This window comes from Rhodococcus sp. LMD, from assembly GCF_056108245.1.
In genome coordinates this window covers 1,534,876-1,765,561 of record NZ_CM148557.1, presented here as the reverse complement: position 1 = coordinate 1,765,561, position 230,686 = coordinate 1,534,876, and the positions used below count along the sequence as shown (strand labels likewise).

Annotated in this window: 203 protein-coding genes and 2 pseudogenes (2 of these 205 running past the window's edge); 90 read left to right on the top strand and 115 right to left on the bottom strand. The window is 70.5% G+C overall.

Annotation, left to right across the window (positions count from 1 at the left end; translation table 11 throughout):
• On the bottom strand, window positions 1–804 hold the 5' portion of the coding sequence (locus ACWPQI_RS08270) for an alpha/beta hydrolase (protein WP_010595789.1). 270 nt of this gene lie to the left of the window's left edge; the window shows 804 of its 1,074 coding nt (coding positions 1–804); it begins with the start codon at window positions 802–804; the stop codon falls past the left edge of the window.
• A 149-nt stretch (window positions 805–953) separates the two neighbouring features.
• Between ACWPQI_RS08270 and ACWPQI_RS08265 the strand changes: the two genes are divergently transcribed.
• Window positions 954–3,041, top strand: a complete 2,088-nt coding sequence (locus ACWPQI_RS08265) for an elongation factor G-like protein EF-G2 (RefSeq protein ID WP_474738742.1) — start codon at window positions 954–956, stop codon at window positions 3,039–3,041.
• A 13-nt stretch (window positions 3,042–3,054) separates the two neighbouring features.
• Here the strand turns inward: ACWPQI_RS08265 and ACWPQI_RS08260 are convergent, their stop codons facing one another.
• From ACWPQI_RS08260 to ppk2, 3 genes are all read right to left on the bottom strand, one after another.
• Window positions 3,055–3,744, bottom strand: a complete 690-nt coding sequence (locus ACWPQI_RS08260; protein WP_474738741.1) for an alpha/beta fold hydrolase — start codon at window positions 3,742–3,744, stop codon at window positions 3,055–3,057.
• 33 nt (window positions 3,745–3,777) lie between these two features.
• Window positions 3,778–3,948 carry a hypothetical protein gene (locus ACWPQI_RS08255; RefSeq protein ID WP_017680406.1) on the bottom strand — a complete coding sequence of 57 codons (171 nt, stop codon included), beginning with the start codon at window positions 3,946–3,948 and terminating at the stop codon, window positions 3,778–3,780.
• 135 nt (window positions 3,949–4,083) lie between these two features.
• Complete coding sequence (gene ppk2, locus ACWPQI_RS08250) at window positions 4,084–5,031, bottom strand: polyphosphate kinase 2 (RefSeq protein WP_010595786.1); 948 nt, start codon at window positions 5,029–5,031, stop codon at window positions 4,084–4,086.
• A gap of 190 nt (window positions 5,032–5,221) precedes the next feature.
• Between ppk2 and ACWPQI_RS08245 the strand changes: the two genes are divergently transcribed.
• The 4 genes from ACWPQI_RS08245 to ACWPQI_RS08230 all read left to right on the top strand — a co-directional run bounded on the left by ACWPQI_RS08245 (window position 5,222) and on the right by ACWPQI_RS08230 (window position 7,840).
• Window positions 5,222–5,674: a DUF5994 family protein gene (locus tag ACWPQI_RS08245; protein WP_010595785.1), complete on the top strand. Its 453-nt coding sequence runs from the start codon at window positions 5,222–5,224 to the stop codon at window positions 5,672–5,674.
• The gene (locus ACWPQI_RS08240; protein WP_124258589.1) at window positions 5,664–5,849 is read left to right on the top strand and encodes a hypothetical protein; all 186 of its coding nucleotides are present in this window, start codon (window positions 5,664–5,666) and stop codon (window positions 5,847–5,849) included. The genes ACWPQI_RS08245 and ACWPQI_RS08240 overlap by 11 nt, the downstream gene beginning before the upstream one ends.
• Before the next feature lie 105 nt (window positions 5,850–5,954).
• Entirely contained in the window at window positions 5,955–7,103 is a 1,149-nt protein-coding gene (locus tag ACWPQI_RS08235; protein WP_017680408.1) for a serine hydrolase domain-containing protein, read from the top strand.
• A 56-nt stretch (window positions 7,104–7,159) separates the two neighbouring features.
• Entirely contained in the window at window positions 7,160–7,840 is a 681-nt protein-coding gene (locus ACWPQI_RS08230) for a DedA family protein (RefSeq protein WP_040275827.1), read from the top strand.
• An 88-nt stretch (window positions 7,841–7,928) separates the two neighbouring features.
• Here the strand turns inward: ACWPQI_RS08230 and ACWPQI_RS08225 are convergent, their stop codons facing one another.
• The 5 genes from ACWPQI_RS08225 to ACWPQI_RS08205 form a co-directional block, all read right to left on the bottom strand.
• A complete protein-coding gene (locus ACWPQI_RS08225; protein WP_010595782.1) occupies window positions 7,929–9,143 on the bottom strand; it encodes a GNAT family N-acetyltransferase in 1,215 nt (404 codons plus the stop codon).
• Window positions 9,144–9,209: 66 nt separating this feature from the next.
• Entirely contained in the window at window positions 9,210–9,494 is a 285-nt protein-coding gene (locus ACWPQI_RS08220; RefSeq protein ID WP_048772943.1) for a hypothetical protein, read from the bottom strand.
• Entirely contained in the window at window positions 9,494–9,805 is a 312-nt protein-coding gene (locus ACWPQI_RS08215; RefSeq protein WP_048772945.1) for a hypothetical protein, read from the bottom strand. The genes ACWPQI_RS08220 and ACWPQI_RS08215 overlap by 1 nt, the downstream gene beginning before the upstream one ends.
• The gene (locus ACWPQI_RS08210) at window positions 9,802–11,181 is read right to left on the bottom strand and encodes a hypothetical protein (protein WP_234420180.1); all 1,380 of its coding nucleotides are present in this window, start codon (window positions 11,179–11,181) and stop codon (window positions 9,802–9,804) included. The genes ACWPQI_RS08215 and ACWPQI_RS08210 overlap by 4 nt, the downstream gene beginning before the upstream one ends.
• Window positions 11,178–11,474 carry a type VII secretion target gene (locus ACWPQI_RS08205; protein ID WP_082335508.1) on the bottom strand — a complete coding sequence of 99 codons (297 nt, stop codon included), beginning with the start codon at window positions 11,472–11,474 and terminating at the stop codon, window positions 11,178–11,180. Before ACWPQI_RS08205 ends, ACWPQI_RS08210 begins: the two co-directional genes overlap by 4 nt.
• Window positions 11,475–11,717: 243 nt before the next feature.
• Here ACWPQI_RS08205 and ACWPQI_RS08200 point away from each other — a divergent pair, with 243 nt between their 5' ends.
• The 3 genes from ACWPQI_RS08200 to ACWPQI_RS08190 all read left to right on the top strand — a co-directional run bounded on the left by ACWPQI_RS08200 (window position 11,718) and on the right by ACWPQI_RS08190 (window position 13,247).
• Window positions 11,718–12,050, top strand: coding sequence for a hypothetical protein (locus tag ACWPQI_RS08200; RefSeq protein ID WP_017680414.1), 333 nt, complete (start codon window positions 11,718–11,720; stop codon window positions 12,048–12,050).
• Window positions 12,047–12,670 carry a DUF3558 domain-containing protein gene (locus tag ACWPQI_RS08195; protein ID WP_017680415.1) on the top strand — a complete coding sequence of 208 codons (624 nt, stop codon included), beginning with the start codon at window positions 12,047–12,049 and terminating at the stop codon, window positions 12,668–12,670. Before ACWPQI_RS08200 ends, ACWPQI_RS08195 begins: the two co-directional genes overlap by 4 nt.
• A 97-nt stretch (window positions 12,671–12,767) precedes the next feature.
• Window positions 12,768–13,247, top strand: coding sequence for a hypothetical protein (locus tag ACWPQI_RS08190; RefSeq protein ID WP_474738740.1), 480 nt, complete (start codon window positions 12,768–12,770; stop codon window positions 13,245–13,247).
• Between the two features lie 31 nt (window positions 13,248–13,278).
• Here ACWPQI_RS08190 and ACWPQI_RS08185 read toward each other — a convergent pair whose 3' ends face one another.
• The 13 genes from ACWPQI_RS08185 to ACWPQI_RS08125 form a co-directional block, all read right to left on the bottom strand.
• Complete coding sequence (locus ACWPQI_RS08185; RefSeq protein ID WP_017680417.1) at window positions 13,279–13,458, bottom strand: hypothetical protein; 180 nt, start codon at window positions 13,456–13,458, stop codon at window positions 13,279–13,281.
• Between the two features lie 218 nt (window positions 13,459–13,676).
• A complete protein-coding gene (ribB, locus tag ACWPQI_RS08180; protein ID WP_474738844.1) occupies window positions 13,677–14,888 on the bottom strand; it encodes a 3,4-dihydroxy-2-butanone-4-phosphate synthase in 1,212 nt (403 codons plus the stop codon).
• A 5-nt stretch (window positions 14,889–14,893) separates the two neighbouring features.
• Window positions 14,894–15,379, bottom strand: a complete 486-nt coding sequence (locus tag ACWPQI_RS08175) for a flavin reductase family protein (protein WP_395705380.1) — start codon at window positions 15,377–15,379, stop codon at window positions 14,894–14,896.
• A complete protein-coding gene (locus tag ACWPQI_RS08170) occupies window positions 15,376–15,879 on the bottom strand; it encodes an NADPH-dependent FMN reductase (protein ID WP_474738739.1) in 504 nt (167 codons plus the stop codon). Before ACWPQI_RS08170 ends, ACWPQI_RS08175 begins: the two co-directional genes overlap by 4 nt.
• 24 nt (window positions 15,880–15,903) lie before the next feature.
• Window positions 15,904–16,935: an ABC transporter permease gene (locus tag ACWPQI_RS08165; RefSeq protein ID WP_064066743.1), complete on the bottom strand. Its 1,032-nt coding sequence runs from the start codon at window positions 16,933–16,935 to the stop codon at window positions 15,904–15,906.
• Window positions 16,935–18,473, bottom strand: a complete 1,539-nt coding sequence (locus ACWPQI_RS08160; RefSeq protein WP_064066744.1) for a sugar ABC transporter ATP-binding protein — start codon at window positions 18,471–18,473, stop codon at window positions 16,935–16,937. The genes ACWPQI_RS08165 and ACWPQI_RS08160 overlap by 1 nt, the downstream gene beginning before the upstream one ends.
• On the bottom strand, window positions 18,460–19,638 hold the full coding sequence (locus ACWPQI_RS08155; RefSeq protein ID WP_304434361.1) for a sugar ABC transporter substrate-binding protein: 1,179 nt from the start codon (window positions 19,636–19,638) through the stop codon (window positions 18,460–18,462). Before ACWPQI_RS08155 ends, ACWPQI_RS08160 begins: the two co-directional genes overlap by 14 nt.
• Window positions 19,639–19,830: 192 nt before the next feature.
• Window positions 19,831–20,469, bottom strand: coding sequence for an isochorismatase family protein (locus ACWPQI_RS08150; RefSeq protein ID WP_029542763.1), 639 nt, complete (start codon window positions 20,467–20,469; stop codon window positions 19,831–19,833).
• A complete protein-coding gene (locus ACWPQI_RS08145) occupies window positions 20,466–21,953 on the bottom strand; it encodes an MFS transporter (RefSeq protein ID WP_474738738.1) in 1,488 nt (495 codons plus the stop codon). Before ACWPQI_RS08145 ends, ACWPQI_RS08150 begins: the two co-directional genes overlap by 4 nt.
• Window positions 21,946–23,598 carry an amidase gene (locus ACWPQI_RS08140; protein ID WP_474738737.1) on the bottom strand — a complete coding sequence of 551 codons (1,653 nt, stop codon included), beginning with the start codon at window positions 23,596–23,598 and terminating at the stop codon, window positions 21,946–21,948. Before ACWPQI_RS08140 ends, ACWPQI_RS08145 begins: the two co-directional genes overlap by 8 nt.
• Window positions 23,595–24,563 (bottom strand): carbon-nitrogen hydrolase family protein, encoded by a 969-nt coding sequence (locus tag ACWPQI_RS08135; RefSeq protein WP_474738736.1) that lies wholly within the window; start codon window positions 24,561–24,563, stop codon window positions 23,595–23,597. Before ACWPQI_RS08135 ends, ACWPQI_RS08140 begins: the two co-directional genes overlap by 4 nt.
• Window positions 24,564–24,636: 73 nt before the next feature.
• Entirely contained in the window at window positions 24,637–25,722 is a 1,086-nt protein-coding gene (rutA, locus tag ACWPQI_RS08130) for a pyrimidine utilization protein A (RefSeq protein WP_474738735.1), read from the bottom strand.
• 127 nt (window positions 25,723–25,849) lie between these two features.
• Complete coding sequence (locus tag ACWPQI_RS08125) at window positions 25,850–26,902, bottom strand: LacI family DNA-binding transcriptional regulator (protein WP_474738734.1); 1,053 nt, start codon at window positions 26,900–26,902, stop codon at window positions 25,850–25,852.
• Window positions 26,903–27,249: 347 nt separating this feature from the next.
• On the opposite strand from ACWPQI_RS08125, the gene ACWPQI_RS08120 reads away from it, so the two are divergent.
• The 6 genes and pseudogenes from ACWPQI_RS08120 to ACWPQI_RS08095 all read left to right on the top strand — a co-directional run bounded on the left by ACWPQI_RS08120 (window position 27,250) and on the right by ACWPQI_RS08095 (window position 34,849).
• Window positions 27,250–27,882, top strand: a complete 633-nt coding sequence (locus ACWPQI_RS08120) for a transposase (RefSeq protein WP_237658190.1) — start codon at window positions 27,250–27,252, stop codon at window positions 27,880–27,882.
• 169 nt (window positions 27,883–28,051) lie between these two features.
• The gene (locus ACWPQI_RS08115) at window positions 28,052–31,744 is read left to right on the top strand and encodes a DEAD/DEAH box helicase (protein ID WP_474738733.1); all 3,693 of its coding nucleotides are present in this window, start codon (window positions 28,052–28,054) and stop codon (window positions 31,742–31,744) included.
• Window positions 31,741–32,319: a TerD family protein gene (locus ACWPQI_RS08110; protein WP_050034960.1), complete on the top strand. Its 579-nt coding sequence runs from the start codon at window positions 31,741–31,743 to the stop codon at window positions 32,317–32,319. The genes ACWPQI_RS08115 and ACWPQI_RS08110 overlap by 4 nt, the downstream gene beginning before the upstream one ends.
• 87 nt (window positions 32,320–32,406) lie before the next feature.
• Window positions 32,407–33,537, top strand: a complete 1,131-nt coding sequence (locus ACWPQI_RS08105) for a DUF475 domain-containing protein (RefSeq protein WP_140188468.1) — start codon at window positions 32,407–32,409, stop codon at window positions 33,535–33,537.
• An 85-nt stretch (window positions 33,538–33,622) separates the two neighbouring features.
• Window positions 33,623–34,042, top strand: a pseudogene (locus ACWPQI_RS08100) (TerD family protein); the annotation flags it as partial.
• A 171-nt stretch (window positions 34,043–34,213) separates the two neighbouring features.
• Window positions 34,214–34,849: a TerD family protein gene (locus ACWPQI_RS08095; protein WP_474738843.1), complete on the top strand. Its 636-nt coding sequence runs from the start codon at window positions 34,214–34,216 to the stop codon at window positions 34,847–34,849.
• A 159-nt stretch (window positions 34,850–35,008) separates the two neighbouring features.
• Here the strand turns inward: ACWPQI_RS08095 and ACWPQI_RS08090 are convergent, their stop codons facing one another.
• The 6 genes from ACWPQI_RS08090 to ACWPQI_RS08065 form a co-directional block, all read right to left on the bottom strand.
• A complete protein-coding gene (locus ACWPQI_RS08090; protein ID WP_474738732.1) occupies window positions 35,009–36,481 on the bottom strand; it encodes a hypothetical protein in 1,473 nt (490 codons plus the stop codon).
• A gap of 45 nt (window positions 36,482–36,526) precedes the next feature.
• Window positions 36,527–37,123, bottom strand: coding sequence for a hypothetical protein (locus ACWPQI_RS08085; RefSeq protein WP_474738731.1), 597 nt, complete (start codon window positions 37,121–37,123; stop codon window positions 36,527–36,529).
• Window positions 37,124–37,135: 12 nt separating this feature from the next.
• Window positions 37,136–38,668 (bottom strand): DUF4407 domain-containing protein, encoded by a 1,533-nt coding sequence (locus ACWPQI_RS08080; RefSeq protein ID WP_474738730.1) that lies wholly within the window; start codon window positions 38,666–38,668, stop codon window positions 37,136–37,138.
• Window positions 38,669–38,749: 81 nt separating this feature from the next.
• Window positions 38,750–39,409, bottom strand: a complete 660-nt coding sequence (locus ACWPQI_RS08075; protein ID WP_474738729.1) for a hypothetical protein — start codon at window positions 39,407–39,409, stop codon at window positions 38,750–38,752.
• Window positions 39,369–40,304, bottom strand: coding sequence for a protein phosphatase 2C domain-containing protein (locus tag ACWPQI_RS08070; protein WP_139278868.1), 936 nt, complete (start codon window positions 40,302–40,304; stop codon window positions 39,369–39,371). Before ACWPQI_RS08070 ends, ACWPQI_RS08075 begins: the two co-directional genes overlap by 41 nt.
• Entirely contained in the window at window positions 40,301–41,017 is a 717-nt protein-coding gene (locus ACWPQI_RS08065) for a vWA domain-containing protein (protein WP_474738842.1), read from the bottom strand. The genes ACWPQI_RS08070 and ACWPQI_RS08065 overlap by 4 nt, the downstream gene beginning before the upstream one ends.
• Before the next feature lie 468 nt (window positions 41,018–41,485).
• On the opposite strand from ACWPQI_RS08065, the gene ACWPQI_RS08060 reads away from it, so the two are divergent.
• The 4 genes from ACWPQI_RS08060 (at window position 41,486) to ACWPQI_RS08045 (ending at window position 45,627) form a co-directional block, all read left to right on the top strand.
• Window positions 41,486–41,791: a hypothetical protein gene (locus tag ACWPQI_RS08060; RefSeq protein ID WP_474738728.1), complete on the top strand. Its 306-nt coding sequence runs from the start codon at window positions 41,486–41,488 to the stop codon at window positions 41,789–41,791.
• Between the two features lie 47 nt (window positions 41,792–41,838).
• The gene (locus ACWPQI_RS08055) at window positions 41,839–42,744 is read left to right on the top strand and encodes an SDR family oxidoreductase (protein WP_474738727.1); all 906 of its coding nucleotides are present in this window, start codon (window positions 41,839–41,841) and stop codon (window positions 42,742–42,744) included.
• 221 nt (window positions 42,745–42,965) lie between these two features.
• Window positions 42,966–43,769, top strand: a complete 804-nt coding sequence (locus tag ACWPQI_RS08050) for a replication protein (protein WP_474738841.1) — start codon at window positions 42,966–42,968, stop codon at window positions 43,767–43,769.
• Window positions 43,770–44,109: 340 nt separating this feature from the next.
• Entirely contained in the window at window positions 44,110–45,627 is a 1,518-nt protein-coding gene (locus ACWPQI_RS08045; RefSeq protein ID WP_474738726.1) for a plasmid pRiA4b ORF-3 family protein, read from the top strand.
• 410 nt (window positions 45,628–46,037) lie between these two features.
• Here ACWPQI_RS08045 and ACWPQI_RS08040 read toward each other — a convergent pair whose 3' ends face one another.
• On the bottom strand, window positions 46,038–46,649 hold the full coding sequence (locus ACWPQI_RS08040; protein ID WP_474738725.1) for a CBS domain-containing protein: 612 nt from the start codon (window positions 46,647–46,649) through the stop codon (window positions 46,038–46,040).
• Between the two features lie 136 nt (window positions 46,650–46,785).
• On the bottom strand, window positions 46,786–47,085 hold the full coding sequence (locus ACWPQI_RS08035; protein WP_474738724.1) for a helix-turn-helix transcriptional regulator: 300 nt from the start codon (window positions 47,083–47,085) through the stop codon (window positions 46,786–46,788).
• A gap of 240 nt (window positions 47,086–47,325) precedes the next feature.
• Between ACWPQI_RS08035 and ACWPQI_RS08030 the strand changes: the two genes are divergently transcribed.
• The 10 genes from ACWPQI_RS08030 (at window position 47,326) to ACWPQI_RS07985 (ending at window position 60,162) form a co-directional block, all read left to right on the top strand.
• On the top strand, window positions 47,326–47,658 hold the full coding sequence (locus tag ACWPQI_RS08030) for a hypothetical protein (RefSeq protein ID WP_304433855.1): 333 nt from the start codon (window positions 47,326–47,328) through the stop codon (window positions 47,656–47,658).
• A complete protein-coding gene (locus ACWPQI_RS08025; RefSeq protein ID WP_474738723.1) occupies window positions 47,655–48,287 on the top strand; it encodes a DUF3558 domain-containing protein in 633 nt (210 codons plus the stop codon). Before ACWPQI_RS08030 ends, ACWPQI_RS08025 begins: the two co-directional genes overlap by 4 nt.
• A gap of 96 nt (window positions 48,288–48,383) precedes the next feature.
• Window positions 48,384–49,895, top strand: coding sequence for a DUF3375 domain-containing protein (locus tag ACWPQI_RS08020; RefSeq protein WP_474738722.1), 1,512 nt, complete (start codon window positions 48,384–48,386; stop codon window positions 49,893–49,895).
• Complete coding sequence (locus ACWPQI_RS08015; RefSeq protein ID WP_040275769.1) at window positions 49,892–50,497, top strand: DUF4194 domain-containing protein; 606 nt, start codon at window positions 49,892–49,894, stop codon at window positions 50,495–50,497. Before ACWPQI_RS08020 ends, ACWPQI_RS08015 begins: the two co-directional genes overlap by 4 nt.
• Window positions 50,494–53,793: an ATP-binding protein gene (locus ACWPQI_RS08010; RefSeq protein ID WP_474738721.1), complete on the top strand. Its 3,300-nt coding sequence runs from the start codon at window positions 50,494–50,496 to the stop codon at window positions 53,791–53,793. Before ACWPQI_RS08015 ends, ACWPQI_RS08010 begins: the two co-directional genes overlap by 4 nt.
• Window positions 53,790–54,926, top strand: coding sequence for a Wadjet anti-phage system protein JetD domain-containing protein (locus ACWPQI_RS08005; protein WP_248957523.1), 1,137 nt, complete (start codon window positions 53,790–53,792; stop codon window positions 54,924–54,926). Before ACWPQI_RS08010 ends, ACWPQI_RS08005 begins: the two co-directional genes overlap by 4 nt.
• A 65-nt stretch (window positions 54,927–54,991) precedes the next feature.
• Entirely contained in the window at window positions 54,992–55,339 is a 348-nt protein-coding gene (locus ACWPQI_RS08000) for a hypothetical protein (RefSeq protein WP_010592290.1), read from the top strand.
• Window positions 55,336–57,609: a TPR repeat domain-containing protein gene (locus ACWPQI_RS07995; RefSeq protein ID WP_040275761.1), complete on the top strand. Its 2,274-nt coding sequence runs from the start codon at window positions 55,336–55,338 to the stop codon at window positions 57,607–57,609. Before ACWPQI_RS08000 ends, ACWPQI_RS07995 begins: the two co-directional genes overlap by 4 nt.
• Window positions 57,602–58,384, top strand: coding sequence for a hypothetical protein (locus tag ACWPQI_RS07990; protein ID WP_474738720.1), 783 nt, complete (start codon window positions 57,602–57,604; stop codon window positions 58,382–58,384). The genes ACWPQI_RS07995 and ACWPQI_RS07990 overlap by 8 nt, the downstream gene beginning before the upstream one ends.
• Before the next feature lie 287 nt (window positions 58,385–58,671).
• Window positions 58,672–60,162, top strand: a complete 1,491-nt coding sequence (locus ACWPQI_RS07985) for a stealth family protein (protein WP_210062694.1) — start codon at window positions 58,672–58,674, stop codon at window positions 60,160–60,162.
• A 71-nt stretch (window positions 60,163–60,233) separates the two neighbouring features.
• Here the strand turns inward: ACWPQI_RS07985 and ACWPQI_RS07980 are convergent, their stop codons facing one another.
• Window positions 60,234–61,178 carry a DUF1214 domain-containing protein gene (locus ACWPQI_RS07980; RefSeq protein ID WP_432794423.1) on the bottom strand — a complete coding sequence of 315 codons (945 nt, stop codon included), beginning with the start codon at window positions 61,176–61,178 and terminating at the stop codon, window positions 60,234–60,236.
• 117 nt (window positions 61,179–61,295) lie between these two features.
• Window positions 61,296–62,078 (bottom strand): IclR family transcriptional regulator, encoded by a 783-nt coding sequence (locus ACWPQI_RS07975; protein ID WP_191902960.1) that lies wholly within the window; start codon window positions 62,076–62,078, stop codon window positions 61,296–61,298.
• 170 nt (window positions 62,079–62,248) lie between these two features.
• Between ACWPQI_RS07975 and ACWPQI_RS07970 the strand changes: the two genes are divergently transcribed.
• The 3 genes from ACWPQI_RS07970 to dmpG are packed head-to-tail and all read left to right on the top strand — an operon-like array spanning window position 62,249 to window position 65,066.
• Entirely contained in the window at window positions 62,249–63,070 is an 822-nt protein-coding gene (locus tag ACWPQI_RS07970) for a 2-keto-4-pentenoate hydratase (RefSeq protein WP_210062693.1), read from the top strand.
• The gene (locus ACWPQI_RS07965) at window positions 63,067–64,044 is read left to right on the top strand and encodes an acetaldehyde dehydrogenase (acetylating) (protein ID WP_026137688.1); all 978 of its coding nucleotides are present in this window, start codon (window positions 63,067–63,069) and stop codon (window positions 64,042–64,044) included. Before ACWPQI_RS07970 ends, ACWPQI_RS07965 begins: the two co-directional genes overlap by 4 nt.
• A complete protein-coding gene (gene dmpG, locus ACWPQI_RS07960; protein ID WP_010592299.1) occupies window positions 64,041–65,066 on the top strand; it encodes a 4-hydroxy-2-oxovalerate aldolase in 1,026 nt (341 codons plus the stop codon). Before ACWPQI_RS07965 ends, dmpG begins: the two co-directional genes overlap by 4 nt.
• A 76-nt stretch (window positions 65,067–65,142) precedes the next feature.
• Here the strand turns inward: dmpG and hcaB are convergent, their stop codons facing one another.
• The 7 genes from hcaB to ACWPQI_RS07925 form a co-directional block, all read right to left on the bottom strand.
• The gene (gene hcaB / locus ACWPQI_RS07955) at window positions 65,143–65,940 is read right to left on the bottom strand and encodes a 3-(cis-5,6-dihydroxycyclohexa-1,3-dien-1-yl)propanoate dehydrogenase (RefSeq protein WP_040275749.1); all 798 of its coding nucleotides are present in this window, start codon (window positions 65,938–65,940) and stop codon (window positions 65,143–65,145) included.
• A complete protein-coding gene (locus ACWPQI_RS07950) occupies window positions 65,927–66,301 on the bottom strand; it encodes a bifunctional 3-phenylpropionate/cinnamic acid dioxygenase ferredoxin subunit (protein ID WP_010592301.1) in 375 nt (124 codons plus the stop codon). Before ACWPQI_RS07950 ends, hcaB begins: the two co-directional genes overlap by 14 nt.
• An 11-nt stretch (window positions 66,302–66,312) precedes the next feature.
• Window positions 66,313–66,873, bottom strand: coding sequence for an aromatic-ring-hydroxylating dioxygenase subunit beta (locus ACWPQI_RS07945; RefSeq protein WP_119699592.1), 561 nt, complete (start codon window positions 66,871–66,873; stop codon window positions 66,313–66,315).
• On the bottom strand, window positions 66,870–68,201 hold the full coding sequence (locus ACWPQI_RS07940; RefSeq protein WP_010592303.1) for an aromatic ring-hydroxylating oxygenase subunit alpha: 1,332 nt from the start codon (window positions 68,199–68,201) through the stop codon (window positions 66,870–66,872). The genes ACWPQI_RS07945 and ACWPQI_RS07940 overlap by 4 nt, the downstream gene beginning before the upstream one ends.
• Window positions 68,194–69,096, bottom strand: a complete 903-nt coding sequence (locus tag ACWPQI_RS07935; protein ID WP_026137691.1) for a VOC family protein — start codon at window positions 69,094–69,096, stop codon at window positions 68,194–68,196. Before ACWPQI_RS07935 ends, ACWPQI_RS07940 begins: the two co-directional genes overlap by 8 nt.
• 22 nt (window positions 69,097–69,118) lie before the next feature.
• Window positions 69,119–69,976: an alpha/beta fold hydrolase gene (locus tag ACWPQI_RS07930; RefSeq protein ID WP_040275733.1), complete on the bottom strand. Its 858-nt coding sequence runs from the start codon at window positions 69,974–69,976 to the stop codon at window positions 69,119–69,121.
• Between the two features lie 115 nt (window positions 69,977–70,091).
• Window positions 70,092–71,348 carry an NAD(P)/FAD-dependent oxidoreductase gene (locus tag ACWPQI_RS07925; protein ID WP_432793885.1) on the bottom strand — a complete coding sequence of 419 codons (1,257 nt, stop codon included), beginning with the start codon at window positions 71,346–71,348 and terminating at the stop codon, window positions 70,092–70,094.
• 214 nt (window positions 71,349–71,562) lie between these two features.
• Here ACWPQI_RS07925 and ACWPQI_RS07920 point away from each other — a divergent pair, with 214 nt between their 5' ends.
• Window positions 71,563–73,206, top strand: coding sequence for a helix-turn-helix domain-containing protein (locus tag ACWPQI_RS07920; RefSeq protein ID WP_432793884.1), 1,644 nt, complete (start codon window positions 71,563–71,565; stop codon window positions 73,204–73,206).
• A 29-nt stretch (window positions 73,207–73,235) separates the two neighbouring features.
• Here the strand turns inward: ACWPQI_RS07920 and ACWPQI_RS07915 are convergent, their stop codons facing one another.
• Window positions 73,236–73,859: a TetR/AcrR family transcriptional regulator gene (locus tag ACWPQI_RS07915; protein WP_010592308.1), complete on the bottom strand. Its 624-nt coding sequence runs from the start codon at window positions 73,857–73,859 to the stop codon at window positions 73,236–73,238.
• A 28-nt stretch (window positions 73,860–73,887) separates the two neighbouring features.
• The gene (locus ACWPQI_RS07910) at window positions 73,888–74,685 is read right to left on the bottom strand and encodes an IclR family transcriptional regulator (protein WP_225223460.1); all 798 of its coding nucleotides are present in this window, start codon (window positions 74,683–74,685) and stop codon (window positions 73,888–73,890) included.
• Window positions 74,686–74,886: 201 nt separating this feature from the next.
• Here ACWPQI_RS07910 and ACWPQI_RS07905 point away from each other — a divergent pair, with 201 nt between their 5' ends.
• The 6 genes from ACWPQI_RS07905 to ACWPQI_RS07880 are packed head-to-tail and all read left to right on the top strand — an operon-like array spanning window position 74,887 to window position 82,056.
• Window positions 74,887–76,134 carry an FAD-dependent monooxygenase gene (locus ACWPQI_RS07905; protein ID WP_474738719.1) on the top strand — a complete coding sequence of 416 codons (1,248 nt, stop codon included), beginning with the start codon at window positions 74,887–74,889 and terminating at the stop codon, window positions 76,132–76,134.
• A gap of 25 nt (window positions 76,135–76,159) precedes the next feature.
• Window positions 76,160–77,743 (top strand): class I adenylate-forming enzyme family protein, encoded by a 1,584-nt coding sequence (locus ACWPQI_RS07900; RefSeq protein WP_474738718.1) that lies wholly within the window; start codon window positions 76,160–76,162, stop codon window positions 77,741–77,743.
• Window positions 77,740–78,192 carry a MaoC family dehydratase gene (locus ACWPQI_RS07895; protein ID WP_010592312.1) on the top strand — a complete coding sequence of 151 codons (453 nt, stop codon included), beginning with the start codon at window positions 77,740–77,742 and terminating at the stop codon, window positions 78,190–78,192. Before ACWPQI_RS07900 ends, ACWPQI_RS07895 begins: the two co-directional genes overlap by 4 nt.
• A gap of 34 nt (window positions 78,193–78,226) precedes the next feature.
• Window positions 78,227–80,026 carry an FAD-dependent oxidoreductase gene (locus ACWPQI_RS07890; RefSeq protein ID WP_474738717.1) on the top strand — a complete coding sequence of 600 codons (1,800 nt, stop codon included), beginning with the start codon at window positions 78,227–78,229 and terminating at the stop codon, window positions 80,024–80,026.
• Window positions 80,027–80,029: 3 nt separating this feature from the next.
• Window positions 80,030–81,118, top strand: a complete 1,089-nt coding sequence (locus ACWPQI_RS07885; RefSeq protein ID WP_302068924.1) for a maleylacetate reductase — start codon at window positions 80,030–80,032, stop codon at window positions 81,116–81,118.
• A complete protein-coding gene (locus ACWPQI_RS07880; RefSeq protein WP_474738716.1) occupies window positions 81,115–82,056 on the top strand; it encodes a dioxygenase family protein in 942 nt (313 codons plus the stop codon). The genes ACWPQI_RS07885 and ACWPQI_RS07880 overlap by 4 nt, the downstream gene beginning before the upstream one ends.
• Before the next feature lie 26 nt (window positions 82,057–82,082).
• On the opposite strand, the gene ACWPQI_RS07875 is transcribed toward ACWPQI_RS07880, so the two are convergent.
• Entirely contained in the window at window positions 82,083–83,003 is a 921-nt protein-coding gene (locus tag ACWPQI_RS07875; protein WP_064065990.1) for a phosphodiesterase, read from the bottom strand.
• A 132-nt stretch (window positions 83,004–83,135) separates the two neighbouring features.
• Window positions 83,136–83,927 carry a hypothetical protein gene (locus ACWPQI_RS07870; protein WP_010592317.1) on the bottom strand — a complete coding sequence of 264 codons (792 nt, stop codon included), beginning with the start codon at window positions 83,925–83,927 and terminating at the stop codon, window positions 83,136–83,138.
• A gap of 201 nt (window positions 83,928–84,128) precedes the next feature.
• Between ACWPQI_RS07870 and ACWPQI_RS07865 the strand changes: the two genes are divergently transcribed.
• Window positions 84,129–84,545 carry a CoA-binding protein gene (locus tag ACWPQI_RS07865; protein ID WP_017680475.1) on the top strand — a complete coding sequence of 139 codons (417 nt, stop codon included), beginning with the start codon at window positions 84,129–84,131 and terminating at the stop codon, window positions 84,543–84,545.
• A gap of 68 nt (window positions 84,546–84,613) precedes the next feature.
• On the opposite strand, the gene ACWPQI_RS07860 is transcribed toward ACWPQI_RS07865, so the two are convergent.
• On the bottom strand, window positions 84,614–85,531 hold the full coding sequence (locus ACWPQI_RS07860; protein ID WP_210062682.1) for a pseudouridine-5'-phosphate glycosidase: 918 nt from the start codon (window positions 85,529–85,531) through the stop codon (window positions 84,614–84,616).
• Window positions 85,532–85,586: 55 nt separating this feature from the next.
• Entirely contained in the window at window positions 85,587–86,387 is an 801-nt protein-coding gene (locus ACWPQI_RS07855) for a DUF429 domain-containing protein (RefSeq protein ID WP_210062681.1), read from the bottom strand.
• Window positions 86,388–86,547: 160 nt separating this feature from the next.
• Here ACWPQI_RS07855 and ACWPQI_RS07850 point away from each other — a divergent pair, with 160 nt between their 5' ends.
• Window positions 86,548–86,706 (top strand): hypothetical protein, encoded by a 159-nt coding sequence (locus tag ACWPQI_RS07850; protein WP_003936233.1) that lies wholly within the window; start codon window positions 86,548–86,550, stop codon window positions 86,704–86,706.
• A gap of 27 nt (window positions 86,707–86,733) precedes the next feature.
• Here ACWPQI_RS07850 and ACWPQI_RS07845 read toward each other — a convergent pair whose 3' ends face one another.
• Window positions 86,734–87,000, bottom strand: coding sequence for a hypothetical protein (locus tag ACWPQI_RS07845; protein WP_040275706.1), 267 nt, complete (start codon window positions 86,998–87,000; stop codon window positions 86,734–86,736).
• Window positions 87,001–87,076: 76 nt separating this feature from the next.
• Between ACWPQI_RS07845 and ACWPQI_RS07840 the strand changes: the two genes are divergently transcribed.
• Window positions 87,077–88,612: a membrane protein gene (locus ACWPQI_RS07840; protein WP_010592322.1), complete on the top strand. Its 1,536-nt coding sequence runs from the start codon at window positions 87,077–87,079 to the stop codon at window positions 88,610–88,612.
• Window positions 88,613–88,798: 186 nt separating this feature from the next.
• Entirely contained in the window at window positions 88,799–89,788 is a 990-nt protein-coding gene (locus tag ACWPQI_RS07835) for a hypothetical protein (protein ID WP_474738715.1), read from the top strand.
• A gap of 44 nt (window positions 89,789–89,832) precedes the next feature.
• On the opposite strand, the gene ACWPQI_RS07830 is transcribed toward ACWPQI_RS07835, so the two are convergent.
• The gene (locus ACWPQI_RS07830; protein ID WP_010592325.1) at window positions 89,833–90,501 is read right to left on the bottom strand and encodes an HAD family hydrolase; all 669 of its coding nucleotides are present in this window, start codon (window positions 90,499–90,501) and stop codon (window positions 89,833–89,835) included.
• Between the two features lie 175 nt (window positions 90,502–90,676).
• Between ACWPQI_RS07830 and ACWPQI_RS07825 the strand changes: the two are divergent.
• Both ACWPQI_RS07825 and ACWPQI_RS07820 read left to right on the top strand, forming a co-directional pair.
• Window positions 90,677–91,672 (top strand): annotated as a pseudogene (locus ACWPQI_RS07825) (TIGR03842 family LLM class F420-dependent oxidoreductase); the annotation flags it as partial.
• Window positions 91,673–91,831: 159 nt separating this feature from the next.
• Window positions 91,832–93,052, top strand: a complete 1,221-nt coding sequence (locus tag ACWPQI_RS07820) for a patatin-like phospholipase family protein (RefSeq protein ID WP_048773057.1) — start codon at window positions 91,832–91,834, stop codon at window positions 93,050–93,052.
• A gap of 16 nt (window positions 93,053–93,068) precedes the next feature.
• Here the strand turns inward: ACWPQI_RS07820 and ACWPQI_RS07815 are convergent, their stop codons facing one another.
• The 9 genes from ACWPQI_RS07815 to ACWPQI_RS07775 form a co-directional block, all read right to left on the bottom strand.
• Window positions 93,069–96,275 (bottom strand): UvrD-helicase domain-containing protein, encoded by a 3,207-nt coding sequence (locus ACWPQI_RS07815; RefSeq protein ID WP_017680482.1) that lies wholly within the window; start codon window positions 96,273–96,275, stop codon window positions 93,069–93,071.
• Complete coding sequence (locus tag ACWPQI_RS07810) at window positions 96,272–99,094, bottom strand: PD-(D/E)XK nuclease family protein (RefSeq protein WP_048773060.1); 2,823 nt, start codon at window positions 99,092–99,094, stop codon at window positions 96,272–96,274. Before ACWPQI_RS07810 ends, ACWPQI_RS07815 begins: the two co-directional genes overlap by 4 nt.
• A 170-nt stretch (window positions 99,095–99,264) precedes the next feature.
• Window positions 99,265–101,424, bottom strand: coding sequence for a hypothetical protein (locus tag ACWPQI_RS07805; protein WP_124258400.1), 2,160 nt, complete (start codon window positions 101,422–101,424; stop codon window positions 99,265–99,267).
• Window positions 101,425–101,584: 160 nt separating this feature from the next.
• Window positions 101,585–102,217 carry a hypothetical protein gene (locus ACWPQI_RS07800; protein WP_048773067.1) on the bottom strand — a complete coding sequence of 211 codons (633 nt, stop codon included), beginning with the start codon at window positions 102,215–102,217 and terminating at the stop codon, window positions 101,585–101,587.
• A complete protein-coding gene (locus tag ACWPQI_RS07795; RefSeq protein WP_140188436.1) occupies window positions 102,217–103,269 on the bottom strand; it encodes a zinc-dependent alcohol dehydrogenase family protein in 1,053 nt (350 codons plus the stop codon). The genes ACWPQI_RS07800 and ACWPQI_RS07795 overlap by 1 nt, the downstream gene beginning before the upstream one ends.
• 115 nt (window positions 103,270–103,384) lie before the next feature.
• Window positions 103,385–103,852: a hypothetical protein gene (locus ACWPQI_RS07790; RefSeq protein WP_010592330.1), complete on the bottom strand. Its 468-nt coding sequence runs from the start codon at window positions 103,850–103,852 to the stop codon at window positions 103,385–103,387.
• A gap of 131 nt (window positions 103,853–103,983) precedes the next feature.
• Window positions 103,984–105,159, bottom strand: a complete 1,176-nt coding sequence (locus ACWPQI_RS07785; protein ID WP_010592331.1) for a hypothetical protein — start codon at window positions 105,157–105,159, stop codon at window positions 103,984–103,986.
• Window positions 105,160–105,229: 70 nt separating this feature from the next.
• Window positions 105,230–107,077, bottom strand: coding sequence for an acyl-CoA thioester hydrolase/BAAT C-terminal domain-containing protein (locus tag ACWPQI_RS07780; RefSeq protein WP_017680488.1), 1,848 nt, complete (start codon window positions 107,075–107,077; stop codon window positions 105,230–105,232).
• A 53-nt stretch (window positions 107,078–107,130) separates the two neighbouring features.
• Window positions 107,131–107,583 (bottom strand): GyrI-like domain-containing protein, encoded by a 453-nt coding sequence (locus ACWPQI_RS07775; protein ID WP_010592333.1) that lies wholly within the window; start codon window positions 107,581–107,583, stop codon window positions 107,131–107,133.
• An 808-nt stretch (window positions 107,584–108,391) separates the two neighbouring features.
• On the opposite strand from ACWPQI_RS07775, the gene ACWPQI_RS07770 reads away from it, so the two are divergent.
• The 3 genes from ACWPQI_RS07770 (at window position 108,392) to ACWPQI_RS07760 (ending at window position 117,514) form a co-directional block, all read left to right on the top strand.
• Window positions 108,392–113,875: an ATP-binding protein gene (locus ACWPQI_RS07770; RefSeq protein WP_017680489.1), complete on the top strand. Its 5,484-nt coding sequence runs from the start codon at window positions 108,392–108,394 to the stop codon at window positions 113,873–113,875.
• An 889-nt stretch (window positions 113,876–114,764) separates the two neighbouring features.
• Window positions 114,765–115,598, top strand: coding sequence for a 3-oxoacyl-ACP reductase family protein (locus ACWPQI_RS07765; RefSeq protein ID WP_010592336.1), 834 nt, complete (start codon window positions 114,765–114,767; stop codon window positions 115,596–115,598).
• 50 nt (window positions 115,599–115,648) lie between these two features.
• Window positions 115,649–117,514: a 3-oxoacyl-ACP synthase III family protein gene (locus tag ACWPQI_RS07760; protein WP_268965515.1), complete on the top strand. Its 1,866-nt coding sequence runs from the start codon at window positions 115,649–115,651 to the stop codon at window positions 117,512–117,514.
• A 96-nt stretch (window positions 117,515–117,610) separates the two neighbouring features.
• On the opposite strand, the gene ACWPQI_RS07755 is transcribed toward ACWPQI_RS07760, so the two are convergent.
• Entirely contained in the window at window positions 117,611–118,387 is a 777-nt protein-coding gene (locus tag ACWPQI_RS07755; protein WP_010592338.1) for an alpha/beta fold hydrolase, read from the bottom strand.
• 78 nt (window positions 118,388–118,465) lie between these two features.
• Between ACWPQI_RS07755 and ACWPQI_RS07750 the strand changes: the two genes are divergently transcribed.
• From ACWPQI_RS07750 to ACWPQI_RS07740, 3 genes are read left to right on the top strand one after another with little or no spacing between them, the layout of a single operon-like run.
• On the top strand, window positions 118,466–118,792 hold the full coding sequence (locus ACWPQI_RS07750; protein WP_225223171.1) for a hypothetical protein: 327 nt from the start codon (window positions 118,466–118,468) through the stop codon (window positions 118,790–118,792).
• Window positions 118,793–118,801: 9 nt separating this feature from the next.
• Window positions 118,802–120,277 carry a sensor histidine kinase gene (locus ACWPQI_RS07745; protein WP_010592340.1) on the top strand — a complete coding sequence of 492 codons (1,476 nt, stop codon included), beginning with the start codon at window positions 118,802–118,804 and terminating at the stop codon, window positions 120,275–120,277.
• Window positions 120,274–120,939 carry a response regulator transcription factor gene (locus tag ACWPQI_RS07740; protein ID WP_017680492.1) on the top strand — a complete coding sequence of 222 codons (666 nt, stop codon included), beginning with the start codon at window positions 120,274–120,276 and terminating at the stop codon, window positions 120,937–120,939. Before ACWPQI_RS07745 ends, ACWPQI_RS07740 begins: the two co-directional genes overlap by 4 nt.
• Window positions 120,940–120,996: 57 nt before the next feature.
• Here ACWPQI_RS07740 and ACWPQI_RS07735 read toward each other — a convergent pair whose 3' ends face one another.
• Window positions 120,997–121,359: a hypothetical protein gene (locus ACWPQI_RS07735; protein WP_040275664.1), complete on the bottom strand. Its 363-nt coding sequence runs from the start codon at window positions 121,357–121,359 to the stop codon at window positions 120,997–120,999.
• A gap of 203 nt (window positions 121,360–121,562) precedes the next feature.
• Between ACWPQI_RS07735 and ACWPQI_RS07730 the strand changes: the two genes are divergently transcribed.
• Entirely contained in the window at window positions 121,563–121,919 is a 357-nt protein-coding gene (locus ACWPQI_RS07730; protein WP_010592342.1) for an excalibur calcium-binding domain-containing protein, read from the top strand.
• An 88-nt stretch (window positions 121,920–122,007) separates the two neighbouring features.
• Here ACWPQI_RS07730 and ACWPQI_RS07725 read toward each other — a convergent pair whose 3' ends face one another.
• From ACWPQI_RS07725 to ACWPQI_RS07710, 4 genes are all read right to left on the bottom strand, one after another.
• Entirely contained in the window at window positions 122,008–122,724 is a 717-nt protein-coding gene (locus ACWPQI_RS07725; RefSeq protein ID WP_010592343.1) for a maleylpyruvate isomerase family mycothiol-dependent enzyme, read from the bottom strand.
• Window positions 122,725–122,734: 10 nt separating this feature from the next.
• The gene (locus tag ACWPQI_RS07720) at window positions 122,735–123,556 is read right to left on the bottom strand and encodes a fumarylacetoacetate hydrolase family protein (RefSeq protein WP_010592344.1); all 822 of its coding nucleotides are present in this window, start codon (window positions 123,554–123,556) and stop codon (window positions 122,735–122,737) included.
• Window positions 123,557–123,562: 6 nt separating this feature from the next.
• A complete protein-coding gene (locus tag ACWPQI_RS07715) occupies window positions 123,563–124,633 on the bottom strand; it encodes a cupin domain-containing protein (protein WP_010592345.1) in 1,071 nt (356 codons plus the stop codon).
• 124 nt (window positions 124,634–124,757) lie between these two features.
• On the bottom strand, window positions 124,758–125,600 hold the full coding sequence (locus ACWPQI_RS07710) for an IclR family transcriptional regulator (RefSeq protein ID WP_010592346.1): 843 nt from the start codon (window positions 125,598–125,600) through the stop codon (window positions 124,758–124,760).
• Window positions 125,601–125,648: 48 nt separating this feature from the next.
• Between ACWPQI_RS07710 and ACWPQI_RS07705 the strand changes: the two genes are divergently transcribed.
• The 3 genes from ACWPQI_RS07705 (at window position 125,649) to lhgO (ending at window position 129,448) form a co-directional block, all read left to right on the top strand.
• Entirely contained in the window at window positions 125,649–126,899 is a 1,251-nt protein-coding gene (locus tag ACWPQI_RS07705) for an MFS transporter (RefSeq protein WP_010592347.1), read from the top strand.
• A 37-nt stretch (window positions 126,900–126,936) separates the two neighbouring features.
• Window positions 126,937–128,133, top strand: a complete 1,197-nt coding sequence (locus ACWPQI_RS07700) for an FAD-dependent monooxygenase (protein WP_017681870.1) — start codon at window positions 126,937–126,939, stop codon at window positions 128,131–128,133.
• 109 nt (window positions 128,134–128,242) lie between these two features.
• The gene (lhgO, locus tag ACWPQI_RS07695; RefSeq protein ID WP_474738714.1) at window positions 128,243–129,448 is read left to right on the top strand and encodes an L-2-hydroxyglutarate oxidase; all 1,206 of its coding nucleotides are present in this window, start codon (window positions 128,243–128,245) and stop codon (window positions 129,446–129,448) included.
• Between the two features lie 10 nt (window positions 129,449–129,458).
• On the opposite strand, the gene ACWPQI_RS07690 is transcribed toward lhgO, so the two are convergent.
• Both ACWPQI_RS07690 and ACWPQI_RS07685 read right to left on the bottom strand, forming a co-directional pair.
• Entirely contained in the window at window positions 129,459–130,106 is a 648-nt protein-coding gene (locus tag ACWPQI_RS07690; protein ID WP_010592350.1) for a dihydrofolate reductase family protein, read from the bottom strand.
• 88 nt (window positions 130,107–130,194) lie between these two features.
• Complete coding sequence (locus tag ACWPQI_RS07685) at window positions 130,195–130,902, bottom strand: type 1 glutamine amidotransferase (RefSeq protein ID WP_010592351.1); 708 nt, start codon at window positions 130,900–130,902, stop codon at window positions 130,195–130,197.
• Between the two features lie 158 nt (window positions 130,903–131,060).
• On the opposite strand from ACWPQI_RS07685, the gene ACWPQI_RS07680 reads away from it, so the two are divergent.
• The 5 genes from ACWPQI_RS07680 to ACWPQI_RS07660 all read left to right on the top strand — a co-directional run bounded on the left by ACWPQI_RS07680 (window position 131,061) and on the right by ACWPQI_RS07660 (window position 135,191).
• On the top strand, window positions 131,061–131,714 hold the full coding sequence (locus ACWPQI_RS07680; protein WP_017681872.1) for an SDR family oxidoreductase: 654 nt from the start codon (window positions 131,061–131,063) through the stop codon (window positions 131,712–131,714).
• A gap of 81 nt (window positions 131,715–131,795) precedes the next feature.
• Window positions 131,796–132,317 (top strand): flavodoxin domain-containing protein, encoded by a 522-nt coding sequence (locus ACWPQI_RS07675; protein WP_010592353.1) that lies wholly within the window; start codon window positions 131,796–131,798, stop codon window positions 132,315–132,317.
• Window positions 132,314–133,162 (top strand): alpha/beta fold hydrolase, encoded by an 849-nt coding sequence (locus tag ACWPQI_RS07670; protein WP_238424135.1) that lies wholly within the window; start codon window positions 132,314–132,316, stop codon window positions 133,160–133,162. The genes ACWPQI_RS07675 and ACWPQI_RS07670 overlap by 4 nt, the downstream gene beginning before the upstream one ends.
• Window positions 133,163–133,219: 57 nt before the next feature.
• Complete coding sequence (locus ACWPQI_RS07665; protein WP_017681874.1) at window positions 133,220–133,750, top strand: flavodoxin domain-containing protein; 531 nt, start codon at window positions 133,220–133,222, stop codon at window positions 133,748–133,750.
• Between the two features lie 421 nt (window positions 133,751–134,171).
• On the top strand, window positions 134,172–135,191 hold the full coding sequence (locus ACWPQI_RS07660) for an alpha/beta hydrolase (protein ID WP_064065903.1): 1,020 nt from the start codon (window positions 134,172–134,174) through the stop codon (window positions 135,189–135,191).
• Between the two features lie 59 nt (window positions 135,192–135,250).
• Here ACWPQI_RS07660 and ACWPQI_RS07655 read toward each other — a convergent pair whose 3' ends face one another.
• The 17 genes from ACWPQI_RS07655 to ACWPQI_RS07575 all read right to left on the bottom strand — a co-directional run bounded on the left by ACWPQI_RS07655 (window position 135,251) and on the right by ACWPQI_RS07575 (window position 156,292).
• Complete coding sequence (locus ACWPQI_RS07655; protein ID WP_048773073.1) at window positions 135,251–137,221, bottom strand: FAD-dependent monooxygenase; 1,971 nt, start codon at window positions 137,219–137,221, stop codon at window positions 135,251–135,253.
• Between the two features lie 3 nt (window positions 137,222–137,224).
• On the bottom strand, window positions 137,225–138,565 hold the full coding sequence (locus ACWPQI_RS07650; protein ID WP_017681877.1) for an MFS transporter: 1,341 nt from the start codon (window positions 138,563–138,565) through the stop codon (window positions 137,225–137,227).
• A 134-nt stretch (window positions 138,566–138,699) separates the two neighbouring features.
• Window positions 138,700–139,635, bottom strand: a complete 936-nt coding sequence (locus ACWPQI_RS07645) for a LysR family transcriptional regulator (protein WP_040275651.1) — start codon at window positions 139,633–139,635, stop codon at window positions 138,700–138,702.
• 224 nt (window positions 139,636–139,859) lie between these two features.
• Window positions 139,860–141,185, bottom strand: coding sequence for an MFS transporter (locus tag ACWPQI_RS07640; RefSeq protein WP_010592360.1), 1,326 nt, complete (start codon window positions 141,183–141,185; stop codon window positions 139,860–139,862).
• Between the two features lie 51 nt (window positions 141,186–141,236).
• The gene (locus tag ACWPQI_RS07635; RefSeq protein ID WP_474738713.1) at window positions 141,237–142,697 is read right to left on the bottom strand and encodes a benzaldehyde dehydrogenase; all 1,461 of its coding nucleotides are present in this window, start codon (window positions 142,695–142,697) and stop codon (window positions 141,237–141,239) included.
• Between the two features lie 301 nt (window positions 142,698–142,998).
• The gene (locus tag ACWPQI_RS07630) at window positions 142,999–144,138 is read right to left on the bottom strand and encodes a CaiB/BaiF CoA transferase family protein (RefSeq protein WP_017681881.1); all 1,140 of its coding nucleotides are present in this window, start codon (window positions 144,136–144,138) and stop codon (window positions 142,999–143,001) included.
• Between the two features lie 74 nt (window positions 144,139–144,212).
• Window positions 144,213–145,394, bottom strand: a complete 1,182-nt coding sequence (locus ACWPQI_RS07625) for a mandelate racemase/muconate lactonizing enzyme family protein (protein WP_010592363.1) — start codon at window positions 145,392–145,394, stop codon at window positions 144,213–144,215.
• Window positions 145,391–146,644, bottom strand: a complete 1,254-nt coding sequence (locus tag ACWPQI_RS07620; protein ID WP_010592364.1) for a CaiB/BaiF CoA transferase family protein — start codon at window positions 146,642–146,644, stop codon at window positions 145,391–145,393. The genes ACWPQI_RS07625 and ACWPQI_RS07620 overlap by 4 nt, the downstream gene beginning before the upstream one ends.
• The gene (locus ACWPQI_RS07615) at window positions 146,641–147,828 is read right to left on the bottom strand and encodes an acyl-CoA dehydrogenase family protein (protein ID WP_017681883.1); all 1,188 of its coding nucleotides are present in this window, start codon (window positions 147,826–147,828) and stop codon (window positions 146,641–146,643) included. Before ACWPQI_RS07615 ends, ACWPQI_RS07620 begins: the two co-directional genes overlap by 4 nt.
• A gap of 204 nt (window positions 147,829–148,032) precedes the next feature.
• The gene (locus ACWPQI_RS07610) at window positions 148,033–148,956 is read right to left on the bottom strand and encodes a LysR substrate-binding domain-containing protein (RefSeq protein WP_010592366.1); all 924 of its coding nucleotides are present in this window, start codon (window positions 148,954–148,956) and stop codon (window positions 148,033–148,035) included.
• A gap of 34 nt (window positions 148,957–148,990) precedes the next feature.
• The gene (locus ACWPQI_RS07605) at window positions 148,991–149,965 is read right to left on the bottom strand and encodes a hypothetical protein (protein ID WP_010592367.1); all 975 of its coding nucleotides are present in this window, start codon (window positions 149,963–149,965) and stop codon (window positions 148,991–148,993) included.
• 12 nt (window positions 149,966–149,977) lie between these two features.
• On the bottom strand, window positions 149,978–150,601 hold the full coding sequence (locus ACWPQI_RS07600) for a hypothetical protein (RefSeq protein WP_010592368.1): 624 nt from the start codon (window positions 150,599–150,601) through the stop codon (window positions 149,978–149,980).
• Window positions 150,598–152,253 (bottom strand): NERD domain-containing protein, encoded by a 1,656-nt coding sequence (locus ACWPQI_RS07595; RefSeq protein WP_099528170.1) that lies wholly within the window; start codon window positions 152,251–152,253, stop codon window positions 150,598–150,600. The genes ACWPQI_RS07600 and ACWPQI_RS07595 overlap by 4 nt, the downstream gene beginning before the upstream one ends.
• A 4-nt stretch (window positions 152,254–152,257) precedes the next feature.
• Complete coding sequence (locus ACWPQI_RS07590) at window positions 152,258–154,342, bottom strand: hypothetical protein (RefSeq protein WP_010592370.1); 2,085 nt, start codon at window positions 154,340–154,342, stop codon at window positions 152,258–152,260.
• Between the two features lie 105 nt (window positions 154,343–154,447).
• Window positions 154,448–155,683: a type II toxin-antitoxin system HipA family toxin gene (locus tag ACWPQI_RS07585; protein WP_010592371.1), complete on the bottom strand. Its 1,236-nt coding sequence runs from the start codon at window positions 155,681–155,683 to the stop codon at window positions 154,448–154,450.
• A 5-nt stretch (window positions 155,684–155,688) separates the two neighbouring features.
• Window positions 155,689–155,931: a helix-turn-helix transcriptional regulator gene (locus ACWPQI_RS07580; RefSeq protein WP_010592372.1), complete on the bottom strand. Its 243-nt coding sequence runs from the start codon at window positions 155,929–155,931 to the stop codon at window positions 155,689–155,691.
• A 169-nt stretch (window positions 155,932–156,100) separates the two neighbouring features.
• Complete coding sequence (locus tag ACWPQI_RS07575; protein WP_010592373.1) at window positions 156,101–156,292, bottom strand: hypothetical protein; 192 nt, start codon at window positions 156,290–156,292, stop codon at window positions 156,101–156,103.
• A 416-nt stretch (window positions 156,293–156,708) separates the two neighbouring features.
• Here ACWPQI_RS07575 and ACWPQI_RS07570 point away from each other — a divergent pair, with 416 nt between their 5' ends.
• Genes ACWPQI_RS07570 through ACWPQI_RS07560 form a run of 3 tightly spaced genes read left to right on the top strand, consistent with a single transcriptional unit; the run spans window position 156,709 to window position 159,859 of the window.
• Window positions 156,709–157,935: a CaiB/BaiF CoA transferase family protein gene (locus ACWPQI_RS07570; protein ID WP_017682394.1), complete on the top strand. Its 1,227-nt coding sequence runs from the start codon at window positions 156,709–156,711 to the stop codon at window positions 157,933–157,935.
• Between the two features lie 26 nt (window positions 157,936–157,961).
• Window positions 157,962–158,900 carry a beta/alpha barrel domain-containing protein gene (locus ACWPQI_RS07565; protein ID WP_474738840.1) on the top strand — a complete coding sequence of 313 codons (939 nt, stop codon included), beginning with the start codon at window positions 157,962–157,964 and terminating at the stop codon, window positions 158,898–158,900.
• Complete coding sequence (locus tag ACWPQI_RS07560) at window positions 158,882–159,859, top strand: glycerate kinase (protein WP_010592376.1); 978 nt, start codon at window positions 158,882–158,884, stop codon at window positions 159,857–159,859. The genes ACWPQI_RS07565 and ACWPQI_RS07560 overlap by 19 nt, the downstream gene beginning before the upstream one ends.
• A 24-nt stretch (window positions 159,860–159,883) precedes the next feature.
• On the opposite strand, the gene ACWPQI_RS07555 is transcribed toward ACWPQI_RS07560, so the two are convergent.
• The 5 genes from ACWPQI_RS07555 to ACWPQI_RS07535 all read right to left on the bottom strand — a co-directional run bounded on the left by ACWPQI_RS07555 (window position 159,884) and on the right by ACWPQI_RS07535 (window position 166,538).
• On the bottom strand, window positions 159,884–160,873 hold the full coding sequence (locus tag ACWPQI_RS07555; protein WP_010592377.1) for a hypothetical protein: 990 nt from the start codon (window positions 160,871–160,873) through the stop codon (window positions 159,884–159,886).
• A gap of 122 nt (window positions 160,874–160,995) precedes the next feature.
• Complete coding sequence (locus ACWPQI_RS07550) at window positions 160,996–161,481, bottom strand: hypothetical protein (RefSeq protein ID WP_026138004.1); 486 nt, start codon at window positions 161,479–161,481, stop codon at window positions 160,996–160,998.
• The gene (locus ACWPQI_RS07545) at window positions 161,478–163,061 is read right to left on the bottom strand and encodes an alpha/beta hydrolase (protein WP_474738712.1); all 1,584 of its coding nucleotides are present in this window, start codon (window positions 163,059–163,061) and stop codon (window positions 161,478–161,480) included. Before ACWPQI_RS07545 ends, ACWPQI_RS07550 begins: the two co-directional genes overlap by 4 nt.
• Window positions 163,062–163,243: 182 nt before the next feature.
• Entirely contained in the window at window positions 163,244–165,766 is a 2,523-nt protein-coding gene (locus tag ACWPQI_RS07540) for an ABC transporter permease (RefSeq protein ID WP_474738711.1), read from the bottom strand.
• Window positions 165,767–165,779: 13 nt separating this feature from the next.
• Entirely contained in the window at window positions 165,780–166,538 is a 759-nt protein-coding gene (locus ACWPQI_RS07535; protein ID WP_026138003.1) for an ABC transporter ATP-binding protein, read from the bottom strand.
• Between the two features lie 127 nt (window positions 166,539–166,665).
• Between ACWPQI_RS07535 and ACWPQI_RS07530 the strand changes: the two genes are divergently transcribed.
• Together ACWPQI_RS07530 and ACWPQI_RS07525 are read left to right on the top strand one after the other, a co-directional pair.
• Window positions 166,666–167,436, top strand: coding sequence for a deoxyribonuclease IV (locus ACWPQI_RS07530; RefSeq protein WP_102031922.1), 771 nt, complete (start codon window positions 166,666–166,668; stop codon window positions 167,434–167,436).
• A gap of 47 nt (window positions 167,437–167,483) precedes the next feature.
• Complete coding sequence (locus tag ACWPQI_RS07525; protein WP_010592384.1) at window positions 167,484–168,083, top strand: AMIN-like domain-containing (lipo)protein; 600 nt, start codon at window positions 167,484–167,486, stop codon at window positions 168,081–168,083.
• Window positions 168,084–168,092: 9 nt separating this feature from the next.
• On the opposite strand, the gene ACWPQI_RS07520 is transcribed toward ACWPQI_RS07525, so the two are convergent.
• Window positions 168,093–168,554, bottom strand: coding sequence for a PPOX class F420-dependent oxidoreductase (locus ACWPQI_RS07520; protein ID WP_102030832.1), 462 nt, complete (start codon window positions 168,552–168,554; stop codon window positions 168,093–168,095).
• Window positions 168,555–168,755: 201 nt separating this feature from the next.
• Here ACWPQI_RS07520 and ACWPQI_RS07515 point away from each other — a divergent pair, with 201 nt between their 5' ends.
• The 3 genes from ACWPQI_RS07515 (at window position 168,756) to ACWPQI_RS07505 (ending at window position 172,082) form a co-directional block, all read left to right on the top strand.
• Window positions 168,756–170,657, top strand: a complete 1,902-nt coding sequence (locus ACWPQI_RS07515; protein ID WP_474738710.1) for an ABC transporter ATP-binding protein — start codon at window positions 168,756–168,758, stop codon at window positions 170,655–170,657.
• On the top strand, window positions 170,654–171,169 hold the full coding sequence (locus ACWPQI_RS07510; RefSeq protein ID WP_102030834.1) for a mycothiol transferase: 516 nt from the start codon (window positions 170,654–170,656) through the stop codon (window positions 171,167–171,169). Before ACWPQI_RS07515 ends, ACWPQI_RS07510 begins: the two co-directional genes overlap by 4 nt.
• Before the next feature lie 109 nt (window positions 171,170–171,278).
• Window positions 171,279–172,082 carry a DUF1206 domain-containing protein gene (locus tag ACWPQI_RS07505; RefSeq protein WP_010592389.1) on the top strand — a complete coding sequence of 268 codons (804 nt, stop codon included), beginning with the start codon at window positions 171,279–171,281 and terminating at the stop codon, window positions 172,080–172,082.
• 46 nt (window positions 172,083–172,128) lie between these two features.
• On the opposite strand, the gene ACWPQI_RS07500 is transcribed toward ACWPQI_RS07505, so the two are convergent.
• The 3 genes from ACWPQI_RS07500 to ACWPQI_RS07490 form a co-directional block, all read right to left on the bottom strand.
• On the bottom strand, window positions 172,129–174,039 hold the full coding sequence (locus ACWPQI_RS07500; protein WP_302068948.1) for a DEAD/DEAH box helicase: 1,911 nt from the start codon (window positions 174,037–174,039) through the stop codon (window positions 172,129–172,131).
• A gap of 70 nt (window positions 174,040–174,109) precedes the next feature.
• Window positions 174,110–175,150: an SDR family oxidoreductase gene (locus tag ACWPQI_RS07495; RefSeq protein WP_017681742.1), complete on the bottom strand. Its 1,041-nt coding sequence runs from the start codon at window positions 175,148–175,150 to the stop codon at window positions 174,110–174,112.
• Window positions 175,147–175,719 carry a TetR/AcrR family transcriptional regulator gene (locus tag ACWPQI_RS07490; RefSeq protein WP_017681741.1) on the bottom strand — a complete coding sequence of 191 codons (573 nt, stop codon included), beginning with the start codon at window positions 175,717–175,719 and terminating at the stop codon, window positions 175,147–175,149. The genes ACWPQI_RS07495 and ACWPQI_RS07490 overlap by 4 nt, the downstream gene beginning before the upstream one ends.
• A gap of 121 nt (window positions 175,720–175,840) precedes the next feature.
• Between ACWPQI_RS07490 and ACWPQI_RS07485 the strand changes: the two genes are divergently transcribed.
• From ACWPQI_RS07485 to ACWPQI_RS07470, 4 genes are all read left to right on the top strand, one after another.
• Complete coding sequence (locus tag ACWPQI_RS07485; protein ID WP_010592393.1) at window positions 175,841–177,115, top strand: TrpB-like pyridoxal phosphate-dependent enzyme; 1,275 nt, start codon at window positions 175,841–175,843, stop codon at window positions 177,113–177,115.
• 148 nt (window positions 177,116–177,263) lie between these two features.
• Window positions 177,264–177,695, top strand: a complete 432-nt coding sequence (locus ACWPQI_RS07480) for a hypothetical protein (RefSeq protein ID WP_474738709.1) — start codon at window positions 177,264–177,266, stop codon at window positions 177,693–177,695.
• Window positions 177,696–177,758: 63 nt separating this feature from the next.
• Complete coding sequence (locus ACWPQI_RS07475; protein ID WP_040275610.1) at window positions 177,759–178,388, top strand: phosphoribosyltransferase; 630 nt, start codon at window positions 177,759–177,761, stop codon at window positions 178,386–178,388.
• Between the two features lie 158 nt (window positions 178,389–178,546).
• Window positions 178,547–180,349 (top strand): AMP-dependent synthetase/ligase, encoded by a 1,803-nt coding sequence (locus ACWPQI_RS07470; protein ID WP_010592396.1) that lies wholly within the window; start codon window positions 178,547–178,549, stop codon window positions 180,347–180,349.
• A 138-nt stretch (window positions 180,350–180,487) separates the two neighbouring features.
• Here ACWPQI_RS07470 and ACWPQI_RS07465 read toward each other — a convergent pair whose 3' ends face one another.
• Complete coding sequence (locus tag ACWPQI_RS07465; protein WP_010592397.1) at window positions 180,488–181,132, bottom strand: alpha/beta hydrolase; 645 nt, start codon at window positions 181,130–181,132, stop codon at window positions 180,488–180,490.
• 32 nt (window positions 181,133–181,164) lie between these two features.
• Between ACWPQI_RS07465 and ACWPQI_RS07460 the strand changes: the two genes are divergently transcribed.
• On the top strand, window positions 181,165–182,514 hold the full coding sequence (locus ACWPQI_RS07460; protein ID WP_140188420.1) for a DUF2252 domain-containing protein: 1,350 nt from the start codon (window positions 181,165–181,167) through the stop codon (window positions 182,512–182,514).
• Between the two features lies 1 nt (window position 182,515).
• On the opposite strand, the gene ACWPQI_RS07455 is transcribed toward ACWPQI_RS07460, so the two are convergent.
• Both ACWPQI_RS07455 and ACWPQI_RS07450 read right to left on the bottom strand, forming a co-directional pair.
• On the bottom strand, window positions 182,516–183,691 hold the full coding sequence (locus tag ACWPQI_RS07455; RefSeq protein ID WP_010592399.1) for an amino acid deaminase/aldolase: 1,176 nt from the start codon (window positions 183,689–183,691) through the stop codon (window positions 182,516–182,518).
• Window positions 183,692–183,761: 70 nt separating this feature from the next.
• Window positions 183,762–184,406 carry a TetR/AcrR family transcriptional regulator gene (locus tag ACWPQI_RS07450; protein WP_458603179.1) on the bottom strand — a complete coding sequence of 215 codons (645 nt, stop codon included), beginning with the start codon at window positions 184,404–184,406 and terminating at the stop codon, window positions 183,762–183,764.
• A 77-nt stretch (window positions 184,407–184,483) separates the two neighbouring features.
• Here ACWPQI_RS07450 and ACWPQI_RS07445 point away from each other — a divergent pair, with 77 nt between their 5' ends.
• Window positions 184,484–185,809 carry a D-arabinono-1,4-lactone oxidase gene (locus tag ACWPQI_RS07445; RefSeq protein ID WP_010592401.1) on the top strand — a complete coding sequence of 442 codons (1,326 nt, stop codon included), beginning with the start codon at window positions 184,484–184,486 and terminating at the stop codon, window positions 185,807–185,809.
• A gap of 21 nt (window positions 185,810–185,830) precedes the next feature.
• Here the strand turns inward: ACWPQI_RS07445 and ACWPQI_RS07440 are convergent, their stop codons facing one another.
• The 5 genes from ACWPQI_RS07440 to ACWPQI_RS07420 form a co-directional block, all read right to left on the bottom strand.
• Window positions 185,831–186,754, bottom strand: a complete 924-nt coding sequence (locus tag ACWPQI_RS07440; RefSeq protein WP_010592402.1) for an adenosine deaminase — start codon at window positions 186,752–186,754, stop codon at window positions 185,831–185,833.
• A 28-nt stretch (window positions 186,755–186,782) separates the two neighbouring features.
• Window positions 186,783–187,544, bottom strand: coding sequence for a crotonase/enoyl-CoA hydratase family protein (locus ACWPQI_RS07435; protein WP_010592403.1), 762 nt, complete (start codon window positions 187,542–187,544; stop codon window positions 186,783–186,785).
• A gap of 94 nt (window positions 187,545–187,638) precedes the next feature.
• Entirely contained in the window at window positions 187,639–188,694 is a 1,056-nt protein-coding gene (locus ACWPQI_RS07430; RefSeq protein ID WP_029539872.1) for a class I adenylate-forming enzyme family protein, read from the bottom strand.
• Window positions 188,695–188,760: 66 nt separating this feature from the next.
• Window positions 188,761–189,558, bottom strand: coding sequence for an enoyl-CoA hydratase/isomerase family protein (locus ACWPQI_RS07425; RefSeq protein WP_017681736.1), 798 nt, complete (start codon window positions 189,556–189,558; stop codon window positions 188,761–188,763).
• Between the two features lie 10 nt (window positions 189,559–189,568).
• Window positions 189,569–190,990, bottom strand: a complete 1,422-nt coding sequence (locus ACWPQI_RS07420) for a DHA2 family efflux MFS transporter permease subunit (RefSeq protein ID WP_263623494.1) — start codon at window positions 190,988–190,990, stop codon at window positions 189,569–189,571.
• Window positions 190,991–191,085: 95 nt separating this feature from the next.
• On the opposite strand from ACWPQI_RS07420, the gene ACWPQI_RS07415 reads away from it, so the two are divergent.
• On the top strand, window positions 191,086–191,859 hold the full coding sequence (locus tag ACWPQI_RS07415) for a GNAT family N-acetyltransferase (RefSeq protein ID WP_407040701.1): 774 nt from the start codon (window positions 191,086–191,088) through the stop codon (window positions 191,857–191,859).
• 35 nt (window positions 191,860–191,894) lie between these two features.
• Window positions 191,895–192,911, top strand: coding sequence for a glutathione S-transferase family protein (locus ACWPQI_RS07410; protein ID WP_017681733.1), 1,017 nt, complete (start codon window positions 191,895–191,897; stop codon window positions 192,909–192,911).
• Between the two features lie 7 nt (window positions 192,912–192,918).
• Here ACWPQI_RS07410 and ACWPQI_RS07405 read toward each other — a convergent pair whose 3' ends face one another.
• The gene (locus tag ACWPQI_RS07405; RefSeq protein WP_026138000.1) at window positions 192,919–193,320 is read right to left on the bottom strand and encodes a VOC family protein; all 402 of its coding nucleotides are present in this window, start codon (window positions 193,318–193,320) and stop codon (window positions 192,919–192,921) included.
• On the bottom strand, window positions 193,317–194,174 hold the full coding sequence (locus tag ACWPQI_RS07400; protein WP_010592411.1) for an AraC family transcriptional regulator: 858 nt from the start codon (window positions 194,172–194,174) through the stop codon (window positions 193,317–193,319). Before ACWPQI_RS07400 ends, ACWPQI_RS07405 begins: the two co-directional genes overlap by 4 nt.
• Window positions 194,175–194,291: 117 nt before the next feature.
• Here ACWPQI_RS07400 and ACWPQI_RS07395 point away from each other — a divergent pair, with 117 nt between their 5' ends.
• From ACWPQI_RS07395 to ACWPQI_RS07370, 6 genes are all read left to right on the top strand, one after another.
• On the top strand, window positions 194,292–195,041 hold the full coding sequence (locus tag ACWPQI_RS07395; RefSeq protein ID WP_026137999.1) for a hypothetical protein: 750 nt from the start codon (window positions 194,292–194,294) through the stop codon (window positions 195,039–195,041).
• A 1-nt stretch (window position 195,042) separates the two neighbouring features.
• On the top strand, window positions 195,043–195,882 hold the full coding sequence (locus tag ACWPQI_RS07390; RefSeq protein ID WP_010592413.1) for an alpha/beta fold hydrolase: 840 nt from the start codon (window positions 195,043–195,045) through the stop codon (window positions 195,880–195,882).
• Window positions 195,883–195,922: 40 nt separating this feature from the next.
• Complete coding sequence (locus ACWPQI_RS07385) at window positions 195,923–197,023, top strand: ABC transporter ATP-binding protein (RefSeq protein WP_017681731.1); 1,101 nt, start codon at window positions 195,923–195,925, stop codon at window positions 197,021–197,023.
• A complete protein-coding gene (locus ACWPQI_RS07380) occupies window positions 197,020–197,805 on the top strand; it encodes an ABC transporter permease (protein WP_029539874.1) in 786 nt (261 codons plus the stop codon). The genes ACWPQI_RS07385 and ACWPQI_RS07380 overlap by 4 nt, the downstream gene beginning before the upstream one ends.
• A 161-nt stretch (window positions 197,806–197,966) precedes the next feature.
• Window positions 197,967–201,767: an ABC transporter ATP-binding protein gene (locus ACWPQI_RS07375; protein WP_010592416.1), complete on the top strand. Its 3,801-nt coding sequence runs from the start codon at window positions 197,967–197,969 to the stop codon at window positions 201,765–201,767.
• A 107-nt stretch (window positions 201,768–201,874) separates the two neighbouring features.
• Window positions 201,875–205,693, top strand: a complete 3,819-nt coding sequence (locus ACWPQI_RS07370; protein WP_072786284.1) for a multifunctional oxoglutarate decarboxylase/oxoglutarate dehydrogenase thiamine pyrophosphate-binding subunit/dihydrolipoyllysine-residue succinyltransferase subunit — start codon at window positions 201,875–201,877, stop codon at window positions 205,691–205,693.
• Window positions 205,694–205,775: 82 nt separating this feature from the next.
• Here the strand turns inward: ACWPQI_RS07370 and ACWPQI_RS07365 are convergent, their stop codons facing one another.
• On the bottom strand, window positions 205,776–206,444 hold the full coding sequence (locus ACWPQI_RS07365; protein ID WP_450151742.1) for a TetR/AcrR family transcriptional regulator: 669 nt from the start codon (window positions 206,442–206,444) through the stop codon (window positions 205,776–205,778).
• A 70-nt stretch (window positions 206,445–206,514) separates the two neighbouring features.
• Between ACWPQI_RS07365 and ACWPQI_RS07360 the strand changes: the two genes are divergently transcribed.
• From ACWPQI_RS07360 to ACWPQI_RS07350, 3 genes are read left to right on the top strand one after another with little or no spacing between them, the layout of a single operon-like run.
• Window positions 206,515–208,098 carry a flavin-containing monooxygenase gene (locus ACWPQI_RS07360; protein ID WP_017681985.1) on the top strand — a complete coding sequence of 528 codons (1,584 nt, stop codon included), beginning with the start codon at window positions 206,515–206,517 and terminating at the stop codon, window positions 208,096–208,098.
• A complete protein-coding gene (locus ACWPQI_RS07355) occupies window positions 208,095–208,922 on the top strand; it encodes an SDR family NAD(P)-dependent oxidoreductase (RefSeq protein ID WP_010592420.1) in 828 nt (275 codons plus the stop codon). Before ACWPQI_RS07360 ends, ACWPQI_RS07355 begins: the two co-directional genes overlap by 4 nt.
• Window positions 208,923–208,932: 10 nt before the next feature.
• The gene (locus ACWPQI_RS07350; RefSeq protein ID WP_010592421.1) at window positions 208,933–209,850 is read left to right on the top strand and encodes an alpha/beta hydrolase; all 918 of its coding nucleotides are present in this window, start codon (window positions 208,933–208,935) and stop codon (window positions 209,848–209,850) included.
• On the opposite strand, the gene ACWPQI_RS07345 is transcribed toward ACWPQI_RS07350, so the two are convergent.
• From ACWPQI_RS07345 to ACWPQI_RS07330, 4 genes are all read right to left on the bottom strand, one after another.
• A complete protein-coding gene (locus tag ACWPQI_RS07345; protein WP_228287171.1) occupies window positions 209,809–210,744 on the bottom strand; it encodes a glycine betaine ABC transporter substrate-binding protein in 936 nt (311 codons plus the stop codon). The two genes, ACWPQI_RS07350 and ACWPQI_RS07345, sit on opposite strands and share 42 nt — an antisense overlap.
• Before the next feature lie 97 nt (window positions 210,745–210,841).
• Window positions 210,842–212,035 (bottom strand): NAD(P)-dependent malic enzyme, encoded by a 1,194-nt coding sequence (locus ACWPQI_RS07340; RefSeq protein WP_026138053.1) that lies wholly within the window; start codon window positions 212,033–212,035, stop codon window positions 210,842–210,844.
• 445 nt (window positions 212,036–212,480) lie between these two features.
• The gene (locus tag ACWPQI_RS07335) at window positions 212,481–212,903 is read right to left on the bottom strand and encodes a hypothetical protein (protein ID WP_010592424.1); all 423 of its coding nucleotides are present in this window, start codon (window positions 212,901–212,903) and stop codon (window positions 212,481–212,483) included.
• The gene (locus tag ACWPQI_RS07330) at window positions 212,900–213,754 is read right to left on the bottom strand and encodes a PHP domain-containing protein (RefSeq protein ID WP_010592425.1); all 855 of its coding nucleotides are present in this window, start codon (window positions 213,752–213,754) and stop codon (window positions 212,900–212,902) included. Before ACWPQI_RS07330 ends, ACWPQI_RS07335 begins: the two co-directional genes overlap by 4 nt.
• 112 nt (window positions 213,755–213,866) lie before the next feature.
• Here ACWPQI_RS07330 and corA point away from each other — a divergent pair, with 112 nt between their 5' ends.
• Window positions 213,867–214,934 (top strand): magnesium/cobalt transporter CorA, encoded by a 1,068-nt coding sequence (gene corA, locus ACWPQI_RS07325; protein ID WP_010592426.1) that lies wholly within the window; start codon window positions 213,867–213,869, stop codon window positions 214,932–214,934.
• Window positions 214,925–216,736: a hypothetical protein gene (locus ACWPQI_RS07320; RefSeq protein ID WP_010592427.1), complete on the top strand. Its 1,812-nt coding sequence runs from the start codon at window positions 214,925–214,927 to the stop codon at window positions 216,734–216,736. The genes corA and ACWPQI_RS07320 overlap by 10 nt, the downstream gene beginning before the upstream one ends.
• 26 nt (window positions 216,737–216,762) lie before the next feature.
• Here the strand turns inward: ACWPQI_RS07320 and ACWPQI_RS07315 are convergent, their stop codons facing one another.
• Window positions 216,763–217,350: a suppressor of fused domain protein gene (locus ACWPQI_RS07315; RefSeq protein ID WP_010592428.1), complete on the bottom strand. Its 588-nt coding sequence runs from the start codon at window positions 217,348–217,350 to the stop codon at window positions 216,763–216,765.
• 94 nt (window positions 217,351–217,444) lie between these two features.
• Between ACWPQI_RS07315 and ACWPQI_RS07310 the strand changes: the two genes are divergently transcribed.
• Together ACWPQI_RS07310 and ACWPQI_RS07305 are read left to right on the top strand one after the other, a co-directional pair.
• A complete protein-coding gene (locus ACWPQI_RS07310) occupies window positions 217,445–218,290 on the top strand; it encodes a ParB N-terminal domain-containing protein (protein WP_010592429.1) in 846 nt (281 codons plus the stop codon).
• A gap of 182 nt (window positions 218,291–218,472) precedes the next feature.
• Entirely contained in the window at window positions 218,473–220,170 is a 1,698-nt protein-coding gene (locus tag ACWPQI_RS07305) for a RecQ family ATP-dependent DNA helicase (RefSeq protein ID WP_017681981.1), read from the top strand.
• 116 nt (window positions 220,171–220,286) lie between these two features.
• Here ACWPQI_RS07305 and ACWPQI_RS07300 read toward each other — a convergent pair whose 3' ends face one another.
• Together ACWPQI_RS07300 and ACWPQI_RS07295 are read right to left on the bottom strand one after the other, a co-directional pair.
• Window positions 220,287–220,823, bottom strand: coding sequence for a DUF1360 domain-containing protein (locus ACWPQI_RS07300; protein WP_026138052.1), 537 nt, complete (start codon window positions 220,821–220,823; stop codon window positions 220,287–220,289).
• A 100-nt stretch (window positions 220,824–220,923) separates the two neighbouring features.
• Window positions 220,924–222,030, bottom strand: coding sequence for a winged helix DNA-binding domain-containing protein (locus tag ACWPQI_RS07295; RefSeq protein WP_048771746.1), 1,107 nt, complete (start codon window positions 222,028–222,030; stop codon window positions 220,924–220,926).
• A 123-nt stretch (window positions 222,031–222,153) separates the two neighbouring features.
• Between ACWPQI_RS07295 and ACWPQI_RS07290 the strand changes: the two genes are divergently transcribed.
• A complete protein-coding gene (locus tag ACWPQI_RS07290) occupies window positions 222,154–223,662 on the top strand; it encodes an MFS transporter (protein WP_017681978.1) in 1,509 nt (502 codons plus the stop codon).
• Window positions 223,663–223,723: 61 nt separating this feature from the next.
• On the opposite strand, the gene ACWPQI_RS07285 is transcribed toward ACWPQI_RS07290, so the two are convergent.
• From ACWPQI_RS07285 to ACWPQI_RS07255, 7 genes are all read right to left on the bottom strand, one after another.
• Complete coding sequence (locus ACWPQI_RS07285) at window positions 223,724–224,533, bottom strand: hypothetical protein (RefSeq protein ID WP_017681977.1); 810 nt, start codon at window positions 224,531–224,533, stop codon at window positions 223,724–223,726.
• Window positions 224,534–224,555: 22 nt separating this feature from the next.
• Window positions 224,556–225,725 carry an ABC transporter ATP-binding protein gene (locus tag ACWPQI_RS07280; RefSeq protein WP_010592436.1) on the bottom strand — a complete coding sequence of 390 codons (1,170 nt, stop codon included), beginning with the start codon at window positions 225,723–225,725 and terminating at the stop codon, window positions 224,556–224,558.
• A 5-nt stretch (window positions 225,726–225,730) separates the two neighbouring features.
• Window positions 225,731–226,567, bottom strand: coding sequence for a carbohydrate ABC transporter permease (locus tag ACWPQI_RS07275; RefSeq protein ID WP_010592437.1), 837 nt, complete (start codon window positions 226,565–226,567; stop codon window positions 225,731–225,733).
• Window positions 226,567–227,451 carry a carbohydrate ABC transporter permease gene (locus tag ACWPQI_RS07270; RefSeq protein ID WP_174557540.1) on the bottom strand — a complete coding sequence of 295 codons (885 nt, stop codon included), beginning with the start codon at window positions 227,449–227,451 and terminating at the stop codon, window positions 226,567–226,569. Before ACWPQI_RS07270 ends, ACWPQI_RS07275 begins: the two co-directional genes overlap by 1 nt.
• Before the next feature lie 77 nt (window positions 227,452–227,528).
• A complete protein-coding gene (locus ACWPQI_RS07265) occupies window positions 227,529–228,863 on the bottom strand; it encodes an ABC transporter substrate-binding protein (RefSeq protein WP_010592439.1) in 1,335 nt (444 codons plus the stop codon).
• A 136-nt stretch (window positions 228,864–228,999) separates the two neighbouring features.
• The gene (locus ACWPQI_RS07260; RefSeq protein ID WP_003936099.1) at window positions 229,000–229,488 is read right to left on the bottom strand and encodes a YflT domain-containing protein; all 489 of its coding nucleotides are present in this window, start codon (window positions 229,486–229,488) and stop codon (window positions 229,000–229,002) included.
• Window positions 229,489–229,620: 132 nt separating this feature from the next.
• Window positions 229,621–230,577 (bottom strand): HpcH/HpaI aldolase/citrate lyase family protein, encoded by a 957-nt coding sequence (locus tag ACWPQI_RS07255; protein ID WP_010592440.1) that lies wholly within the window; start codon window positions 230,575–230,577, stop codon window positions 229,621–229,623.
• 58 nt (window positions 230,578–230,635) lie between these two features.
• Between ACWPQI_RS07255 and ACWPQI_RS07250 the strand changes: the two genes are divergently transcribed.
• Window positions 230,636–230,686: the 5' end (the start) of a magnesium transporter MgtE N-terminal domain-containing protein gene (locus ACWPQI_RS07250; protein WP_026138051.1), read on the top strand. 1,224 nt of this gene lie beyond the right edge of the window; 51 of the gene's 1,275 nt are visible here — the first part of the coding sequence; the start codon lies at window positions 230,636–230,638; the stop codon falls past the right edge of the window.

Here is a 230,686-nt window from a genome sequence, read left to right as displayed (position 1 = left end):
GCCGGCGAGGTTCTCGGCGTGCGCGACGGTGTCGTGCTCGGCCCACTCCCGGCTGCCGGGCGGCCCCCACATGTTCACGGCGTCGCCGCCCTGCGACGAGGTGCTGGTCTGCACGACGGCGCTGCCGAGCAGGTCGACGGTCGAGTAGCAGCCGCTGAACGCGGCGACGCCCCGGTACAGCTCGGGGTGGCGGTGGGCGAGCATCATCGCCGCCTGCCCACCCATCGAGTTCCCGGCGATCGCGTTGACCCCGTTGCTGTTCAGCCGCGCGGCGAGCAGCGGCGGCAGTTCCTGGGTGAGGAAGGTCTCCCACTTGTTGAGCCCGAGCTTGGGGTCGGACTGCAGCCAGTCGCTGTAGAGGCTGCCGCGCCCACCGTTGGGCATGACGACGTTGACGTTCTTGTCGGCGAAGAAGGCGGGCGCGCCGCCGATGTTCATCCAGCCGCTCGTGTGGTTGCGGGCGCTGACCCCGTCGAGCAGGAACAGGGTGGGACGCGGGACGGAGTTGTCGGCGGGGAGCAGGACCTCGACGCCCACGTCGCGGCGCAGGGCGGGGCTCGCGACCGTCAGCCGCACCGCGCGTTCGGCGATCGGGGTCTCCCCCACGATGGCCGCGGTCTCGATGTCACGCAGCTCGGGCAGCGGGCCGGGGTCCTCCTGGAAGGCGGCCGGCACCGAGGAGCCGGAGTTCGACCCGGTGCCGGGTGCCGCGACGGCGGCTCCCGCACCCAGCACGGTCACGGCGGCGAGGGCCGTACCGGTCGTGAGCAGGCGGACGAGTGCCGGACGCCGGGCAACCACCACGAGGACCTCCCTAAACCTCAAGTTCAGGTTGAGAGTAGCCGACGCGCGGGCTTCGTGGTGCCTTTCCGGATCGTCGTCGTGCCCGAAAGACGCCACGGCGACGGAGGCGCCTCCTACACTTTTGGCACAGGCCACGGGAGGAGTCGCCGATGCCCGACCGCTCTGCCGCACGCACCGAACGGGCGCCCGCCGTCGAGCGCCCCGCACAGCTCCGCAACGTCGTCCTCGTCGGCTGCAGCGGGGTCGGCAAGACCACCCTCGCCGAATCCCTCGCGCTGGCCGCCGGCGCCGTGGGCCGGGCCGGCCGGACCGCCGACGGCACCACCGTCTCCGACTACGAGGCGATCGAACAGCAGCACCGTCGCTCGGTGCAGCTGGCCGTGCTACCGCTCGCGTGGAACGGGGTGAAGATCAACATCATCGACACCCCCGGGCACCCGGACTTCGACGCCGAGGTCCGCGCGGGACTGCACGCCGCCGACGCGGCCGTATTCGTAGTCTCCGCAACCGATCCCATCTCCGCCGCCACCCGCACCCTGTGGCGCGAGTGCGCCGAGACCGCGATCCCCCGCGCCATCGTCGTCTCCAAGCTCGACGTCGCCCGCACCGGCTTCGACGACATGCTCACCGCGTGCCACGACGCGTTCGACCTCGGCCCGGACACCCTGCGCCCGGTCTACGTGCCGGTCTTCGACGGCGGCCGCCCCTGCGGCTCGATCGATCTGCTCACCGGCCGCGGCTACGGCAATCCTGCCGCCGTGCCGGACACCGGCGCCGCACGCGAGAGCCTCGTCGAGGCGATCTCCGGCCAGGACGACACCCTCATGGAGCGCTACCTCGCGGGCGAAGCCCTCGACACCGAATCCCTCGACGAGGGGCTGCGGCACGAGATCGTCGACTGCGCACTGCATCCCGCGCTCGCCACCACCGACTACGGGGTGGGCGCCGCCGAGCTCCTCGACCTCCTCGCGATGGCCTTCCCCGACCCCACCCACCGTCGCCCGACCGCCCCCGCCGCCGACCCCGAGGCCCCACTGGCGGCGCAGGTGATCCGCGTGGCCGGGGACGCCTACGTCGGACGCATCAGCCTCGTGCGGGTGTACTCCGGAACCCTGCGGCCCGACACGACGATCCGGCTGGCCGGAGCCGCCGGCGACGACACCACCGAACGCGTCGCGACCCTCACCAGCCCGTTCGGCCGGCAACAGCGCCCGGTGCCCGAGGCCGTCGCCGGCGACCTGGTCTGCATCGCCAAGCTCCTCACCGCCCAGCCCGGCGACACCCTTTCCGACGCGGGGGAGTCGACCCTCCTGGACCGCTGGCCGCTACCCGAGCCGCTGCTGCCGGTGGCCGTCGAGGCCCACACCCGCAGCGACGACGACAAGCTCTCCCAGGCCCTCGCCCGGCTGACCGCCGAGGACCCGGCCCTGCGCCTCGAACAGAACCCCGACACCCACCAGCTGGTGCTGTGGTGCACGGGCGAGGCCCACGCCGAGGTCGTCCTCGACCGGCTCCGCACCCGCCACGGCGTCCACGTCGACGCCGTCCCCTACCGGGTGGCGCTGCGCGAGACGTTCGCAACCCCGGCCAAGGGCCACGGCCGGCTCGTCAAACAGTCCGGCGGGCACGGCCAGTACGCGGTGTGCGACGTCGAGGTCGAACCGTTGCCCCTGGGCGGCGGCATCGAGTTCGCCGAACGCGTCGTCGGCGGCGCCGTACCCAGGCAGTTCTTCCCGTCCGTGGAGAAGGGCGTGCGGGCGCAGGCCGCCAAGGGGGTGGCCACCGGGAACCCGCTCATCGACGTCCGCGTCACCCTCGTCGACGGCAAGGCGCACTCGGTGGACTCCTCCGACGCCGCGTTCCAGACCGCGGCCGGGCTCGCCCTGCGTGACGCCGCCACACACACCGAGGTCACGCTGCTCGAACCCGTCGCCGCGGTGCGGGTGATCCTGCCCGAGGAGTACCTCGGCGCCGTCCTCGGCGACCTGTCCGCCCGGCGCGGCCGGGTCCTGGGCACCGAGAGCGCCGAGCCGGGCCGCACTCTGCTGCGCGCGGAGGTCCCCGAACTCGAACTCGCCCGCTACCCAGTGGATCTGCGGTCGCTCACGCAGGGCACCGCGGAGTTCTCCCGGATGCACCTGCGCTACGAGCCCATGCCGGCCGCGGCGGCGGCACAGTTCACCGGCGGGCAGCGCGAGTCCACGTCGAACGGCAAGTCCCGCAACGGAAACCGGTAGCGTCCCGGGCAGATCATTCCCGCAGCAGCAGCGACGCCAGTTCGGCCGGGCGGGCGAGGGCCGGCAGGTGGCCGGTGTCGATCACCTCCGGCTCCACCCCCACGCGTTCGTGCGCGAGCCGCTCGATCAGCGGCAGCGGGAACAGCCGGTCGTGCCGGCCCGCGATCACCCGCACCGGCACGTCCGGCCACCGCCGCGCCCGCCACGCCGGCTCGAACGCCGACTCCGCCATGTCCGGCTGCTCGTGCGCGAACGCCTCGTCGACGACGTCGTCCGGCACGTCGTGGAAGAACAACGCGTGCGGATCCAGCGGCGCGTCCGGGTCACGTCCGTCGGCGACGTCCTGCGCGCGCTTCGCCTCGGCCTGGCCCACCGCCGACCACCACTGTCCCGGCGACTCGCCCGGCGCCGGGATCATCGGCGCCACCAGGACCAGCGCGTGGACCGGCATCCGCTCGGCGACGATCGCCGCGGTGAACGCGGACATCGACTGCGCCACCACCGTCGGTGGGCGCGCGAGGTCACGGCAGGCCGCCACCACGACGTCCGCGTACGCGTACTGGTCGGCGCCGGGGTCGGTGTACGGGAGGTCGACCGGCACGACCTCGTGCCCGCGCAGCAACGGCGCCACCCGGTGCCAGTACCACGAGTCCGACCCCGCCCCCGGCAACAGGACGAAGCTGCGGGTCGTGGCACCGGGCATCGTCGGCGGCCGATCCGTCACGAGAGGGGCCGGTCAGTCCGGCGCCTCGTCGCCGGTCTCGATCGGACGCTGCTCCTCGCGGTCCGAAACGCTGCCCTCGACGCCCTCCTCCTCGCGTTCGCTCTCGACCCGCTTCTCCATGTCGTCCACCAGGTTCTCCAGGTCCTCCCCGGTGACCGGGGCGGGACGGTCGGTGGCCTCCACGGGCTCTTCTCGGTCATCGCGCTGTTCCGGACTTCCCACGGTGTGACGTCCTTTCGATGTCGGCCGACCTCGGTCGGTGCAGCCCTCCCGCATTACCCGGTCGCCCGCGCCCCGAAACCGCGCACCGGGCGCACATCACACCGTCGGGAAGGTCTCCGAGGGGCGCTCCCCCTCGTCGTAGACCGTCTCGGGTGAGCCGATGATCTGGGCATCCGGGGTGCCGACCACGCGCGGATTCTTGCCGGTGTAGTCGAAGCGATGCAGCACCCACTTCATCGCCTCGATCCGCGAACGCTTCTTGTCGTTCGCCTTGACGATGGTCCACGGGGCGTGCGGGGTGTCGGTGTAGAACAGCATCGCCTCCTTCGCCTCCGTGTACGCGTCCCACTTGTCGAGGCTCGCGAGGTCCGTCGGCGAGAGCTTCCACTGCTTGACGGGGTCCGTGCTGCGCGCGACGAACCGCGCGTGCTGCTCCTCGCGGCCCACCGAGAACCAGAACTTGACCAGGTGGATCCCGGACTGCACCAGCATCCGCTCGAATTCCGGTGCGGAGCGCGTGAATTCGCGGTACTCGTTGGGGGTGCAGTAGCCCATCACCCGTTCGACACCGGCCCGGTTGTACCAGGACCGGTCCATCAGCACGATCTCCCCGCCCGCCGGCAGGTGCTCGACGTAGCGCTGGAAATACCACTGCGTGCGTTCCCGCTCGGTCGGCTTCTCGAGCGCCATCACCCGCGCACCGCGGGGATTGAGATGTTCGGTGAACCGCTTGATCGCCCCGCCCTTGCCGGCCGCGTCGCGCCCTTCGAAGATGACGACGATCTTCTCGTTGTGCTCCTTGACCCAGGCCTGCAGCTTGAGCAGTTCGATCTGCAGCTTGCGTTTGCGGGCCTCGTACTGCCGCCGCGTCATCTTCGTGTCGTACGGATAGCCGTTCCGCCACGGTTCGTCGACGTCGGCGATCCGATTCTTGCGGCCGGACTTCCGCAGCAGCTCGCCGATCTCGTCGATCTCCGGGGTGACGTCGATCTGACCGTCCGACGCGAGTTCGAACGGTTCGCCCTTCTCGTTCAACTCGTCCACTCCGTGAGATTACCGCCGCCACCGGCCCGTCGCGGTCCGAACGCCGGTGCGACCCGCGGCGCATTCGCCCGTTTCCACCCCACCCTGTAGGCTTCGAGTCATCGATGGGCATTTCGCATCGGGCTTCCCGCCCGGTGGGCCCCGATTGGAACATCTTCCGGCTGATTCGCGGCCGACCAAGGAGCGTCCCGTGACGCACACACCGCGGCCCGGACAGCGCGGCACCGACCGGGGTGTGCCGGCGCAGCCGGGAACGCAACCGTTCCCCGAACCCACCCGCACCCCGCGGCTGTTGCTGCGTCCTGCCGGGGCACCCACGTCGTCCGTCGACGGCGCCTGGTTCCCCTGGACCCAGAACATCACCTCGGAGCTGCACGACCTGGTCTCGGCGCTCGCCCCGAGGCTCGGGCCCGTCGTGCGGATCGCGTTCGAATGGAATGCGGTCAGCTCCGCCCAGCGGCGCATCGACGACGTCGACGGCATCGAGATCACCGGTCCGATCCCCGGCCAGCCGTCGACTCTGATGTATCTGTTCGGCGAACACGGCACCCGGCTCGCGCTGACGATCGTCGCGCCCCACACCGACCCCGACCGCGCCTACGAGATCATGCGGACCGTCGCCGGTGTGCCCGATGAACACTGACCCGCTTCCCCCGACGATTACCACCACAGAACAGGACACCATGCAGCACCACGAGTACCCGATCTTCCTTCAGCCCGGCACCCCCGCCGACGCGGACACTCCCACCGAGGCCGAGACGGATCCCCGCCGGCACGGACCGCACGACTACTCCGGGCTCTTCTCGGCTCCGAACTGACCGGTATATCCCCGCTGCGGGGGGAACATGATCGAATCCGGCGCAGGACCCCGGCGCAGACGTCACACTGAAATCCGGAGAAATCCCCCGAACTCTGGAGACGCCATGCGCCGGCTGTCGATCCTTGCGATGACCACCTTCGTTCTGGCGGCCGCCGCCTGCGGCTCCGACAGCGGCACCGAGGACTCCGCGACGACGACCACCCGCGCGCCCGACTCGGCCCAGGCCGAGCAGTTCCAGGCCGCGCTCGACGACGTGCGCGACGACTTCAAGTTCCCCGGCGTCGTCGCGCGGGTGATCACGGCCGACTACGAGTGGACCGGCAGCTCCGGGACCGCCGGCCGGGACTCGACCGAGCCCCCGACCGCCTCCGACCACACGCGCATCGGCAGCATCACCAAGACGTTCACCGTCACCGCGATCCTCCAGCTGATGCAGGACGGCAAGCTCTCCCTCGACGATCCCATCGGCAAGTACGTGCCGGGTCTGCCCAACGGCGACACCGCCACCCTGCGCCAGCTCGCCGACATGACCAGCGGCATCCCCAGCTACACCTTCGACGAGAACTTCCAGAACCAGCTGTTCGGCGACCCCACCAAGCCCTGGACTCCCGAGCAGCTGCTCGACATCGTGCGTGGTGACCCGCCGAACTTCGCGCCCGGGGAGAAGTGGGAGTACTCGAACTCGAACCTCATCGCCCTCGGCCTGGTCGTCGAGCAGGTCAGCGGGCAGAGCCTGGGCGACTACATCACTGAGCGGATCACCGAGCCCATCGGCATGAGCGAGACGTCGTTCCCCGACGGCACCGACATCCCCTCCCCCCATCTCGACGGCGTCACCGAACAGGGACAGCCGGAGGGGCAGACCACCGACGCCACCAACTGGGATCCGTCGTGGGCGTGGGCGGCCGGGGCGATGATCTCCACCCTCGACGACCTGCAGATCTGGGCGAAGGCCATCGGCACCGGCGAGGGACTCTACGACCAGCAGACCCAGGACGTGCGGATGTCGTCGTTCCTGTACGGGCTGCCGCCGAACACCGCGACCGCGGCGTACGGGCTCGGGCTCGGCGACGCCGACGGCTGGCTCAGCCACACCGGCGAACTGCCCGGCTTCAACACCTACTTCGGCTACAACCAGGACACCCGCGACATCATCCTCGTCGCGGTCAACAGCGACATCCCGAACGCCCAGAACCAGAACCCGGCACCCACCGTGGTGCAGAAACTGCAGGCCGCGCTCGCCGGATCCTGACCGCACGACGGCCGTGGCGGCCCTCACGTCGGCCGGATCCGGCGTGATCGGTCGTTATGGTGGATCAGGTGACTGCCGCACTCCTCGCCGCCATACCCGCCGACGCCGGCGCCCCCACCGACGGCCTCGCCGGCTGGGCGCTGTCCCTCATGGACCGGCTCGGCGGCGTCGGAGCGGGGATCGCGATCGCGCTGGAGAACTTCTTCCCGCCGCTGCCCAGCGAGGTCATCCTGCCGCTCGCCGGGTTCGCCGCGAGCCTCGGCAGCTTCACTCTCTTCGGCGCCCTGTTCTGGACCACCCTCGGCTCGCTCGTCGGCGCCCTCGGTCTCTACGCGGCCGGACGCGGCATCGGCCCCGACCGGATCCGGCGGATCGTCGACCGGCTTCCCCTCGTCGACGTCGCAGACCTCGACCGCACCACCGCCTGGTTCGAACGACACGGCGGCAAGGCCGTGTTCTTCGGCCGCATGGTCCCGCTCTTCCGCAGCCTGATCTCCATCCCCGCGGGCGTCACCCGCATGCCCGCGTGGCGATTCGTCCTCTTCACGACCGCGGGCAGCCTCATCTGGAACAGCATCTTCGTCTTCGCCGGCTACGGCCTGGGCGCGAACTGGTCCCGCGTCGAGCCGTACGCGTCGGTGTTCCAGAACATCGTGATCGGTGGCGTCGTGCTCGTCGCCGGGTACGCCGTGGTCAAGCGGGTGCGCAAGCGCCGCGCGCAGACCGACGCGAACTAGCCGACCTTGCACCCGTTCCGGTCGGCTTGCACCCGTTCCGGCGCGACGAAACGGGTGCGAGCAAGCAGAAACGGGCGCAAGCTCGGGTTCAGAACATGACGCCCGCGAACGGCGCCGAGGCCGTCGCGAACAACTGCTCGACCACCGGCAGCGCGTCCGCGTCGTGCACCTGCACGAGCCCGGCGACCTCGAGCTGATGCCAGCGGGTCCCGCCGAGCAGCGTCGCGGCGAGCGCGGACGCGTCCACCTCCAGCTGCGCCGGCTCGTCCACGCGGTCCGCGCCCGACGCCGAGATCCGGTAGGTGCCGGAGTTCTCCGGCAGCCGGTCGTCGACCACCGCCAACCGCACCTCACCGGGGCCGGCGAACGTCCGCTCCCGCAACGCGGCGGGCACGTCCACGATCCGCAGCCACGTCTCGTCGCCGGCGCGGCGCAGCTGCACCGCCCGGGAGTCCGTCAGCAACCACGGCAACGGGTCGTCCTGCGGCATCGCGACGAACACGAACGTGTCGACCAGATCCAAGTTGAGCAGGAACCGCAGCAGACCGAGGTAGGCCGTGCGGGTCGGCGCGAAGAAGTCCTCGACGACGACCGTGCGCTCCCGGCTGCCGAACCAGGTGTCGGTGCCGATCGGGCGGTAGCGGGCGAAGCCCGTCTCCGCTCCCGGCTCGCCGTGCACCGCGACGTACCGGGGTTCGCGGTCCCCGACGATCCGGTGCTCCTGCGACCGCCACCAAGGCGGGATGCGGTCGATGCTCCCGGGCCGCGACGACGGATTGTCGTCGGCGATGCGCGAGAGCAGGTCCCACGCGTCGTGCGGGTCGACGAGCCGCACCGGCCCGCCCTCCCCCACCGACGGGCGCAACGCCGCCCGCCGCACGTCCAGTTCGACGGTGTGCGTCGTGGTCGCGATGCCGTACCCGAAACGGCCGTAGATCGTCGCCTCGGAGGCCCGCAGCGACGTCACCACCTCACCCCGCTCCTGGGCGTCACTCAGCTGGTGCCGCATCAACGCCGACAGCACGCCCCGACGCGTGTGCGTGGGCAGCACCCCGACGTGCGTGACGGCGGCATGCGGGACGCGGCGCCCGCCCGGCAGGATCATCCCGCTCGACGCCGACTCCACGGTGCCCACCAACTGCCCGTCGACGAACGCGCCGAGCGTGCGGCCCTGCTCACGCTGGGTCAGGATCTGCCCCGGCTGGAGCGGGTTCGGGGCGGGCATCCCGATCATCGCGGTACGGAACAGTTTCGCCGCCGACAGCAGCTCTGATTCGGTCTCGAGGACCCGGATCTCCGGCATTACCGCAGCATACGGGGATCGCGGCGACGGGACCGCCCGGACGTGCCCTCCGCCCTGGGCTGTCGTTCATCGAAGTGCCGCCGCCACCCCACCGAACAACAGAACACCGACCAGCAGCGACGGGACCGCGACGCTGGAGATGGCCAACCCTGTGCCGAATCGACGGACCGGCCCGCGGAACGCCGTCAGCACTCCACCACCGACGAGGGGACCGAGGTACGGCCACGCTGCGTCGCTGCCGGCAATGCCGAGAGGGACCGACGCCACGCACACCAGTCCGCACAGCGCCCCGGCGAAGCTCTCCGGGCCGAACCAGTCGATGCGATCGGTCCACCGCGACTCACGGCTCATCACGACAACGACCACACGACACAGAGAACTACCGCGGCCCCACCGACTCCGAGCGCAATGCCGCGGCGACGTTCGACGCGTGAGCGCGCCAGCACAGCAGCGATGGCAGCCATGACCGCGGCGACGACAACGAGAATCCACCCTTCCGGCGGGTTCGCCCGATAGTCGATCGTGCCGATCGCGGCAACGATCCCGAGGAACAACGACGCTCCGCCGCCTGCGGCGAGCGGCAGGGACCACGTGGCGGCCTCCCAGAAGCCGATCCGATCGAGCCGTTGCGAGATTCCCGACGGAAGGACCGGCCGAATCATCGGACGACCACCACGCGAAGCGGATCCTCCGTACCACCGAGCCTCGTGGGCTGGTGCGGATCCGCATCCGGACGTGTCCCCGCCTCGTAAGGCGGCAACTGAGCGTACGCAGACCTGAAACGCTCGAACGCTTCCGTTCCGACCCCGATCGAATGATGGAACGGAAGGTTGATGAGCGGTCCGTATTCGCTGCCGCTGTCGGCAGGGTCGATCGTGACAGTTTCCGTACCGCCCATGGGCGTATCCCGATAGACCTCGAGCGCCGGGTAGTCCGTGATCACACCGTCGACAGCAATTCCTTCCGGCCGCGGCGATATCACGATGTCACCGTTGACCGTATGCGTTGGTGTCGACACATCCGGAGCGAGAGGGTTTCTCGCGTGGTACTGGATCCGAACGGCACCGTCGGCCGCCTGCTGGACGTCTACGGTCGGCACACCGACCCGTACGTCACCGTCGACCGACACCGAAGGATTCTGACGGGCGATCACCATGCCGTTCTCGTAGTCGACGTAGATCGCGACTCGTGTGTCCTCGACGTCGAATCGGGGATCCTCGGACCGATGGTCACCCAGATCCTGCGGCAGGTTCACCACCGTTTCGGACGGGATGTAGAGCCCGATCCGCACTACGCCCTGACCCGGCACGGGTTCGATCCGACCCGCGACGACCTCCGGCCCGACGCCCGCGTACTTCTCGGCGAAGCTGTTCGCCACAAGGATGTACGCCGTCGCCCAGTCCACCGGGTCGAGCGGGAGCCGACCTGTAAGTCGTTCGAATGCATCGGCGGCATCCGCCCGCCGCTCGTCGCCGGAGTCTGCCCCCGGGGCAGGCGCGGGTCCTGCGAGCACCACGTCCGCCGGAAACCGAACCTCGTCCGATTGCATCGCGGAGAGCGACTCGAGCGCTCTCCGCATCGCCGTTGCAACCCGCGCGTCTTCGTCGCCCAGTACGGTCAACGCGCGGACAATTTCCGTCTCGTGTCGGCTCGCGACCTCTTTCGAGGCTCCGGCCACACCCACCGACGAGACACGCCCATCGTTCGCAACCCGAAACCCCTCACGTTCCGCCGACGCGATGACATGCAGTACGTACGATCGCGCGGCCTCGATGCTCGAGGCTCCGCGGTGAGCAACATCGACACAACGTTCGAGCGCTCCTGCCGCGCGATTCGCCGCATCCACGAATCGCTGCATCCTGGCGCGTTCTTGATCGCCGGCTGCTCCTCGCCAAAACCGGTGCGAGTCGTCGAAGTCGCGCTCCACGTCGCGCTTACGCCGGTCGATCTCGTCACAAAGTTCCTCCCATGCAGCTGCGATCACGACCAGCGAAGCGGTGTCCCAGCGTTGGGCCTGCTCTCTCGTCGCCGGACTCACACTCTGCCCCGCAGGTCGCGCAATGCGTCGGCCGACGCACGATCCACCTCCGAATACGAATTCGCAGCAGCATCAGCCCTCATCGCCACGTCGCGCAGACGAGCGGCCAACTGGGACGTCGATGCGACCACGGCTGCCCACACCTCTTCACATGCCACCGCGGTGCACGATCCGGAAAGCAGATCCCCGACCTCCGACCTGTCGGTGCATTTCTCCAGTGCGGCACCGGCATCGGCAGCCCTTGCTGCAAGCAACCGGAGTTCTTCCGGCACGACGAAAACGCTCTCCCCCATGTAGATGCCCCCTGTGTCCCCAACCTGCCCGATGCACCTTACACAGAAGGACCGCCCCTACTTGCGACTGTCGGATGACCCGACGCCGAAAATTTGACGGCTTCCGCGGCAACGCTCACCGAGTCGGCAGACACCCGGTCGTCCCGCTCATCAGTCGCCAGTGCCTCGCGTTCGAGCGGCGGCGTTCCCATGCCGTCGGCGCGCTACAGTACCCGGGCCGATGGACATCACGGGGGGGATTTCATGGCCGAAGGACTTCGTCTGGATCCGCAGGCGATCGACGAGATCGTCGCGGTCTGCGACACCATGCTCCGAACGCTGAAAGACGCGGCTGAGGAGGCTGGCAACCTGACCGATGCGCCCAGCTTCGGTGGCTTCGCATCGGCCGAGGCTCTCCGCGCCGGATTCGTGCGCAAGGCTCAGGGCACACCCGAATCGCTCTACGAACGGCTCGAACAGTTCTATGTAGTGCTCAAAGGCATGCGGGATCTGTTCGCCGCCGGCGGCGAGGGTTTTCTTGCCGCCGAGTACGACTGGGTGCAGCGTCTGCACGGCGCGAGTTCGGACGAGCAGTGACCGGCCGCCGCACCGCCGGTGCCCTGCTCGCTGTCGGGGTGCTCGCCGGCTGCGCGGTGCCTTCACACTCCGCCATCGCCACGGACGAGCCGCCGACCCCAGCGACTACCACCGCACGCGTGCCCCGGCTGGTCGACGAATCCGACCGACCCCTCGTCGCCTTCGACCCCTGCCTCGACATTCCCGACGACGTGCTCACCGCCGCGGGCTACGACCCGATGTCCGAAGACAATGCAGACTTCGCCGCCACGCACTTCACGATGCTCGGCTGCTCCTACGACGGCACCGTGCACATCCCCGGAGTCCTGGCCAACTATGGTCTGTCCGTGCTATCCGCCAACTTCGACTTCGAGGAGGAACGGCAAAAGGCCAGCGGCAACGGTGATGACCTGGTGCTCACGGAACTCGCCGGCCGGAGAGCACTGTTGAAGACCAATACGTCCCTGCCGTACCGTTGCGGCTTGAGCGTCGAAACGTCATATGGGGTGCTCATATTCGGCCGAATCCACTTCCGCGACAGCAGCGCTCCCCTACCGGAATCCCAGTGGTGCGTCGGCCTGGAGGACACCGTCGGTCGGATCGTCGCGGTTCTCGACGACTTCGAATCGGCATCGCGCTGAACGACATCCGCAGGATTCAGGCAGAGAGCACCGCTCTTGTGTCGGTGCCGCGCGCTACGGTTGATCGCACTGGAGGAAACCACAGAGGAGGCGGCCAGTGAACGACAGCACGGACGTCCCGGAGATCAACACCTGGGACGGAATGATCGACTGGCTCGTCGACTCGTTCACCGACAAGCCGACGGGTCTCGTCATCGACCTGGGACCGAGCGGCTACGTCGCTCCGCTCGACCAGGACGAGGACGAGGACGAGGACGAGGACGAGGACGAGGACGAGGATCTGGTGGTGTGCGCGCAGGTACACGTGCTGGCAGACGGTGTGCTGATGGTCCGCCGCTCCCGGACCGTACTCGGCCGGCTGCGGCTGGACACTCACGCTGTGGACGGGCTCGAGCTCGACCGATGGTTCTTCGACGGCCACTTCGACGACTGCACCGACGGCTACCTCTTCACCCGCGACGTCACCTTGGCTGCCGACGCATGTGTTTCGTGGTTCCGCGACAACCCGGACGCGCCCCCGCTCGACGAACTGGGATGCGAGTACGAGTTCCCCGACACGCTTCCGACCGGCACGTAGCCCCTGGCGTGATCCCCGTGGCTCGTTCCGGTCAGCCGTGCCGCTGTCCGAGCAGACGCTCGAGGCCCGTCTGCCCGATGATCGAGATCCTCTGCCCGAGCCGCAGGCGCTCCCGCACCGCGTACAGCTTGCGTCCCTCGGACTCGTTCAGTCCGTTGCGGACGTCCCCTCGCACGAGCAGCGTGGTCGAGTCGCCGACGGCATCCTGCACGTGTCCGCCGGCGCGCCGGACGAGCTCCGCGGCCTCGTTCCGGGTCCATCTCTGGAGCTTGCCGGATCGAAGACACCGTCGCGCGTATCGTCGCCGCACTAGGCGAGTTCGAGTCACGCAGCCGCTGAGTGACATTCACAGCCGCTCCACCGTCAGTCATACGCTCCCACAATTGAACGTGCGGATGACTGCGCGACGCGCGGATACCGTTCTGCGCCTCAGCCTTCCGCCGCGGGCAGCAGGTGCCCCATCCGCCGCCGCTTCGTCTCCAGGTACCGCACGTTCGCCGGGGCACTGCCCACGTGCAGCGGCACCCGCCCCGACACGACGATGCCGTTGGCCTCGAGCCCGGAGATCTTGGCCGGGTTATTGGTGAGCAGCCGCACCGACTGCACACCGAGGTCGTGCAGGATCGCGGCGGCGCCGCCGTATTCGCGGCCGTCGGCGGGTTCGTCCAACTCGAGGTTGGCCTGCACGGTGTCCAGGCCGCCGTCCTGCAGCCGGTAGGCGGCGAGCTTCTTCAGCAGGCCGATGCCGCGGCCCTCGTGCCCGCGCAGATACACCAGGATCCCGCCCTCGTGGGCGAGACGCTCGAGGGCGGCGTCGAGCTGGGGACCGCACTCGCAGCGCTGGGAGGCGAACGACTCCCCGGTCAGGCATTCCGAATGCACCCGCACCAGCGCACCGTCGCCCGGCTCGCCGGCGAGCAGCGCCAGATGCTCGGCTCCGGTGAGCCGATCCTGGTAGCCGACGGCGCGGAAGGTCCCGAACCGGGTCGGCATCACGGTCTCGTCGGCGCGGACGATCCGTCCCGTCGGCGCGACGGGTGCGGGCAGCGCGTGCGCGGCACGGTAGTTGATCAGCTCCGCGACGGTGAGGACGGGCAGGTCGTGCCGGGCGCCGAGGTCCTCGATGCCGGGCAGGCGCATCATGGATCCGTCGTCGGCGACGAGCTCGGCGATCACCCCGACCTGCGGCAGGCCGGCGAGCGCGCACAGGTCGACGGCGGCCTCGGTGTGGCCGGGGCGTTCGAGCACCCCGCCGGGCCGGGCGCGCAGCGGCAGGATGTGCCCGGGCCGGATCAGGTCGCGGGCGGTGGCGGTGGGGTCGGCGAGCACCCGCAGCGTGGTGGCGCGGTCGGCGGCGCTGATGCCGGTGCTCACCCCGCGCGCCGCGTCGACTGTGATCGTGTACGCGGTCTGCTTCGGGTCCTGGTTGTCGGTCACCATCGCCGGCAGCTCCAGGGCGTCGGCGCGGGCGCCGGTCATCGGCGCGCACAGCAGGCCCGAGGTGTGCCGCACGGTCCACGCGATCCACTCCGGACTCGCGTGGTGGGCGGCGAGGATCACGTCGCCCTCGTTCTCGCGGTCGGCGTCGTCGGCGACGAGGACGGGCCGCCCCGCGCGCAGTGCGTCGAGCGCCGCCTCCATCCGGCTCACGACGCCACCAGCCTGCGGAAGGCGCTGCGGTGGAACACGATCGGCTCGGTGCCGGAGTCGTCGAAGTGCAGTTCGTGGACGCGCAGCACGACGATGGCGTGGTCGCCCGCGGGAACCTGCTGCTCGATCGACACGTCCATCCGGACGCTACAGCCGGCGACGAACAGCGCTCCACCGTCCCGGGTTTCGGTGTCGAGGCCGGCGAACCGGTCTCCCTCCTTGGCCGCGAGCCCCCGGGCGGCACCGTCGGAGTTCAGGACGCTGATACCCAGTCGCGGCCGTGCCGCGAGCCTCGGCCAGGTGGTGGAGGTGTTCTGCACGCAGAACGCCACCAGCGGCGGATCCAACGACACCGGCACGAACGTGCTCGCGGCCATGCCGAGGCGTTCGGAGCCGGTGTCGGCGCAGATCGCGACGACCCCGGACGGGACGTGGGCGAAGGCGCGGCGCAGCGCGGCGCCGTCGAGGGTCAGGGTGGTCATCGGGTCTCCGTCCGGAGAGTGGAACGCAGGACCGGCGCCCAGCGCTCGGCGTAGTCCGCGATCCGGGTGTCGGTGGTGTAGGTGGAGTCGAGCAGGTACAGCCCCGGCGCCGGGGTGGTGGCGCCGAGTTCGACGAGCACCGGCTTGAGCAGCAGGTCGGGGGCCATGGCGTGGGCGGGTCCGGCGCCGAGCATGAGCGGCACGGCGGTGACGTCGCGCAGGCCGTCGCCGGTGGCGAACTGGTCGAGGAAGAGCTTGAGGATGCCGGTGTAGGTGGCCTTGAAGGTGGGGCTGGCGAAGACCACGAGATCGGACGAGGCAACGGTGTCCACCGCCGCCTTGACGGCATCGTCGCCCCAGCCGAGCAGGCCGGGCCCGAGGGTGATCACGTCGACGACGTGGTCGGGGGCGGAGCCGGTGAGTTCGGTGGCCAGGAGGGTGGCGGCGTCGAGGGTGCGGGAGCCGGGCTTGGGGTTGCCGGCGACGACGGTGGTCTTCATGACGGGTGTCCTTCGGTCGGGCGCTCAGCGCGCGGATCGGGAGGCGGTGCGGCGACGGACCGCACCGGAGAGGGCGACGGCGACGACGAGGGCGCCGCCGTAGAACAGTTGCTGGACGAAGCTGGCGACGCCGAGCATCTGCAGGCCGACGACCCCGGCGACGAGGAAGTACACCGCGACGAGGGTGCCGAAGGCGTTGAAGCGGCCGGGCACGATCGCGGTGGCGCCGAGGAACGCGGCGGCGAACGCCGGGAGCATGAACGACTGGCCGGACGACGGGTCGGCGCCGCCGAGCATGCCGGCGTAGACGATGCCGGCCAGGGCCGCGACGAGCGCGGAGGTGACGAGTGCGCCGCCGCGGATGCGGTCGACGTGCAGGCCGCTCAGCCGCGCGACCTGCGGTCCGCGCCCGACGAACAGCAGCCGCCGACCGATCGGGGTGTACTGGAAGATCACCGCGGTGAGCACGACGAGGGCGAGGGCGTAGTAGAACTGCAGCGACACCCCGAATAGGCGGGTGCCGATGGTCGCGTCGACGAGTCCGGCGTCGATGCCGGTGACCGAGGTGGAGTCGGAGATCCACTGCACCACGCCGAGGACGACGGTGCCGCTGCCGAGCGTCGCGATGAACGAGTCGATGTGCAGCCGCACGACGAGCACGGCGTTGACGACGCCGACGACCAGCGCGACGAGCACGGCGACGGCGATGGCCGGCAGCAGCGACCAGCCTTGCTGGACGTTGAGCACCGCGATGGTCATCGCGGCGAGGGACATGGTGGACACGGCCGAGAGGTCGAACTCGCCGGCGGTGAGCGGCACGATCAGCCCGAGGGCGAGGATCAGCAGCACGGCCTGCGAGCCGAGGATGTTCTGCAGGTTGTTCGCGGTCGGGTAGATCTCGGGGCGCAGCGCGCTGAACACGAGCACGACGGCGACGAGGGCCAGCACGAGCGCGTACTTCTCGACCAGCGGGCCGAGCGCGACGCGCGGACGGGTCGAATCTGCTACAGGGGCGGGTCTTTTCGTGGTGGTGGTCTTGTCGAGGGTGACGGACATCAGGCTTTCACTTCCTGTCGGGTCAGGCCGAGGACGCTGTCCGAGATGTGGTGCTTGGAAAGTCGGTCGCCGGTGAGTTCGGCGACGACGTGGCCGCGGGAGAAGACGAGGACGCGGTCGCACAGCACCGACAGCTGCTCGTAGTCGGAGCTGGCGACGACGATGCCCGCTCCCCCGCGCGCGGTCTCGCGGAGCATTTCGAAGATGCGGGCGCGGGCACCGATGTCCACGCCCTGGGTGGGTTCGGCGAGCAGCACCAGCGCCGGGTCGGTCTGGAGCCACTTGCCGAGCAGCGCCTTCTGCTGGTTGCCACCGGAGAGGGAACCGTAGACGGCCTGCGGGTCGCGGGGCCGCACGTCGCAGCGGTCGGCGAGGGACGCGGCGACGGCCCTGAGCGCGCCCGGTTTCACCCAGCCCGCGCCGAGGATCGGCAGCGTGACGTTCTCGGCGACGGTCAGCTCCGGCGCGCTGCCCTCCACCTTGCGGTCCGGCGGCACGTACACGACCTTGCGGGCGAGCGCGTCGATCGGGGTGATCGTCTGCAGCGCAACGATGTCGTGGCCGATCGTCAACCGTCCCCCGCGGGCCGGGCGGGCCCCGTACAGGGCGGGCAGCACGTCGTCGTAGCCGGAGCCGGCGATGCCGGTGAGCCCGACGATCTCGCCGGGGCGCACGTCGAAGCCGATCCCGTCGACGGTCGCGGTCTCGAGTTCCTCGATCCGGGCGAGCGGCGCCGCGTCGTCGAAGTCGCGGACGGGCCCGGCGACGCGGGGGTCGGCGGAGTCGAGGCTGCGGCCGACGATGAGGTCGATGAGCCTGGGGGCGGTGAGGTCGCGGGTGCGGTGGGTGCCCTGGGAGACGCCGTCGCGCAGGACGGTGACGCGGTCGGTGTGGTCGAGCACCTCGTCGAGGTCGTGGGAGACGAACAGGACCGCAGCCTTCTTGTCGGCGACGATCTCGCGGACGACGGTGAACAGCAGGTCGGTGCCCTCGCGGGGCAGGAAGACGGTCGGCTCGTCGAGGACGAGGAGGGTGCGGCGGTCGCCGAGTTCCTCCACGGCCCGCAGGATCGCGACGAGCGCGCGGTCGGTCTCGTCGAGGCTCGACACCGCGGCGTCCGGGTCGACGTCGAGGCCGAAGTGGTCGAACAGGGCTCGGGCGGTGGACTTCTCGCGCCGCCAGGAGATCCACGGCCTCGAGCCGGCGACGACGGGCCCGACGCGCAGGTTTTCCACCACCGACAGGTCGGGCACGAGCGCGAGGTCCTGGTGGACGAAGCTGATGCCGAGTTCGCGGAACCCGCCGGCCGGGACGGGCAGGGCCACGTCGCGGCCGCGGACTTGCAGGGCGGCGCCGGGGTCGGGGGCGTGGAACCCGGCGAGGACCTTGATGAGGGTGGACTTGCCGGAGCCGTTCTCGCCGAGCAGGCCGTGCACCTCGCCGGCGTGGATCGTCAGGCCGACGTCCTTCAGGACGGTGTGGCTGCCGAAGGTCTTGGACAGACCGACGATGTTGACGATGGGGTCAGGGCTGCTCACTGGACCCCCACAGGGCCTCGTAACCGGTGACGTAGGCGGTGCCGTAGCCCTTGTCGGGCTGCGGCGGGGTGCCGGTCTCGTCGATGTTGTCGGCGGTGATGAGCTTGAGCGGGGTCTGCTGCGCGCCGTTCGGGACGGGGTCGTAGCCGAGGAGCAGGCGGCCGGCCTGGTCCATGGTGGCCCAGGCGAGCCACGGGATGGATTCGCCGACGTTCATGGTGACGATGCCGTCGTCCTGCTGGATCTTCAGCACGGCGGGGGTGCCGTTGACGGAGGAGATCTCGACCTGGCCGGTCTTGCCGGCGGCCTTGATGCCGGACTGGGCGTAGAGCGACATCGAGTCGTAGATGGGCAGGACGAAGTCGATGGTGGGGTCGGCGGAGAGGGCGGACTGCACCTCGGACTGGATCTTGGTGGCCCACTCGGCGACGGGCACGTTGACGATCTTGTATTCGCACCGGGGGCAGTACTGCGCGATCTCGTCCTCCATCGCCGCGACCTCGGCCTTGGCGGGCGGGACCTCGTTGGAGGTGATGATCAGGGCGTTGCCCTCACCGTCGGTCCGATCGATCATCCAGTCGACGGTGAGGCGGTTGGCCTCGGCGAGCGGGGCGTCGGTGGTGGCGTCGACGAGCCCCTCGATGTCGGCGGGCAGCGGTTCGCCGCGCAGGATGGTGTGGGTGAGCAGGACGGGAATGTTTGCCGCGTCCGCCTTTTCGAGGGCCGGTTTGATGAGGGAGGCGTCGATGCCCTGCGAGAGGATGATCAGGTCGACCCGCTGGTTGACGGCCTGTTCGACGCCGGTGGCCCACTGGGCGGGCTGACCCTGGTTGGTGTATTCGATCCAGGTGGCGCCGTAGCGTTCGGCGACCTTCTTCGATTCCTCGTCGACGGCGACGTTGTAGGGGTTCTCGCTGTTGGTGGGGATCGCGAAGATCGTCTTGCCGGCGATGTTCCGCATCGGGAAGGGCTCGGTCTCGAGCGTGAACTCCGGGTCGCCCTCGTACTTCGCGAGCTGGGCGCGGGCGTACTCGATGCCGGCGGCGACGTCGGCATCGGAGACGTCACCGCCGCCGGAGCCGGAATTGCTGCATGCGGCGAGACCGAGGGCGGCCGTGAGGGCGAGCGCGGCGATCGCGGCGCGGCCGGGAAGGGTGGTGCGCATGAATTCTCCTGGAGGGGGAAGAGGAGGTTCGACAAGAGGCGGGGCGCGACGTTGCGGAGCCGGCCGATGCGGTCGATGACTTCGAATGTATCGGGTGCCGTGTTGCGACCGGCAACACCGTTGGTTCGTTCGTGTTAACTGCCGTGCGGCTCCGCCGCCCGTGCGCGTTTCTGGTAGCCAGAGCTACCGGAATCACGCCCGGGCGAGGTAGGACTGGGCGCGGGTCAGCGGCCAGACCTCGGCCATCTTCTGCTGCATGTCGAACAGGTTCGAGTGGTGGATGGCCGGATCCCGGTCCCCCACGGCGTCTTCCACGACGATGGGGATGTAGCCGTGCTGCATCGCGTCGAGCGTCGTCGCGCGCACGCAGCCGCTCGTGGACAGGCCTGCGATGAGGACGGTGTCCACCCCGAGCGACGTCAGGTACGAGTTCAGCGACGTGCCGAAGAACGCGCTCGCGTATTTCTTGGTCACGAGCAGCTCGGCGCACGTCGGCTCGAGGCCGTCGATGAGTTCCCCGTACGGGCTGCCCTCGCAGAACGCGACGAGCGTGCCCGACTTCTTGAAGAACACCCCGGCGTCGGCGCCGTCGGCGCGCAGCCGCACCTCGGTGATCACGACGGGGATGCCGGCGGCGCGGGCGTCGGCGAGCAGCGTGCGCATCGCCGCGACGTTCTCCTCCACCCCGGCGTAGAGCGGGCAGTCCGGGTCGATGTAGGCGCGGGCCGGATCGACGACGATCAGGGCCGGGCGGGTGCCGGGCTGAAGTTCCTGCCCGAAGCCGGCGCGGGCGTAGTCGGCCGCCTGGGCGGTGCGGTCGGCGAGGGTCATGCAATGTCCTTCAGGGTCGTGACGGGTTCGAGGGGACGCACGGCGGCGGGCGCGGCGACGTTCCGGCGCGGGAAGGCCAGGCACACGGCGACACCCGCGGCGGCGACGACGGTGAGCGCGAGACCCACCGCGCGGACGTTGTCGACGAACCGCGCCAGTTCGGCGCTGCCGAGCGTGCCGAGGGTGCCGCCGTACGCGGCCTGCCGCGCGGTGGCGCTGAGCCCGACGGTCGCGACGGCCAGCGCCAGCGCGGTGCTGAGCAGGTAGCCGACGTTCTGCAGCGTCGAGCGCAGCCCGTTGGCGATCCCGCGACGTTCCGCGGGCGCGGTGAGCATCAGCGCGCTGGTGCTCGGCGTCATGAACAGGCCGGTGCCGCAGCCGAGGACGAACAGGAACGGCGCCGTCGCTCCCAGCGAGCCGCCGTCCGGCGAGAGCATCAGGGTGACGCCGAGCAGACCGACGGCGTTGAGCGCCATGCCCGTTGCGGTCAGCGTGCGCGGGGTGAAGCGCAGCATGAGCGAGCCCGCGGCGGCGGCCGCGACGACGGTGCCCACCGCGACGGGCATCACCAGCAGCCCGGCCGCGACGGCCGAGATCCCGCCCACCGCCTGCCCGTACAGCGACACGAGCAGCGTCACCGCGTAGGTGGCGACGGCATTGACGAGCACCGCGACGAGGACGAGCGCGATACCCCGGTTGCGGAACAGCGTCAGGTCCACCAGCGGGTGGGTGCGACGGATCTGCACCGCCGCGAACACCGCGCCGAGCACCAGGCTCGCCGCCCCGCACGCCCACGGCAACCACGGCGACGACGTCACCCCCGGCGTCAGCGCCAGCACGACAGCGGTCAGCAGCGCGGTCGACAGCACCGCCCCGGCCAGGTCGAACGGCTCGCGCTCGACGCGCCGGCGAGCCCCGCGCGGGATCACCAGCAGCGACGACGCGATCGCGAGCACCCCCACCGGCAGCACGACGACGAACAGCCCGCGCCAGCCGAACGCGGCCGTCGCGGCACCGCCGATCACCGGCCCGACGACCTGGGCGACCGCCGCGACGGTCGCGTTCCAGCCGAGGGCACGGCCCAGGCTGTGCGGCGGGAAGGTGTCGGTGAGCAGTGCCGTGTTGTTGGTGACGACGGCCGCCGCCCCGACGCCCTGCAGCACCCGCGCCGCGATCAGCCACCCGGCGGTCGGCGCGAGCATGCACAGCCCGGTCGCGACCGTGAACACCGCCAGCCCCGCCAGATACAGCGGGCGCCGGCCGACGATGTCGGCGAGCCGGCCGAACACGAGGATCAGCGCGGTGGTGACGAGCATGTAGCCCAGCAGGATCCACGTCGACTGCGCCGCCGAGGCACCCAGCTCGCGGGTGACGGTGGGCAGCGCGACGGTGAGGCCGCTGATGCTGAGGAAGACCGCGACCACGCCGATACTGGTGGCCGCGAACACCCGCCACGGATGATGCCGTGCGGCAACGCTATCCATCGGCGCGACGCTCGTGGACGCCGGTGACGCCCTGAAGCACGTGCGCCAGGCGCAGGCACGTGTCGTCGGCCCACGGCCGGCCCACGATCTGCACGCCGACGGGCAGGCCGTCGACGAAACCGGCCGGGGCCATCACCGCGGGCAGGCCGAGGTAGTCGAACAGGCCGGTGTTGCGGCCGACGATCGACTGCATGGGGTGGCGCACGCCGTCGATCTCGACGGTGACGTCCGACAGCCGCGCGGCCGTCGCCCCGATGCCCGGGGTGACGAACGCGTCGATCCCGGCGGCGTCGAACGCCTGCACCGTCGCGCGCTGGGCGCCGGCGCGGCGGCGCAGCGAGCGCAGGTAGTCCACCGCCGACGGCACCAGCCCGCGCGCGATGCGCACCTGGGTGCCGATGTCGTACCGTGCGAACCGCTCCAGCGCGCCCTCCTGGTTGGCGGCGAGCTCGCAGGTGAGCACGATGGTGACGTCGTCGTGGAGGCGGTGGGCGTCGGGGATGTCGACGGGCACCACCTCGGCGCCCAGGCCCCGCAGCGCGGCGACGGCCGCATCCCATGCCGCCAGCACGCCCGCGTCGCACAGGTCGGTGAACCACGTGGAGGGGATGCCGAGCCGCACCCCGGCCAGGGACGGCGCACCGGGAGTGCCGGGTTCGGCGAGGCCGGCCTGCACCTGCCGCGCCACCGCATCCGGGGCCGCGGCGGGGTCGAGGCCGTCGGGTCCGGCGAGGACGTCGAGGACGACGCGCAGGTCGGCGGCGGAGCGCGCCATCGGTCCGATGTGGTCGAGGGTCCACGACAGCGACGCGACGCCGGTGCGCGGGACGAGCCCGTAGGTGGGCTTGATGCCGGTGAGATTGCACAGGGCGCTGGGCACACGGATCGAGCCGCCTGTGTCGGTGCCGAGGGCGAGCGGGACGAGACGCGCGGCGAGGGCGCCGGCCGAGCCGGTCGACGAGCCGCCGGTCCAGCGGCGGCGGTCCCACGGGTTGGTGACGGCGCCGTAGCGGGCGTTGTGCGGGGCGCCGCAGGCGAATTCGGTGGTCGCGGTGATCAGGACGGGGATGGCGCCGGCGGCGCGCAGCCGGGCGACGGCCGTCGCGTCGGTGGCGGCGATGCGGTCGCCGGTGGTGTGTGAGCCCGCGGTGACGGGCGCGCCGGCGACGTCGACGATGTCCTTGACGCCGAAGAAGATTCCCTCGAGCGGGCGGGCGGTGCCGTCCAGCCAGCGGCGGCCGGAGTCGGCGGCGGCCTCGTCGGCACCGTCGACGACGGCGAGGATCGCCCCGCCCACGAGCGCCGGGTCGGCCCAGCGGGCGCGCAGTGCGGCAAGCACCGCGGTGGGCGTGGTGGTGCCGGCGGCGTAGGCGGCGAGCAGGTCGAGCACGCCGAGGTCGTGCAACGCCGCGTCGGTGCGCGGGGTGTATTCCACGGCAGGGACGGGCGGGACCGGGACGGGGCTCGCGGCAAGCAGCGCGACGGAATGGGCGGGCTCGGCGGGCGGGGCGTCGGGTGCGGGCGGCAGCGGCGCGAGTCGGGAGGTCTCGAGCAGGGGCGTCATGTCGGCGCGGGCCTGCGGCAGCAGGTCGTCGAGGGTGGTGGCCGCGGCGGCGGTGAGGTCGGGGTAGTCGGTGGTGGTCATCCGCTCACCTCCAGCGGTAGGGCACTCGGCCGGGGCAGCGGCGCGGGCCGGAGGGTGCCGGAGGTGAGGTCGGCGAGCAGGCGCAGCACGTCGGGGCGACGGTCGCGGGCCAGCGGGAAGGCCGCGCGCACGGCCGGGACGGCGTCGAGGTCGAGGGTGAAGCGCAGCGTCTCCCCCGCCCGGTGCGCGGGTGCCTGCGCGACGATCTCGCCGTTCGGGGCGATGACGCACGAGAGGCCGAAGTACTCGACGGTCACGCCGTTGAGGGTTTCCGGCCCGGCGCGGTTGGCGGCCACGATCCACATCTGCGATTCGAGGGCGCGGGTCTGCAGCTCGGCGAGGAACAGGTCTTCGCGGGTGCCGAGGGACGAGACGATCGCGAGCATCACCTCGGCGCCGAGCGCGCGGGCGACCGCCCAGTATTCGGGGAAGGTGCGGTCGTAGCAGATCACGCAGCCGAAGCGGGTGCCGAACAGGTCGGCCGTCGCCGGGGCCTGGCCGGGCGCGAAGTGGTACTTCTCGTCGATGTCGACGTCGCCGACCTTGCTCGCCGGCAGCGAGAGTTTGCGGTAGGCGGGCACCGCGCCGCCGTCGGGGGCGCGCCAGGTGACGACCTCGCCGGTCGGGTCGACGAGCACGACGGAGTTGTGGGTGACGTCGGAGGCGGTGCGCTCGTACAGCCCGAAGGCGATGGCGCAGCCAAGTTCGCGGGCGAGGTCGCCGAACAGCGTGGTGGCCGCGCCGGGAACGGTCTGCGCCCAGGGGGTGCGGTCCACGTCGTGGCTGGTGCAGAAGTAGGGGGTGGTGACGAGTTCGGGCAGCACCACCAGATCGGGGACGGCGCCGGTCGCGTCGGGTGCGGCAGCGGTGCGGACGAGGGCGGCGAGCCGGGCCAGGTTGCCGAGGAGGTCCTCGGTGAGTTCGCCGGCCTGGACGATCGCGACGTCGAGGGTGCGCGGATGCAAGAGGGAACCTCCGGGTGTGGGGTGGCGGGTGGGGGCGCGGCTCGGGGCACGCGCCCCCACCCGCCGCTCGGGGTCAGGCGGCTTCGGCCTGAACGGTGGTGCGGCTCTTCATCAACGGCTGGATGCGGGTACCGAAGTTCTCGATGCCCTCCACGAAGTCGTCGAAGGTGAGCATGATGCCCTTGATGCCCTCGATCTCGGCGACCTCGTCGAGCATCTTCGCAACGGTCTCGTACGAGCCGACGAGGGTGCCCATGTTGAAGTTCACCGCGCCCTCGGGCAGGGAGATGGTCTTGGCGGTCGAGGCGTCGTCGGCGGTCGCGTCGGCGGCGGACTGGCCGGCCATGTAACCGAGGGCGGCCAGGTCGGCGTTGTCGTGGTAGTCCCGCCACTTCGCCTGTGCCGCTTCGTCGGTCTCGTCGGCGATGATCATGAACAGCGTCAGGGCGCCGACGTCGCGGCCCGTCTTGTTCGCCGCCTCGACGAGGGTGGCGGTGGCGTCGGAGATCGCGGTGGGCGTGTTGATGCCCGTGCCCATGATGAAGTTGTAGTCGGCCATCTCGGAGGCGAACTTCATGCCGCTCTTGGACTGTCCGGCCGCGACGATCGGCACGCCGCCGCCGGTGGGGCTCGGCGAGAGGACGCACTCATCCATCGTGTAGTGCTCACCCTTGAAGTTGCTGACGCCGTCGGCCCATAGCTGCCGCATGACGGTCACGTATTCGGTGGCCTGCTGGTAGCGGTAGCCGAAGTACTCCTCGCCCGGCCACAGGCCCATCTGCGTGTATTCGTTGGGCGCCCAACCGGTCACGATGTTGACGCCGAAGCGGCCGGGGGCGATCGAGTCGATGGTCGACGCCATGCGGGCCACCATGGCCGGCGGCAGGGTGAGGATCGGGGTGGAGGCGAACAGCTTGATCTTCTCGGTGACGGCCGCGAGGCCGGCCATGAGAGTGAACGACTCGAGGTTGTGATCCCAGAACTCGGTCTCGCCGCCGAAGCCCTTGAGCTTGATCATCGACAGGGCGAAGTCGAGGCCGTGCTTCTCGGCCTTCTGCACGATCGTCTTGTTGAGCTCGAACGACGGCATGTACTGCGGCGCGCTCTTGGAGATGAGCCAACCGTTGTTGCCGATGGGGATGAAGACGCCGATTTCCATGTCGCTCCTGAAGCTGCGGGGATTCGAAGAAGCGGTGGGGCAACACTGCCCTGCTCGCTATGACTTCGAATGTATGCAGGAGTTATTGCCGGATCGGAGACCGAGGGTAACGGACTTGTTGCCCCGGTTAACGATCTTTGACGGACTGCGCACGTCCCGCTTGGCCGATGGGAGCCGCACTCCCCCGCTGCACCCATTCCACCCCGAAGTTCCGGTGCACCGGCGCGCCCGCCGCGCCGTCGATCCGCGCGAGCAGCAGTTCGGCGGCAGCCGAGGCCATGTCCTCGAGGGGCTGGCGCACCGTCGTCAGGTCGAACATCGACCAACCCGACGCATCGAGGTCGTTGTAGCCGACGATCGACACGTCGTCGGGCACGAGCAGGCCCAGGCGCTTGGTGGCGTCGAGGGTGCCGTAGGCCATGTAGTCCGTCGCACAGAACACCGCCGTCGGCCGGTCCGGCCGGCTCAGCAGCTCCATGCCGCCCTCGAAACCGGTCTTGGCGTCCACCGCGCCGCGGTGGACAAGCGTCTCGTCCAGAGAGACGCCGTGCCTGTCGAGCCCCTCCCGGAAGCCGGTCTCGCGCAGCTTCACGCTCGGGTTCTCCAGCGGGCCCGAGATCAGCCCGATGCGCCGATGCCCCATCTCGATCAGATGGTCCGCGACGAGCCGGCCCCCACCGACGTTGTCCGACGTCACCCGGTCCACCCGGCCGGCCTGGCTGCCGTCGACGTCGCGGTTGAGAATCACCAGCGGGATCTTCCAGTCGATCATCTCCGACACGATCGGCGAGTCCAGCCGCGCCGAGATGAACACGACCCCGTCCACCAGCCCGCCCCGCAGCGCCAGGATGTCCTTCTCCAACGACCCCTCGGTCCGGTCGCTCATCAGCAGCACCCGGTAGTCGTGCTGTGCGAACCGGTCCTGCAGCGTGTTCACCAGCGTCGGATACGACGGATTCCGCAGATCACCACTGACCACCGCGATCGACGACGACCGCCGCGTGATCAGACTCCGCGCCGTGATGTGCGGGACGTACCCCATCTCCTTCGCCAGCGCCTGGATGCGCTTGCGGGTCTCCTCGATAACGCGCGGGTCGCCCCGCAGGGCGCGGGACACCGTCGACTGCGACACGCCTGCGGCGCGTGCGACGTCGTAGCTGGTGACCGACTTGTTGCCCACGAGCGGATTCTAGGTGCGCACCGTCCCTCCCGGCGCGCAGGCTTGCACCCTTCGACGACGGCTTGGACCTGTTCCAGCAGGTTAGAACCGATGCAAGGTGTCCGCATCGGGTATCAGGTTGCTCACAACAACGACCATGCAGTCCGAGAGAGTCCGGCGCTATTCGCAGTCTCGCTCGAACGTCTTTCGCGCTCGGTACGAATGTCTACGGGTTGCCGACCTTTGCGGCGCAGTCCTCGCACGCCCCGCCGCTCCCGGGCAGCACCGTGACTTCGAGAGCCGCCGCAGGCGTTGGTAGGGGGCAACGCGCCGGGGTGTGAGCACAGATCCTGACCGCGCTGCAGGCGTTGGCCGACGCCGCCGGGCAGATCGTGTGGGATGTCAGCGTCGACTCGACCGTCGTGCGCGCCCACCAGCACGCCGACGGCGCTCGTCGATCCCTGCAGCTCGAACCGCCCGGCGGCCTCGAGACCGAACCCGACGACCATGCCCTCGGACGCTCCCGGGGTGGGTGGAGCACCAAGATGCACCTGGGCTGCGAGCAGAACCGCCGGCTGCTGGCGGTGCTGCTCACTCCCGGTCAGCACGGCGACAGTCCGCAGTTCAGCGCGGTGCTCAAGCGGATCCGGGTGCCGCGACTCGGGTCCGGCCGGGCCCGGACCCGACTGGTGCGGCTCCTGGCGGACAATGCCTACAGTTCCCGCGCCAACCGCGCCAACCGCGCCTACCTGCGGCGACATGGCATCAGAGCGACGCTCGCGATCCCGTCCGATCAACTCGCGCACCGCCGCAGACGGGGCTCGCGAGGGGCCGGCCCCCGGCATTCGACCGTCAGGTGTATCGGCAGCGGCACGCGGTCGAGTGCGGCATCAACCAGCACCGGGCGGTGGCCACCCGCTTTGACAAGCTCGCCGTGCGTTATCTGGCCACCGTCCATGTCGCCGCCCTCAACCAGTGGCTATGAATCAGCGGACATTTGAAACACGGCCTAGGGCATACCTGTCACAATTCGGCCGCACTGTGCGACTAAGTTCATAAGTTCGACAGACAGCCAGGAGCAGCCATCAATGATCAAGATGAGGACCACACCAGCGCTCGGCGCCGTGACGTCGCAAGCTGCTGATCTTGCCACGACAACGAGTGGGTGATATGGACATCTTCGGCGTTCACCGCCAATTGGTAGACGACTACCGCTCCTTTACCACCGCCGCTGTCGATGTGCGTGACCCCCGCCTGAAACAGCATGTCGACGAACTGGTGGCACGCGGCGAGCAATGGCCCGAGCCGTGGCTGGCGCTCAATCCGTTGTTCGCCCGCGGCGGGGCGATCGGCGACCTGGTGACCGAGGGGCTTCTGCACCCCGAGTGCGAACGAATCTTCCGCCCCAAGTCGGACTTTTCCGATCGGGGTGCCCGAGCGATCACGCTGCACAAACACCAGCGTGAGGCAGTCGAGGCGGCACGCACGGGCCTGTCGTATGTGCTCACCACGGGGACCGGGTCCGGTAAGTCGCTGGCCTACATCATTCCGATCGTCGATCGTGTGCTCCGGATGCCCGAGCGCACTCCGGGGGTGAAGGCGATCATCGTTTACCCGATGAACGCACTCGCGAACAGTCAGGTCGGCGAGCTCGAGAAGTTCCTGAGGTACGGGTACGCGACGGGTGGCGAGCCCGTGACGTTCGCCCGATACACCGGGCAGGAGAAGGGCGAGGAACGTGAGCGGATATTGCGCGATCCGCCGGACATTCTGCTGACGAACTACGTCATGCTCGAGTTGGTTCTCACCCGTCCTGAAGAGCGCAGGCGCCTGGTGCAGGCGGCGCAGGGCTTGCAGTTCCTCGTTCTCGACGAGCTTCATACCTATCGAGGCCGGCAAGGCGCGGATGTCGCGATGCTGGTTCGGCGCGTGCGCGATGCCTGCCAATCGCCGGACCTGCAGTGTGTCGGCACGTCGGCGACGATGGCGAGTGCTGGCACCGTCGACGACCAGCGCAATGTCGTCGCGCAGGTGGCGAGCCAGATCTTCGGGGCTCCGGTCACCGCCGATCGGGTCATCGGGGAAACACTTGATCGAGCCACCCTCGGCGATCCGAGCGACGTTGCGGGTCTAACCGTCGACGTTCGACGTGGCGGCGCCCGAGGGGACTACGACGCACTCGCCTCGTCCGCCCTCGCTACCTGGATCGAGTCCACCTTCGGTTTGGACGAAGAGCCCGAGACCGGCCGAATCGTGCGTCAGCAGCCTGCACGGGTCCGCGAGTCTGCAGCTAGGCTGGCGGCGCAGACGGCATGCACCGTCGACGAGTGCGAACAGGCAATCCGCGCCACCCTGCTCGCGGGATCGTCGGTTCGGCATCCGGAGACTCATCGGCCGTTGTTCGCCTTCCGGTTGCACCAATTCTTCTCGAAGGGCGACACGGTATACGTCTCGATCGAGCCGCAGGACCGGCGGCACGTCACCTCGACGTATCAGGTAGCCGTTCCAGGCGACGCCGACAAGGCGTTGATGCCGCTGGCATTCTGCCGCGAGTGCGGCCAGGAGTATCTCGTCGTGGCGCGCACCGACGACCACGGCACGGTTCGTTACCGGCCGCGCCGCGACCGCGATGCCAGCGGTGGCGACGAGGCCAACGGCTATCTTTACGTATCTGCCGACCAACCATGGCCCGCGGACCCGTTGGCCGAGGGACGGTTCCCCGAATCCTGGCTCGCGGATGGACAGGTACTCGACCGGCTGCGCAAATACCAGCCGCGGCTGGTACGCGTCGATGTGTCCGGAGCGGAATCCCCCGACGGCCTGATCGCCGCATACGTGCCGTCCCCGTTTCGATTCTGCCTACGCTGCAAGGTCTCCTACGAGCAGAGCCGTGGCAGCGACTTTGCGAAGCTCGCCACGCTCGATGCCGAGGGCCGCAGTTCGGCGGTATCGGTGATCAGTGCAGCGATCGTCCGAGCGTTGAAGCAACTGCCAGCGGATGAACTCGACGAGGATGCGCGGAAGCTACTCACGTTCGTCGACAATCGGCAGGACGCCAGCCTACAGGCCGGACATTTCAACGACTTCGTGCAGATCACGCAGTTGCGAGGTGCCCTGTACCGGGCGGTGAGCACATCTCCGCTTCGGCACGACGACGTCGCCCAGCGCGTCGTCGAAGCATTGGGGTTGGACTTCGCGGATTACGCGCTGCACCCTGACGCGGTCTACGGCCCGCGCACAGCCACCCAACGCGCGTTCAAGGAGTTCATCGAGTACCGCCTCTACACCGACCTCCAGCGCGGGTGGCGGGTCACGATGCCGAATCTCGAACAGACCGGCCTGCTGCGCATCGATTACGAGTCTCTGCGGGAAATCGCCGCCGACACCCACCTGTGGGCCGACTGTCCTGCAGCGCTGCGTGATGCACGCCCCGGTGAGCGCGAGGATCTGGGCCGTATCGTTCTGGACGAGTTCCGGCGCGAGCTTGCCATCGACGTGTACTGCCTCACCGAAGATGGTCACGGGCGCCTCCGACGGCAATCCGAGCAACATCTGACGGGACTCTGGTCGCTACCTCCCCGGGAGCCTGCTCCACCTTTGGCATCGGTGTCGACCCGCACGGGTGCACCGGGTCGGCCCCGGGCGGAAGTTCGCTTGACGGGCCGTTCCGCATTGGGTAAATTCCTCCGGGAGCGCAGCGGTCTGACCAATCCGGATGGCTCATCGCTGGATACAGCCGACGCCCAAGAGATCATCGAGCATCTCCTCGTTGTCTTCGAACGAACCGGATTGCTCACCAAGATCGACCTCCCGAAGCAGGACGGCCCGAGCTATCGGCTGAAAGCATCGGCGTTGATCTGGACCATCGGTGACGGCCGCACCGCAGCCCCCTCCCCACTACGGATGAGCGTGGATCCGGAACGCGGTGCCCGGATCAATCCGTTCTTCCGCGATCTCTACAGCAACACAGCGATGACATTGGCCGGCCTGCACGCACGTGAGCACACCGCGCAGGTAAATACGTCTGCCCGACAGGACCGTGAAGACCGTTTCCGTTCCGGCGAGCTTCCGTTGCTGTTCTGCTCTCCCACGATGGAACTGGGCGTGGACATCGCAAGCCTCAACGCGGTACTGAGGGCTACGTCCAAGTTGCCTTCGTCGAGCGCCATCACGGCGCGGTGTTTGTCGACGACCCGGACGGGAGCGCTGCGCGCCTTCACAAGCTCGGACAAGAAGGCCAGCAAGCGTTGGACACGATCCTTCAGCTCAAGATCGTTCTCCCTCGAATCCACAACCACCCCACTGCGCCATGAGTTACTCCGTACGAGAACGGAGGGAACGCCGACGAACATAGACAACGGCTACGACAACAACGGTCGCTGTGCCCTTCCGATACTCCTGCGCATCTACCTCCCCCGATCGATCCGACTCCCTCGCCGAATACATCTGCCTTCGGCACCGAGATTGTTACATCCGCTCAGCAACCCGGTGCATGCCCGTCCCGGTACTACAGGTAACAGAAACCGGTCGGTCGAGATCGCGCCAATCCGCTCTTCCGGACATTTAGTTGCACCTGCTATGTTGTCGCCCAACAGTCTGTCGGGGGCTGGAGTAGGTGGCGCGGCACCGTACTGCCGTTTGCGTCGCAAGCCCAGAAGTTGCACCCGCAGAAGGAGTTCAGCCACACGAGAGGGACGAATAGCACTCGCACCGGCACCGAGGATCTCCTCGGTGTGTGCTCGCTCCAGATTCGGCGGAACTCCCGCGGCAATTAGATCAACTTCCCGTGGTCGGACAGCATCCGAAATGCAATCCGCCCCGTTGAAATCACGCCTACGCATAAATTCGAAAGGACCCACATGAGCGTCTCTCTTGCCAAGGGCGGCAACGTCTCCCTGTCCAAGGCGACCGACAACCTCACGACCATAACCGTCGGTCTCGGTTGGGACGAGCGCACCACTACGGGCGCGGCCTACGACCTCGACGCGTCGGCGCTGATCACCGGTCCCAACTACAAGGTCCTTTCGGACAAGCACTTCGTCTTCTACGGCAATCTCTCGTCGCCCGACGGCTTGGTCGAGCACACCGGCGACAACCTGACCGGCGACGGAGACGGCGATGACGAGTCGATCCACGTCGACCTCGCTGCGCTTCCGCCCACGGTTACGAACATCTTCTTCGCCGTGTCGATCTACGACGCGGACGTTCGCGGCCAGTCCTTCGGTCACGTTCGCAACGCCTACATCCGCATCGTCGACCGTGTCACGGGCGTCGAGCTGGCTCGTTACGACCTGACCGAAGATGCCTCCACCGAGACCGCGATGATCTTCGGCGAAGTCTACCGCCACAACGCGGAGTGGAAGTTCCGCGCCGTCGGCCAGGGTTACGCGTCCGGTCTGCGCGGCATCGCCCTCGACTACGGCGTCAACGTCGCCTGATTCTTCGGTTCCGTCCGCGTGAGCCGTCGGGATGCTCGAAACGAGAGCATCCCGACGTGTGCGCACCCATAGAGAAAGGCCACGTCCGTGGTTATGCGCATATTCGGCGCATCTTTCGCCGTCACTGTTGTCGCCCTGGTCGTCGCCTTCCTCTACGGCGGTCCTCAGGCCCTGCTGCTCGCAGCCATCCTCGGTGTACTCGAGGTTTCACTCTCGTTCGACAACGCGGTCATCAACGCGACCGTGCTACGGAGGATGAGCGAGTTCTGGCAGAAGATCTTCCTTACGATCGGCATCCTGATCGCCGTCTTCGGCATGCGCCTCGTGTTCCCGCTCATCATCGTCTGGGCAGCTTCCGGCCTCGGCCCGGTCGCGGCATTGGACCTGGCGCTCAATCCGCCGGCCGATGGTGCGGCCTACTTCCCCGACGGTCGCGCAAGCTACGAGACCCTCATCACCGACGCGCACCCGCAGATCGCCTCGTTCGGTGGCATGTTCCTCCTGATGCTCTTCTTGGGCTTCATCTTCGAAGAGAAGGAGATCACCTGGCTGTCCTGGCTCGAGCGTCCGCTGGAGCGGATCGGCAAGCTCGACCAGCTCTCGGTGGTTGTCGCGTCCGGGCTTCTCGTCCTCACCGCGGTGTTCCTCGCACCCGAAGGTAAGTCGTCGACGGTGATGATCGCCGGCACGCTCGGCATGATCACCTACATCCTCGTCAACGGTCTCGGCGAGCTGTTCAACGTCGATGACGAGGGCGAAGAATCGTCCGGTGGCCCCACCGACCTCGCGAAGGCAACCGGCAAGGCCGGCTTCTTCCTGTTCCTCTACCTCGAGGTGCTGGATGCGTCGTTCTCCTTCGACGGCGTGATCGGCGCATTCGCTGTCACGTCCGACCCGATCATCATCGCTCTCGGCCTCGGCTTCATCGGCGCGATGTTCGTGCGGTCGATCACCGTCTACCTGGTCCGGAAGGGCACGCTCGCCGAGTACGTCTACCTCGAGCACGGGGCTCACTGGGCGATCGGTGCTCTGGCGCTGATCCTGCTGTACTCGATCGGCCACCATGTCAGCGAGATCGTCACCGGCCTGACCGGCGTGTTCCTGATCCTCGCGGCCCTCGCCACCAGCATCATCCGGAACAAGAACAACCCCAATGACGAGGCTGACGCGGACGCGGACGAAGATCCGCGGCCCGAGTCGGTAACCGTCAACGCCTGATCAGTTCGACGTGTGGGCAGCCGGCATTCCCGGCTGCCCACACGCATCTCCGCCGAAAGGAGTCGGCCGTAAGGCCGGACACGCCATGCCTACACTTCCCCCCGGAGCGAACACAGTTATCCACGACGGCACCGCGACATTGTCCGTGTCCGGCGCACGCCAGGGCACAGTCGACCTGATGGCCTTCCAGTTGACGGTGGACCAGCGTGTACGGAACGACGACGATTTCATCTTCTTCAACCAACCCAAGTCTCCCGAAGGCGCTGTCCGGCTTATGGGTGCGGATCGAATCTCGTTGGACCTGAATCTCATCCCCGCACACATCCACACTCTGTCCATCGCGGTGGCCCTGGACGAGAGCGTGAGCGGAAGCCTGGCAACAGTCCCCGGTCTCGGCGTCACCCTCGAACAACCGACCGGCCTGGTTGTTCAGGCACCCGCAAGCGGATTGAGTTCCGAGCGGGCAGCGATTCTGATGGAGGTCTATCGTCGTAACGGGACGTGGAAGGTGCGCAACGTCTCGCAGGGATGGAACACCGGACTTTCGGCGCTCGCCACGAATTACGGTGTGGACGTCACCCAGCCGGCACCACCGGCGCCGACACCTACTCCTCCGGCAGCACCGTCACCCAATCCGTCAACGGAACGCCGCGGAGTTCCGCCGTCCCGTCCACCCGTGTCGACACCGGTAGCGCCGCCAGTCACCCTCTCCAAGATCACTCTCGACAAGAGCACCCCCTCGGTGAGCCTCGTGAAGGTCGGCGAGGAGCAGGGGGTCATGCGAGTGAACCTGAACTGGACCACCAGAGGCTCCGGTAAGGGGTTCCTGGGTCGTCTTGCCGGCAGCAACAGCATCGACCTCGATCTCGGCTGCCTGTACGAGATGGCCGACGGAAGCAAGGGCGTCATCCAGGCCCTCGGTGAAGCGTTCGGATCGCGGTACAGCTACCCGTACATCGAACTCGACGGGGACGACCGAACGGGATCCGTAGCGGGCGGCGAGAACCTCTACATCGACCTGTCCAACCCGTCGATCTTCAAACGCATTCTCATCTTTGCGTACATCTATGAGGGCGTACCGAACTGGGCTGCCGCGGACGGTGTGGTCACGCTCTACCGAACCTCTGGTTCCGAGATCGAGGTCCGTCTCGATTCCGGCGACAATCGTGCGCCCATGTGCGCGATTGCGTTGCTGGAAAGCAAGAACGGCGAGATTGACGTCAAGCGCGAAGTCCGCTACATCAAGGGTGACCAGTCCCATCTCGACAAGGCGTACAAGTGGGGAATGCGTTGGACGGCGGGTAGTAAGTAGCAGCTTCTGACACCAGACGGTCGGCAGTTCGCCAGGAAGCGCGGCGCGTCGCGAAGCTGCCCTCCTATGGCAGGCCAATACGGCAAGGCGTCCGTCCCGTCGGGTCGACCGTCCGTACTCGTTCCCGCTGTAGCCGAACCCGTTCGGCTACAGCGGGACTTACCGAGGCGTCCAGAGGAAGCGAATGATGTCCAGGGTCGAGGACCTACGCACCGGTTCGCCTCCAACTTCTCGCTCCGCCATGTTCAGCGCATCCGTCAGCGCACCTGACAGACCGCCTGCTGAGAGCAGCATCGACCCGAGATCGGGCACTTGGAGTGACGCATCGCCCACCACCTCCGGAATTTGCGGAGGGGATACCTGGCGCAACAGGTCGTCGACCCACTCGACATCCCGCTCGGGTTCGAGCAGTCGACTCAAAGGCTCGATGTCCATCCCCGTCACAACTCGACTGGCATCCTGCAGTGCAGGCACATTCACGAAGTTGATACGGGGTGGCGTGAAGACGTGCACTACATCGCTGAGCATCTCCGTCGAACCGTTCGAGTTCGTCGCGACGAGTCTGAACTGTCCGGAACTCTGGAGAGTCACCTGGAGCGAATCGGGAGCACTGACCCCCAGGTCGTGTACCGTGCCCCATGGCGTGTGCAGGACGAGTGCTTCGTGGCCCTGGACCTGCCATCGAACGGTGACCGACTGGCCAGCGAGTCCGTGGCCGGGCTCCACTCGCAAACCGGCGACCTTCGGAAACTCGATGAGTGCGGTGTAGCGACCGTAGAAGTACCGGTACCAATCTTCGGCCGAAGGTCGGCGCTCTCGATCGCTGCCCAGTGCCGCCGCGAACATTTGCACACCAGCGGAGTCGATCTTGCCCTGCACCGCGGTCAGCTTCGGATCGATGCGCATAGACGCGCCGAGCACGTTGTACAGCAACACGGCAAGCTTGAACCGATCCGTCTCGACGTCCTGCTCGCGCGTTGCATTCGCTCCCCTTGCCTCGGGCGGACGCATCCCGGGGGAAGTCGCCTGCGCCAGCGGCGGAGATTTCGACTCGACCCGGACGGGATCCGTGTCGATCAGCATGATGGGACTGTCACGCGACTCGCTGTACAGCACGTTCGTCAGGCTGAGGTCCCCGTAGACCATCCCGTTCCGGTGGAGAAGGTGGAAGGCGCGAGCGAGCCACGCGCAGTATCGAAGCCGAGTACGGACATCGCCGGCCTCGACGACGAGGGATGCTCCGGACTTCCTGGCATGTACCGGGTTCGCCAGCCAGTCGATGCTTCGCATGACCGACGTCGTTCGTTCGACCTGCGAGATCGAGGCTTCCATGAAGTCCTGCGGGACCATGCGCATCAAGAAGCCGACGACGTCACGACCCTTCGTCACGACCTCGCGTGGCCACGTCGTGAACCGGTCGAGGACTTCGCGGTCCTCCTGCGGCATCGACGCTCTGTGTGCGATGAGCACACTCAAGTTCTGGATCTCGGCATGCCCCGGGGTCTTGAACTCCTTGAATGCGCATGTCGGTTCCGAGAAGAGGGAATTGGGGGTATCGACCTTGTAGACCGTGCCGAATCCTCCCGAACCGAGTTCCCGGTGAACCGTCAGGTTCGCTCTGTCGATCGGCACGAATCACCCCTCCTCCGGATCCTCGTACCGAGGGACTCACTGGATTCACCCGGCCGCATTGCCCATTCCCTCGGTTATCGGACTTACGCGGTTGTCGATCCATCGGGTCACGTCGGGTTGATCCGCGGTCGCGACCTCATCCAAGAACCGGCTACATACGAGAGTGAGCCGGCCGGACGCGTCCGCGGGATCCGCAACGGTCCGCAGGGGTTTGTGCTCTCGGTGTACTCGAAAGTAGACCTCGTTCGCGTCCGCTCCGACAAGCCAGAGGAGAACCGGCCACGGAGACCGTCGGATCCTCTCCTGCTCTATCGCTCCGGCCGCCGCAACCATCAAGGTCATCCCCGCATGCGACTCGCTCGAGCCGATCGGACCGCTGCGCGGAATCGTTCCCCGCAAGATCGCCTCAGGACCAGAGCCGACCTCCAATGGCTGGAAGGAACTGTCGAACACAAGTTTCCCGCCTCGCAGGACTACGAGACGGAAGACGCCGTCGAGATGCGGTTGGGACAGCATGCGGTCGGACAATGCGGTCAACGCCGGAACGACAACGGAGGGGTTCCAGTTGTCACCTGGTAGATCGAGGACGAGATCGGTACGCAGCAGCGGATCGACATCGATGTCGAAGGACTGGTCGGACACGTGCTACGCCTTTCAGATCCTGCTCGGGTCGGGTAACGGATCCACCAATGTCCTGGTTGCGGTGCCGCCTCGAGGTGCGGGCCGTCCGTACTCGCCGTTCCCGGACCCACTCTTGTCGAGGGAGATCGACGCGGCAGTCGGCCGCGGGGGCATACCCGCCGGCGGCATACCCACGGTTCCGGTCCCACCGAGTGTCGCGGCCCAACTGTTCAGCCGCTCCGACGCGGTTGCCTTCGCGTGGTCGGTCCAACGCTCCAGCGCAGCATCGATCACGTCGACCTGGTGGGCGACCACGGCATCGTTGATTTTCAAGACCGCTGCTTGTTGCTTGTCGATACGGTCTTTCTCTGCCTCCATTTGGGCATCCGTGCGCAGCTTTTCCCGGTCACGTCTGGCGTCGATGTCGGCTGTCGCAGCCGCCACCTCGACGTCCTCTGTCTTGGTCAGAACGTCGTCGTAGGCGGTCGGCCTGCCCAAGTTGGTGAGCACCTTGAAGATCACAGGGAGCAGTTCGAGACACATGAACAGCGCGGCCACTGCATAGCGTGCCGCAGCCGCCGTGCCGTCTCCTGCCGAGAGGTCGTTCAATGCCTTGAGACGAGCGATGATGCCCTGGTTCGCTTGCTCCAACTGATAGCTGGTGTCCTGAGCCGACGAGATCTGCTCACGAAGCTGGGCGACCGTCTGCTCGACGATAGGAAGCTCGACCTGAGCGTCTGCGATGCGCCGTTCGCTTTCCTCCAGAAGAGTCCCCTCGAGTTCAGCCGCCAGTCGCGCCTTCTCTCCTTCCTTGGCCTCGACCTCACGGAGTGTCGCGTCCCAGCGCGCCTTGGCTTCGTTCGCGAGACGCTTCTTCTCCACACACATCGCGGCACAGCCGGCGATGCCGGTTCCACCGCTGCCTTCTTCTTCAGCGATGGCCAGGGCTTGGAGTCGGTCGTACTCGGCCTTCTGCTCGGCCGCCCGCTCGTTCAGTGCGTCGATCTCGGTCTGCACGGCTTGAACCTTCGGGTTGGCCGCTGGGTCCGCAGTGGGACCGGCATTGATCAAGGCACGAAGATCCGCCAGCTCTGTTTCTGCGGCCGTAAGATCTGCCGAGGCGGTGGAGTTGTTCAGGTCGGATCGAAGTTGTTCCTGCGCCGCGAGGATGTTCCGGTTCAGCTGGGCCTCGATCTCGGATTCGAACACCTTGAGCATCAGCGGAGTCGAAATGACGACGCCGATGATGACGGCCAGCACCACGCGGGGCACGGCCAACATCAACAGCTTCTTCAGGCTTCGTTCCTGAGAAAGCCCGAGAACAAGCATCCGGTCGAGATTGAGAATCGCGAGGCCCCACACCAGTCCAGCGACGAGAGCGAGGAGCCATCCCTCTGTGACGCCGGTGATGTAGAGGGCGTACGCAGCCGAGATCGCCGCAAAGAACGCGGTTGTCAGCAGGACAGCACCCATCGCCGCTTGCTTGGGAATCTGTCCCGGCAGCTGCCGCAAGACATCGATTCGCGCGCCGGCAAGTCGGGCGAGGAACCGGGAGAAAGGACTCATTCGATTTCCGTTCAGAACAACGAGATTGCTTCTCGAACCTTCAGGTACGAGTGGTCGGTCGTGGGCACAGTGCGCTTCGACTCATCGCCGAGATCTGACGTGCCATAGCAGTGCCGAGGGGAATCCGACGACCAACAGCGATATGCAGGCCATCATGGCGATAGCCGACGACATCTGCCAGAGACGTAGATAACCGATAGCCGAGTAACACGGCCACGCAACAGAAGCGGTGGTGAAGCGGTGGACCGTCTCGCAAGGGCTGTACGAAGGCGAACTCGGCGCCGCGCCGTAGATCGCCTTCGGGATGGCTGTGGCCATCTTGCTCGTGTCCGCTTCCACTGCTGCAATGGTCGGTGCCGCCATTGCTCTCAGGTCGTTTGCGAAGAACACCTGCGTCAGCGGGATCGACATCGCCACTGCCAGTATCCAGACCAGCAGAACGTACCCGCGGCGCTCACCTCGGAATCGTTCGACGTCACGCTTCATCACTGCAACGGCCGACTGGACCTCTCGATGAAAGATCCGAAACAGGTAGGCGCCCCAGAGCAATCCGATCACTGCCAGGGGTCGCCAGAGAATTCCCGCGACCGCACCCATCGCCAGAACCGGAATGCATGCCACCACGACAACGCATGCCTTTTCCGAGTCGAAGAAGGTGCCTCTCGTGATATCCCGCAATCGTGAGCTGAGGCCGGTCTTCCTAGCGTGTGGGAGCCCAGAGTGCGACACCGGTCCGGTCATCGAGAAGTCTCCTCCTTCCGAAGGACACCTGAGCTGCGAAGTTCAATGCGGTGGGAGGTTTCATCCACGACCGCTTGAGAGTCCGGGCAACTTCCCCGTCTCCCGCCCCGAACGCATCACCGACTCCATCCGTGCATGCGAGGAGCAGCTGGCCCTCGAGCAGGGTGAACTGCCCCGGCCGCACAGATGTCCGGTCGCGCAACGGCAGAGCCGACGTCCGGTTGGTCGCGATGTCCTCGGCAGCGGCCTTGCCTCCGAGGACGGGAATCCACGCCGTCTCGTCGTCTGTGGATACGTCCGTCAGCCACAACGAGCTGTCTCCGATACCCGCGTAGCGCACCGTCCACGAGCCCGAAGCCGACACCCTGTCCACCACGACGAGGATCGCGGTCGTTGCCATGACTTCACGGACCCCGGCCACTGACGAATCCGACACCCCGAGGTTCTCCGCGGCAACTGTGACCGCCTCGGATGCAGCCTGGAACGTCTCGGTCCACCCGTCGTCGTCGCTCGACGTTGCGGCATCGATTGCGCGATCGACCAGACAGTTCGCGGCTGCCTCCGCAGCGATGTGGGACTGCGGTGCGCTACCGACGCCGTCACATACGGCGACAGCAAATCGATCCGTCTCCGGCGAATACCGCACCGCGTACGCGTCCTGACGGGGCGATCCGTCGCTTCGGTGCATGAGTCCGCGTACCGACGCCGCTCTGAGTGACCACCCGAAACAGTCGAACGCGTCGCACATCGAGTCCGGTGGCATCGCCGTGCGAAACGGCATCCCACCTCCGAGTTCGGTGTATGCCCGTCCCGGGTCACCGACTGTGTACGGCTCGGGGTGCTCGACGTCGAGAGTTCCTTGCTGTTCCAAGTCCCCTCGCAGCACCTCGCTCACACCATGTCCCAGGCGGGAGCCTGCTGGAGAACGTGCTCTGTTCCTGCCTTCTCCAAGCTCACGCGCGGCATTCCGTCTGCCGCCGACTGCGTCGAACTCACGACCGACTGAACGACGATCTTGGCGATCGCAGCCATGGCTTCGGCGCGCCCCAATCCCTGGCGGGCGATGAAGTAGTAACTCTCCCCTCGCTTCTTCGGGAACGTGATCTCCTTCAGGATCTCGCCGTTCGCATCGCCGAACCCGAAGGGAATGATGTTCGGAAACGGTTTGGCGGTCGTGAGCTCCTGCAACGCCCGCCGCCATTCACCGTCGCTGTCGGACGGGTGACCGTCCGTCACGAAGAACACCATGGGCCGATAGACGGCGCCGCCGGACTCGGTCTTCAACACCGGGAGATCCCGCTGAATCTGTTCCTTCAGAGTCCGGAAGGCTGCGGCATAGGAGGTCAGACCTTCCACATGCAGGACGTCGCCGTTTCCGATCAGCGTGTCCTGGGCAAGATCCATCATCGGAATGACCACGCGTGCGTGGTCACTGAAACTGATCAGGGAGACACGGGCGATGTCGGCCAGGATCGGGCTCTTCAGCATCTCGTTCTTCAAGTCACGGAGTGCTTGGTTGAGAGCAACCATCTCGTCCACCATCGAGCCCGACACGTCGAACACCAGGTAGAACGGCGCTAATGCAGCCTGTTCGACCTGCACGTTCATGTTCGACACCACTTGCCTCCTTGTTCCAGGTACTCGTCCGTCCGAGACGGACACACAGACGTATCGACCGACGGGCCGTTAGAGTTACGAACAAACATCGTCGGAATCATTAGTATGCGCCACTAGCTCGATACCGTCCTTGGGTGGCCCTGCTCGTCTCACGGCGGGTCGCTGAGCGGGTTAGGGATGCCCAGTGAGCACGGAACTTGGTCAGGCCGGACACCACCGGTCGAAGACAGGCCCAGCCGGCGCCACCTCTCCGTCTTCGGCCTCGTCGTCGCCCTGTTCTTCTTCGCGTCGAGCCTGAGCCATCCCTCATCCCGGCGTCGGCGTGCTTGTTCCCTTAACTGCCCGTCGCTGGATCGCTTCGCGGCTCACGTGGTGGCGGCAACGCCACACCGTCCGGCGGACCGCCGAGGTGTGGTTGAGCAGCCTCAGGTTCCCTAGCGATCGGGCAACCTCTCGTCGATGCCGCCTTCGCCATCGCCTTCGCCATCGCCGTCGTCGTGGGAGAGCCTGAGCCGTCAGGACCGCACGTTCGTGGTCGACGGGATGAACGCCGAGCAGTTGACCGAGCTGAACTGCACACCCGCACTCGACCGCATACGGGCGTATGGGGGGCTCGAGGCCGACGACACCACCGACGGACAAGTACAGCTGATCGTCGACGAACTCGACCGCACGAAAGTCTGGGATGGGAGATCTTCGTGGTCTGAAGAACCACCGGATCCGGATCCGGCCGGATCAACCCGACCTCCGCCTCGATCGAAATGATTCATAATGGCAACTCGGCCATCGCCGCGATTGAATACTCGTTCCTCATGAGCCACTTGAAGGAGATCGCCCTGGTCGCCGGCGCCACCCGCGGCGCCGGGCGTGGGACTGCAATCGCTCTCGGCGAGGCCGGCGCGACGGTCTACTGCACCGGCCGCAGCACCCGCGAGCGCCGCTCGGAGTACGACCGGCCGGAGACCATCGAGGAGACCGCCGAGCTGGTGACGGCTGCGGGCGGGGTCGGCATTCCTGTCGCCGTCGACCACCTCGATCCCGAGCAGGTGCGTCGGCTGGTGCAGCGCATCGACGACGAGCACGGCCGCCTCGACGTCCTCGTCAATGACATCTGGGGCGGCGAGAAGCTCATCGAGTGGGAGACTCCGCTGTGGGAACACGACCTCGCGGGCGGACTGCGGATGGTGCATCTCTCGGTCGACACGCACCTGATCACCAGCCACTTCGCGCTGCCGCTGCTGATCCGGAACCCTGGCGGGCTCGTCGTCGAGATGACCGACGGCACAGCCGAGTACAACGCGAGGAACTTTCGACTCTCGGTGTTCTACGACCTGGTCAAGTCGGCGATGCTCCGGCTTGCGTTTTCCCAGGCGAAGGAGCTCGCGCCACACAGGTGCACGGCCGTCGCGCTGACGCCCGGGTGGATGCGGTCGGAGATGATGCTCGAGCACTTCGGGGTCACGGAGGAGAACTGGCGCGACGCCACCGAGGAGCACTTCGTCGCGATCTCCGAGTCGCCGCGGTTCGTCGGCCGAGCGGTCGCGGCGCTGGCCGCGGATCCGGACGTGCATCGCCGCAACGGCGGGTCGTTCTCATCGGGCGGGTTGGCGCGCGAGTACGGCTTCACCGACGTCGACGGGTCGCAGCCCGACTGCTGGCGATACATGGTGGAGGTTCAAGATCGCGGTCTGCCCGCGGACGCGACCGGGTATCGGTGAGCACGACACGCCGACGTATCGACGGTCGCTGGCTCACAACGTATTCCACGCCAGCGCACCGAATCGATTGACGCGTCGGCAGCACGATGCCACCATGTGTCATCCCCCGCGCCCGCGAGGGTCACAACTGAAGAAGGCCCGCCAGGAGCGGCAACTCCCGACGGGCCGGATGTCCGACTGAATAGGAGTCGAACGTGGGTAAGGATACCCGCGTCGGAGGCGTGCGCCGCGCGCCGCGCCCGACGAGCAACTACACCGTCGTCCGCAACGAGACGATCGGCAACAAGGACCTCTCCTTCCGCGCCCGGGCGGTCTTGATCTGGCTGCTGTCGAAGCCGGCCGACTGGCGCATCCGCTCCGACGCTATCGCCGCGGAATCACCGACCGAGGGTCGCGACGCCATCCGGTCCGCGATGCGGGAGCTGGCTGCGCGCGGTCACCTCGTCACCGAGCGTCGCCAGAACGAGCACGGCCAGTGGATCACCGTCCAGACCGTCTACGAGGTACCGGTCCGGCCCCAGCCGGGGCCTGGAAATCCGAGCCCCGGCGAGCCGGACACCGGAGAGCCCGGCGCTGAACAAAGTACTGAGGACCAAGAGACTGAAACAAACCCCTCGCCAGCCACCGAGCCGACGGTGCCACCCGCGCAGCAACAAGGGGTGAGCAGCATTCCGCAGAAGACGCAGATCAGCGAGCTGGCGACCGCATGCCGCGCCGCCGGCCTGACCGCGACGTTCGACTACCTGCCCGCCGCCGCCCGCTCCCAGATCGTCGCGCTGATCGACTCCCATGGAATCCCGCCCCTGGTCGCGGCGGCACGATCGGCGCACCGTCCGGGCAATCCGACGCGCTTCGCGCACGCGTGGATCCCGCTGTGGCAATCGCTCCCCCAGCCACGGCCTCCCCTGCCGCCCCGATGCGGCCGGTGCGACGAGTACGGCTGGCTACCCGACGACCCGCACGGCCGCGCCGTACGGTGCCCGTGCCGTCGCGTCGACGCACCCGACCACCCGCTCGCCGCGTGAGCATCCGTCGGCGGCGAGCCGGTAGCATCTGCGGGAACTGTTCCGTGACCACCGAGGTCGGAGGCCCATGTCCCGCAAGCGCTCAGGGTCGAGTCGCGGCTCCTCTCCTCATAAACCGCTGCCCGACAATGTCGTATCGTTGGCCGCGCGCCGTCGCCCGGCGGGCACACCGAGCGAGCAGTACCGCGCACTGGCACCGGAGTTCGCCGCATGGCTGATGGAGAACGCTGGGTGCTCGGCGAATCAGGCGGAGGAGTTCGTTGCCAGCGTCGGGCACGCGATCGACGTCCTCTCGCGTGCGGATTCCGGGTTTGCGACCACGGCATGGCGGAGCCGCGACGTGGACCACCTTCTAGAGCGGGTGCTGACGAGTGAACTGGTCGAGGACGACGACGAGACGCGGGCGCACATCGCCGGAGACGCCGCCGTGTTCTTGCAGTTCCTCTCGGCGACAAACCGGTGGACCGGCCAGGACGAAGACCTCGGGTACGCCCTGTCCACGCTCACGTCGTACATCGAATCGAGGCTCGCGTCCCTTCCACCCACCGAGGTCGACGAACCACCAGTCGAGCCCGAGGCCGAGCGCGCCGCCTTGACGGCCGTGCCGGTCGTCGCACGGCTCGACGCCCTGCTCGGCTGGATCGGTGAGCGCCGGCCCGTGACCGCGACCGGAGCGCTGAAGCGTGCCCTGGTCATGGAGGCCTTCGACGCCGTCGGCGGCAAGCGCGAGGACCTGGCACCGCGCAAGGTCCAGTCGATGTGGGACCTTCCCGTGCTGGAACAGACCTGGGTCGTTGCGGCCATGGTCGACTTGATCTCGATCGGCAAGACCGTCGTCAAGCCCGGTCCTGCCGCGCCGGTGTTGCGGGAGCCGGACCGGAATCCCGACGAGTACCTCGCTCTGTGCCGGGACGCGGTGACGCATTCCCTCATCGTTGCTCTCGGTCGGCGCGGTGAGGGGCGCCTCGAGGCGTTCCATTCCGCCCTCGACGCGGCGACCGCCGCCGTCCTGTCCGCCGGTCTCGGTGAGCACCCGCTGCCGTCCGACCCCGAGGAGCGCCTGCACGCGCTGTCCGTGCTGTTCCCCGGCATGCCGGTCGGACCGAGTTTCCTCGGCAGCATGCTCGTCGACCGCCTCGAGGAATTCGTCGCCGACGGCATCCTCGACGACGCGGACGGCTACCGCGTGCCGACACCGCTCCGTCCTGCCGTGCGGGCCGCCGTGCGTATTCTGCTCGGCGACACGGCACCCGTCGCCCTTCATCCGCCCGCGCGGTGCACCCTGCGAATCTCGTTGCGCGACAGCGAGCCCCCGGTATGGCGACGGGTGGTGGTCGACAACTCCCTAAGCCTGCTGCATCTGCACTTCGTCATCCAGAGCTGCTTCGCCTGGGAGGACTACCACCTGCACCAGTTCACCAAGGGCGAGCCGTTCACCCGTGGTCGCGTGTACGTGCCCGACGATCAGGTCGACGACGAGCTCGCGAACGGATTCAGCGACGTCGTCGACGAGGGCACGGTGACCATCGGGACGGCGCTGCCCGAAGCTGGAGCGACCCTGACCTACCTGTACGACTACGGCGACGGGTGGACGCACGACATCGTCGTCGAGTCCGTCGCCGACTTCGACGCCGAGGCGCCGCGCGCTGCCTGCGTCGACGGGCACGGCCTGGCGCCGGCCGAGGACTCCGGCGGGACGTGGGGCTGGACGGACATGCTCGCCGCAGCCGACGACCCGGCCCACGAGCGACACGACGAGGTGCGGCAGTGGCTGGGACTGCGGCCGGGCGAGCGTGTCGACTCGGAGTGGTTCGACGCGGACGAGGTCAACGGTCAGTTGCGCTCATTGTTCGGATAGCTACAGGGCGCGGCTATCGCGACTGTGGAACCTGACCAACGGGATTGCATCCGGACTCGCATTCGACCCGTGCGAATCTGCCGCCAGTGACGGCGTCGAGTTGCGAAGAGGGCCGAACTCTTTGCGTCGGGTACCGGCAGTGATTGCAGTGCATCCCGCATCTCGCCTCGGCGTTCGATGCGACGCTCGGACGGTGCAGCAACGAGGCAGGGCCGTCGAGCCCGCCGTTATCCGCCGATCCGGCGCTGGGCGGAGCACACCCACGCGGCCCGTCCCGGCCGTCACGACCGAGATCCGTCACCCTCGGTGCCGGTGCGGTTCACCGTCGGATTCCGTGGAACACGTCGAGGGACGAATGCGCTGCGACAGCGACGGCGGACGCCACGCCGAGACCGGAAACCCGTTGCGGGTCAGGCATCGTCGAAGTTCCAGCTCGCGGCAGGGCGTGGGTCGTCGTCCGTCTGTCGGGGTGCGGCGGTGGTGGCGCTGCGGGTGCCCGGTACGGTGCGGGCCAGAGCGATCGCGATGCGCCGTTCGGATTCGTCGGCGAACAAGCCCCGGATGGTGACGCGGCCGCCCGACACCTCGGCGCGCCAGCGTCGGGCGCCGGTGTAGTCGTCGAGGCGGCGCTGGACGCTGACTCCGATGGCCTCGTCGGGCTTGAGCGACAGCCGCAGCAGGTCCCCGCGGGAAACGATGCCCACCACGTGTCCGTCGTCCTCGACGACCGGGATGCTGCGCAGCCCCCGACTCAGCAGCAACCGACTGGCGTCGGCCAGATCCTGGTATGCCGCGACTGCCACGGCGGGGGCAGTCATCACTTCGGCCACCGTCCGTGTGTCCTCGGACATGGTGCCGCGCAGCACATCACCGCTTGTGAGGATCCCGACGAGGCGGTCCCGGTCGTCGAGGACCGGCAGGGCGGCGTACCCCTGCTCGGCCAACGGGACGGCAGCCTCGGTCACGGGCACTCCCTGGTGGACGGTGGCGACCGGTCGGTGCATCACGTCGCGTACTCGCATGGGACACCTCGTTCCCGGGTGCAGGACCCGGATCGACGAAACTATACAGGAAAAGTAAAGCACGAAATTCAAATCATGTATAGAGTCTCGTCCGCAGTTTGCAGCGCATCCTGGCCCACGAAGCCCTGAGGCGCGGTCAGCGCAGCGCCGCCAGAAGTTCTCCGACGGTGTGGTGGGACTCGAGCGGATGGCGCAGTCGGCCTTGCGGATTCACGGCATAGGTGTTGCGCCGGCCGACGCGGGTCTTGGTTACGTAGCCCTCCTCGACCAGATCGGCGAGGATCATCTGCACCGCCCGTTCGGTGATGTCGACCCGGCGGGCGAGTTCGCGCACGGTCGACTCCGTGCCGTCGGTCAGACACAGCAGCACGTGGGTGTGATTGGTCAGAAAGGTCCAGTGCCGACGCGGTGGGCCGTCGGACGCGCTCGAAGTCATGCCCTCACCATAGGTCCGATGCAATTCACGTATTGACGTTCAGGATAGAAGGTTCGGAGTGGTGAGGCGACGCTGTCGTCGTCTTCACTTCGATCACCACGCACGTCGGTTCGGGCAGTCGGTCGCCAGTGCCGCGTCGAGTTCATCAGCCCGGTGCCTCGGCCACGGCTTGCGAGCGTGCCACCTCGTCTGGCAGCCGGTGGGGTACAGTGCCCGGGCCAACTGATACCGGGGGGATTCATGGCCGAGGGACTTCGTTTGGATCCGCAGACGATCGAGGAGATCGTCGCCATCTGCGACACCATGCTCGAGACGCTCCAGGAAGCGGCGCAGCAGGCTAAGAGACTCGCCATCGCACCAAGCTTCGGAGGATTCCAATCCGCACAGGATCTTCGTGCCGGCTTCGAACGCAAAGCTCGCGGCACACCGGAATCGCTCTACGAACGTCTCGAGCAGTTCGAAGCGGTCCTCAGCGGCATGCGCGACACCTTCGCTGCTGGTGGTGAAGGGTTCCTCTCCGCAGAGCACGACTGGGCTACCCGCATGCACTCCCTGAACCAGGACAAGCTGTGACCGTACGCCGCCGAACATTCGCAGCTTCGTGTGCACTCTTTGTTCTGACCACACTCGCAGGTTGCACAGCCCCCGCCCACACCGGGCTCGCCGTCGTCGAGCCGCAAGGCGCTCCCTCTACTACGACTCGCGTCCCCCGTCTGGTGGACGAGTCCGACCGACCACTCGTCGCATTCGACCCGTGCCTCGACATCCCCGATGACGTGCTTGCCGCGGCAGGCTACGACCCGAACTCCGAAGAGAACGCGGACTTCGCCGCCACCCACTACACCATGCTCGGCTGCTCCTACGACGGCACCACGCCTGTCCCCGGCGTAGCCGCCTACGGTCTCACGGTGATGTCGGCCAACTTCGACTGGGCAATCGAACTACAAAAGTCAGCTGATAACGGCGACGAAACGATCCACACCGAGATCGCCGGCCGACGCGCCTTACTGAAGACCAATCAGTCCTTCCCAGAGAGTTGCGACGTGAGCATCGAGACGTCCTACGGCGTGCTCCTCTTCGCTCAGGTCCTCTTCGGCAAGGGCGGCATCCGCGTGCCCGAAGCGCAATGGTGTACCGGACTCGAAGACACCGCCGAGCGCATCGTCGCCGTCCTCGACGACTTCGAGTCGCGCACCCGCTGACCCAGCATCCCGTCTGCATTCCCCCCGGAAGCCGAACTCGAACCCGCCCGAGTTCGCCGGGCCACGCTCGCGACGCTGTCGTCCCCGTGTGTCAGCATGGTCGAACCCGATCTCGGAGGGAGCGTCGTGTCCACCGCCGACCTGCACCGCCTGGCGCGCCTGCGGCAGGAGCACCCGGCGTGGGCTCTGCTGCGGTCGGACAATGCGGCCGCGGTGCTGGCGCTGCTGGGCCGGCACTTCGACCGCGGCACGCGACGGCTGCCGGCCCCGGAGCTGTTCGCCCGCCTCGATGCGGACCTGCAGGAACTGCGCGACGAGGGCTTCGAGCTGCCGCGTACCGGTCAGGCCTATTGTGCGGACTGGGTGCGCGCGGGTTACCTGCTGCGCCGCGCGAGCGCCGACGCCCGCGAGGAGACTCTCGAGCCGACCGAGGCGACGTTCGCCGCGCTCACGTTCGTCGCGGGCCTGACGACCGCCACCAGCTCGGTCACCGAGTCGCGGCTGACCACCCTGTCGAGCCAGCTCCAGGCGCTGGCGCGGGACTCGGACCCACGCAGCGAGAGCCGCCTGGCGGCGTTGCGGGCCGAGCGCGACGAGCTGGACCGGCAGATTGCCGCCGTCGAATCCGGTGACTTTCCCGTGCTGGACGGGAACCGGGCGGTGGAACGGTCCGCGGAGATCCTGGCGCTGGCCGGGGAGATCCCGGGCGATTTCGCGCGGGTGCGCGCCGAGCTGGAGGCGCTCAACCGGGAGCTGCGGGCCCGGATCCTCGACGAGGAGGGCGACCGCGGCGACACTCTCGGCGAGGTGTTCCGCGGGGTCGATCTGATCGGCAGTTCCGACGCCGGCCGCAGCTTCGCCGGCTTCTACGACATGATCATCGACCCGGAGCGGTCGTCGCAGCTCGACGACTGGATCGAGGCGGTGCTGCAACGCCCGTTCGCGCAGCAGCTCACCACCGAGCAACGCGGCCGGTTCCGCACCCTGCTCACCGAGATGGAGGACGCGGGCGGCGAGGTGCACGCGACGATGACGTCGTTGTCGCGTTCGCTGCGCCACTTCGTGCAGTCCCGCCACTACGAGGAGCACCGGCGTCTGCAGCGGCTGTTGCGCTCGGCCCAACAGCAGGCCCTGCAGGTGGCGCAGCGCCGCAAACCGTACGACCTGCTGGACCTCGAGCTGGTGCGGGTCGGCATGGGCATCGATTCGGTGGCGGCACTGCAGCTGCACAACCCGGCCGACGACCTGGTGGCCGAGCCGGTGGTGACCCAGCCGGTCGGCGAGGTGGATCTCGCGGAGCTGCGCCGCATCGTCCGTGAATCGGAGATCGACATGGACGAGCTGGCCGGCAACGTCGCCGCCACGCTGCGTTCCCGCGGCAGCGCCACGATCGGCGACGTGTTGCGCGATCATCCCGCCACCCAGGGCTTGGCCAGCGCGGTGGGTCTGCTGGTGCTCGCCGCGGAGCACGGTCACCGCGTCGACGGCACCGAGGAGATCGCGTGGACGTCCCCGTCGGGCGCGACCCGCGTCGCGACGGTGCGCCGGCACCTGTTCGACCCGACCGACACCGAGTTCACCGCCCGCATCACCGAGGACGCGTCATGACCGAATCGACCACCCGCACGGGGCTGTATCCGGGCGACACCGGCGAACTCGACCTCGACACCCGCCGCGCGCTGGTGCAGCTGCTCAAGGGCCCGCTCGTCACCGCCGACAAGCACCCGGAGGTGTGGCGGACGGTGATCCGCGACGAGCGGGTGCTGCGGTCCCGGCTCGCGGACGTGTTCCTCGATCTCGTCGTCGACGAGGACGATCAGCTCGCGTTCACCCGCCCCGCCGACACGGGGGATCACAAGGCCCCGACGGTGCTGCGCACCGAGCGCCTGACGTTCATGGACACCGTGATGCTGCTGGCGTTGCGGCACCGGCTGCTGCGCGCCCAGCCGGGCGAGCGGGTGATCGTCGACTTCGACGAGGTGGCCGGGCAGCTGGAGATGTACCGCGCGGCGACGAGCACCGATCCGGCCGGCTTCCGTAAACGGGTCAACGCGTCGTGGGAGAAGTTGAAGAAGTACACGCTGCTGGCATCGACGTCCACGGAGGGCCGGATGGAGGTCTCGCCGGTGTTGCGGCAGTTGTTCGACGCCGATCAGGTCGCCGCCGTCGAGGCCGAGTTCCGGCGCATCGTCGAGGAGGACGCGCCGTGAGCGCCGCACCCGTCCACCCCGGCCAGTTCCGGCTCGCGCGGGTGCAGGTGGTCAACTGGGGCACTTTGCACGGGCATCACGACATTCCCGTGGCCCGCAAGGGTTTTCTCATCACCGGGGCGTCCGGCTCGGGCAAGTCGACGCTCATCGACGCGATCTCGACGGTGCTCATGCCGGGCGGCAGCGTGCGGTTCAACGCGGCCGCGCAGGAGTCGGCGGCCGGGTCGGGCCGCAACTTCGTCAGCTACATCCGTGGGGCGTGGCGGCGCGAGGCCGAGGCCGACACCGACGCGCTCACCGCCTCGTATCTGCGCACCGGCGCCACGTGGAGTGCGGTGGCACTGACGTACGACGCCGCCGACGGCACGGCCCCGGTGACCCTGGTCAAGCTCATGCACCTGCGTCGGGGCGCCAACGCCAACAACGAGATCTCGCACCTGCACCTGATCCTCGACACCGACCTGGAGCTGACCGACCTCGAACCGTTCGTCGCGCGGGGCATCGACACCCGGGGCATCCGCAAGCGCTGGCCCGATGCGGTTGTGAACCCCAGCTACGCGCCGTTCGCCCGCGCGTTCCGGTCCAAGCTCGGCATCTCGTCGGAGGCCGCGCAGCGGCTGCTGCACCGCACGCTGTCCGCGAAGAGCCTGAACAGCCTCGACCAGCTGCTGCGCGACTACATGCTCGACGAGCCGGCCACGTTCGCGATGGCCGAGCGGGCCACCACCCAGTTCCGCGAGCTGCGCGAGGCGCATCGCGTCGTCGTCGACGCTCGTCGTCAGGTCGAGACGCTCGAGCCGCTCGTCGCGCTGGCCGACGCCCGTCGCACCGGGCTGCAGGCCCAGCGCGACCTGCAGGACGAGACCGATCACCTCGACGCGGTGCACGCCCGGATGACGGTGGACCTGCTCAGCGACAGGCTCGACGAGACGCGGGCGCAGACCGGTCTGCTGCAGGCCGCCGCGGACAAGACCGCCGACGAGGCCGACCGCGCCGGCGAACGCACCCTCGATCTGCGGGTGCGCGCCGAGAGCGCCGGCGACGGCCGGCTCGCAACCCTCCGCGTGCACAAGGAGACCGCCGAGACCGCACTCGAACGAATCACCCAGCAGCGCAGACGGTTCGACGTCGCTCTCGCCCACTGGGAGGCGGAGCCGCCGGGCACCGCGGACGACTTCGCGCATCTGCAGGCCCAGCTCGAACGGGAACTGCGCGAGCTCGACGCCACCGCCGACACGCGCAGGGCCGAACTGTACGAGGTGGCCGGTGCGCTCGCCGAACGCCGGAAGACGATCCGCGCGCTGATCGCCGACCGGGAGATCCTGGCCCGGCGCCGCTCCAACCTCGATCCCGACCTGCTGCGCGCCCGGGAACTGGTGTGCTCGGCGGCCGGACTCGGGGAGGACGCCCTGCACTTCGCGGGCGAGCTGATCGCGGTGCGCGCCGAGCACGCCGAGTGGACGGGTCCGATCGAGCGGGTCCTGGGCGGATTCGGGCGCACCCTGCTGGTGCCCGACGAGCTGTATCCGCGGGTGGCCGCCGCCGTCGACGCACACCATCTCGGCGCCCGCCTCGTGTACCGGCGGGTCCGCACGGGCGTCGGCGCGCCGGACGCACCCACCACCGCCGACGGCTCGCTCGTCCGCAAGCTCGAGGTGCGCCCCGGCCCGCTCGCCGCGTGGCTGCAGCACCAGCTGGCGGACCGCTTCGACTACGCGTGCGTCGACACCGCCGACGACCTGCGCCGCGTCCCTCGGGGCGTGACCCGGGCCGGGCAGGTCAAGCACGGCGGTGACCGGCACGAGAAGGACGACCGGCGGCGTATCGACGACCGCAGCCGCTGGGTCCTCGGCTTCGACAACGAGACCAAGCTCGCCGACCTGCGCCGGCGCATCGGCGACGCCGAGACCGACGTCGACGCGTTGCAGCGGCGGCAGGAGGCTCTCGAGCGTGCCGAGTCCGCGATCCAGCAGCGTCGGCAGGCCGCCGCGGTGATCCGCGAGTCCGCGTGGGCCGACGTCGACGTCGCGGCGGCGGGGAACGCGGTGGACGCGATCGAGGAGCGGCTGCGCGAGTGGATGCAGGGCAACACCGAATACGCCACGCTCACCGCGGATCTGACTCGCGCCGAGAGCGAGGAACGCGCCGCCCGGCAGGCGCACACCGCGGCGCTGGCCAAGCTCGAACAGCACCGGGACGAGCTGACCCGGGTGCAGGCGCGGCTCGACGACGCGCAGGCCCACGCCGGCACCGCGGTGCCCGACCCGATCGCCGTGCGCATCCGGGCCCGGTTCGCCGCGGCGGTCCGCCGCGTCACCGTCGACAACATCGACCGGGCCCTGAGCACGGTGGGTCGCGCGATCAACGAGGAGATGCGGTCCGCGCAGCGCGACACCGCGGACGCCGAGCGCCGCATCACCGCCATCCTCACCGGCTACCTCGCCGAGTGGGAGGCGCGGCGCGCCGAGATGCGCTCCGAGGCCGAGTACGTCGACGACGCCCTCGCGGTACTCGCCCGGCTGCGCAGCGACGGCCTGCCCGCCTACGAGGACGAGTTCTTCCGGCTGCTGCGCGAGCAGTCGCACCGCAACATCGGGGAGCTGGCGCGCGCGATCCGTAAGGCGCCGGGCGAGATCCGCTCGCGCATCGAGCCGGTGAACGAATCGCTGCGCCGCTCGCCGTTCGACACCGACCGGATCCTGCGCATCGACGTCAAGGACCGGCGCTCCCCCGCCGCGTCGGAGTTCCTGGCGGAGCTGTTGCAGATCACGAGCGGCGCGTGGAAGGAGGAGGACCGGGCCGCGGCGGAGCGACGGTTCGAACAGATGGCGGCGGTGCTCGAACGGCTCGACTCCGGCGAGCCCGCCGACCTGCGGTGGAAGCGCCTCGTGCTCGACACCCGCCTGCACGTCGGATTCATCGGGGTGGAGGTCGACCCGGAGGGCCACGACGCCAACTATCACGACTCGAGCTCCGGCCTGTCGGGTGGGCAGGCGCAGAAGCTGGTGTTCTTCTGCCTCGCGGCCGCGCTGCGCTATCAGCTGGCCGCCGCCGGCGAGGAATTGCCGCGCTACGGCACGGTGATCCTCGACGAGGCGTTCGACCGAGCCGACCCCGCGTACACGCGGCGGGCGCTGGACGTGTTCACCCAGTTCGGGTTCCACATGGTGCTCGCCACCCCGCTCAAGCTGCTGCAGACGCTCGACGACTACATCGACGGCGTGGCCGCGGTGAGCATCCGCGACAAGCGCTACTCGCAGATCGCACTGTTGCCGATCCGCGGCGCCGGCACGTGAGCGCATTGTGCGTGCCGCCGTCCGCGGTCGCCGGCAAGGCCCAGGCCGCGTACCGCAGCCGTCGCACCCGATGGGTCACCGATCCCGCTGCGGCCGAATCGGATTCGCTGTCGATCGGGCTGCATCCGCCGTCCGAGCGGCGGGTCGCGCAGGATCCCGACGCCGTCGTGGCGTGGGTGCGCGCCTGGCACGGTTATCCGGGTGCCGGGCAGGTCGAGTGGGAGACGCGGCGCTGGCCGAGCTTCGGCACGCAGGAAGTGCCGATGCGCCTAATACTTTCGGGCGCGACCGAGATCGCCGCCGCGGCCGCACGAGCGCCCGAGTGGCGCACCCTCACCGAACGGCAGGCGCGACTGCTCGACGGACTCGGCCCCGGCACCGCGACGCTCGCGACCGCGATCGCCGCGACGCATGCCCGCTGGCTCGAGCTGGACGAGCCGGACTTCTCCCGGCTCGTCGCGGCTGTGCGCTGGCTGGCCGAGCATCCGTCGTCGGGGCTGTTCATCCGTCAGCTGCCGGTGCCCGGCGTCGACACCAAATGGGTGTCGCGGCACCGCGGTCTGGTCGAGACGCTGCTCGAGGGAGTGCGCGGCGACCGCGACCTGGGAGTGCGGTCGCTGCCGCGGATGTGCGAGGTGGCCGTGTGCGACCGGACGCTGCTGCCCGCGGCGCCGCGGATCTTCGCGACGTCGCTCGACGAGCTGGCGGCACTGCCGGTGACACCGGCCCGCACCCTGATCCTCGAGAACAAGGAGGGTCTGCACGCGCTGCCGGAGCTGCCGGCGACGGTGGCGGTGCACGGCGGGGGCTACGCGGTGCACGAACTGGCGGACGTGCCGTGGCTCGCCGCCTCCGACGTCGTGTACTGGGGCGACCTGGACACGCATGGCTTCGCGATCCTCGACCGGCTCCGCGGCCACCTCCCGCACGTGCGCAGCCTGCTCATGGACCGCGGCACTGTCGAGCGGTGGCGTGACCTCGCCGTGCCCGAGGCATCCCCCGCTCCGCACGTGCCCGCGCACCTGACCGGGCCGGAACGCGACGCCCTCGACGCGGTGCGCACGGAAGGGCTTCGGCTCGAGCAGGAGCGGATCCCGTGGCCGTACGTCGTCGCGCATCTCGCGGCACTGTAGCCGCGGACGTCGAGCCTGTCGCACGCCGGTGTTAGAGTCCCCGCGTCGATTCGTAGGGGGGACGAATGGTGGGGGAACTGCGCGCCGATGTGGCGCGTCTCGAGGAGTTGAGCGGACGACTGCACGGCCTGGCCGCGGAGGCGTCGCGGCTGCGCGTGGGTCCGGCGGCGGGACCGTATGCGCCGGCCCTGGACGCGCTCATGCCGTCGGTACTGGAGGCGGCTCGCCTCTCGCAGGAAATCGTCGACAGTGCCCTGATTCCCGCGCTCGCGGAGCGTCTCGGCGAGACCGGTGACGTCATGCGCGCCACCGCGCGCGAGTACCGCGACCAGGACGACACGTCGGCGACGCGACTGGTCTCGGCCTATCTCTCGGCCACCGGCGACTGGCGCGTCGACGAGGATCCGGCATGACCCTGACCAAGGGGCAGGTTCGGGAATGGAATCCGAGACAACTCGACGACATCGGTCGCGCGTGGCGCGACGCCGGGGGCCGGATCGAGGAGCTGTTCGATCGATACGTCGCCGCCGTCACCGACGTCGGCGGCACGTACTGGGAGGGACGTACCGCGGAGGCCGCGCAGGAACGCGCCGCGGCCGACAGACGGACCGTCGTCGCCCTGGTCGATCGGCTCGACACGCTCGCTCGACGGCTCGAACAGGGATTTCACGAGGTCGACGCGCCACTCCAGCGCGCCCGGGCGACGATCCTCGACGCCGAGGCCCAAGGGTTCGTCGTCGGCGAGGACCTGACGGTGCGCGATCCGGCGCCGGACCCGGACCGGGAAGCGGCCCGAGCCGGCCTGCAGGCGTACCTGGCCGAGGCGGTGTCGACCGTCGAGAACGCCGACCGGGCGCTGCAGCAGGAACTGAGCGCCGCGCGGGCTCTGCTGCGAGCCGACTTCACCTCGGTGGCTGCGCTCGGCACGGACCAGGGGCACGCGGACGGCGCGCGGCTGGTCGACGGATCGGTGACGCCGGAGGCGCTGCGGCGCCTACTCGAAGCCGGTGCGCTGACACCGGAACAGGTCGACGCCCTGCGCGCGGGCGCGGCGGCGACCATTCCGTCGTCGCACATGGAGTACCTGGTGGCCCTCAGCCGGTCCCTGGACGGCAGGACGCCCCGGGAGATCGCCGACCTCATGGCCGGACTGCCGGCCGGGGCTCGCAGCGCGCTGGCCAACGCGCTGCAGATCGTCTCCACCGAGAACGTCGTTGTCGCCGTCGCCGACGGTGACATCGCCCCGCGTGGCGGGGCGGACCTGCTACCGGACGGGATCCGGGCGGCACTCGACCGCGACGATCTGGTTGTTCACGGCTTCCGGACGATCGGCGGCACGACCTACACGAGCACCGAACTGAACGGCGTCGCCGACAACCAGGCCGTCGCCGGGATCGTGGCCGAGGGCGATGCGGTGTACCGGTCCGGCAGCACGCTCGACCGGGATCTCCTGGATGTCGGTCGCCGATATCTCGACGCCCAGGTCGCGTTCGCGCAGGACCCCAACCGCAGTTTCGAGTTCTTCACCGTCGACGGACGCGGCACGGGCGACGGTGCGTTGACGGCCGGAATCCTCACCGCGGTGGCGGACGACCGCATCGCGGTCGAACAGGCCGTCACCGACCCTGAGCACGGCACCGATTTCGTGCGGAACGTACTGGTGCACGACTGGTCGGACGACGGTGCGGCGGTGTCGTCGCTGTTCCGCGCCGACGTGAAGGACGGAGTGGTCGACGATCCTCACAACGCCGCCGACGTCGCCGCAGCGACCCGTCACGGCGCGATCATGGCCGCCGTCGCGGGCGCGATGAGTTCCGGAGAGGCGTGGAAGACGTTGTCCGCCATCCCGGAAACCGACGGGCAGTCGGTGGGTCAGCTGAATCCTGATCTGCTGCGAACGGTTTCGCACGGCCTGAGCCCCTACATTCCCGACCTGGCGGGATCCCCACAGGCGGATCGGCCCGGATTCGACGTCGGCGACTGGGCGGATCCGAAGGACAACAGCAGCTATCGCGGCTCGGCGAACGTCTTCGCCGCGATGAACACCGATCCCGAGGCCGGCACGCATTTCACCGGCAGTGCATTCGCGTCCGTTGTGGCGGCCGAGACCCGGTACGCGCAGGACCCGTACACCTCGGGCACGACGGCGGAGCTCTCGACGGCCGGTCGCATCCTGGGGCTGACCGACCGGGGGCTGATGCTGTCGACCCAGGACGATTTCCACGACGAGACCGAGCGGCAGCAGGCGATCTACGACCGCAAGTCCGCCGCCTACGACGCAGTCCTTGCCCTCGGCGCGTTCGGCCTGGAGAAGTTCCCCGGCGGTGAGTACATCGCGACGCTCTACGAAGCAGGCGGTGATCCGTTGAAGGAGTTGCACATCGGCCCGGAGCCCGGCACGGAGGAATCAGCCGAGCTCACGGGCCCGAACCTGGTGCGGCAGTACTACAACGTGCTTGCGGCCGCGCCGGAGGTGCCGGTACCGATCCGTGCCCACCATCGGAACCTGTTCGACGAGGCGGGTCGGCTCGAGCCGTACGACGAAATCGTCGGTTCGGAATCGGACAAGGAGGTGCGACATGCCATGTTGCGTGAGGCGTTCAACGAGTACGGCAACCCGACCGACGGGCACGAGACGGCCATGCAGGAGGCCTACGACACGGTGGTGCGCACGAATGGCTGAGACACGGCTGTCGGCCCTGGGATGCGTCGCATTGCTCGCCTTCACCGCCGGGTGCGGGGACCGCACGCCGGAGGATCCACGTCCGGTTCCCGTTCCTGAGCCGCCGGTCGCGTACACGCACGTGTGGTCCGCAGACCCCGACATCGACCTGTCCAGCCGCGGCGCCGAGCTGGTCCGCGCCGCAGTCGAAGCCGGACTTCGCACGTTCAACTACGGTACGAAGTTCACATTCCCCGGATACCTCGACGCCATCGGGGCACCGTACGATTTCGACCACGCCGAGGTCTGGGATCATCTGGTACGCCCCGGTCCCGTCGATCCACCACAGTGGCGAGCCACGTACTTCATGCATCTCACGGCACTGTCGGCGACGGCCACGGAAGTCACTGGAGCCGTGTGCGAGTACGGCGTCGGCACAGAACCGGGAGAAGAGTACTCGGTCTATCCCCTGAGAATGGTCCGGGCGGTGACCTTGCGCAACACCGCCGACACACCCGGCGCAGCCGGTATCCCCGACACCGACCCGGAAGGACACGATCCCCGCGCCGCCATCGCCCCCGACTGGAACGTCTTCGGCACCTGGAAGATCGTCCAGCTCCGCACCGGGGGACCGAACTGGGTCATACCGGACACGTGTACGGCGTGGTGGCACGAACGCTTCCCCACCTTCGAACTCCGCGACGGCCTGCTCTCGCCACCCCCAGGCTTCGAACCACCCACCATGCCCGTCGCCCAGCAATACCCCGAATGGATCGGACCGGCGAGTGCCGGCTGAGTCGCCACGAACGCCGCAGTCCCGAAACTGGACCCCGCACAGGCCACCGATTCCGGAGACGCCTCACCACCCGCGCCTTCACGATGTGCCTGAAGTTGCAATAGTGAACTAGAATCGAACTTCTCGTTCCCGGGTTCTCGCCCGGGAAATTCCCTTCACAGGAAAGGAGCACTCCGACGCACACGCCAGCCCCCCACACTGTTCATCTCGTCTCCCTGCCCCACAGCGTCGGAGATGCTCCTCCGCTCGCCTCGGAGCGGCCCCGGCTGCACGGCCACCCCCACATCGTGTGGTTCCGGGACCGCTACGCGATCCCCATCTCGACGACCACGCCGCGCCAGGCGATGCTCGAGGATCTGCAGTTCGTGCGCCGGGTCCTCGACGACGCCGGCATCGACTATCTGCTGGTCCGCGGCGACGGCACCCGCCCGGTCCTGGCGGTGGACTGGGCCGACCGCAAGGAGCTGCGTGCCGCGCTGGTCGGCGCCTGCACCGACGAGCCGTTCTACTCCAAGACCGTGGGTGCGAAACGGCACCGTCCCGTGCTCGTCGCGGACGGCCGGCTCTCGCACAGTTCCAAGGCCCGGATCTTCCGCCTGTTCCGGCCGCGGGTGGAACTCACCAGCGGCCTGCGGTACGGGGCGTCGAACGGGGTGCAGATCGAGTTGTGGTCGCACACCGACGACGAGATCCTCCTGCCGAGGGAGAACGCGCTGACCCGGCGCAGCGTGCTGCGCGACGAGGTCACGCGCGGCACCGTGGAACGCTACGGACAGACGTGGCCGACCATCGAGGGGATGTTCGCGGCGCACCCGTCGGACGTCCCGTTCGAGATCGACCTGGTGTTCTCGTGGGTGGACGGCTCGTCGAAGGAGTGGCAGGCCGAGCGCGCCAAACGCCTGCAGAACTACGTGGTGGGCGAGGGCGACGACTCCCCCGCCCGCTTCCGGCAGATCGACGAGCTCAAGTACGCGCTGCGCTCCGTGCACATGTATGCGCCGTGGATCCGGCGGATCTTCGTCGCGACCGACTCCGACCGGCCGGACTGGCTGGCCGACGACGGGCAGGTCACGTTCGTGCGCAGCGAGGAGTTCTTCGCCGACCGGTCGGTGCTGCCCACCCACAATTCGCAGGCCGTCGAGTGCCAGCTGCACCACATCCCGGGTCTGTCCGAGCACTTCCTGTACTCGAACGACGACATGTTCTTCGGTCGCCCGGTGGATCCGCAGATGTTCTTCTCCGGCGGCGGGGTCACGAAGTTCATCGAGGCGGACACCCGCATCGGATTGGGCCGGAACCACAAGAAGCGTAGCGGTTTCGAGAACGCGGCCCGCGTCAATCGCCGGCTGCTCGAGGAGCGGTTCGGGGTGACGATCACCCGGCACCTCGAACACACGCCGGTGCCGCTGCGCAAGAGCATCATGGCGGAGATGGAGCGGGAGTTCGCGGACGAGTTCGCGGCCACGGCGGCGAGCACGTTCCGGGCCGCGGAGAACATCTCGGTGACGAACTCCTTCTACCACTACTACGCGCTGATGACCGGCCGGGCGGTGCAGCAGACCGCGGCGCGGGTGAAGTACGTCGACACGACGGTGAAGTCGGGGCTGCGGGAACTGGACACGCTGCTGGCGAAGCGGACGACGGACCTGTTCTGCCTCAACGACGGCAGCACACCGGAGGTCGACCTCGAGCTGCGCACTGCGAAGGTCACCCAATTCCTGGAGCGGTACTACCCGATCCCGGCGCCGTGGGAGACGGACTACCCGGGACGGTCGTGACCCGCACCGCGTAGCCCCTCGATCCGGCCGCCCCGCTTTCCGCGGGGCGGCCGGGTGGAACGCGAATCCGGTCACCGCCCGTTCGACAGGGTGGGAAATGTCCAGCTTCCGTCGAGGACTTCCGGGCGCGGGCGGTACAGGCGCACGAGATAGTTCCACCCCTCGGTGACGGGAAGGTAATTGGCACGGTCCGCATCGCCGCCGGCCCCGAATCGGACGGTGATCGAGCCGTCCGCGTTCGGCACGCCCGTGATGTTGTTGACGCTGTAGGCATTCTGTGCGTTCGGTTCGAAGAAGCCCTGCGCGTTGTAGACCGAGACGGACCAGAACCCGTCGACGGGCACATCGCGGACGGTCAGCTCGTACTCGCCGACCGGCAGTCCCGGATCGACGCCGATGTAGGCGGCCTCCGTGGTCGGCAGGCCACCCCAGCCGGCGGCGGTGCCGATCAGGTGCCGGACCGGGTCGATCTCACCTCGGGCGCCGAACATCCGGTCGAAACCCGTCAGTCCTCGCGCCAGCGCCAGCAGCGCCTCCCGCGTCGCGTCGAAGCTCGGCCGGTCGTAGTCGGGCGCCGTGAACGGTGTCGACGACCCGGCGTCGAGACGGAACCGGTCCTGGAGCGAGGCCACGGCCTGCACGTCGTCCGGATCGGAAGGATCGACGAGAATCCGCACCGCGACGGCGACGTACGGGGTCGGGAACTCGTCGGCGGTGAGCCTGTGCTCTCCCGGGTCGTGCAGGATCCGATCGACGTGGTGGTCCTGGTCGACCACCATCACGGACAGGTACCGTCGACCGCCGTCGGGGATGGTGAGGGTCGCGCCCTCCGAGGTGTCGACGATCGCGAGGCTGTAGAGGGTGTCGCGGTTCATCCGGATCACCGTCTGCTGCTCGACCGAGGCGGGCTCCCGGTTGTGCCGGAGCACATTGATGCCCCCGGCGTCCCGCTGAAGATCGAGAAACATCCGATCCGTCTCCGCGCGAACGAAATTGTCCACATTCACCGATGTCATGCGCGGCAGCCTAGACGACGCACGCTCCACGCGCTGTCCGATTCGTCCGCCTCCGCGACGGACCGGAATTCCCCAGCGGGGACTGCCGGGCCGGCCGCCGGGCACATGCGGCCCGTCTCATTCCGGCTCCGCCATCCGCGCGCGGCGCGCGAGGGTGGCGGCGACCCCGGCTGCGGCCGCGCGCACCGACGTGGTGTGCCGCTCGGGATGGAACCGAGCCACAGGACCGGTGACACTGAGAGCCGCGATCGGCCGGTCGTCCGTGTCGAGCACCGGCGCGGCGACGCAGGTGATGCCCATCGCGGATTCCTCGCGTTCGTACGCGACCCCCTCGTCGAGGACGCGTTCGAGCTGTGCGCGCAGCAGTCCGGGCCCGGACAGCGTCTTCGGGGTGCGCCGTTCGAGTGGCTCGGCGAGCACCCTGTCGATGATCTCCGGATCGGAGTGCGCGAGGAGCGCCTTTCCGATGGCCGTGCAGTGCAGCGGCATTCGGCCGCCGAGACGGGACGGGGAGCGGGCCTGCCGGTGTCCGCCGATCTTGGCGATGTAGACGACCTCGGTGCCCTCGAGGATGCCGAGGTGGACCGTCTCGTGCGTCCGCTCGTACAGGTCCTCCAGGAACGGGGTGGCGACCTCGATCAGGCTGCGCTCGGTGGACGCCCGCATGCCGAGTTCGAACAGTTGCCCGCTCAGCCGGTAGCCGGCCCGGGTGCGGTCGAGGAGGCGCACCTTGACGAGGTCGGAGAGCAGCCGGTGCAGGGTGCCCTTGGGGATGCCGGTGCGTCGGCCGAGTTCCGCGAGGCTGAGCCCGTGGTCGTCGACGGTGAACGCATACAGCACGGTGACGACCTTGCCGAGCACGGTGTTCGGGTCGATCTGCGCGTCGCCGGGAGCGCCCACCGCATTCCCCTTTCGTCCGGTGACCTGGCAGTTCGGGTCACCCGCCACTGTACGTTCCACTGAGTCGAACACCATGCTGGCCGGGCGCCGGGCCGCCCGGTGACAGTGGACAGGTCCATTCCCTTCGACCTTCCGGGACCGCCATGACCCCCTCCCCAGGAACCGACCGCATGCCGGCTCCGCCCTCCGCCGCGACGGACGATCCGGCTGTCGATGCGGCGTTCGTCCGACTCGACCACGCGGTACAGACCCGCACGCCCTGCCCGCCGGTGCGTGACCTCATCGGCAGCACCGACATCGAGCGTGCCTACGCGGTGCAGACGAAGCTGAACGCCGCACGCGCGGATGCCGGGGCTCGGGTGGTCGGTCGCAAGATCGGGCTCACGTCACCGGCGGTCCAGCGGCAACTCGGCGTGGACCGGCCCGACTTCGGCGTCCTGTTCGACGACATGCAGTACACCGAGGACGAACCCGTGCCCTTCCAGCGCCTGCTGCAACCGAAGGTCGAGGCGGAGATCGCCTTCGTGCTCGGGCAGGACCTCACCGACGGCCCGCTCGACGACCGGCGTATCCGCGACAGCGTCGACTACGCCGTCGCCGCCCTCGAGATCGTCGACAGCCGGATCGCAGTGTGGGACATCACTTTCGGGGACACGGTCGCCGACAACGCCTCGTCCGGGCTGTTCGTCCTCGGCACCCGGCGCCGCCGGCTCGACGAGTTCGAACCGGTCGACACCGAGATGCAGATGCGTGTCGACGGCGCGGCGGTGTCCACCGGGAACGGCGCGGCCTGCCTGGGCGACCCGCTGCGGGCCCTGGCGTGGCTCGCCGACACCGCCCGCCGGTTCGGCGAACCGCTCCGCGCCGGGCAGATCGTCCTGTCCGGGGCCCTCGGGCCGATGGCGCCCGTCCACCCCGGCTCCACCGTCACCGCGGACATCACCGGACTCGGTTCGGTGACCGCGACCTTCACCCAGGAGGACAACGCATGAGCACCCGCAGAACACAGGTGGCCGTCATCGGCTCCGGCAACATCGGCACCGACCTGATGATCAAGGTGATCCGGAACTCGACCAACCTCGAGATGGGCGCCATGGTCGGCATCGACCCCGACTCGGACGGCCTGGCCCGCGCCCGCCGGCTGGGTGTCCCCACCACCGCCGACGGCGTGGCGGGCCTGATCGGCCTGCCGAACTTCGACGAGATCGGCTTCGTGTTCGACGCGACGTCGGCGCAGGCGCACCGGGCCAACGCCCGGGCGCTCGAACCCTACGGCAAGCGGCTGATCGACCTCACCCCCGCAGCGATCGGCCCCTTCGTCGTTCCGGCCGTCAACCTCGACGCCCACCGGAACGCCCCGAACGTCAACATGGTCACCTGCGGTGGGCAGGCAACCATTCCCGTCGTGGCGGCGGTCTCGCGCGTCACGCCCGTCGCCTACGCCGAGATCGTCGCGTCCATCGCGTCGAAGTCCGCCGGACCCGGCACCCGCGCGAACATCGACGAGTTCACCGAGACGACGGCGCACGCGATCGAGTCGGTCGGCGGGGCGGCCCGGGGCAAGGCGGTGATCGTCCTGAACCCGGCCGAGCCGCCGCTGATCATGCGGGACACCGTGTTCTGCCTGATCTCCGAGCCGAGCGCAGTCGTGCACGACGCCGTCCGGGAGTCGATCGAGCGGATGGTCGCCGACGTCGCCGCCTACGTGCCGGGCTACCGGCTCAAGCAGCAGGTGCAGATCACCCCGGTCCCGCAGGGGCAACCGGTGCATACCCTGCTCGCCGACGGCGCCCCGGCCACCCCCACCCACCAGGTGTCGGTGTTCCTCGAGGTCGAGGGTGCCGCCCATTACCTGCCCGCGTACGCGGGCAATCTCGACATCATGACCTCGGCGGCCCTGCGGTTCGCGGAGGCCGCCGCCGAGACGGACACCGCCCGCGCGGCAGAACTGGAGGCCACCCGATGACGACCGAACTGTTCATCCAGGACGTCACGCTGCGGGACGGGATGCACGCCGTTCGGCACCGCATCACCCCGGAGGACGTGGGCCGTATCGTGGCCGCGCTGGACGCGGCCGGTGTCGACGCCATCGAGGTCGCCCACGGCGACGGCCTGGCCGGCGGCAGCCTCAACTACGGACCGGGCAGCCACACCGACTGGGAGTGGATCGAGGCCGCGGCCGCGAACGTGTCCCGGGCGCGCCTGACCACCCTGCTGCTGCCCGGGATCGGCACGATCCGCGAGCTCGAGCACGCCTACCGGCTCGGGGTCCGCTCGGTGCGCGTGGCCACGCACTGCACCGAGGCGGACGTCTCGGCCCAGCACATCGCCACGGCTCGCGAGCTGGGCATGGACGTCTCCGGGTTCCTCATGATGAGCCACATGGCACCGCCCGCGGAGCTGGCGCGGCAGGCGAAGTTGATGGAGTCGTACGGCGCGCACTGCGTCTACGTCACCGACTCCGGCGGTCGGCTGACCATGGACGGGGTACGCGAACGCGTGCGTGCCTACCGGGACGTGCTCGATCCGGGCACCGAGCTCGGGATCCACGCCCACGAGAATCTGTCGTTGTCGGTGGCGAACTCCGTGGTCGCCGTCGAGGAAGGGGTCACCCGCGTCGACGCCTCCCTGGCCGGGCACGGCGCCGGCGCCGGCAACTGCCCGCTCGAGGCGTTCGTCGCCGTCGCCGACCTGCAGGGCTGGACGCACGGCAGCGACCTGTTCGCGCTGCAGGACGCGGCCGACGACCTGGTCCGGCCGCTTCAGGACCGGCCGGTGCGGGTGGACCGGGAGACCCTCACGCTCGGCTACGCCGGCGTGTACTCCTCGTTCCTCCGGCACGCGGAGGCCGCGTCCGAGCGCTACGGCATCGACGTGCGCACCCTCCTGCTCGAGGTCGGGCGGCGCGCGCTCGTCGGCGGGCAGGAGGACATGATCGTCGACATCGCCCTCGACCTGCTGGGGGAACGTGCCGGCAGCCCGGCGTGACCCGGGGTCCGCACACGCGCCGGGGCGGGTCTGTCGCGAACGACAGACCCGCCCCGGTTCCCTGTGCCGGCGCCCGTCAGACGGCGCCGGTCCGCTTGGGTGTTCCCCAGCTGCTGACATCCACGACCGTTCCCGTCACGGTCGCGGAGTCGTCACGGCACGCGAGGTAGAGGTAGGCGCCGACGTAGTCGTCGGGTTCCACCTCGATCTGCAGCGCGCCGTTGTCGCGCACCATCTGCCGGATCGGAATGGCATCGGCCACGGAGCGGTCGGCGAGCCCCATCGCGCCGGGCCCGCGCAGGTCGGTGGCCATGCCGCCGGGGGCGACCGCGTTGACCCGGACCTCCGGGGCGAGTTCGTACGCGAGCTGTCGCACGAGTCCCACACCGGCGTGCTTGGACGAGACGTACAGCGGGCCACCGCCGCCCGGGAAGAACGCCGCGTTGGACAGGGTGAAGATCATGCTGCCGCGGGAGGACTTCAGGTGCGGCGCTGCGGCCTTCGCGCCGAGCAGATAGCCCTTCACGTTGACGGAGAACAGCTCGTCGAACCCGGTCCCGAGTTCGTCCGGCGACGCGTCGAGCAGCGACCGGCCGAAGTCCCAGACCCCGGCGTTGCCGACGAAGGTGTCGAGGGCACCGAACTCGCGCACGGCGAGATCGGCCGCCTCCTGGTTGTCGGCGAACGAGGTGACGTCGCCCGCCAGGGTGCGCACGCCGGTGCCGAACGCCTCGCGCAGTGCGCTGAGCTTCGGCTCCGACCGGTCGAGCACGGTCACGCGAGCGCCGTCCTCGACGAACCGTCTGACCAGGGCGTGGCCGAGCCCGGATCCGCCGCCGGTCACGAGAACCGACCTTCCGTCAAGCCGTCCCACTGCGGGCTCCTTCCTTCAGTTCGTACGCGCCGGGAAGACCGACGTGGATCTCGCCGCCCTCGATCCGGACCGGGTGTGTGCGGACCGCGGTCGTCGCGGGCGGACTCAGGGGCCGGCCGGTTCGGAGACAGAACTTCGCCAGGTGGAGCGGGCACTCCACGACGCAGTCCTCGATCCATCCGTCGGCGAGGGAGTAGGTCTCGTGCGTACAGGTGTCGTCGACGCAGAAGTACTCCCCGTTCGACCTGAACACCGACACCGGTGGACGCGAGTCGAGCCGCACCGCGTCGTCGTCGTCGAGGTCGCCGACCGCGCAGACCCGAACCCACCGCGTGTTCTCACTGGATGTTTCAGCCGTCATCGTCGGATACCTCACAGGAAGATGCTGATGCTGGGGGCGAGGATCGTGGTCTGCTCGAGGACGATCCGGCGCTCGCGGATCTTGAAGGGCAGGGCGCCGCCGTGGTGGCGCAGCACATCGAAGCGCTCGCCGACGAACCAGTCCTCGTGCCGCTCGAGGCGGCTGCGGTAGACGCCGAAGTTGCACACCACGTCGAGATCGCCGTCCTCGCGGTGCGCGACGCGGACGTTGGTCAGCAACCGCCGGGTGCGCGAGGGGGGCTCCTCCGACCAGGACAGGCCCGAGGTGAGCCGCCGGACCCGGCCCCGCAGGAAGTGGAAGTCGTCGTCGATGAACGCGCCCTCGTCCGGGCCGGAGATCTCGGCGTCGCGTTCGCGGAACGTGCGGGTCATGCGGGTGGGCGCCCAGTAGTGCACGTCCTCCCCGAAGAAGTCGAGCCAGTCGTGGTAGCGGTGGTTGTCGAGGTGTTCCGCCTCGGCGTACAGGAACTGCTCGACCGCGTGCTGCAGGTGCACGTCGGCGCGCCGGACGGACGCGGGCAGCCCGTCGGCGCTGCGGGTGTCGGTGGTCATCGGTTCTCTCCTGCGTGTTCGGAGCGCGTCGCCTCGTCGGCCCGGCGGAGGATCTCGTCCCACGGCAGGCCGTCGACGAGATCCAGCCACCGCTGGTAGAACCCCCGGGCGGCGGTTTCGCTGTAGACGTCGTTGGACAGACCCGGAAGGCCGTGACTGTCTCGTTCCTCGAATCCCATCCCCATCTGGACGTTCAACTCCGTGCTGCGCGACTTCCACCCGCGCAGCACCTGCTGAACCTCGGTCCAGTTCTCACCGTCGTCGGTCTCGAAGACCCCGGCCGGGCTGAAGGAGCGCTGGGTGCCGCGCCGCATGCCCGCCTTCGCCTCCGGCGAGGCGTCCTTCGGCACGAAGGTCCATGCCCACACCTCGATCTGGCCGGGTCCGCGCGGATGCCACACCCGCATCGTGTTCACGGGCCCGAGCCAGGAGAAGTTCGGGAAGATCAGATTGTGTCCCCAGACCTTGACGGCGCGGTCGGCGCCGATCCGGCGGAAGACTTCGTCGCGGTTGGCTGTCTGCCACGCGCTGTACTCGGGACCTGCGTGCAGGTCGGGGCCGAATTCGGGGAGCCAGAAGCTGCCCGATCCGTGGCCGTTGCCGGCGAACTGCCGGCCCGGCGCGTCGGGCGGCGGATTGAGCAGGCCGTGGAAGGCCGGATCCTCGTGCAGGGCCAGCATCGCCGACGAATGCGAGATCGCCGCGTGATACATGTCGCTGGCGAACTGCTCCGCCGGCAGCTTCCAGTTGCAGTCGATGACCCACTTCGCGGCGCCCTTGACGAACTCGACACCGTTGTCCCATCGATCGATGGTCGCGTCGAAGTAGTAGGCCATCTCGCCCAGATACTCGGCGAAGTCGGGCACGTCCTCCGACCAGGTGCCGAAGTGGAAGCCCCGGTAGCTCGCGATGCGGGGGACCTTCGTGGCGCCCCAGGAGGACTTGTCGATCCGGTCACGGTATCCGCGTTGCTGCTGCGGCACGTTGATCAGGTTGCCCTCGAGGTCGTACGACCAGCCGTGGTAGGTGCAGGTGAACGCGCGGCTGGTGCCCTCGTCCGAGCGGCAGATCCGCATTCCCCGATGCCGGCACTGATTGAGGAACGCCTTCACCGAGCCGTCTCGCTGGCGCACGACCAAAACCGGATCCTCCCCCATGTAGGTCTGGACGAACGACCCGGGTTTCGGCAACTGACTGTCGTGCGCGAGGAAGAGCCAGGTGCGGCCGAACACCCGCTCGAGCTCCAGCTCGTAGATGTCCGGGTCGGTGTAGACGGTGGGGTTGAGCCGGCCGCCGGCGGGGTCGACCAGTGCATGGATGTCATTCATCGTCGGCTCCCATTGCCACGGCGCTGGGGACGTCGGCGAGAACCTGGTGGCCCCACGTGCTGGCCGACCGGTAGTGGCCGACGGTCCACGAGTCGTCGTCCACGAGTCTGCCGTTCCACCCGTACTCGATGGCGAATCCGGACGGTGTGGCCAGGTAGAACGAGGTCATCGCGTCGTTGGTGTGTTCCCCGAGGGCACGCACGACCTGTCCGGGCGTCTCCATCGCCAGATCGAGCGCACGCCCGACGGAGTCGAGGCGGCTGAGCTCGAGCATCAGATGGCCGATCCCCGGACCGGGGCCCGGAATGGTGGCGAGGGCCACGGTGTGATGACGCGGATTGCAGTGCAGGAAGACCGCGTTCGTGGGTCCGAAGGCGATGGTGTCGCTGGGGCGGAAGCCCAGCATCGACTGGTAGAACTCGGCGGATCGCTGCGCGTCGGACGCGAAGAGGAACACGTGCCCGAGGCCGAGATCGCCGGTCACGAAGTCGATTCCTCGCGGCGACACGAACGGCGTGTGGTCGTGCGGATGGCCGAACACGACTTCGATCGAGTTGCCGTCGGGATCCGCGAAGGCGATGAGCCGCTGCACGTTCCGCGCGCGTGCCAGATCGGCGTCCTCGGAGACGGGGACCGAGTTCTCGTCCAGTCGGCGCACGAGCGCGTCGAGGTCCGCACTGGTCCGTGTCTCGAACCCGAGGGCGAGCAGGGCGTCCTCGCCGGCGGGACCGTCCTCGACCGTCAGCCGGTACTCGCGCTCGTCGAACCGGAAGCGGGCCTCGGTGGGGTCGTCGGACGGGGCGAGTTGGGCTCCGACGATGCGCGTGCCGAACTCCCTCCACTCGTCGACGGGGCCGCGCACCCGCAGGTATGCAAGAGCATTCACAGTGCTCACGGGACTTCCTTTCCTTGACATCTCAGATTCGGCCGCGCAGGAACAGCGTGCTGAGCTGGACGAATCGGTCGGCCTGTTCGATCTGCGCCCAGTGACCGCAGTGCGGCACAACGTGCAGGCGTGCGTTGGGGATTCGCCGGGCGAGCCATTCGCTGCTCTCGGCGGGAACCACGGAGTCCTCGCGGCCGTGGACGAGCAGGACGTCGTTGTCGATCCGCCGCAGCGACGTCTCCGGGACCCGCAGGCCGGGCAGACCGGGTCCGGGCCCGGGAAGCCCGAAGGTGAGGAGGTGGGATCGGCGCACGTCGGGCCGCAGCGCCGTCTCGAGCCGATCCCGGGCGATCGCGTCGATCTCGGCGCCGAACAGGTCCGGGTCGTAGAGCATGTACGAGATCAGCTGCTTCATGCTCTCGAGCGTGGGGTCGTTGTAGAACTCGATGAGCTTGAGCAGTTCCCCGGTCGGAGCGGTGTTCCCGCCGCCGCCGGCGCCCATGCCGACGACCTTCCCGATCCGCTCCGGCGCGGCGGTCAGCATGTTCAGGGCGACGACCCCGCCCAGGGAGTTCCCCACGAGGTGCACCCGGTCCAGACCGAGGGCGTCGAGCAGTGCCAGGTTGCTCAGCACGAGCTGCCGGACACGTCCGCTCGGGGGGAGCTCGGCGGGGTGGCTCGAGTCGCCCCAGCCCACCTGGTCGATCACGAGGCAGTCGTAGTCGTCCGCGAATGCCGGAACGGTCGCGGCGTAGTTCGACAGGCCGGTCGCGCCGGGTCCCGATCCGTGCAGGAACAGGATCGCCTCCCCGGTGCGCGGGCCTGCCCGGTTGAGGCGGATGCGGAAGCCGCCGGCCTCCACGTCGGAGGTCTCCATCGTCGTCGTCATCGTCGTCCTCTCTGCGTGCGGTGGGGCACAGGCTTCGACGCGGTCCGGGGTGCGCGGCAGCCGCGCCCCGGCCCGGCCGGATGTGGATGGGAAGAATGGTCCGGTCTGTCGCGGATCACCCGGCGACATCGGCGGCGCGCGGGGCGCCCGAACGACCGAGTTGCCGGGCCACCCGGCGCAGGTCGGTACCCGCGGACCGCAGAACCTCGTCCGGGACCGCACTTCTGTTCTCCGCCAGGATTTTTGCCGACCGCACGTCGCGCGGCTCGTCCAGGGCGGCTGCGGCGGCGATACGTCCGTCGCGCACCCAGAAGGCCACGAATCCCGGTTCGGTGGTGGACTCCCGGACGACCACCCGGTCGCCGGGCCGGCCGCGCCCGTACATCTGCAGGGTGTGCGCGTACTGGTGCGACCAGAAGTAGGGGATCTCACGATTGACGGTGGCCGTGCCGGCCATCGAGGCCCCGACGGCCGCACCGTGCCGGCGGGCCACGTCCCAGTGCTCGATGCGCCCCCGGCGACCCAGGTGGGGATTGACGTGCGCCGCGACGTCTCCGGCCGCCCAGATCCAGTCGCTGCTGCGGCCCAGGTCGTCGACCGTGATGCCGTCAGCGCAGGCTGTGCCCGCCTGCCTCGCCAGCGCGTCGTTGGGGACGACACCGCATCCGACGACGACGGTTGCCGCGTCCAGCCGTTCCCCGGTCGACAGCCGCACCGCCTCCACTGCGGACGAGCCCACGAACGCGTCGACTGTCCGGCGCGTCAGGATGCGCACCCCCCGTTCCGTGTGGAGCCGGCAGATGCGCCGGGCGATGTCCGGGCCGACAGCCGCCAGAAGCGGAAGATCGCCGAGTTCGACGACGGTGACGTCGATTCCGCGGTCCGCCGCGGATGCGGCGACCTCGAGGCCGACGAAGCCGCCGCCCACGACGACGAGCGGTCCCCCCACGCTCAGCCGGGCGGCCAGGGCCGCGGCGTCGTCCGCATCCCGCAGCGTGAGGATGTTCCCGAGATCGGCCCCGGGGACGTCCAGCCGTCGTGCCGACACACCGGTGGCAAGCAGCACCCGGTCCGCGGCCAGCGCGTCCCCGTCGGCTGTGTCGATGCGCCGGTCCGCCGGGCGCAACCGGCGCACCCCGACACCGAGGCGCAACTCGATGTCCAGACGCCGGTACTCCGTCTCGGCCACGATTTCCCGCAGCCTGCGGTCGGCGAGGTACTCCTTCGACAGCGCCGGGCGTTCGTAGGGGGTGTGGGGGTCGGCGTCGACGACGGTGATTCGGCCGGCGAAGCCGTTGTCTCTCATCGCCGATGCCGCGGCCAGGCCGGCAGCGCCGGCTCCGACGACGACGTGGTGCTCGATACGGGTCAAAGTGCCATCTCCTTCACGGAGCGGTTGGGATGTGCCCCACTCCGCAGGCATGTTGTACGGGTCACAGTAGGTCCGGGCGGACACCGCCGTCCATCGACTGTTCCGTGCGCCGGAACTCCGCCCGCGAGGACGGCGTGAAGCGTTATGTAGCTTCGTTTTTCCAAGCCCTGGACGCACGGATCCGCCGGAGCGCGGCCGGGCGTATGCTCACCGCATGCCTGTCGAACGATCCGGGCGCGCTCAGTACACCGACATCCTGACGGCTCTTCGCGACATCGTCGCGGCCGACAGCGCCGACGCCGTGCTGCGCGCCGCACTCACCTCGGCGCGCGCCGCTGCGAGTGCCGACGCGGCGTTCTGGATGGACGCCCACCCGGACGGTCTCCACATGGTGGCCGGGTCCGGTCTGAGTCAGCCCGAAGCCCATGCGCTGAGCCACATACCGCCCGACCGGGGGCTCGGGGGCGAGGTGCTGCGCAGCGGCGGGCCGGTGTCGACACCCGACTACGGCGCGGATCCCCGGGCGATCCCCCGGATGCGGCAGCTGCTCGAACGGGAGGGACTGGTCTCGGCGGCGGCGGTGCCCGTCAGCGGCGCCGGACACATCGACTCCGTGCTGTATGTGGTCTCGCGCGCACGCCGGCCGTTCGAGTCGGCGGAGCTGCGCGCGCTGGCCGGACTCGCCTCGATGGCCGGGGAACTGCGCGAGCGGGCCGCGGAACGAGCGCGGGTCGCGCAGTCCCTGCGGACGCTCGAGGACGACCGCGAGCGGACCCGCGCCGAGCGCGAGCTGTTCCTGGCCGCGGCCGAATCGATGCTCACCGGCGCCGGTGTCGACCACTGTCTCGAACTCGCCGGCGACACGCTGGGCGGGTCGCTGCACCTCGACGGGCCGAACGCCGGCCCCGCACAGCCGCCCGTCGACGGGCGCCGCACGACGGTGTGCGTGCGGCAGTTCCGCGTCCCCGGGACGGGCGACGCGACGCTGACCCTGCGGGGGGCCGCGGCCACCGGGGACGACTCGGTGCGCGTGCTGGCGGCTCTGGTCGGGATGGACCTGGCGCGGCACCGTGCCGCCCTCGAAACCGAGATCCGCCTGACCGATCACCTGGTCCGCAGTCTGCTGGACGGGTCGAAGGACGAGCTGCGCCGGCTGTGGCATCGGGCGCTGCTGGTCGGGCTCGACCTCGGCGTCCCGCGCGCGGTCGTCGCCGTGGGAGGTGACCGGCACGTGGACCGGGCACTGCTCGACACCCTGAGCCGGCGGGTGCGCTCTCGGGTCCCCGACGCGCAGCTGACCACGTTCGAGGGCGACGCGTTCGTGCTGTGGCCGCTACGCGGCCACGCGGAATCATCTGCCCTCGCAACGCACCTCGCGACGATCGTCCAGGAGTGCCGCCCCCACGCGCTCGGCGCCGGCATCGGGCCGGTCTGCCGCCGGGCCGAGGACTATCCGGCGGCCGTGCGGGAGGCGCGTTTCGCGCTGCGCGTCGGCGTCCACGGACTGCGCGAACGCACCGTCGTCACCGTCGAGTCGCTCGGAATGTACCGCCTCTTCGCACACGTCGGCGGGGTCGACGCCGTGGCGGCCGCGGCGGAGGAAACGTTGGCCCCCGTGCTCCGCGCGGACAGTCGCGACGGCTCCGACCTGCTGCACACACTGCAGACGTATCTGGAGAAGGACCGGCGCGCGGCGGAAACGGCCCGGGCACTGCACGTGCACGTGAACACGTTGCGCTACCGCATCGAACGTGTCGGCAAGCTGCTCCGCGTCGATCTCGACGACCCGGATGCGCGCTTCTTCCTGCTGCTCGCGCTGCGGCTGAGCACCGTCGTGGGACGCCGGGACGGCCACTGACGCGGGCCGCGCGACCGTACCCCCCAACCTTACTGGCGGGCGCCGCGGTCGGCGCCCTGGACGACGATGTCGGCGCGCAGCATCCGGTAGAGGGCGCCGATCTTGCGTTCGAGGTACGCGGCGTCCCCCCCGGATTCGATGACGGCACCGCGCACGAAGGTCACGCTGGTCAGCGCGAGTTCGACCGCGAGCGCGCGCGGGTCTCCCACTCCGCTCTCCCGCGCGAACGGTTCGACGACCGCCACCAGCTGGTCGCGGGCGTAGTCGGTGGCCGTGGCCACCACGGCGGCGAGCTCCGGGTCGGCCGCCCCGTGCCATACGATGTCCGCCTCGAGCTGGAAGTACGAGATGTGCTCGGCGATGGTCGCCGCCGCGGCCGACCAGTACGCGCGCATCGTCTCCTCGGAGGAACCGGAAATATCCACCGCCCTGGGCAGATTGGCGAAGAACCTGCGACTGCCCCGCTCGATCACCGCGGCGAGCAGGCCGGACTTGCTCTTGAAGTGATGGTAGATCGACCCGACGGGCAGCCCCGATGCACGCCGGATGTCCGCGATGGACGTCCGGTGGTAACCCCGAGCGGCCATCAACTGCTCCGCGACGTTCATCAGGTACTCGCGACTGCTCTGCGACGTCGCCTCCGCGCTGGACATGGATGCGGTCCCCCCTCCCTCGACTCGTCTATGCGGATGCGTAGCGCGCCCCGAGCGACCGGCCGATCGCGGCCGACGCCTCCCGCAGCGGCGAGACGAGTTGCTCGCCGCTGCCGTACCCGCTCGGGAACGCCACCGAGATCGCCGCGATCGCCTCGCCGCCCACCAGAACGGGAACCGCTATGCACGCCAAGCCTTTCGCCGCCTCCTCACGGTCGATCGCGTGCCCGCGGAGGCGGACGCCCTCGAGGCAGGCGTGCAGGTCGTCCGGACGCACGATCGTCGCGGGCGTTCGCGGGACGAGGGGGTGCGATCGCGACCCGTCGGGGTCCACCGGGGTGTGAGCGAGCAGCGCCTTGCCGACCGCCGTGGCATGAGCCGGCAACCTGCCGCCCACCGAGGCGGGGGTCGGGGTTGCACCGCCGGTCGTCTTCGCCAGATAGACCACGTCGTGTCCGCGCAGCACGGCAAGATTCACGGTCTGCCTGGTGGCCCGGTGGATTCGTTCGAGGAACGGCAGCGCGGCATCGCGCAGTTCGACCTCGGCGGAGCAGATCCCCACCGAGAACAGCCGCAGCCCCACCTGATAGCGGTCGTCGATGCGCTCGACGGCGCCCACCTCCTGCAGCATGGCCAGGAGGCGGTGCGTCGTGGACTTGGGCAACCCACTTCCGCGCGCAAGTTCGCTCAACGTCATCGACCGCCGGGACTGGGTGAACACGCCCAGGATCTCGAAGGCCCGGCCGAGCAACGATGCGGACGTCGCACGATCGTCCGGCGCCGAGACTGTGCGGCACCTCAGTCCGGGGCGAGGATCTTCTGCCATAGAAACGCCTCCAAGCTGGCTAGAACGATCGTTCCAACGAGGCTATCCACCGGCCGGCACCCTGTCAACGGAGCGCACCCGCCCGCCTCCTGCGCCGCCTCGCCGGGCCCACCGCCTCGGGTCGATCCGCACAACACCCGGCCCGATCACTGGGCGAATCGTCCATTGAGCACCGACCCGGGTCCGGCAACAGTCGAAGCCATGACCTCCGAATCCCCCGCTCCCCCGGACCCGACCTCGGCGTCACGAAGTCATGTCGTGGTCGTCGGCGCCGGCCCCGTCGGACTCGTCGCCGCCCTCGCCGCGCACTCGCACGGTCTCCGGGCGACCGTCCTCGAGGCCGAGGGCAGCGACCGCCTCCGCGCCGGAAGCCGCGCGACCTACCTCTACCGCGAGACGCTGGACCAGCTCGACACCTTCTCCCCCGGCCTGGGCGCGCGACTCGCCCGCGAGGGCGTGACCTGGCCGCGCATCCGTTCGACGTACCACGGCCGCACCGTGTACGAACGGACCTTCCCGCGCGCACCCCACGGCGCGTTCGGCTCGAGCATCTCGCAGCGACTGCAGGAGCGGGCGATGCTCGAGCACGTCGAGGCGGCCGGGATTCCGATCCGGTGGAACACCCGGGTCGGCAGCGTGTCGTCCACCGCGGACGGGGTCGCGGTCCACCTCGTCGACGGCAGCACGATCGACACGGACTACGTCGTCGCCGCCGACGGTGCGCACTCCGCGGTACGCACGTCACTGGGAATCGAGATGGAAGGCCCCCGTTCCGACGCGTCCTTCGTCATCGTGGACGTCGACGAGGTGGCCGACGACCCGCTGCCCCTCGTGCGGGAGTTCCACTACCGGCACCCGGCCGTCGAGGGACGCAACGTCCTCGTCCTGCCCTTCCGGGGTGGGTGGCGTCTCGACCTGCAGGCGCGCCGAGACGACGACGTCGAGGCCCTCCAGTCGGCCGACGGCACCGCCGCCTGGGTCGCGGCCGTCCTCGGCGAACGCTACCGGGACCGCATCGCGTGGGTCTCGCGCTACCGATTCCATCGGGCGGTCGCCGCGCGATTCACCGACCCGCACAACCGTGTGTTCCTCGCGGGTGAAGCGGCGCACCTGTTCGCACCGTTCGGCGGCGGACGCGGGTTGAACTCCGGAGTGCGCGACGCGCAAGCCGCGATCGAGGCGTTCGCCGCCGCAGCGCGCGACGGCGGGGACGCCGCCGCTCGGGAACAGGTCGGTGCGGCCGGCGAGACACGCCGCCGCGCGGGGCATTTCAACGCCGACGCGGCCGGTGGCGCGCTCGCCCAGATGGAGGCGAACACCGTGCTCGACCGGGCCGCACAATGGGGCGCGGCGTTCGCCGCGCGCTGGTGGAGCCGGCCGGGAATGTGGCTGGACAGCCGGGTGACATCCGGTTCCGCCGAACGCTTCTCACCGTCCACCCGCTTCTGACCACCACCGCACGCCGAGGACCATCATGATCGATCAACCGCACCCCGACCCCGGCACACCGAGCACCAGCCTCTGGGACGTGTTCGCCGGTCGCGCCGCCGCCCACCCCGATCGCGAGGCCGTCGTGCACGGCCCGTTCCGCTGCATCTACGGCGAACTGCGCGAGCAGGCCGAACGCACCGCCGCCGGTCTCGAGGCGCTGGGGGTGCGCGCCGGCGACCGGGTCGGCATGCTCTCGTACCCACGTCCCGAAGTCGTCGCCGTCTATCTCGCGTGCGCCCGGCTGGGCGCGATCTTCCTCGGGATCGGGACGCGGGTGAACGACAAGGAACTGGACTACATCCTCACGGACGCCACACCCTCCGTCCTCATCACCGTGGACCGATTCGAAGGCACGCAGTTCGGTGCCCTCGTCGATCGGGCCGCGGAACGCCACGACATTCGTGCCGTCGTTCATCTCGGTGACGAGCCGGGCGGGCCCTTGCCCTTCGAGGTGGTTCCCGCACGATCCGTCGTGCGGCCCGTCGATCCCGACGCCCCGCTGTCGATCGTCTACACGTCCGGGACGACGGGGGACCCGAAGGGCGCCGTCGTGACCCATCGCGGCATCCTCACCTTCTCCGCACTCCTGCGCCACACCCCCGTCGAGGCGCCACGAATCCTGTCGCTCATGCCGATCGACCACATCGGCGGTCAGGGCAACGAGATCGTGTCCGCGATTCTGTCCGGCGGCACCCTCGTCCAGCTGCCGCGCTTCGACGCCGGCGCCGCGCTCACCGCGATCGAGCAGGAGAAGGTCACCCTCTGGCAGGGAGTCATCCAGACCATGCTCAACAGGCTCATGGCACACGATCGGTTCGAGACCGCGGACCTCGGCTCGCTCGAGCGGTTGTGGTGGGTCGGACCGTTGCCGGTGAGCCTGGCCGAACGCCTCGCCGCCCGCATCCCCGTCGTCGGCGCCTCCTACGGCATGACGGAGATCGGGTGCATCACCATGACCGATCGGGACATCACTCCTGCGGATGCGACCCGCACCGTCGGCAAGCCGCTCGACGACATCGACATCCGGATCGAACCGATCCCGGGGCACCACCCCGGCGAACCCGGCGAGATCCTCGTACGCCGAAACCCGTTGATGCAAGGGTATTGGCGCAAGCCCGAGAAGACCGCCGAGGCGATCACGCCGACGGGCTGGCTGCGCACCGGCGATCTCGGGTACTTCGACGACTCGGGAAACCTTGTCCTGGCCGGACGTTCGAAACTGCTCATCCGCTCCGGCGGCTACAACATCTCGCCGATGGAGATCGAGCAGATCGTCGAGAATCACCCCGGCATCCAGCTCGCCGCCGTGGCCGCCGTGCCGGATCCCGACCTCGGCGAGGCCGCCCACATGCTTGCGATCCCGGCGCCCGGGCACGCCCCGACCGAGGACGACGTGAAGAAGTTCCTTCGCGAGCGTCTCAGCTCCTACAAGATCCCCAAGAGGGTGCGGTTCTGCGACCGGATCCCGCTGCTCGCCAACTCCAAGCTCGACCGCCGGGGCGTGCAACAGATGCTCGACCCGAGAGCCGATACGCCCGCCCCGGTCCCGTCCCAGGAGGAACGATGATCGTCTTCGACAGCACCGCCGACCTCACCGACCACGTCGGCACGCACCTGGGCTCCAGTCCGTGGGTGACGATGGACCACCAGCACATCCGCGGATTCGGTGAAGCCACCCACGACTTCAACTGGATCCACTTCGACGCCGAGCGCGCCGCGGCCTCCCCGTTCGGCTCGATCATCGCGCACGGGTACCACACGTTGGCGCTGATCGGCGGGCTCATCCAGCAGACCATCGATACCTCCTTCTGCTCCGTCGGACTCAACTACGGCCTCGACCGAGTTCGCTTCCCCGCCGCGGTTCCGGTCGACTCGCGGGTGCGGTTGGACCTGCACCTGACCGACACCGTGCCCTTCGACGGTGGTGTCGATGCCGTCTACCGGTGCGTCATCGAGATCGAGGACGGCGACAAACCCGCCTGCGTCGCCGAGGTGATCTTCCGCTACTACGACTGACACCCACCTTCCGCCCCCTGCCTTCGGAGTACCCATGCCTGTCTTCCACGACGGTCTCGACGAGACCGCTCCTCCCCCCGGCCCGGTCGTCGAAACCGACGTCGTCGTCGTCGGCTCCGGCCCCGCCGGGGCGTCGGCCGCGCTGTTCCTGTCCACCCTCGGCATCGACAACATCATGATCACCAAGTACCGATGGACCGCCAACACGCCGCGCGCCCACATCACCAATCAGCGGACAATGGAGATCTTCCGTGACGTGGGCATCGAACAGCAGGTCCTTGCGGAAGCGTCCCCCCACGACATCATGGGCGACACCGTGTTCTGCACCGCCCTGGCCGGTGAGGAACTCGGGCGGATCCTGTCGTGGGGAACCCACCCCGCCCGCGAGGCCGACTACGTGCTCGCTTCGCCGTCCCTCAACTGCGACATCCCGCAGACGCACCTCGAGCCGATCCTCGTGAAGAACGCCACGGTCCGCGGTACGCAGACGCGGTTCTCGACCGAGTACCTCTCCCATTCCGAGGACGCCGACGGGGTCACCGTCCGGGTTCTCGATCGGCTCGACGGCCGCGAGTTCGACATCCGCGCCAGGTATCTGATCGGGGCGGACGGCGCCCGCTCCACGATCGCAAACGCCCTCCGGCTGCCGTTCGAGGGCCGGATGGACATTGCCGGTTCGATGAACATCACGTTCCGCGCCGACCTCACCGACCTCGTCGCGCACCGCCCCTCGGTGCTGTACTGGGTGGTGCAGCCCGGCTCGGATGTCGGCGGCATCGGCGCCGGACTCGTCCGCATGGTGCGCCCCTGGAACGAGTGGCTCGCCGTGTGGGGTTACGACATCGAACTGCCGGCACCGGAGATGAACGACGATCGCGCCCGGGAGATCGTCCGCACCATGATCGGTCGCGACGACATCGACGTCGAGATCACGGGCTACTCGCTGTGGGGCAACAACGAGATGTACGCCACGCACATGCAGACCCGACGGGTCTTCATCGCCGGCGACGCCGCCCACCGGCACCCGCCGAGCAACGGCCTCGGCTCCAACACCTCCATCCAGGACTCCTACAACCTCGCCTGGAAGATCGCCGCCGTGCTGGAAGGACGCGCCGGTCCGGGACTGCTCGAGACCTACTCGGTCGAACGTGTCCCTGTCGCCGAGCAGATCGTCAAGCGGGCCAACAAGTCCAGTCGCGAGTTCGTGGGAATCTTCGAAGCCCTCGGCACGACCCGGGCGACGACGGTCGAACACATGCAGGCCGAACTCGCCGAACTCCGGGCCGACACACCCGAGGGCGCCGCCAAGAGGCAGGCGCTCGCGGCGGCGATGGAACTGAAGAACTACGAGTTCAACGCCCTCGGCGTGGAACTCGGGCAGAACTACGCCGGCTCCCCCGCGGTGGTCGAGGACGGGAGCGTCCCGCCCGTCCCCACCCGGGATCCGGAACTGCACTACGAGCCGCACACGTATCCCGGCGTGCGCCTGCCGCATTGCTGGGTGGGTGATTCGACGAGCAGGATGTCGACGCACGATCTGGCGCAGTACACGCAGTTCACGCTCCTCACCGGCAAGACCGGCCGGGCGTGGGCCGGCGCGGCCGCGAAGGTCTCGGAGGAGCTCGGCGTGGACGTGGTCCCGATCGTGATCGGAGCCGGCGAGCCGGTGCAGGACCTGTACTTCGACTGGGGCAGGCTGCGGGAGGTGGCGGAGGACGGGGCAGTCCTGGTCCGGCCGGACACCCACATCGGATGGCGCGCACACCGCATGTCGGACGACCCGGTGACCGCACTGCGCGACGCCATGCTCCGCATCCTGCACCGGCAGGCGTGACCGATGGGACTGTCGTTCACCCACGAAACCCGTCCGCAGCGCGTGGTGTTCGAAGCCGGAGGCGCACGCCGTCACCTCGCGGCCGAGATCGACCGGCTCGGCGCCGCGCGGGTCATGCTCGTGGCGTCGCCGGCGGAAGGCGCCCTCGCCGACCGCGTCGTCGGGGACCTGCCGGTCGTTCGGCACTGGTCGGAGGTCCACCCGCACGTCCCCGTCGAGGTGGCGCGACGAGCACGGCGGGCCGCCGTCGACGCCGAGGCCGACGCCCTCGTCTGTGTCGGCGGAGGATCGGCGGTCGGCCTGGCCAAGGCCGTCGCGATGACCACCGCCCTGCCGATCGTGGCCGTGCCGACGACCTACGCCGGCTCGGAAGCGACCGACGTGTGGGGGCTGACCGACAACGGCGTGAAGACCACCGGCGCCGACGGCGCGGTCCTGCCCACCTCGGTCGTCTACGACTCCGAACTGACCGTCGGCCTGCCGGTCGACCTGAGCGTCGCCAGCGGCCTGAACGCGCTCGCCCACTGCGTCGACTCGCTGTGGGCCCCGCGCGCCGATCCGATCAACGCCGCGCTCTGCCTCGAGGGCGCCCGCGCTCTCGCCACCGGCCTGCCGGAGGTGGTCGCGGACCCGGACGGAATCGACGGCCGCGACCGCTGCCTGTACGGCGCGTACCTCGCCGCCGTGGGGTTCGCGTCGGCCGGCGCGGGCATGCACCACAAGATCTGCCACGTCCTCGGTGGCGCATACGGTCTGCCGCATGCGCAGACCCACGCCGTCGTGCTGCCTCACGTGCTGGCCCTCAACGCCGCGTCGCTCGGCACGCTCGGCCGGCGCCTCGCCGTCGCGCTGGGGTCCCCGACCCCGGGGGATCCCGGTGCGGCCCTCGCTGCGCTCGACGAACTACGGCGGCGCCTGGACGCCCCGGCGTCCCTCGCCGAGCTGGGGATGCGCGAGGCGGACCTGCCCGGCGCGGTGCAGCGCTGCCTTGCCGCCGTTCCCGACACCGATCCCATGCCCGTCACGCCGCAGAACCTGGCCGAGCTGCTCTACGCGGCGTGGTCGGGTCGGCAGACCCGGAGGACTCCGTGACCATCCCATCCGATCACCACCCGCTCCAGCCGCCCGCCCGTTCGGTCGACCCGGCGCCCTCCGTATCGCCCGAACAGGCACGACGCGAGCAGGATCTCGTCGACCGGGTCGTCGCGTCGTTCGACGACACCGAGTCGCCGCGCCTGCGTCAGCTCATGCAGGCACTCGTCCGGCATATGCACGCGTACGTGCGCGAGGTTCGGCTCACCGAACAGGAATGGAGTACCGCGGTCGCCTTCCTCACCGAATGCGGACACGTCACCGACGACAAGCGCCAGGAGTTCGTCCTCCTGTCGGACGTCCTCGGGGTCTCGATGCAGACCATCGCCGTCGGCAACGAGACCGTCGGCGACGCCACCGCGGCGACCGTGTTCGGGCCGTTCTTCGTCGACGGGTCACCGCGCATCGAGTCCGGCGGCGACCTGACGTTCGGCGCGAAGGGCCAACCGTGCCGAGTGCAGGGCACCGTCCGCGACCTCACCGGCCGGCCTGTACCGGGGGCGCGCATCGAGGTGTGGGAGGCCGACGAGGACGGACTGTACGACGTGCAGTACCGCGACGACCGCGTCGCGGCGCGCGCTCACCTGTTCACCGGCGACGACGGCCGGTACAGCTTCTGGGGGCTGACCCCCACCCCTTACCCGATTCCACACGACGGACCGGTCGGGCGGCTGCTCGAAGCCGCCGGACGCTCACCGATACGCGCGTCCCACCTGCACTTCATGGTGTCCGCGCCGGGACTTCGAACGCTCGTCACTCACATCTTCGTCGACGGCTGCGACTACCTCGACCGCGACAGCGTGTTCGGTGTCGAGGACTCGCTCGTCAAGGACTTCGTCCGGCACTCGGCTCAGGAGCCACCGCCGGACGGACACGATGTCGCGGGGCGCAGCTGGGCGAGCGTCGACTTCGACATCGTGCTCGCGCCCACCGAGTAGGCGGGCCGCCCGGGTGCATCCGTCTGCTAGACGCGGACGGTGACGTCCGGGTTCTCGGGGATACGGATCCCGGCCTCGGCGAGACGCTGCGCGGCGTCCTCCGCGGTGGACGGCCGCCCGGCGGTCGCGTAGCTGCCGGTCGGCACCACCGAGTGCACGATGGTGTCCGGGTAGACGTGCACGAGGTTGAAGCCCTGGGCACCGTCGTGGCCGCGCTGGCACCCGGCCGGAACGTTGAGGTCCTGGGTGTAGCACGTCGAGGAGGCCACGGAAACGGGGATGTCGGCGAACGTCGCGGTCGTGGTGTAGTGCAGGTGCCCGGCGAGGATGGTGCGCACGTCGGTGTCGCGCAGCACCTCGGCGAGGCCGGCCTGGTCGCGCAGTTCGACGAGCACAGCCTGGTCGAACACGCTGGGCACCGGCGGGTGATGCATGGCGAGGATGGTGCCGAAGGGCGCCGACGTCTCGAGTTCCTGCGCCAGCCAGTTCAGTTGTTCCTGCGAGACCTCGCCGTGGTGGAAGCCGGGCACCGAGGTGTCGAGGGTGATGATGCGCAGGCCGTTGACGTGGTAGACGCGGTCGACGGGTCCGGTGGACGGCGCCTGATCGAGCAGCAGTTCCCGGAAGGTGGCACGGTCGTCGTGGTTGCCCATGGCCCACACGATCTGCGCGCCGAGCGCCTGCGCGACGGGTTCGACGAGACCGCGCAGCTTCGCATAGGCGTCCGGCTGGCCGCGATCGGCGAGGTCGCCGGTGAACACGAGCGCATCGGGCTGCACCCCGGAGGCGCGGATGTCGGCGAGGATCTGCTGCACCCGGGCGTCGGCGTCGACCGTTCCGTAGAGCAACTCGTCGCCGCCGACGAGGTGGGTGTCGGTGATGTGCAGCAGGGTGTGCGACGGCCTCGGGTATTCGGCTATTCGCTCGGCCCCACGAGGGCTGCCCATGATCTCTCGCTTCCGTTCGCCGACGTGCTCAGGGGCACACGTCGAGTATGACGATAGTCGAACGGATTCGGGTTGCCCTCGGACACCCCGGAGTCGACGCGACGGCGAACGGGACGCGAACCTCGGGTGGCGTCACGCCAGGTGCGTCCCCAACGGCGTCGATTCCGGCTGGTCGAGCCGCCAGAACGTGCCACCGTCGCAGGTCTCGGTGTCGCCGCTGAGGTAGCTCGCAACAGCGACGGCGGCGGTGGTCGGGTCGGGGAACCGCCGACCTTCCATGGGGCCGGCCGTGATCTCGAGGGTCCCGGTGGTGGGATCGAACCGTCCCTTGACGCGGTAGCCGTCCCGGTCGGCCACCACCGACAGCCGCGGATCCTCGACGACCTCGGGTTCGGCCGACCCGCGCGCCTCGCCGGCGCTCGCCTTCCGTGCGCGGTTGCGGGCGAGCCGCTCCTGTTCGGCCTCGGCCGCGTCGTCGTCGGTGTAGCGGGTGGTGTCCTTGGCGGGTGTCAGGCCGAGCAGATCCCAGCAGTCCTTGCCGTGGGCGACGCTGCTGAGGGGGATGGCGTGGCTTCCCGTGTGCGTCCGGCCGGGGCCGTCGGACATCCAGATGTCGACCTCGGCGGCGATGCCCGCCGCGACCTCGTCGGACGGCAGGACGAAGTACTCCGCCGGGTCGCTTCCCAGATCGACGAACACCCAGAACTGCGACCCGGTGTCGTCGGTGTCGGGCAGGGCGTCCTGCCGGCGGGCCTGCCAGTCCCCGTCGATCCTGGTGCGGACACGGACGATGCAGCTGCTCCCGTCGACGCCCCACACCTGGACCGGGTTGCGCGGCAGGTGCTCGAGCTTCTCGGCGCGGCCTCCGCGCTGGATGACCTCGGAGATGAAGGCCTGGATCCCTCGACCGGCAGTGTCGTGCACTCGACTGCGTCCATTCCTGTGCTGCGCCCCGTACGCATCGGTGAGCTGTGTTGCGACGGGGTCCCGCGCCACGACTCGAGTTTCTGTACTCCAGAGTACGGGCAGGGGTTCGGCGGTCGCGGGCCGCCTCGGCCTCCGGCGGGTCGGGCCGGGTGCCGAGGCGACCCGCACCCTCCGCCGGCGAGGGGTAATTTCGCTGTCATGAGCACCACGTGGCAGGACCCGAAGGCTGTGAGCCTGATGCTCGACGACTGCGCCACCTGGGCGGTGGTCGGGCTCTCGGGCAACCCGGACCGCACCGCGTACCGGATCGCGCGGCTGCTCCAGGAGCGCGGCAAGCGGATCGTCCCCGTTCATCCGAGTGCGCCGACGGTGCTCGGCGAGCAGGGTTACGCATCCCTCGCGGACGTGCCGTTCCCGGTCGACGTCGTCGATGTGTTCCGCCGCTCGGAGTCGGCGGGCGAGTTCGCGGACCAGGCCGTCGCGATCGGCGCGAAGGGCGTGTGGTTCCAGCTCGGGGTGATCGACGAGGAAGCGTTCGCGCGCACCACCGAGCAGGACGTGGCGATGGTGATGGACGCGTGCCCGGCGATCGAGTGGAACAAGCGGCGCGGCTGATGCTTGAAGGTGCGGTGCGTCCTTTGGGCTGCCCTGGCCGCCCAAAGGACACACCGATGCGGCGGTCGTCAGGTCGGACGGCCGGCGAGTGCCGTCGCGACGGCGCCGCCGAGCGCGACGTTGCCCCGGTAGACCTCGACGTTGACGTCGAGGCTGCGGCCGCCGGTGGCGCGGTGGAAGTGGTCGAGCAGGAACGGCGTCGTGTCCTTGCCGGCGACCCCGGCGCCCGCGGCCCGCTCCTCCGCCTCGTGCAGCACCCGCGCATGCAGTCCGGGGTCGAGCTGTGCGTCCTCCGAGACCGGATTTGCAAGCAGAACAGCGGATTTCAGGCCGAGTGCATCCCGGGCGCGGACCAGCTCGGCGACCTCGGCCGGGGAGTCGACGGAGTATTCGAGCGGGCAACCGCTGTCGCGGATGTAGAAGCCGGGGAAGCTCCGGGTGCGGTAGCCGACGACCGGAATGCTCAGCGTCTCGAGCCGCTCCAGCGTGGCCGGGATGTCGAGGATCGACTTGACGCCGGCGCTGACGACGAGGATCGGCACGGTGGACAGGGCGACCAGGTCGGCGGATTCGTCGAAGGTGCTCTGTGCGCCGCGGTGCACGCCCCCGAGCCCACCCGTCGCGAAGACCCCGACACCGGCGCGGTGCGCGAGCAGGGCCGTCGCCGCGACGGTGGTGCCGCCGGACAGCCGTCGTGCGACGGCGATCGGCAGGTCGCGCACGCTCAGCTTCGTCACCGTCTCCGCCGTCGCGAGTTCGGTGATCTCGTCCGCGGACAGCCCGACGGTGGGGACGCCGCGGAGCACGCCGACGGTGGCAGGGACGACGTCCGCCGCCCGCAATCGCGCCTCCGCCTCGAGCGCCACCTCGAGGTTGCGCGGACGCGGCAGGCCGTGGGTGAAGATCGTCGATTCCAGGGCCACCACCGGGCGGCGGGCCGCGACGGCGGCGCGCACCTCGTCGGATATCCGGCTCACCGGGTCCATGCGGCTCCTCTCGTCGCCTGCAGCGTACCGGCACGGCGCCGAGGGTCCCGTCACCTCAGAGCAGTTCGCCGATTCCGCACACCGGCAAGTGGATCCACCCCTCCCGGACCGCGACGGCGCGCTGCGCCGCATCGGGCCGGGCGGTTCTGCCGAGGGCGGCCGCGCGGGCGACGAGGCCGGCGACGACCGCATCGAACGCGTCGTCGGAGTCGACGCACAGGTCCCGGAAGCCGCCGAGCGTCAGTCCCGGCAGGGCCCCTTCCAGCACAGCCACCGATGCGGCGCGCACCTCGCGGTTCTTCGCGCTCTTGTACCCCTTGAACGGCAGTCCCCAACCCTGCAGCGCGGCAGCGGGATACGCCTCCACCACCGTACCGTCGACGCGGTCGACCTCCACTCCGACGGCATCGAGTTCCGCGAGCAGGCCCGCACACCGGAGCGCCACGTGGGCGATGAGATCCGCGGACACGCTCAGCGGGACGATCCCCGTCCGGGCATGCACCACGCGGTCGGTCGACCGTCGCACCAGCGGGAGGCGTCCGGGCCGGCTGCTCAGGGCGCGTTCGCGCGAGTACTCGAGGCGGTGGTGCGCGCCGAGGAACTCGACGAACGCGTCGGGCCATCCGAAGGGCGCGTCGATCCCGCTGCGGTCTGCTGCGACGATCGCGGCCACGATCTCCGGGTCGGTCGCGCCGAGCCGCAGCGCCTGCACCGTCGCGGTGCCGTGCTCCCACGCGAGGGTGGCGACCGCCGTCTTCGCCGGTTCGGCCGCGAGATCGACACCTACCGTCTTCACGAACGCCACGGTATCCGCTGCCCGTCCCGGGAGCTTGCATCCGTACTGCGCACCGTGCATCCCCTCTGTCCCGCCACAACGGGTGCAAGCACGCCACAGGGAGTGCAAGCCGCCGGCGCGGTAGCCGGCACCCACACGACCGGCGGGCACACAGCCGTGGACTACGTTCCGCATCCGTGCCACGGTGGAGGCGGATATCTCTTCCAGGAGGTGCAACACCATGGAGCACACCCAGCAGAACAGCGCCGCCCAGGAATGCCCGGACTGCCATGCGCTCGCCGCGGACCTCGCGGCGCACAAGCAATGGCACTCCCGGGTCGTTCACGACCTGGCCCTCGCCGTCGAGAAGGAAGTGGATCGACGGACCCGGACACCCTGACCGGGACCGCTCCCCGGTCCTGTTGCGTCAGCGGAAGGCGTCGCCCTTCGTCGTGAGCGTCCTGACCCGTTCGACGATCCTGTCCTGCAGCTTCTTCGGCGTGCGCCAGCGCATGGCGAGGCGGTCGTGGTCCATCGCGTGCTCGGCGACGATGTCCTCGAGCTGCTCGACATCGAGGGGCGCCAGCTTCTCGCGCAGGCCGGCCTCGCCGCCGTCACGGAACGGAACGAAGGGCCCCGGGGCACGTTTGCCGCACCCCCAGCGCCCTCGCCACTCGCTCGCTCGGCAAGGCACACCGGGACCCGGACGAATCCGGCGCCGGGCACCCGCGCACCCCCTAGATTCGAGGCAGTCGGCGACGGGAGGCCGCGTGCGCGAGGGACGGTGGTGGCGCTGGTGGCCGCTCGCGGCCGCGGCGGCGCTCGTCGTGCTGCTCGCGGTGACGAACGCGGTTCCGACGTGGCCGGGGCTGATCCACCTGGTGGCGTTGCCCCCGCTGGACCAGTTCGCCGACCTGCGGCTCGTGCTGTCGCGGGCGCCGTCGTGGCCGGTGTTCCTGATGTTGCTCGCCGCCGTGTCCGCGGCGCGGGTCGCGCTCATGGCGTGGCTGCTGGGCGGTCTCGATGCCCGCCGCCTGCGATTCGCGGCCCTGTTCTACGCGGTCGCGTTCGGGCCGGTGCTGCTGGCGGCATTCGCCGACGCCACCGCCTACGCCGTCCTGTACTCCCGGCTGTTCTGGCCGGCCGTCGCCCTGGTCGGGGTGCTGGTGCTGACGCTCGGTCCGGTTCCGTGGCAGGGCACCGTACGGCTGCGGGAGGCGCTCGCACTGACCCGGCGGCGGGGGCTGCGCGTCGAGGTGACGCTGCCGTACTGCGCCGTGGTCCTGGCGCTGGGCGCCCTGGCCGAACGGGTCCCTGTCCTGACCGTGCCGCTCGTCCCGGTCTCGGCCGTCACGACCGGCCTGGCGATCCGGGCGATGCACCGCCCGGCACTGCGCCGGCCGGGGGCGGCCGTGAGCGCGTTCGTCGCGGCGCTGGTCGCCGTATCGATCGCGTTCGTCGCAACCCGCGGGTACGACGAGCCGGAACCCGGCCCGCCGCAACCGGGTTCGCTGCTGATCCTCTCGGGGATCAACTCGGCGTCGGGGCGGGGCGCGATCCACGCGACGGACGTACACCGCCTCGGCTACCGCTGCGAGCAGGTGTACTACTTCTCGTATGCCGGGCCGGGCGACGGGCAGCCGCAGCGGGACGCGACGTGCCCGATCCGCACGGGCGCCCCCTACGGACCGAGCGACACCCAGCGCCCGTTCCAGGAACAGGTCGATCTGTTCGTCGAGCAGGCGTCCGGGCTGCCTCGTCCGCTGGTGGTGGCCGCGCATTCGCACGCGGTGTGGGTGGTGTGGGAGGCCGTCGCCACCGGGCGGGCCGACGTCGACGCCCTGCTGCTCGTCGGCCCGTTCCCGAGCACCCCGACCGGCTACCCACCGCCCGGCGTGAACGCCCCCGGCCGCGTCTTCGCCGACCTGCTGCGCCTCGCCGCACCGGCCACCGACCTCGTCCGGTTCCACTTCGATCCGGAGACCCCGGCCGCCCGGGACCTGCTCGGCACGGCAGGTGCCGCGGAGTCCGTCCTCGCTCGGCCGCTGCCCGGGGCGGTGCGCGCCTCGAGCCTGCCCTCGGCCACCGATCTGCCGCTGATGCCGGACGGCCGGGAGCTCGACGTGGAGCGCAACGAGTGTCCCGCCCGCGTCGCCCACCCGTACCTGCCCAAGTCGGCGGCCTTCGAGGACGCCGCCATCCGGTTCCTGAACGGCCGGCCTCCCCCACCGTGCCCGCCGTGGCGGGACTGGGGTGCCGTGCTCGTGCGGCCGTTCGGGGTGCCGGCCGGGCAGGCGCTGCGCTGATCCCGAATTCCCCCGCGACGATCGCCGCCGAGGGGGATATTCGGAGGAGGCCACCACCGGTCCCGAACAACGGCATCGCCGGACGCAGCGCGGTGCTCACGACCAACGACCGCCACGACGAACGACTGCCACGACGAACGACTGCCACGACGAACGACTGCCACGACGAACGACTGCGGAGTACCCATGACACTGCTTCCCCGCCCCGGTCTGTCGGCGATCGTGACGGTTGCCGCCGCCGCACTCCTGTCCGTGTCGATGCCACCGAACGCCCCGGCCTTCGCGCCCGACGTCCACGGGACGATTCTGCGGGCAGCGCTGCCGCCGGCCCCCGGCGACGGGGGCGTCGACGACCTGGCACTCGCCGAGATCACCGGAAGCCTCCTCACCGGCACCGGCAACGAAGGCAGCGACCTGTTCCAGGGCGACGCCTTCCGGCACTTCGACAACGCCGCGGGGCCGGCGGACGTCTGCGACCGTGCCCGGGACGCGTGGAACTTCTTCGTGCCCGCCGTGATCGCCGGCGCGCAACCCGCCGGACCACCGGAGTTCCGCACCTCCGTGAACGGCTTCGGAGCCCGCAGCGCCTTCGGCGGCCTGACGCACGCCCTCGCCGACTTCTACTCCCACTCGAACTGGGTCGAGCTGGCCGTCGCCGCGAACCGGGCCCCGGGGCTCGCTCCGCTCTTCCCGACGTGCGATCCCGCCGCTCTTCCGGCCGGCCTGCACACCGGGTTCTTCGAGCTGACCCCGGCCAACGGTCTCGACGGCTGCCCGAGCGGTCCGCCCGCTCCCCCGGCCGGGTCGTCCGTCCCGCCGAGCGAGGGCCCGCCCGCCCCGCCCGCCCCGCCCGCCTCGTTCGAGGAGTGTCACCTGACCCTGAACAAGGACGATCCGGGCACGCTCCGCGGCCGTGAGCCGGTCCCCGGACAGGACGGGACGACGTACCACCAGCTCGCGGTGCAACTCGCCGTCGAACACACCACCGCGCTGTACCGGGAGGTCCGTGGTCTCGTCGCCGGTTCCGTCCCCGGCGGTGTCGACGGAGAGTGCGTCACCGACAATCTGTTCCAGGCCGCGCGATTCGCGCCCTGTGCGGTCCCGGCGCCCACTTCCGTTTTCCCCGAACGTATTTCGGTACAGCCAGTCGGCGTTGCGCCGAGTCCGCCGGCATAGGGGCGAGACCGGCCGCACCGGGGCGGGGCCCCGGCCTCCGCCTTTCACCTCATCGCTGCCACCGCGGCCGGGGTGAGACCGTCCAAGCCGGGCAGCACCAGCCCGGCGAGGGCGAGCGCATCCGGGTCGGGTGGGTACCGGGGATGGGGAATCGCGATCACCCGCATGCCGGCCGCCGCCGCCGACCGCAGCCCATTGCTGGAATCCTCCACCGCCGCACACCGAGCCGGGTTCGTCCCGAGTCGCTCGGCCACCGTCAGGTAGATGTCGGGGGCCGGCTTCCCCCGCGCCACACCCTCGGTGGACAGCGCCACCGCGAACGCATCCCCCAGCGCTGCGGCGTCGAGCACGGCCTCGATCAGCGCCTGCGGGGACGAGCTGGCCAGCCCAAGCGGCCACCGCGCCGCCATCGCGCGCACCGCCTCGACCGCACCGGGAATCAGCGGCAACCGCTCGGCGTAGCGGGCGCCCATGCGCTCGATGACCAGCGCCGCCACGTCGTCGGGTGGCAGGCCGACACCGAGACCCTCACTGAGATACCTCGCCCACTCCGGGGTACTCATGCCCATCAACCGGCTCTGCGCATCGTCGGTCCAGCGGCCCCCGTGCTCGGCCACGACCTGCCGACGCACCTGCTCCCACAGCGGTTCGGAGTCGACCAGCACCCCGTCCAGGTCGAACACCACCGCTTCCACACCACCGTTGTCGGACACAGGACCAGTCTCGGCCACACCGCCCGCCGGCAGGACACCGACACGCAGACGAGCGGCACGACCGGCCCCTCGCCGCAGATGGGCCCGCGATCCCCGAACCCGCCGAGTGCCGGACACCCGAGGTGTTGTGCGCGCAGAATCGGATCCGACATGACGTCGCGGCGGGAGGAGCCCCGTGGACATCGGAGTGGTATTCCAGTGCAACCCGCCGGCGGCGCGGGTCGTGGAGCTGGCCCGGCAGGCGGAGACACACGGCTTCTCCCACGTGTGGACGTTCGACTCGCACCTGCTGTGGCAGGAGCCGTACGTCGTCCACAGCATGATCCTCGCCGCGACGCGCACCGTGACGGTGGGGCCGATGGTGACCAATCCGGCGACCCGCGACTGGACGGTCACGGCCTCGACCTTCGCCACGCTCAACGGCATGTTCGGCAACCGCACCGTCTGTGGGATCGGCCGGGGCGATTCGGCGGTGCGCACCCTCGGCGGCGCGCCGGCGACGCTGGCGACGCTCCGCGACGCGATCGAGGTCATCCGTGAGCTCGGCAACGGCCGTGAGGCCCGGGTGCGGGACGTGACAGTGCGCTTCCCGTGGGCAGAGACGTCGGCGCTCGAGGTGTGGGTGGCCGGGTACGGGCCGAAGGCGCTCGATCTGATCGGCCGGGTGGCCGACGGATTCATCCTGCAACTCGCGGATCCGGAGATCGCGAGGTGGACGATCCTGCGGGTCCGCGCGGCCGCCGAGGCGGCCGGTCGCGACCCGGCGGCGGTGACGATCTGCGCGGCGGCACCCGCCTATGTGACGGACGGATCCGCCGCGGCCCTCACGCATGCCCGCGAGCAGTGCCGCTGGTTCGGTGGGATGGTCGGGAATCACGCCGCGGACCTGGTGGCGCGGTACGGCACCGACAGCGACGTGCCGGAGGCGCTCACCCGCTACGTCGCCGGGCGTTCCGGGTACGACTACAACGAGCACGGCCGCGCCGGGAACCCGCACGCGGAGTTCGTGGCCGACGAGATCGTCGACCGCTTCTGCATCGTCGGCGACGCGGAGGAGCATCTGAACCGGCTGAGGGAACTCGAGGAGATCGGGGTGGACCAGTTCGCCGTGTACCTGCAGCACGACGCGAAGACGTCGACCCTCGAGGCATACGGGGAGACCGTGATCCCGGGGGCTCGCGCCGCGGCCGGCCGCGACGACCGCCCAGCCGGCCGGCGAGCGAGTGAACCGTTCGCCCGGATAGCCGGCACGTCCGCTCATTGCGAGCGTCGCTCGGCTTCTGCGGATCACGCGATCGGCGCCGCATCGGCGCGTATCGTTCTCCGATGTATGCACGTCGTGAGGGGGACGACCGTGAGCGAAACCGTAGGGCTGGTGGTGTCCGGCGCGGGCGCCCGGGGAGCGTACGAGGCCGGGGCGATCGCATCGCTGCTGCCCCACCTGCCGCGGTCGGAGCGCCCGCCGATTCTGGTGGGAACCAGCGCCGGCGCGCTGAACGTCGTCGGATTGGCCGCCTTCGCCGGGGACGGGTACAAGTCCGCCACCCACAAGATCGTGAGCCTGTGGTCGACGGTGGGACTGGACGACGTCTTCGGGCCCGTCGGCACGCTGGTCGGCACCGGCCTGCGTTACCTCGGTCAGGCCGCCGGTCTGGACGTCACGCTGCCGAGCCTCCTCGACACCGAGCGCATGCGCGACCTGCTGACATCTCTCATCTGCTGGGAGGACCTGCACGCCAACATCCGCAGCGGGGCCATCGGGGCGGTCGCGGTGACGGCGACCTCCGTCGCCACCCGCGGCACCGTGGTCTTCGTCGAGAAACACCCGTCGGTGCCGCTGCCCGACTACGACGAACAACGCAACATCACCTACGTCGAGACGGAACTGTCCGTCGAGCACGTACTGGCCTCGGCGGCGGTGCCGGTGCTGTTCCGGCCCGTCCGGGTCACCGAACCGGCGGCGTGGGCGGGCTGGTACGTCGACGGTGGTCTGCAGCTCAACACCCCGCTGAAGCCGGCCCTCGCCCTCGGCGCGGACACCCTCGGAGTCGTCGCGACCCAGCCGCGGCACTGGATCGAACAGCCTGCCGCCGATCTCGCGCCCGGCGACGACGAGCCACCCGACGTGTTCGGTGCCGCCGCACTCGTCCTGCGCGCCGTCCTCTCGGACCGCATGATCGAAGACCTGCACCAGCTCGAGGTCCGCAACGACCGGCTGATGCGCATCCGCGCAGCCGGAGTGGACAGCGCGGACGTGACCTCGGATCGGGAGATCGAGGTGCGGTTCGCGGGCCCGTCGCTCGAGCAGGCATACGACCTCGGCCGGCTCGCCTACGACATCTACAGCGAGAAGGGCGCGGGGGTGGGCGGCCTGCGCCACCCCTGGCTGTCGGTGCTGGGCCGCCTCGTGGGAGGGACCCGCGAGGACCACGGCGACCTGCTGAGCTTCCTGCTCTTCGACCCGGACTTCACCTCCGCCGCAGCCGAACTCGGACTCGCGGCGTTGCACCGGTTGGCATCCCGCGAACAAGCACCTCGGACGTCGTCGTAGGTGGGACCCTACGTCTTCAAGCGCCGAATCGGCGGTCGAGCACATACGCCTCTCCCGCCCGCACGAACACCAGTTGCAGTGCGCCCACCCGTTCCCCAGCGGCTCGGGTAAGCAGCTCCGCGTACAGGGTGAGCTGGGTCCAGTACGCTTCGAGCGTCTCATGCGTCACGGCAACGTCGGTCTTGTAGTCGACGATCACCAGAGTTCCGTCGTCCTCGCGATAGACGAGGTCCGCGATGCCTTCGACGACGGTGTCCGAATCGGCTGGCACGCCCGCGAGCGGCAGTTCGCGCCAGTGTTCGCGGGTGGCGGCTCGTCGCACAGGCGCACAGGTCAGGGCCGCCCGAACGAGGGCAACGAACCGGTCCAGGTCCCGCACGCCGGTTGCCACCGCAACCGCGGCGGCACTCGCATCCGATTCGTCCGTCGGGGCACGCAGGTCGACGGATTCGAGCGCGGCATGCAGAGCGATGCCGAGATCCGTGCCGCTCTCGAGCACTCCGGTGGCCGGTGGGACGACCTCCGGGCCGACGGGCGGTGGGACCAGGGCACGACAGGCGGCGGCGAGCGTGGCGACCGGCTCGGGTGGGTCGTGCGCGAGGCGAGTGGCGGAGACGGATGCCGGTAGCCCCGACGTCGCCTCCACCTGGTCGCTCTCGTCCTCCCACTGCTGCCAGCTGACACCGTGGTCGGCTGCGGTGGCGCCGTCGTGCTGTTCGGCGACGGGCTCGATCAGCTCGGGTGTCCGATCGGGGTGTCCCTCGATCCCAGCGGCGAGCAGAGCGCCCCAGCCGTCCCGGGCAGACCGGTATCCGGAGACGGCGAGCAGGCTCTCGGCGCGAGTGCATGCGACGTACAGCAACCGGATGCGCTCGGCGCGGATGTGCCGGCGTTCGACGTCGGCCAGCTCCTGGTAGCCGGGCGCGCAAACTGCCTTGGAAAGCCGCAGGCGCACACGACCGTGCTCGTCCCACAGGGCGGCCTCGTCGACCGCGCGGAATCCGCTGCTCATCCCTGCCACGACGACCATCGGGAACTGCAGCCCCTTGGCGGCGTGCATGGTCATGATGCGTACGGCGTTGACCCCGACCTCCGGCAGGACCGCTTCGGTGACGCGAGCGTCCTCCTCCTGTTGCGTTGCAGCCCACGCCAAGTAGCCGCGCAGGTCACCGCGCTCGGCGTCGTACCAGGCGTAGGCCTGGTCGATGACGAAGCGCAGCCGCCGCCACACATCCCGGTGCCGCGGCGAACCCATGGAGACCTCGAACACACGCCGCTCGTCGGCGAGGCGGGCGAGCAGGCTTCCCGGATCGGTGTGGGACAGATCCCGGCGCACCGTCCGCAGATACCTCAGCGCCTCGGCGACCGGCGAGTCCTCCTGCCCCAGCGGTGGTTCCGCGCCGAGGTACCACTGACCGCCGGCCTTCTTCCAGCGCAACAGGTCGTCGTCGCCGCAACCGAACAGCGGAGTACGCAGTGTGGCCACGAGTACGGCCTCGTCCGCGGTATGGGTAAGCGCGCGGGCGGTGAGCAGCAGGTCGTGGACATCCTGGGTCGAGTACACCAGTGAGGACGCCTCGGCGCGGAACTCGATCCCTGCGCGGTCGAGCGCGTCTTCCAGGAACGGCAGACAGGTTCGGGCCGGGATGAGGACGCAGATGTCGCTCTCCCGGACCGGCTCGTGACAATAGTCGCCGTCGCGGCCGGTCTCCTTGCACCAGCCGCGCCTGAGAGCGGTGGCGACGACGCGGGCGACATCGCGGGCCTCGGCCCCGCGTACTGTATCGGCGGTCGGTTTCTCGTCGAGGTCTTCGGTCGCAAACACGAACGGCAAGGGGCCCTGTGAGGTGTCCCACTCCGCTCGACCCGGCGCCGGGTCGAGCGGGGTGTACCCGGGCTGGAGGTGTCCGTCCGACACGATCAGGCGTCCGAAGACGTCGTTGACCCAGTCGAGGACCGGGCGGGTGGAGCGGAAGTTGGTGGTCAGTGACACCACCTGGTCGGCCTCGTCGCGGGCGGCCATATAGGTGGCGATATCGGCGCGCCGGAAGCGATAGATGGACTGCTTGGGATCCCCGACGGTGAACAGCCGGCCCGTTCGGTCGGGGCCGGCGACGATGCGCCGGGCGATGTCGAGTTGCAGTGGATCGGTGTCCTGGAACTCGTCGAGCAGGATCCGCTGGTAGTTCTCGTGCAGCGCCGCCTGCACGCCTGGATCCTCGAGAATGTCCCGCGCATGGATCAGCAGATCGTGGAACTCGAGCTCACCGCTGCGGCGACGAGCACGGGCCTCGTCGAGGACGATGCGGATGATCTCGCCGCCGACGATCTCGAGGGCGGCCGCGTGGAAGCGCTCGCACTCCTCACGTGCGACCGTACCCAGCTGCTTCAGTTCCTCCCTGAGTTCCCGGACCCGGTTCGTGCCCCCCAGCCAGTTCTTTCCCGCCCCGCCGGTCCCGACCCCGGGGCATCCGGCCGCTACGGCCGCCCACTCGTCGTCGCGAGCCGCGGCGAGACACGACCGCCACTCGCGGACCTTGTCGAGTTGTGCGGCGAACCTGTCGGTGCGGTCGGTGCAGTCGGCGAGGGCGTCGAGGAGCACGTCGGCGCGTCGCAGGATCAAGTCGATATCGGGGACCGGCAACGCGACGGGCGGGTCGACGGGCGTGAGCCGGTCCCAGTGCCGGTCGAGGCGGTCTGCGAGGTCGCGGAACCGGTCGAACGTGACGTCGGCGGCGACGAGGACTCGGGTGGCCTGCCCCACCTGATTCTCCTGTACCGGGAACAGCGCGGCGCGGATGCGTTGCCACCGTCGCTCGAACGCCAGGTGGGAGCCCATCGCGTCGACGACCCGGACGCGCAGGGGCACGCCCGCGTCGAGCGGATGCTCCGCGACGAGGCGTGCCGCGAACGAATGCAGGGTGCCGATCGCAGCGGTGTCGACCTGAGCGAGCGCCGCCTTCTGCCGCTCCGATTCGGGACTCTCCGCCAGGCGCGCCCGCACGCGCTCCCGCAGCTCGGCAGCGGCCTTTTCCGTGAAAGTGATCGCGGCGATGCGGTCGAGTTCGGCCCCGTCGTGCAGGACGAGGTGACAGATGCGTCCGACGAGGGCGTACGTCTTGCCGCTCCCGGCACCCGCCTCGACAAAGAGATTCGCTTCGGTGTCGTTCTCGATGCGTTCGCGCTCGCATCGGTCACGAAGGTCCTCGCCTACTGCCGTCACATTGCCTCGCTCTCGTCGGCGTGGACGGCGGCGAACTCCGCGAGCTGCGGGTCGTCACGCAGAACTTGCCACCAACGCTGCATACCGAGCCGTCCGATCACATTCGTTGTGTAGCAGTACCGCTTGCCGGGACGGGGTGGGAACTGACCGGCCGAAATCGCACGGTGCACGAATGCGAGGTCGTCTCGCACCGTAGCGAACACGTCGCCGGTCATCGTGTAGCCGATAGCCGCGAAACGGTAGCGCTCGGTGATGAACCAGTAGCGGACCTCGACCGGGTCGTCGACGTCGGCCGTCGCCCGCGCAAACACGCCGTAGACCGGAAGCTGGTAGCGGGTGCGCCCGGCGGTGGGGGCGTCAGCCGTCAGGGACTCGTAGTCGCCCGTGCCGCCGGTCTTGTAGTCGGTGACCCGAAGGCGCCCCTGCCGGTGCCGGTCGATGCGGTCCACCGTCCCTCTGAACATCAGCGTTGCGGCACCGATGTCGAACTCGACAGGTCGGTCCGCTCCGCCGAACTCGATCTCCGTGCCGATGGGCGCCCAACCGTCGGCTCGGTCCTCGGCGTCGTGGTCGTGCCACGATTCCAAATCGTGCCGGATGGCCGCGCTGTCGCGTTCCCACAACTGCGGCAGCCAGCCGGGTGCGGCGGCACGGGCCTTGCACAGCTCATGCTCCGCGATCTCGCGCAACCGCGTGCGTCCGCCGTCGGATCCCGAGATACGCTCGGCCACATATCTGTTCAGGATCTCGTGGATGAGGCTGCCGCGGGTGAGCGGGTCGATTCCGATCACCTCGTCCGGATCTTCGAGATGTTCGGCGTGCAGGATCTTCCGGATGAAGAACACGTACGGGCTCGTCACCCACGCCTCCAGGCTGGTCGGCGCGATCGGCTCGTCGAACACGCCGAGAAGGTCGGCAGCGGACGCCAGGTTGCCGTTGAACCGAGTGAACCTGCCCCACAGCCGGTCGCTGCGCATCTGCATTCCACGCTCGACGACGGCGTCGTCGAGCAGACCGGAGCGACGGGATGCCGGGACCGCGGCGAGGGCGCGCAGCCGCCATTCGGTTGCCGACGCTGCGCCGGTGCCGATCCGGGGGTCGGAGTTCTGTGTCGCGGCGTCGAACGACGGCACGATCACGACGTGGTCACACCTGTCCGTGTCCTTCGCCCAGCTCGTGGTGCCGACCCGGATACCCGTGAGGGCGTCCAGGGTAGGCAGCACCCAGCGCGAGGGCACCCGCTCTCCCCCGCCGCGCAGGCTGCCGCGAGGAAAGGTGAGCACGCGGTGGTGGCGTCCCGCTGCGACGGTCCGGAGGAACTGTCGATACTGCACCTCGAGCCGGTCGGACTGCCCGAACCCGGTGACCGCATCGGGCAACAGCGGGTCGTCGCGGCGGACGAACGGCAGTAGTCCTTCGGCTCCGCCGACGACGATGCTCACATCGAGGCTGCGTCCGCTGCCGATGGGAATCGGACCCACCGTGACTCCCGCCCCGCCCGTGCCCACAGTTCGGCGGTGTGCCTGCACCCGCACGGCGACCGCGCCGACGATGCGTTCCGGGGAGGGCGGCGGGGCGATGCTGTCGAGATCGCCCAGGCCGGTTGCGATGTGGTGGAGGACTGCCAGGTCGTCAGGGTCTCCGGCGGTCGGTCGGAAGTAGCGTCCGAGCAGGCCGGTGAGCCCCGTCGCCACATCTGACCACGTGTCCGCGCCAACTACGGCAGCGAGGTCTCCGCGCAACGCATCGATCAGCCCCCGCAACTGCTCCGCGGTCCGAAACAGGGGGCTCGCCGATTCGACGGTGGTCAGCTTGTGCCAGTCGTCGCCGGCGACGATCGGCATCTCATGGCACGTGAGCAGTTCGGCGAGACGGACGCCGAGGACGCCACCCCTGTCGTCGCGCCAGTACACGGCCTGCTCGGCGAGGATGGCGAGCAGTGCTCGACGCGGCATGGCGTCGAGGTCGAGTTGCAGCAACCGCAGCAGACTGCGCGCGGCCGCCCGATCACCGACGGACCGGTGCTCGGGGCCGTGGAACCCGATGCCGGCCCGTCCGAAATGCTCGTGCAGTAGGACCAGGTACGGATCCTCGGCCGCATAGAACACGCCGATGCGGTGCCCCGGAACACCGTTCGAAAGATGCCGCCGGACGAGCCGGGTGACCGCTCGGATTTCGTCGTCGGAGTCGGACGCATGAACGACCAGGGTGCCGGGCGGGGCAGCTTCATCCTCGACGTCGACGGTGACGGTGCGGTCCCGCAGGTGTTCGAGGAACAGCCGCGCCGCCGGGTCCTCCTCACACGGCAGGAAGACAACGATCGCGCCGGCCTCGCCGAGACGCTCGCGCGCAGCCGTGTATGCCTCGTGCTGCACGTGGAACCGGTGAGCGTGGGCGGCGATGCAGCGCCGGTGGATGCGGAACACCCCGTCTACCAGCGGGTTCGCGTCCTCCGGGCACGGAACGTCGAGGGCGCACAACTGCCACGACGCGTGCGCGAGCGATTCCGCGGTCGCGGACTGGTCGGCGACATCGGCGAACACTCCGGGATCGTCCAGAAGCGCTTTCTGCACGGCGGCCTCGAGCAGCGGATAGCGCAACGGCGCGCGTGGGGCGAGTGCCGGCCGGGCCAGGTGCTCGACGAACTGCTCCAGCGTGCGCACGTGGGTGTTGGCGAGCCCGCCGGTGCGCGCGAGATGGGCGGTGACGTCGCGGCCGACGCCGTGCCCGGGGACGACAACCGTCACCGGCGCGAGTGGCCGCCCCGCCTTGGCGTCGGCGACGGCGGCCGAGAGCCGGTCGTACGCGTCGATGATCACGATCCCATCATGACCGCCCCGTGGGACACGGGGCGTCCGAATCGGTCGACGCACTCTGGGGAAGATGGAACCCGGCAGGATATCCACTACCCCTCGGCTGTCCCGTCGGGGAAACCGCCCCATGCCGAGAGGGCGGTATCTCCCTCCTTCCGGCGGACGGCCGTCGGTTTTCAGACGTTCGACCCATCGACCGGGATGCGACCGTTGCTCGGTCGAGACGAGTACGGATCCGGTTGCTGGACGGCCATTTCGATGTCGCATGCACCGAGACCGACGTCGTATGTCGTCGCCGTGCCGTCCACCGGTCCGGGTTGCCACGGCCACCATGCGCGCAGGCGGCCGTTGGACCCGGCGAGTGGCACACGTAGTCGGGTGCTTCCGTCCTCCCACTCGGACAGAGTCTCCACGTCGCCGCGCGCCAGAGCCTCGAAATCCGGCACGATCTCGATATCGTCGACGACGATCAAAGCGGTGGAAGGTGTTCGGTCGGAGATCCGCAGTTCGACCGTAGCCGGCTCCGCGTCGCCCGTGCCGACGACATGGACGGCCCACCGTTCACTCCCTTTGACCGCCTCGAGTTGGTGCCCCGCGAACCCGCTGACATCTGTGACCCGGTATCCATCAGCCTCGAGGAATCGGCTCGCGGCTTCGAGTGCATGACCCTGTATCGCGGCGCGATACTGCGGGATCAAGTCCCGGACGACGGAGCGCTTCCGGAGTACCTTCGATGCACCCGAAGTCAGAGTCGCGAGCTCAGGCAACCGGGGAAGAACTCCCAGCAGTGGAGTCGGGAACCACGCTATCGCATAAGGACGTGGCTTCCTGATCTCGCGTTTCTTGTTCTTCATGAATGGGACAGCGAGCGGGCCTTGTGAATCGTCCGAGCTCTCCGACTCTTGGACGGCGAGGACGGTCTTGCTCGCGCGGCGTACGTCGGCAAGGGTCACCGGCTCGGGAAGTTCCCTTTGCCAGGACAACGGAACGAACAATCGGCTGCGACTGATGTCGAGTGATTCGGCCTCGGAGTCACCGGGCTCCGGCCTCGGGGTGATGGACTCGGCGTCATCATTCGTCGCGGTGTAATACAGGGCAGGGTGGTCGACCACCACAGACCACCCCCAGATGCCGGACGGGGCGTCGTCGCCGCACCACCAGTGCAACACCACGTCGCCGGGCAGCATGCGCTGGGCAAGCGCTGCGGAGGCGCACACCTTCCCCTCCTCCTCGAAGTAGGGAACGTCGATGGTCTCACCGAGGGTGTCCCATTCGTGGTCGGTTGTCTCCATCCACACCACCGGACCCGAGGACAGCGGAGTAGAGGGCCGACCGGGTTCCAGCGGTCCAGGTGTCTGGGGTTCTCGTCGCACGGTATGGCCCTGCACGTCGGACCGCGCTCCGTCTGCAGTAATGACCGAGTGCCGGACGTACGGACCCCACGCGGAGTCGACGAGTTCGGCGCGGTACTCGCCGATCACGAGTTCGTCGTCCCCCGCCGGCTCTCGTGGAAGGGTGCGGGCGCGGACCCGCTCCCGGGGACGGGGTCGGCGACGGGCCGAGAGCAGACCACCGTCCCCGGCAACTGGGCCGCCGTCCTCGGACCAGAGGAACCCGCACTGGGCGCACGAGTATTCGGGCATCCCGGTGCCCACAGGGATCACGCAGCCCATGGCCGCCACACCGGGAGGCGGCGGTCCCGGTGGCATTCCCCAAAGACACAGATCTGTGCGCCGGGCTCGACAAGCCGGGCAGCGCGGGCGGCGGGAGTACATCAGATCCTCGACGGACGGACCGAACGGCTGATGCAAAGTACTGTGGCAGCTTTCGCACACCCATGCTGCCTGCGCAGCTCGACCGAGTGGCTCGGCTCTTGTAGAAGTCCAGGCATCGACGCCATCCCGACCGGGGTCGTACCAGTGGAGTTCGAAACCATCGGGTCCGCTCCCGCCACTGGTGTCGCCAGCCATTTCACCGCAGCACAGGCATTCGCCGGGGTGGCCGTAGGCGCTGTCGGATTGCTGTGGCGCCTGCGCGCAGCCGGTCGTGTCGGTGACCTGCCAGGGTGTCGGCTCGTGCCGCTCTCGATCGATAGCTTCGAGCAGGCGCTGGGCATATCCGTCGCCCAGGGTCACCGGAGGCGCGGGGAACGGTTCCCGCATCCGGAGTTCGAGGGCCCGGACCGAGATCCCATCTGTAAAGGGAAAGTCGTAGGTCTCCGTGCCGATGAAGTCGTCCTCCGATCCGGTCGTGAGGACCTCGACGTTGAGTATTGCGAGTTCCCGCGCGGATACCACGACCACGAGTGTGTCGTCAGCGGAATACTTGTCAGGCATGCCCCAGTGCAGATCCCTGATGTCCGCGTCGTCGTCGGGCCCATAGCAAGCCAGAGCCTGCCTCCATGGGGTCAACAGACACAGGTGCGTTCTGGGTCCTGGTTCGCTGTGCGGCATGCAGCACAGAGTTCCCGAAGTGCGTGAACCGAAACCTGCGTCCTCACTCCACGTGGGATGCGATCGTATGCAGCATCTTCCGCCCCATGACGAACGTGATCGGTTCCATCAGCGTCGGGCCGAACGCGAGCCGGCTCCCGAGCGACGGACCGTAGCGTCCCCGGCCGTGTTCGAGGAGGCGGGTGCCCCCGCCCGGGGCCGGACGCAGGTGGAACGACCACAGGAATGCGTCGCCGGTCTGCTCCGTCGCGCCGTGCAGGACGAGATCGCGGTTCGGCTCGAGCACCGCGACGGTGAGCGGTGGGGCCTTGGGGTGCTGGCGGATCGGGTCGCCGACGGCGAGGTGCTGCAGGTCGGGGCGGATCGCGGTGGCATTGGTGATGCGGCAGCCGATGAGGTTCTCGAGGCCCTCGTAGCTGTAGAAGCCGCCGCGGCCCTGACCGATCTGCACGATCCACGGCCACACCCGCTCCGGCGGCGCGTCGACCGTGACAGCGCGGGTGAAGCCCCAGTCCGGGGCGGGGACCAGGTCGTCGCCCGGATACTGCGCGGCCAGTTCCCCGGCGGTGGCGCCCCAGGTGGTGCGCCACCGCCGCAGGATCCGGGTGGTGAGCAGGTGGAACGCGATGAGCAGGGCACCGCCCACCGACTCGGACAGCGAGCGCAGCCGCCCCATCAGTCTCCCGGCGTCGCCGTCAGCAGCACCTTGAGCGCACCGGTCTCGGCGGCCCGGCCGAACACGTCGTAGGCCTCCTCGAACTCGTCGAGGGAGAACCGGTGGGTGATCATCGGCGAGGTGTCGAGCTTGCCGCTGCGGACCAGGCCGATCAGCGTCGGGGTCGAGTGCGTGTCGACGAGCCCGGTGGTGATGGTGAGGTCCTTGATCCAGATGCTCTCGAGGTGCAGCGTGGCCGGCGCACCGTGGACGCCGATGTTGGCGACGTGGCCGCCCGGTCGCACCAGCTCGACGGCCTGTTCGAACGTCGCGGGCACGCCGACGGCCTCCATGGTGACGTCCGCGCCGAGACCGTCGGTCAGGTCGCGGACGACGGCGGCGACGTCGTCGCGGCCGGGGTTGAGTACCAGGTCCGCGCCGAGTTCCCGGGCCGCCTCGAGCCGACTGTCGGCGAGGTCGACCGCGACGACGTGGCTCGGGCTCAGCAGCCGGGTGGCGAGAATCGCGGCGAGACCGATGGGGCCGGCACCGACGATCACGACGACGTCGGCGGGGCGCACGCATCCGTTGAGCACGCCGACCTCGTAGGAGGTGGGCAGGATGTCCGCGAGCATGAGCATCTGCTCGTCACTCACCCCCTCGGGCACGCGGTGGGTGGAGTTGTCCGCGAACGGAACTCGCACGAGTTCGGCCTGGGTGCCGTCGATGAGGTGGCCGAGGATCCAGCCACCGCCGCCGAGGCACTGGCCGTAGCGACCCTCGCGGCAGAAGCGGCAGCGGCCGCACGAGGTGATGCACGAGACGAGGACTCGGTCGCCGGGTGCGAGGTTCTGCACGCTCGGCCCGACCTCGACGACGGTGCCGACGGCCTCGTGCCCGAGGATGCGCCCGTCGGTGACCTCAGGGACGTCGCCGCCGAGGATGTGCAGGTCGGTGCCGCAGATGGTGACCGCGTCGACGCGGACGATCGCGTCGGTGGGGTCCGTGATTCGGGGGTCGGGGACGTCCTCCCAGGAGCGTTTGCCCGGACCGTGGAACACCAGTGCCTTCATTGGTTCGGCCCTTTCGCCGATCGGTGGGTGCCGGGTCCAGCGTCTCACCCGCAGCGCCGTCGGAAAATGGCCATTGGGCCTCGAATCGGGCGGGTGGAGGTCCCACCGGGGCGGATCAGTGGCCGGCGACGATCGCGAGCCGGTCGGTGCCCGGGTTCGCCTCGACCAGGGCCTCGGGGGTGCCGTACCCGTCGACCTCGACGACGGGCGCGCGGTCGACGGTGGCGCGCACGACGGCGCCGTCGGACATGAAGACGATCAGACCCTGACCCGTGGTCTGCGGGAGGTTTTCCCACACGGTGCCGGTCAGGCCGAGGTCCCGGTTGATCGAGCTCATCAGCAGGGGCATCGAGAAGCGGTACATGCGGTCCCACGACCCCGGCGGCAGCCCGGCCCCCTCGGCGACGGAGGACAGGGAGCGGGGCTCACCGCTGAGCAACACCGTGTCGAACTCCGCTTCGAGGATCGGGTCGTCCTGCACCCGGACCGTGTCACCCGATCCGCCGCATCCGGCGAGCACGAGCACGGCAGCCGGCAGCACCGCCGTCACCAGGCCCTTCGCCATCGGCATCGTGTGCAGCACCCGGTCACCCCCCAGTCGCTTCGCTCGAGAACGCGTGAAAGCTACAGCACCGGGCGCTCGCGGAGCAGGGGCGTCGGGCCACGTCGGAACCGTCGACGAGAAGGTCTGTGACCGCTGACAATCCGGCGGTTCTACTCCCGCGCGGTGAGCTCCGCGATGTCGCCGTGCAGCTCCGACCGGAGCGAGCCCATCAGCTCCGCGGCGATCCCGAACTGATCGCCGACGAAGTGGGTGTTGTCGGCCGAGAGCTCCCGCGCTCCCGAGCGGCCGATGAGGGAGTCGATCCGCTCGTCGAGGCTGGCGGTGCGGGCCTCGACCTCGGCGGTGCGCAACTGCATCTCGGCGACGGTGAGCAGCTCGCCGATGCGTGCCAGGGCCGCCACCCGGTCCAGGAGCTGATCCCACACCGGTTCGAGGGCGGCGATGCGCGCATCGACGGCCGCACGAGCGGACGGGGCCGCGCGGCGGGCGTCGGCGAGTTCGGCGAGCAGGCCGCGCAGCGTGACGGTGTCGACGGCGATCTGGGTCAGCTCGTCGGCGAGATCGAGCTGGGACCGCTGCACCGCGAGGTGCTCGGACCGCCACGCGGTGGAACCTTCGATGCGGTCGTAGAGGGTGCCGGCGAGGAACAGCAGGGTGTCGTACCGGTCGACGAAGTGGTCGTCGTCGGGCACCTGCCGGCCGAGGGCGTCGGCGGCGCGACGTCCCGCGGCGGCCGCCGCGGTGCCGTCCGACCAGCGCGTCACGCGGTCGACGGCCACGCCGAGCACCGCACCGCGCACCTGATCGGCCATCTTCTCGGGGACGGGCGCGGGCGTGTGCTGCAACGCCGCGAACAGGGCGTCGCGCTGGTGCGGGTCGAGGTGCACGCCGTCGCGTCGTTCCCGCCGCACGGCCCGCACGCCCTGCGCGTAGTGCCGGCCGGAGACGGTGAGCGTGTAGTGGGCGTTGCGCAGCCGCTTGGCCAGTTCCCCCGCCCGGTACTCGAACACCAGCCGGGCGGCGCCGGGGCGCAGGTCGGCAGCCCGCACCGTGAGACGGGCGTGCTCGTCCGTGAGGTGCCGCAACGCACCGAAACCGCCGAGGGTCGGCAGCCCGCGCCCGATCCGGCGGCGCCGGGCCAGGATGTCGCGGGTCTCGTCGTCGAGACGGCCGGCGGCCAGGCACAGGGCGGCGGCGTCCGACAGCGGGGCGTGCCGGCCGTCGAGCCGGTGCTGCTCGCACCAGCGGCGCACCTGCGCGGCCATCCGCTCGCGGCGCTGCTCGGCCGGTTCGAACCCGACCGGGAACTGTGGGGCGTCGGACATCGGGACCTCCTCGTGGCGTCCGGACCTCTCCACTGTTCCAGAAATCCCGGTGCCGCGGCGGGGGCGCCGGTCAGGCGAGGAATTCGGCGACGGCGTCGACGGCGGCGCGCTGGGCCCGGCCCTGCCCGGCCGGGGTGCCGCCGAAGGCGATGCCGCCGGTCCACTGGGCGTCGCCGGGGAACATGCCGAGACGGATGAGGTGGCCGGCGTCGTCGACGGACAGGTGCCGGTCGCGGCCGTCGCCGCGGCGGGCGAGCAGTGCGCCCGCCATGTCGGTGGACGGCCACAGCTGGTCGTCGGTGCCGGTGATGCACAGGATCGGGGCGTCGACCTTCTCGGCCCGCAGGTGGGCGGGGCCGGGTGCGTCGCGCAGTCCCGCGCGGTAGGCGTCGGCCAGGCGCAGCAGCGACGGCCGGTGCCGGGCGACGTCGCGGCCGGCCCGCCAGGCGTTGCGGATCATCTGCGGCATCAGCGCGGAGCTCGGCAGCGGCGCCCAGGGCTGGGCCTCGCCACCGAGGGTCCACGAGGGGGTGTCCGGGATCTCACCGTCCGGGCCGAGCCCCTGCCACGCGACGGAGCTGGGACTGATCAGCACCAGCGCCCGCAGCGGCGTGCCGTCGGCGGCGACGGCGGCGAGGAGCCCCTCGGCTCCCCGGGAGATGCCCACGGCGGCGATGCTGCCGATCTCGGGGCGGCCGGCGAGGTGGCGCAGCGCGCCGGTGAAACGCTCGAGCGGCACGTCGGCGACCTCGGAGTTCTCGTCGAGCCACGAGTAGGCGAGGGCGACGTGGCCGTGCGAGGCGAGGACGGCGATGGTGGCGCGCTGGGAGTCGACGCCGCCCTCGGAGCCGCCGACGCACAGCACCGCCGGCCACCCGCGGGGCGGCGTCGGGCCGTCCGGGCGGGCGAGCAGGCCGGGGCGGCCGTCGATGTCGAGGTCCTCGACGGTCACCCCCGGTGCGGCGTCGGCGCGGATCACCGTGCGTCGCGCGGTGTGGGGGCCGTCGGTGACGGTGAGCGTGACCGGCCACCGGCCGGGCGGGGGGACGAACAGGTCGGGCACGCGGTCGGGTTCGTCGAACCGCATGTCCCACAACGGTTCGTCGACGACGTCGACACTGCCGTCGTAGGTGCGGCAGGACCGCCAGCGGGCGCCGAACATGTCGGTGCCCTCCGCGGTGACGGTGATCGTCGCGTCGGGCCGCGATCCGGCGACGGTGAGCCGGAACGGTTCGTCGTGCCGGGACTGCCGCGGTGCGACGAGGTGGACGCGGGCGGAGTCGAGGTCCGGCGGTGGTGCGGCCGGGGATTCGGGTTCGGGGTGCGGGTTCGCGGTGGCGGCGAGCGCGGAGTTCGTGTCGAACCATTTGGGGAACAGGGCCGAGGCCAGCCCGGCCGCGCCCAGGACGACGAACGGGACGACCCAGTAGCCGACGACGGACAGCGCGTCGGTCTCGTCGCGGACGGTGGCGTCTCCGTCGACGATCGGTGGGATCAGCGAGGACACGGTCATCACGGCGAAGGCGGCGGCCCACATCCACGTCATCGCGGTGGTGACGTACCGGAATCCGCCGGCGGCCGCGGTCGCGGGATCGACTGTCTCGACGGCGTATTCGCGTACGAAGGGCCGTCCGGCGAGGATGCCGCCGAGGACGACGAGCAGCAGTCCGAGGTTGCCGATCGGTTGCAGCCAGCGTTCGAGGACGGCGTCGTCGAGGGTGAGTGCGGCGACGAGCAGCAGCGCGAAGACCACGACGGTGCCGACGTCGAGGGAGCGCCACGGCTTTCCGCGCATGCGCTGCACGAGCGGGCCGGCGGCGGCGAGGACGAGGGCTGCAGCCACGGCGGTGACGAACCCGGTGTTGCCGACGAGGATCCAGTACAGGATCCACGGCGCGAATCCGACGACGAGGGACATTCGCGGATTGTCTCCCGCCGCCGGGACGCGTGGGAGCTCTTCCGCGATACGCCTCAGGTCTTCACGGGTACGTAGATCACCGTGCGGATCTCCTCCGCGGGAGTGCCCGGCGGGCTCCAGTACTCCTCCCACGCGGTGCTCAGGTCGAGATCGTGGCCCTCCCGGGCGGCCCAGGCGGCGAGGGCCTCGTAGGTGTGCTCGAGCGTGTCGTAGGGACCGAGGTGGGTCTCGGTCGCGACGTCACCGGCGGGCAGGTCGACCGGGACCACGTGGCCGTCGCCGTCGACGGGGTCGGCGACCTCGAAGCCGGCGGCGCCGTCGAAGCCGTCCTCGGTGAAGTTGCGGTAGTAGGCGAAGGCCGGGCCGGACGGCGGCGTGCCCGCGCCCGCCAGGTACCGCTCGACGGCGCCGTACGCCTCGCCGATGTGTTCACCGATGTGGGCCAAGTCGGTGTGGAATTCCACGGCGGCCAGGTGCCTGGCCGGGGCGTGCACGATCTCGGGCATTCATCCTCCCCTGTCGAAGCCTGGAGTCACGATAGGCGATGCGCCGGTGGGCCCGATGTGACATCGCGTCGATGTGATCGAACCGGTGTGACATTCGGCCGCACCCGCGGGCACCCCGGGCACCCGCGAGCACCCCGGGCGGCCGTGACAATCGTCACAGCGGGTTTCCGCCCGCTCGCGCCGCCGGAGCGCGGAGGCGAGGGACCCGGCATCCGCCGGCGCGTGTCCGTTTCGACCTTTTCGAGGGGTGGATGCCGGTCCGATACTGGACAATTGGCGTAGGCGGGGGCGTTCGCGGGCCCGGCGGCACCGTGCCCGAAAAATCAACGGGCCGAATGTTACTGCCCGGTGTTACCCGACGGTATTCGTGAGCGCGGCCGAATCGAACCGAGTCCGCGCCACATTCCGGGATCGGAAAACAGCTTCCGCCAACATCTTTCACCGGTATATCCGACGAGAGCCACCGAACCCGGACCCCGAGGCCCTAAAACGTGACAAACCCTCATGTTTCCTTCATGCTGTTAGCGGAAGGATCGTCCCCACCGGGGGGCACTCGGCCGTCGACGACGACGGTCCGCGGGACGAGGCCGACCGCCTGTCCGCCGACTCCCAGGCACCCGCCGGGACAGTCGGCGCACACGTCCGCACGCATACGCCGACACGAGGAGCCGACCGATACATGTTCTTGCTCGCGTTATCAACCCGTGACGTGGGCCTCGGCATCGGTTAACTTTCTTCACTCACTGGCGAGAAGCTTCGACGAGCGTCGCACGAGCGCGCACAAACCTGGAGAACGGTGGCAACGAGTATGTTCAAACGGATCGCGGTGGTCAACCGAGGTGAGGCGGCAGTACGTCTCATCAGAGCAGTCCGGGAGCTCAACTCCGAGCACGACTACGACATCAAGACGATCGCCCTGCACACCGAGGCCGAGCGGCGGGCGATGTTCGTCCGCCAGGCCGACGAGGACGTCACCCTGCGGCCGTCCACCACGGCCGCCACCCCCTACCTCGACCATGCCGAACTCGAGCGCGCCCTCCTCGAGGCCGAGGCCGACGCCGTGTGGGTCGGCTGGGGCTTCGTCGCCGAAGATCCCGCCTTCGCCGAGGTCTGCGCCCGCCTGAACATCACCTTCATCGGCCCGTCGGCCGAGGCCATGCGCCTGCTCGGCGACAAGGTCGAGGCCAAGCTGCTCGCCGAGAAGGTCGGCGTGCCGGTCGCCCCGTGGTCGGGTGGACCGGTCGAGACCCGCGCCGACGCCCGCCGGCACGCGCAGGCCATCGGCTACCCGCTGATCATCAAGGCCCGCTCCGGCGGCGGCGGCCGCGGCATCCGCAAGGTGTACTCCGAGGACGAGCTCGAGCTCGCCCTCGAGCGCACCCAGGGCGAGGCCGAGCGCTCGTTCGGCGACCCCGTGGTGTTCATCGAGCGTCTCGTCACCGACGCCCGCCACGTCGAGGTCCAGGTCATCGCCGACGCCCACGGCAACGTCTGGGCGCCGGGCGTGCGCGACTGCTCCATCCAGCGCAAGAACCAGAAGGTCATCGAGGAGTCGGCGTCGCCGCTGCTGACCAAGGAGCAGGCCGACCACCTGCGCTCGGTCTCCGCCGACCTCGTGCGCGCCGCCGGCTACTGCGGCGCCGGCACCGTCGAGTACCTCTACCAGCCCGACCTGAAGATCTTCACCTTCCTCGAGGTCAACACCCGCCTGCAGGTCGAGCACCCCATCACCGAGGCCACCACCGGCATCGACCTGGTCAAGCTGCAGATCCTCGTGGCCTCCGGGGAGACGCTGCCCGGCGACTGCCCGCCCGAGTTCGGCCACGCCGTCGAGGCCCGGCTCAACGCCGAGGACGCCGACAACGGCTTCGCCCCCGCCCCCGGCTCCGTGCAGCTGCTCAAGTTCCCGCTCGGGTCCGGCCTGCGCGTCGACACCGGCATCGCCCAGGGCGACGTCATCCCGCCGGACTACGACTCGATGGTCGCCAAGATCATCGCGTGGGGCCGCGACCGCGACGAGGCCCTGGCCCGCCTGCGCACCGCGCTGCGCGAGACCACCGTCGTCCTCGAGGGCGGCACCACCACCAAGTCGTTCCTGCTCGACCTGCTCGACCGCGACGAGGTGATCTCCGCCTCGGCCGACACCGGCTGGCTCGACCGCACCGGCGCCGGCACCGCCACCGGGCCGTCCCGGGTGGCCGACATCGCGCTGATCGCCACCGCCGTCGACGTCTACGACGCCGAGGAGACCCACGAGCGCGCCGCGTTCCTCACCTCCGCCCGCGGTGGCCGCCCCCGCGCCCGGCACTCCGTCGGCCGCAAGGTCGAGCTGAGCTACCAGGGCCAGGCGTACGAGCTGCTCGTCGGACAGGTCGGCCCGCACCGCTACCGCGTCGACGCCGGCAATGGCGAACTCGAGGTGGACGTCGACCGGCTCGGACAGTTCGAGTCCCGGCTCGTCCTGGCCGGCCGCCGCCACCACGTCGTCTCGATCGCCGGCGCCACCGGCTACCTCGTCGAGGTCGACGGCATCAGCCACCAGATCAGCCAGGACGAGGCCGGCGTCGTGCGCACCCCCGCCCCCGCCGTCGTCGTCGCCGTGCCGGTCGCGCCCGGCGACGAGGTCGAGGCAGGCCAGACCCTGGTGGTGCTCGAGTCCATGAAGATGGAGACCGCGGTGCGCGCGCCGTTCGCCGGCCGCGTCCGCGAGGTCCTCGCCGTGGTCAACTCGCAGGTCGACGCGGGCACGCCGCTGCTGCGGGTGGACCAGATCGCCGAGGAGGCCGTCACCGAGACCGTCGAGCGCGTGCAGTTCCCCGCGCCCGCCGCTGTCGTCACCGGCGACGCCGCGGCCGACGCGCTGGCCCGGCTCGACGCCCTCGAAGCGCTCGTCACCGGCTACGACGTCTCCGGCAAGCGCACCGCGACGCTGCTCGCCGAGTACGACCGGCTGCGCGGCGAGACCACCGAGAACTGCGACCTGGTGCGCGCCGAGCTGGCCCTGCTCACCACGTTCGCCGACGTGTGCGAGCTCTCGCGCAACCGCCCGACGCAGGACGAGGAGACCGGTGACGAGCGGGTGCACAGCCCCCGCGAGCACTTCCACGGCTACCTACAGTCCCTCGACGTCGAGGTCGGCGGCCTGCCCGAGAGCTTCCGGGCCCGGCTGGCGCAGGCGCTGCGGCACTACGACGTCACCGAACTGGACCGCACCCCCGAGCTCGAGGAGGCCGTCTACCGGCTGTTCCTCGCGCAGCAGCGCATCGAGACGCAGGTGCCGGTGGTCTCGGCGCTGCTCGAGCGCTGGCTCGAGGAGACCGAGGGACCGGCCGGCATCTCGCAGGAACTCAACGAGGTCCTCGACCGGCTCATCGTCGCCACCCAGGTGCGGTTCCCGGTGATCGGCGACGCCGCCCGCAACCTGCGTTACCGCCTGTTCGAGGAGCCGGTGATCCGCAAGGTCCGCGAGCAGGTGTACGACGGGGTCCGCGGCAGCCTCGCCCACCTCGCCGACAACCCCGGCGCCGCCGACCACGCGCAGCGGGTCGAGGCCCTCGTGGCCACGCCCGAGCCGCTGATCGACCTGCTCGCGCAGCAGATCGCCCGGCCGGAGACCGTGCCGGGGCCGCTGCTCGAGGTCATCACCCGTCGCGCCTACAAGATCCGCACGCTCGAGCAGGTGCAGTCCGACGTGCGCGGGGGCCGGCAGTTCGTCACCGGCAACTTCGACCTGCGCGGCACCCGCCTGTACCTGATCTCCACCGAGGCCCGGCACGCCGAGCTCGGGGCGGCACTGGACATCGTCGAGGAGTCGGCGGGCACCCTGCCCGGCACCGAGAACCTGGTGATCGACCTGTACCTCGCCTGGGACGACGCGCCCGCCGACGCCGACGCGCAGGCCGAGTCGCTCCGCGCGGTGCTGTCCGAGCGCGCGGTGACCGCCTCCGCCCGCCGCGTCACGGTGACGGTGTGCCACACCGACCGGGCCGAGGAGCACGTCTTCACGTTCCGGCCGTTCGAGACCGGGTACGCGGAGGAAGCCAACATCCGCGACATGCACCCGCTCACCGGTCAGCGTCTGGACCTGTGGCGGCTGAAGAACTTCGTCGGCACCCGCCTGCCGGCGAACCCGGACTCGTACCTGTATCACATTGCGGCGAACGAGAATCCGTCCGACGAGCGGCTCATCGCCCTCGCCGAGGTGCGGGACCTGACCCCGCAGCGCGACGAGACCGGCACGATCGTGGGGCTGCCCGCGTTCGAGCGCGCCCTGTCGAGCTGCCTCGACGCCATCCGCCGGTCGCAGGCCGGCCGCGGCAAGCGCCGCCTCGACGCGAACCGCGTGGTGCTGTTCGTGTGGCCCGAGGTGGACCTGAGCATCGACGACCTCAAGCGCGTCAGCCGTGGGGCGGCCCCGCTCACGGTCGGCGCCGGGCTCGAGGAGATCACCGTCATCGGCTGGTGGCGGGAGACCGCCGACGCCGAGGCCCGTGAGGTGGCCCTGCGGTTCTCGTACCGCTCCGGCGCCGGCGTGGTGGTGCGCGTGACCGATCCGCCGAAGGAGCCGCTGCAGCCGCTCGACGAGTACACCCAGAAGGTGCAGCGTTCGCGTGCCCGCGGCACCGTGTACCCGTACGAGCTGGTCCCGCTGCTCACCGGCAGGAGCGGCAGCTTCGTCGAGTACGACCTCGACGAGTCCGGTGCCGTGGTGCCGGTGCAGCGCCCGTACGGCCGGAACACGGCCGGGCTCGTCGTCGGGCTGGTCACCACCCCGACGTCGCGGTACCCGGAGGGCATGACCCGCGTGGCGCTGTTCGGTGATCCGACGAAGGCGCTCGGCACCGTCGCGGAGGCCGAGTGCGCGCGGGTCGTCGCCGCGATCGACCTGGCCGAGCAGCTCGGCGTCCCCGTCGAGTGGTTCGCGCTGTCCTCCGGCGCCACGATCTCCATGGAGTCCGGCACCGAGAACATGGACTGGGTCTCGCGGGCCCTGCGCCGCATCATCACCTTCACCCAGGGCGGCGGCGAGATCAACGTCGTGGTCACCGGCATCAACGTCGGCGCCCAGCCGTACTGGAACGCCGAGGCGACGATGCTCATGCACACCAAGGGCATCCTGGTGATGACCCCGGACAGCGCGATGGTGCTGACCGGCAAGCAGTCCCTCGACTACTCCGGTGGCGTCTCGGCCGAGGACAACTTCGGCATCGGCGGCTACGACCGCGTCATGGGCCCCAACGGTCAGGCGCAGTACTGGGCGCCGAACCTGTCGGCGGCGGTGGAGGTGCTCTTCGGGCACTACGAGCACGCCTACCTCGCCCCGGGCGAGCGGTTCCCCCGCAAGGCCGAGACCGTCGACCCGGTCGACCGCGACGTGCGGGTGTACCCGCACGTGCATCCGTCGAGCGACTTCACGACGGTGGGCGACATCTTCTCCGCGGAGACCAACCCGGACCGCAAGAAGCCCTTCGACATCCGCACGGTGATGCGCGCGGTGGTCGACCAGGACCATCCGGTGCTCGAGCGGTGGGCGGACATGGCCGACGCCGACACGTCGGTGGTGTTCGACGCGCACCTCGGTGGCAACGCGGTGACCGTGATCGGCATCGAGTCCCGCGCGATCTCCCGCAAGGGCTGGTTCCCCACCGACGGGCCGGACCAGTGGACGTCGGGCACGCTGTTCCCGAAGTCGTCGAAGAAGACCGCGCGGGCGATCAACGCGGCGAGCGGCAACCGGCCGGTGGTGGTGCTCGCGAACCTGTCCGGGTTCGACGGCTCCCCCGAGTCGCTGCGCAACCTGCAGCTCGAGAACGGCGCCGAGATCGGCCGGGCGATCGTCAATTTCGACGGCCCGATCGTCTTCGTCGTGGTCTCCCGCTACCACGGCGGTGCCTTCGTGGTGTTCTCCGGCGCGTTGAACGAGAACATGGAGGTGCTCGCGGTGGAGGGCTCGTTCGCCTCCGTGCTCGGCGGTGCCCCCGCCGCGGCGGTGGTGTTCACCCGCGACGTCAATGCGCGCACCGCGGCCGATCCGCGGATCACCGAGCTCGAGGCGCAGCTCGCTGCGGCCGAGGACGGCGAGAAGGCCCGCCTGCGGGTCGAGCTGGCGACGCAGCGCACCGCGGTGCGGTCGGAGAAGCTCGGTGAGGTGGCTGCGGAGTTCGAGGCCATCCACAACATCCAGCGCGCCCAGCAGGTCGGCTCCGTGCATTCGATCATCCCCGCGGCGGGCCTGCGGCCGGAGATCGTCGCCGCCGTCGAGCGGGGCATGGCGAAGGTGCTCGCGCAGTAAGCAGCACGACCCCCGAAAGGGCCTCGCACCGATTGCCGGTGCGGGGCCCTTTCTCGTGCCCCGAGGAGCCCGTCACGGCCTCTGCCGGCCGTCCCCGGTACCTCCCCCGCCCGGGGCGGCTGTCCGACGCCCTGGGGACATCCGGTCGAGTCGGTCCGCTCGTGCCCACCACCCCCGGATCGGGGGGGCCCAGGCCCGAAAATCGTTGGATGGTGAGCAAGCTCACAGGTTTGAGGAAGTGGGGGTATGGGTACCGGATTTCACCGCGCACGACCCCGGTCGATGCCGCTACATGCACCCTGTTGGCACTCGGTGCTACCGAGCGAGCACGGTCGCTGCCGGACCGCTCCGTGGGCGCTCCCTATCGAATGCTGTTGTCATACAGTCGATTCGAACTCGATCACATCGAGTCTCCGACAAACCGGCTGCATGTACGACGTAGTCCTGACCGCCGGGTAGCATCGCGCGCCATTTCGAACCACCCTCCGGCCGTTGCGTTTTGTGGCAAAGGTCCCGGAACGGACATGCAGTCGGCCGGTAGGTGAACAACGGCCGAGATTCGACCGTAACTCCTTGCCGAACAACAGTATTCAATGTCGTTAGCGTAAGTCATGGCCCTGCACAAGATATTTGCCGTCGGACATGACACACCGGGCGCAATGCTGCATCATTGGTGTCGACAGGGGAGAACGAGCGGAGCATCTACGTGAATTCGGTTGGCAGGGGCGAATATCGCGGAGCGTGCAGGGGCGCTCACATCAGCATCTCGCGGTAGCAGCCACGCCGGCCGGATTCCGGGCACCGACGCTCGGGACACCGGTATCACCGGTCCGACACATCTGTACTCGACGGCATCCGTCGAGCTCGCCGCATTCGAGGGAGAACCGACATGACCAGCACCATCGAACCGTCGTCCCGCACCACCGCCGCCGGCACCAAGCTGCGGGGCCGGGTCGCATTCGTGACCGGTGGAACGCGCGGCATCGGCGCGGCCATCAGCCGCAGCCTCGCCGCCCAGGGCGCCACGGTGGCTGCCGGGTACGGCCGCAACACCGCCCAGGCCGACCAGTTCCTCGCGGGCATCCAGGCTCACGGCCAGGACGGCGTCGAGTACAGCGTGCACAAGGGCGACGTCGCGAACGCCGACGACTGCCGTCGCACCATCGACGAGGTCATCCAGCGGCACGGCCGTCTGGACATCCTGATCAACAACGCCGGCATCACCATCGACCGCACGGTGCTGAAGATGGAGGACGACGACTGGAACAACGTCATCGCCACCAACCTCTCCGGCACGTTCTTCCTGGCCCAGGCGGCGCTGCGGCACATGCTCGAGCGCGGCACGGGACGCATCGTCAACATCTCCTCGGTCATCGGCGAGACCGGCAACATCGGCCAGGCCAACTACGCGGCGTCCAAGGCCGGCATGTTCGGCCTGACCAAGACCCTCGCCAAGGAGGCGGCGTTCGCGCTGGCCCGCTCCGGCAAGCTCACCCCGGACAGCATCGGCGTCACCGTCAACGCCGTCACCCCGGGCTTCGTCGCGACCGAGATGGTCGAGTCCATCCCGGAGAAGGTCCTCGACCGCATCAAGAGCACCATTCCGGTCAACCGCCTCGCCGATCCCGAGGAGATCGCCCGCGTCGTGCACTTCCTCGCCGCCGACGCCTCGTCCTACATCACCGGTCAGGTGTGGGGCGTCAACGGCGGACTGGACATGTGACCCGGCCGTCCCGGCTCCACGAACTCACCCACGACTGAACGGCCCGGCACATGCAGCCCTTCGAAACGAACCGCCACGGGCGAATCGTCTTCCCGTCCAATTTCTTTCCCGACATCGACTTCTCGACCGTCACCGACGTCGAGCAGCTCGACTCCGTGATCCGCCGCGACTTCGACACCAAGGCGCCGACGGCCTCGGAGATCCTCGCCCGCCACACGCGGGGCGACTACCGCAACAAGGTCGAACTCCTGCGTGATGTCGCACTGAATGCGTACTGGGCCAACCGTTTCGCGCTCACCATGTTCGACAAGCGGCCGACCCGATGGGCCGACGTGCCGCGCACCCGCGACGACCTGTACATGCCGGTCCTCACGCCCTGGCCCGATCAGGAGAGCAAGGTCGCCGAGGTCGAAGCCGCCTTCCGGCAGCTGCCCGCCGGCTGGGACGACGCCGCCGAGGACTGCATCTTCGAGACCGTCTTCGACGTCTTCGCCGCCCGCAAGCACGTCGCGGGCGCCCTGCCGACGGTCAAGCCGACCGTCGCGCAGCTCACCGCCGACCCGAAGAACATGACGCTGCGCCTCGGCAGCTACGACCCGAACTTCCGGGTCTACAGCTACGACGAGATCCTCGACTGCCACGAGGACGTCCCCGCGCTCGAGGCGCTGCGGCGCTGGTCGATGGTGCTGCACAACCAGCAGCCCTGGGACCGCAAGCAGGTCGAACTCGTCGAGGTGGGGCAGCTCCGCGACGACGACTACGTCGTGGTGTTCCACCCCCGCGACCGGCACGTGCAGCGGTTCATCTCGCGGGTCACCTCGGGCCGGACTGCGCCGGCGCCCCAGCGCGCCGCCGTCGAGCCCGTCCCGCCGGCCACGCCGTACCCGACGATCGACGTGCGCCGCGACTTCGCGGTGCAGCCGCGCATCGAGGCGCTCGCCGTCGCGCACGGTGACGTGGTGTGCACCAACGAGGACCTGATCCGCAACTCGGCGTACAACTGGTCGGCCATGACCGCCGACGAGGTGACCGCCAAGACCGGGATCGAGCAGCGCCGCTACACGTCGGGCTCGTTCTCCGAGCTCGCCCTGCAGGCGGCCCGCGCGGCCGTCGAGAAGGCACAGGTCGGCCCGGCCGACATCGGGGCGGTGCTGGTGTGCACCTGCACCAGCGACCGGCTCATCCCCTCGCTCGCGACGTACCTGTCCGGCGAACTGGGTATCGCCCAGACGCACGCGTCGTTCGACCTGGTCGCGGCGTGCGCGGGACTGCCGTACGGGCTGGCCGAGGCGACCCGGATCCTGCAGCATATCCGTCGTCCCGTCCTCGTGGTCTGCGTGGAGAAGTTCTCCGACAAGATCGGCAGTGTCCGTCCGTCCCGGATGATCTTCGGTGACGGTGCGGCCGCGCTCGTCGTCGGCGTCGCCCCCGAGGGTGCCGAACCCGACATCGAGTACCTGCAGACCTACGCGAGTGGACCCACCAGCGAGGTCAACTCGATCATCTGGCCCAACCCGGACTTCGACAACGCGATCACGGTGTACGGGCCGGAGGTCAAGAGCCTCGCGGGCCGCTACCTGACGCAGATGCTCGACGAGGTCCGCGCCCTGCCCGGCCTCGACACGAGCGAGTCGCTGCTCGACGACATCGATCTGGTCGTCCCGCACCAGGCGAACAAGACGATGATCATCGACCTGGCGGCGAAGGCCGGACTCGCGGCGGACCGGCTGTACTTCAACATCGAGCAGGTCGGCAACGCGTCGTCGGCGAGCATCCCGCTCGCAATCCACGACGCGGTCCGCGACGGCGTCATCACCGAGCCCGTCCGGATCTTCGCACCCGGCTTCGGTGCCGGTGCCGTCGCCGGCTACTCGGTGATGCGGATCGACCCGGCGGTCGTGGCGATCGCACAGTAGCCGGCCCGGCTACCCGCGCGGCCCCCAGTCGTCCGCTGCTGCAATCGCAGTGGCGGACGACTGGGGGCCGAGCGGCTGTGTTCTGCCGGCGCTCTGCTACGGCAACGTGCGGACCCAGTCGACGATCGCCCTCGCGACCTCGTGCGGAACCTCCGGGATCAGGGCATGTCCCGCACCGGGAACCAGCACGACGGTGACCCGGTCGGCGCCGAACTCGTCCGTGAGCTCCGCCCGCGTCGACGCCGGACGGAACACGTCGTCGCCGGCCTGCACGTCCAGCAGCGGCGACGGCGCGACCGGCCACCAGGATTCCTTGTCGGTGGCGGCCATCGCGCGGCGCTGCGCGACGATCGCCTCCGGCCACCAGCCGTCGAGCCAGACCGACGGGTCGTGCCCGTCCGCGAAGAACACCGCCCGCAGGTGCTCGAGCCGTTCGGAATCCGGCAGCGACAGGTCGGAGCACTTGGCGACGCGCTCGGTGAGCGAATCCGGAAATCGACGGGCACCCGCGGCGAGAATCGCGACCCCACGCACCAAATCGGGTCGATCCGCCGCGAGGACCCGCGCGACGTAGTGGCCGAAGGCGTGCCCGGCGAGGACGGCCGGGCCCGCACCCAGCCGCTCGATCACCTCGGCGACGTCGCGGGCGAGGTCGTGCAGGTCGAGGTCGTCGAGCGGACCGCGACTCGTGCCCACGCCGCGCGGCTGGGGCCGGATCGCACGGAACCCGGCCTCGGCAAGGTCCCGGGCGATCGGTGCGAACTCGTACGTGTCACGGCCGAGCGACGGCAGCAACACCACGGCCGGTCCGGTTCCGTCGACGAGCACTTCGAGGTCGACGTCGTCGAACGCGACCCTGCACACCTCGGTCATGGGATCCACCCCTTCCGGATGAGAATCTTCTCATCCCTCTCTCATTCGCGCGTCACGCCGCGGCCGCACCGTGGAGTCATGCGAACAGTGTGGACCGCCGCGATCGCCGTCGCCGCCGCCGTGGGCGTCGGTCTGCTCGCCTGGCTGACGTTGCGGCCGTCCCCGCCGTCGGAGCCGATGCCCCGCTCCCCCATCGTCGCGCCCGCCGTCGTCGCGCCGGCCCCCAGCCCCTCCGCGCCGGCCGAGCAGTCCCGCGGTTCTGCCCCCACCGTGCCCGGTGGGCTGGTCCCGCCCCCGCCCGCCGACGACCGGGACGACGACCATCGGGACGACGACCATCGGGACGACGATCAGGACGACCTCGACGACGACTGGGACGACGACCTCGACGATCGGGACGGGTAGGATCGCCACGTGAGTCCGGGCCGGTCGCTGCCGAGCATCCGGCGACCTCGATTCCGCAGCGCACGTACCCGCATCACCGGATGGGTCCTGCTGCTGGTGCTGTGCGCACTGGCCGTCGTCAGCGGCCTGACGTGGCTACTGATGATCCGCTCCATCGACCAGCGCATGCTCGACTCGCTGCGCACCGAGATCGCCGAGTTCACCGCGCTGACCGAATCGGGCGTGGACCCCGCCACCGGTGCGCCCTTCGCGAACGTCGCCGACGTACTCCGGGTGGTCATCACCTACAACCTCGCGCGCCCCAACGAGAAGTTCCTCGGCTACGTCGACGGGCAGTTCCGGTTCCAGAGCCGGGAGCAGGCACCGATCCGGCTCGCCGAGGACGCCGGATTCACCGCGGTCGCCGGATCGGTCACCGCGCCCCAGGAGGGCTCCTACGAGAGCGGTGCGGGCGAGGTCCTGTACCTCGCCGTGCCGGTCGGGCTCGACGGCGACCCCGCCCGCGGAGTCGTCGTCGCCGCGTACTTCGCCGACCAGGAACGCGAGAGCGCAGCGGACACCGCCCGGCTCATGGTGCTCGGCGGTGCCCTGACCGCCCTGGCCGCGGCCGGCGCCGCCTGGCTGCTCGCCGGGCGGATCCTCGCCCCGGTCCGCAACATCACGGCCACCGCCCAATCCATCACCGACACCGACCTGTCCGGCCGCATTCCGGAACCACCGGGTCCAGGGGACGAGATTTCCGCTCTGACAACGACTCTCAATGCGATGCTCGACCGGGTCGAAACCGGAGTCGCGGCACAGCGTCGCTTCCTCGACGACGCGGGTCACGAACTGCGCACGCCCATCACGATCGTGCGCGGACACCTCGAGGTCATGGATGCCCAGGACGCCGAGGACGTGCGCCAGACCGTCGCGCTGGTGGACGACGAGCTCGAACGCATGAACCGGATCGTGTCGGACCTGTTGCTGCTCGCGCGGGCGGAACAGCCGGCATTCGTCCGGCCGCACCGGGTCGACGTCGCGGAGTTGACGGCGGAGATCTTCGACAAGGCACGTCGTCTCGCCGACCGGGACTGGCGGCTCGAGACGTCGTCGCCGGTGTCCGTCGAACTGGACGCGCAACGCATCACGCAGGCCGTGCTCGCATTGGCGGACAACGCAAGTCATCACACCGAGCCGGGCGACCGCATCGGCCTCGGAACACAGTTCTCCGACCGCGAGCTCCGCTTCTGGGTGTCCGACACCGGCTCCGGAATCGACCCGGCAGATCAGGCCGTGATCTTCGATCGGTTCGCGCGGGGCGACTCGGGCAGCGTCCGCTCCGAGGGCGCCGGACTCGGCCTGTCCATCGTGCGTGCCATCGCCGTCGCGCACGGCGGCCGGGTCACCGTCGGCAGCGTGCCCGGCCAGGGCTCCACGTTCACCGTCACCGTTCCCGTCGAGCCCGTCGCCACCGGGCCGGACGCCGCAGGAGAGTACCCATGAGCAGGATCCTGATCGCCGAGGACGAGCAGCGCATCGCGTCCTTCATCGAGAAGGGCCTGCGCGCCAACGGATTCAGCACCGAGGTCGTCGCCGACGGGGTCACGGCGTACGGGCGGGCACGCAGCGGCGACCACGACCTGATGGTGCTCGACATCGGGCTGCCGCAGATGGACGGCTTCGCGGTGCTGGCCCTGCTGCGACGCGACGGCTCGACCCTCCCCGTGATCGTGCTGACCGCCCGCGACAGCGTGCAGGACGTGGTGGCGGGCCTCGAGGGCGGCGCCGACGACTACATGCCGAAGCCGTTCAAGTTCGAGGAACTCGTGGCCCGGATCCGATTGCGGCTCAACCCCGATCGCGGCGCAGAAACGACGGTGCTGCGCAACGGGGACCTGAGCCTGGACCTGCGGACCCGCCAGGTCGGGGTCGACGGGCGCACGGTCGACCTCTCGGCCCGCGAGTTCGCTCTCGCGGAGGCGTTCTTGCGGCACCCGGGACAGGTGCTGAGCCGGGAACAGCTGCTCTCGCAGGTGTGGGGGTACGACTTCGACCCCGGCTCCAACGTGGTCGACGTCTACGTGCGGTACCTGCGGGCCAAGATCGGCGCCGGACGTATCGAGACGGTGCGCGGGATGGGCTATCGACTGCTCGCGCACCCCTGACCTGCCGGCGGCGCGGGAGGCGTCGGCACGCGGCCGCGCCCCAGCGCCGTCGATGACTCAGTCGTCGTCCCGGTCGTCGTCCCAATCGTCGTTGCCGTCGTCGTCTCGGTCGTCGTCCCGGTCGTTGCCGTCGTCGTCGAGGTCGTCACAGCGGTCGTCCCACGCCTCGAAGTGCTCCTCGACGTAGTCGGGGTACGCGTCGTCCCAGTCGTCGAACCACCCCTCGCAGGTGGTCACGTCGATCGCGGGCCACCCGTCCCCCGGCGGGACGACGACCGCGGCGGCACCGGGCTGGGGCGCCGACGTCGCCGGGACGCGAGGGGTGTCGTCGGAATCGTCTGCCGTCGCGACCCCCGCGGCACCGAGGGTCGCCGCCGCGGCGAGAGCGCCTACCGCGATCCACTTCCTGCCGAACTCCATGACCAACCTCCTGTCGGTGGTGCGCCCTGTTGCGCAACACCCACTCTCGATCCCGCGCGTGAAACCTCGGGGAGACCGGCATGAGGGAGTTCTCATGATCGAAAACCGGGGGGTGGGTGCTGTGCTGCGAGGCGCCGCACGGACAATCGATCGACCGCACGGATCCCCCGGTCCGTGCGTCGTCCCGAGAGAAAGAGACACGCATGAAGATTCGTCGACTCGTCGCCACCGCGGCCGGGTGCGCTGCCCTCGTCGTCGCCGCGCCGGCCACCGCGAACGCCTTCTCGCTCGCAGACCTGCTGCCCACCGGCTCCGCGGACTTCCTGTTTCCGCAGCCCGCGCCGCCGGCACCCGCCCCGGCACCCCAGGCCGCGCCGCCGGCTCCCGCCCCCGCCCCGGCGCCCCAGGCGGCCCCGGCCCCTGCGCCGAGCGCCGGCTACAAGAACTGCACGGAGGCGTGGAACGCGGGCGTGGCACCGCTGTACCGGGACGAGCCCGGCTATGCGCCGAAGCTGGACCGCGACGACGACGGCGTCGCGTGCGAGGTCGATCCCCGCTAGGACCGCCCTCCACGACAACGGGGGCCTGCGACCGTCGCCGGTCGCAGGCCCCCGTTGCAATATGCGGTGGTCGGAGCCGACGCGGTGGTCAGAGCCAGCGCGGCGGTTGTTCGTCGGCGCCGGCGGTGAGTCCGACGGCGCCGCGCCCGGCGGCCCAGCGCACGACGGCGGCGAGCGGGCCGCTCACCTTCGCGGTCGTGGCGGCATCGTCGCGGACCGCGATCGGGGCGCGCCCCTCCACCTCGAGCACGAGACCGGCCCCGAGGTCCTTCCTGCGCCACATGCCCACGACGTCGTCGAGCAGCGAGTCGAGGACGACGGGCGGGAAGTCGCCGAAGCGCGCGCCGTTGCCCAGGTCCACCGCGTGGATCCACACCTCGCGGGTGCGCATCCACGCGGTCTCCTCGGCCGGCACCATCCGGCCCTGTGCGGTGCGGACCTGTGCCTGCCACGCCGATTCCGGCAGGTGCCGCCACTTCTCGTCGAGCCGGGCCACGGTGTGGGCGAACAGGTTCCGCAGCGCCGCGGCGTTCAGGGTGGCGCCTTCGGCGATCTCCTGGGCGCGCTGCTCGGTGGAGGCGTACATGGGTGTCTCGACGCCCGTGGCCGCCCAGTCCATGAGCCGGCACAACGCCGCGGCGTTGTAGCCGACGTGCGCGACGAGGTGCTTGCGGGTCCATCCCTCGAGCGCGGTCGGGGTGTCCAGCTCGTCGTCGGTGAGTTCGGCGAGCCGCTGGGAGAAGTACGCGGTGCCGCGCCGGGCGATCAGCAGCCGCTCGGACAGGTCGAGATCGTTGAACCCCACAGGCATGCTCCTACTTGACGACGGTCTTGTTGCGCACCGTACCGAGGCCCTCGATGCTGACCTCGACCGTCTCCCCGTCGCCGATGTAGCGGGCGGGCTTGCGGGCGTGCCCCACCCCGCCGGTGGTGCCGGTGATGATGACGTCGCCGGGCTGCAGGGTGACGATGTGGGAGATGTAGTCCACCAGCTTGGCCGGGGTGAACACCAGGTCGTCGGTGGTGGCCGACTGCATGACCTCACCCTCGAGCCGGGTCTCGATGCGGCTGCCGAGGGTGTAGTCGGTGCTCAGGAACGGACCGAAGCCGCTGGTCTTCTCGAAGGTCTTGCCCTGGTCCCACTGCAGCGTGCGGTACTGGTAGTCGCGCATCGTGTAGTCGTTGATCACCGAGTAGCCGGCGATGTACTGCTCGGCGTCGGCCTCGGACACCTGGTACGCCTGCTTGCCGATCACGACGGCCAGCTCGGCCTCCCAGTCGAGCTGACCGGCGGCGTACTCGGGGACGATCACGTCGTCGTAGGGGCCGGTGAGGGCCTCCTTGAACTTCGAGAACAGCGTCGGATACTCGGGCAGGTCGCGGCCCATCTCCTTGATGTGGGTGGCGTAGTTCAGGCCGACGCAGACGATCTTGCCGGGGTTGGGCACGACCGGCGCGTAGTCGGCGTCCGTCAGGTCGACGGTGCGGCCGGCGGCCTGCTCGGCGACGGTCTTCCAGGTCGGGTCGGCCAGCAGTGCGGACAGGTCGGCGTAGCCGTCGACGACGGTGGCGGTGGTGTCGGAATCGACGCGCACGGCGGCGGTGGTGCCGTCGAGGCGGAGGGTGGCGAGTCGCATGTCGGGTCAGGCTCCTTCGGAGATGTAGGTGCGGTTGAAGTGCAGGCGTTCGACGATGGGGGCGTCGGAGAAGGCGAACAGGTCGACGCCGCCGTCGGTCTCGAGCGACCATTCCACCCAGGACGGCACGACGATCATGTCGCCCTTGGTGACGTCGTGGTCGGTGCCGCCGAGGTGGAACCGGCCTTCGCCCTCGAAGACCTGGAACACGGTCGAGCCGACGTCGCGCCGGGTGCGGGTGTGGGCGCCGGCCCGCAGCCGGTGGAACTCGGCGCGGATGGTGGGCATGACGTCGCCGCCGGTGGTCGGGTTGGTGTACCGGATCGCGGCATGGCCCGGTTCGGGGGTGGCGGCGTAGCCCTCGTCCTCGAGGGCGAGCTGCTCGTTCAGCGCGGCGTCGGTGTACTTCCAGCGGTAGCACGCGATCGGCGAGCTGGCCTTGGCGTCGAGACCGACCAGCGGGCGCAGGCCCGGGTGCACCCACAGCCGCTCGGACCGGGAGACGTCGGGGGTGGACTCGTCGGTCACGCCGTCGGATCCGAACTCGAAGAACCCGGTGTCGGTGTAGTTGACGAACGGGATGTCGAGGCCGTCGATCCACGCCATCGGGTGGTCGGTCTCGTTGTGGTGCCCGTGGAAGTTCCAGCCGGGGGTGAGCAGGAAGTCGCCGCGGCACATGGCCACCGGATCGCCGTTGACCACGGTCCACACGCCTTCACCCTCGACGACGAACCGGAAGGCGTTCTGCGAGTGCCGGTGCTCGGGCGCGGTCTCCTTGGGTCCGAGGTACTGGATCGCCGCCCACAGCGTGGGGGTGACGTAGGGGACGCCGCCGAGTCCGGGGTTGGCCAGGGCGATGGCACGCCGCTCACCGCCGCGGCCCACGGGGACGAGGTCACCGGCCCGCTGAGCGAGCGGGTACAGGGTCGACCACTTCCACACGAACGGCACGGCCTTCGACGTCGGCACCATCGGCATCAGGTCGCCGAGCTGGGTCCACAGCGGGTTGAGGTGCTCGGCCTCGAAGTCCGTGTAGAGCTGCTGCAGCTCGGGATCGGTGTTCTCGGTTGCGGTCATGACCTCTCCTCGTGAAGCGGGACACCTGCGGCGTTGCTCTCAACGTAGGTCGCCCGGTCCCGCGCCGCCCATGCAATTCTGCTATACGGAATCCGAGGCCCGATCCGTGCCGCATCGCCCCGCGTCACTCGATGTGCGCTACCTCGACCTCGATCCCCCGGATCGCGGTCCGCATCCGGGAGACGAGAGAGCCGTCGAGGTGCTGGCGGTAGCGCGTGATCGGCACCGCCGCCGTGAGCGCCGCGATCGCCCGCCCGTGCCCGTTGCGGACGGCGACGCCGAACGCGGCGACCCCCTCCTCCGTCTGCTCGACGTTGACGGCGAACCCCACCTTGCGGGCCGCCTCGAGCTCGGTGAGGAACACCTCGAACTCGCCGGGGGCGAGCCGGCGGTCCACCCCGTAGCCCACCGTCGGGCGCGGATCGACGTGCGGCTCCTCGGGCGGTCGCAGGTAGAGCTGCTCCAGCGTCTGTCTCGGCAACTCCGCCAACAGGATTCGACCACCGGCGGTGAGCTCCGCGGGAAGCACCTGGCCCTGCCGGTCGCCGACCCGCAGCATCGACTCGGATTCCGCGGAGTAGAGGAACCGGGCCTGCGACCCCACCCGGACGACGAGGTTGATCGTCTCGCCGGTCAGGATCGCCAGCGCCTCCATGTGCGGCCTGCTGAGGTCGGCGAGCTCGCGCGTCCAGCCCTGCTGTGCGGGCCCCACCCCCATCGCCGGCCCGGGATGGTAGCGGCGCTTCTCGTCCTGCACGGCGAACCCGCGGTAGACCAGCATCGAGAGCAGACGGTGGGCCGTCGACGGCGCCGTCCCGAGTTCCTCCGCGGCGTCCTTGAGCCGCAGCGCGCCGACGTCGCGGAGCATCTGCAGCAGCCGCAGCGCGTTGTCCACCGACTCGAGCGCGTACGACGGCCGGGTGATGGTCTTGGACGCCCTCTTCGGCGCCGACGGTTTTTTCTGCACAACAGAACTTTATTGCAGCGGCGGAGTGGGGCGCATCACGGTAGAAGCATGCACAGTTCCCCCGACGCCGTCGCCACCGGCGACCGCACGATCGTCCTGCATCGCGGGACAGCGCTCGCCGTGATCGTCTGCTGGCTGTTCGTCGTCTTCGACGGCTACGACCTCATCGTCTACGGCAACGTCATCTCGAGCCTCCAGGACGAGTGGGGCATCAGCGCCGCGACCGCCGGCACCCTCGGCAGCCTCGCCTTCCTCGGCATGATGATCGGCGCGGTGCTCGCCGGGCGCCTGTCCGACGCGATCGGCCGCAAGCAGGCCGTCATCGGCTGCGTCGTGGTGCTGTCGGTGTTCACCACGCTCTGCGCCGTCGCCACCGGCCCCATCATGTTCGGGGCGATGCGGCTGATCGCCGGCCTGGGCCTCGGCGGCCTGGTCCCCACGTCGAACGCGCTGGCCGCCGAACTGGTCCCGCCGCGATGGCGTGCGGCCGTCGCGACGATGATGATGTCGGGCGTGCCGATCGGCGGGTCCGTCGCGGCCCTGCTCGGCATCCCCGTCATTCCCCACTGGGGCTGGCGCCCGATGTTCCTGTTCGCCCTCGTGCCCCTGTTCGTCCTGGTGCCGTTGGCGCTGAAGTACCTGCCCGACACGCATTCCAAGACGGACGCCCCCACCGGCGGCGGCTTCCGCGAGCTGCTCGGGTCGCGGTTCCGGACCATCAGCGTCATGTTCGCTCTCGTCACCGTGGTGACGCTGCTCGCCTGGTACGGCCTGGGCACCTGGCTGCCGAAGCTCATGCAGAACACCGGCACCGACCTCGGCAGCGCCCTGACCTTCGCGCTCGCGCTGAACCTCGGCGCGGTGGCCGGCTCGTTCATCACCGCGTGGGGCGGCGTGCGGTTCGGCACCGTGCCCACGAGCATCGTCGCCGCGTTCGTCGCCGGTGTCGCGCTGCTCGCCCTGCTGCTCTCCCCGCCCACCGCGATCGTGTACGCGATCTTCGTGCTCGCCGGCGTCGGCACCCACGGAACGCAGTGCCTGATCATCGCGGCGGTGGCCTCCTACTACCCCGACCACCTGCGCGGCACCGCGCTCGGCTGGGCTCTGGGTGTCGGCCGGATCGGCGCCGTCGCGGCCCCGCAGATCGGCGGCTGGCTGCTCGCCGCCGGGCTGGGCGCGAACTCCAACTTCATCCTCTTCGCCGTGAGCGCACTGATCGCCTCGCTGCTGCTGACCGTCGTGTGGAAGCGATTCCCCGTCAGCGACGACGCGCCGCGCGGCCCGATCCTCGCCCACTGATCCACCCCTCATCCCGATACCGATCACAAGGAGTGTCATGTCCGATCTGAAGGACGCCCGGGTTCTCGTCGCCGGCGGCGGCATCGGCGGCGTCGCCAACGCCCTCGCCCTCGCCCTCCGGGGTGCCGAGGTCACGCTGTTCGAGCGCGCGTCGGAATTCGGCGAGGTGGGCGCCGGACTGCAGATCGGCCCGCACGGCTCCCGCATCCTCCAGGCGCTCGGCGTCTACGACGAGGTCATCTCCAAGGGGGTCCTGCCGAAGAACCTCGTCTTCCGCGACGCCGTCACCGCCGAGATCCTCACCAAGGTCGACCTCGGCCACGACTACCAGCAGCACTACGGCGGGGTGTACTTCGTCGTGCACCGTTCCGATCTGCACTCGGTGCTCGTCGAGGCCGCCCGCCGGGCCGGCGCCGACCTGCGCACCGACGCCGCCGTGCACGACGTCGTCACCGAGGGCGACAAGGTCCGCGTCATCCTCGAGAGCGGCGAGGAGCACGTCGGCGACATCGCCCTCGGCATGGACGGCCTGCACTCGCGGCTGCGCCCGAAGCTGTCCGACGACAAGCCGGTCGGCTCCGGGTACGTCGCCTTCCGCGGCACGTTCCCGATGGACGAGGTCCCCCTCGAGGAGGAGATCGAGGACGTCGTCGGTTACATCGGCCCGCGCTGCCACTTCATCCAGTACCCGCTGCGCCAGGGCGAGATGCTCAACCAGGTGGCCGTCTTCCAGTCGCCCGCCTTCCTGCGCGGCGAGGAGAAGTGGGGCAGCCCCGAAGAACTCGCGCACGCCTACGACCACTGCCACGAGAGCGTGCAGACCGCGCTGAAGTACCTGTGGACCGACCGGTGGTGGCCGATGTTCGACCGCGACCCGATCGACAACTGGGTCGACGGCCGCATGATCCTGCTCGGCGATGCCGCCCATCCCCCGTTGCAGTACCTCGCCTCCGGCGCCGTGATGGCCCTCGAGGACGCCAAGTGCCTGGCCGACTACGCCGCCGAGGACTACCGGGGCGACAACGCCAACTGGCCGCAGATCCTGCGTGACGTCAACGCCGAACGCGCCCCGCGCTGCAACCGCATCCTCACCACCGGCCGCATGTGGGGCGACCTGTGGCACCTCGACGGCGCCGGCCGCGAGGCCCGCAACGAGCTGTTCCGCACCCGCGACACGTCGAGCTACAAGTACACCGACTGGCTCTGGGGCTACAGCTCCGACCGCCACCGCTGACTCCCACCGTCGCCGGTCCGATCGCCCGAATGCGCGGGCCGAATGTCACACCGGTTCGATTGAATCGAACCGGTGTGACATTCGGCCACGGGCTCGTAGGCTGGCGCGCATGGGGTCACTGCGGGCTGCCGTCGTGGGTGGGGGGATCATCGGGGCCGCCACCGCGCGCGAGCTGGCGACGCACGGCGCCGACGTCACGCTGTTCGAGAAGGAGCCCCGGCTCGCCGCGCACCAGACCGGTCACAACAGCGGCGTCGTGCACGCCGGGCTGTACTACCCGCCCGGCAGCCTCAAGGCACGCCTGTGCCGGCGCGGGGTGCACCTGCTCGCCGAGTTCACCGCCGCCCGCGCCCTGCCGTACGACGAGTGCGGCAAGATCGTCGTCGCACTCGACGCGAGCGAGCTCGACCGGCTCGACGCCATCCACGAACGCGCCGTCGCCAACGGCGTGCCCGGGATCCGCCGCATCGGGCCGGAGGAGATCACCGACATCGAGCCACACGCGCGCGGCATCTCCGCGCTGCACTCCCCGCACACCGCGATCGTCGACTACGTCGCGGTGACCACCGCCCTCGCCGACGACGTCACGGCGTCGGGCGGCACCGTCCGCCTGGCCACACCCGTCACGGCGATCCGCCCCCGCGGCGACGAGGTGCTCGTCGGCACCGGCACCGGCACGGACGGCTTCGACCTGGTGATCACGTGCGCGGGCCTGCAGTCGGACCGGCTCGCCCACGACGCCGGGGACCCCGCGACGCCCGCGATCGTGCCGTTCCTCGGCGACTACCACCTGCTGCGGCCCGACGTGGCCGGGCGGGTGCGCGGACTGATCTATCCGGTACCCGATCCGCGGTACCCGTTCCTCGGGGTCCACCTGGCCAAACGGATCGACGGGGCGATCATGCTGGGGCCCAACGCATTCCTGGCGCCGGGACGCGAAGCGTACGACGGCCGGTCGAGGTCGCTGCGGGACCTGCGCGACGCCGTGCTCTTCCCCGGCTTCCGCAGGTTCGCCGCACGCAACGTCCCGGCCGCGATGCGCGAGCTGCGCACGGCGGTCAGCATCCGGCGGTTCGTCGCCGAGGCCGCGAAGTACGTGCCCGGACTGACCGTCGCCGACGTGCTGCCGGGCCCGCGGGGGATCCGCGCGCAGGCAATGGACGCCGACGGCTCGCTCGTCGACGACTTCGTCATCACCGGGCACGGGCGGGTGGTGCACCTGCGCAATGCGCCCTCCCCCGGCGCGACGTCGTCGATGGCGATCGCCGAGTACCTCGTGGACGCGGCCCTCGAACGGGCGGGCCTGCGGACCTGACGCCCCGGTGTCACCGTCGCCAGAACAGGTGGTGGATCACGCCGCTCGGGCTGGGCACGACCTCGAGGTGGAACCGATCGAGCAGCTCGTCGGGCGACTCCCACAGGCGCACCCCGGCTCCGAGCTGCACCGCCGGTACGACCGCCACGTGCATGGTGTCGACGAGGTCCGCGTCGAGGAACTCCCGGATGGTGGTGGCCCCGCCCCCGAGCCGGACGTCCTTGCCCTGCGCCGCCTCCCGCGCCTGCGTGAGGACCGTGGCCGGGTCGCCGTCGACGAAGTGGAACGTCGTGTCGGACAGCGTGAACGACGGTCGCGGATGGTGGGTCAGCACGAACACCGGGGTGTGGAAGGGCGGTTCGCCGCCCCACCAGCCGCGCCAGTCGTGGTCCTGCCACGGCCCCCGTTGCGGACCGAACTTGTTCCGGCCCATGATCTCGGCACCGATGTTGCGGGCGAAGTCCCGCGTGAAGTAGTCGTCGAGGCCCCGGCTCCCGCCCGGATCGGTACGGTTGGGCCAGCTCGCGGTCGCGCCGGCCCACGCGAACATCGAACCGGGGTCCGCGTGCCCGAACGGCCGCTCGAGGCTCTGGCCTTCCCCGGCTCCGAAACCGTCCCCCGAGACGGCGAAGTTCTGAACCCTCACCAGCTGATCCACCGGGCACCTCCTGCACTGTCGACAGCATTGCACAGGTTCGGACTCCGCGAGGCGGGCAAACTCATCGGCGCACGAGGGATCCGTCCGTTCACACGACGTACGTCTCGAGCCACCGCTTCATCACGGCGGTGGCGTGCGCGAGCGTCTCGGGCTGCACCGACCGCAGGTCGGCGGCGACGGCGTCGGCCGCCCCGGCCCCGAGGGTCGCCTCCAGCGACGCCCGGTACTCGTCGATCGCGAGCCAGTCGGCCAGCTGGTCGGCATCGGCCTCGAGATGGAACTGCACCCCGTAGCTGCTCCCGTGCCGGAACACCTGGTTCGGGTAGGCCCGCGACGAGGCGAGCAGGGTGGCGCCCGGCGGCAGGTCGAAGGTGTCGGCGTGCCACTGCAGCACCGGGAAGGTGGACGGCAGCTCGCCCCACACCGGGTCGGCGGCCGAGGCGTGCGCGAGTTCCACCTCGCCCACGCCGACCTCCGGGACGGGGCCGGTGTGGACGTCGGCGCCGAGGGCCGCGGCGAGCAGCTGGGCGCCGAGGCACACCCCCCACACCGGAATGCCGGCGGCCACGGCCGCCCGCAGGTAGGCGATCTCCTCGCCGAGCCACGGCACCGTCGCGGCGTCGGCGACGCCCATCGGGCCACCCATGACCACGACGGCGGCGTAGTCGAGCGCGGCGGGCACCGGGTCGCGCCAGAGCCGCACGGTGTGGACCTGCACGTACTGCTCGAGCACCGGCAGATACGCGGCCGGGCCCTCGCAGTCGAGGTGGCGGAGTTCCAGGACGACAGGGTTCATCGCCTCAGCATGCCCGCTGCACGTTGCCCCGCGGGTGCCCGGAGCGTGAACGTTCGGTGAGCGAACGTCGCCGTCGGTGCTCCCCCACCGACGACCGTCGCCGTGGTGCGATGGGGGAAGGCGGCCCGACGGGCGGGCCCGCGACGGAAGGATTCGACATGGCACGGATCGTGATCATCGGCGGCCACGGGAAGGTGGCCCTGCACCTCGAGCGGCTGCTCGCCGACGCCGGCGACGAGGTGACCGCGGTGATCCGCAACCCCGACCACGCCGACGACGTGCGCGCCGCAGGTGCGACGCCGGTCGTGGCCGACGTCGAGCACTTCGGCGTCGACGACCTCGTGCCGCTGCTCGAGGGGCACGACGCGGTGGTGTGGTCGGCGGGCGCGGGCGGCGGCAACCCGCAGCGCACGTACGCCGTGGACCGCGACGCGGCGATCGGGTCCATGACCGCGGCCGAGCGTGCGGGGGTCCGCCGCTACGTGATGGTGTCGTACTTCGGGGCCGGCCCGGACCACGGCGTTCCCGAGGACAACGGCTTCTACGCGTATGCCGAGGCGAAGGCGGCCGCGGACGCGCACCTGCGCGGCACGGACCTGGACTGGACGATTCTGGGCCCGAGCGCGCTGACCCTCGATCCGCCGACCGGCCGGATCGAGACCGGCCCGGACGCCGGCAAGGGACAGGTCTCGCGGGCGGATGTGGCGGCGGTCGCGGCCGCGGTACTGCACCGGCCCGCGACGGTGCGACGCACGATCGAGTTCAACAACGGGGACACCCCGATCGGGGACGTCCTCGACGCGCTCGGCTGAGCCGCCCTTGACGGACGCCGCGGGCGAGGCCGATCGTGGACACCGTCGGCAGTATCGCGGCTCGACGACAGGGGCACCACCATGAAGGTTCTCGTTGCGTACGCCAGCCGGCACGGCGCCACCGCCGGGATCGCGGAGCGGATCGCCGAGGTGATCCGGGCGGAGGGGCACACGGCGGACACGGTGCAGCTCCCGGCTGCGACCTCGGTGGACGACTACGACGCGTGCGTCGTCGGCAGTTCCGCGTACCTGGGGCACTGGGAGAAGGCGGCGAGCGCATTCGTCCGCGAGCACCGCGACGGGCTCGTCGCCCGCCCGGTCTGGCTGTTCACCAGCGGACCGCTCGGCACCGAGGAGGTCGACGAGCAGGGACAGAACGTGCGGGAGAGCGCGGCCCCGCGGGAACTGCCGGAGCTGACCGATGCGATCGCACCCCGGGAGCATCACGTCTTCTTCGGCGCGCTGGACCCGAAGACGCTCGGGGTCGGGGCGCGGGTGATGCGCAAGCTTCCTGCCGGCCGGAAGCTGCTGCCCGAAGGAGATTTCCGGGACTGGCAGGAGATCGAGGACTGGGCGCGGAGCATCGTCCGGGCGCTGGCGTGATCGCAACACAGGAGGGCGCCTGGGACTCGGGCATGCCCTACCTGTGCGCCGGGACGGGCCCGCCCCTGCTGTTCATGCCCGGATTGTCGACTCACCACCGGCTGCCCCGCGGCTTCGACCGGCGCACCCAGCTCGCGCAGATCGCGCCCTGGACGACGATGCGGCGGGTGTGGTGGGTGAACCGCCGGCCGGGCCTGCCGCCGGGGACCACCATGGCCGATCTCGCCCGCGACTACGCGGTGGCGATGCCCGGCCGCTTCCCCGGTCCGGTCGATGCGCTCGGCATCTCGACCGGCGGCAGCGTCGCGCTCCAGTTGGCTCTCGACCATCCGGAGCTGGTGCGCCGGCTGGTGCTCGTGGCCTCGGCGGCCCACCTCGGCCCGGGCCGCGACGTGCAGCGTCGGGCCGCGGCGGCCGTGCGGGCGGGGCACCCGCGGCGGGCGATGGCGGAACTCGCGGCGACGACGGGGGCGCGGCGATGGTCGCGCGCGCTGCTGTGGGTGCTGGGATGGCTGCTCGAGCCGTCGGGGGCCCGGCACGGGTACGACGATTTCCTCGTCGTGGTCGACGCCGAGGACCGGTTCGACGTGACCGCCCGGCTCGCCGAGGTGACGTGTCCGGTGCTGGTGCTCGGCGGTGACCGGGACGGGTTCTACGGCGCCGACCTGTTCCGGGAGGTGGCGGCCGCCGTGCCGCGGGGACGAGCCGTCGTCCGGCCCGGGGTGGGCCATCTGGGCGTGATGACCGGCGACCGGTGGGTGCGGGACGCGTCGAGCTTCCTCGACACGCCCGACGCGCCGGGCTTCCCCGAGACGTGGCAGCCACCCTCCGTCGCGGCCGGATAATCGGCACGTCCGGCGTGGCCGGATGATCATCGGGACAGGCCGGCGGAGGGAGCGCACGTGAAGGTACTGGTCGCGTACACGACGGCGTACGGGGCGACGCGCGGCGTGGCGGAACGGATCGCGCAGCGGCTCACCGAGGCCGGGCACGAGGCGGACCTGCACGATCTCGCCGAGCCGGTCGATCCGTCGGCCCATGCCGCCGTCGTGCTCGGCAGCTCGGTGCACAACGGGCAGTGGCTCGCTCCCGCCGCCCGATTCGCGGATCTGCATCGCGCGCACCTCGCGGGCAAGCCCGCGTGGTTGTTCTCGGTGCAGACCATCGGTGCGACGAGCGCGATGATCTCCGGGCGGCTCGCCGGCTGGGTGCGGCCGAAGATGAAGGAACCGAAGGTGGCGGCGACGCTGCGGGCGACGGCGACGGTGCGCGAGTACCGGGCCTTCGCGGGCGCGATCGAGCCGGAGCAGTGGCCGGGGATCGTGGGCCGGGTGGTGTTCCGCCTCGCCGGCGGCCGATACGGCGATCACCGGGACTGGGCCGACATCGATGCCTTCGCCGCCCGGATCATCCGGAATATCGACCGGCCGTAGCCGAAAATCACGTTTCCGGTCGACCTCGTATTTCACGCGAAAGGCACATTTCGGCTATTTTCCGGCGCATCTTCGCGCGGGTCCGGCAGAAATTGTATTTCACCGGCGGAACGCCCTGAACAGCGACGATATACGACGATCGCCAAAACAGGTTGATCGGTATCTTCGTACGCCTGCGACACGCCCGCGCCCCGTGTTACACATGGAGCGGACACCCGCACATCGAACGGAAGGACTCGCATGTCAGCGCAAATTCTGGAATTGCTCGGCTCCCTCGACCTCGGAGAAATCCTGAAGCGCCTGCTGGACAGTCTCGGTAGTTGATCATCGGAGAAGCGAGGGTCCGCACACGCCCCGTGCGGACCCTCTCCCGTCGCAGCATCGAAGATCCGGGACCCGCCGACCCTCGAAGGTGACTCACATGCGCCGTGCGCGATCGTCCCGCTCGCGAACGACCGCGGCGCTGGCGGCCGTCCTGGCCGGGGCCGCCCTCGTCGTCGGTGCACCCGCGGCCGCCCAACCCGATCCCGGCGGCTCGTACATCCAGCGGGTCGAGGAGCACGGCGCCCGGCAGCGCACCCTGTTCGTGTATTCGGCGTCGATGCAGCGCGTGATCCCGGTGGCCGTGCTGACGCCGCGGGACACCGGCGCCCCACGCCCGGTGCTCTACCTGCTCGCCGGCGCGGGCGGCGGCGACGGCGGCACCCTCACCTGGCTCGACCGCACCGACGTGGCCGACTTCTTCGCCGACAAGGACGTCAACGTCGTGCTGCCGCTCGACGGCGCGTTCAGCTACTACACCGACTGGAAGCAGGACGACCCCGTCCTCGGCCGGAACAAGTGGACGACCTTCCTGACCCGCGAACTGCCGCCGATCGTCGACGCGGCTCTCGGCACCACGGGAGCCAATGCCATTGCGGGACTGTCGATGTCGGGAACGTCGGTCCTGAGCCTCGTGCAGTCCGCACCGGGGCTGTACCGCGGGGTCGGCGCGTTCAGCGGCTGCGCCCAGACCAGCACCCGTCCCGGCCGGACCTACGTCGAGCTCGTCGTCGAGGTGCGCGGCGGAGGCGACACCGACAACATGTGGGGACCCGAGGGCGATCCCGCATGGGTGGCGAACGACCCGTACGTCAACGCCGAGAAGCTACGCGGAACACAGATCTACCTGTCCAACGGCACCGGGCTGCCCGGTCCGTACGACCGGCTCGATCATCCGAACGTCGGCGGCGACCCGGCGAACCTCGCCGAACAGGTCGTCGTGGGAGGCATCATCGAGGCCGCCACCAACGAGTGCACACACCAGCTGGCCCGCCGCCTCGCCGAGCTCGGCATCCCGGCCACCGTCGACTTCCGGCCCGTGGGTACCCATTCGTGGGGCTACTGGCAGGAGGACCTGCACCGCGCGTGGCCCATGCTCGGTGCCTCGGTGGGTGCCTGAGAGACACGACGGCGCCGACGCCCGGGATCGCCGGGCGCCGGCGCCGCCGCCGGACGGAATCAGGCCTGTGGCGCCAGTTCCCGGGCGGACACCGGCGACGTGTCGGTCGCCGCTGCGATGGCTTCTTCGAACTCGCGGTGACCGGCCTGCGACCCGAGCTGCAGCGCGAGCCGCACCAAGAACCCTTCCCGGTCGGACGGATCGACCTGGTCGAGCGCGTCGGACAGGCCGAGCCAGACGTTCTCACGACGCTGCTCGCCCTCTGTGAGGATCTGCGCCGGGCGCGCGGGAACCGCCGGTCCCTCGGGGGCCGTGCCGGCGCGGAGCGCGGCGGCGACGCCGGACAGGTCGCCGACCGGCACCCGGCACAGCAGCAGCCCGTCGGGCCGGATCACGAAGGCCTCGCCCGGGGTCGCGCCCAGCGCCTCGGCCAGGTCGGGCGCGTCGAGCACCGTGACATCATCGGAACCGTCGGCACCGGAACCGTCGGCACCGGAACCGTCGGCACCGGAACCGTCGGCACCGGAACCGTCGGCACCGACGACGACGGCACGCACGCTCTCCGGCGCCAGCGCGGCGGCGAGGTCGGCCGTGGCCGCCGCGAGCGCGGCGCTGCCGGCGGCGTCGAGCCCGAAGCCCACGACGGCGAACCCGGTGCCGCGCACCGCGTTGAGCGACGACTCGGTGCCGCCGCCGGCGGTGGCGACCCGCACGCGGCGGTCCTCGACGGGGTCGCCGGGCAGGACCCCGGTCAGGCCTTCCGCGACCGGCCAGGTCAGCGGCGACAGGCGGGCGTGGGTGGCGCTGGACTGGCGCGGGTTGATCAGTTCCCCGAATTCGGGGCGGTTCACGGCGAGCGCGAGCACGGCATCGCGGGTGGTGCGGTAGCCGTGGGTGCCCGGGGACATGATGAGCGTGGACTTACCGGCGTTGGCGACGTTCTGCTCCCACGCGTCGTGTCGTTCGATCGAGTACGCCTGCAGCAGCGCGCGGTCGGCGTTGCCGTGGACGACGGCGGCGAGCTGCCAGGCCAGGGTCTCGGCGTCCTCCATGCCGGAGTTCAGGCCGCGCACGCCGAAGATCGGCACGAGGTGCGCGGCGTCGCCGGCGAAGAGGAGGCGGTCGTGGGTGAACTCGCGCAGCGCGAGGGCGCGGGCGCTGTAGAACCCGTGCCACTCGAGCGTCCAGGGCAGGTCGTTCTGCAGCCAGTCCAGGTGCTTGGTGATGCGGGCCCGGATGGCGTCCTCGCGGGTCTCGATCTCCGCGTCCTCGGACGGATCGAGCTGGTAGTCGATGCGCCAGATGTTCTTCGGCTGCTTGTGCATGATGATCGTCGAGCCGGGGTTGCTGGGCGGATCGAACCAGACCATCCGCTCGGCGGGCAGCTCCGACTCCCAGTGGATGTCGGCGATGACGTAGCGGCCCTCGTAGTTGGTGCCCTCGAGTCGCAGACCGGCGAGCTCACGCATGCGGCTGCGGCCGCCGTCGGCGGCGACGACCCATGCGGCCCGCAGGTGGCGCTTGCCGAAGGCGGTGTCGACCTCCAGGGTCACCTGGTCGTCGTCGCGCAGGATGCCGGCGATGCTCGCCTGCCAGTGCAGGGTGATCAGCGGGTTCTGCTCGATGGTGTCGACGACGATCTGCTCGTACTCGGACTGCGAGACATTGATCATCGGCGGTCGCACGTCGAACTCGCGCTGCGGCATCCGGAAGTGCAGCACCTGCTGGTCACGGTAGAAGCTGCGGCCGCCGACCCAGGGCAGGACGATCTTCTCCAGCTCGGCGCCGAAGCCGAGACGTGCGGCGGCCTCGAGGCTGTGCCGGGAGATGCAGATGGCACGGCTGCCGAAGGAGACCTGGTCTGCCGCCTCGAGGATCGTCACGGGGATGCCGCGCTGGGCGAGGCCGAGGGCGACGGCCATGCCGACGGGTCCGGCTCCGACGACGACCACGGGCAGCGCCTCGGCGTCGGGTTGCATCGACGCGAAGTCGGAGGCGGGGTACTTGCGGGGCTGGTAGTAGGTCGACATGTCTCAGGCCACTTCCTGCTCGGACCGACGGGACTGCGCCACCGCGACCGCCGGGTCGTGCGGGTGACGGAGAAGGAGGATGCTGACCAGGCTGACGAGCGCGATCAGCACGAAGTACGCGGTGACGGCGAGCGAGGTGCCGAAGGCCGCGAAGAGGGAGGTCGCCACGATGGGGGCGAGGCCGCCGCCGAGGATCGCCCCGATCTGGTAGCCGAGCGACGCGCCGCTGTACCGGATGTGGGCGGGGAACAACTCGGCGAACAGGGCGGACTGGGGTCCGGCGCAGGCACCGAGGACGAAGCCGAGGGCGACCATCGCGACGAGCATCACGGGCAGCATCGCGGTGTCCATCAGCGGGAAGAACAGGGCCGCGACGATCACGAGGGCGCTCGAGCTGATGATGTAGACCCGGCGCCGGCCGATGATGTCGGACTTGTAGGCGCTGATCGCCATGCCGGCCATCCAGAACGGGCACGAGGCGATGAGCAGGAACAGCATCGTCGACTTGCCGAAGCCCAGCTCCGCTTCGCCGTACTTGAGGACGTAGACCATGTAGGCGTAGGCGATGCCGTTGGTGGCGACGAAGGTGCCGCCGGCGAGCAGCACGGTCTTCCAGTGCTTGACGAGGACCTCGGCGAGCGGGAGCTTGACCTCACCGGCCGCGTCGCGGCTGGCCTCGAAGTCGGCGCTCTCCTCGAGCCCGAGCCGGATCCACAGGGCGACGACGACGAGGACGGCGCTGAGCAGGAACGGCACGCGCCAGCCCCAGGCCGCGAAGGCGGCGTCGTCGAGGACGGCCGTCAGCGGCAGGAAGACGAGATTGGCGAGGAGGACGCCCGCGGGGACGCCGATCTGGGGGGCGGCGCCGTAGAGGCCGCGCTTGCCGCGCGGGGCGTTCTCGGTGGCGACGAGGACCGCGCCGCCCCATTCGCCGCCGACGCCGAGGCCCTGGACGAAGCGCAGGGCCACCAGCAGGATCGGGGCGGCGACGCCGATGGCGGCGTAGTTGGGCAGCAGGCCGATCGCGACGGTCGCGAAGCCCATCAGCAGCAGCGAGGTGACGAGCATCGACTTGCGGCCGACGCGATCGCCGAAGTGACCCATGACGATGCCGCCGATGGGCCGGGCCACGAAGCCGACGGCGAGGGTCGCGAAGGCGGCGAGGGTGCCGGCCAGTTCGGAGGTTCCGGGGAAGAACTGCGGCCCGAGCACGAGGGCCGCGGCGGTGCCGTAGATGAAGAAGTCGTACCACTCGATCGCGGTGCCGACGAAGCTGCCGAGCGCGGCCTTGCGGGCCTTGCGCTGCAGTACCTCCGGCGAGGGTGCCGGTGCGGTGATCGTCATGGATGCTTGCCTTTCACGATGCGGCCCGCGTCACGGCGGACCCGGCAAGCATGACCCCCATCACAAGCCGTTGAAAAGCTCAACTATTCGCGCTGGTTCCCCGGAAAATCCGTGGTACTCCGGGTCGTCGCAGGTCAGGACCTCGCGGACGGTGCCCCGCCGGTGGACGCGAAGTGAATGAAGGCTCGTGTCACCCGGCTGAGCATCGAGTCCTGATGCCACGCGACGACCACGTCGACCGAATCCGGAACCGGGTCGACGAGCGGCCGGACGACGAGCGGAAGATTCTCGTACGTCACGTCGAGCGGGGGCCGCTGCAGCAGCAGGGTCCACCCGAGTCCACGGCCGACGAAGGCTCGCGCCGTCTCGTAGTTGGAGGTGCGGTAGGCGACGCGCGGCGCGAACCCCGCGCCCCGGCACACCTCCATCGCGTGGTTGCTGCTGGGCGGCGCGTCGAGCAGCACCATCGGGTCGTCACGCAGATCGGCCAGCCGCACCGGACCGTCCCCGCCGGCGAGACGGTGGTCGGAGCCGAGCAGCACCGTCGGCTCGCGCGTCATCAGGGTCGCCTTGCGCCATTCCGCGGACAGTTCGAGGTCGTAGACGATCGCGAGGTCGAGTTCGCCGTTGTCGAGCTGGGTGCGCAACCGGTTCTGGGTGTCCTCCCGGAACTCGACCCGCGCCCGCGGGAAGCGCTGGGTGAATCCGGCGAGCAGCGCGGGCAGCACCGTCGGTCCGAGGGCGGGATAGCACCCGATGGCGACGGGTCCGGCCACACCGCCGCCCGCGCCCACCGCGTCCGCCTGCAGTTCGCCCGCCTGGTGCAGCAGCACGCGGGCGCGGGCGAGCACCGCCTCCCCCATCGCCGTCAGCTGCACGCCCCGCGCCCGCCGTCGCACGGCCAGCTGCGTCTGGAGCGACTTCTCGAGGTCGGTGAGTGCCGCGGACAGCGCGGACTGCGACAGGTGCAGCCGCTCGGCGGCGCCGCTGATCGTTCCCGTCTCGGCGACGGCGACGAACGCCGCCAGCTGACGCATGGTGAAGGTGGGAACCGCGTCGGGCCGGGTCATGCAGGCAACGGTATCGAGCGGGAGCCTTTCGTCCCCAGCGGGAGGTTGTCGCCGGTGCCACTCGACGGATGGCGCAGCGACCGCCCGGTGGTCGCGGCAACCTCCCGCTCCCCGGGTCCGCGCCGGTCCGGCGGGCGCGCAGCACCAGCAGCGCGACATCCCGACCTCGACTACGCGCGGCGGGGCCGGGCACCGGTGCGGTGCCCGGCCCCGGGTGACGCGGATCAGGCGCTCAGGTCGACGTCCTTGCTCTCCTTGACGAACAGGGCCAGGACCACGGCGCTGAGGGCGCACCCGGCGACCAGATAGACGATCACGCTGCCGATGGAGCCGGAACCGGCGTACAGCGCGGCGACGATGACCGGGGTGAAGCCGGCGCCGAGCAGGCTGCCGATCTGGTAGCCGAGCGACGCGCCGGTGTAGCGGGCGCGGGTGCCGAACTGCTCGGCGAGGAACGCCGGCATGGGACCGAACGTCAGCGACTGCAGGACCGAGCAGGCGATCACGAAGGCCAGCACGACCAGCAGGAAGTTGCCGGACGAGGCGAGCTGGAACAGCGGCCACGCCAGGACGACCATGCCGACGAAGCCGGTCATCATGACGGGCTTGCGCCCGTAGGTGTCCGACAGCCGGGCGGCGCCGAGGATGCCGAAGATCGCGACGAACTGGCAGATCGCGAAGGCGTTGAGGCCGGCCGAGCGCGACACGCCGTTCTCGGCGGCGTAGCTGATCACGAACGTCGAGAACAATGCCTGGATCACGAAGGGCGCGGTGCACACCAGTCCCGCGAGGATCAGGGTGCGGGGGGCCCGCACGATCGTCAGCAGCGGGATGGGTTCCTTGGTGTGGGACTTCTTCTCCTCGGCGGCGCGCAGGGCCTCCTCGAAGACCGGGCTTTCGGCGATCCGGGCCCGGACGAACAGGCCGACAGCGAGCAGGACCGCGGAGAACAGGAACGGGATGCGCCAGCCCCACGAGAGGAAGTCGTCCTCCGGCAGCTGGGCGGCGAGCGAGAGGGCGACCGTGCCGAGCACGGCGCCGGTGGGTCCGCCGGCGTTGGTGAACGCCGCCGCGAAACCGCGGTTGCGGCCCTTGACGTGTTCGAGCGACATCAGGGCCGCCCCGCCCCACTCGCCGCCGATCGCGATGCCCTGCACGGCGCGCAGCAGGATCAGCATCACCGCGCCCCAGGTGGGGATCGCCGGGACGAGGCCGATGAGGAACGAGGCGACGCCCATGATCGTCATCGACAGCATGAGCATCTTCTTGCGGCCGACGCGGTCGCCGAAGTGGCCGAAGACGATGCCGCCGAGCGGACGGGACAGGTAGCCGATGGCGAACGTCGCATACGAGGCGATCAGCGCGAGGCCGGGGCTCAGGTTCGCGAAGAACACCGGACCGAACACGAGCGCGGAGGCGGTCGCGTAGAGGATGAAGTCGTAGAACTCGACGGTGCTCCCGAGGTAGCTCGAGAAGACGACGCGACGGATGTCCTTGTTCCGCTCCGCCGGTGCGGCGACGGCCGTGCGTTCTGGGTCAGCGAGGGTCATGGTGGGTCCTTACTTTGCGAGGACGATGCTAGATCCGGTCGGCGGTGCCGCTCAGAAGGGGTAAGCGGGCACGTCGCGGCTGACGGTGATCCAGCGCGACTCGGTGAACGCTTCGATGCTGTTGGCGGCACCGCCGAAGCGGGCACCGTTGCCGGAGGCGCCGAGACCGCCGAACGGGATGTTGGCCTCGTCGCCGACGGTCTGGTCGTTGATGTGGGCGATGCCGGTGGGGATCCGGTCCGCGAGCGCGAGACCCTTGCCGACGTCGCGGGTGAAGATGCCGAGCGAGAGCCCGTAGTCGGTGTCGGTGGCCAGCGCCACCGCCTCGTCGAGGGTCGAGAACTTCACGACCGGAGCGACGGGCCCGAACACCTCTTGGGCGTAGGCGGGCGCACCGGCCGGGACGTCGGCGAGGACGGTGGGCCGGTAGAACAGGCCCTCGTAGGTGCCGCCGGCGACGAGCCGGGCGCCGGCATCGACCGACGCGGTGACCAGGGCATGAATCTTCTCGAGCTGACCCTGGTCGATGATCGGCCCGAGCGCGACCTGCTCGGTGACGGGGTCGCCGACGGGCAGTGCCTCGGCCTTGGCGGCGAGCTGGGCGACGTACTCGTCGTAGACGGACTCGTGCACGATGTGCCGGCCGGTGGTCATGCACACCTGGCCCTGGTGCAGGAAGGATCCGGCGGCACCGGCCGAGACGGTGGCGGCGAGGTCGGCGTCGTCGAGCACGACGATCGCGGAGTTGCCGCCGAGTTCGAGGTGGACCTTCTTGAGGTTGCGGGAGGCGGCGGCACCGACGGCCCGGCCGGCCGGGGTGGAACCGGTGAAGGAGATCACCGGCACCCGCGGGTCGTCGACGAGCGCGGCGCCGACGTCGGCGCCGGCGGGCAGCACGGACAGCACCCCGGCCGGCAGGCCCGCCTGCTCGAAGATGCGGGCGAGCGCCACGCCGCCGCAGACCGCGGTACGCGGGTCGGGCTTGAGGATCACGGCGTTGCCGAGGGCCAGCGCCGGCGCGACGGAACGGATCGCGAGGATCAACGGGAAGTTGAACGGCGCGATGACACCGACGACCCCGACGGGGACCCGCTTCGACATGCTCAGACGCGGTGCCTCGCTGGGCAGGATCTCGCCGAGCGCATGGGAGGGCAGGGCCGCACCCTCGTAGCACTCCTGCTCCGCGACGTGCGTCTCGAGTTGCGCCTTGGGACGCAGGGAGCCGGACTCGCGCATGATCCAGCGCTCGATCTCGTCGGCGTGCTGCTGCCACAGGTCGCCGGCCCGGCGCATGACCGCGGCACGCTCGGTGTGCGGGCGGGCCGCCCAGTCGCCCTGGGCCGCGACGGCACGGTCGACCGCGCGCTCGAGGTCCCCCTCGTCGGCGAGGCCGGCGCTGCCGAGCGTCGCGCCGGTCGCCGGTTCGACGACCTTGATCTCACCGCCCCCGCCGGGGGTCCAGTCCCCGGTGAAGATTTTTCCCTGCCAGATGGATTCGTCGAGAAGGGCCATCACGAACTCCTTGTGTACGGGTGCCGGACCGGCCGGCGGGCGACGCGGGACGCGGCGGGCGCGATTGCGGGTGAAGGGACGGCCGAGACGGCCGGACAGTGCGGGCCGCACGGTGCGGACTGGGCGCTCGCTCGGTGGAGCGAGCTCTCCGTTCGGCCCCTGAAGTATGGGTCACGTCACATTGACGTGAAAAGCAGAATTAGCCGGTGATATTCCCCAGGTCTGCTCAACAACGGCGACATGCGGGACCGCGGGCGGCACCGGAGCCGGTCGCCGCCCGCGGATCGGCCGAGTAGGCAGGTCAGGAACTCGGCACGGCCGGGTCGAGAACGCCCCAGGTGCGCAGGATCTCATCCGGATCGTCCTGCCCGGGCACGGGCGGGGCCGTGGGCCGGCCCGCCGGTGTACGCGAGAAGCGGGGCGCGGGCGCAGGTTCGGGGTGACCGTCCCGGTACAGGAAGGTGCCCCGGGCGGTGAGGTGTGCGTCCGCGGGCGCCTCGGTCATCGAGAGGATCGGCGCGACACACGCATCGGTGTCCCGGAAGATCGCCGCCCACTCGTCGCGGGGGCGGGTGGCGAACACGCCGGCGATCCGCGCGCGCAGCTCCGGCCAGCGCCGGCGGTCCCACTGCCCCGGCAGCGCACCGTCCGCGTCGAGGCCGAGGCCCGCGAGAAGCCGCGCGTAGAACGGCGGTTCGAGGGCCGCGACCGCGACGTGCCGCCCGTCGGAGGTCTCGTACACGTCGACGAACGGTGCCCCGGAGTCGATGAGATTGGTGCCGCGCTCGTCGTTCCATGCGCCGCCGGCGAGCATCGAGTACGGGTTGGCCATCAGGTGTGCGACGCCGTCGACGATCGCGGCATCGACGACCTGACCGCGCCCGGAGCGCTGCACCTCCCACAGGGCGGCGAGAATGCCGGACACGAGATACATTGCGCCGCCGCCGAAATCGCCGACCAGACTGAGGGGCAGCTGTGGCGGTCCCCCGGCCCGGCCGATCGCGTGCAGCGATCCGACCAGGGCCTGATAGGTGGGGTCGTGCCCGGCACGCTGCGCGAGGGGCCCGTCCTGCCCCCAGCCGGTCATCCGGCCGTAGACCAGTTTCGGGTTGCGCGCCCAGCAGTCCTCGGGGCCCAGACCCAGGCGCTCGGTGACGCCGGGCCGGTAGCCCTCGATCAGCACGTCGGCCTTCTCGGCCAGCGCGAGCACGGTGGCGAGCCCGTCGGGGTCCTTCAGGTCGGCGGCGATCATCCGTTTGCCGCGCTGGAGGGTGTCCAGCCGCGGGTCGATGGGCATGGTGAACCCGGCGCCGGTGCGTTCGACGCGCACGACGTCGGCGCCCTGGTCGGCGAGGAACATCGCGGCGAACGGCGCGGGACCGAGTCCCGCCAGTTCCACGACCTTCAGTCCGGCCAGCGGGCCCTGCCGAGATTCGGTCATCGTGATCTACTCCTGCAGGTGAGGGTGCGGCCGGCGGCACACGACACGGCCGCCGGCCAGGGGTTCGTTACCGTCTAGACTCCGACGAGTTCGCCGACGGTGACGGTCTGCTTGCCCTCGGTGATGTGGGCGGCGATGAACTCCTCGTTGAGTTCGATCCCGAAGCCCGGCCCCTCGTTCGGGTAGAGCTTGCCGTCGGCGAAGACCGGGACGTTCAGGGCGATGTCCTGCGTGATCGTCTGCTCGGCGTTCTCCCACTGGTTGTTGATGATCAGCGGACCGAGGTTCTCGTGGGTGAACTGCGACGCCCAGTTGTTGGCGATCATCAGGTGCGCCGAGGGGCTGGCCTCGAGACCGGAGCCGATCATGCACCCGCTCATGACGGCCATGTCGGCGAGGCGGGCCATCGTCAGCCAGCGCTGCGCCTTGAGCAGGCCGCCGGCCTTCTGCATCTTGATGAACAACCCGTCGGCCGCGCGACGTTCGATGATCTCCCGGATGTTGTGCAGCTCCTGCGCGGACTCGTCGGCGAAGATCGGCGTGTCGATGCGGGTGCGCAGGCGCGCCATGCCCTCGATGTCCCAGTGCGGGACGGGCTGCTCGATGCACTCCATGCCGTACCGGTCGAGCCGGCGCATCGTCTTCAGGGCCTGGTCGTAGTTCCAGAAGCCGTTGGCGTCGACCACGATCCGCGCCGAGTCACCGAGTGCGGCCCGGACCTCGCGGACGTTGTCCACGTCGTGGTCGGAGTTGCCGTCGGACTTGAGCTTGATCAGGCAGAAGCCGTTCTCGTGAGCCTGGACGGCCTCGGCGACCACCTGGTCGACCGGTCCGGCGGACGCGACCCAGCCCTGCACGGAAGCCTCGGCGTTCTTGCCGCCGAGCAGCTGGTACACCGGTACGCCCAGCGCCTTGCCCTTGAGGTCGTGCAGCGCGAAGTCGACGAGCGCCTTGGCCTGGTTGTTGTCGCGGACGAACGTGTCCATCTGCCCGACGATCTTCTCGATGTTGAGCGGATCCTGGCCGATCAGGAAAGCCGGGGCGATGTGGTTGGCGATCATCGCCGTCATCGACTCCTGGGTCTCGCCGCGGTACCAGGTGGAGGTGTCGCCGCTGTCGCCGTAGCCGACGATTCCCTCGTCGGTGTGCAGCTTCAGCACGACGGAATGGATGTGGGTGATCCGGGTTCCCGGCATGATGAACGGCTTGACGAGCGGGGTGGAGACCGGGATCAGTTCGACCTTGGTGATGATCATGCGACGTGCTCCTGAGCGGACGAAGGAATGACGGTGGCGCCGGCGTCGGCCAGAGCCGTGAGTTCTGCGGTGTCGAGGCCGGCCTCGCGGAGGATCTCGACGGTGTGCTCGCCGACGAGCGGAGCGCGGCGCTCGATCGTGCCCGGGGTGTGGGAGAGCTTGGCAGGGATGCCGGGGACGGTGACCGCACGGCCGTCGTGCGGGTGCGTGACGGTCGGCAGCATGTCGCGGGCCCGGAAGTGGGGGTCCGCGAAGATGTCCGCGGCGTCGAGGATCGGGCCGAGCGGCACCTTGCCGCCGAGCAACTCGACGAGTTCGGCGACGGTGTGGGTGCGGGTCCAGGCGTTGACCACCTCGTAGACGGCGTCGCGGTTGAGCCACCGGTCGTGGTCCGTGGCGAACCGGGGGTCGTCGACGAGTTCCGGCTGACCCATGACGGCGGCGAGCTTGGCCCACTGCGGATTGTGCGGGGCGCCGAGCGCGACGACGCCGTCCTTCGCCTGCACCGTGTCGAACGGCGCGAATCCCTGCAGCTGGTTGCCGAGCGGCCCGGGGACCTGACCGGTGTGGCCGTAGGTGTTGACCACGACCTCGGAGATCGCGAGCACGGCGTCGGCCATGGCGACGTCGACGTACTGACCCTGCCCGGTGCGCTCGGCGTCCCGCAGCGCGGCGAGGATGCCGAACGCGGCGAACAATCCCGGAACGGTATCTCCCACACCGGATCCCACCCGGACGGGGTGCGCGGCGTCGGTACCGGTGATGGACATCAGACCGCCCATGGCCTGCGCGACGATGTCGAAGGCCGGCCAGTCCCGGTAGGGGCTGTGCCCGCCCGTCTTGTCGCCGAAGCCGCGGATCGAGGCGTAGACCAGGCGGGGATTGCGTGCCGCGAGGGTGTCGTAGTCGAGACCGAAGCGGTCCATGACGCCGGCGGTGAAGTTCTCGACGACGATGTCGGCGTCGTCGATCAGGCGCAGCAGCACGTCGCGGGCCTCGGGCTTCTTCAGGTCCAGCACGAGCGACCGCTTGTTGCGATTGGCCGACTGGAACACCCCGCCGTAGTCGCGGGGTTCGTCGTCGGAAGCGAACGGGCCGGCGTAGCGGAGGAAGTCGCCGCGCGGCGGCTCCACCTTGATCACGTCGGCGCCCTGGTCGGCGAGCAGCGACGTGCAGAACGGCCCGGCGAGGGCCTGGGTGAGGTCGACGACCCGCACCCCGTCGAGGGCGCGGCGGGCAGTGGTGTTCATGCGGTGGCCTCCCGCCCGAGCAGCGCGCGGCCGATGACGACCTTCTGGATCTGCGGGGTGCCCTCGCCGATCTCGAGGCCGGAGACGTCGCGCAGCATGGCCTGCAGCGGCAGTTCCTCGGCGAAGCCGCTGTGGCCGTGGGCGACGATGCAGTCCCGGATGGTCTGCAGCGAGACCTCGGTGGCGTAGAGCTTGGTCATCGCGGCCTCCTTGGTGAAGGGCTTGCCGGCGTCGGCGAGGGAGAGGGCGCGGTAGGTGAGCCAGCGGGCCGCCTCGAGCTTGGTGGCGTTCTCGGCGATCGGGAAGGACACCCCCTGGAACGAGGAGACCGGCCTACCGAATGCCTTGCGGGACTTGACGTAGTCGATGGTGATGTCGAGGGCCTTGCGGGCGACGCCGGTCGACATCAGGCCGATGACCGAGCGGGTGTAGTCGAATTCGCTCATGACGAGCCGGAATCCGTTGCCGACACCACCGATGACGTACTCGTCCGGGACGAACACGTCGTCGAGGAACACCCCGGCCCGGCCGAGCGGCTTCCAGCCGGCGTCCGGGAACTTCTGCATGCTCACACCCTCGGCGTCGAGGGGCACGAGGAAGGCGGTGACGCCGGATTCCTCCGGGGTGGCGCCGCGGGCCTTGACGAACGTGATCATCGCCTTGGCGTGCGGAGCGAAGGTGATGGACGTCTTCTCGCCGTTGAGCTTCCAGCCGCCGTCGACCTTCTCTGCCTTGGCGCGCATGGCCATCGCGTCCGAGCCGCTGCCCGGCTCGGTCAGGCCGAGGGCGACGACGTGGCGGCCCTCGACGATGCCGCGCACCCAGTCCTTCGCGACCTCGGGGGCGAGGAAGCGCTCGAGCAGCGGGCCGGTGAGGTTGTTCGTGTAGGCGAGCTGGGTGAGATAGAAGTTCGAGTAGGCCAGTTCCTCGTGGGCGATGCCGAGGTGGGTCTTGGTGAGCACCTCGCCGATGCGGCCCTGGCCGCCGTTCTCCTCGGAGACGCCGAGCCCGAGAAGGCCCTGCGCGGCCATCTTCTCGGCGAGATCCCACGGGAACTCCTCGCGGTGGGCGCGTTCGAGGTAGCTCTCGGCGTGCGGTGCCGCGAACTCTCGGACCCACTGGGCGAACTCCTCGTATTCCGGCGCGAAGAGAACCGGCGGGTGCAGGGCGTCCGTGGCAGACATGATCGATCTCCTCGAAGTGGTTGTGAATCAGCGCTTGTCGTCGGCGCCGGGAAGAACACCCGGGCCGCGCGCTGCCGATCAGCGCGTCGGAACCCAGTATGTCCGCAGTCACAACCCCAGAAAAGAACAAGAATGTGTTGATGGTTATGAGTAAATGTGTGGTGTGTCTTTCGGGCGGCCCTGGCAGCCCAAAGGAGACACCGCCTACAACTGTGGCACCCGGACCGTGGCGAAGGAGATGAACTCGCGCACCACACGGCTCAGGATCACGTCCGGGCGCCACGCGATGACCAGCCGCACCGGATCGAGCGCCGGCACGTCGATCGGCAGCAACACGATCTTCAGGCCCCCGTAGGTGCGGTTGACCTGCGGCTGGTGCAGCATGATCGTCCAGCCCAGGCCCCGGCCGACGTACGCCCGCACGGTCTCGTAGTTCGCCGACCGGTACTCGATCCGGGGCGTGAACCCGGCCCGTGCGCACACCTGCAGCGCGTGGGTCGATGCCGGGGCCGCGTCGAGCAGCACCATCGGTTCGTCCCGCACCGCCGCCAGCTCCACCGGGCCGGGCGTCGCCGCCAGCCGATGGCCCGCCGCGACGACCAGGGCCGGGCGTCTCGTCATCAGCGTGGCGGTACGCCAGGTCGGCGGCAGCTCGAGGTCGTAGGTGATCACCGCGTCCAGCGCCCCGCCTTCGAGGCGCTCGGCCAGCTCGTCGGCCATCGCCTCCCGGAACTCGAGTGACACCCGCGGATGCAGGTCGGTGAACTCGGACAGCATCGGCGGCAGGATCGTCGGCCCGACCGTCGTGTAGCACCCGATGGCGAGACGGCCGGCGAGCTCGCCGCCCGAACCGAGCATCTCGTCCTCGATCTCGCTCGCCTGCTGCAGGAGCGTCCGCGCCCGGGCCAGGAGCGACTCCCCGGCCGGCGTGAGCTGCACGCCGTGGGCGCGGCGGCGCACGCACAGCTGCGTCGAGAGGGCCTTCTCGAGTTCGGTGACCGCCAGCGACACGGCCGACTGCGAGACCAGCAACCGTTCGGCCGCCGCGCTGATCGTGCCGGTCTCGGCGACGGCGACGAAGGCGACCAGTTGCCGCATCGTGAAGGCCGGCGCCCGATCGCTGCTCATGAATCGATCATATGGGCGGTCCGCCCCGGGGCCGTCAGGCGTCGGGAGCGGTCGTCAGCGGCACGTCGCCGTCCGGCCGCCGGCGGGGCTCGGCGACCCGGTGCAGCCCCCGGCCCAGCTTGCCGACCCCGGTGGTGCCCGCCCCGACCGCCCGGCCGCCCAGGGTGCGGGCGCTGTCGCCCAGCGTGCGGGCACTGTCGCCCAGCGTGCGGGCACTCTCGCCGAGGGCACCGCCCGCGGCCCGGACCGGCTTGCCCAGCTCCACCAGGTTCTCGGCCACCGCCGGGTCCTCGGCCTCGAGAGCACGCTGCGCGGCGCTGCCGAACGCCGCGGCGACGTCGTCCAGGTCCGTGCGGAACCGGGCGATGTCCCGCTTCACCCGGGCGGACGACAGCCACCGCACCAGTTCGAACGGCGTGAGGCCCGCGTAGCTCGCGAGCCGCGCGCGGGCGCGCAGCAGCAGCGCGACGTCCCGCTCGACGCGCCCGGCCAGCGACGTGCCGATCGTCGCGCGTTCGTGCTCGAGCCGGTCCGGTTCGGTGGTACGCACCTGCTCGAGCCGCAGCCGCTGCCACAGGTTCAGCGAGTCCTCGACGAGCACGAGCAGCTGCAGCGTCTCCCCGAGTCGGTCGGTCGCCACGGCCTGCTGCAGGCAGGCCACCCGGTCCTGCGCGGGTGCGTCGACGGCGAGCCCGTCGAGCAGCCGTCCGGCGTGGGCGTGGAGCCGCTCGGCTCGATCGGCGAGGACGTCGCCGAGCCCGCGCACCGATTCCCAGTCTGCAGCGCGCAGCCGGCCGGTGCCGTCCAGGATCCCCGCCACCCGGGTCAGCGCGTTGTGATGGTCGACGGCGTCCCCACCGTCGGGGGCACCGACCAGCTCGAGGATCTCCGCGGAGAGCTCGTGCACCCGCGCGACGGCGGCCTCCACCGAGACGATCGCGGCCCGCAGGGCGCGGGCGACGGCGTCGTCGGCGGGACCCGGTTCCTCGAGGTGCACGTCGTCGGTCATGGCTCCATGGTGCTACGTGCGCGCGACGGACGCAGCAGGATCCTTCGCGGCGAGCAGGTGGCGGATGCCGTAGCCGGTGACGAGGGCGGTCACGAACGCCATCAGCAGGCCGCCGAGCACCCCGATCGCCGCGACGAGCCACCACGGCTGACCGGGTTGCCACAGCGGGGTGCACACCAGGAGGAACACGGTGAGGCCGGCCAGCCACGCGGCTGCGGTCCACACGATCCAGCGCCCGGCACGGGCGACGTGCCGGCGCAGCTCGAGCCACTGCGCGAATCCGATGGACGCCAGCAACGCCACGCCGAAGACGACTCCGAGCGCGATCGGGAGCGCCATCGGCCATGCGGACCACGTCTCGTGGAACGTCGAGGGCGACATCCCGAGCAGGTAGGCGCACGCCGCGGCGACGCCCGTGCCCAGCACCCAGCGCCGCACCGACATCGCCGGCAGCCGGCGTCGCAGCACCCGCGCCTGCGACCAGCCCAGCACCGACCCCTCGACGACACCGGCGGCCATCAGCGCCGGTAATGCCGCGGCACTGTCGAACAGCACGGCACCGACGACGGCGGGAACGAGGAATCCGGCGAACTCCCCCGCCGTCGCCGACACGGTCCAGTCCCGCAGCAGACTCATCGGCCGAGCCCCAGCCGGGCCGCCAGTTCCGGCCCGCCGACCTGCCGGACGAAGTCCGGGTCCCCGCACACCACCAGCTGGTCGCGGGCCCGGGACAGCCCGACGTACAGCCGCTCGCGGGAACGCTCCTGCGGCTGTGTCTCGTTCACCGCGAGCACCACCGCCCGGCGCTCGAGTCCCTTGAAGCCGAGGACGTGCCCGTAGAAGACCTGTTCGGTGTCCCAGAAGCTGTCCCAGTACGCCGCGTTGCCCTCGGCCTGCCGCGCCACCTGCTCCGGGTGCCGGCTGCCCGTCGCGAGCAGCGCGACGTCGCCGGGCCGCCAGCCCTCGTCGAGCAGGGCGTCGACCCGGTCGTCGGCCACGGCGAGCGCCTCGTCGCCGCGGCACGTGACGAACTGCACGTCGGGTCCCTCACCGCCGAGCAGCCGCATGCGCTGCCCGACGAGCGGACCGAAGGTCCCGGCGATCTGCCGGGTGTTGCGCAGGTTGTGGTCGAGCACCAGCGGGACCAGTGGCACCGGGGGCCGGCCCTCCCGGTCGAACACCCGCTGCGCTTCGTCGGTGAACACGTGGATGCCGCTGGTCTCCTCGTCGCGCAGGGCGGCCATGATCGGATCCCACCAGGCGTCGGCGAAGTCCTGCGCCTCGTCGACGACGACCGCGTCGAAGCGCTGTCCCTCCGGCAGGGACCGGGCCAGTTCCGTCATCTGGGCGGGCAGGTCGTGTTCCCAGAAGCGCACGGTGTCGGCGGTCCGCAGCGCCTCGTCGGGGCCTTCGGCCGCCCCCCACAGCCGGCCGAGGGCGTGGAACTCGCCGACGTAGGCGGGCCGCTTCTTCCGGTTCCACGTCCCGGTGATCCGCTGCAGGTAGGACGCGAGACCGTGCGAATAGCAGATCAACGCGACGCGCTGGTGCTGCTCGGCGAGGCGCCGGGCCTGCTCGAGCGCGAGGAACGTCTTCCCCGTGCCGGCGCCGCCGCGCACCTCGACACGGGTCAGCAGGCGGGTCGCGTCGAGGATGACGGCCTGCTGCTCGGTGAGCCGGTCCGCGGCGTCCTCGTTGGCGACGGCGCGCGAGACCACGTCGCGCTGCGGCAGGCCCCGGCCCGCGAGGACCTCGGCGAACCGGTCGACGCCGTCGGCGGTGAGGGCCGGCCGGTCGAGCTCCTGCTTGTCGAGCACCGCCCGCAGTCGTTCGGCGATGCTGCCGAGGTCGTTGCGATCGATCACCTTCCACCGCGGACACTCGGGCAGGGCGAAGTCGGCGCGGATCTCGGTGTGGGGCAGGACGACGAAGTGGTCCCAGCGCAGCCGGCCCTGCGTCCAGCGAGGATCGGCCTCGACGTAGCGCCGCAACGCGTAGCAGGACTGGAGCACCTGCCGGACCGGATCGATCGACCGGTCCTTGCCCTGCCGGGCCTGCACCCACTGGAAGCCGTCGTGCCACACCTGACCACCCTTGACCTCGAGGCACACGATGCCGTGGCCCTCGAGCGCGACGACGAAGTCGATCTCGTGGTCCTTGAGGTGGTCGGTGACCCGCAGGCCCGCCGCGACGAGATCCCCGTCGCCGAGCTGCCGGACGAGTGCCTCCCAGACGAGGCGTTCGGCGTCGTTCGCCAGCAGTGGGCGCTCGGGTCTGCGGATCGGCATGCGCTCAGCTTGGCACGCGCACCCACGCCTGCTCGAGCAATGCGGTCACTTCGGCCTCGTGCCGGGCCCGGTAGGCACTGAGCACCCGGCGCGGGCGGGTCTCGTCGCCCAGACCGACGGCGGCCGCGAAGGCCGGCGCGACGCCCTCCTCCGGCACGATCTCCGGGGCCGAGTGGCCGATGAGGGCGAGTGCCTTGCGCAGCGGTTCGGCGTTGTCGGCGACGGTGCGCAGCGGGAGCACGTCGAATCGTCCGCCGGGGTGGAACTCGAGGAACATCTCGTTGCCCTCGTCCACTCCGAGATCCTCGAGGAACCGTCGCACGCTGCCGAGATGCGGGGACGCACCCGTCCAGCGCACGACCTGGGTGCCCAGCCGGGACGACAGGGCGACCTCGCGTCCCGGGGCGCAGCCGATGACGCCCGCGACCGCGGACGGCACCGGGAAATCGGCGCCGCGCAGGTGGTCCCGCGTGGCGGTGACCCGCAGCCGCCACACGTCGCCGAGGCGGTAGAGCCGGCGGGTGCGGTGCGGGGGCTTGACGCTCACGTGGGTGCGACGGCGCCGGCGCACCCGGCCGTCGACGATCTCGAAGTCGCCGCTGCCGGCGAAGATCCGGGCGCTGGTCGGCGACACCCCGAAGCGTTCGACCAGACGGTCGACGACACGTTCGAGGTCGGCGGAGCCGCCGTCGGCGTCGACGATCCGGGCGATGCGGCCGCGCACCGCGCCCGCCTCGTCGGTCTCCCATTCGGTGAGCGACCACCGGCCGTTCTCGGCGAGCGAGAACCGCTCGTCGGCGCCCATCGCGTCGATCACGGCGGCGGGACCGGCGGGGGTGCCCATGCGGTCGACGAGCTCCGCGGCCGTGAGCGGATCCCCGATCACCTCGAGCACCGCGGCGGCGTGATCGGCGAACGCGGACTGCCGGGTCAGAGCACGGCCCTCGAACATCGGGACGCCGCACCGGTGCAGCCACGCGGCGAATTCCGCGGCGGGCAGGTTCCACACGACGGCGACGGCTGCGGGTTCGACGACCCCGTTCGGGGATTCGAACTCGGCGAGCAGCGCGTGGGTGTGGCGCTCGGCTTCGGGGAGGCCCGGGACCGCGACCCACCCGTCGGCCACCTCGAAGCGATCGTCGAGGCGCGCGAGCGCCCGCCACAGCGGCACGTCGAGTCCCGGAACAGGCTGGGCCAGCTCCGGTCGCAACCCCAGGATCCGCTCGAGGGCGGCGACGGGGCGGACATCGACGCGCAGCGCCGCGAGCAGATCGCCGACGGCGGTGCCGAACGCGAAGGTCGACGGAGCGTCCGGGTCCGGCGGCTCGTCGCCGAGCACCCGGCGGCGGATCGCGTCACGCTCGGGTGCGGACAGCCCGGCGACGTACGCGGCGAGCTCGTCGAGGGCCCGCTGCGGCGCGGGCACCGGCAGGTCGCGGGCGGTCAGGGCGGCGATGCGCGCGGCGACCTGCTGGATCTCCTCGGGGGTGCCGTCCTCGAGTTCGACCCGCACCAGCGGCCGGTCCGGGTCGGCGCGCAGCGCGCGCCACCGTGCGAGCGCGACGAGGTCGTCGAGCAGCAGCGACAACGCGGGCGGGAGCGTGGGGGCGTCGGTCGCCACTCGCAGCGACGCCGGATCCCGCAGGATGGCGAGGACGAGGACGGCCTGCACGATCTGGTGCACGGTCTCCGGGCCCGCGCCGCGCACGGAGAACAACGCGGCGGGCGTGTAGCCGAGCAGACCGGCGGTGGTCGCGGCGCGGGGCAGCCGCGCGACGGTGGCGGCGGCCCGGGTGCCGAGACCGAGCGCGGCGACGGGGACGTCGACGGTGTCGGCGATGCCCGCGGAGAACACCAGATCGGGATGCTCGGTGACGTAGATGCGGGCCAGTTCCCCACAGATCGCCACGACGTCGGCGGAGGCGGCGGTCTCCGCCGGGGACCGGCGTTCCCACCAGCGCTCGTCGGGTGCGAGGGCGGCCAGTTGCGCGTTGCGGGCCGAGCCGTACCGGTCGAGCCACGGCATCAGGTCGATCCAGACGTACTCGCTGAGCATCCCGGGGGACAGTGCAGTCGACCACAGCGACACGACCCGGTGCTCCTCTTCGATGCGCGACTGGCGACCGCGGTCTCGTGCGGGACGCCCGCCGGGGACTCTACCGGCCGGCGGTCCGGCCGATGCACGACGACCGGATCAGCCGAGTTCGTCGGCGCGCCGGACCAGCATGTCCCGCAGCCGGGCCGTGTCCCGCTCACCGAACCCGATCTCGGGGAGACGGTCGAGGCCCCCGGCGATCCCGCGCCGGATCCCGTCGAGCATCCGGGTGACGGCGCGTTCGGGCACCCCGAGCCGGCCGCCGGACTCGACGAAGTGGCGGCGGGTGAGCTTGTTGCCCTTGCCGTACAGGTCGAGGGCCATCGGGTCGCGCCAACCGAGGTAGGGCTGGGTGCACAGGAGGTCGTAGGCCGGGGTGACGGCCCACAGCCCGGCCTCGGTGAGGCGGATCGAGAAGTTCTTCCCGTGCAGGTCGCCGTTGCCGACGGCGTACGAGTACGCCACCAGCCGCAGCAGTTCGAGGGTCGCGACGCGGGCCGATCCGCCGCCGCGCTCGCACGCGGCGGCCAGCGCCTCGACGACGCGTTCGGTCTTCAGCCGGTACTTGGCCGCCGGGTAGACACCGAGGACCTGGCAGGCGTCCTCCTGCGCGGTGCGGTGGACGGTGTGGCCGGGACCGATCCATCGGTCGAAGCGGGCGACGAGCAGTCCCGCGTTGCCCCTGCGGTCGTAGACCAGCTGGTGTCCGGCGACGGCGAGGCCGCAGGCGGTCGCGAGACCCATGAAGAAGTGCTCGTTCTCGACCAGGCGGGGGTAGCCGCGGGGCGGTGCGAGTTTGAGGATGGCGGGGCCCTGCACCGTCGCGACGGGGGCGGAGTACATCTGGGCCGACACCTTCGCCTGCACTCCCGGCAGGGAGGTCGGGTCGAGGACGACGGACTCGTGGCCGGAGATCCGGTCGAACAGCTCGTGCAGGTCCTCACGCCGGACGGCCTCCGGGTCCAGCAGGAGCGTCGACGTCGGGGGCCGGGCGCCGGCGGGGAGCACCCGCACATCGCCGATGGTGTCCGCGCCGACCGCCATGAGAATGGTGAGGTGGTCGTCTTCGGAGGTCTTGGTGGCGGCGACGGCGCCGCGGAGCCGGATGCCCTCGGGCAGCAGGCCGGCGAAGAACGGGGGCACGCTGCCGCCGCCGGCGCGGACCTCCTCCGCGGTCTTCGGCACCGTCCACGCGAGGGCGGGGGCGGCCGGATCGTCGAGGTAGTCCTGCGCGTACCGGAACACGACATCGTGGCCGTCCCGGGCGAGGTGCCCGGCCAGGCGGTCGCCCTTGTACACGTCGGCGCTGTCGACGGCGACGAGGCGTTCGACCACCCGGCTCACCCGGCCCGGTCGCCGCGCGAGGTGAGGGTCAGGTCGCAGCCCAGCGCGTCGGCGATGGCCACGACGAGATCGAGTTGCACGGTGGCGCGGCCGGACTCGAGCGACTGCACGCTCGAACGCGACACACCGGCGAGGTCGGCCAGTTCGGCCTGGGTGAGGCCGAGCCGGTGCCGACGGTCGACGAAGTGGTCACCGAGACCGCCGCGTCCCGTGCGGGCGCGACGACGGGGCGTGGCCACGGCCTCTCCTCTCTGTGCTTGCGACGGCAGGCATTGATGCGAGTGTGCCCCCACTGCGCGCGATTGTCCAGGGTTGTGCCTGCCATGACAGGCTCAAGGAGGAGAGGGTGCGTCTGCCGACGCGCGTCCGCTGCTTCGGCCTGCCCTCGCAAGCCCAGCGTGCGGGCGGTCAGGGTGTGACGCGCTCCGGTTCGACCTCGAGCTGGGCCGCGGGCCGGAGCCGCAGCAGCACCAGACCCGCGACGGACGCCACGATCAGTGACCCGACGGCGCCGTGCACATGCAGCGCGTTGACGGCGACCCCGGCGCCGACCAGCCCCACCAGCAGCGCACACCACAGAACGACTTTCGCGACCACCATGACCCAAGCACCTTCCCGAGGCCCCCTGCCCGAGAGGAAGAATAGTGCGCCAGGTCACACGAGCGCGGGAGGGTCGCGGCGTGTCCACCACGGGGAACGCATCGCACCCGCTGCGGCGCAGCACAGGGCACACCGCTGCGGCGCAGCACAGGGCACACCGCTGCGGCGCAGCACAGGGCACACCGCTGCGGCGCAGCACAGGGCACACCGCTGCGGCGCAGCACAGGGCACACCGCTGCGGCGCAGCACAGGGCACACCGCTGCGGCGCAGCACAGGGCACACCGCTGCGGCGCAGCACAGGGCACACCGCTGCGGCGCAGCACAGGGCACACCGCTGCGGCGCAGCACAGGGCACACCGCTGCGGCGCAGCACAGGGCACACCGCTGCGGCGCAGCACAGGGCACACTGTTGCCCATGAACTCGGAGGAGATCCTGCGCCCTCTCGAAGGCATCCGCGTCCTCGAACTCGGCAACTACATCGCCGCGCCCACCGCGGGCCGGCTGCTCGCCGACTTCGGCGCGGAGGTCATCAAGGTCGAACGGCCCCGCACCGGCGACGAACTGCGCAACTGGCGCCTGTACGCCGGGGACACGTCGATGCTGTACCGCACGGTGAACCGCAACAAGAAGTCCATCGTGGTGGACCTGCGCACCGAGGCGGGCCGGGCCGTGATCCTCGATCTGGTGCGTCACTGCGACGTGCTGCTCGAGAACTTCCGGCCCGGCACCCTGGAGAGGTGGGGAATGGGCCCCGAGGTGCTCGCGCAGATCAAACCGGACCTGGTGATCACCCGGATCTCCGCGTTCGGCCAGACCGGCCCGCTCGCGGAGCGTCCCGGATTCGCGGCCGTGGCCGAGGCCGTGGGCGGGTTCCGGGAACTCGTCGGGGACCCGGACCGGCCGCCGGTGCGGGTGGGGGTGTCGATCGGCGACTCCATCGCCGGGCTGTACGCGGCCTTCGGCTCGGTCACGGCGCTGCTGCAGCGGCAGCTGATCGGGTCGCTGCCGCCGGCGAACCGGGTCGTCGACGTCGCCCTGAACGAGTCGATGCTGTCGATGATGGAGTCGCTGATTCCCGACTACCTCGCCTACGGGGTCCGGCGGGAACGGGTGGGCGGCCGCATGGAGGGCATCGCCCCCTCCAACGCCTATCCCTGCTCGGACGGCACCTCCGTGATCATCGCCGGGAACGCGGACGCCATCTTCCAGCGCTACATGCGCACCATCGAGCGACCCGACCTCGCCGACGATCCCGACCTCGCCACCAACGCCGGTCGCTGGGCCCGCCGGGAGGAACTCGACGCCGCGATCGCCGACTGGACGCGGCGTCGGCCGCGCGACGAGGTGCTCGGGATCCTCGACGCCGCGGGGGTGCCGAGCGGGCCGATCTACACGGCGGCCGACATCGTCGACGACGAGCAGTACCGGGCGCGGAACATGATCCAGCACTTCGCCGTCGACGTCGGCGAGGACGAGCCGAAGCAGGTCGGGTTCCCGGGCATCGTCCCCGTGCTCGGCGGCCGGTCGCTGCCCATCCGCCACGTCGGACCGGATCTGGGCGAACACACCCGCGAGGTGCTCGGGGGTCTGCTCGGCCGGACCGAGGCCGAGATCGACGAGCTCCTGGAGGTGGTGTCGTGAGTGGCGGTGTGGTGCGCGGTGGTGTGATGAGCGGTGGTGTCGTGAGTGCCGGGGCACCGCAGCTGCGCGACGTGACCCTGCGCGACGGGCTGCAACTGACCGGCAAGGTGCTGCCCACCGAGCGGAAGGCGCAGATCGTCCGCGCCCTGCTGGCCGCCGGCGTGCCGCAGCTAGAGATCGGCTCGATGGCCCGGCCCGACCTGGTCCCGCCGATGGCCGGCACGGTCGAGCTGATCGGGATGCTCACCCCCGAGGAACTCGACCGCTGCTACATCTGGGTGGCCACGCCGCGGCACGTGGAGAAGGCGGCCGCCGCCGGCGCCCGGCACTTCCAGTACTGCCTGTCGGTGTCGGACGCCCACAACCGCGCCAACATCGGACGGGACACCGACGCGAGCCTCGCCGCGATGCCCGCCGCGGTGGAACACACCCGCGCCGCCGGCGGCACCATCCAGCTCTGCCTCGCCACTGCATTCACGTGCCCGTTCGACGGGCCCGTCGACCCCGACCGGGTGCTCGAGATCGCGTGCGACCCGCGCGCCGACGGCGCCGCCGACATCGTCCTCGCCGATACCCTCGGTCAGGCCGTGCCCGCGCAGGTCGCGGCGCTGGTGTCCCGGGTACGTGCGGACTCTCCCGCCCGCCGCATCGTCTTCCACGGCCACGACACCTGGGGCCTGGGCGTCGCCAACAGCCTCGCCGCGATCGAGGCGGGCGCTGCGGTGGTGGACGGCTCGCTCGGCGGACTCGGTGGTTGCCCCTTCGCACCCGGCGCGAGCGGCAACACCGCGAGCGAGGACCTGCTCTTCGCCACCCGGCCCGCGTGGCTGACCCCGCCGGTGTTCGCCGACCTGGTCCGGCTGGGCGAGTCCGTCGTCACCGAGCTGGGCGAGCCGAACCGCGCCCGCGCCGCGCAGGGTGCCCGATCCGAGGCCGCGGCGTTCGAATGGGTGGTGCGGCGGTGAAGGTGCTGATCGCCCCGGACAGTTTCAAGGGCACGTACCGCGCCGCCGAGGTGGCCGACGCCGTGGCGGCGGGCGCGGAATCGGCCGGGCTCGAGACGATCCGGATGCCGGTCGCCGACGGCGGCGACGGCACCCTCGCGGTGCTCACCGGCCCGCTCGGTCTCGAGCTGATCGAGATCGACTCCGTCAATCCGTGGCGCGCCCCGTGTGCGGGTTCGTTCGGGCTCGGCGAGGACGGCACCGCGGTCGTCGAGCTCGCCACCTTCAGCGGAATCACCACACCGCACAAGGGCTTCCGCGATCCGATGACGGCGGACACCTACGGCACCGGGCTGGCGATGGCCGAGGCCGTGCGGCGCGGCGCCACGCACGTCGTCGTCGCGGCGGGAGGATCGGCCACGACCGACGGTGGGCTCGGTGCGATCGCCGCCGTCATGGACGCCGGCGGCCTGGGTACCGCCACCGTCACGGTACTGACGGACGTGACCACCCGCTACACCGACGCCGCGCGGGTGTTCGGCCCGCAGAAGGGCGCGGACGCGACAACCGTGGAACGGCTCACCCGCCGCCTCGAGGACGCGGCCGTGACGTTGCCGCGTGATCCGCGGGAGGTGGACGGGACCGGCGCGGCCGGGGGTTTCGCCGGCGGCATGTGGGCGCAGTTCGGCGCGGATCTGCGCTCGGGAGCCGACTTCGTGCTCGACGCGCTCGGGTTCGACACCGCACTCGCCGGCGCCGACCTCGTCGTCGTCGGCGAAGGACGCCTCGACGGGCAGTCCCGCTCGGGAAAGATCGTCTCGGCGATCCTCGCCCGGGTGCACGCGGCGCCGGTCGTGGCGGTGGTGGGATCCGTGGGCGACGACCTCGGTGACTACCGGGACCGGTTCGCGGAGATCATGATCGCCACCGATCTCGACGCCCTGCGCGCGGCCGGTGCCCGGCTCGCACGCCTCGGCTGACTCGGTCGCGACCGGGAAGGAACGTCATTCGCACGGCGGTGCGGTGACGGACGGCGGTGCGGTGACGGACGGCGACGTCGAGTCGGGGTGGGGGCCGGGATCCGGGTCGGACGCCCGCATCGACCAGCCCGCGGGCCGGACCTGCGGAGTGTCGCGCCCCGGGCACGGGACCGCGGTCGGCGCCCCGGTGTCCGGGCCGGGGCCGGCCGAGGGGGCGGGCACGAACCGGGCGGCGTCGGCCGGACGCGGCGGTTCGGACGGGCCGGCCCCACCGATGGCGACGGCCAGCCCGCCGCCGAGCAGGACGGCCAGCGCGACGACGACCGCCGCCAGCAGCGCGACCCGCCGTGACGACGGCGACGAGGGCGCCGGTAGCGGTTCGGTGCGTGCGGCCACGAGCGCGGCTCCGGTGGCCCGGTGCCACGGCCCGCCGTGCGGCGTCACGAACGGCACGCCGAGCGCCGCCGCGAGCGCACGGGCGGCGGCGACGTCGCCGGGGCGCAGGTCCGGGAACACCAGCGCCTCCGGTGCGACACCGGCGAGCGCCCCGGCCTCGCCGGCGGCCTCCGGTAGTGCGAGCGCGATCTGACCGAAGTCGTCCTCCGCCACGGCAACCGACGCGAGCACCGCACCCGAGCGGATGTCGGCGACCGACACGCGCACGGTCGCATCGTCGGGGCCGATCAGGACCACCGTCCGCACACCGTCGAGCTCCGGGGCCGCAGCGAGGAAGGCCAGCCGGGCTTCGTCGATCCCCACGGTCCGCACCTCGGTCGTCCCGGAGTCCGGGACGACCGTCGCGGGTGCCACCAGTCCGGCTCGGGTGAAGTGCACCTCCGCCCGCGCGGCACGCTCGGTCATCGCCGTGAACGCCCGGCTCACCGCCTCAGCTTCGGCACGGTCCCCCACGGGCCAGCGTTGCGTGTCGAACGGGCCGAGGACCGGAACGTCGGCGTCCACGAGCACCGCACAGACCTCACCGGCATCGATCGCGACGCCGAGCACCGCACGCATCACTGCCCTTTCGCCGACGGGACGAGGCTCGAGCCTAACGCACGGCGAGGTGGGGACACCGCGAGCGAGAAGGGACACGCCGCGGTCGAGCAACCGCGCGGGCGGTGCCGGACGAGCCCGGACTACGGCGGCTCGGGGTAACACCCCACCGTCAGCCCCACCGTCGCGGCGAGATTGCTGCCGAACGCGATGACGGAACCGTCCGCGGCAAACATCCGGATCTCGAGCCCCGTCCCGACCGGTATGGACCGGGAGCCGTGGAATCCGCTGCCCGCCAACGATTCCTCGAACACCCGTGCCGCCCGCTCCAGCTGCCCGGCCGGCACGGGCCGATCGGAGAGCAGCGCGGGGAGGAACACCGTGGTGCCCGCCGAGCCGTCGGGCAGTTCGCAGTAACCCGTCGTCCCCCGGGTCGACTGCCGGAACTGCATCTCCGGGAATGCGCGTGACAGGGCGGCGGTCGCGTCGTGCCGGACCCGGGTGTAGTACTCGACGGCACCGGCGCGGTCCGCGGCCACCGGCTCGGGCACGGCGACGGGGAACGGTCCACCCGCGCACCCGGCGACCACCAGCGCCAGCATCGGCACACCGAGCCGCACCCCCCTCATCGCACCACTCGATCCGTGAGCCCGCCGGCGACCGCGGCGACGTTGTACAGGCTCATCGTGCCGTCGTTCAGGTACTCGCTGTGCCCGGTCGAGCCGAGACGCGGCCGGCCGGACGCGTCCGGCCCGGCGTCGCTCGACAGCTGGGTCACCCCGTCGAGGAAACTCGGATCGCCGTCGAACGTGCCGAGGTCCCCGACCGGGTCGCGGTCGGCCTCGACGAGGTACGCCGCGCCCGGTGGCACCCCCAGTTCGGCGACGTCGTCGGTGCCGATGCCCGGGGCGCCGAGGAACACGGCGGCATCCACACCGACGCCCTGCTGCAGCGCCAGCCCGGTGGCGAGAGCGCCGTAGGAGTGACCGACTGCGGTCACGTGCGGATCCCGCTCGGCGCGCAGGCCGTCGAGGAATCCGGCGAGCCGCGGGGCAGCGCGGACCGCGGCGAGGTCGGAGACCGGGCTCGACTCGGTGCGGGCGAGGCCCCAACCCCATTGCGGCACCTGATAGTTCAGCCAGGTCACGGCGGCGACCGACTCGGCGCCGCGGCCCGCCGCCTGCAGTTGGCGCTCGGTCTCGTCCTTCAGCGCCGCCATCCGGCTGTCGTATCCGGCGAGATGGCCCTGCACGGTGGACCCGGCGCCCGGGGTGAAGACGGTGACGTGGTCGGCGGTGTCGACATCTCCGACCGCCACGGCGGCCATCGCTTCGCGGCCCGAGAGGTCGAGAGTCAGCAACTGCCGTGCCGGCCGGGACAGCGCCACCTCGACGGCGTCGAGCGCGGCGATCTTGTTGCGGGTCTGGGCGAGCCCGGCGTCGGCGTTGCTCGTCAGTCCGCCGAACGGAGCGGCGTCGAGCTGGGCCTGCAAGCGGGCGGCGACCGCCTCGAGCCGGTGCCGTTCGGCCGCCAGCTGCGCGCGGTTGGCCAGGTCCCGCACCGCGGCGGGCACCCCGTCGAGGTTGCCGATCCGCTCGGGCGCCGAGGCGGCGAGCCACGTGCGCTCGCCGTCGTCGAGTCCGGCCCACCATGCCGCCACCTCGGCCGCGGCCGTCCCGGCAGGCGGCACCACGGCGGTGGGTGCGGGCGCAGCGCGCACGGCACCGAAACCGAGCGGACGGGACGCCGGTTCGTGCACCGTCCCGGCGAGATCGGCCGCGGCCCACCGATCGAGCGCCTCGGCCCGGTCGAGGACCGCCCGGATGCGGGCCTCGGCCTCGTGCCGGTGCGAGTCCGCGTCCGGTCCCGGGCCGGCCGTGACGGTTCCGTCGTCCCGCACCGTCAAGGCCCGGTCCCGGGCCCAGCGGGTGGCGTCGTCGAGTTCCGCGCGCAGCGCCCGCAGCCGCGGTGCGCACGATGTCGCGCAGCGGCTCACCTCGCGATACGCGTCGGACCGCCGCGCGATCTGCTCGGCGACGTCACCGATCCGCTGCTCGGCGGCGGCGTGAGCGATGCCCGACCACTGTCCGCCGAACCGTCCGGTGATCTGTGTCCCGATCCGCTCGAGTTCCCCCGCGTGCCGGTCCAGCACCGTGCCGAGACCGTCCAGTGCATCCGGGTCCCACTGCTGCAACTGCCGAAGATCCATCGATCCACCCCCTGGCGCGGCAGCCTAACCGGCCGCGCGCCCGCCGCGGCGCGATGCGACCCTGCGGCGGGCGAACTGTGGAGAAACGGTCCGGGTGTGGACAACTCGCGACCGGCACGGGCGGCCGGACGCCGTCCGCCCCCGGTGCGTGGCACCGGGGGCGGACGACGAGGACTGCGGCGTCAGATGTCGGAGATCGCCTCGAGCGGCGGGGTGCGCGCGGCGCGCACACCCGGCCACAGGGCGGCGAGCACCCCGACGACGGCCGAGCCGACGAGCATGCCGAGCACCTGTCCCCACGGGACGGCGATTTGGTCGAGGCCCTGATCGGCCAGGGTCCGGACGAAGCCCCAGCCGAACGCCAGACCCAGCACCAGACCGACGACCGCCCCGAACACCGCGATGAGCATCGACTCGAGGTAGATGGTGCGGCGGACCTGGACCCGCTGCATGCCTACCGCGCGGAGCATGCCGATCTCCCGGCGGCGTTCCACGACGGACAGCGCGAGGGTGTTGACGATGCCCAGGATCGCGATGACCACCGCCAGCGCGAGGAGCCCGTAGAGCACGGCGAGCAGGGTGTCGATCTGGGCGGCCTGCTGGCCCTTGAACTGCTCCCGGTCGAGCACCTGCACCACGACGAACTGTTTGGTGGCGTCCTCGAGGGCCGTGCGGATCGTCTCCGGGTCGCTGCCGGCCGCCGTGTTGACGAACACCACGAAGTCCGCGCGGGAGGCGGGTGCGGTGAACTCCTGGTAGACCTCCTCGGAGACGACCCACGAGCCGAGCAACTGGTTGTCGGCGAAGATGCCGCTCACCGTCGTGGCGACGTCCTCGCCGTCGCGGCTGGTGAGGGTGACCACATCGCCGACCCGCCAGCCCTTCTCCGCGGCGGTGGTCTGCGACACCAGCAGGTCGGTGCCGGCGACGTCCTCCCGTCCCTCGACGACGTCGACCTCGAGCACGTCGCCGAGGGGCCCGGACAGCGCGACGCCGAACGTGTCCTCGTCGCCGATGCGCGCCGGGACGCCGTGCATCGCGACGGTCTCCTCCACGCCGTCGGCGCGGGCGGCCGCCGCGGCCGCCCCCACGGGCACCCCGATCATCTGCGGTCCGGTGAGCATGAAGTCGGACTTGACGCCGGTGTCGACGAGCGAGTTGACGCTCGCCTTGGCGGACGCGCCGAATACCCCGATCACGGACACCAGCATCAGGCCCAGGGTCAGGGCGAACGCGGTGGCGGCGGTGCGGCGGGGATTGCGCACCGCGTTGGTGCGCGCGAGCCGGCCCACCGCTCCGAACGGGCGGGCGACGACCGCGCCGAGCCCCGCCACGAACGGCCGCGACAGCGCAGGCGCCGCGAGCAGGACCGCGATGATCAGGGCGAACGCCCCGATGCCGACGGTGGAGGCCGCGCCCCCGCCGGTGCCCTGGGCGCCGACGACGACGACGGCGGCACCGACCACGGCGGCGACGGCCCCGACGACGGTGCGCATCCGCAGCGACTCGACGGTCGCGGTGGACTCCTCCCGCATGGCCGCGACCGGCGCAACCTTGCTCGCGCGACGGGCCGGGGCGTAGGCGCTGACGACGGTGACGACGATGCCGATGAGCAGGGCCACGAGCACGGTGCGCGGTGCGAGCTGCAGGGGACCCGAGGGCAGACCGACGTCGAATGCGTTGAGCGCGGCGCGCAGCCCGTAGGCCAGGGCCACGCCGCCGACGATGCCGAGGGCGCTGCCCACGACCCCGACGACCAGCGCCTCGAGGGTCACCGACCGGCCCACCTGGCTGCGGCTCGCCCCGATCGCCCGGAGCAGCGCGAGCTCCCGCAGGCGTTGCGCGACGATCATCGAGAAGGTGTTGTAGATGATGAAGGTGCCCACCAGCAGCGCGATCGCGCCGAACGCGAGCAGGAAGTAGTTCAGGAAGCTGAGGGCCTCCTCGATCTCGGTCTTGATCTCCTCGCTCACCTCGGCGCCGGTCTGGACCTTCTGATCGGGCACGGCGGCGGCGACCCGGTCCCGCAGCTCGTCGGCGGGCACTCCGTCCCCGACGACGTCGATGTACTGCACGTGGGTGCCGTCGGTGAACAGGGCACGGGCCTGGTTCTCGGTGAACATCGCCCCGACGTAACCGCCGGTGTCGGTCTCGACGTCGTAGATACCGCTGACCGTGACCGGAACGATCCCGGCCGACGCGGCGAGGATCTTCGTCGGGTCACCGACGGACAGACCGGCGCGTTCGGCGGCGCTCGAGTTGAGCGCGATCTGGCCGTCCGCGGCGGGCGGCCGGCCGGCGACGAACTCGGTGGGATCACCGAGCTGCTGGTCGGGCGGCAGGTAGGCGGTCCCCTCGCTGGGGGCACCGCCGGTCTGGATGGCCGCCCCCTCGGAATCGAGGACGATGACCGGCCCCTCGAACGCCGGCACCACGGTTCGCACACCGGGGACCGCGGAGACGACCGCGACGTCGGAGTCGGGGACGCCGCTCGAGCCCTGCTGTTCGCTGCTGACGCGGACGTCGACGCCCTTGGCGGCGTCGGCGAAGAGGTCGTCGAACGTGCGCTGCAGCGTGTCGGTGAAGACGAAGGAGCCGGTGACGAAGGCCGTGCCGAGCACCACGGACAGAACGGTCAGCAGCAGCCGCACCTTGTGGGCGGCGAGGTTGCGCAGGGCAACCCTGCGGATGGGATTCGCGCTCATGGTCGGCTCGCCCCTACTTCGCCGTGGGCACGACGACGGCGTCGAACTGCTTCATCCGGTCGAGGACCGACTCGGCGGTCGGGTCGCGCATCTCGTCGACGATGCGCCCGTCCGCGAGGAACACCACGCGGTCCGCGTAGCTGGCCGCCCGGGGGTCGTGGGTGACGATCACGACGGTCTGCCCGAACTCGTCGACCGCGGCCCGCAGGATCGACATCACCTCACCCGAGGAGCGGGAGTCTAGGTTACCGGTGGGCTCGTCACCGAAGATGATGTCGGGCCGGCCGGCGAGCGCGCGAGCGCACGCCACCCGCTGCTGCTGACCGCCGGACAGCTCCCCCGGCCGGTGATCGAGCCGGTCGCCGAGCCCGAGACGGGTCACGACGGTGTCCAGCCATTCCCGGTCGACCTTGCGACCGGCGATGTCGACGGGCAGCGTGATGTTCTCGAGGGCGGTGAGCGTGGGCACCAGGTTGAACGCCTGGAAGACGAAGCCGATGCGGTCGCGGCGCAACTGGGTCATCTGCTTGTCGGACAGGTCGGTCAGATCGGTGTCCCCGAGGACCACCGCACCGGACGTGGCGGTGTCGAGGCCGGCGAGGCAGTGCATCAGCGTCGACTTCCCCGAACCCGAGGGGCCCATGATGGCGGTGAACTCCCCCGCCGCGAACTCCGCGTTCACCCCGTCGAGGGCGTGGACAGCGGTCTCACCGGTTCCGTAGATCTTGATCAGGTCGATAGCGCGCGCGGCGGTGGCGGTGTGGGCTGGCATGTCCACCATCTTCCTGACTTTTCCGACGAGGCACCATCGGGGACGTCCCGGATTCCTCGGGGCCGGATCTCAGGGTGACGCGCGGCGGGGTGCTGTGGCGGCGCCGCCGGGCGCTACCGTCGAGATCATGCGGATAGGAGCACACGTCCGGCAGGACGACGATCCGATCGGCTGCGGCGAACGATACGGCGCAGACCTGGTGCAACTGTTCCTCGGCGAGCCCCAGGGGTGGACGAAGCCGGGCACGCATCCCCGGCAGGAGCAGATCCGTGCGTCGGATGTCGCGGTGGTGGTGCACGCCCCCTACGTGATCAACGTCGCCAGCACGAACAACCGGTTGCGGATGCCGTCGCGCAAGGCCGTGGCCGAGCACGCGGAGGCGGCCGCCCGGATCGGCGCCTTCGGCCTGGTGGTGCACGGCGGCCACGTCCGGTCCGGGGAGGAGATCGCGGCGGGGGTGGAGAACTGGCGCAAGTTGTTCGAGCGGCAGGAGGACAAGGGCGGGTTCGCGGTACCCGTCCTGATCGAGAACACCGCGGGCGGCGACTTCGCGATGGCGCGGCACGTGGATGCCATCGCCCGGTTGTGGGACGCCGTCGGCGACTACGACGTCGGCTTCTGCCTCGACACCTGCCACGCCTGGGCGGGCGGCGAGGACCTCGTCGACGTCGTGGAACGGGTCCGGGCCGCGACCGGCCGGATCGACCTGGTCCACCTGAACAATTCCCGCGACGGCTTCGGCTCCGGCCGGGACCGCCACGCCGGCATCACCTCCGGCACGATCGATCCCGACCTGTTGGTGGCCGTGTGCCGGGCGGCGGACGCCCCGGTCGTCCTCGAAACCCCGGCGGAGGGAATTGCCGAGGACATCGCCTACCTGCGCGAACTCCTGGAGTGAGGCCCGCTTCCCGGAAACCGCTCCGTCACAGCCGTAACATCTTCCCCATGAAGCACGCCCGGATCGCCGTCGTCGCCCTCGCCCTGGTCCTCGCGGGCTGCTCGGACGCCGACAGCCCTGCGCCGTCCGCGTCGGCGAGCACCGCCACCTCGTCCGTCCCGTCCGGGTCCTCGTCGGGGTCGACGGACTCGTCGCGTGAGGAGCCCGCCCCCACCGACGCGGCGGACAAGACGTCACCCGCCTCGGCGGACGCGAAGCTGACCGTCACCGAGATCCGCACCGGCCGGCACGAGAACTTCGACCGGGTCGTGTACGAGATGGGCGGGACCGGCACCCCGGGATGGCGCGTCGGCTACGTCGACCGGGCGGTGCAGGACGGCAGCGGCAACGACGTGACCGTCGCCGGCGGCGCGATCCTGCAGGTGCTCATCGACGGGTCCGCGTACCCGTTCGACAGCGGTGTCGAGCCCTACTCCGGCCCGAACCCGGTGCTCGCGCAGCCGGGCGGCTCGGTCGTCGAGGTCAACGGCTCCGGGGTGTTCGAGGGCGTGACCCAGTCGTTCATCGGCGTCGCCGAGCCGAACACCCCGTTCGACGTGTACACGCTGACGAACCCGACCCGGCTGGTCGTAGACGTCGCGCGCTGATCCCGCGGTTCAGACCCGGCCGGGCGGGAAGCCGCCCGTCGCCACGGGACCCCAGTCGTCGACGGTGATGCGGATCAGGGACTTGCCCTGCGTGCGCATGGCCTCCCGGTACTCGTCCCAGTCGGGGTGCTCCCCGGCGACGGCGCGGAAGTACTCGACCAGCGGCTCGACCGAATCCGGCAGGTCGATCACCTCGGCGGTGCCGTCGATCTGGACGTACGGGCCGTTCCAGTCGTCGGAGTGGATCATGATCGACACGGCCGGGCGGCGGCGGATGTTCACGACCTTGGCGCGTTCCGGGTAGGTCGCGATCACGATGCGGCCGGCGTCGTCGAGCCCGCACGTGACCGGGGACATCTGCAGCCGGCCGTCGGACCGGGTGGTGACCAGCGTGCCGCGGTGACGCGGGCGGACGAACTCGAGCAACCGGTCACGGTCCACGCGGTCTGCGGTTGCGATCTTCGGTGCCATGCTCCCGACCCTACGTCCGCGGCCGCGACGACGACGAGCCTTCCTGTCGGAGTGGCCGGGCAGAATTCCCCCGGCGGGACGCGACCGCGCCGACGGATCCGGTGGTGACGACACGGTCGCGTGGCCCCGCGCGACCTACCCTTGACCTCGAGTCCACTCGAGGTTCTACGGTCGGGCGACCGACTTCAGGAGGCTCCCCACATGAGCATGGAAGTGACCGCGTGGAACGCGATGTACAACGCGATGCACGCGCAGAGCGACCGGCGCCCGTTCTCGCGCGCCAGCCTGCGCCGGATCGCCGAGTTCGCCCGCCCCCACCGCCGCAACATCGGCATGTACCTGCTGCTGAGCGTCGTGATCGCCGCGCTCGGAGTGGCCACCCCCGTGTTGGCCGGCCGAGTGATCGATGCGATCGTCGACCGCGCCGACCTCTCGGTGATCACGTGGCTGGCGGTGCTGATCGCCGCGATCGCGCTCGTCGAGGCCGGCCTGGGGATCCTGAACCGCTGGCTGTCCGCGAGTATCGGCGAGGACCTGATCCTCGACCTGCGCACCACCGTGTTCGACCATGTGCAGCGCATGCCCGTCGCGTTCTTCACCCGCACCCGCACCGGCGCCCTCGTCAGCCGGCTCAACAGCGACGTGATCGGTGCCCAGCGGGCCTTCAGCGACACCCTCTCCGGGGTGGTCGGCAACCTCGTCACCCTCGCGATCACGCTGGTGGTGATGATCGGCATCTCGTGGCAGATCACGCTGCTCGCGCTGCTGCTGCTGCCGATCTTCGTGGTGCCCGCCCGGCACATGGGCGTACGACTCGCCCGACTGAATCGTGAAGCAGCCAACCACAATTCGATGATGAGCACCCAGATGACGGAGCGGTTCTCCGCGCCCGGCGCGACGCTGGTGAAGCTGTTCGGACGCCCGTCGCAGGAATCGTCGGAGTTCGCCGTCCGGGCCCGCCGGGTGCGCGACATCGGGGTGAAGACGGCGATGCTGCAGTCGGTGTTCGTCACCGCTCTGACGCTCGTGTCCGCCCTCGCGCTGGCCCTGGTCTACGGCCTCGGCGGCTTCTACGCGCTGCGCGGACAACTCGAGCCGGGCGCCGTCGTGGCGATGGCGATGCTGCTCACGCGGCTGTACTCGCCGCTGACCGCGCTCGCGAGCGCCCGCGTCGACGTGATGAGCGCGATGGTGAGCTTCGAGCGGGTCTTCGAGGTGCTCGACCTGCGGCCGCTGATCGAGGAGGCGCCCGACGCCCGCCCCGTCCCCGACGGTCCGGTCGCCGTCGAGTTCCGGCACGTGGACTTCGCGTACCCCTCCGCCGACAAGGTCTCGCTGGCCTCGCTGGAGGAGGTGGCCACCCTCGACACCCGCGGCGGCGCACCGGTCCTGCACGACGTGAGCTTCCGGGCCGCGCCCGGGCAGATGGTGGCCCTGGTGGGTTCCTCCGGCGCCGGCAAGTCCACCATCGCGCAGCTGGTGCCGCGGCTCTACGACACCGACGCCGGATCCGTGCTGCTCGGCGACGTCGACGTGCGCCGGCTGACGACCGCCTCGATCCGCGGCGCCGTCGGCATGGTGACCCAGGACGGGCACCTGTTCCACGACACCGTGCGGGCGAACCTGCTCCTGGCTCGCCCGGAGGCGACCGAGGACGAGTTGTGGGACGTACTGCGCCGGGCCCGGCTCACCGAGCTGATCCGCTCCCTTCCCGACGGCCTGGACACCGTCGTCGGCGAACGCGGGTACCGGCTCTCCGGGGGTGAACGCCAGCGGCTGACCATCGCGCGCCTGCTGCTCGCCCATCCGCGGGTGGTGATCCTCGACGAGGCCACCGCGCACCTGGACTCGACCTCGGAGGCCGCCGTGCAGGAGGCGCTCACGGAGGCGCTGGCCGGCCGGACGGCGGTGGTGATCGCGCACCGGTTGTCGACGGTCCGCGCGTCGGACCTCATCCTCGTGGTCGAGGACGGCCGCATCGTCGAGCGCGGCACCCACGCCGAACTGCTTGCCGCCGACGGCCGCTACGGCGAGCTGTACCGCACCCAGTTCGCCGATTCAGGACCGAAGATGTCCGCAATGGCCCCGACACTGGGCACATGACGACGAACGAGACCGACCTGCTGCTCCTCCTGCTCGACACTCAGCGCACCGCGTTCCGCAATGCGCTGTCCGGCCTGACCGAGGACCAGGCCCGCAGTGCACCCAGCGCCTCGACGATGAGCCTGGCCTCACTGCTGAACCATGTGATCGACGGCGAGGTCGCGGCCGCCGACCGCATCTCCGGAACCGAGTCCCGCGACCCCGACCCCGTCGCGGCCTGGACGGCCGGGTGGGAGGTGCGCGACGACGAGACCGTCGCGGGTCAGCTCGCCCGGCTCGACACCGTCGCAGCTCGCTTCGCCGACGTGCTGCGGGCGGAGCCGGACCTCGGCCGGGTGGTGGACCTGCCGGAGAGCATCGCCCGCTGGCTGGACCAGGGCGTGCCGCTGAGTGTCCGCTTCCTGGTCCTGCACCAGATCGAGGAATGGGCCCGGCACGCCGGCCACGCCGACATCATCCGCGAATCCGTCGACGGGGCCACCGCCGACGTCCTGGTGGGCCGGGTCCGGTAGCCGGCACCGGCGAACCCGGACGGCGCCCCGCAGCCGCGATAGGCTGCCCGTAGGCACCACTGCCCGGGCGCCCCGGCGCCGTCGCCGCGAGATCCTGGAGGCCTGTCGCGTGACCGGACAACAGACCAGCACGGGCGCTGCGGGCGCCGCTCAGCACCCGATGTTCGAGAAGGTGGCGCGGGCCGGACAGGCCGCGAGCGGGGTGGTGCACCTGCTGATCGCGTACGTCGTGATCCAGGTTGCATTCGGCGATCCGGCCAGCGCCGATCAGTCCGGCGCGCTCCGCCAGCTCGCCGCCCAGCCCGGCGGCAGGATCGTCCTGTGGGTCCTGGCCGTGACGCTCACCGCCCTGGCGGTGTGGCGCCTGGTCGAAGCCGCGGTGGGCAAACGCTCGGACCTCGAGAAGCCCTCGGCCCTGGACCGGGTCAAGACCCTCGGGGTCGCTGTGGCCTACCTGGCGCTGGCGCTGACCGCGTTCCAGTTCGCGCGGGGCAGCGGCAAGTCGAGCAGTGAGCAGAACGCCGGATTGAGCGCCCGGTTGATGCAGTCCGGCGGCGGCAAGGTCCTGCTCGTCGCGGCCGGTCTGGTGATCATCGGCATCGGCGCCTACCACGTCTACAAGGGCGCGGCGAAGAAGTTCCTCGACGACCTGCACCGCGGGCGGCTGCCCCGGTACGCCGAGCCGCTCGGTGTCGTCGGGTACGTCGCGAAGGGCCTGGCGATCGCCGGTGCCGGCGTCCTGGTCCTCGTCGCGACGTTCACCGCCGACCCGTCCAAGGCGACGGGACTGGACGGTGCCCTCAAGACGCTGGGCACCGCCCCGTTCGGTCAGATCCTGCTCGTCGCGGCCGGTCTCGGCATCGCCGCGTACGGCGTGTACTGCTTCGTCCTGGCGCGGTACGGGAAGATGTGAGTCTCGCGGGCGCGCTCAGGCGCGCCCGCGATCACCACCGGTGCCCTCAGTCGCGCCCGCGATAGCCGCCGGTGCCGTGTCCACCGGACTGCCCGCGCTCGCCCGAGCGTTCCCGGAAGCCACGGTGCGGCTTGTCGCCGCGCCCGCCGAAGTCCTTGCCGCGGCCGCCGCGATCGCCCCAGTCCTTCTTGCCGCCGTACTCCCTGCGCTCACCCTGGCGGCGCTCCCCGCGGTCGTCGCGCGGACGGTAGGACGACGGGCGGCCCGACGGCGTCCCGCTGTCGGGCTGCAGCTGGATCAGCACACCCGAGATGCGCGTACCCCGCAACGCCTCGAGCGTCTCCGGCGACAGATCCTTGGGCAGCTCGACGAGGCTGTGATCCGGGCGGATGCTGATGTGCCCGAAGTCGCTGCGACGCAGGCCGCCCTCGTTGGCGATGGCGCCGACGATCGCGCCGGGCACCACCCGGTGCCGCTTGCCCACGGCGATGCGGTAGGTGACCAGTTCCTGCCCGTCCCGCCCGACACGGGACGCACCGTCGTCGTCGAACCGGCGCGGCGGCCGCTCCCGCGGCTCGCGTTCGCGCCGCGGCGGTGCCACGGGCTCGGGTTCGGCCTCCATGAGGAACGACTCCCCGTCGCGGGAGAGCACCGCGAGCGCCGCCGCGATGTCGGCGAGAGGCACGTCGTGCTCGCGCTCGTAGTCCTCGACGAATCGCCGGAACAACGCCAGATGGTCGGAGGTGAGCGCCTCGGTGATGGAGTCGTTGAACTTCTCGACGCGCTGGGCGTTGACATCCTCCACCGACGGCAGCTGGATCTCGGTGAGCGGCTGCCGGGTGGCCCGCTCGATCGCCTTGAGCAGGTGCCGCTCGCGGGGGGCGACGAACAGGAGCGCGTCACCGCTGCGGCCGGCCCGGCCGGTGCGGCCGATGCGGTGCACGTAGGACTCGGTGTCGTGCGGGATGTCGTAGTTCACGACGTGGCTGATGCGGTCGACGTCCAGGCCGCGGGCCGCGACGTCCGTCGCGACGAGGATGTCCAGCGCGCCGCTCTTGAGCTGCCCGATGGTGCGTTCGCGCTGGGCCTGGACGATGTCGCCGTTGATCGCGGCGGCCGAGAAGCCCCGGGCCCGCAGCCGCTCCGCGAGGTCCTCGGTGGCCTGCTTCGTCCGGACGAAGATGATCATCGCCTCGAACTGCTCGACCTCGAGAATCCGGGTCAGGGCGTCGAGCTTGCGCTGGTGCGACACGAGCACCCAGCGCTGGGAGATGTTCGCCGACGTCGTCGTCTTCGACTTGACCGTGATCTCGACCGGGTCGTGCAGATACTGCTTGGACAACCGGCGGATGGCGCCCGGCATGGTCGCCGAGAACAGCGCGACCTGCTTGCTCTCGGGGGTGTCGGCGAGGATCCGCTCGACGTCCTCCTGGAAGCCCATGGTGAGCATCTCGTCGGCCTCGTCGAGCACGAGGAACTCGAGCTCGGAGATGTCGAGGGTGCCCTTGGCGAGGTGATCGATCACACGTCCGGGCGTGCCCACGATGACCTGCGCGCCCCGGCGCAGCCCGGACAGCTGCACGCCGTAGCTCTGGCCGCCGTAGATGGGCAGCACGTGCAGACCCGGGATGTGCGCCGAATACTTGCCGAAAGCCTCGGCGACCTGCAGGGCGAGCTCGCGGGTGGGCGCCAGGATCAGCGCCTGGGGCCGTTTCACCGCGGTGTCGATCCGCGACAGGATCGGCACCGCGAACGCGGCGGTCTTGCCGGTACCGGTCTGCGCGAGACCGACGACGTCGCGCCCCTCCAGCAGCGGCGGGATGGTGGCCGCCTGGATCGGCGACGGGTTCTCGTAGCCCACATCCGAAAGCGCCTGCAGCACACGGGCGTCGATGTCGAGATCGGCGAACGTGGGGGTGGCGGTGTCGGCTTCGGGGTCTTGCACAGTATCACTCATTTGACCTGCAGTTTATCGGATGGACGGCCATGACCCCTCCACAGCGCCCGGACGGGGGTCCCCGACCACCCTATCCGCCCGCCGAACCCGGCGCCGTCGCCGCCAGATGGCGGGCCCACAGCCGCAGCGCCGGCCGCACCGGCGGGTACTCGAGTCCGTGCCGGCGGGCGAGGGCGGCGGCGGACGCCGTCGGGTAGGTGTCGGCGCTGAGAAAGCTCAGGGTCTCCTTCTCCGCACCGGTCACGCGGGACGGCAGCGCCCGCAGCACCGCCACGGGTATCCGCCGGCGTGGTGCGGGGACGCCGAGTTCGTCGGCGAGCAGGGCGACGAGTTCGGGCAGCGGAGGGGTGGCCTCGTCGAGGACCCAGTAGGCCTGCCCCACCGTCTCCGGATCGCGCGGCACCAGCGCCAGGAACCGGGCCAGATGGTCGACGGTGACGACGGGCAGCACGGTGCGCCGGGAGCCGGGCACGGCGCGCAGCTGCCCGCGGGCGAGTTGCACGACCAGCTCCGCGAGACCGAGGTACTGATCGGCCGCCCCGGTGCGGGAGTCGCCGATCACCGTCCCGGGATTGACGACCGTGAGGGGAACCCCGAGTTCGGCGGCGAGTGCACGCACCACAGCGTCGGCTTCGATCTTCGACGCCTCGTACGCGCCGAACCTGCGGTAGGTGCGCCGCCGGTGCCGCCGGGGCCACGGCGCCGGCACGGCCGGGTACGCCGCGACCCGGTAGCCGCTGACGTGCACGAGCCGGCGCGCGCCCGCCACCGCCGCGAATCGGGTGATCTTCGCCGCCAGAACGACGTTCACCTCCCGCGCCGCGTGCGCGGTCATCCCGAAGGCGAACGCGGCGGCCAGGTTGTAGACGTCACGCACGTCCGCCGGCGCGGGATCGAGGGCGAGCTCGGCGGCGTCCGGGTCGAACACGTGGACCGAGAGCCGGTCGAGCGGCACCCCGTCGGCGGCGAGCCGGTCGCGCAGGCGTGCCCCGGACTCCGCCGAACGCACCGCGGCGACGACGAGGACGTCCCCGTCGGGGCCGGTGAGCAGGTCCCGCAGCAGTCCGCGGCCGAGGAACCCCGTCGCCCCGAAGACCACCGCGGCGCTCATCGTCCGGCTCCGACGAGGTCGAGTGCGACCGCGCGGGCGTCCGCGAGGGGGGCCACGTCGTGCCTGGCACGGGCGACGGTGGTGGCGCCCTCGACGAGGCTGACGATCACCCCGGCGAGCCGGGTGGCATCGGGTACCCCGTCGCGGGCGAGCACGCGCTCGAGGATCACGCGCCACGATTCGTAGACGCGGGCGCAGCTCTGCTGCAGCACAGGGTTGTCGGCGGCGGCGTCGACGGCGACGGCGACCACGGCGCAGCCGGCCGCGAACCCGGACCCCTCGAGCCTGGCCGCGAGGTCGTCGAACACCGCGGCGACGATCTCGGCGGCGGTCCGCCCCTCGGCCAGCAACTCCTCGAGCAGGCCGGTGAACTCCGCGCCCACCCGGTCCAGGGCCGCCACGACGAGTTCGTCCTTGCCGCCGGGGAAGTGGAAGTACACCGAGCCGCGCGGCGCTCCGGAGGCGTCGGTGATGCGGCCCAGCCCGGTGCCGTGGTAGCCGCGGGACTGGATCAGATCCAGCGTGGTGTCGATCATGCGCGCCTTCGTGCGCGCTCCCTTGGTGGTCACCCCTAAATAATAGACCGGTCTACATATTTCTGTCGATGCCGACGGACCTGGCGCGGCAGCCCGCATGCGACGGAAGGCACACTGAACCCGTTCCACTCTCGTAAGACGAAAGGACCGTCCGGTGTCGGAGCCCGTCAGCATTCCCACCCACTGGTACAACATCGCGGGAGATCTGCCCGACGCCCCGCCGCCGCACCTGCATCCCGGCACGAGGGAGCCGGTCACGGCCGCCGATCTCGAACCGCTGTTCGCCGCGGGGCTGATCGAGCAGGAGCTCTCCACCGAGACCGACATCGCGATCCCCGAGCCCGTCCGGGAGGCGTACGCGACCTACCGCACCACGCCGCTGCTGCGGGCCCGGTCCTTCGAGCGGGCGCTCGGCACCGCCGCCCGCATCTACGTCAAGTACGAGGGCGTGAGCCCGGTGGGCAGCCACAAGACGAATTCGGCTCTCGCGCAGGCGTACTACAACTCCGTCGACGGCGTGAAGAAGCTCACCACCGAGACCGGCGCCGGCCAGTGGGGCAGCGCCCTGTCGTTCGCATGCGCCAAGTTCGGCATCGACCTCGAGGTGTGGCAGGTGCGCGCCTCGTACGAGTCCAAGCCGTACCGCAGGCACCTCATCGAGGTGTACGGCGGCACCGTGCACTCGAGCCCGTCGGACCTCACCGCGTCCGGCCGCAAGGTCCTCGACGAGCAGCCGGACACCCCCGGCTCGCTGGGCATCGCCGTGTCCGAGGCCGTCGAGGTCGCCGCCGGCGATCCCGCCGCCCGGTATGCGCTCGGCAGCGTGCTCAACCACGTCGTGCTGCACCAGACCGTGATCGGCCTCGAGGCCGTCGAGCAACTGCGTGCCGCCGGCGAGGAGCAGGCCGACGTCGTGTTCGGGTGCGCCGGCGGCGGCTCCAACCTCGCGGGCCTGTCGTTCCCGTTCCTGCGCGAGGTGCTGCACGGCCGTGCCACCACCCGGGTGGTGGCGGCCGAGCCCGCCGCGTGCCCGTCCATCACGCGCGGCGAGTACCGCTACGACCACGGCGACATCGTGGGCCTGACCCCGCTGCTCAAGATGCATACCCTCGGTCAGGATTTCATTCCCGATCCCATCCACGCCGGTGGGCTGCGCTATCACGGCATGGCGCCACTGCTGAGTCACACCGTCGAACTGGGATACGTGCAGGGCACAGCCGTGGCGCAGACCGACGCCTTCGCGGCGGCGGTCGAGTTCGCCCGCACCGAGGGCATCGTGCCGGCCCCCGAGTCGGCCCACGCGATCGCGGCGGCCGCCGAGTACGCGCGGACCGTGACCGAACCCGAGGTGATCGTGATCGGGCTGTCGGGGCACGGGCAGCTCGACCTGCCGGCCTACGCCGCCTACCTGCACGGCGAGCTCGGATAGCAGCTCGGATAGCGCTGCCGGCGTGTCTTCCCCCCTGTGATCGGGGGGAAGACACGCCGACGAACGCTGTGATGCAACACACTGCCGGTCATCGGCGATACACCTGTGGAACCGCTTCATCGCGCGATGTCACCACCGGGAGGCCCTGATGCCCGACGCAGCCGACAACCTGGCCCTGCGCCTGCTCGACGCAGTGCACCGCACCCGAGGGATAGACCCTGGGATCGTCACCGATCGCTACCGGGCCTACCGGGCGGCGCAGAGCGCGGACGCCGGCCACGACGGGATCCGCGCGCTTCTGCGTACCTTCGAGGAGACCGGCGGCAGCGCCCAGTGGGCCGGCAAGGTCGGGCACTACCGTCGTCGCTACAGCCCCGAGGACGCGCCCATCGCCGCCGACACCGTCGAACTGGCCGCCGATGTCCTGCACCGGCACGGCGTCGACTCGGTGGACGACCTCGCCGGCACGGACGACACGACCCTCGCCGACGAGTGGCAGCGGGCCGGGGGCGACCCCGCCGTCTGGCAGCGGCTCCTCGACGCCCTGCGCCCGGCCCGGGCCCTGTCCGGCGTCGCCTGACCGACCCCCGCGGGCCGCGGCAAACCCGCCCGGCCACCCGTCGGCCGGGCGCATACTCGACGCATGCGTTATTCCGGCCGTCCGGAGGCCGGGCGGCGGCTGGCCCGCTCGGTTGCCCACCTGCGCGACGCGAACCCTGTGATCCTGGCGCTCCCCCGCGGCGGGATCCCCGTCGCACGGGAGGTGGCACACGCGCTCGACGCCCCGCTCGACGTACTCGTCGTCCGCAAACTGGGGGTGCCGTGGCAACCGGAACTGGCGATGGGCGCCATCGCCGAGGGCGGCTTCCGCGTGCTCAACGAGGACGTCATCCGTATCGGCCGGGTGGCCGAGGACTCGATCGAACGGATCGAGGCCCGCGAACGCACCGAACTCGACCGTCGCGCCCGGCTGCTGCGCGGCGGCAAGGAGCGCACGTCGCTGTCGGGACGCACGGTCGTCCTCGTCGACGACGGCATGGCCACCGGCGCGACCGCCGCCGTCGCCTGCCTGGCCGCGCGGGAGTCCGGGGCCGAGCGGGTGGTGCTGGCGGTTCCCGTGGCCTCCCCGGAGGCGGCGCGACGCGTCCGAGCGGTGGCCGACGAGGTGGTGTGCCCGTTCACGCCTGCCGACCTGGGCAGCGTCGGGGCCGCGTACGACGACTTCCATCAGCTCTCCGACGACGAGGCCGCCCGCCTGCTCGAATCCGCCTGAGCACCTGCCGCGCCGACCGGTATCCGTGTCCAGAATTCACAGGTATATCTACAGGTCAGCGCGAAAAGGCTACAAATCGGGCACCCCCGCTGCTGCATTTTCCAGCCTCGTGTGATGCAATGCACATCCACAAGTGGAAAATTGATGGAGGGGTCACCGTGAAAGAGTTTGCCGTGCCACAGTCGTTCTCGATCCCCGAGGACGCATCGATGGCGGAGGCCGTCTTCCGGCACGAAAAGGAGTCGCCGACCTGGGTGCCGTTCGAGCGCCGGATCGACGGCCGGTGGGTCAGCGTCACCGCCGCCGAGTTCGCCGCCCAGGTCCGCGGGGTGGCCAAGGGCCTGATGGCGTCCGGGATCGAGCTCGGTGACCGGGTCGCGATCCTGTCGAGCACGCGCTACGAGTGGGTCCTGATCGACTACGCGATCTGGGCGGCCGGTGGCTGCACCGTCGCCATCTACGAGACCTCCTCGGCCGACCAGGCCCAGTGGATCCTCGAGGATTCGGGGACCTCGCTGCTCGTCGTCGAGAACGACGGCCACGCCCGAACGGTTGCGACGGTGGCCGAGGCCGCGCCGGCCCTGCGCGAGGTCCTGCAGATCGAGGGCGCACCGGGCGCCAAGAGCGCCGTCGACGAGCTGATCGCCCGGGGTGCGGCGATCACCGACGCACAGCTCGAGGAGCGGCGCCACCAGGTGCGGGCCGAGTCCCCCGCCACACTGATCTACACCTCGGGCACCACCGGCCGCCCCAAGGGCGTGCAGCTGACCCACAGCAACCTGTGGGCCGAGGCCGCCGCCGTCAAGCTCGCCCTCCCGAACTCCATGGTGAGCGGCAAGCGGACCCTGCTGTTCCTGCCCCTCGCCCACGTGTTCGCCCGCGAGATCTCGTTCGGCGCCTTCGAGCACGGCGTGACCGTCGCGCACACCTCCGACCTGACCACGCTGCTCGACCAGCTCGGCGAGTTCAAGCCGAACTTCATCCTGTCGGTCCCGCGCGTGTTCGAGAAGGTCTACAACTCGGCCAAGCAGAAGGCGTACGACGGCGGCAAGGGCAAGATCTTCGAGAAGGCCTCCGACACCGCCATCGCGTACAGCGAGGCGCTGGACAAGGGCGGGGCCGGCCTCGGCCTGAAGATCAAGCACTTCGTCTTCGACAAGCTGGTGTACAGCAAGCTGCGCGCGGCCCTCGGCGGCGAGTGCGAGCAGGCGGTCTCCGGCGGCGCCGCCCTCGGCGCGCGCCTGGGCCACTTCTTCCGCGGCGTCGGCATTCCCATCTACGAGGGCTACGGCCTGACCGAGACCACGGGTGGCGTCACCCTCAACACCCCCGAGCACCAGCGGGTGGGCAGCGTCGGCCGGCCGGTCAACGGGCACGCCGCACGCATCGCCGAGGACGGCGAGCTGCTGCTCAAGGGCCCCGCGGTGTTCGGCGGCTACTGGAAGAACGAGAAGGCCACCGCCGAAGCGATCGTCGACGGCTGGTTCCACACCGGTGACATCGGCAGGATCGACGAGGACGGGTTCGTCCACATCACCGGCCGCAAGAAGGAGCTCATCGTCACCGCCGGCGGCAAGAACGTCGCCCCGGCCGTGCTCGAGGACGCGCTCCGGGCACACCCGCTGATCAGCCAGGTCATCGTCGTCGGCGACGCGAAGCCGTTCATCGGCGCGCTGATCACCCTCGATCCCGAGGCCCTGCCCGGCTGGAAGGAACGCCACGGCATCGCCGCCGACGCTCCGGTCTCCGAGCTGCTCGGGCATCCCGACCTGATCGCGGAGATCGACGCCGCGGTCGCCGAGGGCAACAAGAAGGTCTCCAACCCCGAGCAGATCAAGAAGTACCGGATCCTCGAGGTGGACTTCACCATCGAGACCGGCGAGCTGACCCCGACGCTCAAGCTCAAGCGCAACGTCATCCACGAGGCGCACGGCACGGCGATCGAGGCCATCTACTCGTAGGGCCATCTACTCGTAGGGCCATCTACTCGTAGGGCCATCTACTCGTAGGGCCATCTACTCGTAGGGCCATCTACTCGTAGGGCCATGCCCCGGCTGAGCGAATGCATCCTCCACCTCCGCGGCGAGGGATGCATTCGCTCACTCGCGTCGGTGGGCCGGCACGTCGGTCACGGCCAGGACGAACTCGGCGACGTCGCGGGTCACCGTGCGGTGCACCGGCTCGTGCAGCAGGTCGTGGCCTGCGTCCGGGTACTCGCGCAGCTCCAACGCCGGGATCGTCCGGGACCAGGCCCGGACGGGCTCGATCGGGGCCAGCCGGTCGTCGACGCCGTGCACCGCGAGCAGCGGTATGCGCGCCTGCGCGAGGATCTCGGCCGTCGCGGGCACGGCCGCCGATCGAGGCGTCCCGCACAGCACGGCGCCGCGGAATCGGCCGGCGTCGGTGCGCAGCACCGTGAGGGCGGTTCCCGCGCCGAGCGAGTGCCCCATCACCACCAACGGCATCCCCGGCTCCGCGCGCTCGGCCAGCTCGGCGACGCACAGCAGGTCGGCCGCCAGGTCGTCGACGGCGCCCGGTTCACCGGGGTTGCCCTCGGACAGGCCGTGCCCGGCGAGATCGAGGCCCCACACCGCGATGCCGTGCGGCGCCAGACCCGCGGCGAAGCGATGGTAGTGACCGGTGTGCTGACGCATCCCGTGGGCGAAGACGACGGCGGCCGTCGCGCCGTCGACGGACCAGTGCCGGTAGTGGACGCGGCCGGTGCTGCCGTCGAAAAAGGGCATGCGGCCATTGTGCGCCGGTGCACAATCGCGGGATGACACCGACCACCGCCGTCGAGCGCAGCCGAGCCGAGGGGCGCGCCGCCCGCACCCGCATGCCCCGCAGTGCGCACGGCGAAATTCGTTGTCCCGAACGGGATCCGGTCGCGATCTTCGAACAGCAGAACCGCACCCGACTGCCGGAACTGGTGCCGATCCGGTACGAACGGATGACGGAGTCGCCGTTCGCCTACTACCGCGGCAGCGCCGCCGCGATGGCGGGGGACCTGTCCACCGAGCCGCTGACGGGGCCCCACGTGGTGGCGTCGGGCGATGCACATCTGGCGAATTTCGGCCTGTACGCCTCGCCGGAGCGCCGAGTCCTGTTCGACCTCAACGACTTCGACGAAGCGTATCCGGCGCCGTGGGAATGGGACGTCAAACGGCTGGCCGCGTCGGTGTGGTTGGCCGGCCGTCAGACCGGGCGCACCGAGCAGCAGTGCCGGGACGCGACCCTCACGACGGTGCGCTCGTACCGCGAGACGATCCGCTTCCTGTCCGACCTGACGGCCACCGAGCGGTTCTACTTCCAGGTCGACGCGGACGAGATCGAGCAGGCGTCGCGGAATCCGGAGGCGATACGCGCCGTCGTGCAGAAGGCACGGGGCCGCACCTCCGAACAGGTCCTGAGGAAGCTGACGGTTACCACGGCCGACGGCGCACCGCGCATCGTCGACCAACCCCCGATCGTCCGGCACCTCGACATCGGGTCGCTCGAAGCCATCGACGGGATCGTCGCGTCCTACCGGGCGACGGTGCGGGCGGACGTCCTGCTGCTGCTCTCCCAGTACCGCGTCGTGGATTTCGCGATGCGGATCGTGGGAGTGGGCAGTGTGGGCACCCGGTGCTTCGTCGTCCTGCTGCTCGGGCCGGCCGACGAGCCGCTGTTCCTCCAGGTCAAGGAGGCCGGACAGTCGGTGCTGGAGACGCACGGCGGGATCCGCGAGACTCCCCACCGCGTCGCGTCCGAACTCATCACGCACGGCCAGGGCGCCCGGGTCGTGGGTGCGCAGCGAATCCTGCAGGCCCACTCGGATCCGCTCCTCGGCTGGATCACCGGCGTGCCCGGTCCGGACGGCGTGCGACGGGACTTCTACGTCCGGCAGTTCCGTGACATGAAGGGATCGGTGCAGTGGGATCGGTTGAGTGCCGCACAGTCGGAGCGGTACGGCCGGTTGTGCGGGGCGCTGCTCGCCCGTGCCCACAGCCAGAGCCCGGTCGGCGCGTTCGTCGCCGGGTACCTCGGCCGCGGGACGGTCTTCGACGAGGCGGTCGCGCGGTGGTCGGCCGCCTACGCCGATCGCACGGAGCAGGACTGGCGGGCGCTGTGCGACAAGGGGCCGTAGGTCACCAGCAGCGCCCCTCGCCGCGGTAGGTGGGGACGGTGGTGCGGGTGCCGTCGGCGTCGACGAGGTGCAGTTCCGCGAACCGCTCGCACAGCTCCCCCGCCTTGGCGTGCCGCAACCATACGCGCCCGCCGACGGGCAGATCCGCTGCGGCACGGCCGGTGACGGGGGTCTGCACCTCACCGGCTCCCTCGGCGCGCAGCAGCCGCAGGCCGGCGGGACGGACCGGACGCGGCACCCGCGAGGGACCCGCCGGGCCGGAGGCGATGTAGCCGCCCCCGAAGAGGGTGGCGACGGTGGGGCCGGGCCTGCGCACCGTGGGCAGTGCGAAATACAGCGCAGGGCGCGGGGTGAAGGCCCGGTAGCGATCGAACAGCGTGGGCACGTACAGACCGGAGCCGGCGGTGACCTCGGTGACGACCGGGTCGGCGGAGCTGACCTCGAGCGAGCCGGTGCCGCCGCTGTTGACGATCTCGAGGTCGCCGACGACAGCACGGACGGCCCCGGCGACGGCGCCGCGCCGGGTGGACAGCTCGGCGGCCGAGCGGCGTTTGACCCACCGGACCGCCGGCGAGGTGTCGGGCAGACCGGCGATCTGCGCCTCGTAGAACATCACGCCGACGACGGCGAAACCGGCGGTCGTCGCGCAGCGCGCAAGCTGCGCCACCTCGTCGGGGGTGCGCAGCGGCGAGCGCCGCACACCGAGATGCACCGGCCCGAGCCGCAGTGACGCGTCCACGTCGAGGCACACGCGGGGACGCACGCGGGCGGTGCCGAGGGCGTCGCGGACGATGCCGAGCTGGGCGGCGGAGTCGACCATGAGGGTGACGGCGTCGAGCGCCTGCGGCCGGCCGGCCAGTTCGGCGAGCGCGGCTCGGTCGACGGTCGGATAGCCGAGAAGCACGTCGCGGGCGCCGCGCTCGACCAGCCAGAGCGCTTCGCGCAGCGAGTACGCCATGATCCCACGGAATCCGGCCCTGGCGGTGAGGCCGGTGCCGAGCACCTCCTCGAGGACGGCGCGGCACCGGACGGACTTGCTCGCCACCCGCACGGGGGTACCCCCGGCGCGGCGGACGAGGTCGGCGGCGTTGCTCCGGAGCGTGGGGAGATCGACGGCCGCGAGCGGGGGGTCCAGGTCGGCCGTCGCGTCGTGGAGCCGGTCGAGGGGGTGGGTCACGGCGGGGTCCAATCCACGGCAGGTCGGGGGTCGCGGCCAGTCAACCACCGAGTTGGACCCGCGTCCAGGTTCAGGTCGTTTCCACGGCCCGTCCGGCGACGATCGCGGCGATGTCGTCGAGTTCGGTGACGATGGCGTCGCCGTCCCGATCGACCAGCCATCGCAGGACAACTCCGTCGAGCATGGCCAGCGCGAGCCGGGCGACGGTCGCGACGGGCTCGATCCACTCGGTGCCGGTGCGGGCGGCGCACTCCTCGAGGAACGTCCGTGCCTCGACGTCCATGATGCGGTACTGATCGGTGGCGATGTTGCCGCCGAGGGGCTCGCCGGCATCGCGGTGACGCAGCGAGTACGCCGTGATCTCGTAGGTGAGCAGCTGCCGGTCGGGCGTCTTCTCGATCGTCGGCCACATCGCGTTGATCCCCACGTAGAGCAGCTGCCGCAAGCCGCGCAGGCCCTGCGGGTCGGGTCCGTCCTGCGGGAGGGTGAAGGCGGTGCGCAGCGCCTGGCTGAGCTGGAGCACCAGCGCCTCCCCCATCGCGGCGACGAGGGCCTCCTTGCTCTCGAAGCAGTAGTGCACCACCCCGAGGGAGACGCCGGCGTGCTCGGCGACCGCCCGCACGGTGACGGCCCCGAGACCCCCGCCCTCTGCCAGCGCGAGAGCGGATTCGACGAGTTGGGCTCGACGTTGGTCCGCCGGCAACCGGTTCAGCATGCCTCCGATCGTAGATCCCGGCCCGGATCCGTCGGCATCTATTGACCTGGACGGTCGTCCAAGTCGATGATGGGCGCATGGCCACCGACCGCCCCGTCGCCACCTGGCACAACTGGGCCCACACCGAATCCGCGACGCCGCACGCGTACGAGACCCCGGAAACCCTGGAGGAGATCGTCGCCGTCGTCGCACACGCATCCGGACGCGGGCTGCGCGTCAAGGCGGTCGGGGCCGGCCACTCCTTCACCGGCGTCGCCGTCACCGACGGCGTGCTCGTCTCCCTCGACCGGTTCACCGGCATCGAGGAGGTCCGTCCCACCCCTGCGGGTGCGTTCGTCACGGTGCGGGCCGGCACCCGGCTGCGGGATCTCAACCGGCTCCTGTGGGAGCACGGTCTGGCGGTGCCGAACCTCGGGGACATCGACGTGCAGTCGCTCGCCGGCGCGATGTCCACCGGCACCCACGGCACCGGCGCCCGGTTCGGGGGCCTGGCCACCGTCGCGCGCGCGGCCACCCTCGTCCTTGCGGACGGCTCGGTCGTGCGCTGCTCCCCCGAGGCCGAGCCGGAACTCTTCGAGGCCGCCCGGCTCGGCCTCGGCGCCGTCGGCATCCTCGCCACGATCACCCTGGAGTGTGTGCCCGCGTTCGCACTGCATGCGGCGGAAGCACCCGGGACGCTCGACGACACCCTGGCCGTGCTCGAGCGCGACCGGCTCGGCGTCGACCACTTCGAGTTCTACTGGTTTCCGCACACCGACCGGGTACTCACCAAGCGCAACACCCGGCTGCCCGACGACGCACCGGGCGCCCCGGTGGGACGGCTGCGCGGCTTCCTCGACGACGAGGTGCTCGCCAACGGCATGTTCGAGGTCGTCCAGCGCCTCGCAACCCGCGCGCCGGCCCTCGTCCCCAAGCTCAACGGGTTCGCCGCGCGGACCCTGTCCCCCCGGGAGTTCGTCGATCGCAGCTACCGCGTCTTCGCCTCCCCGCGCCGGGTCCGGTTCCGGGAGATGGAGTACGCCGTCCCCGTCGAATCCGCGACCGAGGTGCTCACCGAGATCGATACGTGGCTCTCCCGCAGCGACTTCCACGTCGCATTTCCGGTGGAGGTACGCTTCGCCGCCGCCGACGACGTGTGGCTGTCGACGGCCCACGGCCGCGACAGTGCCTATCTCGCGGTGCACCAGTACCACCGTCGCGAACACCGGCCGTACTTCGATGCGGTCGAGGCGATCGCCCGCGCCGTGGACGGCCGGCCGCACTGGGGCAAGATGCACGGCCGCACCGCGGCCGACCTGCGCGCGACGTATCCGCGATTCGACGACTTCCTCGCCGTCCGCGACCGCGTCGACCCGCAGCGCACGTTCGCCAACCCGTACCTGGACCGCGTGCTCGGCCCGTAGCTCGCGCCCGGACCGCACGTCCTATCCGAACGATGCCGTGATCGAATTGCGCGCCAACGTCTCCCGCTGCTCGTCGGTGAGCCCGAGCCGGTCGCGCAGCGCCGCGAACGTGTCGTCGACGTACCCGCCGAAGTACGCCGGATCGTCGGAGTTCACGGTCACCAGCAGACCCGCCTCGAGCATGCGCGGCAGCGGATGCTGCTCGATCGAATCCACCACGCGCAGGCGGACATTCGACAAAGGACAGACGGTGAGCGGAATCTGCTCGTCGACGAGGCGCGCGACGAGAAGCGGGTCCTCGAGGGAGCGGATTCCGTGGTCGATGCGTTCGGCCCCGAGCAGATCCAGTGCCTGCCAGACGTATTCGGGCGGCCCCTCCTCCCCCGCATGGGCGACCGCGTGCAGGCCCTCGGCGCGGGCGCGGGCGAAGACGTCCTCGAACAGCGACGGCGGATAACCCACCTCCGCGGAGTCCAGGCCCAGCCCGCTGATCGGAGCCGACAGGCGCAGCAGTTCCCCGAACACCTCCTCGGCCTCGTGCACGGGCCGGTCCCGCACGACGGACGCGATCATCGCCGCGTCGACGCCGAACTCCCGCCGGCCCGCCGCGACGGCGGCGGCGAGGCCCTCGACCACCTCGGCCAGCGGCACGCCGCGGCTCGTGTGCGCCTGCGGGTCGAAGAAGAACTCGGCCCGCGTCACCCCGGCCTGCGCCGCCCGGCGCAGGTACGCCGTCGCGAGATCGGTGAAGTCCTCGGCGGTCCTCAGCACCTGCATGTTCGCGTAGTACAGGTCGAGGAACGACTGCAGGTCGGTGAACTCGTACCGGCCGCGCAGCTCGTCGAGGTCGGCATACGGGAGCGAGACGCGGTTGCGCTCGGCGAGAGCGAAGATCAGCTCCGGTTCGAGGGTGCCCTCGATGTGGACGTGCAGTTCGGCGAGCACGATCGATCTCCTTCGTCGGCGCGGGTCGTCAGCGGCCCTTCCAGACCGGCGGACGCTTCTGCGCGAACGCCGTCGCACCCTCGCGGGCGTCCTCGGACACGAACACCGGGCCGACGATCTCGCGCTGGCGGTCGAAGGCCTCGTCCGCCGGCCAGTCGGCGGCCTTGGCGATGACCTCCTTGGTGGCCGCCACGGCGAGCGGGCCGTTGGCCGTGATCCGTTCGGCGAGAGCCAGGGCGCCCGCCAGCGCACCGCCCGGCTCGGTGAGAACGTTGACGAAACCGTAGCCGTGGGCCTCCTCGGCGGTGAACGCGTCGCCGGTGAGCGCCAGTTCCATCGCCTTCTGATACGGAATCCGGGTGGGCAGGCGCAGCAGGCCACCACCCGCGGCGACGAGTCCGCGCTTGACCTCCGGGATGCCGAACTTCGCGTCCGTGGCGGCGACCACGAGGTCGGTGGCGAGGACGAGTTCGGTGCCGCCGGCGAGCGCGAAGCCCTCGACGGCGGCGATGATCGGCTTGCGCGGCGGCGCCTCGGTGAAGCCGAGACCCTTGCCCGGCACCGCGATGTTCTCCCCGGCGACGAACGCCTTGAGATCCATACCGGCGCAGAAGGTGCCGCCGGCACCGGTGAGCACGCCCACGGACAGGTCGGGGTCGGCGTCGAGTTCGTCGACGGCGGCCGCGAGGCCGTGGCTGACGGCCGCGTCGACGGCGTTGCGGGCCTCGGGACGGTTGATGGTGATCACCAGAATTCGACCGCGACGCTCGAGCAGGACCTCGTCGGACATGCGCACACCTTTCACGGGGTTCGGTTGCCGATCGCGCGTGCCGCGGTCCGTTCGCTTGTACCGCACTCGAACCCGACGGCAGCGGACCGCCGTGTCACGACACGCGGACGGCGACGGGCGTGACGAAACCGTCCGCGTCGATGTGCACCTGGTCGCCGGTGCGGAACCAGCCGTCGTCGAAGGTCTCGGCGGTCGCCTCCGGGTCGTTCCAGTAGCGGCGAGCGACACTGGGGCCGCGGCACAGCAGTTCGCCTTCACCTCGATCGGCCGCCGGACCGAGGAGGGCGACCTCCATCCCGCCGAACGGAACCCCCACGCTGCGCGGGTGTGCGGCCCGCTGATCGGTGGGCAGCAGCAATCCGATGCCGCCGGTCTCGGCCACCCCCCAGCCGCGCACGCATCTCGCCGCGGGGAACGACGCACGCAGGTGCCGCCACGGCACGCGCACCCCCCGCGCCCCGGCGGCGACGACGGTGCCGCCGGCCGCCAGGGTCGGCAGCAGTTGCACGGCGCTGCCCGCCGCCGTGGACAGCGGTGCGGTGAGCACCGTGCGCGCGCCCTCCGCGGTCAGGTCCATGGCGTGCACCACGGCCTCGATCGTGGAGAGGATGTTCTCGTTGGTGAGCTCGACCCCGTGCAGTCCCCCGCCGCGTTTGCGCACGTAGTACAACACCGCGAGCTCGTCCGGCGCGGCGCCCTCGTCCAGGAACGCCACCCCGTCGGGCAGCTCTCCGTCGAGGGTCAGGACGGCGCCGCTGTCCTCGGCGATCCACTCGAGTTCCGGTTCGCTGCACGTCGGATCCGGCAGCACCGGCACGCCACCGGCGAGGACCACCCCGAGGAACGCGTACAGCCAGCGGAATCCGTTCGGGCAGTGGACGACGACGCGGTCGGCCGGGCCCACGCCCTGATCGAGCAGGCCGCCGGCCACCCGGGCCGCCGACGACCACATCTGCCCGTAGGTGAGGGCGTTGCCGGCCCGGTCCACGGCGGCGACGCGGGCGGAATGCCGCAGCGCGCTGCGGTCGAGCAGCTCGGCCAGGCACGGCTCGAGGTCCTCGTACCGCAGGACACCGTCCAAGCGGCGACTGACGCGTTCGTCACGGAACCACCCGGCTGCACACGAAACCCGGACCAGCGCCACCGACATCGTCACCTCCGCCTCGTCGTGTGCCTGCACTATATGGCGCGGGTCACAGCTGGGGGCTGGATCGGCTCACCTTCCCGTGTACGACGCCTTCCCCGGCCCGACGGAGAGGAAGCTCCGCACCGCACCTTTCAGGTCGTCGGTGCCGAACAGCGCACCGGAGACCTCCGGGGTCTCCGAGTCGGCGTGGGCGACGCCACCGGACCGCCACGCGCCGATGATGCGCTTGGTGGCGTCGTGGGCGCGGGTGGGACCGTCGGCGAGCCGGTCCGTGAGGGCGCGCGCCGCGGCGTCGACGTCGTCGTGCACCGCGTTGACCACTCCCCACGACCGCAGCGTCTCGGCGTCGTAGAGATCGCCGGTCATCACCAGCTCGCGCGCACGGCCGGAGCCGGCGCGCTCCGCCAGCCGCTGCGGCCCGCCCATCGACGGAGTCAGACCGACGACGGTCTCCACCAGCCCGAACTTCGCGCCCGGCGCCGCGAGGACGATGTCGCAGGCGAGCGAGATCTCGAATGCCGCGGTGAGGGTGAGCCCGTGCGCGGCGAACACGACGGGGCACGGCAGGGCCTCGAGCGGATGGATGATCCGAGCGAACAGGTCCTGCCACAGCTGGGCGCCCTGGCCGGCGTCGAGGCCCTCGAACAGGTGGACGTCCACACCGCCGGAGACGACCTTGCCCTCCGCGCGGATCAGGACCGCGCGCGGCGGTGCCGCCCCGAGCGCGGCGACGTCGGCGATCACGGCGTCGAACAGGGCTCGGTCGAACAGGTTCAGCGTGCCGTGCGCGACGGTCAGCACGGCGACCTCGGCACCGGCCGCGGTGGTGTGGCGCTCGAGGCGGGTGGGGTGGGTGGTCTGCGTCATGCGCGCCACACTAGGCGAGTGTGCTGCGCTCCTCGAGGGACAGGCTCGGCACCGGCTCGGCCCGGCCGGGCCGACCGAAGAACAGCGCCGCGGCGAAGCCGACGAGCAGGACCGCGGCGGGCAGCAGCGTCGACTCGGCCATGGCGGCGGCGAAGGGCGCGCGCACCGGCTCCGGCAGGGCCGTCGTCCCGCCCTCGGCCGCGTCGGCCGTCCCGCCGCCGGTGAGCCCGTGCACGGCGAGGCGCGAGGTGATGAGCGCCCCCACGGCGGCGCTGCCCAGGACGGCACCGACCTGACGGGTGGTGTTGTAGACACCCGACCCGGCCCCCGCCTGATGGGGCGGCAGGCCGTGCGTCGCGGTGGCGGCGAGCGGCGACCAGATGCCGGCCATCGCGGCACCCATGAGGGCGATCGGCAGCAGCAGCTGCCACACCGGCGAGTCGGGTGTCATCAGTGCCGCCAGCCACGCCAGCGCCACCGCGAGCAGCGCGAAGCCGGTGCCGGCGATGTAGCGCGGATGGGTCCGGTCCACGAGCCGGCCGACCATCGGGGCGAGCACGCCGGTCAGGACCGCCATCGGGGCCATCAGCAGCGCCGACTCCGTGGGTGTCCAGCCGCGCACGCCCTGGGCGTAGAACATCAACGGCAGGACCATCGCGGTGACCGAGAAGCCCATCGCGGCGATGCCGATGTTGGCCAGCGAGAAGTTGCGGTCGCGGAACAAGCCGAGCGGGACGAGCGGCTCTCCGCGCCCGCGGGACTGGTACCACACGAACACCGCCAGCAGCGCCACTCCGGCGGCGATCAGCACCCACACGGGCGTGGACCAGTCGTAGGAGTTGCCCTCCTGGATACCGAACACGAGGCAGAACATGCCCGCGCCGCTGAGCAGCACGCCGAGGAGGTCGAACCGGTGCGGATGGGTGGGCAGCGCCGGGACCAGGCGCGCCGCCAGGACGAACCCGACGATCCCGACCGGCACGTTGACGAAGAAGATCCACTCCCAGCCGAGGTGGTCGACGAGGACACCGCCGGCCAGCGGACCCACGAGGGTGGCCACACCGGCCACCGCGCCCCACAGTCCCATGGCGGTGCCCCGCCGGTCCGGCGGGAAGGTGCGGGTGATGATCGCCATGGTCTGGGGGGTCATCAGCGCCGCGCCGAGGCCCTGGAAGACCCGGGCGACGACGAGGGCGGCGACGGTGCCGGACAACCCGCACCACAGCGACGCCGCGGTGAACACCACCAGCCCCGCCAGGTAGACCCGCTTCGGGCCGAACCGGTCCCCGAGGCGGCCGGTGACCAACAGCGGCACCGCGTACGCCAGCAGGTAGGCGCTGGTGACCCACACGACGTTGTTGATGTCGGTGTCGAGCGCCCGCATGATCGCCGGGTTGGCGACCGCCACGATGGTGCTGTCCACCAGGATCATGAAGAACCCGAGGCACAGCGCCCACAGCGCCGGCCACGGACTTGTCTCGGTCTCCACCCGCACGCCCTCCGCTCGTAGGCGTCTACGGTAGCGCCGTGGACGGACATCTCCTGGACATCGTGCGGCTGGCCTGGTGCCGCGAACTCGGGCTCGACGACGCAGCGCTCGCCACCCCGGGCCGGGTGACGCGGGTGGACGACGCATCCGCCCTGGTCCGGGTGCTACGACTCGGCGACGTCAGCGCGGTGGTGGGCCCGGGCTGGGTGGTCGACGCCGTCGCGACGGTGCCCGACGCGGAGCTGGACGCGTCGGCGCTGCTCGACCTGACGCGCGGGCACGCGGTGCGCAGCCACGCGCTGAGCTACTGCGCCGACTGGGTCGACGCGACACGGGTCCGCGATCCGCTGATCTCCCACGAGGTCGACGACCTGGCGGAGCTGTTGCGGCGCTGCCCACCCGACGACGCGACCGAGGCGGGCCTCGAGAACGTGACCGAGGCGGGCCTCGAGATAGTGACCGAGGCGGGCCTCGAGAACGTGACCGAGGCGGGGCTCGAGAACGTGACCGGGGAGGCGTCGTCGTTCGTGCTGCTCGACGACGACCACCGGCCGCTGTCGGGTGCGGTGTACACCGAAGTGCAGTCGATCCTGGCGGACGTGACGGCGCTGACCGTGCCGGAGCACCGGCGGATCGGCCTGGCGGCGACCGTCGCGACCCTGGCGACGCACGATGCGCTCGACGCCGGACTCGTCCCCCAGTGGCGGGCCCGGCGCGACAACACCGCGGGCCGTGGCCTGGCCGCGGTGTTGGGGTACACCGAACTGGGAACCCACATCTCGGTGGCAGTACCGGCCGCCGCAGGAACGTAACGAGCCGCAGGAACGTAACGAGTGAGGGGAGCCCAGTGAACGAGCACTCGGGAGGCGACGGGGACGGGTACGTCACGCCCGGCGCCGAGTACAGCCGTGACACGCACTACATCACCACGCGCATCACAGCCGACGGGCGCGACGGGTACCCGGTGGAGGCCGGCCGGTACCGGCTGATCGCGGCCCGCGCCTGCCCGTGGGCGAACCGCGCGCTCATCGTGCGGCGGCTGCTGGGGCTCGAGGACGCGCTGTCGCTGGGGTTGTGCGGCCCCACGCACGACGAGCGCAGCTGGACGTTCGATCTGGACCCGGGCGGGGTGGATCCGGTGCTGCAGATCCCGCGGTTGCAGGACGCGTACTTCGCGCGGGACCCCGAGTACTCCCGGGGGATCACGGTGCCCGCCGTCGTCGACGTGCCTACCGGCCGCGTGGTCACCAACGACTACCCGCAGATCACCCTGGACTTCGCCACGGAGTGGACGGCACTGCACCGCGACGGCGCCCCCGACCTCTACCCGGAACCGCTGCGCGACGAGATCGACGAGGTCGCCGAGCTCGTCTACCAGGACGTCAACAACGGCGTGTACCGGTGCGGGTTCGCCGGGTCCCAGCGCGCGTACGACCGTGCCTTCGACCGGCTGTTCGCGCGGCTGGACTGGCTCGAGGAACGGCTCGGCTCCCGTCGGTACCTGGTGGGCGAGACGATCACCGAGGCGGACGTGCGGCTGTTCACCACGCTGGCCCGCTTCGACGCCGTCTACCACGGGCATTTCAAGTGCAACCGGAATCTGCTGGCGTCCATGCCGGCGTTGTGGGGGTACGCCCGGGACCTGTTCCAGACGCCCGGTTTCGGCGACACCATCGACTTCGGGCAGATCAAGCAGCACTACTACATCGTGCACACCGACATCAATCCGACGCAGATCGTGCCGAAGGGCCCCGACCCGAGCGGATGGCTGACCCCGCACGGCCGGGAAGAGCTGGGCGGCACGCCGTTCGGGGACGGCACGCCGCCGCCCCCGCCGCGGGCGCAGGAGGCGGTGCCGGCTTGAGTCCGACTCACGCGCCCGCGTACGTTCCGAAACTCCAGTACACCCCCTGCGGGTCCCGGCACGTGAAGTCGTGCGATCCGTAGTCGGTGTCGTGCAGGCCGAGGACGACCGTGGCACCGGCGGCCACAGCGCGGGCGTGCAGCGCGTCGACCGCGGGGGCGTCGGGGAGGACGAGGTAGATGCAGCCGGTGCCGGCGGGTATCTCGATCGGGCCGCCCCCGCCGGCCGAGCCGAGCATGACGCCGCCGCCGTGCGGCCAGCGCAGCTCGGCGTGGTCGACGCGCCCGCCGTCGCCGTAGACGGCGTTCTCGGTGAAACCGAACGCGTCGACGAGGAAGCGGATCGCCGCCCGGGCATCGGTGTAGGAGAGGCAGGGCCACACGGGTGTGGTGAGTGCTGTCGTAGTCATGGTTGCCAGTGTTCGTCGGCAGCCGGGTCGCCGTCTTGGACGATTGGGAACTGCTCGTCGCGCAGCCAGTGCGACGGCGGAACCCCGGCGATCGCGCGCCATTCCCGTGCGAGGTGGGCCTGATCGTAGAACCCGGACCGGGCGGCCACGTCGGCGAGCACGTGCGGTCCGGGCCGGCGCAGCAGCCGACGGGACCGGTCGAACCGGACCACCCGCGCCGCCTCCTTGGGCCCCACCCCGAACTCGGCGGTGAATCGTGCGTTCAGATACCTTCGACTCCAACCGATCTCGTCGGCCAGGTCGGCGATCCGCACGCCGGGGGTGCGGGGATCCTGCAGCCTGCGCCACACGTGACGCAGGTGTGGATCGATCTCGCCGTGCTCGGCGGCGAGCCGCCGGGCGAGCACCTCGTCGAGGACCCGGAATCGGCTTTCCCACCCCGCAGCGGCGGCGATCCGCTCGCCGAGTTCCCGGGCGGCGGCGCCGAGCACGTCCTCGAGATCGACGACCCACGCGCCGAGTGCACCGGCGGGCACCCCCAGCAACACCCGGGCTCCCGCCGGGGTGAGCGCGAGCTGGATTCCGTGCTGGTTGCCGTCGTGGGCGATGGTGACGGCGGTGGTGGCCAGGCCGCTCGCGAGCGCACCGAACCGGCCCGGGCCCTGACCCGGTGCCGCGGCCCGCGCGAGTTCGACAGGGGCACCGATCGTGAGCACGACGGTCAGGTCCGGGGACGGCAGACCGAGGTGGGTACCGGGGGCGAATCCCGTCAGCCGGTACCCGTCGTAACTGCGCACGTAGGGGCACAGCGGCGGGGCGGGCCGCCGCCGGGCACCGTCCGAGATGCCGGTCACGGTCCCAGGGTAAACACGGATAGACGCCACGCCCACGGGGTACACAGGGTGAGCAGCCGTGGAACTCACGGCGGTGTATGCAGGCCCGGGAGGGCCGGGAGGATCGAGGACGGAACGATGAGCGACAGGGTAGGACGCGTGGAGAAGTATCTCGTCACGCTCCTGGACAACGGCAGCAGGCTGCAAGCGCCCGCGGTGGCACGCTACGTCGACCTGACGCGGCGTGCCCATCCCGACGAGACTCCCGAGCAGATCATCAGGCGGTTGGAGAAGACCTTCCTCAACGGAGTCACCGGGAGCGGCACGGCGGCCGGCGCCGCGGCGACCGTGCCCGGGATCGGCACACTCGCGTCGATCGCCGCGGTCGGCGCCGAGACCGCGTTCTTCCTCGAGGCCGCCGCGTTGCTGACCCTGGCGGTGGCATCGGTGCACGGGATCGAACCGCACCAGCACGAGCAGCGCCGCGCCCTCGTGCTCGCCGTGGCACTGGGCGAAGCCGGCATGGAGATCGTCGAGCGCGCCACCGGCACGACCGCGAAGACGTGGACGTCGGCGCTCACCGGCAAGATCCCCGGTGCCCAGCTGAAGTCCGTGAACAAATCGCTCGTGCGGACCTTCGTCCGCAAGTACCTCGCCAAGCGCAGCGCCCTGGTATTCGGCAAGCTCGTGCCCGCCGGCATCGGTGCCGCGATCGGTGGCGCGGGCAACCGCGCGCTGGGCAAGCGGGTCATCGCGAACGCCCGGGACGCGTTCGGGCCGCCGCCGGCGCAGTGGCCGTCGCAGCGTCCACCGCTCACCGGCGCAGCGTCCGGACCGGACGGGGATCCGAACTGGCAGGCGCTGTCCTCCCCCCTGACCGGCTGGTGACATGTCCGCGGGCAAGGTGTTCGTGCGCGAGAGCGGATCCGGCACCCGCACCGTGGTTCTCCTGCACGGATACTCCGATCACGGGGGCACCTGGTGCAAGGTGGTCCCGGCGCTGGCCGAGCGCCACCGGGTCCTGACCGTCGACCTGCCCGGATTCGGCCGCAGCGCCGGACACTGGCGGGCGCCGGTGCTGGATCACTATGTCGACACCGTCGCCGAGGTGATCGCCGACTGCGCGGATCCGGTGGCGCTGATCGGCAATTCGCTGGGAGCGGTGACCTCGCTGGCGTTCGCATCGACGTATCCGGGCCGGGTGGACGGCGTCGTGCTCGCCGACATGCCGGGGATGGCCGGGATCCCGCGCAGCTGGTCGAGCGGCGCGCGGTTGCCGCTGGACATGGTGTCGCGCGCGCTGTCCCGGCCCGTGCCGCCCGCCCTGGTGCAGTTCGCCGTCGCCACTCTCTACGCCCGTGCGGCGCTGCACCGTCCGGACCGGCTGGGCGTCGACACCCGCACCGCGTTCGCGGCGAACTACGCGAGCCGGCGCAGCATCGAGACCCTGCTGGCCGTCGGCCGGGCCGTGATCCCCGAACTGGCCCGGCTGCCCATCCCCGAAATGGTGAACTCCCTGTCCGTGCCGGCACTGCTGGTGTGGGGTGAGCGGGATCTGATCACCCCGGCGCGCGCCGCGGGCCGGGTGCATACCGGCGCCCGACGGCGGGTCGCGATCATTCCGGACGCCGGGCATTGCCCGCAGCTCGACTCCCCCAGCGAATTCCTCGAACTGGTGCTGCCGTTCCTCGAGCGGTCCTTCTCCCGGCCTGCCGCGCCGGGCACGTAGGCTCTCGGGGTCCGAGCAGGACCCACCAGAGAGGGAGTCGATGACAGCGCCGTTCCCGACGGAGCCGGCCGCCGGCGCCGGGTACGCGCCCGCGGCGGGTATCGCCGTGCAGGGCCTGTGGAAGAACTTCCGCGACGTACCCGCGGTGTCGGACCTGTCGTTCTCCGTGCCGCCGGGTTCGATCACGGGATTTCTCGGGCCGAACGGTTCCGGGAAGACGACGACCCTGCGGATGCTGCTCGGCCTGGTGCGCCCGACGGCCGGTGTCGCGCTCGTCGACGGGGTGCCCTTCACCTCGCTGCCGCACCCGGCACGGGTGGTCGGTGCGGTGCTGGACGCGCAGAGCTTCCATCCCAAGCACACCGCCGGCACCCATCTCGAGGTGTACGCCGCGGCGATCGGCGTGCCGTCGGCACAGGTGCGGCGCGTCCTCGACCTGACCGGGCTCGCCGCGGCGACCCGCCGGCGGATCGGCGAGTTCTCCCTCGGCATGCGGCAGCGGCTGGCGCTGGCCACCGCGCTGCTCGGCGAACCGCGCTACCTCGTGCTCGACGAACCGGCGAACGGCCTCGACCCCGAAGGCATGGCCTGGTTGCGCGACTTCCTGCTCGGCTACGCCCGCTCCGGGGGCACCGTGCTGATCTCGAGTCACATCCTGCGGGAGGTCGAGCAGACGGCCGACCGTCTGGTGATCATCAGCCGCGGCAGGCTCGTGCACCAGGGCACGACGGCGGATCTGCGGCATGCGCATCGAGCCCGGGTCCTCGTCGCCGTCTCCGACCCTGCCCGCCTGGCGACGGCTCTCGCCGCGTCGGGCCACACCGACGCGCAGGTCCAGCCCGACGGGCGGCTCGCGATCGTCGGGGTGGAACCCGAGCGCGTCGCCGAGTTCGCCACCGCGTACGGCGTGACCGTCTTCGGAACGAGCGTCGAGCACATCGACCTCGAGCAGGTGTTCCTGGCGATGACGGCGGGTCAGTACGTGGGTGCCGCGCCCGGGTGGGGGATGCAGGGACCGCCGGCTCCACAGCCCCCGTACCCGGGGCAGTTCCCACAGCCCCCGCAACAGCCGCCGTACCCGGGGCAGTTCCCGCACTCCCCACAGCCTCATCCGCCGACCGGTTGGGAAGGACCCCGTTGACTGCGTTGCTGACGGCCGAGTTCCGTAAGGTCCTGGGCCTGCGTTACTGGTGGATCCTCGGGATCGCCCCGGCGGTGGTGGGCCTGTTCTCGGGGGCTCTGACCCTGCCGATCCTCACCACCCTCGAGGGACTCGTCGGCGAGAACTTCGCCGAAGCCGCCGCCGCCGCGATCGGTGTCGCGGTCGCACTGGCGCTGGTGTTCCTGTTCGCGGCCCTGTTCGGGGTGGTCAACACGGGCAGCGAGTTCCAGCACCGCACCATCGTCACCAGTTTCCTGACCGCCCGCGGCCGCGACGGGGTCGTCGCCGCCAAGCTGACGACGGCGGTCGCGTTCGGCCTGTTGTACTGCGTGGTGGTGGAAACCGTGTCGGTGCTGACCGTCCTGATGTTCGGCGGCGGACCGTCCGGCGACGGCTCGGGGGCGGGCAATGTCGCCGCGGTCCTCGGCGCCGGCCTGTTCGCCGCGATGCTGTGGGCCCTCATGGGCGCGGGGCTCGGCCTGCTCACCGGTTCGACGGCCGGCAGCGTCCTGGCGATCACCGCCTGGGTTCCGTTCGGGGAGCTGATCGTCTCGCTGATCCTCGACGGTCTCGGGGCGGGTGCGCTCGCCCGGCTGCTGCCCGGACAGCTCACCTGGTACACGGTGTTCACGGCCATCGACCTGCCCGAGGAGGTCGACCCGGCCGTGACGTGGCCGGCGGCGCCGCTGGGGTTGCTCGGCTGGACGGTACTGCTGTGCGGCCTCGGCTGGTGGCGTACCCGTACCCGCGACATCGTCTGATTCCCTCTGCGCGGATTCGTCCGCTCGTTGCGAATTCGCGCCGGTCGCGCACGGAGCGGATTCCGAAGGGCCGAGCGGATCCGCTTCGACGGAAGCGGATCGTGGAGAGCCGTGACCGTGGCCCGCGTCCTGTCGGCCGCCGGGGCTAATGTCGAAAAGCGATGGCACACGACGCGCGTTCCCCCGGTTGGATCCGTCGGCTGGGCGCGGAGGCCTGGCAGCACCGCCGCGTCGCGCTCGGCGCACTGACCGTCACCGTCGTCGCCGCACTGATCGACATCACCTTCCCGCTGCTGACCAAGCTGGCACTCGACAGCGCCACCCACCCGGAGGGGCACGACCTGCAGCTGATCGGTCTGGCGGCGGCGGCGATCGCGGGGGGCGCGGTGGTGCGGTTCGGGTGCCAGTACGGCCGGCGGATGCTCGCCGGCCGGCTCTCCCTCGACGTGCAGCACGACCTGCGGCTCGGTCTGCTCGCCTCTCTGCAGCGGCTCGACGGACGCGGCCAGGACCAGATCCGCACCGGGCAGGTGGTGTCGCGCTCCATCACCGACCTGCAACTCGTCCAGGGTCTGCTCGCGATGGTCCCCATGTCGGCGGGGGCGCTGCTGCAGTTCGTCCTGGCACTCGTGATCATGGCGGTGCTCTCCCCGCTGCTGACCCTGGTCGCCCTCGTCACCGTGCCGGTGATCGCCGGGGTGGTGGCCCTCGTCCGGCCCAAGCTGTTCGCGGCGACGTGGTCGGCGCAGCAACGCGCCGCCGACCTGGCCCAGCACGTGGAGGAGACCGTCACCGGGGTGCGGGTGGTCAAGGGGTTCGGGCAGGAGGGCCGCGCCGTCGACCAGCTCGAACAGCACGGTCGCGCCCTCTACGCCGAGCGCATGCGCGCCGCCCGGATCAACGCCGCGTTCGCCGCCCCGATGGGGGCCATCCCGCAGCTCGGGCTCGTCGCCGTGATCGCGCTCGGCGGCTGGCTGGCCCTGCAGGGCACCGTCACCGTCGGCACGTTCCTCGCGTTCGCCGCCTACCTGGCGACGATGACGGCGACCACCCGCACGCTGTCGTCGGTGGTGATCATGGCGCAGCTCTCCCGGGCGGCGGTCGAGCGGGTGTACGAGGTGATCGACACCGAACCCGACGTCGCCGACCCGCCGCACCCGGTGCCGTTGCCGGAGGGACCGCTCGGGCTGGTCCTCGATTCGGTGACCTTCGGCTTCGAGCCCGGCCGGCCCGTCCTCGACGGTCTCGATCTCGAACTGGCGCCGGGCGAGACCGTCGCCGTGGTCGGCGCCGCCGGCTCCGGCAAGACCGCGCTGTCGCTGCTGCTGCCCCGGTTCTATGCCCCCGAGTCCGGGACGGTGTACGTCACCGCCGCCGACGGCGAACGAATCGACGTCGGGGCCCTGCGTGCCGAGCAGTTGCGCGAGGCGGTGAGCCTGGTGTTCGACGAGCCGTTCCTGTTCTCGGACACGATCGCCGCGAACATCGCGCTCGGCCGGCCCGAGGCGAGCGCCGAGGAGATCCGCGCCGCCGCGCGGGCCGCGTGCGCGGACGAGTTCGTCGAGGCGCTCCCCGAGGGGTACGACACCGTGGTCGGCGAGCGGGGGCTGACGCTCTCCGGTGGGCAGCGGCAGCGGGTCGCGCTGGCCCGTGCGTTGCTGCTCGATCCTCGGGTGCTGATTCTCGACGACGCGACCTCGGCCGTGGACGCGGAGACGGAGGCCGCGATCTTCGCGGCGCTGCGGGCACGCCCGAAGCGCACCACGCTGATCCTCGCGCACCGGCGGTCCACGCTCTCCCTCGCCGACCGGGTCGCGGTGCTCGACGGCGGCCGCGTGGCCGACTCCGGAACGGTCCACGAACTCGAGACGCGCAATGCCCTGTTCCGGGCCCTGCTCACTGGCGACGAGGACGAGGCGCCCGAGCCGGAGCGCACCGACGGGCACGCCCTCGGCGCGTTGTGGCCGGAGGCGGCGCCCGGCTCCGATCCGGTCGTGGTGCGGGCGGCCGCACCGCAGGGGGGCCCGGGCGGTGGCGGCCGCGGCGGCGGTCCGATGAGCGGCGCCCTCGGGTCGGTCGCCCCGACGCCGGCGCTGCGCCGGGCGGTCGAGGCGTTGCCCCCGGCCACCGAGCGACCGGGGCTGGACACGGCACAGCTGCGGCGCCCCGACCCCGAGTTCCGCCTCTCCCGGACGCTGCGGCCGGTGCGGTGGCTGCTGGCGGCGGTGGTGTTGTGCCTGGCGGTCGAGTCGCTGACGTCGATCGCGTTCCCGTCGATCGTGCGCTACGCCGTCGACCGGGGCGTCACGCCGGGCGAACCCGGCCCGTTGTGGGCGGCCACCGCCGTGGGTGCCGCGCTGGCGCTGCTGGCGTGGCTGGTAGTGGCGCTGCTCACCGTGCTCACCGCGCGTGCCGGTGAGCGGGTGCTGTTCGGGTTGCGGGTGCGCAGCTATGCGCACCTGCAGCGGCTGGGGCTGGACTACTACGAGCGGGAACTGTCCGGCCGCATCATGACCCGGATGACCACCGACGTCGACGCACTCTCGTCGTTCATCCAGACCGGGTTGTCCACGGCGGTCGTGAGCGTGCTGACGCTGGCCGGGATCTCCGTCGCCCTGCTGGCCACCGACCTCACCCTGGGGCTGGTGGCGCTGGCGGTGGTGCCGCCGCTGCTCGCGGCGACACTGTGGTTCCGGCGGGTCTCGTCCACGGCCTACTCGGTCTCCCGTGAACGCATCTCGCTGGTCAATGCGGACTTCCAGGAGAACATCACCGGGTTGCGGGCAGCCCAGGCATACCGCCGCGAGGAATTCGCGGCCCGCCGGTTCGCCGAACGCGCCGATGCGTACCGGCGCAGCCGGATGCGCTCCCAGCGGGCCATCTCGCTGTACTTCCCGTTCATCGCGCTGCTGTCCGACCTCGCGCTGGCCGCGGTGGTGTTCGTCGGGGCCCGGGAGGTGGCGTCGGGCGCGACGACCGCGGGCGTGCTCGTCGCATTCGTGCTCTACCTCGGTCTGTTGTTCGGTCCCATCCAGCAGTTGTCGCAGGTGTTCGACAGCTATCAGCAGGCCCGGGTGGGACTGCGCCGGATCGGTGACCTGCTGCGGACCGAGAGTTCCCTCGAGACGGGCGGCACCGGCACGGTGCCGATCCCGGGACATCTGCGCGGCGACGTACGGCTCGAGCAGGTCGGGTTCCGCTACGCGGGTGCCGACGCGGACGCGCTCACCGGCGTGGACCTGCACTTACCGGCCGGTTCGACGGTGGCACTGGTCGGACGCACGGGGGCCGGCAAGTCCACGATCGTCAAACTGCTGGCCCGGTTCTACGATCCGACGTCCGGTTCGGTGCGCGTGGACGACGTCGACCTGCGCGGCTACCGACTGCCCGAGTACCGGGCCCGGCTCGGCGTCGTCCCGCAGGAAGCGCATCTGTTCACCGGCACCGTCGCGAGCAACATCGCCTACGGGCGGCCCGACGCGGAGCGCACGGCGATCGAGGCGGCGGCCCGCGCAGTGGGGGCGCTCGACATGATCGCCGGTCTGCCGGGCGGCATGCTGCATCCCGTCGGCGAGCGGGGGCAAGGCCTGTCCGCCGGGCAACGTCAGCTCGTCGCGCTGGCCCGGGCCGAACTCGTCGATCCGGACCTGCTGCTGCTCGACGAGGCCACCGCGACTCTCGACCCGGGCACCGAACGCGCGGTGCTCGCGGCGGGCGAGTCGGTGACCCGCAGCCGCACCGCCGTGGTGGTGGCCCACCGATTGGCGACCGCGGCCCGCTCCGACCTGATCGTGGTGGTCGACGGCGGGCGCATCGTGGAGACCGGATCGCACGACGCGCTGCGTCACGCCGGAGGCGTGTACACGACCCTCTGTGATGCGGCCCAAATGCGGGCAGGGAATAATCGGCTGTCGAGAACCGTCGTCGATGGGGACCCCGTCGACTCAGAGATTGTGAGGTAGGTCTCGACCGTGGCAGAGCTTTTTTGTTCGTCACAGTCGCGGGCTAGCCTCATATACATAGGCACTCCGATCGGGTACCGAAGAAAGAAACGAGGCGAACAACTGCCGTGAGCAGCAGCTCTACTTCCCAGTTCGGACAGAACCAGTGGTTGGTTGACGAGATGTACCAGCGGTTCCAGGACGATCCGTCGTCCGTGGACGCCAGCTGGCACGAATTCTTGACGGACTACTCCCCGGAGGCGGCGGTCGCAGGTGGCGCGAACGGTGCCACGCAGACCCAGCGTCCGGCGCAGAGTTCCGCTCCGACCTCCACCGAATCCACTCCCGCCTCGAAGGCCGCCCCGGCCGAGACTCCGCCGAAGGCCACCCCCGCCCCGGCGAAGTCCGACACCGCCCCGGCGAAGTCCGACACCGCCCCGGCGAAGGCCGGCACCGCCCCGGCGAAGGCCGCTCCGAAGCCGGCCGAGCCCGCCGCCAAGCCGGCGGCCGCGAAGCCGGCCCCCGCGAAGCCCGCCGCCAAGCCGGCCCCCGCGAAGCCCGCCGCTTCGGCTACCCAGGAAGAGTCCAAGGTTCTCCGTGGCGCTGCTGCTGCCGTCGCGAAGAACATGAACGCCTCGCTTTCGATCCCGACCGCCACCAGTGTGCGCGCCATCCCTGCGAAGCTGATGGTCGACAACCGGATCGTCATCAACAACCACCTCGCCCGTACCCGCGGCGGCAAGGTGTCGTTCACCCACCTGCTCGGCTACGCCATCGTGCAGGCGGTGAAGGCGTTCCCGAACATGAACCGCCACTTCGCCGAGATCGACGGCAAGCCGAACGCGGTCACCCCCGCGCACACCAACCTCGGGCTGGCCATCGACCTGGCCGGCAAGGACGGCAACCGTTCGCTCGTCGTCGCCGCGATCAAGAACTGCGAGTCGATGAACTTCGCGCAGTTCTATTCCGCGTACGAGGACATCGTCCGTCGTGCGCGCGACGGCAAGCTCACCGCCGAGGACTTCTCCGGGGTCACCATCTCGCTGACCAACCCGGGCGGCATCGGCACCGTGCACTCGGTGCCCCGCCTGATGCCGGGCCAGGGCGCCATCATCGGCGCCGGCGCGATGGAGTACCCGGCCGAGTTCCAGGGTGCCTCCGACGAGCGCATCGCCGAGCTCGGCGTCGGCAAGCTCATGACGTTGACCTCCACGTACGATCACCGCATCATCCAGGGCGCGGAGTCCGGCGACTTCCTGCGGACCGTCCACAACCTGCTCATCAGCGACGATTTCTACGACGAGATCTTCCACACGCTGCACATCCCCTACGAGCCGGTCCGCTGGCGCAAGGACGTGCCGGAAGGCGCCGTCGACAAGAGCACCCGCGTCCTCGAGCTGATCGCCGCCTACCGCAGCCGCGGCCACCTGATGGCCGACACGGATCCGCTGCAGTTCGTCAAGGACAAGTTCCGGTCGCACCCGGACCTCGACGTCACCACCCACGACCTGACCCTCTGGGACCTCGACCGGGAGTTCAACGTCGGCGGCTTCCACGGGCAGCAGCGCATGAAGCTGCGCGACGTGCTGTCGGTGCTGCGGGACGCCTACTGCCGCCACGTCGGCGTGGAGTACACCCACATCCTCGACCCCGAGCAGCAGCAGTGGCTGCAGGAGCGCGTCGAGGCGCACCACGTCAAGCCGACCGTGGCACAGCAGAAGTACATCCTCAGCCGCCTCAACGCCGCCGAGGCGTTCGAGACGTTCCTGCAGACCAAGTACGTCGGCCAGAAGCGGTTCTCGCTCGAGGGCGCCGAGTCGGTCATCCCGATGATGGACGCGATCATCGACCAGGCCGCCGAGCACGAGCTCGACGAGGTCGCCATCGCGATGCCGCACCGCGGCCGCCTGAACGTGCTGGCCAACATCGTCGGCAAGCCGTACTCGAAGATCTTCACCGAGTTCGAGGGCAACCTGAACCCGGCCGCTGCCCACGGATCCGGCGACGTGAAGTACCACCTCGGCGCCGAGGGCAACTACATCCAGATGTTCGGCGACAACGACATCAACGTCTCGCTCACGGCGAACCCGTCGCATCTCGAGGCCGTCAACCCGGTCCTCGAGGGCCTCGTGCGCGCCAAGCAGGACATCCTGGACAAGGGCGAGGGTGGCTTCACCGTCATGCCGCTGCTGCTGCACGGTGACGCGGCGTTCGCCGGCCAGGGTGTCGTGGCCGAGACCCTCAACCTCGCGCTGCTACGGGGCTACCGCACCGGCGGCACCGTGCACATCGTCGTCAACAACCAGGTCGGCTTCACCACGGCCCCCGAGCACTCGCGGTCGTCGGAGTACTGCACCGACGTCGCGAAGATGATCGGCGCGCCGATCTTCCACGTCAACGGCGACGACCCGGAGGCGTGCGTGTGGGTGGCCCGCCTCGCCGTGGACTTCCGCGAGAAGTTCAACAAGGACGTCGTCATCGACATGATCTGCTACCGCCGTCGCGGCCACAACGAGGGCGACGACCCGTCGATGACGCAGCCGGCGATGTACGACGTGATCGACACCAAGCGCAGCGTCCGCAAGAGCTACACCGAGTCCCTCATCGGTCGTGGCGACATCTCGCTCAAAGAGGCCGAGGACGCGCTGCGCGACTACCAGGGCCAGCTCGAACGGGTCTTCAACGAGGTCCGCGAGCTCGAAAAGTTCAAGCCGGAGCCGTCCGAGTCGGTCGAGCTCGACCAGACGCCGCCGGCGAAGCTGACCACCGCGGTCGACAAGTCGGTGCTCGAGCGGATCGGCGACGCGTTCGTCAACGTCCCCGAGGGCTTCTCCGTGCATCCGCGCGTCAAGCCAGTCATCGAGAAGCGTCGCGAGATGTCCCGTGAGGGCCACATCGACTGGGCGTACGCCGAGCTGCTCGCGTTCGGTTCGCTGGTCGAGCAGGGCGCGCTGGTGCGTCTGGCCGGCCAGGACTCGCGCCGCGGCACGTTCACCCAGCGTCACGCGGTGCTCATCGACCGCAAGACCGGCGCCGAGTACACCCCCCTGCAGCAGGTCGCGGCCGAGGGCGGCAAGGGCGGCAAGTTCATGGTGTACGACTCGGCGCTCACCGAGTTCGCGGGCCTGGGCTTCGAGTACGGCTACTCCGTGGGCAACCCCGAGGCGCTGGTGCTGTGGGAGGCGCAGTTCGGCGACTTCGTCAACGGCGCGCAGTCCATCATCGACGAGTTCATCTCCTCCGGCGAAGCCAAGTGGGGCCAGCTCTCCGACGTGGTGCTGCTGCTGCCGCACGGCCACGAGGGCCAGGGCCCGGACCACACCTCGGGCCGCATCGAGCGGTTCCTGCAGCTGTGTGCGGAGGGTTCGATGACGGTGGCCATGCCGTCCACCCCGGCAAGCTACTTCCACCTGCTGCGCCGGCATCACCTCGACGGGATCCGCCGTCCGCTGGTGGTGTTCACGCCGAAGTCGATGCTGCGCAACAAGGCCGCGGTCAGCAACCTCGAGGACTTCACCAACGGTAAGTTCCGCTCGGTGTTCGAGGAGCCGATGTACGAGAGCGACGGCGGCGACCGCGAGAAGGTCACCCGCGTTCTGCTGACCTCCGGCAAGCTCTACTGGGAGCTGAAGGCCAAGAAGGACAAGGAGAAGCGGGACGACGTCGCGATCCTGCGGATCGAGCAGCTGTACCCGGTGCCGCGCCGCCGTATCGCCGAGGCACTCGACCGGTACCCGAACGCGCACGAGTTCTTCTGGGTGCAGGAGGAGCCGGCCAACCAGGGCGCGTGGCCGTTCCTGGGCCTGGCGCTGCCGGAGATGCTGCCCGAGAAGCTGTCGGGCATCAAGCGGGCGTCGCGCCGCGCGATGTCGGCGCCGTCGTCGGGGTCGAGCAAGGTGCACGCTGTCGAGCAGCAGGAGATCCTGGAGAAGGCGTTCGGTCAGTAGGTCACCGGCGGTACCCCGCGGTTCTCACACGAGCCGGGTCGCGCCTGCCCTTCGGGGCAGCCGGCCCGGCTCGCGCCGTTTCCTACGATCCAGCGACGTGACCGAATGTCACATCCGGTCGATCGAATCGACTAAATGTCACATTCGGCCCGCCGGCAGCCAGGGCGAGCGCCGGCAGAGCCGCGACGGCCAGGTCCACGAACTCCTCGCGGGTGAGCTGCGGGTCCCGCAGCCAGGCGATCGTGGTGTCCTCGACGAACGCGATCCAGCCGCGCACCGCCAGGGTTACGGCGGGGCCGGCGTCGATGCCGATGCGGTGCAGGTGCGCGACGGTACGTTCGACCATCGCGGTGCGGGTGTCCTCGAAGACCTGTCGCATGTCCGGATCCCCGCTCGCGGTGCCGCGCAGCATCGACAGGTAGGTGTCGCGGTGGTCGGTGACGTAGTCGACGTACGCGACGATCGTGCCGCGCAGCATGTCCATCGGTTCGAGGCTGTCGTCGGGTGCGGTGCGCTCGAGCATGTCGCGGCTGGTGTGCCGGACGAGTTCGACGTGGAAGTCGTGCTTGGACGCGAAGTAGTGGAACAGCAGCCCGCGCGACACCCCGGCCTGATCGGCGATCTCCTCCACGGAGATCTGCTCGAGCGGCCGTTCGGCGAGCAGCTGGACGCCGAGGTCGACGAGCTGGGCTCGGCGCTCGGCAGGACTGAGCCTGGTGCGCTTGACGATGTTGCCCTTCACAGGTGCCATGCAAACATTCTTGTTGAATCGTAGTCAACAGCTATTGACCCCCACTCAGTATGGCCCTACGCTCATTTACATGAGTCTTCCGGTAACAGACACCATCGCCACCGATGCGCACCCGCGTCAGGTCGACACGCTGATCATCGGCAGCGGGTTCGCCGGACTCGGCGCCGCCGTCCGACTGACGCAGGCCGGCAAGGACTTCGTGGTCCTCGAACGCGGCTCGGAGGTCGGCGGCACCTGGCGCGACAACACGTACCCGGGCGCCGCGTGCGACGTTCCCTCCAATCTGTACTCCTACTCGTTCGCCCTGAACCCGGGCTGGACGCGGTCCTTCTCGCCTCAGCCCGAGATCCAGGCCTACATCGCCTCGATCGCCGACAAGTACGACGTGCGCCGCCGCACCGTCTTCGGCTGCGACGTGCAGACCGTCCGCTGGAACGACGCCACCCACCGGTGGGACGTGCAGACCACCAAGGGCGCGTTCGAGGCCCGGATCGTCGTCTCCGCCGTCGGCGCGCTGTGCGAACCGGCGCTGCCCGACATCGAGGGCATCGACCGGTTCCGGGGCGAGATCTTCCACTCCGCCCGGTGGAACCACGACGCGGACCTCACCGGCAAGCGCGTCGCCGTGATCGGCACCGGCGCCTCCTCGATCCAGATCGTGCCCGCCATCGCCGGCAAGGTCGCCCACCTCGACGTCTACCAGCGCACCGCGCCATGGGTGCTGCCGCGCGCCGACCGCGAGTACACCCCCGTCGAGCGGCTCGCGTTCCGCCACCTGCCCGGATTCCAGCGCCTGTCCCGCGCCCTGCAGTACCTCACCCGCGAGACACAGGTCGTCGGCCTCGCCAAGGCACCGGCGTTCATGAAGCCGCTCGAGCTCGCCGCCCGCACGCACATCCGCCGCCAGATCGCCGACCCCGAGCTGCGCCGCAAGGTCACCCCGGACTTCCAGATCGGCTGCAAGCGGATGCTCATCTCCAACAACTACTACCCCGCGCTGGCCCGCCCGAACGTCGACCTGGTCACCGACGGCATCGCGGAGGTCACCGCGGACGGCATCGTCACCCGCGACGGCACCACCCGGCAGGTCGACGCCATCGTCGTCGCGACCGGTTTCCACGTCACCGACTCGCCCACCTTCGCCGGCATCTTCGGCAAGGACGGCCGCAGTCTCGCCGACGTCTTCGACGCCACCGGCATGCAGGGCTACAAGGGTGCCGCGGTCGCCGGGTTCCCCAACATGTTCTTCCTCGTGGGACCGAACACCGGCCTGGGCCACACTTCGATGGTGTACATGATCGAATCCCAGCTGAACTACGTCGTGGACGCGATCGAGACCATCGACCGCCATCGGATCGGCACCGTCGAGGTGCGCGCCGAGGTGCAGGACGACTACAACCGCAACCTGCAGGACGCCCTGAAGCGCAGCGTGTGGAACAACGGCGGCTGCGCGAGCTGGTACCTCGACAAGCACGGCAACAACACCACCCTGTGGCCGAGCTTTACGTTCGAGTTCCGCCGTATCACCCGGCATTTCGATCTGGATGCCTACCGCAGCGTCGCTGCGGCAGATCTCCCCCCGGTCCCGGCGCAGACGCCGGCGGCCGTTCGTGACACCGATGAGACCGACGCCCGGAAGGTGGCAGCACAGTGAGCGAGTTCGCAGGAAAGGTAGCTGTCATCACCGGCGCCGGATCGGGCATCGGCCGCGCTCTGGCGCTCGAGCTCGCCCGGCGCGGCGCCCGGCTGGCCCTGTCCGACGTCGACACCGTCGGGCTGGAGGAAACCGCGCGCCGGGCCCGCGATCTCGGCGCCGAGGTCAAGGCCGACCACCTCGACGTCACGCAGCGCGAGGCGGTGCTCGACTACGCCGACGCCGTCGCCGCCCACTTCGGCCAGGTCAACCAGATCTACAACAACGCCGGCATCGCCTACCACGGAGAGTTCGAGCGCTCGGAGTTCAAGGACATCGAGCGGATCATGGACGTCGACTTCTGGGGCGTGGTCAACGGCACCAAGGCGTTCCTGCCCCACGTCGTCGCGTCCGGCGACGGACACATCGTCAACGTCTCGAGCCTGTTCGGGCTGCTGTCCATCCCCGGTCAGAGCGCCTACAACTCCGCGAAGTTCGCCGTCCGCGGCTTCACCGAGTCCCTGCGCCAGGAAATGCTGATCGCCGGGCACCCCGTCAAGGTCAGCTGTGTCCATCCCGGCGGCATCAAGACCGCGATCGCCCGCAATGCGGCCGTCCCGGCGGGCGACGACCAGGAGTCCTTCGCCCAGTTCTTCGACCGCAAGCTGGCGCGCACCAGCCCGGAGGACGCGGCCCGCACCATCGTCGAGGGGGTGCGCAAGGGCCGGCCCCGGATACTCGTGGGCGCCGACGCGAAGGTCCTCGACGCCTGGGTACGCGCGGTGGGCCCGTCCTACCAGCGTGTCGTCGCATTCGTCAGTGGCCGCTTCGTGCCCAGGGGCTAGGGTCGCGGTCATGCCACAGCTCCCCCTGCCCGTCGTGCGGGCCGCGTTGCGTCCGGCGTACCGGCTGGCCCTCAACGCCCGGTTGCCGTACTCCGCCCAGCGACGGCTGCTCGAGCTGGTCGCCCCGATCCAGACCCTGCCCGAGGGCACGGTGGTCCGGCAGGTCACGCTCGCGGGCCGGCCGGCCGAACGCGTCACCGTCGGCGCCACCGAACGTCCCACCGCGGTGCTGTACCTGCACGGCGGCGCGTACACGGTGGGCTCCCCCGCCACGCACCGGTCCCTGGCCGCGCACCTGGCCGCGGCCTCGGGTTCGGCGGTCTACGTGCTCGACTACCGGCTGGCTCCCGAGCACCCCTACCCCGCCGCCCTGGACGACGCGGTCGGTGCGTACCTCGAGCTGGTGACCGAGCACGGCGTGACCCCGGGGACCGCCCCGATCGCCGGGGATTCGGCCGGGGGCGGGCTGGCGGTCGCGACGGCGCGACGGCTGATCGACCGGCACGGGGTCCGTCCCGCCGCCCTGGGTCTGATCGCACCGTTGGCCGACCCCGGCTCGCGCGACTTCCCGTTCGACCGGGACACGGTCCTCAACGCCGCCTGGATCTCGGCCTCGGCCCGCGCGTATCTCGGCGGGCACGACGCCGCCGACCCCGGCTACGCGCCCCTGCGGGGAGACCTGAACGGGCTGCCGCCGACGCTGATCCATGTCGGCACCGGCGAGATGCTGTACCCGCAGGTCACCGAGTTCGCCCGCAAGCTCCGCGACGCGGGTGTGGAGGTGACGGTCACCGAGCAGCGCGATCTGTGGCACGTGGCCCATCTGCAGGCCGCGCTGGTGGGTCAGGCCGCCGACGCGGTGGCACAGCTGGGCGGGTTCCTGCGTTCACACGTGCTCGGTGAGCCAGGCCTGCGCGACGACCGCTGAGTCCTCGCCGCCGTCGATCCGGCCGAGCATCTCGGCCAGGTCGGCGGTGGTGAGCTCGCCCGCGACGAGGCTCAGAGCCTCGAGCTGACGTTCCCCCAGGACGTGTTCGCGGAACACGGGGACGACGTTCTGGGCAGCGAACACCGGTGGCTCCGTGGCAGTTGCGTCCTCCGGATCCGTCCCGGGCGCGCGGTCCGGTGCGTCCTCGAGCGCGACCCCCGAGGTGTCGCGCGCGACGACCGAGGTGGTGGTCAGCGCGGCCGCGCTCGCACCCTGCGTGGCCGCGTGCAGCGCCACGTCGTCGTCGCCGGACTCGACACGGCCCGGGACGCAACCTCTTTCGGCCAGGTCCCGCAGGCCGTCGTTCACCTCGAACCCGCCGGACACCGTCACGGTCAGTTCGCCGCACCGGCCGAGAATTCCGGCCACTTCGGTGGTGCCGAGCCGCTCCGCGGTGGCATCGGACACGAGGAGCATCGAACGATCCTGGGCGGCAGCATAATCCGTGATCGCCAGGTCGTCGGGCAGGGAACGGGCGAGGGCCTCGAACACGTCCTCGGCGTCCGTGTCCGGGGCAGCCGGAGCGAAGTACCGCAGCAACCGGCCGGTGTAGTCCGGCACGAGGGTCACCTCGGCCGCGTCCAGCGCCGCCAGGTATCCGGCCCGGTCACCGAGCCCGGTTCGCAGTTCGGTACGGGTTCCGCTTCCGGCCAGGGCGCCGGCGTAGATGCGGGCCAGCAGCTCGCTCGCGACGTCGTCCCCGGATCCGACGACCACCGTGGCGGCATCCGCCGACTCGTCGAGAACCGACGGGCCGCACCCGGTCAGCACCGCGACGGCGACCGTCAGCCCGGCCGCCGTCCGTCCGAATCCCCCGCCGCGCCGTCTCCTCACGTTCCACACGTTGCCCATCCTCGCGCATCCCCGGAAAGCCGAACGCCCCGGCCGGAACCTGGGTGCGGGCTCCGGCCGGGGCGTGCGGTCGATCGCGTCAGTCGGTGACGCCCTCGGCCCGTGCCGCGGCCGCGACGGCCTCGGCGACGGCGGGCGCCACCCGCGGATCGAGAGGGCTCGGGACGATCTTGTCCACGGCCAACTCGTCACCGACGACCGAGAGGATGGCCTCGGCGGCGGCGAGCTTCATGCCCTCGGTGATGCGCCGGGCACCGGCGTCGAGCGCGCCCTTGAACACACCGGGGAAGGCCAGCACGTTGTTGATCTGGTTCGGGAAGTCGCTGCGCCCGGTCGCCACGATCGCGGCGTGCTTGGCGGCGATCGTCGGGTGGATCTCCGGGTCCGGGTTCGACAGCGCGAACACGATCGCACCGTCGGCCATCTCGGCGACGATCTCCTCGGGCACCGTGCCGGCCGAGACGCCGATGAACACGTCCGCACCGCTCAGGGCCTCGATCAGGCCGCCGTGCCGGCCGGCCGGGTTGGTCCGCGCGGCCAGGTCGACCTTGACCTCGTTCAGGTCGGTGCGCTCGCGCGAGACGATGCCCTTCGAGTCCAGCACGGTCACATCCGCGGCGCCGGCGGCGAGCAGGATGTTGGCCACCGCCACGCCGGCCGCGCCGGCACCGGAGATGACGATGCGCAGGCCGGACAGCTCCCGGTTCTGCACCTTGGCCGCACCCTTGAGCGCGGCGAGCGCGACGATCGCGGTGCCGTGCTGGTCGTCGTGCATGACCGGGCAGTCCAGCGCCTCGATCACGCGCTTCTCGATCTCGAAGCAACGCGGGGCCGAGATGTCCTCGAGATTGACCGCGCCGAAGCTCGGGCGCAGCCGGATCAGGGTCTCGACGATCGCGTCGGGGTCCTTGGTGTCGAGGACCAGCGGGATCGAGTTCAGGCCGGCGAACTTCTTGAACAGGGCGGACTTGCCCTCCATCACCGGCAGCGACGCGCGCGGGCCGATGTCACCGAGGCCGAGGACGGCCGAGCCGTCGGAGACGACCACCACCAGGCGGTTGGTCCAGGTGTAGCGGTCGGCGAGGGTCTCGTCGGCCGCGATCGCGCGGGAGACCTGCGCGACGCCGGGCGTGTAGGCGATCGACAGGTCCCGCTGCGTCTCCAGCGGTGCGGTGAGCTCGACGGACAGCTTGCCGTCGACGTGGCTGCCGAAGATTTCCTCGTCGGTCAACTCGACCTTCTGGGGGGTAGGTGCATCAGACACGATTGACACGATGACACTCCTGCTCGAGCCGGAACCACTCGGGTTCCGGTTACTGCGAAGTAGCTGCGCGACGGACATCGGGTGCAGCGCTTCGCCAAGGACATTTCGGTGAAGCTTCCGGGCGCGATCACGGTTACCGCTGTACAACGCTGTACGACTTCCGGAGCGTGATGGCGCCGAGGCGGGTGAGCCCTGGCGACGAGCCCTCTACAGGGTCTGCCATCTTCGTCCGGCTTCGAGGCGGTGGCACCGAGGCCGGATTGAGGAAAAGTTTGCCACCTTCACAAGCCAACAATCAAATCGGTATTTCTTGCGAATGTCTCACGATTTTCGGCGCTCACCTGTGAGTTTGGACAGCCGAGCCGCAATGTCGACCCCACGATCGGGGTCGTTCCGAGGCAAAAGCCCGAGATGCCGACCGGTTACCTGCCGGTAACGCACGGGGGTCCGAACGTCAGCCCCACCACTGGGTGAACATCAGAACCGCGCCCGTGAGATAGACCACAGCCACGCCCGCGACCGCGGCGAGACCACGCCGGCGGTCCGCGAACAGCTGCGCGGCCGTGGCGACGAGCGCCGCGACGACGTGCGCGGACAGCGACGCCGAACCCGGCCCCGGGAAATCCCGCTTGTCCCCCAGGTACTGCGCCACCCAGACCACCGCTGTCAGGACGATCACCGCGCCGCACACCACACCCGACAGGGCTCGCAGTCCCCGCACGACGAACCCGTCCCGACTCGGCGTCCCACCGCGGGGCGATGCCGCCGCGGGCGCCTCGTAGGCGTCGCGCCCGGAGCGGTGAGCGGAGTCGTCGTAGAAGTCGTCGTGCCCGACGGCGCGGTCGTCGCGGCGCGCCGGGCGGCCCCAGGTGCTCATCCCTCGAGCACCTCGACCCCGGTGGCCCGTGCCGTCAGCGCCTCGAACGCCTCGGCGTCCGTCGTGTACCGGCCGAGCGGGACGGCCTTGTTGCCGCCGTGGTAGTCGGACGACCCCGTGACGAACAGATCGAGCTTCGCCGCCATGTCCCGCATGAGCTGCGCGTCGGCCGGAGCGTGGTCCGGATGGTCCGCCTCGAGGCCGCCGAGGCCCAGTTCCGCGAGTTCCTCGATGTGGTCGAGTGCGAGCAGCCGGCCCCGGGACCGGGCACGGGCATGCGCCACGACGGTGACACCGCCGGAGTCGGCGACCATGCGCACGGCCTCCGACAGCGGAGTGTCCGCCTTGGTGACGTAGTAGCGACCCCGCGACGACAGCAGGTCCGCGAACGCGGCCTCGATGCTCGGAACGACCCCCGCCTCCACCAGCGCGCGCGCCAGGTGCGGCCGCCCGGCCACCGGACCGGCGGCGGTGACGATCCGTTCGGGATCGACGGGCAGCCCGTCGGCGGCCATCCGCTCGGCCATCGCCCGGATACGGCCCACCCGCTCCCCGCGCAGGCGCTCCCGCTCGACCGCGAACGCCTCGTTCCGCGGGTCGAACAGGTAGGCGAGCAGATGCACCGCCACGGGCCGGCCGTCCTCACCGCGTCCGGTGCACGACATCTCCATGCCGCGGATCAGCCGCAGTCCCGCAGGCAGGGCGTCGGCCGCCGCGTCCCAGCCGGCGGTGGTGTCGTGGTCGGTCAGGGCGACCACGTCGAGCCCGGCCTCGACCGCGGCACGGACGAGTCCCGCCGGGGTGTCGGTCCCGTCGGAGGCCAGCGAGTGGGTATGCAGATCGATACGCACCCCACCAGTGTGTCAGGTGCCGTCGTGCGGCCCCGGCGGGCGGTCCGGGGCGGGTTAGCATGACGCTGCGACCGCCCGGACGGGCCGGAGCGTGCTGCGCGGAAGGGAACCGATGCCGAACCTGCCCTCGCACCCGTCGCGCCGGACCGGCGCCCCGGCGTCCACCCTGCGCGTCCCCGCCGAGCGGGCGGTGGTGGACTGCGCCGTCTACGTCGACGGCGTGCGGCTGCCGGGCCGTTACGCCCACGGCGCGGCGCTCGAGGAGGTGCGCCGGCGCGGCGCCGGATTCGTGTGGCTCGGCCTGCACGAGCCCGACGAACAGCAGATGACGAGCGTGGGCCGCACGTTCGGGCTGCACGAACTGACGGTCGAGGACGCCGTGCACGCGCATCAGCGGCCCAAGCTCGAACGCTACGACGACGTGACGTTCCTCGTGCTGCGGACCGTGAACTACGTCGAACACGAGTCGGTGACCACGACCAAGGAGATCGTCGAGACCGGCGAGATCATGCTCTTCTGCGGCCGGGACTTCGTCGTCAGCGTCCGCCACGGCGACCACTCCGCGCTGGCGGACGTGCGGCATCGGCTCGAGGCCGCCCCGGAGCGGCTGGCGCTGGGTCCGTCGTCGGTGCTGCACGCCGTCGCCGACCACGTCGTGGACACGTACCTCGCCGTGGTCGACGCCGTGCAGCCGGACATCGACGACCTCGAGGAACTGGTGTTCACGCCCGACACCCGCATCGCGGTGGAGCAGATCTATCTGCTCAAGCGGGAGATCGTGGAACTGCGACGGGCGGTGCTCCCCCTCGCGACGCCGCTGCGCCAGCTGACCCGCGGCGCGGGCAATCCGGTGCCCAAGGAGGTGCGGCGCTACTTCCGGGACGTCGCCGATCATCACACCAAAGTGGCCGAGCGCATCGCGGACTACGACGAGACGCTGAGCACCCTCGTCGATGCCGCGATCGCGAAGGTGACGGTGCAGCAGAACACCGACATGCGCCGGATCTCGGCGTGGGTGGCGATCGCGGCCGTGCCCACGATGATCGCCGGGATCTACGGGATGAACTTCGACAACATGCCCGAACTGCACTGGGAGCACGGGTACTTCGTGGTCATCGGGGCGATCGTCGCGATCACCGTCGGCCTGTTCGTCACCTTCCGCCGCAACAAATGGCTCTGATCACCGCGGCGCGGGACCGCCTGACGCCGGTCGCTTCCGCAGGGCACACCCGTGGGACGTGGGTGCTCGCGGCGGCCCTCGTCCTGATCGTCCTGCAGCTGGCGGTGCGCTCCCTGCTCGCGTTCGGCGGGCAGTTCTACTGGGACGACCTGATTCTGGTCGGACGGGCGGGCCTGCACCCGCTGCTGTCGTTCGAGTTGCTCGGCTACGACCACGACGGCCATCTCATGCCGGGTGCGTTCGTGGTGGCCGACGTGATCACGAGCCTCGCACCGCTGCAGTGGTGGCCGGCGGCTGCGACGCTCGTGGCCGGCCAGGCGTTGGCGTCGCTGGCCGTGCTGCGCGTGCTGTGGTTGCTGCTCGGACCGCGGCAGGCGCTGCTCGGCCCGCTGCTGTTCTACCTGTTCACGCCCCTGACGCTGCCGGCGTTCGCGTGGTGGGCGGCGGGCCTGAATTCGCTGCCGCTGCAGGCGGGCCTGGCGTGGGTGGCCGGCGACGCGATCCGTGCGGCGCGCACGGGCCGGCTCCGCTACGCGCTGAGCGGGACGGCGGTCACCGGCGTCGCACTGCTGTTCTTCGAGAAGTCGGTGCTGGTACCGGCGGTGGCCTTCGCGACCGTCGCGCTGATGTACGGGTTGGACGGCCACCCCCGGCCGGTGCGCACCGCGGCGCGACGCGCGGCGCCGCTGTGGCTCGGCTCGGCGCTGGTCCTCGCGGCCTGGGCGGCGGCGTACCTGTCCCTCGTCGAGTCCCGGTTCGGGGCGCCGACGGGCGACATGGTCCGGGGGCTGACGCACCACGGTGTCTCGTTCGGGGTGCTGCCGGCGCTGCTGGGCGGGCCGTGGCGATGGGACCGCTGGAATCCGGGACCGCCGTGGGCGGATCCGCCGACCGGGCTCGTCGTGGCGGCCTGGGCCGCGGTGCTCGCCGTCCTGGTGTGGTCGCTGCGGCGCAGCCGGCGCACGGGCTGGGTGTGGGCCGCGACGGCCGCCTACGTGGCGGCCTCGACGGCCGCGATGATCACCACCCGCTTCGGCCCGGACACGACGTACGAACTGGCCCAGACCCTGCGCTACCACACCGACACGGCCGTGGTCGTCGCGATCGGAACGGCCCTGATCCTGCGCGCCGGCCCACGCGACGACCCGCGGCGCGCACCCGCGCGGCGGATCGTCGCCGCCGGGTGCGCGGTGGTCTTCACGGCGAGCTGTCTGTGGTCCACGACGACCTTCGCGCGCACCTGGGCCGACAACCCCACCGGCGCCTACCTGGCCGCCGCGAGGTCCGCGCTCACCGCACGCCCCGACGTGCCGATCCTCGACCATCCCGTGTCGGTGTGGGTGCTCCTGCCGGTCACCCACCCCCACAACCTCCTGAGCCGGGTGTTCTCGCCGTTGCCGGGACGCGCCGAGATCGGCGCCGTCACCACCGAACTGCAGGTGCTCGACGACCGGGGACGACTCGTGCCGGCGGAACTCGTTCCGGTGCGGCACGTGCTGCCCGGTCCGGTGTCCGACTGCGGGCATCTGCTCACCGAGTCGAGGACGACCGTGCTGCCCGCCGACACGGCGCTCGTGGGCGGGGAGTGGACGGTGCAGCTGAACTACCGCGCCTCCGCGGACGGCGAGATCGAGGTGGGGTTTCCCGCCGCCCCGCGGGTGCGGGTACCGGTCACCGAGGGACTGGGCACGGCCTACGCACGGGTCCCGGGCGCAGGCACCGGGCTGCAGGCCCGCTCGGCATCGGCGGGACTCGACGTGTGCCTGGCGGGCGGCCCGATCGGCGTCGTCGTCCCGCGCTGACCGCGCCCGTCACATTCGGGCTCCCGTCACATTCGGGCCGGGGCGCGGTTCGGGTCCCGCACGTCGATGCCGGCCTCCGACCACGCCTCGCGCAGCGCGTCGCCGCCGCGCAACCGCTTCCACGCGGCCTCGGTGCCCGTCAGCGGGATCACCTCGAAGAACCGCACCGGGTCGGCGGGCTCGGGCAGTACCAGTTCGGGGACGTCGCTCGGCTCGAGCATCACCGCGGTGAAGGGTGCCCCCTGCCACAACGGCTCCCCCAGGTCGAGCAGGGCGTCGTCGGTGAGGACGACGCCCTCCACCGCGGGCAGTGCCGCGAGCGTCGCGAGCGTGCGGACCAGCCCCGGCAGAGTGCCGGTGAGGCCGCGCATGCTCAGAATCAGTTCGGCGCGCGGCCCCCGCGTCGGGTCGGCGACCGTCGCGGTGGGGTCGCCCATCGGATGCCGCGAACACCCCAGGGTCGCGAACCGCACGAGGTCCGGCTGTTCCACGCGGAACCGCAGCACCTCGACGGGTTCGAGTCCGAGGAACGTCACGGACGCCGTCTCCGGCTCGGCGCCCCCGAAGCGGGCGCTGAGATGGGCACGGACGGCGGGCAGCACGGCGTCGATCACCCCTGCAATGTAGACCCGGCGCGGGGCTCGTGCCGCCGGTGCGTCCCGCACCGATCCGGGTCACCGGGAGCCCGTCCGCCGGTACCGTCGTGTCATGGTGCGAGACACCGGCTTCCCCGGCGCCGATGCCGGCGACGACTTCTCCCGGCAGCGCCGGCGCGCCGAGTACGCGCGACTGATCGCCTGGCTTCGCCGCGAACCCGGGGACGTCAACGCCGTGCTGCCGTTCGACGCCGTCGTGCGGGCGCTGGGCCGGGTCGGGGAACGGCGTCTGGGGCTGCAGAGCATCGACGTGGCCTCGATCGTCGGCAGCGTGGACCGGACCGAGGATTTCGACCGGCGGTTCCGGCCCACGTCGGCCCGGCTGCGCCAGCGATGGGAGAAGCTGGCCACGGCCCGCCGCCGGGGCGAGGCCGTGCCGCCGATCACGGTGTACCGGGTCGGGTCGATGCACTTCGTGGTGGACGGGCACCACCGCGTCTCCATCGCCTACGCCCGCGGGGACGCGACCATCGACGCCTACGTGACCGAGATCGTCACCCGGATCTCGCCCGAGGGGGTGAGCCAGCACTCGGACCTGATGCGGAAGGACCACTACCGGATGTTCCTGAGCCGGGTGCCACTCACCGGCGAGCGGCGCGACGCGGTGACCGTCCGGGATCCGTGGGACTACGCCGAGCTGGCCGAGTGCATCGAGGCGTGGGGTTTCCGGCTCATGCAGGAGCGCGGCGAGTTCCTCACCCGCGATGTGGTGGCCCAGCGCTGGTTCGACGAGGAGTTCGTGCCCGTGGTCGACATGGTGCGGGCGGCGGGGATGCTGCGCACCCGGACCGACGCCGAGGCGTACCTGTGGCTGGCCGGCGAACGTTACCGGCTCGTGCGGCGGCACGTGTGGAACGAGGAGATCATCGAGCGGCTGAAGCGGCGGGCGCCCCGGTGAGCGCGCGCCGGCCGGTTTGATCCCGCGGCGCCGGAGGTATGCCCCCGGCAGCCACCGAGGGCGTCCGCCGGACGCGCGGACGCCCGGGCCGGTCGAGCAGCGTGCCGGCGCCGGTCCGCGCGGGGGGACCCCGCGCTCCGTACCCTGGTCGGCAGGACCGGGCCCACGACAGGAGAACGCGCTTGACGGCGACCGTGCAGGACGCAGCGGACACCACCCGGGACGTCCGGACCGAGCTGAGCGCGGCCGCGCGCCGCGTGTTCGGCTGGGAGGAGCTGCGTCCCGGCCAGCTCGACGCGATGGAACCACTGGTGCAGGGCCGGGACGTGCTCGCGGTGATGGCCACCGGATCGGGCAAGTCGGCGATCTACCAGGTGCCGGCGCTGCTGATCGAGGGCACCACCCTGGTGATCTCCCCGCTCATCGCGCTGCAGAACGATCAGATCGCGGGGCTCGACGCCACCTCGGCGCCGGACGCGGTCGCGATCAACTCCCGGCAGCGGGCGTCGGAGACCGCAGCCGCGTGGGAGACGATCCGTGAGCGCACCGTGGAGTACGTCTTCCTGGCGCCGGAACAGCTCGCCAACGACGAGGTGGTGGCCCGACTCGCCGCCGCCCGCGTCTCCCTCGTGGTAGTCGACGAGGCGCACTGCGTGTCCGCGTGGGGTCACGACTTCCGGCCCGACTACCTGCGCCTGGCCGATGCGCTCGACCGCCTCGGCCGGCCCCCGGTGGTGGCGCTCACGGCCACCGCGTCGCCGCCGGTGCGGCAGGAGATCGTCGAGGAGCTGCGCCTGCGCGACCCGGTGGTCATCGCCAGCGGGTTCGACCGGCCCAACATCGACCTGGCCGTCGAGCGGTACACCGCCGACGCCGACAAGCGCCGGGCGGTGGTCGAGACCGTCGCCGGACTCGAGACCCCCGGGCTGGTGTACACCGCGACCCGCAAGGACGCCGAGTTCTACGCGGCCGAGCTGACCGAACGGGGACTGCGGGCGGCCGCGTACCACGCCGGTCTGCCGGCGGCCACGCGCGAGCGGGTGCACCACGGATTCCTCGACGACGAACTCGAGGTGGTGGTGGCGACCTCCGCGTTCGGCATGGGCATCGACAAGCCCGACGTGCGGTTCGTCGCCCACGCCTCCGCGCCGGATTCCGTGGACAGCTACTACCAGCAGATCGGCCGCGCCGGCCGCGACGGGCTCGAGGCGAAGGCGCTGCTGTTCTACCGGCCCGAGGACCTGTCGCTCGCGAAGTTCTTCACCACCCACCGCCCGGACGAGGACCTGCTCGGCCGGGCCTTCACCGCGCTGGCGCGCGCGAAGTCACCGAAACGACTGAAAAGCCTTCGCGCCGAACTGGATATCCGGGGACGAACCCTCACCAACGCGGTCAACCTGCTCGAACGCGCGGGTGTGGTCTCCTCGGGACGCAAGGGGCTCACCGCACGCACCGTCGAGGTGGAGATCGCCGTCCGCCGCGCGGCCGAGGTGGCCGCGGTCGGTGAACGGATGGACCGCTCGCGCGTGGAGATGATGCGGGGCTACGCCGAAACCCGTGGCTGCCGCAGGCAGTTCCTGCTCGGGTACTTCGGCGAGTCGCTACCCGATCCGTGCGGGCACTGTGACTGCTGCCGCGAGGGAATCCACGAGCACCGACCGGAATCGCCGAAACACGGCCCTTACGAGCCGATTCCGCTGCACACCCGAGTGGTGCACGCGCAGTGGGGTCCCGGCGAGGTGATGAGCGCGGAGCCGGACCGGATCACCGTGCTGTTCGACGAGTACGGCTACCGCACGCTGTCGCTCGAGGCGGTGGAGGAGCACGATCTGCTGCGCCCCGAGAACTCGGAGCCCGAACCGGAGCCGGACATCGCCTGACGGATCCCAGGGGGCGCCCCGTAAATCCGCCCGCGACTTCGGAATCCGCCCCCGCCGTGGCGTGGGCGGATTCCGAACCGGCGCGGTAATCCTGCCCCACCCTCGGACGGCGGCCCTCACTCGACGCTCTGCTGCGCCTTCGCGTAGGCGAACTGGAGGAAGTCTGCCCCGGCGAGGGCGGCGAACAGCCCGGCGACGAGCCGGGTCGGACGCGGTGCGAAGACCATTCCGATGGTGAAGAACGTCGCGACCCACATGTCGAAGCAGAAGGGGCAGCTCAGCAACTCGCCCAGGCTGTGCCGGAGACTGTTGCTCGGTCCGCGGACCTCCTCCATCACCTCGGCCGGGCCGCCCTGCTCCTTGTAGCGCGTGAAGGGCGCGCGAATGGGGCTGGTCACCGCGTCCTTCGTCACCGTGCGCGACAGCTTGTGCGTGCCGAGGGCGAGCACGACGAGGTCCTGCCCGCTCAGACGCTCCGGCAGTCGACGCCCGGTGACCACCGCGGCGATCACCGCGACGGTGACCAGCGTGCTGTACCCGGCGAGGACCTTCGTGTAGCCCCGGAGGGGTATGTCCTCCCCGCCGGTGTACTCGCGGGTCTGTTCGCGGACGGCGTCGACGAGGTCGACGGACGTCTCGGTCTGATTGCTCATCTGCTTCTCCTGCACGTAGCTCGGTCCGCGCAGTAGTACCCACGCACGGCTGTACCCACGCACGGCTGTACCCACGCACGGCTGCCGCCACGCCTCTCCGCTACCCCGCGGGGAATCGCACCTCGTGCGTGGGGGCGGTCGCCCCGCCGAACCGCGCCAGCCGCAGCCCCTCCGCCTCGACCGCCGAGCGTTGCCGGGCCGTCAGGCGCCGCCACGGGGTCACCTCGAGTACGGCCGAGTCCTTCGCGACGGCCAGTTTCGCGGTTCCGGCGACCGTCCCGTCGACGAGGACGGCGGAGCGCACGATGCCGTTCTGCGTCACGATCCGGCGACGGTGCTCGTCGGAGACGATCCGGGTCCGGTCGGCGTGCGAGAGCAGGACGTTGTCGTACGGCGCGAGGATCCGCACCGGCGCCGGTGCCGCCGGATCCGGGCGCGGGGCGTCGGGCAGGTCGAACAGCTCGACGCCGTTCTCGTCCCGGAACACCTCGAGCGACGGGCGCAGCCGTTCGAACACCTCCCCGAGCCGCGTCAGCCCCGACCAGGCCTGGGCGTCGCGCACGCTCGCGGGCCCGAACGCGGCGAGGTATCGCCGGAGGACGACGGCCGGGTCCGGCCGTGCCGGTCCGCGACCGGTCCACTCGTCGAGCGGGGTGAGTCGCGGCTGCCCGGAGCGCCCCCACAGCCCCCGCGGCGGCACCTGCACCAGCGGGAGCAGGTTCCGCAGCCCGTAGGCGAGCGCGGCCGGATCGCGGCCGGGGAATCGCTCCGCGAGCAACGGGCGCAGCTCCTGCAGGCTGCGGGGGGCGTCGCCGAGCAGGTCGCGGCCTGCCGCGGCGAGCTCACGCAGGTCCACCCCGGCCAGACCGGCCGCGTACTGGGTGTTGGTGGCCAGGTCCCGGTCCAGCAGTGGCTGGACCCAGTCCCGCAGCGCCGCAGCGTCGGCGGCCGAGACTGCGAAGACCGTGCCGCGCATGAGTACGGTGCGCACCACGTGCCGTCCCTCGATGAGGTCGGCGAGGGCCGCGGGCCGGAACCGCCGCAACCGCGCCCACAGCGCGAAGTAGGGCGGTGTCGGGGCCTGCGCCTGCAGGCCCAGCAGGTGCTCGACCGCGTCGAGCACCGGGAGGTCGGCACGATGCAACAGATGCTGACGGGCGAGGGTGGCGCGGCCGAGAGCACGGACGGTGAGGGTGCGCGGCGTCACGGGAACACCCTGCCACGGCGGACCGACACGGCCTCGTCGGCGCCTGCACCTGGACGGGGCAACCGAGCGTCCGGTAGATGTTTAGTTGAGTTTAGTTTCATGTTGCAGCGTCGAGGAGAGCCGATGTCCGATCCGAGAGGTGCGCGGCTGCTGGTTCCGGTGCTGTGCTTCATCGTCACCACCATCGCCGTGATGCAGACGTCCGTCGTACCGATCGTCGGCACCATTCAGGAACAGCTGGGGGTGAGCACGACCGCCGCGGGCTGGGTCCTGACCGCGAACCTGCTCGCGGCCGCCGTCACCACTCCCCTGCTGGGCCGGCTGGCCGATCTGCGCGGCAAACGCCCGGTCCTGCTCACCGTCCTCGTCGTGGTGTTCGTCGGTTCGCTGCTGTGCGCCGCCGCGGACTCGTTCACGCTCCTGCTGATCGGCCGGGTCCTGCAGGGCGTGTCGTTCGCGCTGTTCCCCGTCGGCATCGCCGTGCTGCGGGCCGAACTGCCGCCGCAGCGGTTGATCGGGGCGATGGGCCTGTTCTCCGGAACGCTCGGCGTCGGTGGCGCGATCGGCATGGTGCTCACCGGCCTGATGGTCTCGGGCGGCGACTACCGTCGCGTGTTCTGGCTGGTGGCGGCGTTCAACGCCGTCGCGTTGCTGAGCGCGTTCCTCGTCGTGCCGCGACGACCGCGGTCCGCGGACGGACGGATCGACTGGCTCGGCGCGATCCTGCTGGCCGTCGGGCTGGCGCTGGTGCTGCTGGCCCTGTCCGAGGGCGGAACGTGGGGTTGGGCGTCGGCGCTCACCCTCGGGAGCGCCGCACTCGGGCTGGCCGTGCTCGCGGCGTGGCTGCTCTTCGAACGGCACGTCGACGAGCCGCTCGTGCCGCCGCGGATGCTCACCGATCGACCGGTGTTCGTGGTGCACGGCGCCGCGTTCCTCGTCGGCATGGCCATGTTCGTCAGCTTCCTCGCGACGGCGTACTTCGTGCAGACGCCGCCCGCCGTCGCCGGATACGGATTCGGCGCCACCGTGCTCGAGGCGACCGCGGTGTACATGCTGCCCGGCGCGCTCGTCGGGGTGGTCGCCGCGGCACTCGCGGGCCGGCTCATCCACCGGTTCGACGCCCGATGGGTGCTGATCGGAGCGTGCATTCTCGGGATCGCCGGCTTCGCCCTGGTGGCGGTCGTGCACGACCGGAGCTGGCAGCTGATCGTCTCCGGCATCCTCGTGACCACCTTCGTCAGCCTCGCCTATGCCGCACTGCCCGCCCTGCTCGTCGCCGAGATCCGTCCCGATCAGACCGGGGTTGCGAACAGCATCAACTCCATCGCCCGCACGGTGGGCAGTTCGCTCAGCAGTGCGGTGGTCACGACCCTGCTGGCCACGCTGACCGTTCGCGGCACGGGCGTCGTCCGCGAGAGCGCATTCGTCGCGGCATTCGGGTTGGGTGTCGCGGCCGCGGCCGTGGCCGCACTGCTCGTTCTCATCGGCGGGCGACCGGCCACGCGCGCACTGAGCGACCGCGAGGAGGACGAGGTCGAGGCGACGGCCCTGGCCGCCGAATGGAGCACGGTGTCCGGTCTCGCGGCGGAGCACACCGCGACCGGGCAGACCGACGCGGTCCGCCGGGGCTGACCTCGCGGTCGGGAACGGGACGGAACCGGGCGTCCTCAGCCCTTTCCCGTTCTGCGTCCGCTCAACCCTGCAGTGCGCGCACCGCCTCCTCCGCCTGCTGCGCCGCCTCCTCGGCCTTCGCGGCGTCCTCGTCGGCCGTCCGGGCGGTGCGTCGCGCGAACTCGCGCTGGTGTTCCACCCGGCCCAGCTCCTCGCGCAGCCGCGCGACGTGCTCGTCGAGTTGTTCGACCGCGGCACGTGCGCGCTCCGCCACCGACCGGGCCTCGTCGGCGGTGTTCCGCGCCGTTTCCGCCTCGGCGACGGCGGCCTCCAGCGCTCGCCGCGTGCGCTCGGCCTCCTCGATGTCGTCCGCCCCGGTGCCCTTCCGTTCCGGCGCGGGCGGAACGACCGACAGTCCGACCGGTCCGAACCCGCTGTAGTCCAGCGGCGTCTCGAGTCGGCCACCGCGCACCTGCTCGGCCAGCTCGGCCTCGGCGAGTGCGGCGTGCAGGGTCTGGCCCACCTCGCGCAGCGCGGCTTCGGATGCCCGCCGACCGTGCTCGGCGGCGAGCCGGGAGGCCGTCTTCTCGAGCGCACCGATCACCCGCCGTCGCTGGGTGGACAGCCGCCGCAGCTCGGCTCCGGAGAGCTGACGCTGCGCGGTACGCAGGGCCTCGCCGAGTCCGAGCAGGGCCGTGATCTCCTCGGGTCTCTCGCGGACGAGGAGGTTCACCAGCCACGCCGACACGGTCGGCTTGCGCAGCCGGCCGACCGCCGCCGCGAGTTCCCGGTCGCCGGCGTCGCGGGCACGGGCGACGTACTCCTTACGGGCCGCGGTGAACTCACCCGGATCGAGCCCGTACAGCTCGTCGGCGATGTCGTCGAGGTCCACCGGCCTACTATGCACTCCTCGGTCAGAGGGTGACGTTCTCCCCCGTCGCCTGGTCGAACAGGGCAACCTTCGCCGGATCGAACCACAGCTGCACCGGCCGGCCCTTCGCGACGTCGGACTCGGCGGGCAGCCGCGCGACCATCGAGCCGCCGGCGAGATCGGCGACGCCCACATCGGCTGCCAGATCGTCGAGGTCGCTCGAATGCAGCTCCGGGGACTCGACGGTGAAGTACGCGTACTTGTCCGACCCCATGGATTCGAGCACGTCGATGTCGACCGTGAAGATGGTGCCCTGCTCGCGCTGCGCCGGGTCCAGGAGCGCGGCGTCCTCGAAGTGCTCGGGCCGGATGCCGACGACGACGTCACGTCCCGGATCGTGCTTCTGCACGGCCGCCCACCGCTCGGCCGGCAGCGTGAAGTCCCCGATCGCGGTGCGCACTCTGTCACCGTCGAGCCGGCCGGCGAAGAAGTTCATCGACGGCGAGCCGATGAACCCCGCCACGAACAGGTTCTTCGGCCGGTCGTAGAGCTCCTGCGGGGCACCGATCTGCTGCACCAGCCCGCCGCGGAGGACGACCACGCGGTCCCCGAGCGTCATGGCCTCGGTCTGATCGTGGGTGACGTACACCGTGGTGGTGCCCAGGCGCTTCTGCAGCCGGGCGATCTCGGTGCGCATCTGCACCCGCAGCTTGGCGTCGAGGTTGGACAGCGGCTCGTCCATGAGGAACGCCTTGGGATTGCGCACGATCGCCCGTCCCATCGCCACCCGCTGTCGCTGCCCGCCCGACAGGTTCGACGGCTTGCGGTCGAGGTGGCCGGTCAGGTCGAGGATCTTCGCCGCCTCCTCCACCTTTCGCGCGACCTCGTCCTTGGGGACCTTGGCCAGGGTGAGCGGGAAGGCGATGTTCTCCCGGACGGTCATGTGCGGGTACAGCGCATACGACTGGAACACCATCGCGATGTCGCGGTCCTTCGGCGCCTTCTCGTTGACCCGCTCGCCCCCGATCCGCAACTCGCCGGAGGAGATGTCCTCGAGGCCGGCGATCATGTTCAGCGTCGTCGACTTTCCGCAGCCCGAGGGGCCGACCAGGATGATGAACTCGCCGTCGGCGATCGTCATGTCCACGTCGCTGACCGCTCGCGCCCCGTCGGGGTAGAGCTTGGTCACCTTGTCCAGCACGATTTCAGCCATGTGGGTCATCCCTTCACTGCGCCGGACGTCAGGCCGGCCACGATGCGACGTTGGAAGATCAGCACGAACACGATGATCGGAATGGTGATGACCACCGCGGCCGCCGCGATCGAGCCGGTGGGCTCCTCGAACTGGGAGGCTCCGGTGAAGTTCGCGATTGCCGCGGGCGCGGTGATGGACCGCTCGGTGGACGTCAGCGAGATCGCGAACAACAGGTCGTTCCAGCAGAAGATGAACACCAGGATCGCGGCGGTGACGATGCCCGGCGCCGCGAGCGGCGCCACCACCTTCCGGAAGGCCTGCCCGGGTGTGGCGCCGTCCATCTTGGCGGCCTTCTCGAGTTCCCACGGGATCTCCTTGAAGAACGCCGAGAGCGTGTAGATCGCCAGGGGCAGGGAGAAGGTGATGTACGGGATGATCAGGCCCGCCCAGGTGTCGAACAGCCCGAGTCTGCGGATGATGTCGAACAGCGGGCTGACGAGCGAGATCTGCGGGAACATCGCGATCAGCAGCGCGACACCGACGAGGATCTTCTTGCCCGGGAAGTCGAGCCGGGCGATCGCGTACGCCGCCATGGTGCCGATGACCACCGCGATCACCGTGGCGATCAGTCCGATGCCGATCGAGTTGATCAGTGCGCTGGTGAATGCGTCGGTGCGGAAGATGCCGCGGTAGTTGTCCAGGGTCCATTCCTGGGGGATGAAGCGCCCGTCCTTGATCGTGCCGGCCGGCTTGAACGACAGGCTGGCGATCCACAGCACCGGCACGAGTGCGTACAGCAGTACGAGCAGGTTCACCGCCGACCAGCTCAGTTTGCGCCGCGGGGTTTCGGTCGTCGTCATCACCGCTTCCCTTCCGCATCGGAGCCGGGCGCCGAGGCCCCGAACAGTTTGATGAACATGAACGCGATGATCGCCACGCACAGGAAGATCAGGACGCTGATCGCCGAGCCGATGCCCAGGTTGAATGCTTTGAACAGGTTGTCGTATCCGAGGATCGACACCGAGCCCGTGCCGTTCGACCCGCGCGTGAGGACGTAGATGTTGTCGAAGATGCGGAACGCGTCGAGCGTGCGGAACAGCAGCGCCACCAGGATCGCCGGCTTCATCAGCGGGACGATGATCTTGGTCAGCCGGGTCCACGCACCCGCGCCGTCGACCTGGGACGCGCGCAGCAGGTCGTCCGGGACGAGCGCCAGCCCGGCGAGGAGCAGCAGCGCCATGAACGGGGTGGTCTTCCACACCTCGGCGAGCACGATGATCGCCAGTGACGGAAGTTGTTCGGTCAGTGGGGCGCTGCCCTCGGGGAGCAGATTCGCCAGGTAGCCGGTGCCCGGCGTCCAGGCGTAGTACCAGCTGTAGGCGGCGGCGACGGTGACGATCCCGTACGGGATCAGCACCACGGTGCGGACGGTGCCCTTGCCGACGATGGTGCGGTGCATGATCAGCGCCAGCGCCAGCCCCAGGACGAATTCGATCGCCACCGACACGACGGTGATGCCGGCGGTGACGAAGAAGGCCTGCCACCAGAACGCATCGGTGAGGACCGAGACGTAGTTGGCGAATCCGACGAATTCACGCTCGTCGGGGAAGCGCAGGTCGTACCGCTGCAGGCTCAGCCACACCGCGTACCCCACGGGGTAGGCGGTGACGGCGAGCATCATCAGCGCCGCGGGCGCGACCAGCCACAGCCCGAGTCGGCGTTCGGCCTTCTTCCCTTCGGACAGAACAACTTTCCCGCGCTCGGACGATACGGGCCGGTCGCCCTCGGCCGGTGGGACGGGTCGGGTTGCGGGCGTGGTGGTCACGGGATCAGCCCTTCCGAATTGACCGCCTTGCGGACCTGCTCGGCGAGTTCGTCGACCGTGCGCGGCGGGTCGATCTGGTCGACCGGATTGAGAGTCGCGGTGATGAGCGTCGAAATGCTCTGATACGCAGGCGAAACCGGGCGCACCGCCGCGTTCTCGAGACTCTCGCGCACCTCCCGCCACATCGGGTATGCCTGCTGGAACTCCGGATCGTCGTACAGCGATGCCAGCGTGGGCGGGACACCGCCGTCGACGGCGTTGTTGCGCTGGTTCTCCTCGTTGCGCAGGCACTGCACGGCTTCGAACGCGAGGTCGGGATACCTGGTGGTGCGGGCGACCCCGATATTGAACCCGCCGATCGTGACCTCGGCCGGCTTGCCGGGGACCACCGACGGGTACGGGGCGGGGAGGAAGTTCTGCTCGCCGTTCACCGTCAGGACCGTGTTGCCGGTGTTCTCGGCGGTCACGTTGCCGTTCTCGTCGACGAAGGGCAGAAAGCCCTTCTCGGAGTTCTCGACGATGCCGGGGTAGACGAACGGCCAGTTCACCTGGAACGCGGCCTTGCCGCTCTCCATACCGAGACGCGCAGCGGCCTCGTCGGACTGGTTCAGCGACGGGTCCGCACCGGGCGCGGTCGCCACCCGCTTCATGATGTCCAGAGCCGTCACCGCGGCGTCACCGTCGGCCACGGTGACGGTGGTGCCGTCCTCTGCCACGACCGATCCGCCGGCGCTGGCGAGCAGGGTGTTGAACCACACCATCAGGCCCTCGTACTGGCGGGCCTGCACCCCGATCCAGCTGGGGCGGCCCTCGGCCGCGAGCCCGCTCGCGATGTCGATCATCTCGTCCCACGTCTGCGGTGGCCGCCCGTCGGGCATCAGGTCCTTGCGATACCAGAGCAACTGGGTGTTGGTGTTCAGCGGTGCCGCATAGAGGGTGCCCTGCCACGTGGCGGACTCCAGCGGTCCGGCGAGGGTGCCTTCGGACACCGCGGCCGCGACGTCCGGCGGCAGCGGCAGCGCCCAGCCCGCCTCGGCGAACTCGGCCGTCCACACGACGTCGAGTGTCATCAGGTCGAGGGTCTCGTCCCCGCCGGTGAGCCGCCGCGCGAGCTGCAGCCGCTGGTCGTCGGCGCCCTTGGGCAGGGTGCGCTGCTCGATGGTGTACCGGCCACCGGCGGCGGCGGTGCAGTTCGCCGCCGCGGCCGCGTACTGCTCCGCGCCGTCGGCGGCGGTGTAGAAGCTCAGTACCGTCCCGTCGGACTCGCTGCCGCACGCCGCGACCGACGACAGGGCGAACACCGCCGCGGCGCCCACCAGTACGACCCGCACCGCCCGTCTCCGCACCACAGCCTCCAGCCGTCGTCCTGCGCGACGGTGACTTCCGTCACACTTGGTGCGAACGTAACGCACCGGACGCCGCCGCGCGACTCAACTGCCGCCCGGAACGGAACTGTGATCGAACGGTCTACAACGCGAGCTTGGCGAGCAGGTCCCGTGCCCGTTCCGCGTTGCGCGGCGCGCACAGCACGTCGTAGCGGCCGGCCACCAGCTGCATCGTCGACGAGAAGTCGCGCTGGCCGCGCGTCGCGGCGTACGGGATGGTCGTGGAGATCAGGCCGAAGACGATGCCGCCGACCATGCCGACGAGCAGGGGGCCGAGGAAATCGGTCGAGAAGATCCCGAGCAGCAGCCCGAAGAACAGACCGAGCCAGGCGCCGGAGGCGATGCCGCCGCCGATCACCTTCGCCCACGTCAACCGGCCGGTGACCCGCTCGACCTGCATGAGATCGACACCCACGATGGTGACGTCCTCGACCGGGAAGGACTGGTCCGAGAGATGGTCGACAGCGCGCTGCGCCTCGGCGTAGGTCGTGTACGAACCGACCGGCCAGCCGCTCGGCGGAGTCGGCAGGCCCGGCGTGGCGCGTCCCGGCTGTCCGAGGGGGTTGGTCATCTTCGGCTCCTTCTCGTGACTGCGCGCCCCGATCCGGCGCACCCTGTCCATTCTGCCCGTCTGCGCCTTCGGCGCCGGTGCGTCCTTTGGGCTGCTCCCACCGCCCAAAGGACACACCGGCGGCGCAGCCGCCTACTGCGGCGGCTCGAACGTCGTGGTGCGGGCCATTCCGGCTGCCCGGCCCTTCGCCGAGATCACCAGCGCCATCTTGCGGCTGGCCTCGTCGATCATCTCGTCCCCGAGCATCGCGGCGCCGCGCGCGCCGCCGGCCGCGGAGGTGTGCCACTCGTAGGCGTCGAGGATCATCTCGGCCTTGTCGTAGTCCTCCTGCCGCGGACTGAAGACCTCGTTCGCGGCGTCGATCTGGCTGGGGTGCAGCACCCACTTGCCGTCGAAGCCGAGGGCCGCGGTCCGCTGCGCGGAGCGCCGGAACGCCTCGACGTCGCGGATCTGCAGGTACGGCCCGTCGATCGCCTGCAGCCCGTGGGCCCGGGCCGCCATGAGGATGGTCATGAGGATGTGGTGGTAGGCGTCGCCGCGGTCGTAGCCGTCGGGCTGCTCCCCGACGACGAGGGTGCGCATGTTGATGCTCGCCATGAAGTCGGCCGGGCCGAACACCAGCGTCTGCACGCGCGGGCTGGCGGTGGCGATCGCGTTGATGTTGGTCAGCCCGAGAGCGTCCTCGATCTGCGGCTCGATACCGATGCGTCCGACCTCGAGCCCGTGGGCCTTCTCCACCTGAGTCAGCAGCAGATCGAGCGCCTGCACATGGCTCGCGTCGGGAACCTTCGGCAGCAGGATCGCATCGAGGTGCGCGCCGGCGCCACCCACCACCGTGGCGACGTCGAGATAGGTGGCATCGGTGGTCCAGTCGTTGACCCGCACCACCTTCAGTTGCTCGCCCCACCCGCCCTCGTTCAGCGCCTCGACGATCGTCGTGCGGGCCTGCTCCTTCGCCAGCGGGGAGACGGCGTCCTCGAGATCGAGGAACACCTCGTCGGCAGGCAGGCCCTTGGCCTTGTCGATCATCTTGCGGCTGCTGCCGGGAACGGCGAGCACGGACCTGCGGGGCCTGAAGTCGAACGACATGGGCTGGGCAGACCTCCGTGTTCCGAAATCGACGACCGCACGTTCTAGCCTGACCATCATGGCAGCAGTGAGCAAGGTATTCGCGGCGAGGCTCGCAGGTCTGGTGGTC

Bases quoted from the DNA above. Each gene is read 5' to 3' on its own strand.
- ACWPQI_RS07715 (WP_010592345.1), bottom strand. From the start codon at position 124,633: ATGACCGCAACCGAGAACACCGATCCCGAGCTGCAGCAGCTCTACACG.
- ACWPQI_RS07600 (WP_010592368.1), bottom strand. From the start codon at position 150,601: ATGAGTCTGCTGCGGGACTGGACCGTGTCGGCGACGGCGGGGGAGTTC.
- ACWPQI_RS07425 (WP_017681736.1), bottom strand. From the start codon at position 189,558: ATGACGCAGACCACCCACCCCACCCGCCTCGAGCGCCACACCACCGCG.
- ACWPQI_RS07260 (WP_003936099.1), bottom strand. From the start codon at position 229,488: ATGACCAACCCCCTCGGACAGCCGGGACGCGCCACGCCGGGCCTGCCG.
- ACWPQI_RS07645 (WP_040275651.1), bottom strand. From the start codon at position 139,635: ATGACCCGGCCCGACGCGGTTCCCACCTTCACCATGCGTCAGCTGGCG.
- ACWPQI_RS08265 (WP_474738742.1), top strand. From the start codon at position 954: ATGCCCGACCGCTCTGCCGCACGCACCGAACGGGCGCCCGCCGTCGAG.
- ACWPQI_RS07540 (WP_474738711.1), bottom strand. From the start codon at position 165,766: ATGAGCGCGAATCCCATCCGCAGGGTTGCCCTGCGCAACCTCGCCGCC.
- ACWPQI_RS07510 (WP_102030834.1), top strand. From the start codon at position 170,654: ATGACGACGAACGAGACCGACCTGCTGCTCCTCCTGCTCGACACTCAG.
- ACWPQI_RS08215 (WP_048772945.1), bottom strand. From the start codon at position 9,805: ATGATTCGGCCGGTCCTTCCGTCGGGAATCTCGCAACGGCTCGATCGG.
- ACWPQI_RS07680 (WP_017681872.1), top strand. From the start codon at position 131,061: ATGGCACGGATCGTGATCATCGGCGGCCACGGGAAGGTGGCCCTGCAC.
- ACWPQI_RS07465 (WP_010592397.1), bottom strand. From the start codon at position 181,132: ATGCCCTTTTTCGACGGCAGCACCGGCCGCGTCCACTACCGGCACTGG.
- ACWPQI_RS07310 (WP_010592429.1), top strand. From the start codon at position 217,445: ATGGTGCGAGACACCGGCTTCCCCGGCGCCGATGCCGGCGACGACTTC.
- ACWPQI_RS07545 (WP_474738712.1), bottom strand. From the start codon at position 163,061: ATGGATCTTCGGCAGTTGCAGCAGTGGGACCCGGATGCACTGGACGGT.
- ACWPQI_RS07575 (WP_010592373.1), bottom strand. From the start codon at position 156,292: ATGGTGGTCGCGAAAGTCGTTCTGTGGTGTGCGCTGCTGGTGGGGCTG.
- ACWPQI_RS07495 (WP_017681742.1), bottom strand. From the start codon at position 175,150: ATGAGCGCCGCGGTGGTCTTCGGGGCGACGGGGTTCCTCGGCCGCGGA.
- ACWPQI_RS07675 (WP_010592353.1), top strand. From the start codon at position 131,796: ATGAAGGTTCTCGTTGCGTACGCCAGCCGGCACGGCGCCACCGCCGGG.
- ACWPQI_RS08150 (WP_029542763.1), bottom strand. From the start codon at position 20,469: ATGACCCTCGCCGACCGCACCGCCCAGGCGGCCGACTACGCCCGCGCC.
- ACWPQI_RS08205 (WP_082335508.1), bottom strand. From the start codon at position 11,474: ATGGGGGAGAGCGTTTTCGTCGTGCCGGAAGAACTCCGGTTGCTTGCA.
- ACWPQI_RS08220 (WP_048772943.1), bottom strand. From the start codon at position 9,494: ATGAGCCGTGAGTCGCGGTGGACCGATCGCATCGACTGGTTCGGCCCG.
- ACWPQI_RS07660 (WP_064065903.1), top strand. From the start codon at position 134,172: ATGCGCCGTGCGCGATCGTCCCGCTCGCGAACGACCGCGGCGCTGGCG.
- ACWPQI_RS08145 (WP_474738738.1), bottom strand. From the start codon at position 21,953: ATGGATAGCGTTGCCGCACGGCATCATCCGTGGCGGGTGTTCGCGGCC.
- ACWPQI_RS08230 (WP_040275827.1), top strand. From the start codon at position 7,160: ATGGTGGATCAGGTGACTGCCGCACTCCTCGCCGCCATACCCGCCGAC.
- ACWPQI_RS08110 (WP_050034960.1), top strand. From the start codon at position 31,741: ATGAGCGTCTCTCTTGCCAAGGGCGGCAACGTCTCCCTGTCCAAGGCG.
- lhgO (WP_474738714.1), top strand. From the start codon at position 128,243: ATGGGGTCACTGCGGGCTGCCGTCGTGGGTGGGGGGATCATCGGGGCC.
- corA (WP_010592426.1), top strand. From the start codon at position 213,867: ATGCCGAACCTGCCCTCGCACCCGTCGCGCCGGACCGGCGCCCCGGCG.
- ACWPQI_RS07940 (WP_010592303.1), bottom strand. From the start codon at position 68,201: ATGAATGACATCCATGCACTGGTCGACCCCGCCGGCGGCCGGCTCAAC.
- ACWPQI_RS07900 (WP_474738718.1), top strand. From the start codon at position 76,160: ATGATCGATCAACCGCACCCCGACCCCGGCACACCGAGCACCAGCCTC.
- ACWPQI_RS07615 (WP_017681883.1), bottom strand. From the start codon at position 147,828: ATGTCTGCCACGGACGCCCTGCACCCGCCGGTTCTCTTCGCGCCGGAA.
- ACWPQI_RS07405 (WP_026138000.1), bottom strand. From the start codon at position 193,320: ATGACTACGACAGCACTCACCACACCCGTGTGGCCCTGCCTCTCCTAC.
- ACWPQI_RS07740 (WP_017680492.1), top strand. From the start codon at position 120,274: ATGAGCAGGATCCTGATCGCCGAGGACGAGCAGCGCATCGCGTCCTTC.
- ACWPQI_RS07335 (WP_010592424.1), bottom strand. From the start codon at position 212,903: ATGAGCACCTGGGGCCGCCCGGCGCGCCGCGACGACCGCGCCGTCGGG.
- ACWPQI_RS07780 (WP_017680488.1), bottom strand. From the start codon at position 107,077: ATGTCCCTCGTCGTCGGATTCGCGCCGTGGATCCTGTACTGGATCCTC.
- ACWPQI_RS08225 (WP_010595782.1), bottom strand. From the start codon at position 9,143: ATGCCGGAGATCCGGGTCCTCGAGACCGAATCAGAGCTGCTGTCGGCG.
- ACWPQI_RS08020 (WP_474738722.1), top strand. From the start codon at position 48,384: ATGGTCGAACCCGATCTCGGAGGGAGCGTCGTGTCCACCGCCGACCTG.
- ACWPQI_RS07805 (WP_124258400.1), bottom strand. From the start codon at position 101,424: ATGCCTGACAAGTATTCCGCTGACGACACACTCGTGGTCGTGGTATCC.
- ACWPQI_RS07630 (WP_017681881.1), bottom strand. From the start codon at position 144,138: ATGACCGAATCTCGGCAGGGCCCGCTGGCCGGACTGAAGGTCGTGGAA.
- ACWPQI_RS08115 (WP_474738733.1), top strand. From the start codon at position 28,052: ATGGACATCTTCGGCGTTCACCGCCAATTGGTAGACGACTACCGCTCC.
- ACWPQI_RS08165 (WP_064066743.1), bottom strand. From the start codon at position 16,935: ATGTCCGTCACCCTCGACAAGACCACCACCACGAAAAGACCCGCCCCT.
- ACWPQI_RS07430 (WP_029539872.1), bottom strand. From the start codon at position 188,694: ATGTCGGTGGCGCTGGTCCGGGTTTCGTGTGCAGCCGGGTGGTTCCGT.
- ACWPQI_RS07535 (WP_026138003.1), bottom strand. From the start codon at position 166,538: ATGCCAGCCCACACCGCCACCGCCGCGCGCGCTATCGACCTGATCAAG.
- ACWPQI_RS07375 (WP_010592416.1), top strand. From the start codon at position 197,967: ATGGCACACGACGCGCGTTCCCCCGGTTGGATCCGTCGGCTGGGCGCG.
- ACWPQI_RS07905 (WP_474738719.1), top strand. From the start codon at position 74,887: ATGACCTCCGAATCCCCCGCTCCCCCGGACCCGACCTCGGCGTCACGA.
- ACWPQI_RS08140 (WP_474738737.1), bottom strand. From the start codon at position 23,598: ATGACCACCACCGACTACCCCGACCTCACCGCCGCCGCGGCCACCACC.
- ACWPQI_RS07655 (WP_048773073.1), bottom strand. From the start codon at position 137,221: ATGTCGACCTACTACCAGCCCCGCAAGTACCCCGCCTCCGACTTCGCG.
- ACWPQI_RS07945 (WP_119699592.1), bottom strand. From the start codon at position 66,873: ATGACCACCGACACCCGCAGCGCCGACGGGCTGCCCGCGTCCGTCCGG.
- ACWPQI_RS08000 (WP_010592290.1), top strand. From the start codon at position 54,992: ATGGTGGGGGAACTGCGCGCCGATGTGGCGCGTCTCGAGGAGTTGAGC.
- dmpG (WP_010592299.1), top strand. From the start codon at position 64,041: ATGACGACCGAACTGTTCATCCAGGACGTCACGCTGCGGGACGGGATG.
- ACWPQI_RS07450 (WP_458603179.1), bottom strand. From the start codon at position 184,406: ATGCTGAACCGGTTGCCGGCGGACCAACGTCGAGCCCAACTCGTCGAA.
- ACWPQI_RS07980 (WP_432794423.1), bottom strand. From the start codon at position 61,178: ATGACATCGGTGAATGTGGACAATTTCGTTCGCGCGGAGACGGATCGG.
- ACWPQI_RS07530 (WP_102031922.1), top strand. From the start codon at position 166,666: ATGCGGATAGGAGCACACGTCCGGCAGGACGACGATCCGATCGGCTGC.
- ACWPQI_RS07255 (WP_010592440.1), bottom strand. From the start codon at position 230,577: ATGTCGTTCGACTTCAGGCCCCGCAGGTCCGTGCTCGCCGTTCCCGGC.
- ACWPQI_RS08170 (WP_474738739.1), bottom strand. From the start codon at position 15,879: ATGAAGACCACCGTCGTCGCCGGCAACCCCAAGCCCGGCTCCCGCACC.
- ACWPQI_RS07300 (WP_026138052.1), bottom strand. From the start codon at position 220,823: ATGAGCAATCAGACCGAGACGTCCGTCGACCTCGTCGACGCCGTCCGC.
- ACWPQI_RS08175 (WP_395705380.1), bottom strand. From the start codon at position 15,379: ATGACCACCCTGACCCTCGACGGCGCCGCGCTGCGCCGCGCCTTCGCC.
- ACWPQI_RS07435 (WP_010592403.1), bottom strand. From the start codon at position 187,544: ATGTCCGACGAGGTCCTGCTCGAGCGTCGCGGTCGAATTCTGGTGATC.
- ACWPQI_RS07785 (WP_010592331.1), bottom strand. From the start codon at position 105,159: ATGTCCGACGCCCCACAGTTCCCGGTCGGGTTCGAACCGGCCGAGCAG.
- ACWPQI_RS07970 (WP_210062693.1), top strand. From the start codon at position 62,249: ATGCCGGCTCCGCCCTCCGCCGCGACGGACGATCCGGCTGTCGATGCG.
- ACWPQI_RS08200 (WP_017680414.1), top strand. From the start codon at position 11,718: ATGGCCGAAGGACTTCGTCTGGATCCGCAGGCGATCGACGAGATCGTC.
- ACWPQI_RS07385 (WP_017681731.1), top strand. From the start codon at position 195,923: ATGACAGCGCCGTTCCCGACGGAGCCGGCCGCCGGCGCCGGGTACGCG.
- ACWPQI_RS07915 (WP_010592308.1), bottom strand. From the start codon at position 73,859: ATGTCCAGCGCGGAGGCGACGTCGCAGAGCAGTCGCGAGTACCTGATG.
- ACWPQI_RS07275 (WP_010592437.1), bottom strand. From the start codon at position 226,567: ATGACGACGACCGAAACCCCGCGGCGCAAACTGAGCTGGTCGGCGGTG.
- ribB (WP_474738844.1), bottom strand. From the start codon at position 14,888: ATGGAGGCGGCGCTCGACGCACTGCGCGCGGGGCGGCCCGTCCTCGTC.
- ACWPQI_RS07860 (WP_210062682.1), bottom strand. From the start codon at position 85,531: ATGGACCCGGTGAGCCGGATATCCGACGAGGTGCGCGCCGCCGTCGCG.
- ACWPQI_RS07290 (WP_017681978.1), top strand. From the start codon at position 222,154: ATGTCCGATCCGAGAGGTGCGCGGCTGCTGGTTCCGGTGCTGTGCTTC.
- ACWPQI_RS08040 (WP_474738725.1), bottom strand. From the start codon at position 46,649: ATGCGAGTACGCGACGTGATGCACCGACCGGTCGCCACCGTCCACCAG.
- ACWPQI_RS07420 (WP_263623494.1), bottom strand. From the start codon at position 190,990: ATGATCCTGGTGGACAGCACCATCGTGGCGGTCGCCAACCCGGCGATC.
- ACWPQI_RS07750 (WP_225223171.1), top strand. From the start codon at position 118,466: ATGCGAACAGTGTGGACCGCCGCGATCGCCGTCGCCGCCGCCGTGGGC.
- ACWPQI_RS07365 (WP_450151742.1), bottom strand. From the start codon at position 206,444: ATGGCACCTGTGAAGGGCAACATCGTCAAGCGCACCAGGCTCAGTCCT.
- ACWPQI_RS07555 (WP_010592377.1), bottom strand. From the start codon at position 160,873: ATGCGTGCGGTGCTCGGCGTCGCGATCGATGCCGGTGAGGTCTGTGCG.
- ACWPQI_RS07895 (WP_010592312.1), top strand. From the start codon at position 77,740: ATGATCGTCTTCGACAGCACCGCCGACCTCACCGACCACGTCGGCACG.
- ACWPQI_RS07760 (WP_268965515.1), top strand. From the start codon at position 115,649: ATGCAGCCCTTCGAAACGAACCGCCACGGGCGAATCGTCTTCCCGTCC.
- ACWPQI_RS08260 (WP_474738741.1), bottom strand. From the start codon at position 3,744: ATGCCCGGTGCCACGACCCGCAGCTTCGTCCTGTTGCCGGGGGCGGGG.
- ACWPQI_RS07390 (WP_010592413.1), top strand. From the start codon at position 195,043: ATGTCCGCGGGCAAGGTGTTCGTGCGCGAGAGCGGATCCGGCACCCGC.
- ACWPQI_RS07610 (WP_010592366.1), bottom strand. From the start codon at position 148,956: ATGAGCAGCGATCGGGCGCCGGCCTTCACGATGCGGCAACTGGTCGCC.
- ACWPQI_RS07850 (WP_003936233.1), top strand. From the start codon at position 86,548: ATGGAGCACACCCAGCAGAACAGCGCCGCCCAGGAATGCCCGGACTGC.
- ACWPQI_RS07735 (WP_040275664.1), bottom strand. From the start codon at position 121,359: ATGGAGTTCGGCAGGAAGTGGATCGCGGTAGGCGCTCTCGCCGCGGCG.
- ACWPQI_RS07475 (WP_040275610.1), top strand. From the start codon at position 177,759: ATGCGTTATTCCGGCCGTCCGGAGGCCGGGCGGCGGCTGGCCCGCTCG.
- ACWPQI_RS07990 (WP_474738720.1), top strand. From the start codon at position 57,602: ATGGCTGAGACACGGCTGTCGGCCCTGGGATGCGTCGCATTGCTCGCC.
- ACWPQI_RS08240 (WP_124258589.1), top strand. From the start codon at position 5,664: ATGAACACTGACCCGCTTCCCCCGACGATTACCACCACAGAACAGGAC.
- ACWPQI_RS08080 (WP_474738730.1), bottom strand. From the start codon at position 38,668: ATGAGTCCTTTCTCCCGGTTCCTCGCCCGACTTGCCGGCGCGCGAATC.
- ACWPQI_RS07720 (WP_010592344.1), bottom strand. From the start codon at position 123,556: ATGCGACTCGCCACCCTCCGCCTCGACGGCACCACCGCCGCCGTGCGC.
- ACWPQI_RS07995 (WP_040275761.1), top strand. From the start codon at position 55,336: ATGACCCTGACCAAGGGGCAGGTTCGGGAATGGAATCCGAGACAACTC.
- ACWPQI_RS07685 (WP_010592351.1), bottom strand. From the start codon at position 130,902: ATGAACCCTGTCGTCCTGGAACTCCGCCACCTCGACTGCGAGGGCCCG.
- ACWPQI_RS08155 (WP_304434361.1), bottom strand. From the start codon at position 19,638: ATGCGCACCACCCTTCCCGGCCGCGCCGCGATCGCCGCGCTCGCCCTC.
- ACWPQI_RS07360 (WP_017681985.1), top strand. From the start codon at position 206,515: ATGAGTCTTCCGGTAACAGACACCATCGCCACCGATGCGCACCCGCGT.
- ACWPQI_RS08060 (WP_474738728.1), top strand. From the start codon at position 41,486: ATGCCGCCTTCGCCATCGCCTTCGCCATCGCCGTCGTCGTGGGAGAGC.
- ACWPQI_RS07560 (WP_010592376.1), top strand. From the start codon at position 158,882: ATGGGTGGTGCGGCGGTGAAGGTGCTGATCGCCCCGGACAGTTTCAAG.
- ACWPQI_RS07480 (WP_474738709.1), top strand. From the start codon at position 177,264: ATGCCCGACGCAGCCGACAACCTGGCCCTGCGCCTGCTCGACGCAGTG.
- ACWPQI_RS08235 (WP_017680408.1), top strand. From the start codon at position 5,955: ATGCGCCGGCTGTCGATCCTTGCGATGACCACCTTCGTTCTGGCGGCC.
- ACWPQI_RS07520 (WP_102030832.1), bottom strand. From the start codon at position 168,554: ATGGCACCGAAGATCGCAACCGCAGACCGCGTGGACCGTGACCGGTTG.
- ACWPQI_RS07950 (WP_010592301.1), bottom strand. From the start codon at position 66,301: ATGACGGCTGAAACATCCAGTGAGAACACGCGGTGGGTTCGGGTCTGC.
- ACWPQI_RS08030 (WP_304433855.1), top strand. From the start codon at position 47,326: ATGGCCGAGGGACTTCGTTTGGATCCGCAGACGATCGAGGAGATCGTC.
- ACWPQI_RS07820 (WP_048773057.1), top strand. From the start codon at position 91,832: ATGCACGTCGTGAGGGGGACGACCGTGAGCGAAACCGTAGGGCTGGTG.
- ACWPQI_RS07280 (WP_010592436.1), bottom strand. From the start codon at position 225,725: ATGGCTGAAATCGTGCTGGACAAGGTGACCAAGCTCTACCCCGACGGG.
- ACWPQI_RS07650 (WP_017681877.1), bottom strand. From the start codon at position 138,565: ATGACGATCACCGCACCGGCACCCTCGCCGGAGGTACTGCAGCGCAAG.
- ACWPQI_RS07395 (WP_026137999.1), top strand. From the start codon at position 194,292: ATGAGCGACAGGGTAGGACGCGTGGAGAAGTATCTCGTCACGCTCCTG.
- ACWPQI_RS07775 (WP_010592333.1), bottom strand. From the start codon at position 107,583: ATGCCCGAGATCGTGCACGCCCCGGCCAGGCACCTGGCCGCCGTGGAA.
- ACWPQI_RS08075 (WP_474738729.1), bottom strand. From the start codon at position 39,409: ATGACCGGACCGGTGTCGCACTCTGGGCTCCCACACGCTAGGAAGACC.
- ACWPQI_RS07565 (WP_474738840.1), top strand. From the start codon at position 157,962: ATGAGCGGTGGTGTCGTGAGTGCCGGGGCACCGCAGCTGCGCGACGTG.
- ACWPQI_RS07570 (WP_017682394.1), top strand. From the start codon at position 156,709: ATGAACTCGGAGGAGATCCTGCGCCCTCTCGAAGGCATCCGCGTCCTC.
- ACWPQI_RS08055 (WP_474738727.1), top strand. From the start codon at position 41,839: ATGAGCCACTTGAAGGAGATCGCCCTGGTCGCCGGCGCCACCCGCGGC.
- ACWPQI_RS07800 (WP_048773067.1), bottom strand. From the start codon at position 102,217: ATGGGGCGGCTGCGCTCGCTGTCCGAGTCGGTGGGCGGTGCCCTGCTC.
- ACWPQI_RS07770 (WP_017680489.1), top strand. From the start codon at position 108,392: ATGTTCAAACGGATCGCGGTGGTCAACCGAGGTGAGGCGGCAGTACGT.
- ACWPQI_RS07525 (WP_010592384.1), top strand. From the start codon at position 167,484: ATGAAGCACGCCCGGATCGCCGTCGTCGCCCTCGCCCTGGTCCTCGCG.
- ACWPQI_RS07635 (WP_474738713.1), bottom strand. From the start codon at position 142,697: ATGGCCCTTCTCGACGAATCCATCTGGCAGGGAAAAATCTTCACCGGG.
- ACWPQI_RS07640 (WP_010592360.1), bottom strand. From the start codon at position 141,185: ATGACCCTCGCTGACCCAGAACGCACGGCCGTCGCCGCACCGGCGGAG.
- ACWPQI_RS07765 (WP_010592336.1), top strand. From the start codon at position 114,765: ATGACCAGCACCATCGAACCGTCGTCCCGCACCACCGCCGCCGGCACC.
- ACWPQI_RS07875 (WP_064065990.1), bottom strand. From the start codon at position 83,003: ATGGGCAGCCCTCGTGGGGCCGAGCGAATAGCCGAATACCCGAGGCCG.
- ACWPQI_RS08015 (WP_040275769.1), top strand. From the start codon at position 49,892: ATGACCGAATCGACCACCCGCACGGGGCTGTATCCGGGCGACACCGGC.
- ACWPQI_RS07700 (WP_017681870.1), top strand. From the start codon at position 126,937: ATGTCCGATCTGAAGGACGCCCGGGTTCTCGTCGCCGGCGGCGGCATC.
- ACWPQI_RS08035 (WP_474738724.1), bottom strand. From the start codon at position 47,085: ATGACTTCGAGCGCGTCCGACGGCCCACCGCGTCGGCACTGGACCTTT.
- ACWPQI_RS07795 (WP_140188436.1), bottom strand. From the start codon at position 103,269: ATGAAGGCACTGGTGTTCCACGGTCCGGGCAAACGCTCCTGGGAGGAC.
- ACWPQI_RS07920 (WP_432793884.1), top strand. From the start codon at position 71,563: ATGCCTGTCGAACGATCCGGGCGCGCTCAGTACACCGACATCCTGACG.
- ACWPQI_RS07705 (WP_010592347.1), top strand. From the start codon at position 125,649: ATGCACAGTTCCCCCGACGCCGTCGCCACCGGCGACCGCACGATCGTC.
- ACWPQI_RS07550 (WP_026138004.1), bottom strand. From the start codon at position 161,481: ATGAGGGGGGTGCGGCTCGGTGTGCCGATGCTGGCGCTGGTGGTCGCC.
- ACWPQI_RS07460 (WP_140188420.1), top strand. From the start codon at position 181,165: ATGACACCGACCACCGCCGTCGAGCGCAGCCGAGCCGAGGGGCGCGCC.
- rutA (WP_474738735.1), bottom strand. From the start codon at position 25,722: ATGGAAATCGGCGTCTTCATCCCCATCGGCAACAACGGTTGGCTCATC.
- ACWPQI_RS07890 (WP_474738717.1), top strand. From the start codon at position 78,227: ATGCCTGTCTTCCACGACGGTCTCGACGAGACCGCTCCTCCCCCCGGC.
- ACWPQI_RS07500 (WP_302068948.1), bottom strand. From the start codon at position 174,039: ATGAGTGATACTGTGCAAGACCCCGAAGCCGACACCGCCACCCCCACG.
- ACWPQI_RS07730 (WP_010592342.1), top strand. From the start codon at position 121,563: ATGAAGATTCGTCGACTCGTCGCCACCGCGGCCGGGTGCGCTGCCCTC.
- ACWPQI_RS07595 (WP_099528170.1), bottom strand. From the start codon at position 152,253: ATGCCGATCCGCAGACCCGAGCGCCCACTGCTGGCGAACGACGCCGAA.
- ACWPQI_RS07320 (WP_010592427.1), top strand. From the start codon at position 214,925: ATGGCTCTGATCACCGCGGCGCGGGACCGCCTGACGCCGGTCGCTTCC.
- ACWPQI_RS07445 (WP_010592401.1), top strand. From the start codon at position 184,484: ATGGCCACCGACCGCCCCGTCGCCACCTGGCACAACTGGGCCCACACC.
- ACWPQI_RS07885 (WP_302068924.1), top strand. From the start codon at position 80,030: ATGGGACTGTCGTTCACCCACGAAACCCGTCCGCAGCGCGTGGTGTTC.
- ACWPQI_RS07515 (WP_474738710.1), top strand. From the start codon at position 168,756: ATGAGCATGGAAGTGACCGCGTGGAACGCGATGTACAACGCGATGCAC.
- ACWPQI_RS07855 (WP_210062681.1), bottom strand. From the start codon at position 86,387: ATGCACGGTGCGCAGTACGGATGCAAGCTCCCGGGACGGGCAGCGGAT.
- ACWPQI_RS07625 (WP_010592363.1), bottom strand. From the start codon at position 145,394: ATGATCATCACCAAGGTCGAACTGATCCCGGTCTCCACCCCGCTCGTC.
- ACWPQI_RS07605 (WP_010592367.1), bottom strand. From the start codon at position 149,965: ATGACCGACGACGTGCACCTCGAGGAACCGGGTCCCGCCGACGACGCC.
- ACWPQI_RS07835 (WP_474738715.1), top strand. From the start codon at position 88,799: ATGACACTGCTTCCCCGCCCCGGTCTGTCGGCGATCGTGACGGTTGCC.
- ACWPQI_RS07350 (WP_010592421.1), top strand. From the start codon at position 208,933: ATGCCACAGCTCCCCCTGCCCGTCGTGCGGGCCGCGTTGCGTCCGGCG.
- ACWPQI_RS07965 (WP_026137688.1), top strand. From the start codon at position 63,067: ATGAGCACCCGCAGAACACAGGTGGCCGTCATCGGCTCCGGCAACATC.
- ACWPQI_RS07910 (WP_225223460.1), bottom strand. From the start codon at position 74,685: ATGGCAGAAGATCCTCGCCCCGGACTGAGGTGCCGCACAGTCTCGGCG.
- ACWPQI_RS07865 (WP_017680475.1), top strand. From the start codon at position 84,129: ATGAGCACCACGTGGCAGGACCCGAAGGCTGTGAGCCTGATGCTCGAC.
- ACWPQI_RS07620 (WP_010592364.1), bottom strand. From the start codon at position 146,644: ATGAACACCACTGCCCGCCGCGCCCTCGACGGGGTGCGGGTCGTCGAC.
- ACWPQI_RS08065 (WP_474738842.1), bottom strand. From the start codon at position 41,017: ATGAACGTGCAGGTCGAACAGGCTGCATTAGCGCCGTTCTACCTGGTG.
- ACWPQI_RS07930 (WP_040275733.1), bottom strand. From the start codon at position 69,976: ATGACGACGACGATGGAGACCTCCGACGTGGAGGCCGGCGGCTTCCGC.
- ACWPQI_RS07755 (WP_010592338.1), bottom strand. From the start codon at position 118,387: ATGACCGAGGTGTGCAGGGTCGCGTTCGACGACGTCGACCTCGAAGTG.